The 230,686-nt window shown below is 46.5% G+C and carries 200 protein-coding genes and 4 pseudogenes (2 of these 204 only partly in view); 73 read left to right on the forward strand and 131 right to left on the reverse strand.

Annotated features, from left to right (window positions below):
* Positions 1 to 466 carry the final stretch of an aldo/keto reductase gene (locus E5354_RS01525; protein WP_135946173.1) on the forward strand. The gene continues 491 nt to the left of window position 1, outside the view, so 466 of the gene's 957 nt are visible here — the last part of the coding sequence; the start codon falls outside the window, past its left edge; its stop codon occupies positions 464 to 466.
* Positions 467 to 556: 90 nt separating this feature from the next.
* Here the strand turns inward: E5354_RS01525 and E5354_RS01530 are convergent, their stop codons facing one another.
* The 3 genes from E5354_RS01530 to prfA form a co-directional block, all read right to left on the reverse strand.
* Positions 557 to 1,816 carry a phosphoglycerate kinase gene (locus E5354_RS01530; protein ID WP_123396578.1) on the reverse strand — a complete coding sequence of 420 codons (1,260 nt, stop codon included), beginning with the start codon at positions 1,814 to 1,816 and terminating at the stop codon, positions 557 to 559.
* Positions 1,817 to 1,914: 98 nt separating this feature from the next.
* On the reverse strand, positions 1,915 to 2,745 hold the full coding sequence (gene pyrF, locus E5354_RS01535; RefSeq protein WP_123396579.1) for an orotidine-5'-phosphate decarboxylase: 831 nt from the start codon (positions 2,743 to 2,745) through the stop codon (positions 1,915 to 1,917).
* A gap of 20 nt (positions 2,746 to 2,765) precedes the next feature.
* Positions 2,766 to 3,875 (reverse strand): peptide chain release factor 1, encoded by a 1,110-nt coding sequence (prfA, locus tag E5354_RS01540; RefSeq protein ID WP_123396580.1) that lies wholly within the window; start codon positions 3,873 to 3,875, stop codon positions 2,766 to 2,768.
* 178 nt (positions 3,876 to 4,053) lie between these two features.
* Between prfA and E5354_RS01545 the strand changes: the two genes are divergently transcribed.
* From E5354_RS01545 to E5354_RS01565, 5 genes are all read left to right on the forward strand, one after another.
* The gene (locus E5354_RS01545; RefSeq protein WP_123396581.1) at positions 4,054 to 4,266 is read left to right on the forward strand and encodes a hypothetical protein; all 213 of its coding nucleotides are present in this window, start codon (positions 4,054 to 4,056) and stop codon (positions 4,264 to 4,266) included.
* A gap of 197 nt (positions 4,267 to 4,463) precedes the next feature.
* A complete protein-coding gene (locus E5354_RS01550; RefSeq protein ID WP_123396582.1) occupies positions 4,464 to 4,697 on the forward strand; it encodes a hypothetical protein in 234 nt (77 codons plus the stop codon).
* A complete protein-coding gene (locus E5354_RS01555; RefSeq protein WP_246863709.1) occupies positions 4,687 to 5,727 on the forward strand; it encodes an agmatine deiminase family protein in 1,041 nt (346 codons plus the stop codon). Before E5354_RS01550 ends, E5354_RS01555 begins: the two co-directional genes overlap by 11 nt.
* Entirely contained in the window at positions 5,724 to 6,611 is an 888-nt protein-coding gene (locus E5354_RS01560; RefSeq protein WP_135946174.1) for a carbon-nitrogen hydrolase, read from the forward strand. Before E5354_RS01555 ends, E5354_RS01560 begins: the two co-directional genes overlap by 4 nt.
* Positions 6,612 to 6,626: 15 nt before the next feature.
* Positions 6,627 to 7,187: a DUF4840 domain-containing protein gene (locus tag E5354_RS01565; protein WP_135946175.1), complete on the forward strand. Its 561-nt coding sequence runs from the start codon at positions 6,627 to 6,629 to the stop codon at positions 7,185 to 7,187.
* A 46-nt stretch (positions 7,188 to 7,233) separates the two neighbouring features.
* Here the strand turns inward: E5354_RS01565 and E5354_RS01570 are convergent, their stop codons facing one another.
* Together E5354_RS01570 and E5354_RS01575 are read right to left on the reverse strand one after the other, a co-directional pair.
* Positions 7,234 to 7,806: a flavin reductase family protein gene (locus E5354_RS01570; protein WP_135946176.1), complete on the reverse strand. Its 573-nt coding sequence runs from the start codon at positions 7,804 to 7,806 to the stop codon at positions 7,234 to 7,236.
* A gap of 72 nt (positions 7,807 to 7,878) precedes the next feature.
* On the reverse strand, positions 7,879 to 9,366 hold the full coding sequence (locus tag E5354_RS01575) for a potassium/proton antiporter (RefSeq protein WP_135946177.1): 1,488 nt from the start codon (positions 9,364 to 9,366) through the stop codon (positions 7,879 to 7,881).
* Positions 9,367 to 9,586: 220 nt separating this feature from the next.
* Here E5354_RS01575 and E5354_RS01580 point away from each other — a divergent pair, with 220 nt between their 5' ends.
* Entirely contained in the window at positions 9,587 to 10,030 is a 444-nt protein-coding gene (locus tag E5354_RS01580; protein ID WP_135946178.1) for a PH domain-containing protein, read from the forward strand.
* Between the two features lie 117 nt (positions 10,031 to 10,147).
* A complete protein-coding gene (locus E5354_RS01585; RefSeq protein WP_135946179.1) occupies positions 10,148 to 10,762 on the forward strand; it encodes a DKNYY domain-containing protein in 615 nt (204 codons plus the stop codon).
* 76 nt (positions 10,763 to 10,838) lie between these two features.
* Here E5354_RS01585 and kdsA read toward each other — a convergent pair whose 3' ends face one another.
* From kdsA to E5354_RS01620, 7 genes are read right to left on the reverse strand one after another with little or no spacing between them, the layout of a single operon-like run.
* Positions 10,839 to 11,648, reverse strand: a complete 810-nt coding sequence (kdsA, locus tag E5354_RS01590; protein WP_135946180.1) for a 3-deoxy-8-phosphooctulonate synthase — start codon at positions 11,646 to 11,648, stop codon at positions 10,839 to 10,841.
* Between the two features lie 16 nt (positions 11,649 to 11,664).
* A complete protein-coding gene (locus E5354_RS01595) occupies positions 11,665 to 12,378 on the reverse strand; it encodes a 16S rRNA (uracil(1498)-N(3))-methyltransferase (RefSeq protein ID WP_135946181.1) in 714 nt (237 codons plus the stop codon).
* 4 nt (positions 12,379 to 12,382) lie between these two features.
* Positions 12,383 to 13,711 carry an MFS transporter gene (locus E5354_RS01600; RefSeq protein ID WP_135946182.1) on the reverse strand — a complete coding sequence of 443 codons (1,329 nt, stop codon included), beginning with the start codon at positions 13,709 to 13,711 and terminating at the stop codon, positions 12,383 to 12,385.
* A gap of 39 nt (positions 13,712 to 13,750) precedes the next feature.
* Positions 13,751 to 14,365, reverse strand: a complete 615-nt coding sequence (locus E5354_RS01605; RefSeq protein WP_135946183.1) for a bifunctional nuclease family protein — start codon at positions 14,363 to 14,365, stop codon at positions 13,751 to 13,753.
* Between the two features lie 4 nt (positions 14,366 to 14,369).
* Entirely contained in the window at positions 14,370 to 15,449 is a 1,080-nt protein-coding gene (mnmA, locus tag E5354_RS01610; RefSeq protein WP_135946184.1) for a tRNA 2-thiouridine(34) synthase MnmA, read from the reverse strand.
* A gap of 33 nt (positions 15,450 to 15,482) precedes the next feature.
* Positions 15,483 to 15,992, reverse strand: coding sequence for a DoxX family protein (locus tag E5354_RS01615; protein ID WP_135946185.1), 510 nt, complete (start codon positions 15,990 to 15,992; stop codon positions 15,483 to 15,485).
* Positions 15,992 to 16,900 carry a DUF5106 domain-containing protein gene (locus E5354_RS01620; RefSeq protein WP_135946186.1) on the reverse strand — a complete coding sequence of 303 codons (909 nt, stop codon included), beginning with the start codon at positions 16,898 to 16,900 and terminating at the stop codon, positions 15,992 to 15,994. Before E5354_RS01620 ends, E5354_RS01615 begins: the two co-directional genes overlap by 1 nt.
* Before the next feature lie 175 nt (positions 16,901 to 17,075).
* On the opposite strand from E5354_RS01620, the gene clpB reads away from it, so the two are divergent.
* Both clpB and E5354_RS01630 read left to right on the forward strand, forming a co-directional pair.
* The gene (clpB, locus tag E5354_RS01625; RefSeq protein ID WP_135946187.1) at positions 17,076 to 19,664 is read left to right on the forward strand and encodes an ATP-dependent chaperone ClpB; all 2,589 of its coding nucleotides are present in this window, start codon (positions 17,076 to 17,078) and stop codon (positions 19,662 to 19,664) included.
* Positions 19,665 to 19,836: 172 nt separating this feature from the next.
* Complete coding sequence (locus E5354_RS01630) at positions 19,837 to 20,295, forward strand: hypothetical protein (protein WP_135946188.1); 459 nt, start codon at positions 19,837 to 19,839, stop codon at positions 20,293 to 20,295.
* Between the two features lie 71 nt (positions 20,296 to 20,366).
* Here the strand turns inward: E5354_RS01630 and E5354_RS01635 are convergent, their stop codons facing one another.
* Positions 20,367 to 20,960, reverse strand: a complete 594-nt coding sequence (locus tag E5354_RS01635; protein ID WP_135946189.1) for a LuxR C-terminal-related transcriptional regulator — start codon at positions 20,958 to 20,960, stop codon at positions 20,367 to 20,369.
* A complete protein-coding gene (locus E5354_RS01640) occupies positions 20,947 to 21,651 on the reverse strand; it encodes a hemerythrin domain-containing protein (RefSeq protein ID WP_123396600.1) in 705 nt (234 codons plus the stop codon). The genes E5354_RS01635 and E5354_RS01640 overlap by 14 nt, the downstream gene beginning before the upstream one ends.
* Before the next feature lie 120 nt (positions 21,652 to 21,771).
* Between E5354_RS01640 and E5354_RS01645 the strand changes: the two genes are divergently transcribed.
* The gene (locus tag E5354_RS01645; protein ID WP_135946190.1) at positions 21,772 to 23,196 is read left to right on the forward strand and encodes a phosphotransferase; all 1,425 of its coding nucleotides are present in this window, start codon (positions 21,772 to 21,774) and stop codon (positions 23,194 to 23,196) included.
* Positions 23,197 to 23,204: 8 nt separating this feature from the next.
* On the forward strand, positions 23,205 to 23,948 hold the full coding sequence (locus E5354_RS01650) for a nucleotidyltransferase family protein (protein ID WP_123396602.1): 744 nt from the start codon (positions 23,205 to 23,207) through the stop codon (positions 23,946 to 23,948).
* Here the strand turns inward: E5354_RS01650 and E5354_RS01655 are convergent.
* The 3 genes from E5354_RS01655 to htpG form a co-directional block, all read right to left on the reverse strand.
* Positions 23,932 to 25,437, reverse strand: a complete 1,506-nt coding sequence (locus tag E5354_RS01655) for a TlpA disulfide reductase family protein (RefSeq protein WP_168353792.1) — start codon at positions 25,435 to 25,437, stop codon at positions 23,932 to 23,934. The two genes, E5354_RS01650 and E5354_RS01655, sit on opposite strands and share 17 nt — an antisense overlap.
* Before the next feature lie 209 nt (positions 25,438 to 25,646).
* A complete protein-coding gene (locus tag E5354_RS01660) occupies positions 25,647 to 28,430 on the reverse strand; it encodes an alpha-amylase family glycosyl hydrolase (RefSeq protein WP_135946191.1) in 2,784 nt (927 codons plus the stop codon).
* Between the two features lie 150 nt (positions 28,431 to 28,580).
* Complete coding sequence (gene htpG / locus E5354_RS01665) at positions 28,581 to 30,629, reverse strand: molecular chaperone HtpG (RefSeq protein WP_135946192.1); 2,049 nt, start codon at positions 30,627 to 30,629, stop codon at positions 28,581 to 28,583.
* A 780-nt stretch (positions 30,630 to 31,409) separates the two neighbouring features.
* Between htpG and E5354_RS01670 the strand changes: the two genes are divergently transcribed.
* Together E5354_RS01670 and E5354_RS01675 are read left to right on the forward strand one after the other, a co-directional pair.
* Complete coding sequence (locus E5354_RS01670) at positions 31,410 to 32,915, forward strand: sensor histidine kinase (protein ID WP_123396606.1); 1,506 nt, start codon at positions 31,410 to 31,412, stop codon at positions 32,913 to 32,915.
* Complete coding sequence (locus tag E5354_RS01675; RefSeq protein WP_123396607.1) at positions 32,912 to 33,121, forward strand: hypothetical protein; 210 nt, start codon at positions 32,912 to 32,914, stop codon at positions 33,119 to 33,121. Before E5354_RS01670 ends, E5354_RS01675 begins: the two co-directional genes overlap by 4 nt.
* A 36-nt stretch (positions 33,122 to 33,157) precedes the next feature.
* On the opposite strand, the gene E5354_RS01680 is transcribed toward E5354_RS01675, so the two are convergent.
* Complete coding sequence (locus E5354_RS01680; protein ID WP_135946193.1) at positions 33,158 to 35,701, reverse strand: ATP-dependent Clp protease ATP-binding subunit; 2,544 nt, start codon at positions 35,699 to 35,701, stop codon at positions 33,158 to 33,160.
* Positions 35,702 to 35,940: 239 nt separating this feature from the next.
* Between E5354_RS01680 and gyrA the strand changes: the two genes are divergently transcribed.
* The 7 genes from gyrA (at position 35,941) to folE (ending at position 43,762) form a co-directional block, all read left to right on the forward strand.
* Positions 35,941 to 38,523 (forward strand): DNA gyrase subunit A, encoded by a 2,583-nt coding sequence (gene gyrA / locus E5354_RS01685; protein ID WP_135946194.1) that lies wholly within the window; start codon positions 35,941 to 35,943, stop codon positions 38,521 to 38,523.
* 41 nt (positions 38,524 to 38,564) lie between these two features.
* Positions 38,565 to 39,812: a tetratricopeptide repeat protein gene (locus E5354_RS01690; protein WP_123396610.1), complete on the forward strand. Its 1,248-nt coding sequence runs from the start codon at positions 38,565 to 38,567 to the stop codon at positions 39,810 to 39,812.
* Positions 39,813 to 39,943: 131 nt separating this feature from the next.
* A complete protein-coding gene (locus tag E5354_RS01695) occupies positions 39,944 to 40,483 on the forward strand; it encodes a DUF1599 domain-containing protein (protein WP_123396611.1) in 540 nt (179 codons plus the stop codon).
* A gap of 5 nt (positions 40,484 to 40,488) precedes the next feature.
* Positions 40,489 to 41,754, forward strand: a complete 1,266-nt coding sequence (locus E5354_RS01700; RefSeq protein ID WP_168353793.1) for a BT_3928 family protein — start codon at positions 40,489 to 40,491, stop codon at positions 41,752 to 41,754.
* A gap of 48 nt (positions 41,755 to 41,802) precedes the next feature.
* Complete coding sequence (gene tpiA, locus E5354_RS01705; RefSeq protein WP_123396613.1) at positions 41,803 to 42,558, forward strand: triose-phosphate isomerase; 756 nt, start codon at positions 41,803 to 41,805, stop codon at positions 42,556 to 42,558.
* 134 nt (positions 42,559 to 42,692) lie between these two features.
* A complete protein-coding gene (locus E5354_RS01710; protein ID WP_135946195.1) occupies positions 42,693 to 43,178 on the forward strand; it encodes an SPOR domain-containing protein in 486 nt (161 codons plus the stop codon).
* 2 nt (positions 43,179 to 43,180) lie between these two features.
* Entirely contained in the window at positions 43,181 to 43,762 is a 582-nt protein-coding gene (gene folE / locus E5354_RS01715; RefSeq protein ID WP_202877178.1) for a GTP cyclohydrolase I FolE, read from the forward strand.
* A gap of 1 nt (position 43,763) precedes the next feature.
* Here the strand turns inward: folE and purN are convergent, their stop codons facing one another.
* From purN to E5354_RS01785, 14 genes are all read right to left on the reverse strand, one after another.
* On the reverse strand, positions 43,764 to 44,354 hold the full coding sequence (gene purN / locus E5354_RS01720; RefSeq protein WP_135946197.1) for a phosphoribosylglycinamide formyltransferase: 591 nt from the start codon (positions 44,352 to 44,354) through the stop codon (positions 43,764 to 43,766).
* A 67-nt stretch (positions 44,355 to 44,421) separates the two neighbouring features.
* Positions 44,422 to 45,279: an enoyl-ACP reductase gene (locus tag E5354_RS01725; RefSeq protein WP_123396617.1), complete on the reverse strand. Its 858-nt coding sequence runs from the start codon at positions 45,277 to 45,279 to the stop codon at positions 44,422 to 44,424.
* A 93-nt stretch (positions 45,280 to 45,372) separates the two neighbouring features.
* Positions 45,373 to 46,035 carry a lipocalin-like domain-containing protein gene (locus tag E5354_RS01730; RefSeq protein WP_123396618.1) on the reverse strand — a complete coding sequence of 221 codons (663 nt, stop codon included), beginning with the start codon at positions 46,033 to 46,035 and terminating at the stop codon, positions 45,373 to 45,375.
* Positions 46,036 to 46,050: 15 nt separating this feature from the next.
* The gene (locus tag E5354_RS01735) at positions 46,051 to 46,716 is read right to left on the reverse strand and encodes a carbohydrate-binding family 9-like protein (RefSeq protein WP_123396619.1); all 666 of its coding nucleotides are present in this window, start codon (positions 46,714 to 46,716) and stop codon (positions 46,051 to 46,053) included.
* A complete protein-coding gene (locus tag E5354_RS01740) occupies positions 46,713 to 47,363 on the reverse strand; it encodes a LysE family translocator (protein ID WP_123396620.1) in 651 nt (216 codons plus the stop codon). Before E5354_RS01740 ends, E5354_RS01735 begins: the two co-directional genes overlap by 4 nt.
* A gap of 72 nt (positions 47,364 to 47,435) precedes the next feature.
* Positions 47,436 to 48,902 carry a rod shape-determining protein RodA gene (rodA, locus tag E5354_RS01745; protein ID WP_123396621.1) on the reverse strand — a complete coding sequence of 489 codons (1,467 nt, stop codon included), beginning with the start codon at positions 48,900 to 48,902 and terminating at the stop codon, positions 47,436 to 47,438.
* A complete protein-coding gene (locus E5354_RS01750; RefSeq protein WP_123396622.1) occupies positions 48,883 to 50,748 on the reverse strand; it encodes a penicillin-binding transpeptidase domain-containing protein in 1,866 nt (621 codons plus the stop codon). Before E5354_RS01750 ends, rodA begins: the two co-directional genes overlap by 20 nt.
* Positions 50,749 to 50,758: 10 nt before the next feature.
* Entirely contained in the window at positions 50,759 to 51,268 is a 510-nt protein-coding gene (locus E5354_RS01755) for a rod shape-determining protein MreD (RefSeq protein ID WP_123396623.1), read from the reverse strand.
* A 17-nt stretch (positions 51,269 to 51,285) separates the two neighbouring features.
* Positions 51,286 to 52,131, reverse strand: coding sequence for a rod shape-determining protein MreC (mreC, locus tag E5354_RS01760; RefSeq protein WP_123396624.1), 846 nt, complete (start codon positions 52,129 to 52,131; stop codon positions 51,286 to 51,288).
* A gap of 99 nt (positions 52,132 to 52,230) precedes the next feature.
* A complete protein-coding gene (locus E5354_RS01765; RefSeq protein ID WP_123396625.1) occupies positions 52,231 to 53,250 on the reverse strand; it encodes a rod shape-determining protein in 1,020 nt (339 codons plus the stop codon).
* Positions 53,251 to 53,300: 50 nt separating this feature from the next.
* A complete protein-coding gene (gene purH, locus E5354_RS01770) occupies positions 53,301 to 54,827 on the reverse strand; it encodes a bifunctional phosphoribosylaminoimidazolecarboxamide formyltransferase/IMP cyclohydrolase (RefSeq protein WP_135946198.1) in 1,527 nt (508 codons plus the stop codon).
* A gap of 158 nt (positions 54,828 to 54,985) precedes the next feature.
* Positions 54,986 to 56,488, reverse strand: coding sequence for a glutamine synthetase family protein (locus E5354_RS01775; RefSeq protein ID WP_123396627.1), 1,503 nt, complete (start codon positions 56,486 to 56,488; stop codon positions 54,986 to 54,988).
* Positions 56,489 to 56,596: 108 nt separating this feature from the next.
* Positions 56,597 to 58,156, reverse strand: coding sequence for an NAD(P)/FAD-dependent oxidoreductase (locus E5354_RS01780; RefSeq protein ID WP_135946199.1), 1,560 nt, complete (start codon positions 58,154 to 58,156; stop codon positions 56,597 to 56,599).
* A gap of 4 nt (positions 58,157 to 58,160) precedes the next feature.
* A complete protein-coding gene (locus E5354_RS01785; RefSeq protein ID WP_135946200.1) occupies positions 58,161 to 59,549 on the reverse strand; it encodes an MATE family efflux transporter in 1,389 nt (462 codons plus the stop codon).
* A 93-nt stretch (positions 59,550 to 59,642) separates the two neighbouring features.
* Between E5354_RS01785 and E5354_RS01790 the strand changes: the two genes are divergently transcribed.
* Entirely contained in the window at positions 59,643 to 60,281 is a 639-nt protein-coding gene (locus E5354_RS01790; RefSeq protein ID WP_135946201.1) for an HAD family hydrolase, read from the forward strand.
* 8 nt (positions 60,282 to 60,289) lie between these two features.
* On the opposite strand, the gene nadC is transcribed toward E5354_RS01790, so the two are convergent.
* Entirely contained in the window at positions 60,290 to 61,135 is an 846-nt protein-coding gene (gene nadC, locus E5354_RS01795) for a carboxylating nicotinate-nucleotide diphosphorylase (RefSeq protein WP_135946202.1), read from the reverse strand.
* Between the two features lie 186 nt (positions 61,136 to 61,321).
* Here nadC and rlmH point away from each other — a divergent pair, with 186 nt between their 5' ends.
* Positions 61,322 to 61,795, forward strand: a complete 474-nt coding sequence (rlmH, locus tag E5354_RS01800; RefSeq protein WP_135946203.1) for a 23S rRNA (pseudouridine(1915)-N(3))-methyltransferase RlmH — start codon at positions 61,322 to 61,324, stop codon at positions 61,793 to 61,795.
* Here the strand turns inward: rlmH and hemW are convergent.
* Genes hemW through tsaB form a run of 5 tightly spaced genes read right to left on the reverse strand, consistent with a single transcriptional unit; the run spans position 61,792 to position 68,720 of the window.
* Positions 61,792 to 62,901 carry a radical SAM family heme chaperone HemW gene (hemW, locus tag E5354_RS01805; RefSeq protein WP_168353794.1) on the reverse strand — a complete coding sequence of 370 codons (1,110 nt, stop codon included), beginning with the start codon at positions 62,899 to 62,901 and terminating at the stop codon, positions 61,792 to 61,794. The two genes, rlmH and hemW, sit on opposite strands and share 4 nt — an antisense overlap.
* A complete protein-coding gene (locus E5354_RS01810; RefSeq protein ID WP_135946205.1) occupies positions 62,901 to 65,885 on the reverse strand; it encodes a PD-(D/E)XK nuclease family protein in 2,985 nt (994 codons plus the stop codon). Before E5354_RS01810 ends, hemW begins: the two co-directional genes overlap by 1 nt.
* Before the next feature lie 14 nt (positions 65,886 to 65,899).
* On the reverse strand, positions 65,900 to 67,027 hold the full coding sequence (locus E5354_RS01815) for an ATP-binding protein (protein WP_135946206.1): 1,128 nt from the start codon (positions 67,025 to 67,027) through the stop codon (positions 65,900 to 65,902).
* Positions 67,028 to 67,052: 25 nt separating this feature from the next.
* Positions 67,053 to 68,009 carry a methylenetetrahydrofolate reductase [NAD(P)H] gene (gene metF, locus E5354_RS01820; protein ID WP_135946207.1) on the reverse strand — a complete coding sequence of 319 codons (957 nt, stop codon included), beginning with the start codon at positions 68,007 to 68,009 and terminating at the stop codon, positions 67,053 to 67,055.
* Positions 68,010 to 68,024: 15 nt separating this feature from the next.
* Entirely contained in the window at positions 68,025 to 68,720 is a 696-nt protein-coding gene (tsaB, locus tag E5354_RS01825; protein ID WP_123396637.1) for a tRNA (adenosine(37)-N6)-threonylcarbamoyltransferase complex dimerization subunit type 1 TsaB, read from the reverse strand.
* A gap of 88 nt (positions 68,721 to 68,808) precedes the next feature.
* On the opposite strand from tsaB, the gene E5354_RS01830 reads away from it, so the two are divergent.
* Genes E5354_RS01830 through E5354_RS01845 form a run of 4 tightly spaced genes read left to right on the forward strand, consistent with a single transcriptional unit; the run spans position 68,809 to position 71,369 of the window.
* Entirely contained in the window at positions 68,809 to 69,684 is an 876-nt protein-coding gene (locus E5354_RS01830) for a YicC/YloC family endoribonuclease (RefSeq protein ID WP_123396638.1), read from the forward strand.
* 11 nt (positions 69,685 to 69,695) lie between these two features.
* Positions 69,696 to 70,265, forward strand: a complete 570-nt coding sequence (gene gmk / locus E5354_RS01835; RefSeq protein WP_135946208.1) for a guanylate kinase — start codon at positions 69,696 to 69,698, stop codon at positions 70,263 to 70,265.
* Complete coding sequence (gene nadD / locus E5354_RS01840) at positions 70,262 to 70,867, forward strand: nicotinate (nicotinamide) nucleotide adenylyltransferase (RefSeq protein ID WP_123396640.1); 606 nt, start codon at positions 70,262 to 70,264, stop codon at positions 70,865 to 70,867. The genes gmk and nadD overlap by 4 nt, the downstream gene beginning before the upstream one ends.
* Positions 70,839 to 71,369 (forward strand): DUF5063 domain-containing protein, encoded by a 531-nt coding sequence (locus E5354_RS01845; RefSeq protein WP_123396641.1) that lies wholly within the window; start codon positions 70,839 to 70,841, stop codon positions 71,367 to 71,369. The genes nadD and E5354_RS01845 overlap by 29 nt, the downstream gene beginning before the upstream one ends.
* A gap of 35 nt (positions 71,370 to 71,404) precedes the next feature.
* Here E5354_RS01845 and E5354_RS01850 read toward each other — a convergent pair whose 3' ends face one another.
* The 13 genes and pseudogenes from E5354_RS01850 to E5354_RS01910 all read right to left on the reverse strand — a co-directional run bounded on the left by E5354_RS01850 (position 71,405) and on the right by E5354_RS01910 (position 82,341).
* Positions 71,405 to 71,779 carry a YccF domain-containing protein gene (locus E5354_RS01850; RefSeq protein WP_123396642.1) on the reverse strand — a complete coding sequence of 125 codons (375 nt, stop codon included), beginning with the start codon at positions 71,777 to 71,779 and terminating at the stop codon, positions 71,405 to 71,407.
* A gap of 459 nt (positions 71,780 to 72,238) precedes the next feature.
* Positions 72,239 to 73,300: a family 43 glycosylhydrolase gene (locus tag E5354_RS01855; RefSeq protein ID WP_246863710.1), complete on the reverse strand. Its 1,062-nt coding sequence runs from the start codon at positions 73,298 to 73,300 to the stop codon at positions 72,239 to 72,241.
* 119 nt (positions 73,301 to 73,419) lie between these two features.
* Positions 73,420 to 73,671 (reverse strand): hypothetical protein, encoded by a 252-nt coding sequence (locus tag E5354_RS01860; RefSeq protein WP_135946209.1) that lies wholly within the window; start codon positions 73,669 to 73,671, stop codon positions 73,420 to 73,422.
* A gap of 117 nt (positions 73,672 to 73,788) precedes the next feature.
* Positions 73,789 to 74,688: an SPFH domain-containing protein gene (locus E5354_RS01865; RefSeq protein WP_123396644.1), complete on the reverse strand. Its 900-nt coding sequence runs from the start codon at positions 74,686 to 74,688 to the stop codon at positions 73,789 to 73,791.
* Between the two features lie 154 nt (positions 74,689 to 74,842).
* On the reverse strand, positions 74,843 to 75,529 hold the full coding sequence (gene gpmA / locus E5354_RS01870) for a 2,3-diphosphoglycerate-dependent phosphoglycerate mutase (protein ID WP_123396645.1): 687 nt from the start codon (positions 75,527 to 75,529) through the stop codon (positions 74,843 to 74,845).
* A gap of 15 nt (positions 75,530 to 75,544) precedes the next feature.
* Positions 75,545 to 76,534 (reverse strand): urea transporter, encoded by a 990-nt coding sequence (locus E5354_RS01875; protein WP_135946210.1) that lies wholly within the window; start codon positions 76,532 to 76,534, stop codon positions 75,545 to 75,547.
* Positions 76,535 to 76,547: 13 nt separating this feature from the next.
* Positions 76,548 to 77,489 carry an urease accessory protein UreD gene (locus E5354_RS01880; protein WP_135946211.1) on the reverse strand — a complete coding sequence of 314 codons (942 nt, stop codon included), beginning with the start codon at positions 77,487 to 77,489 and terminating at the stop codon, positions 76,548 to 76,550.
* Between the two features lie 25 nt (positions 77,490 to 77,514).
* The gene (gene ureG, locus E5354_RS01885) at positions 77,515 to 78,138 is read right to left on the reverse strand and encodes an urease accessory protein UreG (protein ID WP_123396648.1); all 624 of its coding nucleotides are present in this window, start codon (positions 78,136 to 78,138) and stop codon (positions 77,515 to 77,517) included.
* Positions 78,139 to 78,204: 66 nt separating this feature from the next.
* Positions 78,205 to 78,873, reverse strand: a complete 669-nt coding sequence (locus tag E5354_RS01890) for an urease accessory protein UreF (RefSeq protein ID WP_246863711.1) — start codon at positions 78,871 to 78,873, stop codon at positions 78,205 to 78,207.
* 49 nt (positions 78,874 to 78,922) lie between these two features.
* Positions 78,923 to 79,576, reverse strand: a complete 654-nt coding sequence (ureE, locus tag E5354_RS01895; protein WP_135946213.1) for an urease accessory protein UreE — start codon at positions 79,574 to 79,576, stop codon at positions 78,923 to 78,925.
* 97 nt (positions 79,577 to 79,673) lie between these two features.
* Positions 79,674 to 81,392, reverse strand: a complete 1,719-nt coding sequence (locus E5354_RS01900) for an urease subunit alpha (RefSeq protein WP_135946214.1) — start codon at positions 81,390 to 81,392, stop codon at positions 79,674 to 79,676.
* 145 nt (positions 81,393 to 81,537) lie between these two features.
* A pseudogene (locus tag E5354_RS14395) lies at positions 81,538 to 81,876 on the reverse strand (urease subunit beta); the annotation flags it as partial.
* 162 nt (positions 81,877 to 82,038) lie between these two features.
* Positions 82,039 to 82,341, reverse strand: a complete 303-nt coding sequence (locus E5354_RS01910) for an urease subunit gamma (RefSeq protein WP_135946216.1) — start codon at positions 82,339 to 82,341, stop codon at positions 82,039 to 82,041.
* Positions 82,342 to 82,465: 124 nt separating this feature from the next.
* Here E5354_RS01910 and E5354_RS01915 point away from each other — a divergent pair, with 124 nt between their 5' ends.
* Entirely contained in the window at positions 82,466 to 83,386 is a 921-nt protein-coding gene (locus tag E5354_RS01915; protein WP_135946217.1) for a C40 family peptidase, read from the forward strand.
* A gap of 18 nt (positions 83,387 to 83,404) precedes the next feature.
* Here the strand turns inward: E5354_RS01915 and E5354_RS01920 are convergent, their stop codons facing one another.
* From E5354_RS01920 to purL, 7 genes are all read right to left on the reverse strand, one after another.
* Entirely contained in the window at positions 83,405 to 84,064 is a 660-nt protein-coding gene (locus tag E5354_RS01920; protein ID WP_135946218.1) for a C40 family peptidase, read from the reverse strand.
* A gap of 155 nt (positions 84,065 to 84,219) precedes the next feature.
* A complete protein-coding gene (locus tag E5354_RS01925) occupies positions 84,220 to 85,926 on the reverse strand; it encodes an acyl-CoA dehydrogenase family protein (RefSeq protein WP_135946219.1) in 1,707 nt (568 codons plus the stop codon).
* Between the two features lie 26 nt (positions 85,927 to 85,952).
* Entirely contained in the window at positions 85,953 to 86,633 is a 681-nt protein-coding gene (locus tag E5354_RS01930) for a DUF5041 domain-containing protein (RefSeq protein ID WP_135946220.1), read from the reverse strand.
* Between the two features lie 11 nt (positions 86,634 to 86,644).
* A complete protein-coding gene (locus E5354_RS01935; protein WP_135946221.1) occupies positions 86,645 to 87,673 on the reverse strand; it encodes an electron transfer flavoprotein subunit alpha/FixB family protein in 1,029 nt (342 codons plus the stop codon).
* Positions 87,674 to 87,697: 24 nt separating this feature from the next.
* Positions 87,698 to 88,570, reverse strand: a complete 873-nt coding sequence (locus E5354_RS01940) for an electron transfer flavoprotein subunit beta/FixA family protein (RefSeq protein WP_135946222.1) — start codon at positions 88,568 to 88,570, stop codon at positions 87,698 to 87,700.
* 86 nt (positions 88,571 to 88,656) lie between these two features.
* Positions 88,657 to 90,060, reverse strand: coding sequence for an amidophosphoribosyltransferase (locus E5354_RS01945; protein WP_135946223.1), 1,404 nt, complete (start codon positions 90,058 to 90,060; stop codon positions 88,657 to 88,659).
* 21 nt (positions 90,061 to 90,081) lie between these two features.
* Positions 90,082 to 93,801 (reverse strand): phosphoribosylformylglycinamidine synthase, encoded by a 3,720-nt coding sequence (gene purL, locus E5354_RS01950; protein ID WP_262712740.1) that lies wholly within the window; start codon positions 93,799 to 93,801, stop codon positions 90,082 to 90,084.
* A gap of 323 nt (positions 93,802 to 94,124) precedes the next feature.
* Between purL and E5354_RS01955 the strand changes: the two genes are divergently transcribed.
* From E5354_RS01955 to E5354_RS01980, 6 genes are all read left to right on the forward strand, one after another.
* Positions 94,125 to 95,486: a trigger factor gene (locus E5354_RS01955; RefSeq protein WP_123396662.1), complete on the forward strand. Its 1,362-nt coding sequence runs from the start codon at positions 94,125 to 94,127 to the stop codon at positions 95,484 to 95,486.
* A 154-nt stretch (positions 95,487 to 95,640) separates the two neighbouring features.
* On the forward strand, positions 95,641 to 96,330 hold the full coding sequence (gene clpP / locus E5354_RS01960) for an ATP-dependent Clp endopeptidase proteolytic subunit ClpP (RefSeq protein WP_123396663.1): 690 nt from the start codon (positions 95,641 to 95,643) through the stop codon (positions 96,328 to 96,330).
* 19 nt (positions 96,331 to 96,349) lie between these two features.
* Complete coding sequence (gene clpX, locus E5354_RS01965; protein WP_123396664.1) at positions 96,350 to 97,591, forward strand: ATP-dependent Clp protease ATP-binding subunit ClpX; 1,242 nt, start codon at positions 96,350 to 96,352, stop codon at positions 97,589 to 97,591.
* A 58-nt stretch (positions 97,592 to 97,649) separates the two neighbouring features.
* Entirely contained in the window at positions 97,650 to 99,830 is a 2,181-nt protein-coding gene (recQ, locus tag E5354_RS01970; RefSeq protein ID WP_135946225.1) for a DNA helicase RecQ, read from the forward strand.
* 149 nt (positions 99,831 to 99,979) lie between these two features.
* Positions 99,980 to 101,935 (forward strand): putative porin, encoded by a 1,956-nt coding sequence (locus E5354_RS01975; protein WP_135946226.1) that lies wholly within the window; start codon positions 99,980 to 99,982, stop codon positions 101,933 to 101,935.
* Positions 101,935 to 102,756, forward strand: coding sequence for a transporter substrate-binding domain-containing protein (locus tag E5354_RS01980; protein ID WP_135946227.1), 822 nt, complete (start codon positions 101,935 to 101,937; stop codon positions 102,754 to 102,756). Before E5354_RS01975 ends, E5354_RS01980 begins: the two co-directional genes overlap by 1 nt.
* A 113-nt stretch (positions 102,757 to 102,869) precedes the next feature.
* Here E5354_RS01980 and E5354_RS01985 read toward each other — a convergent pair whose 3' ends face one another.
* The 21 genes from E5354_RS01985 to E5354_RS02085 form a co-directional block, all read right to left on the reverse strand.
* The gene (locus tag E5354_RS01985) at positions 102,870 to 103,775 is read right to left on the reverse strand and encodes a dihydroorotate dehydrogenase (RefSeq protein ID WP_123396668.1); all 906 of its coding nucleotides are present in this window, start codon (positions 103,773 to 103,775) and stop codon (positions 102,870 to 102,872) included.
* Entirely contained in the window at positions 103,763 to 104,536 is a 774-nt protein-coding gene (locus E5354_RS01990; protein WP_123396669.1) for a dihydroorotate dehydrogenase electron transfer subunit, read from the reverse strand. Before E5354_RS01990 ends, E5354_RS01985 begins: the two co-directional genes overlap by 13 nt.
* A gap of 102 nt (positions 104,537 to 104,638) precedes the next feature.
* Positions 104,639 to 105,169, reverse strand: coding sequence for a helix-turn-helix domain-containing protein (locus E5354_RS01995; RefSeq protein ID WP_135946228.1), 531 nt, complete (start codon positions 105,167 to 105,169; stop codon positions 104,639 to 104,641).
* 816 nt (positions 105,170 to 105,985) lie between these two features.
* The gene (gene uvrA, locus E5354_RS02000; protein ID WP_135946229.1) at positions 105,986 to 108,811 is read right to left on the reverse strand and encodes an excinuclease ABC subunit UvrA; all 2,826 of its coding nucleotides are present in this window, start codon (positions 108,809 to 108,811) and stop codon (positions 105,986 to 105,988) included.
* Positions 108,812 to 108,855: 44 nt separating this feature from the next.
* Complete coding sequence (locus E5354_RS02005) at positions 108,856 to 109,806, reverse strand: lytic transglycosylase domain-containing protein (protein WP_168353795.1); 951 nt, start codon at positions 109,804 to 109,806, stop codon at positions 108,856 to 108,858.
* Positions 109,807 to 109,945: 139 nt separating this feature from the next.
* Positions 109,946 to 110,737: a potassium channel family protein gene (locus E5354_RS02010; protein WP_135946231.1), complete on the reverse strand. Its 792-nt coding sequence runs from the start codon at positions 110,735 to 110,737 to the stop codon at positions 109,946 to 109,948.
* 187 nt (positions 110,738 to 110,924) lie between these two features.
* Positions 110,925 to 111,518, reverse strand: coding sequence for a superoxide dismutase (locus E5354_RS02015; protein ID WP_135946232.1), 594 nt, complete (start codon positions 111,516 to 111,518; stop codon positions 110,925 to 110,927).
* Between the two features lie 92 nt (positions 111,519 to 111,610).
* A complete protein-coding gene (locus E5354_RS02020; RefSeq protein ID WP_123396675.1) occupies positions 111,611 to 112,798 on the reverse strand; it encodes a TolC family protein in 1,188 nt (395 codons plus the stop codon).
* Positions 112,799 to 112,872: 74 nt separating this feature from the next.
* Positions 112,873 to 115,959, reverse strand: coding sequence for an efflux RND transporter permease subunit (locus E5354_RS02025; protein WP_135946233.1), 3,087 nt, complete (start codon positions 115,957 to 115,959; stop codon positions 112,873 to 112,875).
* Between the two features lie 14 nt (positions 115,960 to 115,973).
* Positions 115,974 to 116,972, reverse strand: coding sequence for an efflux RND transporter periplasmic adaptor subunit (locus tag E5354_RS02030; protein ID WP_168353796.1), 999 nt, complete (start codon positions 116,970 to 116,972; stop codon positions 115,974 to 115,976).
* Between the two features lie 238 nt (positions 116,973 to 117,210).
* Entirely contained in the window at positions 117,211 to 117,633 is a 423-nt protein-coding gene (locus E5354_RS02035; protein ID WP_123396678.1) for a hypothetical protein, read from the reverse strand.
* A gap of 370 nt (positions 117,634 to 118,003) precedes the next feature.
* Positions 118,004 to 119,146 (reverse strand): diaminopimelate decarboxylase, encoded by a 1,143-nt coding sequence (gene lysA / locus E5354_RS02040; protein WP_135946235.1) that lies wholly within the window; start codon positions 119,144 to 119,146, stop codon positions 118,004 to 118,006.
* A gap of 26 nt (positions 119,147 to 119,172) precedes the next feature.
* Positions 119,173 to 120,495 (reverse strand): aspartate kinase, encoded by a 1,323-nt coding sequence (locus tag E5354_RS02045; protein ID WP_123396680.1) that lies wholly within the window; start codon positions 120,493 to 120,495, stop codon positions 119,173 to 119,175.
* A 71-nt stretch (positions 120,496 to 120,566) separates the two neighbouring features.
* On the reverse strand, positions 120,567 to 121,259 hold the full coding sequence (locus E5354_RS02050; RefSeq protein ID WP_135946236.1) for a cell division ATP-binding protein FtsE: 693 nt from the start codon (positions 121,257 to 121,259) through the stop codon (positions 120,567 to 120,569).
* 10 nt (positions 121,260 to 121,269) lie between these two features.
* The gene (gene hisIE, locus E5354_RS02055; protein ID WP_135946237.1) at positions 121,270 to 121,866 is read right to left on the reverse strand and encodes a bifunctional phosphoribosyl-AMP cyclohydrolase/phosphoribosyl-ATP diphosphatase HisIE; all 597 of its coding nucleotides are present in this window, start codon (positions 121,864 to 121,866) and stop codon (positions 121,270 to 121,272) included.
* A 2-nt stretch (positions 121,867 to 121,868) separates the two neighbouring features.
* Positions 121,869 to 122,624: an imidazole glycerol phosphate synthase subunit HisF gene (gene hisF, locus E5354_RS02060; protein WP_135946238.1), complete on the reverse strand. Its 756-nt coding sequence runs from the start codon at positions 122,622 to 122,624 to the stop codon at positions 121,869 to 121,871.
* Between the two features lie 7 nt (positions 122,625 to 122,631).
* On the reverse strand, positions 122,632 to 123,357 hold the full coding sequence (gene hisA / locus E5354_RS02065) for a 1-(5-phosphoribosyl)-5-[(5-phosphoribosylamino)methylideneamino]imidazole-4-carboxamide isomerase (RefSeq protein ID WP_123396684.1): 726 nt from the start codon (positions 123,355 to 123,357) through the stop codon (positions 122,632 to 122,634).
* On the reverse strand, positions 123,354 to 123,944 hold the full coding sequence (gene hisH / locus E5354_RS02070; protein ID WP_135946239.1) for an imidazole glycerol phosphate synthase subunit HisH: 591 nt from the start codon (positions 123,942 to 123,944) through the stop codon (positions 123,354 to 123,356). The genes hisA and hisH overlap by 4 nt, the downstream gene beginning before the upstream one ends.
* Before the next feature lie 12 nt (positions 123,945 to 123,956).
* The gene (gene purU, locus E5354_RS02075) at positions 123,957 to 124,826 is read right to left on the reverse strand and encodes a formyltetrahydrofolate deformylase (RefSeq protein WP_262712737.1); all 870 of its coding nucleotides are present in this window, start codon (positions 124,824 to 124,826) and stop codon (positions 123,957 to 123,959) included.
* A 110-nt stretch (positions 124,827 to 124,936) separates the two neighbouring features.
* Positions 124,937 to 126,367 (reverse strand): tetratricopeptide repeat protein, encoded by a 1,431-nt coding sequence (locus tag E5354_RS02080; protein ID WP_135946240.1) that lies wholly within the window; start codon positions 126,365 to 126,367, stop codon positions 124,937 to 124,939.
* A gap of 40 nt (positions 126,368 to 126,407) precedes the next feature.
* Positions 126,408 to 128,111, reverse strand: a complete 1,704-nt coding sequence (locus tag E5354_RS02085) for a glutamine--tRNA ligase/YqeY domain fusion protein (RefSeq protein ID WP_123396687.1) — start codon at positions 128,109 to 128,111, stop codon at positions 126,408 to 126,410.
* A gap of 184 nt (positions 128,112 to 128,295) precedes the next feature.
* Between E5354_RS02085 and E5354_RS02090 the strand changes: the two genes are divergently transcribed.
* Positions 128,296 to 130,104, forward strand: coding sequence for a TrkH family potassium uptake protein (locus tag E5354_RS02090; protein WP_168353797.1), 1,809 nt, complete (start codon positions 128,296 to 128,298; stop codon positions 130,102 to 130,104).
* Between the two features lie 8 nt (positions 130,105 to 130,112).
* Positions 130,113 to 130,802: a potassium channel family protein gene (locus E5354_RS02095; RefSeq protein ID WP_123396689.1), complete on the forward strand. Its 690-nt coding sequence runs from the start codon at positions 130,113 to 130,115 to the stop codon at positions 130,800 to 130,802.
* 15 nt (positions 130,803 to 130,817) lie between these two features.
* Here the strand turns inward: E5354_RS02095 and E5354_RS02100 are convergent, their stop codons facing one another.
* The 9 genes from E5354_RS02100 to dapF form a co-directional block, all read right to left on the reverse strand.
* A complete protein-coding gene (locus tag E5354_RS02100; RefSeq protein ID WP_135946242.1) occupies positions 130,818 to 131,111 on the reverse strand; it encodes a Dabb family protein in 294 nt (97 codons plus the stop codon).
* 18 nt (positions 131,112 to 131,129) lie between these two features.
* Complete coding sequence (locus tag E5354_RS02105) at positions 131,130 to 132,746, reverse strand: ABC-F family ATP-binding cassette domain-containing protein (RefSeq protein ID WP_135946243.1); 1,617 nt, start codon at positions 132,744 to 132,746, stop codon at positions 131,130 to 131,132.
* A gap of 140 nt (positions 132,747 to 132,886) precedes the next feature.
* On the reverse strand, positions 132,887 to 133,180 hold the full coding sequence (locus tag E5354_RS02110; protein ID WP_123396692.1) for a TM2 domain-containing protein: 294 nt from the start codon (positions 133,178 to 133,180) through the stop codon (positions 132,887 to 132,889).
* Between the two features lie 88 nt (positions 133,181 to 133,268).
* Entirely contained in the window at positions 133,269 to 135,158 is a 1,890-nt protein-coding gene (locus tag E5354_RS02115) for an amidophosphoribosyltransferase (protein ID WP_135946245.1), read from the reverse strand.
* Positions 135,159 to 135,224: 66 nt separating this feature from the next.
* Positions 135,225 to 136,649, reverse strand: coding sequence for a glutamate synthase subunit beta (locus E5354_RS02120; protein ID WP_123396694.1), 1,425 nt, complete (start codon positions 136,647 to 136,649; stop codon positions 135,225 to 135,227).
* A gap of 35 nt (positions 136,650 to 136,684) precedes the next feature.
* Entirely contained in the window at positions 136,685 to 141,193 is a 4,509-nt protein-coding gene (gene gltB / locus E5354_RS02125; protein WP_135946246.1) for a glutamate synthase large subunit, read from the reverse strand.
* A 105-nt stretch (positions 141,194 to 141,298) separates the two neighbouring features.
* A complete protein-coding gene (locus E5354_RS02130) occupies positions 141,299 to 143,488 on the reverse strand; it encodes a glutamine synthetase III (protein ID WP_123396696.1) in 2,190 nt (729 codons plus the stop codon).
* Between the two features lie 33 nt (positions 143,489 to 143,521).
* On the reverse strand, positions 143,522 to 144,757 hold the full coding sequence (locus E5354_RS02135; protein WP_135946247.1) for an LL-diaminopimelate aminotransferase: 1,236 nt from the start codon (positions 144,755 to 144,757) through the stop codon (positions 143,522 to 143,524).
* Between the two features lie 40 nt (positions 144,758 to 144,797).
* Positions 144,798 to 145,646: a diaminopimelate epimerase gene (dapF, locus tag E5354_RS02140; RefSeq protein ID WP_210433119.1), complete on the reverse strand. Its 849-nt coding sequence runs from the start codon at positions 145,644 to 145,646 to the stop codon at positions 144,798 to 144,800.
* A gap of 311 nt (positions 145,647 to 145,957) precedes the next feature.
* Between dapF and E5354_RS02145 the strand changes: the two genes are divergently transcribed.
* From E5354_RS02145 to E5354_RS02180, 8 genes are all read left to right on the forward strand, one after another.
* A complete protein-coding gene (locus E5354_RS02145) occupies positions 145,958 to 147,388 on the forward strand; it encodes an alpha-amylase family glycosyl hydrolase (protein ID WP_135946248.1) in 1,431 nt (476 codons plus the stop codon).
* 489 nt (positions 147,389 to 147,877) lie between these two features.
* Positions 147,878 to 150,073 carry a DNA primase gene (dnaG, locus tag E5354_RS02150; protein ID WP_135946249.1) on the forward strand — a complete coding sequence of 732 codons (2,196 nt, stop codon included), beginning with the start codon at positions 147,878 to 147,880 and terminating at the stop codon, positions 150,071 to 150,073.
* Between the two features lie 174 nt (positions 150,074 to 150,247).
* The gene (mutA, locus tag E5354_RS02155) at positions 150,248 to 152,095 is read left to right on the forward strand and encodes a methylmalonyl-CoA mutase small subunit (RefSeq protein WP_135946250.1); all 1,848 of its coding nucleotides are present in this window, start codon (positions 150,248 to 150,250) and stop codon (positions 152,093 to 152,095) included.
* 9 nt (positions 152,096 to 152,104) lie between these two features.
* Positions 152,105 to 154,240, forward strand: a complete 2,136-nt coding sequence (gene scpA / locus E5354_RS02160) for a methylmalonyl-CoA mutase (RefSeq protein ID WP_123396701.1) — start codon at positions 152,105 to 152,107, stop codon at positions 154,238 to 154,240.
* A 143-nt stretch (positions 154,241 to 154,383) separates the two neighbouring features.
* Positions 154,384 to 156,063, forward strand: a complete 1,680-nt coding sequence (locus tag E5354_RS02165; RefSeq protein WP_135946251.1) for a helix-turn-helix transcriptional regulator — start codon at positions 154,384 to 154,386, stop codon at positions 156,061 to 156,063.
* 156 nt (positions 156,064 to 156,219) lie between these two features.
* Positions 156,220 to 157,881, forward strand: coding sequence for an outer membrane beta-barrel protein (locus E5354_RS14400; RefSeq protein WP_135946252.1), 1,662 nt, complete (start codon positions 156,220 to 156,222; stop codon positions 157,879 to 157,881).
* Positions 157,874 to 158,275: an outer membrane beta-barrel protein gene (locus E5354_RS14405; RefSeq protein ID WP_135946253.1), complete on the forward strand. Its 402-nt coding sequence runs from the start codon at positions 157,874 to 157,876 to the stop codon at positions 158,273 to 158,275. Before E5354_RS14400 ends, E5354_RS14405 begins: the two co-directional genes overlap by 8 nt.
* A 14-nt stretch (positions 158,276 to 158,289) precedes the next feature.
* Positions 158,290 to 158,646, forward strand: coding sequence for a hypothetical protein (locus E5354_RS02180; protein ID WP_135946254.1), 357 nt, complete (start codon positions 158,290 to 158,292; stop codon positions 158,644 to 158,646).
* A gap of 74 nt (positions 158,647 to 158,720) precedes the next feature.
* Here E5354_RS02180 and E5354_RS02185 read toward each other — a convergent pair whose 3' ends face one another.
* From E5354_RS02185 to E5354_RS02215, 7 genes are all read right to left on the reverse strand, one after another.
* The gene (locus E5354_RS02185) at positions 158,721 to 159,035 is read right to left on the reverse strand and encodes a hypothetical protein (RefSeq protein WP_135946255.1); all 315 of its coding nucleotides are present in this window, start codon (positions 159,033 to 159,035) and stop codon (positions 158,721 to 158,723) included.
* A gap of 11 nt (positions 159,036 to 159,046) precedes the next feature.
* Positions 159,047 to 159,847: a DUF4296 domain-containing protein gene (locus E5354_RS02190; RefSeq protein ID WP_135946256.1), complete on the reverse strand. Its 801-nt coding sequence runs from the start codon at positions 159,845 to 159,847 to the stop codon at positions 159,047 to 159,049.
* A gap of 18 nt (positions 159,848 to 159,865) precedes the next feature.
* Positions 159,866 to 160,516, reverse strand: a complete 651-nt coding sequence (locus E5354_RS02195) for a lipoprotein signal peptidase (protein WP_135946257.1) — start codon at positions 160,514 to 160,516, stop codon at positions 159,866 to 159,868.
* Between the two features lie 32 nt (positions 160,517 to 160,548).
* Positions 160,549 to 160,932 (reverse strand): TraR/DksA family transcriptional regulator, encoded by a 384-nt coding sequence (locus tag E5354_RS02200; RefSeq protein ID WP_123396749.1) that lies wholly within the window; start codon positions 160,930 to 160,932, stop codon positions 160,549 to 160,551.
* 28 nt (positions 160,933 to 160,960) lie between these two features.
* Positions 160,961 to 164,518: an isoleucine--tRNA ligase gene (gene ileS, locus E5354_RS02205; protein WP_135946258.1), complete on the reverse strand. Its 3,558-nt coding sequence runs from the start codon at positions 164,516 to 164,518 to the stop codon at positions 160,961 to 160,963.
* Between the two features lie 171 nt (positions 164,519 to 164,689).
* On the reverse strand, positions 164,690 to 166,345 hold the full coding sequence (locus E5354_RS02210; protein ID WP_135946259.1) for an AMP-binding protein: 1,656 nt from the start codon (positions 166,343 to 166,345) through the stop codon (positions 164,690 to 164,692).
* Between the two features lie 94 nt (positions 166,346 to 166,439).
* A complete protein-coding gene (locus tag E5354_RS02215) occupies positions 166,440 to 167,180 on the reverse strand; it encodes a hypothetical protein (RefSeq protein ID WP_135946260.1) in 741 nt (246 codons plus the stop codon).
* 119 nt (positions 167,181 to 167,299) lie between these two features.
* Here E5354_RS02215 and E5354_RS02220 point away from each other — a divergent pair, with 119 nt between their 5' ends.
* Together E5354_RS02220 and E5354_RS02225 are read left to right on the forward strand one after the other, a co-directional pair.
* Entirely contained in the window at positions 167,300 to 167,752 is a 453-nt protein-coding gene (locus E5354_RS02220; protein WP_135946261.1) for a DUF6291 domain-containing protein, read from the forward strand.
* Positions 167,753 to 167,803: 51 nt separating this feature from the next.
* Entirely contained in the window at positions 167,804 to 168,295 is a 492-nt protein-coding gene (locus tag E5354_RS02225) for a nucleoside deaminase (protein ID WP_123396754.1), read from the forward strand.
* On the opposite strand, the gene E5354_RS02230 is transcribed toward E5354_RS02225, so the two are convergent.
* From E5354_RS02230 to ybaK, 3 genes are read right to left on the reverse strand one after another with little or no spacing between them, the layout of a single operon-like run.
* Complete coding sequence (locus tag E5354_RS02230) at positions 168,285 to 169,205, reverse strand: TIGR01212 family radical SAM protein (RefSeq protein WP_135946262.1); 921 nt, start codon at positions 169,203 to 169,205, stop codon at positions 168,285 to 168,287. The genes E5354_RS02225 and E5354_RS02230 overlap by 11 nt on opposite strands.
* 9 nt (positions 169,206 to 169,214) lie before the next feature.
* Positions 169,215 to 170,291: a chorismate synthase gene (aroC, locus tag E5354_RS02235; protein ID WP_210433120.1), complete on the reverse strand. Its 1,077-nt coding sequence runs from the start codon at positions 170,289 to 170,291 to the stop codon at positions 169,215 to 169,217.
* 2 nt (positions 170,292 to 170,293) lie between these two features.
* Complete coding sequence (gene ybaK / locus E5354_RS02240) at positions 170,294 to 170,785, reverse strand: Cys-tRNA(Pro) deacylase (RefSeq protein WP_123396757.1); 492 nt, start codon at positions 170,783 to 170,785, stop codon at positions 170,294 to 170,296.
* Between the two features lie 130 nt (positions 170,786 to 170,915).
* Between ybaK and ruvX the strand changes: the two genes are divergently transcribed.
* Genes ruvX through ettA form a run of 3 tightly spaced genes read left to right on the forward strand, consistent with a single transcriptional unit; the run spans position 170,916 to position 173,615 of the window.
* Positions 170,916 to 171,341: a Holliday junction resolvase RuvX gene (gene ruvX, locus E5354_RS02245; protein WP_123396758.1), complete on the forward strand. Its 426-nt coding sequence runs from the start codon at positions 170,916 to 170,918 to the stop codon at positions 171,339 to 171,341.
* On the forward strand, positions 171,341 to 171,901 hold the full coding sequence (gene def, locus E5354_RS02250; RefSeq protein WP_123396759.1) for a peptide deformylase: 561 nt from the start codon (positions 171,341 to 171,343) through the stop codon (positions 171,899 to 171,901). Before ruvX ends, def begins: the two co-directional genes overlap by 1 nt.
* A 28-nt stretch (positions 171,902 to 171,929) precedes the next feature.
* Positions 171,930 to 173,615 carry an energy-dependent translational throttle protein EttA gene (gene ettA, locus E5354_RS02255; protein ID WP_135946264.1) on the forward strand — a complete coding sequence of 562 codons (1,686 nt, stop codon included), beginning with the start codon at positions 171,930 to 171,932 and terminating at the stop codon, positions 173,613 to 173,615.
* A gap of 602 nt (positions 173,616 to 174,217) precedes the next feature.
* Here the strand turns inward: ettA and E5354_RS02260 are convergent.
* A complete protein-coding gene (locus E5354_RS02260; protein WP_168353798.1) occupies positions 174,218 to 175,675 on the reverse strand; it encodes a retropepsin-like aspartic protease in 1,458 nt (485 codons plus the stop codon).
* 172 nt (positions 175,676 to 175,847) lie between these two features.
* On the opposite strand from E5354_RS02260, the gene bla reads away from it, so the two are divergent.
* Both bla and E5354_RS02270 read left to right on the forward strand, forming a co-directional pair.
* Positions 175,848 to 177,350: a class A beta-lactamase gene (bla, locus tag E5354_RS14130; RefSeq protein ID WP_136419368.1), complete on the forward strand. Its 1,503-nt coding sequence runs from the start codon at positions 175,848 to 175,850 to the stop codon at positions 177,348 to 177,350.
* A gap of 5 nt (positions 177,351 to 177,355) precedes the next feature.
* Positions 177,356 to 178,201 (forward strand): AraC family transcriptional regulator, encoded by an 846-nt coding sequence (locus tag E5354_RS02270; RefSeq protein ID WP_135946316.1) that lies wholly within the window; start codon positions 177,356 to 177,358, stop codon positions 178,199 to 178,201.
* A gap of 295 nt (positions 178,202 to 178,496) precedes the next feature.
* On the opposite strand, the gene ppdK is transcribed toward E5354_RS02270, so the two are convergent.
* Complete coding sequence (ppdK, locus tag E5354_RS02275; protein WP_123396762.1) at positions 178,497 to 181,211, reverse strand: pyruvate, phosphate dikinase; 2,715 nt, start codon at positions 181,209 to 181,211, stop codon at positions 178,497 to 178,499.
* Between the two features lie 297 nt (positions 181,212 to 181,508).
* On the opposite strand from ppdK, the gene rlmD reads away from it, so the two are divergent.
* The 3 genes from rlmD to E5354_RS02290 are packed head-to-tail and all read left to right on the forward strand — an operon-like array spanning position 181,509 to position 183,861.
* Positions 181,509 to 182,921, forward strand: coding sequence for a 23S rRNA (uracil(1939)-C(5))-methyltransferase RlmD (rlmD, locus tag E5354_RS02280; RefSeq protein ID WP_123396763.1), 1,413 nt, complete (start codon positions 181,509 to 181,511; stop codon positions 182,919 to 182,921).
* Between the two features lie 14 nt (positions 182,922 to 182,935).
* Positions 182,936 to 183,289, forward strand: a complete 354-nt coding sequence (locus tag E5354_RS02285; RefSeq protein WP_123396764.1) for a 6-pyruvoyl trahydropterin synthase family protein — start codon at positions 182,936 to 182,938, stop codon at positions 183,287 to 183,289.
* The gene (locus E5354_RS02290) at positions 183,280 to 183,861 is read left to right on the forward strand and encodes a 7-carboxy-7-deazaguanine synthase QueE (protein WP_123396765.1); all 582 of its coding nucleotides are present in this window, start codon (positions 183,280 to 183,282) and stop codon (positions 183,859 to 183,861) included. Before E5354_RS02285 ends, E5354_RS02290 begins: the two co-directional genes overlap by 10 nt.
* Before the next feature lie 13 nt (positions 183,862 to 183,874).
* On the opposite strand, the gene E5354_RS02295 is transcribed toward E5354_RS02290, so the two are convergent.
* A complete protein-coding gene (locus E5354_RS02295; protein WP_123396766.1) occupies positions 183,875 to 184,330 on the reverse strand; it encodes a CYTH domain-containing protein in 456 nt (151 codons plus the stop codon).
* A 155-nt stretch (positions 184,331 to 184,485) separates the two neighbouring features.
* On the opposite strand from E5354_RS02295, the gene E5354_RS02300 reads away from it, so the two are divergent.
* A complete protein-coding gene (locus tag E5354_RS02300) occupies positions 184,486 to 187,011 on the forward strand; it encodes a DUF5686 and carboxypeptidase-like regulatory domain-containing protein (RefSeq protein WP_246863712.1) in 2,526 nt (841 codons plus the stop codon).
* A 74-nt stretch (positions 187,012 to 187,085) separates the two neighbouring features.
* Complete coding sequence (locus tag E5354_RS02305; RefSeq protein ID WP_123396767.1) at positions 187,086 to 187,586, forward strand: flavodoxin; 501 nt, start codon at positions 187,086 to 187,088, stop codon at positions 187,584 to 187,586.
* Positions 187,587 to 187,764: 178 nt separating this feature from the next.
* On the opposite strand, the gene E5354_RS02310 is transcribed toward E5354_RS02305, so the two are convergent.
* Both E5354_RS02310 and E5354_RS02315 read right to left on the reverse strand, forming a co-directional pair.
* Positions 187,765 to 188,316 carry a hypothetical protein gene (locus E5354_RS02310; RefSeq protein ID WP_123396768.1) on the reverse strand — a complete coding sequence of 184 codons (552 nt, stop codon included), beginning with the start codon at positions 188,314 to 188,316 and terminating at the stop codon, positions 187,765 to 187,767.
* A 186-nt stretch (positions 188,317 to 188,502) separates the two neighbouring features.
* Positions 188,503 to 188,877, reverse strand: coding sequence for a DUF4293 family protein (locus E5354_RS02315; RefSeq protein WP_123396769.1), 375 nt, complete (start codon positions 188,875 to 188,877; stop codon positions 188,503 to 188,505).
* Between the two features lie 353 nt (positions 188,878 to 189,230).
* On the opposite strand from E5354_RS02315, the gene gdhA reads away from it, so the two are divergent.
* Positions 189,231 to 190,568, forward strand: coding sequence for an NADP-specific glutamate dehydrogenase (gene gdhA / locus E5354_RS02320; RefSeq protein ID WP_135946266.1), 1,338 nt, complete (start codon positions 189,231 to 189,233; stop codon positions 190,566 to 190,568).
* An 83-nt stretch (positions 190,569 to 190,651) separates the two neighbouring features.
* Here gdhA and E5354_RS02325 read toward each other — a convergent pair whose 3' ends face one another.
* The 6 genes and pseudogenes from E5354_RS02325 to E5354_RS02350 all read right to left on the reverse strand — a co-directional run bounded on the left by E5354_RS02325 (position 190,652) and on the right by E5354_RS02350 (position 195,533).
* Positions 190,652 to 191,629, reverse strand: coding sequence for an SPFH domain-containing protein (locus E5354_RS02325; protein ID WP_123396771.1), 978 nt, complete (start codon positions 191,627 to 191,629; stop codon positions 190,652 to 190,654).
* Between the two features lie 34 nt (positions 191,630 to 191,663).
* Positions 191,664 to 192,110 carry an NfeD family protein gene (locus tag E5354_RS02330; protein ID WP_123396772.1) on the reverse strand — a complete coding sequence of 149 codons (447 nt, stop codon included), beginning with the start codon at positions 192,108 to 192,110 and terminating at the stop codon, positions 191,664 to 191,666.
* Positions 192,111 to 192,291: 181 nt separating this feature from the next.
* A pseudogene (locus E5354_RS02335) lies at positions 192,292 to 193,340 on the reverse strand (alpha/beta hydrolase).
* 55 nt (positions 193,341 to 193,395) lie between these two features.
* The gene (locus E5354_RS02340; RefSeq protein WP_123396774.1) at positions 193,396 to 193,935 is read right to left on the reverse strand and encodes a flavodoxin family protein; all 540 of its coding nucleotides are present in this window, start codon (positions 193,933 to 193,935) and stop codon (positions 193,396 to 193,398) included.
* Positions 193,936 to 193,982: 47 nt separating this feature from the next.
* Positions 193,983 to 195,152 carry an iron-containing alcohol dehydrogenase gene (locus tag E5354_RS02345; RefSeq protein ID WP_410504206.1) on the reverse strand — a complete coding sequence of 390 codons (1,170 nt, stop codon included), beginning with the start codon at positions 195,150 to 195,152 and terminating at the stop codon, positions 193,983 to 193,985.
* Positions 195,153 to 195,257: 105 nt separating this feature from the next.
* Positions 195,258 to 195,533: a hypothetical protein gene (locus E5354_RS02350; RefSeq protein WP_210433121.1), complete on the reverse strand. Its 276-nt coding sequence runs from the start codon at positions 195,531 to 195,533 to the stop codon at positions 195,258 to 195,260.
* A 281-nt stretch (positions 195,534 to 195,814) separates the two neighbouring features.
* On the opposite strand from E5354_RS02350, the gene E5354_RS14135 reads away from it, so the two are divergent.
* Entirely contained in the window at positions 195,815 to 195,967 is a 153-nt protein-coding gene (locus E5354_RS14135; protein ID WP_168353799.1) for a hypothetical protein, read from the forward strand.
* Positions 195,968 to 195,972: 5 nt separating this feature from the next.
* Entirely contained in the window at positions 195,973 to 196,125 is a 153-nt protein-coding gene (locus tag E5354_RS14140) for a hypothetical protein (protein WP_168353800.1), read from the forward strand.
* Positions 196,126 to 196,232: 107 nt separating this feature from the next.
* Here E5354_RS14140 and E5354_RS02355 read toward each other — a convergent pair whose 3' ends face one another.
* Complete coding sequence (locus E5354_RS02355) at positions 196,233 to 198,332, reverse strand: hypothetical protein (protein ID WP_135946268.1); 2,100 nt, start codon at positions 198,330 to 198,332, stop codon at positions 196,233 to 196,235.
* 130 nt (positions 198,333 to 198,462) lie between these two features.
* Between E5354_RS02355 and E5354_RS02360 the strand changes: the two genes are divergently transcribed.
* Both E5354_RS02360 and E5354_RS02365 read left to right on the forward strand, forming a co-directional pair.
* Positions 198,463 to 199,779 carry a sensor histidine kinase gene (locus tag E5354_RS02360; RefSeq protein WP_135946269.1) on the forward strand — a complete coding sequence of 439 codons (1,317 nt, stop codon included), beginning with the start codon at positions 198,463 to 198,465 and terminating at the stop codon, positions 199,777 to 199,779.
* Positions 199,766 to 200,482 carry a response regulator transcription factor gene (locus E5354_RS02365; protein WP_135946270.1) on the forward strand — a complete coding sequence of 239 codons (717 nt, stop codon included), beginning with the start codon at positions 199,766 to 199,768 and terminating at the stop codon, positions 200,480 to 200,482. Before E5354_RS02360 ends, E5354_RS02365 begins: the two co-directional genes overlap by 14 nt.
* 14 nt (positions 200,483 to 200,496) lie before the next feature.
* On the opposite strand, the gene E5354_RS02370 is transcribed toward E5354_RS02365, so the two are convergent.
* Together E5354_RS02370 and E5354_RS02375 are read right to left on the reverse strand one after the other, a co-directional pair.
* Positions 200,497 to 200,700: a hypothetical protein gene (locus tag E5354_RS02370; RefSeq protein WP_135946271.1), complete on the reverse strand. Its 204-nt coding sequence runs from the start codon at positions 200,698 to 200,700 to the stop codon at positions 200,497 to 200,499.
* Between the two features lie 241 nt (positions 200,701 to 200,941).
* Positions 200,942 to 201,139, reverse strand: coding sequence for a hypothetical protein (locus E5354_RS02375; RefSeq protein ID WP_135946272.1), 198 nt, complete (start codon positions 201,137 to 201,139; stop codon positions 200,942 to 200,944).
* Between E5354_RS02375 and E5354_RS02380 the strand changes: the two genes are divergently transcribed.
* The 3 genes from E5354_RS02380 to E5354_RS02390 all read left to right on the forward strand — a co-directional run bounded on the left by E5354_RS02380 (position 201,138) and on the right by E5354_RS02390 (position 204,269).
* Positions 201,138 to 201,593 (forward strand): hypothetical protein, encoded by a 456-nt coding sequence (locus tag E5354_RS02380; protein WP_135946273.1) that lies wholly within the window; start codon positions 201,138 to 201,140, stop codon positions 201,591 to 201,593. The two genes, E5354_RS02375 and E5354_RS02380, sit on opposite strands and share 2 nt — an antisense overlap.
* A 1,105-nt stretch (positions 201,594 to 202,698) precedes the next feature.
* The gene (locus E5354_RS14440; protein WP_168353801.1) at positions 202,699 to 203,019 is read left to right on the forward strand and encodes an ATP-binding cassette domain-containing protein; all 321 of its coding nucleotides are present in this window, start codon (positions 202,699 to 202,701) and stop codon (positions 203,017 to 203,019) included.
* Positions 203,016 to 204,269 carry an HlyD family efflux transporter periplasmic adaptor subunit gene (locus E5354_RS02390; RefSeq protein WP_135946274.1) on the forward strand — a complete coding sequence of 418 codons (1,254 nt, stop codon included), beginning with the start codon at positions 203,016 to 203,018 and terminating at the stop codon, positions 204,267 to 204,269. The genes E5354_RS14440 and E5354_RS02390 overlap by 4 nt, the downstream gene beginning before the upstream one ends.
* Here the strand turns inward: E5354_RS02390 and E5354_RS02395 are convergent.
* The 3 genes from E5354_RS02395 to E5354_RS02405 all read right to left on the reverse strand — a co-directional run bounded on the left by E5354_RS02395 (position 204,262) and on the right by E5354_RS02405 (position 206,889).
* Positions 204,262 to 204,984 (reverse strand): TolC family protein, encoded by a 723-nt coding sequence (locus E5354_RS02395; protein WP_136419366.1) that lies wholly within the window; start codon positions 204,982 to 204,984, stop codon positions 204,262 to 204,264. The two genes, E5354_RS02390 and E5354_RS02395, sit on opposite strands and share 8 nt — an antisense overlap.
* A 188-nt stretch (positions 204,985 to 205,172) precedes the next feature.
* Complete coding sequence (locus tag E5354_RS02400) at positions 205,173 to 205,760, reverse strand: hypothetical protein (protein WP_135946276.1); 588 nt, start codon at positions 205,758 to 205,760, stop codon at positions 205,173 to 205,175.
* Positions 205,761 to 206,187: 427 nt separating this feature from the next.
* Complete coding sequence (locus tag E5354_RS02405; RefSeq protein ID WP_135946277.1) at positions 206,188 to 206,889, reverse strand: hypothetical protein; 702 nt, start codon at positions 206,887 to 206,889, stop codon at positions 206,188 to 206,190.
* A gap of 81 nt (positions 206,890 to 206,970) precedes the next feature.
* On the opposite strand from E5354_RS02405, the gene E5354_RS02410 reads away from it, so the two are divergent.
* A complete protein-coding gene (locus tag E5354_RS02410; RefSeq protein ID WP_168353802.1) occupies positions 206,971 to 207,789 on the forward strand; it encodes a tyrosine-type recombinase/integrase in 819 nt (272 codons plus the stop codon).
* Between the two features lie 40 nt (positions 207,790 to 207,829).
* Here the strand turns inward: E5354_RS02410 and E5354_RS14145 are convergent, their stop codons facing one another.
* Positions 207,830 to 207,970: a hypothetical protein gene (locus tag E5354_RS14145; RefSeq protein ID WP_168353803.1), complete on the reverse strand. Its 141-nt coding sequence runs from the start codon at positions 207,968 to 207,970 to the stop codon at positions 207,830 to 207,832.
* Positions 207,971 to 208,094: 124 nt separating this feature from the next.
* Between E5354_RS14145 and E5354_RS02415 the strand changes: the two genes are divergently transcribed.
* The 7 genes and pseudogenes from E5354_RS02415 to E5354_RS02445 all read left to right on the forward strand — a co-directional run bounded on the left by E5354_RS02415 (position 208,095) and on the right by E5354_RS02445 (position 212,443).
* Positions 208,095 to 208,334: a helix-turn-helix domain-containing protein gene (locus E5354_RS02415; RefSeq protein ID WP_135946279.1), complete on the forward strand. Its 240-nt coding sequence runs from the start codon at positions 208,095 to 208,097 to the stop codon at positions 208,332 to 208,334.
* Between the two features lie 18 nt (positions 208,335 to 208,352).
* The gene (locus E5354_RS02420; RefSeq protein ID WP_135946280.1) at positions 208,353 to 208,820 is read left to right on the forward strand and encodes a hypothetical protein; all 468 of its coding nucleotides are present in this window, start codon (positions 208,353 to 208,355) and stop codon (positions 208,818 to 208,820) included.
* A gap of 134 nt (positions 208,821 to 208,954) precedes the next feature.
* Complete coding sequence (locus E5354_RS02425) at positions 208,955 to 209,392, forward strand: hypothetical protein (RefSeq protein WP_135946281.1); 438 nt, start codon at positions 208,955 to 208,957, stop codon at positions 209,390 to 209,392.
* A gap of 355 nt (positions 209,393 to 209,747) precedes the next feature.
* Positions 209,748 to 210,089 (forward strand): metalloproteinase, encoded by a 342-nt coding sequence (locus E5354_RS02430; protein ID WP_410504207.1) that lies wholly within the window; start codon positions 209,748 to 209,750, stop codon positions 210,087 to 210,089.
* Positions 210,086 to 211,294, forward strand: a pseudogene (locus tag E5354_RS02435) (relaxase). Before E5354_RS02430 ends, E5354_RS02435 begins: the two are co-directional and overlap by 4 nt.
* Positions 211,295 to 211,622: 328 nt before the next feature.
* Positions 211,623 to 211,904 (forward strand): annotated as a pseudogene (locus E5354_RS02440) (HU family DNA-binding protein); the annotation flags it as partial.
* On the forward strand, positions 211,904 to 212,443 hold the full coding sequence (locus E5354_RS02445) for an SGNH/GDSL hydrolase family protein (protein WP_135946284.1): 540 nt from the start codon (positions 211,904 to 211,906) through the stop codon (positions 212,441 to 212,443). The pseudogene E5354_RS02440 and the gene E5354_RS02445, both read left to right, overlap by 1 nt.
* Positions 212,444 to 212,728: 285 nt before the next feature.
* Here E5354_RS02445 and E5354_RS02450 read toward each other — a convergent pair whose 3' ends face one another.
* From E5354_RS02450 to E5354_RS14445, 15 genes are all read right to left on the reverse strand, one after another.
* Positions 212,729 to 214,030, reverse strand: coding sequence for a radical SAM/SPASM domain-containing protein (locus E5354_RS02450; RefSeq protein ID WP_135946285.1), 1,302 nt, complete (start codon positions 214,028 to 214,030; stop codon positions 212,729 to 212,731).
* A 216-nt stretch (positions 214,031 to 214,246) separates the two neighbouring features.
* Positions 214,247 to 217,792 (reverse strand): hypothetical protein, encoded by a 3,546-nt coding sequence (locus E5354_RS02455; RefSeq protein ID WP_135946286.1) that lies wholly within the window; start codon positions 217,790 to 217,792, stop codon positions 214,247 to 214,249.
* 21 nt (positions 217,793 to 217,813) lie between these two features.
* Entirely contained in the window at positions 217,814 to 218,023 is a 210-nt protein-coding gene (locus E5354_RS02460) for a hypothetical protein (RefSeq protein WP_135946287.1), read from the reverse strand.
* A 257-nt stretch (positions 218,024 to 218,280) separates the two neighbouring features.
* Complete coding sequence (locus tag E5354_RS02465; RefSeq protein WP_135946288.1) at positions 218,281 to 218,487, reverse strand: hypothetical protein; 207 nt, start codon at positions 218,485 to 218,487, stop codon at positions 218,281 to 218,283.
* Positions 218,488 to 218,567: 80 nt separating this feature from the next.
* Entirely contained in the window at positions 218,568 to 220,193 is a 1,626-nt protein-coding gene (locus tag E5354_RS02470) for a hypothetical protein (RefSeq protein WP_135946289.1), read from the reverse strand.
* Between the two features lie 310 nt (positions 220,194 to 220,503).
* Entirely contained in the window at positions 220,504 to 221,049 is a 546-nt protein-coding gene (locus E5354_RS02475; RefSeq protein WP_135946290.1) for a metallophosphoesterase, read from the reverse strand.
* A gap of 9 nt (positions 221,050 to 221,058) precedes the next feature.
* Positions 221,059 to 222,285 (reverse strand): RNA 2'-phosphotransferase, encoded by a 1,227-nt coding sequence (locus E5354_RS02480; protein WP_135946291.1) that lies wholly within the window; start codon positions 222,283 to 222,285, stop codon positions 221,059 to 221,061.
* A complete protein-coding gene (locus E5354_RS02485) occupies positions 222,272 to 223,039 on the reverse strand; it encodes a hypothetical protein (RefSeq protein WP_135946292.1) in 768 nt (255 codons plus the stop codon). Before E5354_RS02485 ends, E5354_RS02480 begins: the two co-directional genes overlap by 14 nt.
* A 17-nt stretch (positions 223,040 to 223,056) precedes the next feature.
* Positions 223,057 to 223,800, reverse strand: a complete 744-nt coding sequence (locus E5354_RS02490; protein ID WP_135946293.1) for a PP2C family protein-serine/threonine phosphatase — start codon at positions 223,798 to 223,800, stop codon at positions 223,057 to 223,059.
* The gene (locus E5354_RS02495; protein WP_135946294.1) at positions 223,797 to 224,888 is read right to left on the reverse strand and encodes a protein-export chaperone SecB; all 1,092 of its coding nucleotides are present in this window, start codon (positions 224,886 to 224,888) and stop codon (positions 223,797 to 223,799) included. The genes E5354_RS02490 and E5354_RS02495 overlap by 4 nt, the downstream gene beginning before the upstream one ends.
* Before the next feature lie 2 nt (positions 224,889 to 224,890).
* Entirely contained in the window at positions 224,891 to 226,249 is a 1,359-nt protein-coding gene (locus E5354_RS02500) for an AAA family ATPase (RefSeq protein ID WP_135946295.1), read from the reverse strand.
* Between the two features lie 100 nt (positions 226,250 to 226,349).
* On the reverse strand, positions 226,350 to 226,586 hold the full coding sequence (locus E5354_RS02505; RefSeq protein WP_135946296.1) for a hypothetical protein: 237 nt from the start codon (positions 226,584 to 226,586) through the stop codon (positions 226,350 to 226,352).
* Positions 226,587 to 226,926: 340 nt separating this feature from the next.
* A complete protein-coding gene (locus E5354_RS02510; protein ID WP_135946297.1) occupies positions 226,927 to 227,280 on the reverse strand; it encodes a hypothetical protein in 354 nt (117 codons plus the stop codon).
* Between the two features lie 150 nt (positions 227,281 to 227,430).
* The gene (locus E5354_RS02515; RefSeq protein WP_135946298.1) at positions 227,431 to 229,512 is read right to left on the reverse strand and encodes a hypothetical protein; all 2,082 of its coding nucleotides are present in this window, start codon (positions 229,510 to 229,512) and stop codon (positions 227,431 to 227,433) included.
* A gap of 518 nt (positions 229,513 to 230,030) precedes the next feature.
* Positions 230,031 to 230,276, reverse strand: coding sequence for a TraQ conjugal transfer family protein (locus E5354_RS14445; protein ID WP_135946299.1), 246 nt, complete (start codon positions 230,274 to 230,276; stop codon positions 230,031 to 230,033).
* Between the two features lie 287 nt (positions 230,277 to 230,563).
* Between E5354_RS14445 and E5354_RS14325 the strand changes: the two genes are divergently transcribed.
* Positions 230,564 to 230,686, forward strand: partial view of a hypothetical protein gene (locus E5354_RS14325; protein WP_246863714.1) — the 5' portion only. It continues 57 nt past the right edge of the window; 123 of the gene's 180 nt are visible here — the first part of the coding sequence; the start codon lies at positions 230,564 to 230,566; its stop codon lies off the right edge, out of view.

A 230,686-nucleotide genomic window follows, 5' to 3' on the forward strand; every position in this document is an offset into this window, starting at 1 on the left:
AGAGGCGTGTGAGATGATGCGACAGCAGAATGTGAGGTGCCTCATATATCAGGACCGTTATAGTATGTTGAGCCGAAAGCCCGAGGGCAGCCACTTTGCCATGTGTCGTGAGCAGGGTCTTGGATTCATCGCTTTTTCGCCGTTGGCACAGGGGTTGCTTACCAATCGCTATATCAACGGAATTCCCGACGGTTCAAGAGCCGCTCGTGACGGAGGGTTCCTGCATCGTGAGGACATAACGCCCGAATTGGTTGAAAAAATCAAGTTGCTTGACGCGATGGCGGCTCGCCGGCGACAGTCGTTGGCTCAAATGGCCATAGCATGGCTACTTGCCAAGCCGGGAATGACATCGGTTATTGTGGGTGCAAGCTCGGTGGGGCAGCTCGACAATAATATCGCCGCAGTTGACAACATTGAGTTTACTATTGAAGAGCTTGCCGAGATAGATGCCATACTGAATCAATAGCCGTCACAGAGCACATATATAAAGAATCAGCCATTTAGCGCAATGCTAAATGGCTGATTTTGTTTATTGTTTAAAAACAGGTATTGTCGATTACTTGCCCTGAACGGCAGCAACACCGGGGAGAATCTTACCTTCGATGGCCTCAAGAAGTGCGCCGCCACCGGTTGATACGTAAGAAACTTCATCGGCAAGACCGAACTTGTTTACACATGCAACCGAGTCACCGCCTCCAACGAGCGAGAATGCGCCATTCTTGGTAGCTTCTACGATAGCATCGGCGATTGCACGAGAACCACCTGTGAAGTTGTCGAATTCAAATACACCTGCAGGGCCGTTCCAAAGGATAGTCTTGGAAGGAACGATTGCAGCGGCAAAAAGCTTGCGGGTTTCGGGACCTGCATCAAGGCCTTCCCATCCGTCGGGGATGTTGTTGGCGGGGCAAACCATAGTCTTGGCATCGTTGCTGAATGAATCGGCAGCAATACAGTCGGTGCCGAGGATGAGGTTTACACCCTTCTCCTTAGCCTTCTTGATTATGTCAAGAGCAAGGTCGAGCTTGTCGTCCTCAACGATTGAGTTACCGATCTTGCCGCCCTGAGCTTTGGCAAATGTATATGTCATACCGCCGCAGAGGATGAGATTGTCAACCTTGTCCATGAGGTTTTCGATGATGCCGATTTTGGTTGAAACCTTAGAACCGCCCATGATTGCGGTGAAGGGACGCTTGATGTCGCTGAGTATGTTGTCAACAGCCTGAACTTCCTTCTCCATGAGGTAGCCGAGCATCTTGTCTTCAGCTCCGAAGTAGTCGGCGATAACGGCTGTTGAAGCGTGCTTGCGGTGAGCGGTACCGAATGCATCGTTAACATAAACATCGGCATAGCTTGCGAGCTGCTTTGCAAATTCTTTCTGTTTTTCCTTCATCTCTTTCTTAGCTGCGTCGTAAGCGGGATCGGCTTTGTCGATGCCTACGGGCTTGCCCTCTTCTTCGGGGTGGAAACGAAGGTTTTCAAGCAGAAGCACTTCGCCGGGCTTGAGGTTGGCTGCGGCTTCAGCTGCTTCGGGACCTACGCAGTCAGATACAAACTTTACATCATGGCCGAGAGCCTTAGCGACATCGTCCTTGATCTGGCTAAGTGAGAACTTAGGATTGACCTTGCCTTTGGGCTTGCCCATGTGTGACATGATGATGAGGCTGCCACCGTCGTTGAGGATTTTCTTGAGGGTGGGGAGGGCGCCACGGATACGGGTGTCATCGGTAATCTTACCGTTTTCATCCAGAGGCACATTGAAGTCAACACGGACAATGGCCTTCTTTCCGGCAAAGTTGTAGTTGTCTATTTTCTGCATTTTGGTTAATATTTAGTTGGTTAATCGAAATAGTCTGTAACAATGAAATATTTACGGCAAATATAGCGGAAATTCGCGAATTATGCTGCTAAATTTGCTTAAATGATGTGAGATGACTTCAATAATGCCGACATCTGGTCGCGAAGCTTTTCAGCCTCCTTGCCTGCAGCTTCGGCGAAGTCTTCACCCGACGATGCGTATATGATGCCTCGCGATGAATTGACGAGCAATCCGCAGTCGGGAATCATGCCGTAACGTGCCACTTCCTCAAGGCTGCCTCCCTGTGCGCCTACACCGGGAACAAGCAGGAAGCTTTGGGGTGCAACGTTGCGAATGTCCTTGAACATGCTGCCCTGTGTAGCACCTACCACATACATCATTTCATCGGGAGTGGCCCATTTCTGCGATGTGGTGATTACGTGCTCGAAGAGTCGCTTGCCGTTTTTGTCCTCGATCAACTGGAAGTCGTGAGATCCCTTGTTGGATGTGAGGGCCAGCAGAATCACCCATTTGCCCTCATATCCGAGAAACGGCGTTACGCTGTCCTCGCCCATGTAGGGAGCCACGGTTATGGCATCGACATCGAGATGCTCGAAGAAGCTGCGGGCATAGAGCATCGAGGTGTTGCCTATGTCGCCTCGCTTGGCATCGGCGATTATGAATTGGTCGGGATGATTCTCCTTCAGATATTTTACTGTGCGCTCAAGGGCAATCCATCCCTCCACACCGAGGCTTTCGTAGAATGCGAGATTGGGCTTGTAGGCTACGCAATAGGGCGCTGTGGCATCGATTATCGCTTTGTTGAAGGCAAATAACGGATTTTCCTCGCGCAGCAGATGCTGAGGTATCTTCTTTATGTCGGGATCAAGTCCCACGCATAGAAATGACTCTTTACGCTTTATGTTCTCAACTAATTCAGTTCTTTTCATCGGTCTATGTTGATTGAGGGTTATAATTCTGACTCTTTTAGCTTCTCGGCATTCTCGGCGATTATCAGGTGGTCGATGCAATCCTGTATGTCACCATCCATGAATGCCGCAAGATTGTAGATTGTGTAGTTGATGCGGTGATCGGTGATGCGTCCCTGCGGATAGTTGTAGGTGCGTATCTTGGCCGAACGGTCGCCGGTCGACACCATCGTCTTTCGTCGTGACGCTATGTCGTCGAGGTACTTTTGGTGCTCCTTGTCGTAGATGAATGTACGCAGTCGGCTTAGGGCGCGCTCTTTGTTCTTGGGCTGGTCGCGTGTTTCGGTACACTCGATCAGTATTTCCTCGGTTTCGCCTGTATTGGGGTTCTTCCACATGTAGCGAAGTCTTACACCCGATTCCACCTTGTTTACGTTCTGGCCTCCGGCACCTCCGCTTCGGAATGTGTCCCACTTTATTTCACCTTCGTTGATTTCTACATCAAATTCCTCGGCCTCGGGCAGCACGGCCACTGTGGCCGCCGATGTGTGCACACGGCCCTGGGTTTCGGTAGCCGGCACTCGTTGTACACGGTGTACGCCGCTTTCATACTTCAGGATACCGTACACGCCTTCGCCCGTTACCGAGAATACTATCTCCTTGAATCCTCCGGCTGTTCCTTCGTTGAAGCTTGTCACGGCTACATTCCAGCCCTTTGACTCACAATATTTGCTGTACATCTTGAACAGGTCGCCTGCGAATATTGCAGCCTCGTCGCCTCCTGTGCCTCCTCTTATTTCAACGATTGCATTCTTGCCGTCCTCGGGGTCGGCCGGGATGAGAAGCAACTTTATCTCCTCTTCAAGCTGCGGTATTCGTGCCGTGGCGTCATCAAGTTCCTCCTTGGCAAGCGAACGCATCTCTTCGTCACTCTCGGAGTCGAGAACTTCACGTGCTTCATTTATGTTGTCGAGCAGATTGCGGTAACAGCGGGTGGCATTGGTCAACTTTTCAAGCTCTTTATACTCCTTGGTCAGTCGTACATAGCGCTTCATGTCTGAAATAACTGCCGGGTCGGTTATCAATGTGCTCACTTCCTCAAAACGCGCTTCAATGCCGTCGAGGCGTGAGAGTAGGGAATTTTCTGACATAAGTGACTATTGTGTTGTAATTTTTCGCGAAGTTACAAATTTTTCGCCATATTTTTATGCATTGTGACGAGTAAAACACCAAAACCGATATTTTAATGTTTTTAACTTTTGTGTGCTCAGTTGTGGCACATGGCGCAGGCTATCTTTGCAACGTGTTCAACTAATAAATCTTATTGCTATGTTACAGCCGATAGTTATCACTCCTAAAGTGATAAGCACAATCCAGTCACTTCCGGAGGAAGAACGAGTTACGATAGCCGGTGCTATCGCGAAAGAGATGATTTTGGGTGACAGCGATGTTTCGCTATCCCCTGTACAGAGGATTATCTATGCTATGATACAGAGTTATATCCGACATGACTCTCACCGATTCAATAAGGAAAATCTTTAGGGCACTATGCGATAATACTATGAAAAACACACATTTTTCAAAATATTGATGTCAAAAAGTGTATCAAACCATTCTCAAAGGTTTAAATATGTGAAATTGTTTGGATGATTACTATTAGTGTTGTAAATTTGAAACAGTAATTTGCCTATCTGTTTTTAGTGAACGTATCATTTCTTCTTAGACTCAAATATTGAATTATGAGAGATATAACTGATGTCTTCCTTCATATACTCCATCAATACGGAAGTGTGGATATGGCCGAAGCGGAGTTCAAAAAAATGATAAACGAGGATTCGGAGCTGCGAACCGAGTACCGTGAATGGTGCGATGCTGTGGGAAGTAGTGAAAAGAACGGATTCCTTGATTTTTGTGAGGAGTACATGGATTCACAGGAGTCCATCTACGATACATTGAACGATTATGATGAGTGATCGTGCGACAAGACTTCCTGCCGAGTGGGAACCTCACGGAGCTGTGATGCTTTCGTGGCCCCACAAGGACACCGACTGGGCTCCGGTACTCGATGAAGCAATCGACTGTTTCGTCGAGATAGCCAAGGCAATTGCCCGGGAGGAAACGCTGATCGTTGTCGCTCCCGATGTCGAGGAGCCGCGACGAGTGCTTGACTGTGAGAAACTGCCTAATCGCATACTTTATCTTACGGTACCGACCAATGACACGTGGGCCCGTGATTTCGGCCCTATAACCGTAGAACGTGACGGTAATCCGGTGATATGCGATTTCAAGTTCAACGGGTGGGGACTTAAGTTTCCCGCCGACAAGGACAATCTAATAACCCGCGCCATGTGCAATACCGGTTTGCTGAGAGGTCGTTACAGCAACGAACTTTCGTTTGTGCTCGAAGGCGGCTCAATCGAGAGTGACGGGCAGGGGACTTTGATGACTACATCGCAATGCCTGCTTTCGCCCAATCGCAACGGAGCGATGTCGCGTGATGAAATCGAGGAGTACCTTAAGTCGCGATTCGGTCTTGACCGGGTGCTGTGGCTTGATTACGGCGCGCTTGAAGGCGATGACACCGACAGCCACATCGACACACTTGCCCGCTTGACACCAAATGACACCATCTTATATGTAGGCACTGACGATGTCACCGACAGCCACTATGATGAGCTGAACAAGATGAAGCTTCAGCTTCAGTCATTTGTGACCGCTTCGGGACAGCCTTACAACCTTATAGAACTGCCATTGCCCGATGCCGTGTATGACGAGGAGGGAAACAGATTGCCTGCTACCTATGCCAATTTCTTGATTATGAATCATTCGATATTGATGCCTGTCTACCGACAGCCGCAGAAGGACGAACTTGCAGCGCAGATAATCAAGATTGCATTCCCCGATCATCAGGTGGTGAAAATCGATTGCAGTGTATTGATAAAACAACACGGCTCGCTGCATTGTGTGACGATGCAGGTGCCTGAAACGATATTACCTATATGAGCAATATTCTGAAAGTAGGAATTATACAGCAAGCCAATACGGGCGACATTGACAACAATCGCAATCGACTTGCCGAGAAGATGAGGCGCCTTGCCGAAAACGGCGCCCGACTCATAGTGAATCAGGAGTTGCATGATTCGCTCTATTTTTGTCAGACTGAATCGACCGACTTGTGCGAGCTTGCCGTGGGATTCCCTTCAAAGACCACCGAATTCTACTCGGCACTTGCCCGTGAGCTTGGAGTCGTAATAGTTACTTCGTTGTTTGAACGCAGGGCTCCGGGACTGTATCACAATACGGCCGTAGTGTTTGAGGCTGACGGCTCGATTGCAGGAAAATACCGTAAGATGCACATTCCTGACGATCCTGCCTACTATGAGAAGTTCTACTTTACTCCCGGTGATCTCGGTTTTGAACCTATTGACACATCGGTAGGACGACTTGGCGTGCTTGTGTGCTGGGACCAGTGGTATCCCGAGGCTGCGCGTCTTATGGCATTGCGTGGAGCCGAGATGCTCATCTATCCCACCGCAATAGGATGGGAGAGCAGCGACGCCGACGATGAGAAATCGCGTCAGCGTGAAGCATGGATTACCGTGCAGCGCGGCCATGCAATAGCCAACGGACTTCCGCTTATAGCTGTAAATAGAGTGGGACATGAGGACGACCCGTCGAATGTCACGGGAGGAATTCAGTTTTGGGGCAGCTCTTTTGTTGCGGGACCGCAGGGTGAATTCCTGTTCAAGGCTCCTGACGATAAAGAGTGCGAGGCTGTGGTCGAAATCGACCTGTCCCGCTCGGAAAATGTGCGCCGTTGGTGGCCGTTCCTCCGTGACAGACGCATTGATGCTTACGGAGGCTTGACAAGCCGTTTCCTTGACTGATAAAATATTAACTGAATGAAAAGGTTGGTACTTCAATTTGCCGTAGTTGCAATTTGCATTCTTTTGGCGGGTTGCAATGACGATGATTCGCTATTCTCTACCGCTCAGATAAATCAAGCTCTTCTTGACATGAAGGGCACCTATCGAGGCGATGCGAGTGTATCATATTATCATGGCGATGACATTGCCGATATTCCGGAAGCGGTTGCCGTTTCTCGTGATTCATTGGAATTCGGAATGTCGTTGTTGCCCATTGCCGATATTATTGATGACGAGATTGTAAGCAAACGACTTCGTGATATAGGTGATATTTCGGTTAAGGCGGGATATGAATTCCTGCAAATGGACGATCAAATTATACACTTTGTACTGCATCCGGTCGATGTAGTGATTTTAGGAGGATATGGCTCACCGGGCACTGTGAAATTTGTGTTTTCACAGAATTTTGGTGGCGATGCCGATACATATTATCATAATATGGTGTTTAACATTTCCCCGACTGAACTTTGGGTGAATGGAAAGAAATGCGAGAGTTTCAAGCAACTTGTATACCACTTCGGCGGTGATGCTAAATGATATCACCGCTGAAGTGGCATTTTTTAATCTTTATGTGTAAGAGCGGTTATTTTTTCGGATAATCCTTACCGTCGTAGAAAGCTTTGCCTACTTTTTCGCCGATTATGCGATAAGAATTGGTTTCCGAATCAAAGGATATCGGCTGAAGTTTGTTGTAGTCCACGGCTCCCTTTTCGTCAACTATTGAGTCGTCGACTATTGTGTTTATAATTTCTCCCACTACACGGGTTTCTCCAAGTTCCTCGTTTATTGAAATCACCCGGCACTCCATTGTCAACGAATACTCCTCGATGATGGGTGCGTCGACATTTTCCGATTTGACAACGGTCACTCCTGCGTCGGCAACCTTGTCGGGATTCTTATTGCCTGAAACTATTCCGAAGTAATCTGACAGTTTCAGTGTGTCGACTGTGCCGAGGCTTACAGTGAATGCTCCACGACTGCGTATGTTGCGTGTTGTCTTATGGGTCGATGACAGATTGAGTGCTATATTGGTATATCCGCATTGTCCGCCCCATGCGGCATTCATGGCATCGGGTACTCCGTTTTCGTCATAGGTACACACGATAAGCACCGGCAGGGGTGCAATCACGGCTTTGTTGTTAATGCTTTTTTTCATGATTATGATGTGTTTGTGAGTTATGGTTTTCCTATATTAATCTGTTTTTGCGTGTTAATGTTCACTGAAATGTCACATCTTGTCCTCTTTTATTATAAGGAGTACATCATTGGGCTTAAGTTGCAATTGACCGTTAGGCACAATATAGCGGTCGTTGCGCTTAATCATCATGACAAGCGAGCCCGGTGCGAGGTTCATGTCACGCAGTGTGTTTCCGCCTGACAATCGCTCTTCGGTCAATGTAAGCGTTTCCAGCGAAGTGGGAAGCTCGTCGGCGAGTTCGACACCGAAATCGTTGTCCTCGACGCCTTCGTTGGTGGTAAGCTTCAGTTTACGGGCGCACGTAATCACCGATGTGCCTTGCAGGAGTAGCGACAGCAATGTCACGAAGAACACGATGTTGAATATCTGCGATGCTCCATCGATATTGGCGATTACGGGATAGGTGGCGAATATGATCGGAACGGCTCCGCGTAATCCCACCCACGATATGAAGCATTTTGCGTTAATCGATATTTTGCTGAGCGGCGAAAGACTAAGGAATACACTCAGTGGTCGTCCGATTATGATCATGAACATTCCTATAAGCAGTGACACCGGTGCCACTTCGAGCATTTCGTGGGGATTTACAAGCAATCCAAGCATCAGGAACACCACAATCTGAGCAAGCCAAGTCATGCCGTTCATGAATTTGCCTATGGCACGATGGTTGGGGATTGTGGCGTTACCCACAACTATTCCACAGATATATACGGCAAGGTATCCGTTGCCGGTGAGCGCGGTAGTAGCTGCAAAGGTGAAAAATACCGATGCGAGCAGCAATATGGAGGTCATGGAAGCGGCTTGATCGGCATCCTCCTTGATTGACGAGTCGTTGCCTATGCGGCGATAGGTTTTGATGAGCCATTTTGTGAATCGTCCCATCATCAGTCCCATTGCGCCACCAATGCCGAATTGCAGTGCAAGTTGCACTATAATCTGTGTAACCGAAAGATTTCCGCCAAGGGTTATCGTTTCAATCAATATTATTGTGAGCATGTAGGCCATCGGGTCATTGGAACCGCTTTCAAGCTCAAGCATGGGGCGCAGATTCTCTCTAAGATTGACCTTCTGACTGCCGAGAATGCCGAAAACTGAAGCAGAGTCGGTTGATGACATTGTGGCCGCAAGCAGCAGCGACGGCAGAAAAGCGAAGTGGATGTTGGTCCATGACATCCCTGACAGCCACCACACGAAAACACCGGTGAGCAAAGCCGTTAGCAGTACGCCGACAGTCGAGAGTATCAATCCCGGTACTATGACAGGGCGTATCGACGATAGTTTTGTATCCATTCCTCCCGAGAAAAGGATTATACACAAAGCGATCATGCCTATGAACTGTGCGGTGTGCATGTCGCTGAACTGTATGCCAAGTCCGTCGGTGCCGAATCCCATGCCTACAATCAGGAAGATTAACAGCAACGGCAGTCCTATGCGATAGCTTGATTTGCCGATAAGCACTCCGGCTACTAAAAGAGTCGAGCCGATAAGCAATATGTTTTCCGATGTTATGTAATTCATGCAATGATAACAATATTATTAAATCCAAAGTTACAATTAAAATTCAGAATTTGTGATAAATCGAAAGGCGGTTAATGCCGTGAATGGAATAAATTTATTGTTTTCTTAACATTTTGGACTGCATGAGGATCGGGTGGTGTGACATCAAATTATTTAGGCCGGATGTGGATGTTATTACGAAAATTTTTTATTTTTGCATCAAGTCAAAAGCGAATTAAATATGGAAAAATATAACGGCACAAGATACAATTCGTTGTGGGACAGCTCTACATGGTCGATAATATCCTTAGTAATGGTGTGTTGTGTAATACCTTGCTTTTCGGGCGACGGCATCTGGCCTATCATAATCTGCTTGTTTATGTTGGCGTTTATATTGGTTACTTTCATCGGAATATATTATCGAATCGACGGCGATAAACTTGTAGTGTACACATTCTTTATTCCTACCGCATATCCCATTGACAAGATAAAAGATATCAAGCCTACAAAGAGTGTGCTTTCCGCTCCGGCAACATCGCTCTCTCAACGATTGGCTATAACTTTCACCGACAGGAAGATTCTGAAAAGTTTTATGCCGCTTTTAATTTCGCCGGTGCGTCAGCAGGAGTTTATTATGCAACTTCTTTCCATCAATCCTGAAATAGCAGTTAAAAACGTTCGATAATCCGACTTTCCCGACAATTATTTAGCCTATATTGCCAAAAACAGGGACAATTATTTTGATTCGTTGAATTTACTTTTTTGAGTTAATTGTGTCATATAAGTATAAACCGTTACTTATATGAAGAAAATAGTATTCATTATCATTCTTGGACTGCTTTGGACTACGATTCCTGTAGAAGCGCAGCATCGTCGCGGACACCGTGATCGGTATGAATATGCTCAAGGACGGCCCCGATTGCAATATGTAATAGGACATAACGCGGTCTTATTTGACGGAAAGGTCATAAAGGGCGCTTCTCCGGCATATTTCAAAGTGTTGCGTGACGGTTATGCACGTGACGATTGGAAAGTCTATTACATGGGGAAGGCGATAAAGGGAGCCAACAGCAACTCTTTTAAAGTTTTGGACAACGGTTACGCTAAAGATTCCTGGGATGTATATTATCACGGGAGCAAAATAAAGGGAGCCAACTCCGGAAGCTTCAAAGTGCTTAACGGCCGTTATGCACGTGATGCTTGGGATGTATATTTCAAGGGAATGAAGATAAAGGGTGCATCGCCGGGAAGTTTCAAGGTGTTGCGTGACGGTTACGCATGTGACGCATGGAATGTATATTACAATGGCGATAAAATAAAGGGTGCGTCACCTGAGAGATTCCGAATTTTGCGTGACGGATACGCTGAGGACGGCAGAAACACTTATTATCTCGGTCGCAAAGTATCGCGTCGTTAATCCGTTAGTATTTATCATATATTAAATTAATAAGGCCATTTGTCATTTGACAGATGGCCTTATTATTTGTACGATATTAAAATTGGTTTATTGTCATCCTGATTGCTGTCAGATGCTCAAGCAGTGTGGCGAGTTGGTCGAGAGGCAGCATATTGGCTCCGTCGCTTTTGGCCTTTGACGGTTCTCGGTGGGTTTCGATGAAAAGTCCGTCGACACCTACAGCTATTCCCGCACGTGCCACTGTTTCTATGAGGTCGGGACGACCGCCCGTTACTCCTGCCGCCTGATTGGGCTGTTGCAGCGAGTGGGTTGCATCAAGAATCACGGGTACGCCGCTCTTCTGCATTGTGGGTATGCCTCGGTAGTCGACAATAAGGTCCTGATAGCCGAATGTGGTGCCGCGTTCGGTTATTGCAACCTGATTGTTGCCCGCATCGATTACCTTGCGCACTGCAAACTCCATTGCTTCGGGCGAAAGGAACTGACCTTTCTTTATGTTTACCATTTTGCCGGTCTTTGCCGCTGCTACAAGCAGTTCGGTCTGTCGGCACAGGAAAGCCGGAATCTGGAGTATGTCGACATATTCGGCAGCGATCGCCGCTTCTTCCGATGTGTGTATGTCGGTTACTACCGGGATATTAAATGTTTCACGCACTTTGCGCAATATTTTCAACGCTTTTTCATCGCCTATTCCGGTGAATGAGTCGATGCGTGAGCGATTGGCTTTGCGATATGATCCCTTGAATACGTAGGGTATGTTAAGACGGGCTGTGATATTGGCAATGTTTTCAGCTATGTCGAGAGCCATCTCCTCGCCTTCGATTACACAAGGGCCGGCAAGAAGAAAGAAATTGCCTGTCGATGATGACTTTAAATAATTAAGCATTTCGTGTTCAGGTGTTTTATTGAGTTAATTGACTTATTATGTGGAATGTGTCGCAGGCTACAAGGGCTGCGGTTTCGGTGCGCAGTCGATTGTCGCCGAGTGTTACCGGACAGTATCCGGCATCGATGGCCGCCTTTATCTCTTCGGGAGCGAAATCGCCCTCGGGGCCAATGAGTATGACCACGCTCTCGCTTTGGGGATTGTATTCCTTGGCAAGTGACAGGCGGGGTATTGTGGGATCGCAATAGGCTACAAAGCGTTGTGTCGCGTTCAGTTCTGAAATTACTTTGTCGATGGGAGTCATAGGCCATATTTCAGGCAAGGTGGCTTTCAACGACTGTTTCATTGCTGAAACGGCGATGCGTTCAAGTCGTTCGATTTTGATCTCCTTGCGTTCGGAATGACGACATTTGACGGGGATTATTCGGTTTACGCCTATTTCAGTGAGTTTTTCGACTACCCATTCCATGCGGTCGATGTTTTTAGTGGGGGCGATGGCTACTGTTATGTGACATCGCCACACCGGAAGCACCGGGAAGCGCTCGATAATCTCGACCGATGCGTGACGGGGCTTGTCGTCAAGAAGGCGGCAAGTGTAACGCATTCCCTTTCCGTCAATCACCTCAATAGTGTCGCCTATGCGTGTGCGCAACACTTTGATGCAGTGCTGTGCCTCGCTCTCGGGCAAGGTAAGGGTTTCGTTTATGTCGGGAGCATAGAATTGAATCATTGTATCACTCTCTTACGTGCTTGTATTTGAACAATATCTTGAAAAGAATAGCCACGACAAGCGAATAGCCTGCGAATATGAGCCAAGGCGTACTCCAGTCGCCGAGCATGTAGCTGTGTCCGTCGACTTCCTGCCATGAGCAGTAGCGGTTTACGATGCCGCCTGCTATCAATGTACCTATCGAGGCTCCCACGCCGTTGGTCATCAGCATGAACAGGCCCTGTGCCGAAGCCTTGATGTTGTCGTGCGTTTCCTGCTCGACGAAGAGCGCGCCTGACACATTGAAGAAGTCAAATGCCACACCGTAGACAATCATTGACAGGATGAACATCCACAATCCTGATCCGGGATTGCCTATGCCGAAGAAGCCGAATCGCAGGACCCAGGCAATCATGGCTATCAGCATGACATTCTTGATGCCGTAACGCTTCAGGAAGAATGGTATCATGAGTATGCACAACGCCTCGGAAATCTGCGATAGCGATGTTAGCAATGTCGCATTGTTGGCTCCGAAAGTGTTGGCATATTCGGCAATACCCTTGAAGCTTGTAATGAATGTCGTCGCAAATCCGTTGGTAATCTGAAGTGCTACACCAAGGAGCATGGAGAAGAAGAAGAAAACGAACATGCGCTGGTCCTTGAAAAGCTTGAAAGCGTCAAGACCAAGTATCGACATGATGCCCTTGTTCTTGTCATTCTTTCCACCCACAGGAACGTTGGGCAGGAAGAAGCTGTAGGCTGCAAGCAACAGTCCCGTGATTCCGCTCACGAGCAATTGCATATCGGTGTATTGAAATCGGAAATCGGCAAACGGATTCTCGTCGGAAATAGTGAATCCGAAATGTCCGTCGTGATAGTAGGCGCAATTTACAAACCACATCGCAACGATGAATCCCACTGTGCCGAGAACCCTTATGGGCGGGAAATCCTTAACCGTGTCACCGCCTTTGCTCTTGAGTATCGAAAACGACACACTGTTGGAAAGTGCGATGGTGGGCATATAGAACGCCACGCTCAATGTGTATAAGGTGAAGAAAGGTGTAAATTCAAGGGTGGGGTGGCTCTGACCGTAATTCCATGCGAGAATCATGAATACGGCGGCGAGAAAGTGGCATATACCGAGCAGCTTTTGTCCCGGAATCCAACGGTCGGCAATCACGCCAATGACAGCCGGCATGAATATCGACACGAATCCCACCACAGAATAGAACCATGCGATGTCGCTTCCAAGTCCTGCCGGTCCGAGGTATTGTCCGAGGCACACGAGATAGCTTCCCCATACTGCAAATTGCAGGAAGCTTAATATTGACAGCCTTATCTTAGTCGAGTTCATAATAGATGTTTTTATGGTTATGTGGTTTTATGATAGATATCAATCGTTGCCTCGCTTGCGTTTCAATATTTCGCTCACTTTTGCCGCCTCCTCGTAATTTTCCTCTCTTATAAGTCGGTCGAGGGTGCGTTCAAGCTCTTCTATTGAGTAGTTTTCGATTTTGGGCTCATCATTGGTCTGCGCTCCGCTATTCTGCCGTGCTTCGGCCGATGCTTCATCGTCGGTGATGTCATGCTCCTCCATAATGAATCCCGTTTCATCGATAATCTCACGTGTCGTGTATATGGGTGCTTTGGAACGCATCGCTATTCCGATTGCGTCGGATGTGCGTGAATCGAGTACTATCTGCCTTTCTCCGTCGGAGAATGTCAGCTCCGAAGAGAATATGCCGTCTTCAAATTTGTATATGAACACCTCCTTGAGCTTGACCCCGAATGCATGGGCGAAACTCACGAAAAGGTCGTGGGTCATGGGGCGTGGAGGTATGATGTTCTCCATTCTGATTGCAATGGATTGGGCTTCAGTCGCACCTATCACTACCGGTATTCGATACGGACCGTCGATTTGGGCGAGTATGAGCGCATAGGCTCCTGTCTGTATCTGACTGTAAGATATTCCCAGTACTTTCAGTTGTATGCGGTTGTCGTTGTCCATTATTTCACAATATTACGTTTTGTCCGGTTATTATTCCACTGCCGTAGCAGAGGTGGCCTTTTGCATCGTATATTACGGCAAACTGTCCCGGGGCTATTCCCTGAACACGGTTCTGCGATTCGATTACATATTCCCTGTCGTTCAACCGTGTCAATGTGCCGGGCTGGAACTCGGGAGCGTGACGGTTCTTGAACGTTATAGGTGTCTTGTTGCACTCTTCGCCCCAAGGATTACCTGAGATGAAGTGCATTTCGTCGAGATGCAAGGTGTTGCCATATTGCTTCTCGGTGTCGTAGCCGTTGCTTACATAGATTACATTGTCATGAACGTTCTTCTTGACAACATACCATGGGCCGCCGCTAAGTCCGAGTCCTTTGCGTTGGCCTATTGTGTGAAACCAGAATCCGTTGTGTTCGCCTATTTTTCGTCCGGTTTCAAGTTCGATGATTGCCCCCTTCTTTATTCCGAGGTGGCGTTTTATAAAATCGTTGTAGTTTATCTTGCCGAGGAAACATATTCCCTGGCTGTCCTTGCGGAATGCATTCGGCATTCGGGCGGCAATGGCTGTTTCCCTGACAGCTGCCTTGGGCATGTTGCCCAACGGGAACATCAGATGACACAGCTGCTCGTAGCTTATGCGGGCGAGGAAGTCGGTCTGGTCCTTTACGGGATCGACTGCCGTTGCAAGATAGGTGGTGTTGCCGATGATATCGGTCGATGCATAGTGTCCTGTGGCCGTCTTGTCGAATTCATGTCCCCAACGCTGTTCAAAATAGCCGAATTTTATCATCTTGTTACACATGATGTCGGGGTTGGGAGTCAATCCCTGTCGCACGGTGTTCAATGCGTATTCCATGACATTGTCCCAATATTCCTGATGCAGTGACACTACATCAAACGGGCATCCGTATTTGCGGGCGATCAGAGTACACATTTCAATGTCCTCTTCGGCCGAACAGTCACCTTCGTCGGTGTCAAGGCCGATGCGGATGTAAAAAAGATGCAGGTCATGACCCTCTTCTTTCAGCTTGTGTACGACTACCGCGCTGTCAACTCCTCCTGAGATTAAAACGGCTATGTTCATTAACAGTATTAAAAATGGTAATGGGGTTAATTGCTATACTTCGTCCAACTCTTCAGATTCGTCCTTGCCATGTTGTGAAATAAGGAAGATGGAAATGAAGTAGTCGAGCGATATCTTGCCGGGCCCGGCCAACAGGAGGAAGAGAAATATGCCTATGAACATTATTGGCAGGTAGCCCGGTTGTGTACTCGATATTGAATAGGTGAATACATCCGACAACAGGTCGTGAAGCAGGTAATATTCCGCGATTATCATTGATATGACAGGCGGTATCACCGCAAGACGGGTTAGGAAACCCACCATGATGAAGAGCGAACACACAAGCTCAATCGTTATCATGACGATGAGCGAGGTTTCGCTGCTCCAGCCCAGAACCGAGGGAAACGTATAGCGCAACGTTGAGAATGTCATGAGATGGCGTATGCCAAACTGCAAGAACATTATTCCTACAAACAGCCTCATAAACAGTCGGGCCAGATTGCTGTAGGTGTATCCTGTGCAACGTATGAACAGGCTTTCGATATGGTGGGTCAGTTTTCGCATTACTCTTTAGTTGTAGTGTTTTGTTGCAGGTTCAAGTTCTCACATATTCTCAACAATTGGTCTACCGACATATTGCGTAGAACAACCTTGTGTTCGTTGTCGAGTAGATATATGTTGGGCATATTGCGAAGGTCGATATATTTTGCCGCATCGGGAGCACTTCCCACTTCCCACTCATAGGGGTAGTCGGCAACCTCTTCCTTCCATTTGGGAGTGGCTTCGCCTACATTTATCACTACTATTTTCAGCTTTCCGCTCTTTACGAGATTGGTGACGGCGACATCGGTTTCAAGTCGCAACATGATTATGGAGCAGTCGGCGCAACTTTCATCGACAAATATCATAGCGATGAATTCACCGTTTTGGTTGTAAAGGTCGTGAGTGGCTCCGTGTCGGGTGGTATAGGACAGCTGATTTACATTTGCGCCTACCTGCGAAGAGTTGAGCATCTTCACTTTTTCCATATAAGGAGCCTTATCGGCATTGCTTATCTTTTTATTGGCAAGTACCGAACGTGCAAACATGATGAACACTTCGTCGCTCCAGAACGGGGCTTCGGGACCGAAGAGATTGCGGTCGGCCTGCTCGGCTATCTGAAGTATTGCCTTGGGGTTGTCTTTGAATCGGTTGAGCAGTGCGTTGGCCGATTTGCGGATGCTGTCGGTGTAGGCATAGGGTACAAATGAGATGTAGTCGCGGAACGCCCTGTTGAATTTTGCCGTGTCAGGCATCACCTTCTTGAAGTCGCAGTTGTCCCAAAACTTCATTATAACGTAACTTGTGCGGTCCTCGAGGGTTGACAATGTGTCAGGCGCCTGAGGATAGGCAAATGGCGTTTCAATCTGTTGTGCATTCATGGCAAGTGACATGGTCATTGCCGTGATTAACGAAAGTATGATTTTTTTCATTTTATGGCTGTTGGCATAATTTTTGATTAACAAAGATAATGAAAGCTCTCGTGAGTACAAAATTAAGAGTAGCTTAAAATTTTTTTGTGATGTTAAAATATATGGTTTTTAACCTAACTTTATGGTTGCATATATTGTTTATTTATTGGTATTAAAATATTAACACTAACATATTATGAATTTCAACAACTTTACTATTAAGTCGCAAGAAGCCATTCAGAAGGCTGTTGAGATAGCCAAAGGTTCAGGCAATCAGGCCATAGAACCGGTGCATTTGCTTAAAGGGCTTATGACTGAAGGCGATTCGTTGATGCAGTTCATCTTTCAGAAGGTAGGCGCCAACATGGGAGTTGTGATGTCGCAGGTCGACCGTGGCATCGCTTCCGAGCCGAAAGTTTCGGGCGGCGAGCCTTACCTCAGCCGTACATCCAACGATGTGCTGCAGAAAGCTCTTGACATTGCCAAGAAACAGGGCGACCAATACGTGACGCTTGAGGCGATATTGCTTGCAATATTCTCGATCAAGAGTCAGGCATCGCAGATTCTTAAGGATGCGGGCCTTACCGAGCATGAGCTTGCCGCCGCCATCGAGGAGTTGCGCAAGGGCAAGAAGGCTAACGATCAAAGCGCCGAGGACACTTATAACGCTCTCAGCAAATATGCCGTTAACCTTAATGAACGTGCTCGCTCGGGAAAGCTTGACCCGGTTATTGGCCGTGACGATGAAATACGCCGCGTGCTGCAGATTCTTAGCCGACGCACCAAGAACAACCCGATGCTTATCGGTGAACCCGGTACCGGTAAAACCGCTATTGCCGAAGGTCTTGCCCACCGTATAGTGCGTGGCGATGTCCCCGAGAATCTGAAAAACAAGCAGATTTTCTCGCTTGACATGGGTGCGCTTGTTGCAGGTGCCAAGTATAAGGGTGAGTTTGAGGAACGATTGAAGGCTATAGTCAATGAAGTGACTCAGAGCGATGGCGACATCATTCTGTTTATCGATGAGATTCACACATTGGTTGGTGCCGGAAAGGGTGAAGGCGCGATGGATGCCGCTAACATATTAAAACCTGCACTTGCACGTGGTGAATTGCGAAGCATCGGTGCCACTACGCTTGACGAGTATCAGAAATATTTTGAAAAGGACAAGGCTCTTGAACGCCGATTCCAAAAAGTAATGGTCAACGAGCCCGATGAGATGAGTGCTATATCGATTCTTCGTGGATTGAAGGAGCGTTATGAAAATCACCATCAGGTGCGCATCCGCGATGAGGCGATTATAGCCGCCGTTCAGCTTTCGGAGCGTTACATAACCGACCGTTTCCTCCCCGACAAGGCTATCGACCTTATCGACGAGGCTGCGTCGAAGTTGCGACTTGAACGCGACTCGGTGCCTCAGGCTCTTGACGAGATTACGCGTAAGATTGCCCAGCTTGAGATTGAGCGTGAGGCAATTAAGCGTGAAGGCGATAAAGTAAAGATAAAGGATATCGAGAAGGAGCTTGCCGACCTGCGTGATGTCGAGAAGGATTTCAAGGCTAAATGGCAGTCGCAGAAGGAGCTCATAAATCGCATCCAGCAGAATAAAATCGACATGGAGCAACTCAAGTTTGAGGCCGACAAGGCTGAACGTGAGGGCGATTATGCAAAGGTTGCCGAAATCCGTTACTCCAAGATTCAGGAGAAGGAGAAGGAAAACGAGCGCATTCAGCTTGAGTTGAATGAGATGTCGGGCGAAAAGTCGTTGATTAAGGAGGAGGTTGACTCCGACGATATTGCCGATGTCGTTTCGCGCTGGACCGGAATTCCTGTAAGCAAGATGGTGCAGAGTGAGAAGGAGAAATTGCTGCATCTTGAAGAGGAACTGCACAAGCGTGTCGTAGGACAGGAAGAGGCCATTGCCGCCATTGCCGATGCCGTGCGTCGCAGTCGTGCCGGACTTAACGACCCCCGTCGTCCTATCGGATCATTCATATTCCTTGGTACCACCGGTGTGGGAAAGACGGAGCTTGCAAAGGCACTTGCCGAATATCTGTTTGATGACGAGAACATGATGACCCGTATCGACATGAGTGAGTATCAGGAGAAGCACACTGTGTCGCGACTCGTTGGAGCGCCTCCGGGATACGTTGGATATGATGAAGGCGGACAACTCACTGAGGCAGTGCGTCGCAAACCATACTCAGTCGTGCTGTTTGACGAGATAGAGAAGGCTCATCCCGATGTGTTCAACATCCTGTTGCAGGTTCTTGACGACGGTCGATTGACCGATAACAAGGGTCGTCTTGTCAATTTCAAGAATACGATAATCATCATGACCTCCAATATGGGTTCGCAGGTTATTCGTGAGAACTTTGCCGATATCAACGATGACAACAGGCAGGAGGTTATTGAGAAGACCAAGGTTGAGGTTCTCGACATGCTTAAGCAGACAATTCGTCCTGAATTCCTTAACCGTATCGATGAGATAATCATGTTCACGCCTCTTAACGAGCGTGAGATTGAGGAGATTGTCGGTATTCAGGTGAGTGGCATCAGAAAGATGCTTGCCAAGAATGGCGTTCAGCTTGAAGTGACTCCCGAAGCATTGTCGTTCCTTGCCAAGGAGGGATATAATCCTGAATTCGGTGCCCGTCCTGTGAAGCGAGTGCTTCAGCGCATGGTGCTCAACCGTCTTTCAAAGGACATACTTGCTCAGAAGGTCGACCGCGAGCATCCTATAATTATCGATTACAAGGATGACGATCTCGTGTTCCGCAATTGATTAAAATAAATCAGTGATATGAAAATGCCGGCACGGTCTTGAAAAGATTGCGCCGGCATTTTATGTTTACAGGCTAATCTTTTAATGTTTTGAAATAAGGATTGATTGTTTAAACATAATTATATCTGGATTGTTCTAAGTATATGAAATTCACTATTTAATGCTAACTATTATGAAAAAATTGTTTTATTTGTTGTTCGCTTTGCCGTTGTTGCTGATATCTTGTGACGACGACAACAAGCTTCCCGACATTCAGATGAATGTGGAAATTTCAGGGGCAACCAAGTCTGACGGGGTTTTGTATATTGTGCAGGGAGAAACACTAACAATCGACAAGATCACTGTTTCGTCAACATCAGCCACTAAAGGCATAGCGCTTGGCGGAGCCACATACTACTGGGACTACTATCCTGTAGCCACTACTAACACCGTACCTTATACGATGTCTATCGAAACCGGTAATGCACCTGTCGGTAATCACCTTCTTCAGATTGAGTGCCCGGTATTTGCCGTTGACTACAGCGCAGCTGTAGCTGTATTGACTTATAAAGTTAAGATTGTTGAGTCGGCCGATGAGATTCCTTCGCCTGATGCACCTGCACCCGAAACTCCTGAGGTAAAGGCTCAGTAAAAGCTGATTGCTACTTAATTAGACTATAAAGACGCAAAGGGCCGGCATGTTTATTGTCGGCCCTCGGTGTGTTATATGGGCAGTTGCGACTTGATTTCGTCGAGTTTAACAAGTTTGCTTACTATTGCGTAAATTGTAAGGCCTGCCGGCGAGTGAATCTGTAGCTTTGACGCTATATTGCGGCGGTGGGTCATGACCGTGTTTACCGATACATTCATCTCGGTGGCAATCTCCTTGTTTGACAACCCTTTGACTATGCCAGTTACGACATCCTTTTCACGTTGGCTGAGAACCTTTTGTCCTTCATCGCTTTCTTCCTCAAGAAGTTGCGACAGTGTGGCCGTTATTGTGTCGATTGAGTCGTAAATCGATATGGTCTTGTCGTAGACTCGGACTGTGCCAACGGGCAGGGCGGTATTGTAGACGGCAATGATGAACATCCTCGATGGCGATGTCGATTTAAGCTCCTTGACTTTTTGTGCGTTTATTGTAAGTGGATCGACTATCAGGATCAAAGGCTTCAGTTTATTGAGCTGTTCATCTATCCTTTCCGGGTCGATCTCCTTTACGGTTACGTGTATGTTGCGCAGTTTGGCGAGAATCGCGGCAAGGCCGGTCGTGACGATGACCGATGATGATGCTATGGCTATGTCAACGTGCTTCATCGCGATTGTGCTGTTGTTGCAGTTCGATCATTGTTACCAATGGTATAAGTATATGATTCTCAATGTCCTTGTGGGTGTCCAAGTCCTCCTCGGCGTTGTATATGTCGACAAGCACGTCATACATTCGGTTGGGCATCGAGGTGGTATAGAAGCGGAGTATGATGTTTTTCAGTTCGCTTAGCTTTTCACCCACTTCATCATGGTGGCGTTGGAATGTGTGTATGCTGTAGTTTGATTTTTCCCCTGCCATTAGAGCCTTGATGTGGGGGAAAACCTTGGTTTCTTCATATTTGAAGTGCCTCTTCACCTCTTCGAGATAACTGTCAAAGAATGAAATTATGGCAGGGTTTATGTCATTATGACACTCGTCGAGAGCGTTGAGCAGGTTCTGCCTGATGTGCGGGAACTTGTAGCCGAGGAAATAGTTGTGACTGTTGTGCAGAAAGTCGACAATTGCAGCGGGCGACACCTTTTCAAGTCGCTCCGAGTCGATTTTGCCGGTCATTATGAAGTTGATTATGAATAGAAATACATCGGTGTCGATGTCGTTTTCACGGCACACTTCGTCAATGTACTTGCTTTGGAAACCGAGAGGAATTCCGAATCGGCTGAGGATGGGCAGAATGTTGTAATCTTCCTTGACAAGGTCTATAACACTGTCTTTTCCTGTAAATTGTCTTACGAGTTTCATAACGGCTCAAAGTTAGTAATAAATCATGACCGCAGCAAATTTTATTAAGAAAGATTCTAAATAACGGTGAATGTCGTAAAAATGAACTATCTTTGCTTTAGCAATTTATATTTAACAGTCATGGTCGAAGATAAGTTAAGTGAACTTTATTGCAATTATTCGGGGCATCGTCCCTACTCGGTAGTGCTGCTTCCCGGTGCCGGATCCAACAGGCGCTACTATCGTCTTGGCCCTGATCCGTCGCTTATAGGAGTGGCCGGAACTTCAAGAAATGAGAATGAGGCGTTCATATATCTGAGCAAACACTTTTCGGAAAAGGGATTGCCGGTGCCGCGTGTATATGCTCACAGCGACGACATGATGACCTACATTCAGGATGACCTGGGCTCATCCTCGTTGTTTGATGTCATTGCTCCGGGACGGTTAAACGGAGAGTGGAATGACGGGATTGTAGCGCTTCTTGAGAAAGCCGTAAGGGTTCTTCCCGATTTTCAGTGGAAGGGTGCCGAGGGACTCGATTTCAGCCGATGCTATCCAGTAGACTCAATGAACAAGCGGGCTGTAATGTGGGACTTGAATTATTTCAAGTACTATTTTCTAAAAACCTCGGGAGTAGAGTTTGACGAGGACAAGCTTGAGGACGATTTCGACCGATTGGCATCCTATATAGTTTCACTTGATACCGGCACGTTCATGTATCGTGACTTTCAGTCGCGCAACGTGATGACTCTTTACGGTCAACCATGGTTTATTGACTTTCAGGGAGGCCGACGGGGGCCGTATCATTACGACATAGTGTCGTTCCTTTGGCAGGCCAAGGCCAATTTCCCCGATTGGCTTCGCGAGCGACTGCTTGATGTCTACATTGAATCGGCGTCGCGTTACATCGCGATTGACAGGCGTCGTTTTGATGAAGAGTTGCGTTGCGTGAGGTTGCTGAGGATTCTTCAGGTGCTGGGCGCTTACGGATTCCGTGGGCGTATAGAGCGCAAGCCTCATTTCCTGCAGAGCATTCCCAAGGCTCTTGAAAACTTGCGTGAGCTGTTGACCGAGCCGCTTGATGAATATGCCTATCTCAACAGCGTGCTTAATAAGCTGGTAAAGGAAGAAGCGACAGATGAAGCTTACGACGGATTGACAGTGAAGGTGGCGAGCTTCGGATTTCGCAAGCATGGCATTCCTGAGGATAATTCGGGCAACGGAGGCGGATTTGTGTTTGATTGCCGCGCTATACACAACCCCGGCCGTTACGATGATTACAAGTTGTTGACAGGTCTTGACCGAGAGGTGATTGAGTTCCTTGAAAGGGATGATGACATGCACCGCTTCCTGGAGCATGCTTTTGCCCTTGTCGATGCATCGGTTGAGCGTTACATCAAGCGTGGCTTCCAACATCTGATGGTGAGTTTCGGATGCACCGGCGGCCAACATCGTTCGGTCTACAGTGCCGAGCGCATGGCCCGTCATCTTCATGAGAAGTACAATGTCAGGATTGTGGTCGACCATATAGAGCAGAATGTGCATAAAGTGATAAATCCGAAATAGATCAATCGATGAAAGCTATGATATTTGCGGCGGGGCTTGGAACACGCCTGCGTCCAATCACTGATAATAAGCCCAAAGCTCTTGTAGAGGTTGGGGGAGTGCCCATGTTGCGTCGTGTAATTGAGAACTTGAAGCGTTATGAAATTGATGAGATTGTAGTCAATGTGCATCATTTTCCCGACCGTATAAAAGAATATCTTTCAGTTAACGACAACTTTGGTGTCAAGTTGCACATAAGCGATGAAAGCGACAAGCTGTTGGATACGGGAGGCGGCATATTGAAAGCTCGTGAGTGGCTTGACGGCGATGAACCGTTTCTCGTACATAACGCCGACATATTGACCGATGTCGACCTGGGAGAGATGATTCAGCGTCATCGCGAATCGGATGCTGATGCAACGCTCCTTGTTGCACAACGCACGACATCAAGATATTTGTTGATGGACAACGTTATGAGGATGCATGGATGGGCCAATGTTAAAACCGGAGAGGTGAAGCCCGCCGAAGTAGATATGGCCGATTACAGGGCCTATGCATTCGGAGGGGTACACATTGTGTCGCCGTCGCTGTTTGACGACTTGGAGCGATACGGGCGCAAAGCCGATGTCTTTTCAATAATGCCTTTCTATATTGAGGCTTGTGGCGCAAAAAAAATAGCAGGCTATGAACCTGCTATTGATTATAATTGGTTTGATATAGGCAAGCCTGAAACTTTAAAGTCGGCTTGCGAGTGGGTCAAAGATTCTCTTTAAGATATTTAGCCACTTTATCGGGTGTGGGATTCACTGCAACAATTATGCCGTTGGCATCGATGAGATATGTGCCGCCGGCCGCATTGGAGATGCGGTACTTTGTCCATATCTGATTCTTGTCGTTGAGCTCGACGAGATTGATCCACGGGTAACCGTCCTTCGCGATAGCCTTTTCCATATCTTCGGTGTTATTCTCCTCGCGGGCTACTCCTACAACAGTGAAACCTTTGTCCTTATAAGCTTCATATAGTGGAATTATTTGCTTTGAGTTTACGCGACAAGGACCGCACCATGAAGCCCAAAGGTCAAGTAATGTGACTTTGCCTTTGGCAAGCGAGGAGAGTGTCATCTCTTTTCCGTTAAGGTCGGGAGCCGAGAAGTCGATGAAATGCGTTCCGGGGTTAATGCTTCCGGACGATGCGATTGTCGCCAGTTCCAATGAATAGGGATGTTCTGGTTCCCACCCGGCATAGCACTCATTGTAGGCCTCGACTATATCGTCAATTTTGTTTCCGCTGTATATCGCGAGGCTCTTCAATATGCTTAGTCCGGGAATCGACTTATGAGTTTTGGCATAGTCGATTTTCCATTTGCGAATATTGTCACTTATTGCAAGTTCTTGGTCATTGATTGCATTGCCTTCGGGGGTGTATTGTTTCTTGATGTTCTCCAATGAATCACGTTTATGATATAACGCATTACGCATCTCAGGCGTTGTGTCATCCCGCGACAGTTGATCCATAAGCTCCATGTATTCGTCGGTGAACAATTTATTCTCATTGAATAATGAATCCATCAGAGCGTTTGTAGAGTCAAAGGCATTGGCGAAAAGAGTGCGGCGCTTATTATTATAATCATTCAGGATTTCGTTCATTTCACCTCCCTTTATATCTATTTTAGGCTGGTCGCCATCATGGGTGACGATTATGTCGACATCGTTGTTTTCGGCAATGAAGTCAAGGTTGTAAAAAGCGGATTGACGATATTCATTACCATTGATAAGACTATATGTTTCAGGCCAATCGCAATACAAGTCATAGTGGAATTTACCGTTGTTGACGGGAATTACTACAAACATTGATATCGGCATTTCTCCTTCTTTTTTCAATATGAAGTTTGAGCAGTTGGCATCGTCGGTTGTGCCGGATATGTGGCAGTGTATTTTGCTCTTGATTGGATTTTGGCCCAATTGAATTCCCGATATTTTGAATCCGTTTTCACTGCCCTCGGCAAAATTTATGATTGAATCATTGGCTTCAAGAGGAGCAAATTTCAAGACCAATGGAACGGAACCGGATTCAGGCATATAACATTCTTCGCCGAGTGTATATCCATAGGACGCCAATACCGGATATTCCCGACCCGATTGTTGTCCGATTATTTTAGTGCCTTTATCAAGCGCCACCCAGTAATTGGGTCGACTATAGAAGCTTCCGTTTATTATAGTAGCCGTGTCGCTCAACAATATCGAATTTATATTGAATGACATTGTATTCTTTTCGGAATATCGCGGCTGATCAATCAATTTCGTTTCAGCATATGCATTTGCTGTTAATGATGTCAAGGCCAGTGAAATTAATAATGTTTTCATTTGTGATGATATTAATGATTGGGATTATATTATTGTAGACGCATACATCGGCATAAAGTTACAGGGATTTTTACATGCCGTGGATTTATTAACAACATTTAACCTCGTTATCTTACTACCACCTTATGGCTTGTGCCGTCGACAATTACAATGTATATTGTTGCCGGAAGCCCCGATGTGCCATGAATGCGTTGTCCCGATATGTTAAATATGTCAAGCTCCCGATAATCGCCTTCTATAATTATCTCTCCTATTCCGCCGTAGACATTGACTTGAGGCGTTACATCGTCGATTATCTCTTCAATGTCGGTCATGCCCGCTGTTCCGTATACGGCGTATGCTCCGGCGGGTAACGTGACACTTTTGCCCGACAGTGACGGTTCTACACCATAGCTTGCGCTGAGCAGATGATATTGAGCCGCATCCTTGGCAAAGGGAACATCGATGGCCTTGCTTCCTGTGATGTTGGGGTTCACTATGCAGTATAGTTCATCGGTGCCGTTGGATAGTTTTATGGTTCGTCCGTTGGCCCAATTGCTTTCGTCGCATGACATAACCGTGGTTACGCCTTCTTTAAACATCTGCGGGTTGCCGTTGCGTATTGCACACAGTTCGCTGTAGGATTGCTTCAGTCCGGCACGGTCGGGGTCGTTGAGATAGTTCCACACCACTTTCTTGGGTGATGTGTTATTAGAGCCGTCGCTGTTCTTGGTGGTTTCATCGGCTCCGAACTCCTGGAACTGCCATATCATGTGTGCTCCGGGCGACATCAGCATCATTGCAGCTACCGAGCCGAGTCGTCGCATTGTCATAGCGACATTGCCTTTTATACCGGTGTTGCCCCATTGTTCGCATTTGTAGGCCATGCGCTCTTCGTCATGGCTTTCGGAATAGGATACGGTTGAGCCCCAGATGCGGTTGTCGTCGAGCGGAGCGTAAAATCGGTTGAGATTGGAGCCGCTTTGCCATCCCATCGCAAATTGACATGAAGCATTGTTGATATTGGCCCAGTTGGTTTCATTGTCCTCAGCCATTTCATTCTCCTCCTTAGCTCCCGCGAGATCTTCGTTGATGAAGTAGGCGTCGGGCTTTACGGTGCGCATTGCGTCGTGCAGCTCCTTCATGCGTGCTACTCGGCTGGCGTTGTAGGCATTGGTCTTATCTTCGGTTACGCCCGACCATGTGTTGGTCGACTGGTCGTAGGTGGCGTTGTAGCTTTGGTTGGAACCAAGACCTTTCACGAGGTCAAATCGGAATCCGTCGGCATTATAGCTGGTGAGCCAGTAGATGAGAGCATCCTTGAATTGCTGCTGCACAAGCTGATTGTCCTGATTCCAGTCGTTGAGGACACTGTAGGAGTGGGGTGCGGTTCCGTTGTAGAACGGATTGCGGTCTATGTCATACATGCGGTACCAAGGGTGAAGTCCGTCACTTTGGTTGAACACGACATCGAGAATCACCGCCATGCCACGTTCATGTATGGCATCCACGAGTTTTCGATAGTCATCGGGTGTTCCGTAAGCTTTGTCGGGGGCGAAATAGAAATTAGGGTTATATCCCCAGGAGTTGTTGCCGTTGAACTCCATTACGGGCAGAAGTTCTATGGCATTCACTCCGAGTTCTTTAAGATAATCAAGTTTTTCCATGACTCCGGCTATCGTGCCGTTGCCGAGCGATTGACCTTCAGTGCCGTTGAAGTCACGTATAAGAAGCTCGTATATGACCAATGCGCTTTGGTCGACGCCTTTGAAATTCTTTATCTTCCACTCATAATCGTTTATCGACGAATTATAGACGGCAAGAGGCACATCGCTAACTTTGTCCGATGGATAGGGCGGTATGTCGGGAAATACGGTGGGGGAGATGTAGCGGTCGTTCCACGGGTCGAGGACAAGATTGGCATACGGGTCACCCACCTTGTATTGTCCGTCGACAAGGTAGTAGTAGGGATAATCGGTGTCGGCGGCAAGTCCGCTTATGGTAGCCCAGAAATAGCGATTGCCGTTATAGTCCTGATAGTGCATCGGTTGGGAAGTAGCTATGTCGTATTCGTTCCAAGAGCCGACGATCAGCACATTGGACTTGTCAGGCGCTGCAAGACAGAATGTCACGCTGCCGTCAGAGTTGGCTTTTGCACCCATTTGCGGTATACCGCCGGGATAATCGGTTTGAGTCGATTGACCGAGATAGGATATCGTAGAGGTCTGCGTTGCAGTCTTTGTCCCCGATGTCGCGCGGGCGATTACATTATATGTGCCCGGAGTGTTTATTGCAATCGTTTTGGTCAGTGTCGTAGCGTTCTTTGCCGACGCTACGGGCGAGGATGTCGTTGAATTTAAGTATATGTCGATGTCGGCCGATGATGTTGTCGTTGCCGTGAATGTGATGTCGCGAGCCTGTGTTATGTATTCACTTTCGGCCGATGATGTAAGTGTAAGCTCAAATTCATTGTCCTGAACCACATTTACGAATATGTCACCCCCGGCGGCAGTCTTTCCCTCTTTTGAGCCGTTGGCGTTACGGAACACAAAGGCGAGTTTTTCCACTTCAACGGCATTGGTTATCCCGTAATACTCGTTGATTCCGGGTATTGTCAGCTGCCATGTGTTGGCCGACACATAGGATAGCTTGTATTTGGCGCTATTGTCAAGCCATTGTGGAGCGTATTCCCATTTTGTAGAGCCTTTTCTTATAATTCCTGTGTGGGCATATACCGGAGTTGACGAAGTGAGCCCCATCAGGCCTTTGTTGCCTTGGTCGGCGTGAAATGTGATTACAATCGGATTGCTTGAACGTTGCACGATTGTCGGCGAAGTGGTTATGAGCTGAGCGTTTGCAGCATGGCAGGGCAATAATATTATTGCCAGAAGCAGATAGTAGAGATGTTTCATTCAAAAAATCGCTATAAAAGAAATAATTTACAAATTTGCACATATTTTTTGACTTCTCAAGGCTGTGTGATGTGTTATTGAACATATAAGGAATGAAAAAAGGAGGCTGCCATCGGCGCCTCCTTTATATTAATCAAGTTTGTGTTGTTGTTACAGAAGGTTTATCGAGCGCTTGATGAATTCGCTCAAGTCATGACCCTTCAGAAGTCCGTTGCCGAGCAGGGCAAGGTCGATAAGCTGCTTTACTACCGGTTGAGTTGCCGCATATTGGCCTATTATCTCGGTTTCTTCTTTGCGCAGTTTGTCGGCTTCGCCTTCAAGCTCCGAAACCTTCTTGTTGTCATCGTCGCTTAATTTGCCGTCCTTTGCCGCTTCACGTATTGTCGTGATTTCGGCATTGGTCTTATCGATTGACGAAGTTATCGGGCTTATCTTTTCGGCAATTGATTTATCGGCATCGTCACGAATCTGCTTGATGAGCTTATGCTCGGTGTTGACAATCAGGTTGTAGCTGTCGGGGAGTTCGCTGTAGAAGCTCATTCCGGGCTGCATTGCCGCCATGTCCTTCATGCGTCGCATATACTCGTTCTGAGTGATTACGAGCGGAGCGGCGTCGGCTGAAAGCGATTCAAATGAAACGAGGAATTCGGCCTTGTCGACAGCGGGAATCTGTGAACGGAATACATTTGTAAGGATGTTGCGTTGTGCAGCTGTCAAGTCGTCGGCTTTTTTATCTTCCTTGCGGATAAGATTGTCAACTACATCAGAGTCGACACGAACGAAGTGCGACTTCTCAAGCGTCTGCTCAAGCAATCCGATGAAGTGGCTGTCGAGCTGTCCGTCCATTAGCAATACATCGTAGCCCTTGTCGGTTGCTGCAGTGATGTAGTTGTACTGAGCGGTCTTGTCAGTGGCATAGAGATATATGATGTTGCCTTCCTTGTCGGTTTGGTTGGCCTCGATGAGGGTTTTGTATTCGTCAAGGGTGTAGTATTTGTCATTGGTGTCCTTGACGAGGACAAATTTCATAGCGGCATCGCGGAATTTTTCATCAGTCAGCATGCCGTATTCGATGAATACCTTTATGTCGTCCCACTTGCTTTCGTATTCTTCACGATTGTTCTTGAATATCTCCTCAAGGCGTTGAGCGACTTTCTTGGTGATGTAGGATGATATCTTCTTCACTGCGGTGTCGCTTTGCAAATAAGAACGCGATACGTTCAAAGGAATGTCGGGAGAGTCGATCACACCCTGCATCAGCATCATGAATTCAGGAACTACGCCTTCAACCGAGTCGGTCACAAACACCTGATTGCAATAGAGCTGGATGCGGTTGCGAGAGATGTCTATGTTGTTCTTGATTTTCGGGAAGTAGAGTATTCCTGTCAAAGTGAAGGGGTAGTCTACATTCAGGTGAATCCAGAACAGAGGATCATCCTGACCGGGATAGAGCTCGCGATAGAAGTTGCGGTAGTCGTCGTCGGTAAGGTCGGCCGGCTTTTTAGTCCATGCGGGTTCGGTGTTGTTTATTACTTTGTCGCGGTCGGTGTCGACATATTTTCCGTCCTTCCACTCCTGTTCTTTTCCTGAAATTACGGGCACGGGCAGGAATCGGCAGTACTTTTTCAACAGAGTGTCGATGCGTGATTGCTCAAGAAACTCCTTGTTTTCGTCGTCGATATAAAGCACGATGTCGGTACCGCGCTCCTTCTTCTCAATCGGCTCCATTGAGTATTCGGGAGAACCGTCGCATACCCAGTTTACGGCTTCGGCACCTTCTTTATAGGAGAGTGTGCGTATTTCAACCTTCTTGGCCACCATGAAAGCCGAATAGAATCCGAGTCCGAAGTGTCCGATTATATTTTCGGCCTTGTCCTTGTACTTGGCAAGGAACTCCTCGGCTCCCGAGAATGCTATCTGGTTTATATATTTTTCGATATCGTCGGCTGTCATGCCTATACCGTGGTCGCTTACGGTCAGTGTTCCGGCTTCCTTGTCGACAGTCACTTTTACATTCATATCGCCAAGCTCGCCTTTGAATTCACCGAATGACGACAGTGTTTTCAGCTTGTTGGTGGCATCGATGGCATTGCTCACGAGTTCGCGGAGGAATATCTCATGGTCGCTATAGAGAAACTTTTTGATTACGGGGAAAATATTTTCGGTAGTTACCCCGATTTTACCTTTTTGAGTACTCATATATAATTATGATTTAAAACAATTCTATTACAATAACACATTACAAATAAAATGCCACTTTTAAAATGTGACATTTTATCATATAAATTGTTAAGCGATGTGACATTTTTGCACTGCCACTATGACCGTTTGGTAATTTTTATGATGAAATAAAGTATTTAAGAGCCAGTTCGACAATAAATATTAACGGCAGGGCGGTCAATTGTTGAGTGATTTTCTTTAGCTCTTGAGGGAGCGATGGGGTTCCATCGTGACCGAAAGAGATGAAGAAAAACGCCAACGAGTGGCCGAGGCGAAGGTAACTTTCGCCCTATCAAATATCGGGGCAGCATCTTCCGCTGACATCCGGTGTAAACCAGATATGCAATAGCTGTGAATATCTTATAGATGTCTGTCCGTTCCTTTCCATGGAAGCCTGACAAAAACTTACGGATGCGCTTCCGCCGACAATGCTTAAACTTTATTTTCATGGAGCCAATGATTTATGTTGCTGAGATATAACACAAATCAAACCTTTTCCCTTTTGGTTGAACCGAAATTACCATCGCCTCGCATATTGCGGGCGATTTTTGGTCTGTTTGTCAGTCGTGTACATCCAGTACACTCCTTCCTCGCAGACCAAAAATCGCTCCGCACTATGCGACCCTGCCGTTAATGTTTATTGTCGAACCGGCTCTAATTTCATAACGGCGACTGTTAACGATGCATCGAGGCTATTGTAAATCGGTTTTTATGTTTATCTTTGTACGGAAAAATGTAAACAAAGCTCAAAAATATCTTATGAAAATTTATTCAGCCATAGTGCTTGCTGTCGGTATCGTGTTCGGGGGAGCTGTCAATGCCCAGACGAATGCGAATAAAATGATGATTGATGCGAATAAGAATCTTGACGCCAAGGAGTATGTCACGGCACGTTACAGATATGTCCAGGCCTGCAATGCCTACCTGACATCCAATAATATGCCCGGAGCTGTGAAGGCGGCAGTGAACGCCAGCGCGTTATATCACCGTGAGAATTATTACAAAGAGGCGTTTGAACTGCTCGGACGAGTTGAGATGTCGCTGAACAAGCTTGAACAGGACAATGGTCGGCCGATGCCTGCCGAACATTATGACTTGAACAAGGAGCGGTTTAAGATGTACATGAAGCTTAAAAATTCGGCTCGTGCGCGTGAACAGCTCGATAAGATGGAGGGCAACCTGAAGGGGCTTTCCAACGACTCTCTTATGACCGACCTCATGTCGGAGCAGGCCGGATACTATTATACATTCGGACAGAATGACCGTGGTGATGCCGCCATGAAGAAGCTGATAGCACGCTATCAGGGTCAGAAAGATTATGACAAGATTGCCGAGTGCTACCGAAATTTGATTGGCACGGCATTGAAGTCGGGCAACTCGCGTCTTGTGGCGCGAAGCTACGACAATTACATGCTGTGGACCGATTCGGTCAATAAGATCAAGTCAAATGAAGAACTTGCCGAATTGCAGGCAAAATATAACAGTGCACTTAAAGAGATAGATGAAAAGGAGAGTGCCATAACTTCGCGCAAGGCCGTTATCGTAACATTGTGCATAGCGCTCGCCATTCTTGCCGCAGCACTTGTTTTCGGTGCCATAATCCTGTTGCGTTACATTGCGCTTACCCGCAAACAGAAGAAAGCCATAATTGTGGCAAATGAACATAACGAGCTGAAGACCCGATTCATAAGCAATATATCGGCACAAATGGAGCCTACGCTCGACACCCTTGATCAGAAACAGCCCGGTGTCAAGGCCCTGCATGAATTTTCGGAACACATTCAGGAGTTGTCGTCGCTTGAATCATCACTTGGCGAGGCCTACGAATTGCAGGATGTCAATATATTAAATTTCTGTGAGGAGATAATGGATGGAATCCGTGACCGCATTAAGCCCGGTGTAACGCTTAGCGTCAATGCTCCTAAAATGAATATCAAGATCGCTCCGGAGCCGCTGACCCATGTGTTGAATCACCTGCTTAACAATGCCGCTCTTTACACTCCAGAGGGAGGCAAGATATCGCTTGAATTTAAAAAGCGCGGCGCTCACACCCATCAGTTCATCGTAACCGACAACGGTGCCGGAATCCCTGAAGAGATACGCCAGCAGATTTTCCGCCCGTTCAGCGAAGTGCGCAATCTCACCGAAGGCGATGGACTGGGTCTGCCCATCTGCTCGTTGATGGCAATAAAGATGAACGGCAAGTTGTCGCTTGACGATTCGTTTAACCATGGCGCAAGATTTGTGCTTGAACTCCACTCATGATGAAGGTCGGTGAAGCGGGACGATTCCTGCAGTGGAGTCTTGTAGTGCTGTTCGGCACACTGACTCTAATGACAATGGGGCTCACGGAGCTTGTCCCGCTCTCCGATTGGATGATAAGAGCCCTCGGCATAGTTGCATTGGTGGCATTGCCGGCAACAGCTTACGGATTTGTGAGGGTATATAAAGAAAAGCGCGATTCTCGATGACGGGAATCGCGCTTTTTTATGCAGGAGTGGAATGGATTATTCGTTTACCGAATCAGATGACGATGGCTCTTCGGTGCGAATTTCGGTTACAATCTTGTCATTGTCCTTGTCGTAAGTGACATAAATGAGATTGCCCGGATTGACCGATGCGTTGATTATCATCTCGGCAAGTTCGTCTTCAAGATATTTCTGGATGGCACGCTTCAGCGGGCGAGCTCCAAACTGGGTGTCGTAACCTTTTGATGCGATGAAGTTCTTGGCCTCCTCCGTAATCATCAATCGGTAGCCCAATGATTCGACACGCTTGTAGAATCCGGCGAGTTCGATGTCGATAATCTTAAATATCGCCTCCTTGTCGAGCGCGTCAAACATCACAATGTCGTCGACTCGGTTCAGGAATTCAGGTGAGAAGGCCTTGTTCAAGGCTTTCTGTATTATGCCGTGTGAAAACTCCTTGTCGACTTCGCGAGTGGTGAATCCTACACCCGAACCGAAATCCTTCAGCTGTCGGCTTCCTATGTTGGAGGTCATGATTATTATAGTGTTCTTGAAGTCGACACGACGGCCGAGGCTGTCGGTAAGACGACCTTCGTCAAGAACCTGCAACAAAAGGTTGAACACATCGGGATGCGCCTTCTCGATCTCATCCAGCAGGACGACAGAGTAGGGGTGAGTGCGTACTTTCTCGGTGAGCTGTCCGCCCTCCTCGTATCCAACGTATCCCGGAGGTGCTCCCACGAGTCGTGACACGGTGAATTTCTCCATGTATTCGCTCATGTCGACGCGAATCAGAGTGTCGGCTGAATCAAACAGATATTCGGCCAACTTCTTGGCAAGGTGGGTCTTTCCGACTCCGGTGGGGCCAAGGAACATGAACGTGCCTATGGGCTTGTTGGGATCCTTGAGGCCTACGCGGTTTCGTTGTATCGCTTTTACAATCTTGTCTATAGCGGCATCCTGACCGATGATTGCACCTTTCAGTTTCGGCCCCATTTCACGCAATCTTATGCCCTCGGCCTGGGCTATGCGCTGCACCGGGACACCTGTCATCATGGCCACAACTTCGGCCACTCGCTCCTCGTCGACAGTTTCGCGCTGAGAGTTCATCTGGGCTTCCCATTTGCGCTTGGCTTCATCAAGTTCAATTTTGAGGCGATGCTCCTTGTCGCGGAATGATGCTGCATTTTCGAAGTTCTGTGACTGGGCGGCCTTCAGCTTGTTGGCATTGGCTTCGGCAATTTGTTCCTCAAGACGCTCTATCTCTTTTGGAACGACTATGTTGGTGACATGTACGCGTGAACCTGCCTCGTCAAGGGCATCAATCGCCTTGTCGGGGAAGTTTCGGTCGCTCACATATCGGTCGGTCAATTTTACGCAAGCCTCTATTGCATCGGGTGTGTAATTGACATTGTGGTGCTCCTCGTATTTATCTTTTATGTTGTTGAGAATGATGAGTGTTTCCTCGGGTGAAGTGGGTTCAACCATCACCTTTTGGAAACGACGCTCAAGAGCACCGTCCTTTTCTATGTTTTTGCGATATTCGTCGATTGTCGTCGCGCCTATGCACTGTATTTCTCCTCGGGCGAGGGCGGGTTTCAGCAAATTGGCGGCATCCATCGAGCCCGATGCGTTTCCAGCACCTACTATAGTGTGCAGCTCGTCGATGAACAGGATTATGTCCTTATTCTTTGAAAGCTCGTTTAGTATCGCCTTTATGCGCTCCTCAAATTGTCCGCGATATTTCGTGCCGGCTACGATTGACGCCATGTCAAGTGATATCACACGCTTGTCAAAGAGGATGCGTGACACTTTACGTTGCACGATGCGCAGAGCAAGTCCTTCTACTATTGCCGATTTGCCTACACCGGGTTCGCCTATAAGCACAGGATTGTTCTTCTTGCGACGGCTTAGAATCTGGGCGAGGCGTTCAATTTCGACCTCTCGTCCTATAACAGGGTCAAGACGGCCTTCTTCGGCGGCGCGTGTCATGTCATTGCCAAATTTGTCGAGGACCGGTGTGTCATTCCCGCGTTTTGGCGCCGATGACGGGCGCTGCGGGGCCTCGGGACGGTCGCTGCTGAAGGGTTCTTCCTCGTCATCGTCGTCATCATCGGTGAACGATGCACCCATTTGAGGCGCATCGGCCACATTGGCGAGAAGACGGTAGAGAGCCTCATAGGTTACGCCCGCGTCACGGAACATACCCATGATTTCAAGATTCTGAACTTCGCTGTTGTGAAATATTGCGAGAAGCAAGTGTTCCGAATCGACTATGTTGCTTTTCAGCATTCGGGCTTCAAGTACGCTCAATTTGATTATGCGGTTGGCCAAGTCGCTGACTGTAAGCATCTCGGTGCTATCCGGTTGCTCATAGAGGCTGTTGTCGAGAGCATCGCGCAGCTGATACATCATGTCGGCGCTCAACAGCTTTTGGAGCGTCTGGAATGCGTGGCTTTCATTCTTGGACATGATTGCAAGCAAAAGATGCTCGGCCTTTATCATTGAACTGTTGTGTCGGGTTGCCTCAATGCGGCTTTGGTCAAGCACATACTTTAATTCATTAGAAAAATTAGTGTCCATGTAATAAATCAGTATATTTTCATTAAAGTTACTACAATAATTGTGCCAAAAACGACTACTTCAGGCAAATTATAGCACTTCAACATAATTTAAACAATCACTGAATTAAAATTACTCATTTTCTCGTAAAAAATATTTATCTTTGTATAAAATTTAACGTATATACCCTTATCGGATGTAAAGCGATTCTATTCGTTTTGTAGCTCGGGTATTATGCATATTACTAACAAGACTTTTATATGCTGGACGAAGACAGAATTCTGAAAATTGATATCGAAAGTGAAATGAAGTCGGCCTACATTGACTATTCAATGTCGGTGATTGTGTCACGTGCGCTGCCTGATGTCAGGGACGGCTTGAAGCCGGTACAGCGTCGTGTGCTATATGGAATGAACGAGATGGGTAACACATCGGATCATCCTCATAAGAAGTCGGCCAACTGTGTAGGTGAGGTTATGGGTAAATATCACCCTCACGGCGACTCATCTATATACGGTACGGTTGTGCGAATGGCTCAGGATTGGGCTATGCGTTATCGATTGGTCGATGGTCATGGAAACTTCGGTTCCATCGACGGTGACGGAGCGGCCGCAATGCGTTACACCGAGGTAAGACTCGAGCGCATAGGCGAAGAGATGTTGAGTGACATAAATTCGGAAACGGTCGATTTTCAGCCAAACTATGACAATTCACGACTTGAGCCTACAGTGCTTCCTACACGTATCCCCAACTTGCTCGTAAACGGAACATCGGGTATCGCCGTAGGTATGGCTACCAACATGCCGCCTCACAATCTTACCGAGTCATTGAATGCGGCAGTGGCGTTGATCGACGACCCCGAACTTTCAATTGAGGGGCTTATGCACTACATCAAGGCTCCCGATTTCCCCACCGGCGGTACGATATACGGATATAACGGTGTTAAGGAGGCTTTTGAAACAGGTCGTGGACGAATCGTGATTCGTGCAAAGGCTGAAATTGAGTCGGAGGCCAATCACGAGGACATTATCATAACCGAGCTTCCTTATAATGTAAACCGTGCCGAGCTTATCGAGTATATAGCCAATCTTGTAAATGAAAAGAAGATTGACGGCATTGCCGATATAAACGATGAGAGCGACTATAAGGGAATGCGCATCGTGATTCGCCTGAAGAGCGATGCCAACTCAAACGTTGTACTCAATAAGCTCTATAAGATGACGGCTTTGCAGTCATCGTTCAGCGTCAACAATGTGGCAATCGTTAACGGGCGTCCCAAGACATTGAATCTAAAGCAAATTCTTGAGGCGTTCATTGCCCATCGTCACGATGTGGTAATCCGTCGCACAAAATTTGAACTCAGAAAAGCCGAGGAGCGCGCTCATATATTAAAGGGCCTTATTATCGCATCGCAGAATATTGATGAGGTGATAAGCATAATCAAGGCTTCGGCCAATCAGGATGCGGCTCGACAGGCACTTGCCGAGCGATTTGATCTGTCGGAACCTCAGACTGCTGCAATCGTTGCCATGCGACTTGGCCAGTTGAGCGGACTGGAGCAGGACAAGCTTCACGCCGCTTACGAGGAGATTATAGCCCGTATCGCTGAATTGAACCTTATATTGAGCGACGACCACGTGTGCCGCGAACTTATAAAGAAAGAGCTTATAGAGATTCGTGACAAATATGGTGACAAGCGTCGTACCGATATCGATTACATGGCAGGTGACTTCAATGCCGAGGATTTCTATGCCGATGACGACATGATAATCACCATATCGCACATGGGTTACATAAAGCGAACCGCATTGAGTGAATTCCGCGCACAAAACCGCGGCGGTGTAGGTTCACGAGGCAGCGATACACGCGATGAGGATTTCATTGAACACATATATCCTGCTTCGATGCATAATTATCTGCTGTTCTTCACCCAGAAGGGACGCTGTTACTGGCTTAAGGTTTACGACCTGCCCGAAGGTGCGAAGAACGCCAAGGGCCGTGCCATACAGAATCTGCTCAACATCGAGCCTGATGATGCTGTGAATGCAGTAATCCGAATCAAGAAGCTCGACGACAAGGAATACGTGACATCGCACAATCTCGTGTTTGCAACAAAACGCGGCATAATAAAGAAGACAAGTCTTGAGGCTTATTCTCGTCCGCGTGCCAATGGAGTGAATGCAATCATAATACGTGAAGGCGACCAGCTGATAGGTGTAGAATTGACCAATGGAAATTCGGAGGTGCTTCTTGCCAACAGAAACGGCCGTGCTATCCGATTCCCTGAGAATAAGGTGCGTGAGATGGGCCGTATGTCGACTGGCGTAAGAGGAATGACCCTTGACGGTGATGAAGATGAGGTTGTAGGCATGATTTGTATGAACGCTGACACCACCAATAACGTTATGGTAATATCGGAAAAGGGATACGGCAAGCGTTCCCCTCTTGAAGACTATCGCGTTACCAACCGAGGTGGAAAGGGTGTAAAGACTATAAACGTTACCGAAAAGACCGGTAAGCTTGTAGCCATAGATGCAGTTAATGACGACAACGACCTTGTCATCATCAACAAATCGGGAATAACACTCCGCATCAAGGTTGCCGACATCAGGGTTCAAGGCCGTGCTACCCAAGGCGTAAGGCTCATAAATCTTGAGAAACGTAACGATGAGATTGCTTCAGTGTGCTGCGTTGACTCAGACCCTGAAGAGGAGATAAATGAAAACGTACTTGTCGATGAGTCGGAACAGACTCCGCTTCCTATTGACATCGAAGAAATAACTGAAATCGATGAATCGGTTGATGACGACGAGCTAACTGAAGAACTTCCTGATGAAGAATAATAAAAACGAATACTTTTTACTAACAAACCATTAATACAAGTATGAAAAAATTAAGTATCTTAGGTCTTTGCCTATTAGCCGTTGCTTCAGCATCGGCTCAGAAGAGCCTTGTAAAGGAGGTTGAAGGTAAGGCAAAAGGTTTCAATGCCGATTATGCCGCAGCTCGCGATCAGTTGAAGCCCGCTTTGACTAACCCTGAATCCAAGGATGAAGCTCAAACATGGTATGTAGCCGGTACAATTGAGTTTGGCGATTATGACGCTATGCTCGGAAAGAAAGCCGTAGGTCAGCAGGTTGATGAACCGAAGATGGGCCGTGCGCTTCTTGACGGTTACAAGTATTACATGACTGCATTCCCTCTCGACACTGTAGTTGAAAAGGATAAAAACGGTTCTCCGAAACTTAACAAGGACGGAAGTCCCAAGACCAAGACCAAATATTCCAAGGACATGGCCAAGAAGCTTGCCGCTCACTATAACGACTATGTAACAGGCGGACAGCTGCTTTGGGATGCCAAGGACTATGCAGGCGCTTATGATGCATGGAACATATACACAACAATGCCCGAAAATAAATCGCTCGGCGAAGAAGCTCCTAAGGCTCCTGCTGATTCGATAGTAGGTGAAATCCTCTATTTCCAGGGCCTTGCAGCATGGCAGGCTGAAAAGCTCCCCGTTGCTCTTGAATCGTTCAATGCCGCTCGCGCAAAGGGTTACAATACACCTTCCCTCTATGACTATGCAATCAGTGTGGCTGCTCAATCGCAGGACAATGATGCAGTAGTTGCTCTTGCACAGGCTGCCAATGACCTTTATGGTGAAACCGATTCAAAGTATCTGACAATCATCATCAACGACAAGATCAACAACGAGAAGTATGATGAGGCTCAGACTCTGTTGGAGAAGGCAATCGCCGTTTCTCCCCAGAATGCCGAACTTTACGACGTTATGGGTATTTTGTATCAGAGCAAGAAGAACTATGACAAGGCCCGCGAATATATCTCGAAGGCTGTTGAACTTGCTCCCGACAATGCAAAGGCACATCTCGACCTCGGACGAGTTATCTATGCTCAGGCTGTGACAATCGACGAGGAGAATCAGAACCTCGAGCAGGCCGAGTACAACAAGCTGAGAGCCGAAAAGATCGACCCAATGCTTAAGGAAGCCGCTCCCTATCTTGAAAAGGCTCTTAACGACGAGAACACTGAGAGCGAAGCTCGCCGTCTGCTTCGCAGCCTTTACTATAGCCTTGGTGATGAAACCAACCTCAAGCGTATCGAGGCTATGTAATAAGTGTGTCATTGACTGACATTATAATATCAGGGGAATCGCAATCGTGCGGTTCCCCTTTTTTATTTCGTGATGTTGCGAATAAATAGTAACTTTGTGCTTAAACAATATCATATTATAATTATAGAGAGATGGCTGACACTATTGCACAATTTGACAATGCTTTGGCTATGTGCCGCGATGTATTCGTCAAGAAACTCAAGGACTACGGTGCTTCATGGCGCATAATGCGACCGGAATCGGTGACCGATCAAATATTCATCAAGGCTACACGTATACGCTCGCTTGAAACCAAAAAGACTTCAAAGGTAGGCGAGGGCATTTTGCCTGAATTCATAGCTATCGTTAATTATGGAGCTATAGCTCTTATCCAGCTTGAACTCGGTTACTGTGATACCGACGACATGGATGTCGACAAGGCCTTAGCTCTATATGACCGTCACGTAGGACGCACGCGCGAACTGATGATTGCCAAGAATCATGACTATGACGAGGCTTGGCGAGGAATGAGAGTACACTCCTATACCGATATAATACTTCAGAAGCTTATGCGCACCAAGCAGATTGAGGATAATAACGGTGTCACCATCATGTCGGAGGGCGTCGATGCCAATTATCAGGATATGATGAACTATGCAGTGTTTGCAATAATCAAGCTTACTGAAGATTAATGGTTATGGACATCAGGACATTCTTTGAGCGGCACAGGACCGTCATTGTATGGATTTTTCGTCTGATTGTCGGTGGCACGTTTATCATTTCAGGACTTGCCAAGATGATAGATGTGTGGGGTTCCATCTACAAGATTGAGCAGTATCTTAATGTGTGGGGAGTGCCTCAACCGCGTTCGATTGTTTTCTTTGTGGCGTTGATGCTGTCGGGTGTCGAATTCATCCTCGGATGCATGCTTGCTACAGGAAGCTACAAACGAGTTTCCGTTTGGGCCATGACTGCACTTATGGCATTCATGTTGCCGTTGACGCTCTACATTGCTATCGATGACCCGGTGCCTGATTGCGGATGCTTCGGCGACTTCCTTGTAATATCCAACACGGCTACGTTCCTGAAAAACGTATTGCTCGTAGCCATGTTGGTCTATCTGCTGTTCAACAATAATAAGGTTAGCGGCCTCTTTTCCACCTATACGCAATGGCTTGAAGGATTCTTGTGTGTCATATATGTGGCTGTCATAGGATTCTTCGGTTACTCGGTTCAGCCCCTTGTCGATTTTCGACCTTATAAGGTGGGAACATCATTGGTGGTTGATGAAGAGAGCGACGACACCGGGCTTGATATTATTTTCGTATATGAGAAGGACGGAAATAGACAGTCATTTTCGGCTGACAATCTGCCCGACAGCACATGGACATTTGTCGACCGTGAAATCGGCTCGAGCAATCTTGTGCACGAGCATGGCGATGGCATAGCAATATATGACGGCGACGATGATGTGACAAGTGAGGTAATTCTTGATGACGGTGAACAGATATTGCTGCTGATACCCGAGATGCACAATATCGACATATCGTCGACCTATCTCATCAATGAAATCGAGCGTTACATCGTTTCTCGCGGAGGTGAGATGATAGGCGTACTTGGCACCAATGATGACGGCCTTGAGCAGTGGCGTGACCTGTCGATGGCCACTTATCCGCTATATACGGCCGATGACACATCAATAAAGGAATTGGCCCGCGGTAATGTCGCCATGGTATATCTTAAGGACGGTATAATCCAATGGAAGCGCACGCTTGTGTCGATTGACAGCGACCTGTTTGCAAGTCCCGACGACAAAACTCTCGACAACCTGCGCTATTCTGGAACAGGATACTTCTGGTTGTTTACGGTAATTTTCATCGGTCTTGAGTTGATTCTGTGGGGAATCGACCGCAGCGGTCATGCAGTTAAATTGCATTTTGCGCGACGAAATCGAAAAAAATGAGTAAATTTGCATAATCATATACCAAAATACTTCAAAATATAATATAAAATGAGAAAGAAAATCGTAGCCGGAAACTGGAAGATGAATACAAATCTCCAGGAAGGTGTGGCTCTTGCCAAGGAAATCAACGAAGCTCTCAAGGCTGCACAGCCCAAGTGTGATGTAATCATCGCTGTTCCTTTCACCCATCTTGCATCTATAAACGCAGTAATCGACCCCGCCAAGCTTGGCCTTGGTGCTGAAAACTGCGCAAATCATAAGTCAGGTGCCTACACAGGTGAGGTTTCAGCTCCCATGGTTGCTTCTACCGGAGCTACTTACGTTATTCTCGGTCACTCGGAGCGTCGTCAATATTACGGCGAAACTTCCGAAATCCTGAAGGAGAAAGTTGCTCTTGCTCTTGAGAACAATCTTACTCCTATCTTCTGCATCGGCGAAGTACTTGAGGAGCGCGAAAATGGAACTTACAACGAAGTTGTTAAGAAGCAGATCGAAGAGGCTCTCTTCAATCTTTCAGCTGAGGATTTCGGCAAGATCATCCTTGCTTACGAACCCGTTTGGGCAATCGGTACAGGCAAGACTGCAACCGACGACCAGGCCGAGGACATGCACGCATTCATCCGCGGCGTGATTGCCGACCGTTACGGAAAGGAAGTCGCTGAAAACACTTCAATCCTTTACGGTGGAAGCTGCAAGCCTTCAAATGCTCCCCAGCTTTTTGCAAAGCCCGATGTCGACGGTGGTCTTATAGGTGGCGCATCACTTGAATGCGGCTCATTCATGGGCATTGTAAATGCATTTTAATCGTTGACACGATAAACTTTATTAAGCCTCCTGTCGAGCACAGCTTTACAGGAGGCTTACTTTATTCCCGAAACAGTGCCGTAATCTCGCGAATTCTCCGTATATTTGCAACCGAATTATAATTGAGAAATAAAGTGAAGCTACGCACTTACATATCAATGATGATGCTTGGCGGAATCATTATGGCGGCAAACGCCGACAATGATACTCCGGTGAGTCAAGCGCCTATTGTCGGTCACATAATTTCCGACAGTACCGTAACTCTTACCATTCCTGATGCGCTTTTGTTGCGATTGCAACCCGTTGAGTCGCATGAAAGCGAAACCGTGCGTCCAGTTAACGGTAAAATGGGTGGTTATCGCATTCAGGTGTTTTCCGACAACAATGCACGTACGGCTAAGGGTGAGGCTCGTACTCGAGCCAGAAATGTGAGTGCCCGCTTTCCGCAGTATCCTACCTATGTTGTATACAATTCTCCGTTTTGGAGATTGAGAGTAGGAAATTTCCGTACACAGGAGGAGGCTAACGAAGCGGCTCAGGAATTGAAAGAAGCTTTCCCGAGTTATATGCGTGAAATCCGTGTGGTCCGTGACCGCATAGTTGTATCGTCGGGCGAATAAATATTGTTTCAATGGACAAGGAACAAGTCATCAGTGCTCTGGCTGAGCATTACAGGGCAATTATTGAGCTTATCGGAGAGAATCCTGACCGTGAAGGATTGGTGAAGACTCCCGTTCGTGCCGCCAAGGCTCTCTATTATGCCACTCAAGGTTATCGTGAAAGTGCCGATGAAGTGATGAGGTCGGCTATATTTGATTATTCAGGTTCACAGATTATAATCGTAAAGGATATTGAGTTCTATTCATTCTGTGAGCATCACATATTACCGTTTTTCGGAAAGGTGTCGATTGGTTATCTGCCAAACGGCAATATGATCGGTCTTTCAAAGTTGGCCCGTGTCGTCAACATATACGCACGCCGTCTGCAGGTGCAGGAACGATTCACCGCTGAAGTGTGCCGTGAGGTCTATGACACGCTTAGCGCACATGGTGTGATGGTTGTGTGCAATGCCGAGCATCTGTGCATGAAGATGCGCGGTGTGGAGAAGCAGGATTCATCTACAACAACGATGGAATATATGGGGCGTTTTGCCGAAGATGCCTCGTTGAGAGCCGAATTCCTGTCGTTGCTGAAATCAATGTAAGTTATTTAGAGCCGGTTACTACCGATTCGATTACTTGGGGAAAGTGAGTTTTCTCAAGTGAATGTATTTTGTCTTCTATCGATTCGGGAGTGTCGTCGGCTGTCAAGCTGACGGTGGCTTGGAATATTATTTCTCCCTTATCATACTCCTCGTTGACATAGTGTATCGTTATGCCGGTTTCCGGCTCTTGTGCAGCATACACCGATTCGTGAACGTGACGGCCATACATGCCCTTGCCGCCATATTTGGGCAGTAGCGAGGGATGCACGTTTATTATCCTGTCGGGGTAGGCTTGTATAAGGAAATCAGGAAGCATCATCATGAATCCGGCAAGGATTATGTGGCTTATACCATATTGGCGCAGTGTATTGAGCATTGTGTCGCGATCGTTTATTTCAGCTCTTGTCATCACGACCACGGGGATGTCGTGATTTTCTCCCCGCTGTATCACCTTTGCCTGTGGGCGGTTGCATACTATCAGGCTCACTTTGACAGGTGCGTGACCGTCACTGAAATGCCGTATTATATTTTCGGCATTTGAACCGTTGCCTGATGCAAATATGGCTATGTTGTATATGGTGGATTGCGTCATAGTGTAAAGGTAATAAAAAATCCCGACTAAGACAAGCCGGGATTTCAATGTTATAGTGTTGTGACGATTAACCGTATTGTATTGTTCCGTCGGGATTGCGATACAAGTCAAAGCTCTTCTCATACTGATCCATGGCACGAAGGCTCATACCCATGCTTGAGAATCCGCCGTCGTGATAGAGGTTCTGCATTGTTACCTTGCGGGTCAAGTCGCTGAACATGACAATGCAATAGTCGGCGCACTCATCGGCATTGGCATTGCCGAGCGGCGACATTCGGTTGGCGAAGTCCATCAGCGATTCCATACCCTTTACGCCGCTTCCGGCAGTGGTAACGGTAGGAGATTGAGATATGGTGTTGATGCGTACATGCTTCTCTCGGCCATATATATAACCGAAACTGCGGGCGATTGATTCGAGAAGTGCCTTTGCGTCGGCCATGTCGTTGTAGCCGAACATAGTGCGTTGTGCTGCGATATACGACAGTGCAAGTATGCTTCCGTAATCATTTATTGCATCGAGTTTCTTGGCGACCTGAATCATCTTGTGGAACGACACTGCCGAAATGTCGAGTGTCTTGTTCAACAAATCGTAATCAAGATCGTCATACAGGCGCTTTTTGCGCACATTAGGCGACATGCCTATTGAGTGAAGTACAAAGTCTATCTTGCCTCCGAGAATCTCCATAGATTTGGTAAATACCATTTCGAGATCTTCTACATTGGTGGCATCGGCAGGAATTACTTCTGCGTTCAGCTTTTCGCCAAGTTTGCTTACATCACCCATTCTTACGGCAACGGGAGTGTTTGACAGAGTAATGACAGCGCCTTCTTCAACAGCCTTCTCGGCGACTTTCCAGGCGATACTCATGTCGTTAAGCGCTCCGAATATAATACCGCGCTTACCTTTCAATAAGTTATAACTCATTAGAATCTATAAATTGTGATTTATGTCTGCAAAGTTAGCTATTTTTTCCGAAATATGTAGCCATTAATGACTCGTTACGTAATATTGTCGGTGTTATTGGGCCTTTTTGAGTTTGAATCCGGCTTGTAAGCCATCGTAACTTTGAAGCATTGAGTTGATGCTGCCGAGCGTTGAATTGCCTGATAGTGATGCAAGACGGTCGACTATTGTCATCAATTTTGAAATGTCGAATGTAAGTGTCAGTTGGTTGCCCGCAAGTGATACAGTGGTGTTCATACTGCCTATGTTTATCTTCCCCGCTGCCTTAAACTTAAATACGAGTATCCCTTTTTCGGTGCCTTGTGCTATTGAGCCTGACAGAGAGCCGCGCTTAAGCTTCATTGTGAATGTACTGTCGTTAGCCACTGTCAATACAAGATTCTCAAGTCCGGCACGTTGGTAGTAGGGCTTGATTTTGTTTTCTATAGTTGCAGATGCGGCGGCGCCTCCGGCTTTCTTTAAAAGATTCTCGCTTTTAAATGTTACGGCAGGAGCTGTATAATTCCATGTCCCTTCAAGGTCGGCCGGTGTGACATCCGATTTTCCGAGAACATTGCCGAGAATCGAACCAATAGCCGAGCCGGCTGAGCCTTTGTCGGTATTGGTAGTATCGTTTTTTGACGCAAGTCCTTTCAGCGCTTCCTTCAGGTCGAATGATTGAGCTGAAAGCGACATCGAACAGAGTATTAATGCAACAATAGTGTAAATAGTCTTCATTTTCGATTAAATAATTTATGATAGTATAATATTCCCAAACGATTTCGGCTGATGAAATGTTCTTTTTGTTTCATCAAGCGGCATCCAGCTAAGAAAATGAGGCTGTGAAGTGCCTGATGCGCATTTATAAAAATTGCCTTTTATGGATAGGGGACTGCCGTCGTATTTCAGTCCGAGCATATCAAGCGGAATGGCAATGAGTACATTCCATGTGAATAGTCCTTCCAGTTCGCGGAATGGGCGATTGCCGCATGATGCGTAACACTTGATGCGGTCTATTGTCGATTCATCGAGAAAAGAGCATGCGCCGTCACCTTCGCCTTTGCAAACCATGCCTGATATGGCTCCGATACAATTGATTTCAAATGCATAATATCGATTATTTTCACTATCGGGTTGCAGGTATGCGGCTACACATGAATCTTCATGGACCGGAGTGTTGGGACGGTCGTTTATGGCGCGCAGATAATTGCACCTTACAAAGAAGTCGATATATAGCATATCCTTGGAGTAGGCCATCGAGAATGTAGTCAATGGATGATAGGGAAATTCCTTGTAGTCGATATGGTCGATCGTGCGACGTACGCCGTTGTCTTCAAGAGCGTTTATTATTCCGTCGGTGCTCATTTCCCCCAAATTATCGATATGGGGCACGATTAGATTGTCGATATTGCTGTTCATTGTATAATGGTTATGTAGTCTTTTATGCCCATGATTAATCCGATTATTGCCATGATCAACAGAATACCTCCGATGATGCGGTTTATCAACCACAATGAACGCACATTGAAGTGAGAACGCACCTTGTTTACGAAAAATGTAATGGTGAACCACCACAACAAGGCTCCCGAGAATATGGCGATATATCCCGAGATGTAGTGATAGTACTTAAATTCGGGCAACAGGAAGTTGAAGCGGGCAAAAAGACCGATTATGAAAAATAGAATAAGCGGGTTGGAGAATGTGAGAAGGAATCCGGTTACAAAGTCCTTCCAGTAGGTATTGGCTTGTTCGCTTGGAGTTGAAAGCGAGCGAGCGGGATTCTTGCGGAACAGGTAGAATGCAAATGCTGCCAGCACCAACGAGCCGATTATCTGGAGTAACAGTTGATTAGTTTCAACGAAGTCGGTTATGAACGACAGGCACAATCCCGTGAGCAGGCAATATATCAAGTCGCTGAGTGCGGCTCCGACGCCTGTGAAGAATGCCGGCCATCGGCCCTTATTGAGCGTACGTTGTATGCACAGCATACCTATAGGCCCCATCGGTGCTGATATAAGTAACCCGATAGCCATTCCGCGAAGCACTATGTATAGGAATGATGCCATATCTCATTCTTTTATCATTCAAAGTTACACGAAATGAATGTAAAATGAAAGAGATTAGGGTAAAAATTCACATTAGTAGCTCATATACTCGCGGCGCGCAGCATCGATGCGCAGCATTATGAACAACAGGAACGTAAATCCCCACAATGAGGAGCCTCCATAGCTGAAAAAGGGCAGAGGAATGCCTATCACAGGGCATAGTCCGATAACCATACCCACATTTATGGCAAGGTGGAAGATGAAATATGATGCGACACAGTAGGCATATACACGCCCGAAGGTAGTCGGCTGTCGTTCAGCGATGGAAAGAACTCTCAATATTAGAATCAAGAACAGCAACAGTACGGCAGTAGTGCCTATGAAGCCCTCTTCCTCGCCGATGGTGCAGAATATGAAGTCGGTGTGCTGTTCAGGAACATATTTGAGCTTGGTCTGGGTTCCGTTAAGGAATCCCTTGCCGGCTATTCCGCCCGAACCTATGGCTATCTTGGACTGGTTGACATTGTATCCCGCACCTCTAAGGTCTTCTTCAATACCAAGCGACACCTTGATTCGCTGCTGCTGATGTGGCTTGAGGATGTCGTTGAACACCATGTTGACCGAAAACAGAAATCCCACTGCTACGATGGTGGCTCCAATAGTTACCAATATTTTTCGCGTGGGGAATTTTATCATGAGGATAAGACAATAGGCTATAGCTACGCCTATTGCCGAAAGGAAATACACCAATCCCAGTATTTCTACTTCGGCCAGTGACAAAATCCACGCGGCTATTCCTGTCACGAGAAACCATAACAACACATTTCGTGCTCCTATCATGTTTCGGCAGTAGACAGCTAGCATTCCGGTCATAATCATCTCAATCATGATGAACACCGCTACTTCGCCCGAAGGAATGCCGAGTATCATTGTTTCGGTATATTTGACCGAAACGACGAAGAATACAACGGCACATAACGCGGCGGCAAGTACAAGACCGCTCATCCCTTCACGATACAGGACGAAAAACAATGCGAGGTAGGCAAGGGCCGAACCGGTTTCCTTCTGTGCAAGTATCAAGACGATAGGAAGGAATATTATGATCAGTGCCTTGACATAGTTGCCCGCGCTGAAATTCAGATTGAAATTGTAGGATGAGAATAGTTTGGCGAGTGCAAGAGCGGTAGCGAATTTTGCAAACTCGGCCGGTTGAAGACTCATGGGGCCGAGTACCAGCCATGACCGGGAGCCCTTAATGTCGGGAGCTACGAATATCGTGACTATGAGCAGTAATATCATTAGCCCGTATATAGGGTAGGCGTAGGCTTCATATACACGGAAATCTATCAGCAGTATTACCAGTCCGGCAAAGAATGCAAGTCCGACCCATCTCAGCTGTTTGCCCGAAAATTCATCAAAAGAAAAAATGGAAGCGTTGTCGAAGTCGTAGCTTGCTGCATATATCGATACGACACCGCCCAATACAAGCAATGCATATATGACGACAGTTACCCAGTCGACATAACGTAGTATTGATGTATTAGTGCTTCTTGACTCCACTGCTTATTATTGTGTTAGATTGTAACATTCGTTCCTCAAGATACTTCCGTTCAGGCGATATCTCTCCGTTGAGGTACTTTTCCATCATCAGTGAACCGATGGGAACACCGTAGGTTGCTCCGAAGCCGGCATTTTCGACATAGACGCATATCGCGATTTTCGGGTCGTGATAGGGTGCGAAACCTATGAATGCGGAATGGTCCTTTCCATGTGGATTCTGGGCAGTACCTGTCTTTCCGCACACTTCTATTCCCGGAAGATTGGCAAGACGACATGTACCGCCTGTCACTGCCATGCGCATTCCTTCGGCCACATCCTCGAAGTGCTGACGGTCAATCGTCGGTATGCGCTTCTCCAGATATTGCGACGGCATTATAGTGTCCTGGATTGCCTTGACGACATGTGGCGTTATGAACCATCCTCGGTTGGCTATCGTGGCACACAGGTTGGCTATCTGAAGCGGAGTGGCAAGGATCTCGCCTTGGCCTATGGCTATTGATATGATTGTATTTGCGCTCCATCGCCCTTCTCCGTAAATCTTATTGTAGAATTGAGCGTTGGGGATGAAGCCTCGACTTTCACCGGGCAAGTCGACTCCGAGCTTGTATCCGTAACCGAGTGACACGAGATGCTTTTTCCACACCTCAAAAGCTTCAGCTACCGACCCGTATTTTGCGCGCTTGCCGTCAAGCATGCCTTTAAGTCCCCAACAGAAGAATGCGTTGCACGATGTCTGAAGCGCCGGTTTAAGTGCTATGGGGGAGTAGTGGCCGTGACATCCTACACGCAATCCTCCTGAAATGAATCCGTGATAGCAAGGGTAGGTGGTCGACAGCGTGATTATATCCTCTTGTCGCAATATAAGACCTTGCGACGGCTTGAATGTGGAGCCGGGCGGGTAGGCACCCATTAGAGCTCGGTCAAAGAGCGGCTTGTAGAAGTCGTCCTTCAGAATACCGTAATTTTTTCCGCGCTCTCGGCCTACAAGTATCTTGGGGTCGTAAGTGGGACTGCTCACCATGGCAAGTATCTCCCCTGTCGACGGCTCGATTGCAACTATGGCCCCGATTTTGTTGGCCATAAGTTCCTCGCCGTATTTCTGCAGTTTGATGTCGAGGCTCAATGTTAAGTCACGACCCGAAACCGGAGCTACATCATGTGCACCGTCCTCAAATTTTCCTTGAATGCGTCCGTAAGCGTCACGTATGAGTATTTCCACTCCTTTTGTACCGCGCAGATGCTCTTCGTAACTTTTTTCGACACCGAGGTCGCCGCAATAGTCGCCCGATGCGTAGTAGTTGTCACGTTCGATGTCACGTGCCGACACTTCACGGATATTACCCAGCACATTTGCAGCGGCCGAATACATATATTGTCGCAATATGCGCTGCTGGATGAAGAATCCGGGATAACGGTAGAGTTTCTCCTGCAGGCGTCCGTAATCCTGGGCCGATATGTGGGTGATGAAGCGTTGCGGGGTATATGCCGAGTAACCGGGGTTCAATCGGCGGTCTTTCATGTCAAGCAACCGTTTCATGAACTGCTCCTTCGTTATATTCAATGTGTTGCAAAAATCAACAGTGTCAAATTCCTGCACATTGCGTGGAATCATCATGACATCGTAGGCCGGCTGATTATACACAACCAACTCGCCGTTGCGATCACGAATCATGCCGCGTGACGGATAAAGGGTCTTGCGCATGAACGCATTGGAATCGGCAAACTCCTTATAGCGACTGTCCATCACCTGCAGACTGAAAAGCCTGATTATGAAAATGATTACAATCACTACTATGAATCCGCCTATTATATATTTGCGTTTCTCGAGGGTGTAGTCTTTTCTCATAGTTTATACACTAACGGCTTTGCGACATAATGCTGTCAAGTCCGAGCAAAAGCAAGAAAGATAAAAGTGTGCTGCACAGAATGCGAAGTGCAAGTTGCAGTACATTGAAGAATGAGAAGGCCTCGATAAGGAAAATGATCGTGCAGTAGAGCAACACGAGAGTAAACAGATACTTGACATAGACTTCCATGCCCAATGACTTGATTGACGGTTCGGGTATTGTCAATTCATCCTCACGCGGAAAGTATAGGTGGAGTATCGAACGGCGTGACATGGCGATCAGCGTGCATGCCAGTGCGTTCATCCCTTGGGTGTTGGCAAAGATGTCGACACTCAATCCGGCAATGAATGAGAGTGTAAGCACCCAGTTGGTCGACAATGTTATCGGGAGGCTTATTATAAAATATATGAATACAAAGGGCACAGCCACATTGAACAGGCAGATGTTGTTGAATACAATTGCCTGTGCCAAAACCAGAATGACGAACAGTAATGAAAATTGTACTATAGACTTTGTCATTGCCGATATTGTGGTTGTTAGTCGTTTTCCTCACCTGCGCTTATCGCATTGAGTTCATCTTTTATTTCATTGGTTATTACACGTACAGTGCTCAGTCGACTGAAGTCGGTGAACAGTTTTATACGCAACGCATAGAAGTTGTCGTCATGCTCTTTTTCGTGGCTTATGATGGTTCCCACCGGTATGTCGGGTGGAAACACTGCCGAATATCCGCTTGTGACAATAGTGTCGCCTTTGCGGAATGTTTCATGTCGAGGCATCTCTTCAAGCAATGCTTCATCGGGGCTTTTCCCGTCCCACACGAGCGAGCCGAAATATTCGCGTCCCTTTACCTTACATGACAATCGCATCTTCGGGTTCAGAAGTGAAATCACCCTTGCCGTGTGGTCGCCTACAATGTTGACCATGCCCACGACACCGTTCTGGTCGACTACTCCCATTTCGGGCCTTATAGAGTCGAGGGCCCCTTTTTCGATTGTGATGTAGTTGTGGGTGCGCGATATGCTGTTGCTGATTACATGGGCTATTATGAAGTCATAGGGCATCAATGCGCTGTCCAGCTCAATGTCGGACGCAGTAAGAGCTTCCTGGTACTTTTGTATCTGCTTGCGAAGGTCGATTACCTCCAGTTCAAGGCTCGCATTGCGATGTTGCAGATCCTCGTTTATATCGTGAAGATAGAAATAGGATGTGACATTGCTTGTGGCATTGTAGACCATTGAACTGACTTTGTTGGCCGATGTCAGATATATGTAGTGCTGATACGGGTTCTTCTGGAACAACAGTGTGCAACTGATGACCACATAGAACAGGAATACCAGCCATGAGCTATAGCGTAATATGAAATCAAGTAGATTGCGCATCGATACGTTTTACGCCCGCAAGGGATGTCGCCCGTAAGCGGCATCCCTCATAGGTCGTTATGATTTATTGATAGCGTTCTGTAATTGTAGGAGGCGTGACTATCGAATAAGAAACTTGAACTTGTTGATGTTCTTAAGTGCCACACCTGTACCGCGTGCAACAGCAAGAAGGGGATCCTCGGCTATGTGGAATGGAATACCGATCTTGTCAACAAGACGCTTGTCAAGACCGCGCAACAATGCACCGCCGCCGGCGAGCCATATTCCATTACGCACGATGTCGGCATACAGTTCGGGAGGTGTCTGCTCAAGTGCGCTAAGCACGGCTGCCTCAATCTTTGATATCGATTTCTCGATACAATGAGAGATTTCCTGATAGCTTACAGGAACTTCCATAGGCAGGGCCGTCATCTGGTTGGGGCCGTGTACGATGTAATCCTCAGGCGGATTTTCAAGTTCGGTCAGAGCCGAGCCTACATTCATCTTGATGAGTTCGGCTGTGCGTTCACCCACTCTTAGGTTATGGGCGCGACGCATGTGCTCCTGAATGTCGTCGGTGAGGTCGTCACCTGCAATCTGTATACTCTTGTTGCTCACGATGCCGCCGAGCGATATTACTGCGATTTCGGAGCTTCCGCCGCCTATGTCGACAATCATGTTGCCTTCGGGAGCCTGTACATCGAGGCCTATACCGAGGGCTGCCGCCATCGGCTCATATATCATGTACACATCACGTCCGTCGGCGTGCTCCGATGAGTCACGCACTGCACGAATCTCTACTTCGGTCGAGCCAGAAGGGATGCCGACTACCATGCGGAGCGACGGTGAAAACCAATTGCTCTTGGCGCTTACCTTCTTTACAAGACCGCGAATCATCAATTCAGCGGCGTTGAAGTCGGCGATTACGCCTTTGCGTAACGGACGCACGGTGCGTATGCCGTCGTGTTCTTTGCCTTGCATCTGCTGTGCCTCGTGTCCTACGGCAATCAGTTTGCCGGTCTTTGAGTCAAGGGCCACAATCGAAGGCTCGTCTATTACGATTTTATCATTGTGGATTATAATCGTATTGGCGGTACCAAGGTCGATGGCTATTTCTTTAGTGAAAGAGAAAAGTCCCATTTTAAGTTTTTATGATTTGCAATTAATGAGGAGAGGGGGGTGTACTTATGTTAATGCTTGAAGTGACGGATTCCGGTGATGACCATTGCCACGCCGTTATTGTCACAATATTCTATGGTTTCGTTGTCGCGAATTGAACCGCCGGGCTGGATTACTGCATTGATGCCGGCTTCATGCGCTATCTGGACGCAATCGGCAAATGGGAAGAATGCATCCGACGCCATCACGGCACCGTTGAGATCAAATCCGAATGACTGAGCCTTTGCGATAGCTTGTTTGAGCGCATCGACACGTGATGTCTGTCCCACACCGCTTGCATAGAGTTGACAACCCTTTGCAAGAACTATGGCATTGCTTTTGGAGTGTTTTACTATTTTGTTGGCAAACAGTAAATCGTTAACCTGTGCCGGGTCGACGGGAAGCTTTGTAACCTGCTTGAGGTCGTCCACGGTTTCTACACGCAGGTCACGTTCCTGGCCGAGTGCTCCGTTCAGGCATGAGCGGAACTGCATTGTCGATGTGTTGGGACAGTGCTGAACCAGAACTATGCGGTTTTTCTTTTGCTCCAATATGGCAAGAGCCTTGTCGTCGTAATTAGGAGCTATTATTACTTCAAAGAATATCTTGTTGATCTCTTCGGCTGCTGCTTCATCAACTGTTCCGTTGGTGATGAGTACGCCGCCGAATGCCGACACGGGGTCGCCGGCGAGAGCGTCACGCCAAGCTTCGGCTATGGTTGCGCGGGTTGCGATGCCACAGGCGTTGTTATGTTTCAATATGGCGAATGTGGGCTGTTCAAACTCGGCAATCAGGCTTACTGCCGCATCGATGTCGAGCAGATTGTTGTAGGAAATCTCTTTGCCGTGAAGCTGTGTGAACATCTTGTTGAAATCGCCGAAGAAGTAGCCGCGCTGATGGGGATTCTCGCCATAACGCATAGCCTTGGCTCCGTCGATTGCTACGCGAAGTGCCGATGGACCGTTTTCCTCGTCAAAGTAATTGAAGATGGAACTGTCGTAGCTTGAACTTACGGCAAAAGCCTCTTTTGCAAACCAACGGCGCTGGTCGATTGAAGATTGTGCGCCGTTCTCGCGAAGCAGGCTTGCAAGAGGTGCGTATTGTGCTTTCGATGCTACGATGATCACATCGCGGTAGTTCTTTGCGGCTGCGCGAATCAGCGATATGCCGCCTATGTCTATTTTCTCGATTATGTCCTCGTGCGATGCTCCTGAAGCAACTGTGTCGACAAACGGATAGAGGTCGACAATTACGAGGTCAATCGATGGGATTTCATATTGCTTTATCTGCTCGCGGTCGCTTTCATTCTCGCGACGGTTAAGAATGCCGCCGAATACTTTAGGGTGAAGTGTCTTTACTCGTCCTCCGAGTATCGAAGGGTAACCTGTAAGGTCCTCGACAGCCTGACAAGGGTAGCCAAGGCTTTCTATAAATGACTGAGTGCCACCTGTTGACAGGAATTGTACACCTTCTTTGTTGAGCAACGCAAGAATCTCGTCAAGGCCGTCCTTATGATAGACAGAAACGAGAGCAGTTTTAATCTTCTTTATGTCCGACATGCTGTAAAAATCTTTATTATGCGATTCAGACTGCAAAATTATTAAAAATCTGCTTAACTACCTATCTATTTGTTCAATATTATTTACAAAAATGCTTAATGCCGATTAATGCTGTGTTTATCTGAGCATAAGGACGGCCTTGCCATGATTCATTGCTGTTAACCGCAGTGGAAATAACGTGTTACGAGTTCCTGCATTATCTTGGGATTGTTGTTGGCGTGTTTCAGAAGTTCTATGTCGTTGTAATCGCGAAGCTTCTGTATTATGCCGTCAATCATGCGCGGACTGAATACATCATATTTTTGGTATATGTCACGTTGCTTTTGAAGCATATCGGCCGATTCTGCGCAGTTGGCCGGCAACTGGGCGAGTGATTTTAGCTTCTCCGAGTTCTGGCTGTCGTGGATGTTTACGTTTACGTAGGTCTTATCGGCGATTTCGAGAGCTTTTTCTATCTCGAATCCGTGACGGCATGCTACGGCAAGGCCTGCGAGAAGCTGGTATATGTCGGCCGATCCGTCGGGCGAGCGCATCTCCACAGTTTGTTTTTGTGTAGTGTCATAGTGGCTTGAATTGCCTTTATGATTGGCTATTGCGCACATATCGACCGATGTGTTCCATCCGAGAGGAACTCTCACAAGTACTGAGCGGTTGCGGTCGCCCCAACATATATTTGTGGGAGCTTCCTGATGTGGCACGAGGCGGAAATAGGAAGTGGGGTTGGTGTTGCCGAAAGCCGTTATCGACGGAGCAAGTGTCATCATGCCGGCTATGGCCTTGCGTGCTTCCTCTGAAAGCTTTCCGTCATTTAACATCACGTTTTTGCCGTCGCGCATTAGTCGCATGTGTACATGAAGTCCCGAGCCGGCTTTGCCTGTGGTTATCTTGGGTGAGAAAGTGATGTTGAAGCCGTTTTTGTAGCCGAGATTCCTGATGACCCACTTTGCCAATACGAGCTGGTCGGCTGCATCTTCGGCGGGAACAGGAAGAAATTCTATCTCATTCTGCTCGTAGATGGTGTTGTTGAGCGTGAAATTTCCTACTTCCGAGTGTCCATACTTTATCTGTCCTCCGGTCTGTGCTATGTATGACATGCACTTTGTGCGCAAGTCATTGAATTTGGCAAAGGGTGCCGATTCGTGATAGCCTTTTTGGTCGGTAGCGGGGTAGGCTCCGTCGCTTGGGGCGATGACATAGTATTCAAGTTCGCCCATGGCTTCAAATTCCATGCCCGTGACATCACGGAATGCCTTGCAAGCTTTGTGAAGGGTGTATTCGGGTGAGCTTTCAAGCGGCTTTCCGTCTTTGTCAAAATACGAACACAGCATCGTTACCGTAGGTATCTCGGCAAACGGATCGCGAAATGCGGTGCTGTATCTCGGCAATACGTAGAGGTCGCTGCTTCCCGCCTCGATGAAGGGGAACAGGCTTGAGCCGTCGACTCTTTCGCCACATGTCAGTATGGCGTCAAGATAGCTGAGGTTGTTGATTACGAAATTGAGCGTTTTCAGTCTTCCGTCGCCGGCAGGGTACATGAAGTTTACCATTTCGATTCCTTCGGTTTCGACATAATGGATTATGTCGGCTTTGGTAAACTCCTTGTTGCTTTTCTTTAGGGTCGCAACGAGATGGTTGCGGCTCATTATTATGCTTTTGTCCATGGGAAAATTAATAATAGATTAACAACCTAAAATTACTAATAATATTCCGGTTTCAAAAAGCATATAGTTAAAATTAACACTAAATATAGGTAATTGTCATCAATTGCATTATTGCAACGACTGATACACGGCATCGGCGCAACGCTCTCCGTCGATTGCAGCTGAAACTATTCCGCCTGCATAACCCGCGCCCTCACCGCAAGGGAACAGTCCGTTAAGGCGTATGTGTCGTAGATTTTCGGGATTTCGGCTTATCCTGACAGGCGATGATGTTCTTGTTTCACATCCTATGAGCACTGCATCATTGGTTAGGAAACCGTTAGCTTTGCGACCGAAATCAATGAATCCTTTTTGAAGCCGTGACGCAACGGGGTTGGGAAGCAGAAGGTCGATTCGAGCCGTATGTATCCCTGGAGCGTAGGATGTTGGAGGTAGGTCGCGTGATGGCTTTCCTTGAGTGAAATCTATCATGCGTTGTGCCGGAGCATTTTGTGTCTTCCCTGCATCTTCGAAAAATCGGGTTTCGATATCTTCCTGATATTTCATCATCTTCAGCGGATCGTCGGCTTTTCCGTTGTCGATGTCTTCAGGAAGAATCTCTACAACCATTCCTGAATTGGCCCATCGGGTGCCTCGTGATGAAGGCGACATGCCGTTCACGACCAATTGTCCTGGCGAACTTGCTGCCGGAATTATGAATCCGCCCGGACACATGCAGAATGAATATACTCCTCGATTGTCGACGCGTGTGAGCATCGAATATTCAGCAGCCGGGAGATACTTTCCTCGTCCGTGAGGATTGTGGTATTGTATGCTGTCGATCAATTGCTGCGGATGTTCAAGGCGCACGCCCACGGCTATGCCCTTGGCTTCCATGTCGACATTTCGTTCTTTTAGCATCATGTAGATGTCACGCGCCGAATGCCCGGTGGCCAGAATGACAGGCCCTGCATATTCAGTACCGTCGGTGGTGGTGACGCCTGTTACGGTATCGCCGTCGATATTTAGGTCGGTGACGCGTGTGTTGAAGTGTACTTCGCCGCCGTGTCGTATTATTGTCATGCGCATGGCTTTAATGACATCGGGAAGCTTGTCGGTGCCTATGTGGGGGTGTGCATCCACGAGTATGTCCTCCGATGCTCCGTGACTATGGAAAAGCGACAGTATCTTGTCGACCGATCCGCGTTTTTTGCTGCGGGTGTAGAGCTTTCCGTCGGAATAAGCTCCCGCTCCCCCCTCGCCGAAGCAGTAGTTGGAGTCGGGATTCACTATATTCTCACGTGCAATCTTTGCCATGTCCTTGCGCCGTTCATCGACATCCTTTCCACGTTCAAGCACAACCGGCTTTAGTCCGAGCTCGATAAGTCGTAGTGCGGCAAAAAGTCCGGCCGGACCGGCTCCTACCACAATCACCTGTTGTGCATCGTCAACATCACGATAAGTCGGCTTGATGCCTAATGATGTGTTTGACGGCATCTCGTCGATATAGATGCGCAGGGTTATGTTGACCATCACCTTGCGCTGTCGCGCATCGATCGACCGTTTTACTATTTTTGCTCCTTTTATGCGCTTGCGGTCGATGCGTGACTTAATGGCCGCTTGTGCTATCAGTGTATTCATGTCGGCCGCAATACGCGGTTCGACACGTAAGGCTATCTCCTCAATCATCTCTTTATACAGCCTGTTCTATTGGTTTTATATTCAAGAAACGCTTGTTCAGTATTCTGATTTCAATAATCAGCGTCACTATTGCGGTTACAAATGCCACCAGGTCGGAGCCGCACATACTTGCCCACACACCGTCAATGCCGTAATACTTTGGAAGTATTATAAGGAACGGTATGAGGAATAGCAATTGTCGGGTCAACGACAGGAATATCGACAGTTTCGGCTTTCCGATTGACTGGAAGAAGTTTTGTATCACAATCTGGCATCCTACCACAGGATAGAATATGAAGTATATCCTGAATCCGTTACGTGCCATGTCGATAAGAGTGCGGTCATTGGTGAAGAATGAACTGATCGTGTCGGGAAATGACTCGGTTACGGCAAATCCTACGACGGTTATTGCTATGCCTATCCATATTCCCATGTAAAGCGTGTTTTTAACACGGTTCCATTTGTTGGCTCCGAAATTGAATCCGAGTATAGGCTGCATACCTTGTGTGACACCAAACACGATCATGACGAAAAACATCGTGGTGCGGTTGATGATTCCGTAAGCACCTACAGCAAGATTGCCATCGGCTCCGGCATAGTCGAGTAATGATTTGTTGATGAATACTACGACTATACAGGCACACACATTCATCAGGAATGGCGACAATCCAATGGCGTAGATGCGTTGTATGATGGTAGGTGTGAACCATCGGTTGTTCATCTTGAAGTGGATGAAGCTGTTCTTTGACATGAAGTGAAACAGTACCCAGATGAATGCTGAAAACTGTCCGCATATAGTGGCAAGAGCAGCACCTGAAATGCCCCATTCAAGTTTGAAGATGAATATGGGTGCGAGTATGACATTTACAAGCACTGAAAGCAGAGCCGATATCATGGCTTTCTTTGGATAGCCGGTAGCTCGCATCAGGTTGTTCAAACCTATGAAAACATAAGAGATAGGTGTGCCATATAGGATTATTCTCATGAACTCCCTGGCATAAGGAATGGTTTCGGAAGTTGCTCCGAAAAAAATCAATATATCGTCAAGAAATATTAATGTAAGACCTCCGAATAATATTGAATGAATAAGACACAGCACCATTACATTATTGACAACATCGGTTGCACGTGATTCGTTCTTCTGACCGATGAATATCGAGCTTATTGTGGCGCCACCAACGGCAATCAACGTACAGAATGCAACAACAAGATTCATCAATGGAAATGTGATGGCAAGTCCGGCTATGGCCATTGGACCCACGCCTTGTCCTATGAATATACTGTCGACTATATTGTATAGCGATGTGGCCACACTTGCAATGATTGCGGGCACGGAGTATTGAACCAAAAGCTTGCTTATGGATTTTGTTCCTAATGTAAGTGGACTCTCTATTTTAGCCATATACTAATTTTGGTTTTTGCAAAATTAACAAACAAAAGTGCAATGGAGAGATGTTTTCATATTAAATTTGCATAAAATAATATTTAAGATATAATGAAGAGAAGAGGTGTTTTGTTTGACCTTGACGGCGTTTTGATTGACAGTGAACGCTTATATAGTGAATTTTACGACGGTATAGCTGAGTTATACGATACTGGCGAGGAGAATTTCTCCCTTGCCATAAAAGGTTCCACTATAGAGAAGATTCTTGCCAAATATTTCCCGTCACCTGAAGCGAGTGCCGATGTGCTTGAGCGTATAAACCGGTTTGAGGCCGAGATGCAATATCCTATATGTGAGGGAGTCATCGAGTTCATAACCGAACTCAAGAATCGCAACATCCCTATGGCCATCGTGACAAGCAGTAGCGAGAATAAGATGCAACGACTTTATGCACAGCATCCCGAACTCCCTGAATATTTTGATGCAATAGTTACCGGTTCCGATGTTACAAAGTCCAAGCCTGATCCTGAAAGTTACATCATAGGAGCTGAACGCATAGGTTGCAATCCTGAGGATTGTATTGTATTTGAGGACTCTATATCTGGTCTTGCTGCAGGTATGGCTTCCGGTGCCACTGTAATAGGTCTGGCCACTACGCTTCCTGCCGATAAGCTTCAAGGCAAAGCCCACGAATTGATTGATAGTTTCGCAGGCTTTACCGTTGATGCAATGCTTTCAATCGTAAAATAGACGATTTTTCAGCATGCCTTGAAACTCATGTCAAGGCCTTTGACTGAATGGGTGAGTGCGCCTACCGATATATAGTCGACGCCACATTCGGCATAGTCACGCAATGTGTCGTAGGTTATGCCGCCCGATGATTCGATTTCGGTGCGACCGTTAATCAGTTTCACAGCCTCGCGAGTACGTTCGGGAGTGAAATTGTCAAGCATTATGCGGTTGACACCGGCTTCAAGCGCTTGATTGATTTCGTCGGTGTTGCGCACTTCCAGTTCTATTTTCAGATCGCGTCCTGTTTCCTTAAGATATTTCTTTGCCGCATCTACGGCCTCTTTTATGCCTCCTGCAAAGTCGACATGGTTATCCTTTATAAGAATCATGTCAAATAATCCTATGCGGTGATTGCAGCCTCCGCCTATTTTTACGGCTTCTTTTTCCAGCATTCTCATGCCGGGTGTGGTTTTGCGGGTGTCAAGAACTTTGGTCTTAAGCCCTTTGAGCTTGTCCTGATAGCGTGCTGTGGTGGTTGCTATTCCACTCATTCGTTGCATTATGTTGAGCATGGTGCGCTCGGTCTGAAGCAGTGATCTTACCGATCCCTCAACCTCAAATGCTATGTCGCCCGGCTTTACTCGTGCTCCGTCCTCGATGAATACGGTCATCTTCAATGACGGATCGAATTTTTCAAATACTTTTCGTGCAATCTCAACTCCGGCAAGCACTCCCGGCTCTTTTATTATAAGGCGCTGTTTGCCCATCTCATCGGCGGGAATAGTGCTGAGGGTGGTGTGGTCGCCGTCGCCTACATCCTCGGCGAATGACAGTGTCAGCAAATCATCAATCAGTTCATCTCTCGTTTTCATATCTTATATAATTTGTAACAATGCAAAATTACAAAAAATTCCTAAATAAAGGAGCGATAAGCACAAACTCCGGCCACTCGATGTGATCAATGATTCCGCAAATGATTAAATTTTTTCATTCGCGACATTATGGGGTGAAATATTGCATGATTTTGTTGTAATTTTGCGATATAAACACTCCATGACATGAAAATAGAACTGATGGTTATAGGCAAGACTTCGGCGCGTTATTTGCAGGAAGGCATTGACAATTATGTCAAAAGGACCAATTATTATATGCCGTTTGACATTCGATATATTCCCGACATCAAGTCGACCAAGGCAATGACCGAGGAGAAGCAGAAGGAGAGGGAGGGCGAGCTTTTCCTTAATGCATTGACTCCCGGCGATGTGCTGGTGCTTTTGGATGAACGTGGAAAGGAGATGACTTCACGTGAATTTGCATCCTATATCGATCGCAAAAGTGTTACCGTGTCAAAGCGGCTTGTGTTTGTCGTAGGCGGGCCATACGGATTTTCTCCAGCCATGTATGAGAGGGCCGATGATAAGATTTCATTGTCCAAGATGACGTTTTCGCATGAGATGGTGCGCTTGTTTTTCGTCGAGCAGACCTATCGAGCCATGACGATATTGCGTGGCGAGCCCTATCATCATGATTAGACTATGAGGTCGCGGAATATTGAATCGGATATCAATATTGCCGTTTCCGACAGGCTTAGTGATTCATCGGTTTTTATGAGCCGGCCGCTGGCGATGTACCGCTTTGCCGATGACAGCAGGTTTTCTACGGTATCGGAGTTGAAGCGCAGTCGCATATCGTTGAGGTTGATTCCGTCGCGGGTGCGCAATGCCGTTATTATGTAGTCATTTAATATGTTTTCGGGCGACTCTTCTTCGACTTCATAATATGTGTTTGCGCTGTTGATGGACTTTATGTAATCTTTTATGCGGTTGCCGTTGGCGCGTCTTGTCTTTCCGTCAAAGCTGTGGGCCGATACTCCCAGCCCTATGTAGGGGGTCATATTCCAATAGTTGCTGTTGTGGTGTGCTCGATGTCCGGGCTGTGCAAAGTTGGAAATTTCATAGTGCTCATATCCGTTTTTACGGAGTGAGTCGGTTAACAGGGCATACATTGACTCGATTGTTTCATCGGAGGCTTCGTTAACCTTGCCGCTTATAAGCTGTGCGTAGAGGCGTGTGCCGGGTTCGTATGACAAATTGTAGGCCGATATGTGAGTCAGTCCGTAACCGATGAGCTTGTTGAGTGAATAGTTCCACGATTCAAGCGATTGTCCGGGAAGTCCGTATATCAGGTCGCCGCTTATTTCGGCTATACCTCCTGACTTCAGTGTCATCAGTGCCTCCTCAGCTCGGGCTGCAGAGTGTCGTCGGTTTATTGCTTTAAGCTCGCTGTCGACAAGCGATTGAATCCCTATGCTTACTCGATTTATGCCCATGCGGATTATTGCGTCGACCCATTCAGGAGTTACATCCTCGGGATTGGCTTCGATGGTGAACTCTTCCAATACCGGATGACCTAACGATTCGACAAGCCTTGACAATGTTGGCATGGGTAGTATTGAAGGTGTACCTCCGCCTATATACACAGTGCTCAACGGCTCGTTGACTTCATCCTTGCGCAATCGGTATTCGTCGATGAGGGCTGTGATATAATCCTCGGCAGTATCTACTTTGGGTGTCGAACAGAAGTCGCAATAACTGCACTTTGAGTGGCAGTAGGGGATGTGTATGTATAATCCGGCCATCAGTTTTCTACTGCTTGTCCGCATATAAGCTTGAACTTGCAATACTTGCAGGTGTCACTATGCGGATTGGGTGTGAATGGAACTTCGGGATTAAACAGGTCGCTCAGTTTCGCTGACAATCTCTTCTTGAATTCTTCGTTGTAAATCCGGTAGTCAGTCAACGGTTCTTTCGCTATTTTTACCGGTTGGATGCCGTTGATGCTGAATTGCCTGAAACAATATAGCATCGGCTGCAAAGGTCCGTGGTAATTGTTATCCATCGCATAAACATTGCTATATATGAATAGCTGTAACACGGCCTTCGCCCGTTTGTCGCTGCCCGTTTTTTCAAATAGATTCGTGAATTCTTTTACATCTGTGTTGTCGCTGCCGGTTTTGTAATCGACAATGCGCACTCGTTCTTCATTATTGTCTACGATTCGGTCGATTCGGTCGATAGTCGATGTTAGGTTTACAGTGATTTTGTCGTTGAGTTTATAGGTGCAACGATATTTCTTTTCTCCCTCAACGAAGTAGAATGGAGTCCACTGTTTTTCAAGTTCAAACAGTTTTTTCATGAAATGCACTATTGTGCGACCTATAACCAACGCTTGACCGAATAGAGGAGTGTCGTTGACATACTCTGAATCAGGATTCGGTGAATTGTTTGGAAGCTTGTTGTAAGATTCGTTTATTGAGCGCGTTATGAGCCTTTCAAGTTCAACTTTCTCGTTCATGAGCGAATCCAGCAGCTCGGAAGTGATTTTTATTTCCGGTTTGTCGCCCCGACAACGTTTATACGACAACTCGGCTACACGATGGACTATGGTTCCCAACGTGCTTTCATCCATATAGTCGACGACATCGTCATCAATATAGAGGTCACACACATATTGCAGATAGAATTGCAGGGGACAGTTTATGTAGCAGTTTATCGATGACGGTGACAGGTAACGCTTCTCGTCGCTTAACGCGAGGTATCGGTTGATGCGGCGCATTATGTCAGGTGACTTCTTTATTTCAAGCGGTTTGTTCCGGCCTGTGGCGGGTATGTCGAAAAATGCGTTGCGATGACGCACATTCCCGTCGGGATATAGATAAAGGAGCTGATACAGGTAGCGTGACATTTCGCTGCTGCGGGCTCCGGCTGTGCGTGCGTCATATAACAATGTTACATTTGAGGCCCTCGAAATCATGCGATAGAAATAGTAGGCGTATATGCACTCTTGAAATTCGATGGTAGCCATGCCGTAGCATCGCCTCAAAAGATCGGGAATGAATGACCGTGTATAATGCTTGCGCGGAAATATGCGCTCGTTCATCGACGGAATTATGATGTTGTCGAAGTCAAGTGCACGGGTTTCAAGCACACCCATGATCTGGAGTCCGTTCAACGGTTCTCCGATGAAGTTCACGCTTTCTCCCGAAACGGTTCTTTCAATGAGATGAAAGAATGTGTTCTCCTTCATCGTTATGTCGTATTTTGCGGCAACTCGTGCGAGTTGTTCCACCGATTGCCTGTAACGTGTCAGGAATCCGTGCTCAAGAGCATGTCGCTCCTTGTCATCGCTTGTAAGTTGGAGCGCGTCGTCGATGAATTGGATCAGGGTCAATGTGTAGTCAAACACTTTACCGGCCTCTTTCAGATCATCGACAGGATAAAATATTGTCGACAGTTCGGGAAAAAGCTCTCGCAGGTCCTTTGCCGATACGGTAAACAATCGATTTGTATTCAGATATTCTTTTATTGCTTCACATGTTTTACCGGCTATCGCTGTCAGGAGGGAGTGGGATATGACATCTTTTATATCCTCATGGAAAAAACACCATTCACCTCGTATTTTCTTGGCACGCAGGTGCATCGACACGATGTTGCGCAACAATGCCGCCATGGGTGTAAGTTTTAACGGATATCCCATGGTGATGTTGACCGAGGTGTATACCGGAGGCAGGGAGTGCAGCAGTTCTATAAAAAGCTCCTCCGAAGGCAACACAACGGCGGTGTCGATAGCGTTGGACGGATTTGACACAGTGCCGTCGACAGCCATCTTTTCAAGCATGCGCCCTATGAGTTTTACCTGTCCGACATTCGACGGGACTCCTATAATTTCTACTTTAGGCAGTGTAGTTACAGGTTCTTGGTTAAGGTCGTAGCGTGATGGAAACTTCTTGATGTATTTCTTTATGAAATGTACTGCTGAATTGTTTTCACGTATGAATTCCGGAAAGTTCATGTCCCAGTAGAAATCGGCGATTCCGAGATTGCGTAATCGCTCGAATATTTTCACTTCGGCAATCGACAACACATTGAATCCCACGATGACGACACGGGAGTAGGGGATGTCGTCGCGGGTAAGGCGCTTGAGATTGTCGGCGGCTTCACGATATTGCATCCCTGAATAGCAAAGTCTTCGCTTGGCAAGATTTGTCCGGAAGTTGTCGTAAAGGGGGGCCAGCACCTGCCACAGCTTCATGAAATCGTCACGATTCTTGTGAGGCTCTCCGTCATTTGTGACATGAGTCCAGAATCGCTCGCTTGATCCGAGGGGTAGGTTTTCACCCCAATATTCGTTTATTATCTGCTTTTGTTCATCGGTGAGATAGTCGGAGTTTATCTCTTTGAGATGCTTAACATTGGCAAACAGCTCGTGTGCGTCAACCATGTATTTGTCAACATCGTTGAAATCATTGATGAGCATGTCGCCCCAGAATACGAAACGGTCAAAATCCTCAATCTCATCGGTCAGCCGGTTGTACTCGTTGTAGAGCGTGAAAAGAAGGTCGTAACGTGACGCCTCTATCTTATCGGAAAATTCGGCGATAAAATCACTGATTGTCGTTACTTCAGGCTCAATCATCGGTTGCCCGGCAGGGGTGTGTTCGGCCAGGAATTTGCGAAAGAATGTGCCGCTGCGCTTATTGGGAAATATGAAGCAATAGTCGAGCATTGCGTCACTTTCGCGGGCGCAATACACTTGTGCTATTTTACTCAGGAACGATTGCATTTTTTTGTCGAGGCTCAACGTTTAAGCAGCAGAATCATCTTTATGGCAAGGTCAAACATCACAATTTTGCCGTTGCCGTTTCCTGCAATGTCCTTGGAGGCGTTGTCAAGTTCAGTCACAATGTCTATTACATTGCGCTCGTTGATGAACCGGGCGAAATTCTTGCTGAATGAGGCCTCTTCGCGATTCAGATAGTTGAGCTGCGGAACGTTGAGATTGTAAATGAAATTCTCGCGTATAAGCCGTTGGCAATAGTCCAAGAAACGCAACTCCTGTTCGCGACCGAGCGATGCTACATCGGTGGCCCATGCTTTAAGCTCCTTGACATGACGCTGATAGGATTGGCGCATGAGTTCCATGAACAGTTCAAGGAACCGATGGCTCTCCTTGCTTAGGCTTATGCTGTTGATTGCGGTTATCATGTTGCCCTCAGCATTGTGGGCGAGAGCCATTGCATCGGTTTCATCGATTGAGTAACGCGTTATGAGGCTGTCGGCTATCACATCGTCGGGCAGGCGCTTAAGTTCTATTCGCTGTGTGCGTGAATATATCGTGGGGAGTATCGCTTTGGCATTATTGCTGACCATGATGAAGAGAGTGTCGCCAAACGGCTCCTCGATTTGCTTCAACAGCTTGTTGGATGCATCGACATTGAGTCGTTCGGGCAACCACAGCAGCACTACCTTGTAGCGTGCCCTGTGAGCCGTGAAACTCAACTTGTGGACAAGTTGCTCACTTTCGCTTACGTAGATGGCTGGTTGTGCATTGGGCGAGTCGAGCGACACAAGCCATTGCTGAAAATCCATGTAGGGATTGTCACGCAGGAAGTCACGCCATTCGCTTATATAGTCATCCGAAATTACGGCTCCGCTGCTGTTTTTGCGTTTTACGACAGGAAATACGAAGTGAGTGTCGATGTGGTTGAATGATTGATGTTGCAGGCAAGCGGCACACTTTCCGCAACTGTCACCGTCGATGCGGTTTTCGCAATGTATGTATTGTGCGGCAGCACGTGCAAGCGCAAACTTACCGATTCCCGCAGGGCCTTCAAGGAGCAGTGCGTGAGGTATGCGATTGTTGTCAATCATGTCGCGAAGGCGTTGTTTTGCCGATTCGTGTGACGGTATGTCGCTGAATTTCATCGTCGGTGTGGTTAGGAGAGGTTGGTTAATATATGGAAGCTGCCACGCGTTCCACGCTTCGGGTCGAGTTGAGCGAGTAGAAATGGATGCTCGGAACACCGTGAGCCATCAAGTCGAGGCATTGGGCCTTGCACCATTCAACACCCACCTCCTTGGCATCGTTGTCGTCCTTGCATTTCATAAGTTCCGACACAAGCTGCATGGGCATGTCGACATGGAATATCTTGGGAAGAATGTTTAGCTGCCCTATTGTTGTGATGGGGCGCAGTCCCGGAATTATGGGCACGTTTATTCCGGCTTTGCGACAGCGGTCGACAAAGTCGTAATACTTTGAGTTATCGAAAAACATTTGCGTTACCACATATTCGGCTCCGTTGTCGATCTTCTGTTTCAGATAGGCTATATCCATGTCGAGATTGGGCGACTCGTCATGCTTTTCGGGATAGCCGGCCACGCCGTAACTGAATGTTTCGCCGGTTATGATGTCCATCTTGGTACCGTCGATGAAATAGCCACGGTTGAATTCATTTATCTGAAGCTGCAACTCCGATGCGTGGGAATATCCGTTTTCATTGGGAATGAAGCGGCTTTCATGCTTGGCCTTGTCGCCACGGAGAATCAATATATTGGTTATGCCGAGAAAATTAAGGTCGATCAGGGCATATTCGGTTTCGATTTTGGAAAATCCGCTGCATATAATGTGGGGTACGGCCGGTATGTTGTATTTCTGTTGTATAGCTGCGGCCACAGCCACAGTTCCTGGACGACTTCGCTCGCTGACTTTCTGATAGAGTCCGTCGGGCGTATTTTTATACACCATCTCGCTGCGGTGGGTGGTGATGTTTATAAACAGAGGGTTGAACTCCTTGAGAATGTCGATGTTACGAAACAGTTGTGCTATGCCTTTGCCTTTCAAAGGCGGAAGCACTTCAAAGGAGAATCCCGTCTTTCCATGTGACGCGATTAGTTCGGTAACTTTCATTGATGAATGATTTTATTACAAGCCTAATTTTGATTTTGGCACGGTCGCCTGAAATTCCTTCAGATATTCGGGGGTAGAATAGGCAAGATCGAGGAAGTCGCTGCGCATGAATGCCCTGTCGGCGAGTGCCATCATTGATGATGCGAGAGGCTTGACTCCCTTGACAAAAGAGGCATTGGGGTGGTTGATTACATCACGTGCTTTGTCGCTTCCGTTGCCGAAGAATACCACGGGACCGCGATTTAGATATTCAATGTAGCTGTCATTGTCGAGAATCAACGGACGGGGCGACATGAGTGCTTCAAGAGCGTAGTCGTAGACTGCGGTATAGACTTCCATTCGACGGGCATCGATCATGGGAGCAAACATAACGTTCTCGTCGTAAAATTCACGGAACATGACATCGGCAGTCAACAGCTGCAAAGTGCTTACACCGATAAGAGGCAAATCGAGCGCGTAGGCAAGACCTTTGGCTTCGGAAAGACCGATGCGCAAGCCCGTATAACTGCCCGGGCCGATGCTCACGGCTATTGCTTCGAGCTTTATGTCGTTGAACTTTGCCTGGTCGAGAGCGTCCTTTATAAAACCGCTCAGCATGGTGGCATGATTATGTCCCGACTCATCGTCACGCTGCATGACAACGAGTCCGTTGTAGGTGAGAGCAACCGAACACACATCGGTTGAAGTTTCAATATTTATTATGGCTGCCATTGTCTGAAAGAAAAATTTACTTACAAAGGTACGATTTATTCTGCTAATACGGGGATTATTTGTAAATTTGTGGAAAATATATTAGAGTATGTTATTATCGATGACAGGGTTTGGCAAATCGGTTGTCACAATCCCTAACAAGAAAATCACAGTTGAAATCAAGTCGTTAAACAGCAAGCAGCTGGATATATCAGCGCGAGTTCCGGCTATATTCCGTGAAAAGGAGCTGGAACTGCGCAATCTGATAGCCTCTGTTGTCGAGCGCGGAAAGGTTGATTTTCAGATATATTCGGAATCAATAGGTGCGGAAACCACCGTGTCCTTGAACATTCCTCTCATGGCTGCATACAAGGCTCAGGTGGAAGAGATGGCGCGTCAGCTCGGTATACCTTGGCCCGATGACTGGTATGGCGTGCTTTTGCGTTTCCCTGAAACGGTCAAGAGCGAGCTTCCTGCGGCTTTGACCGACGAGGAGTCGGAGGCGTTGTTCAACGCAACCCGTGAGGCCATCGACGGGCTTATGCAGTTCCGAGCCAAGGAGGGCAAGAAACTTGAAGAGTTCTTTACCAAGAAAATCAGCAACATACGTGAGCTGTTGTCATCGGTCGACCCCTATGAAAAAGAGCGTGTCGTGAAGATACGCGCACGCATTGAGGAGAATCTGGCAAAAATCGATTCCGTGACATTTGACAAGAACCGATTGGAGCAGGAGATGATTTTCTATATCGAGAAGCTTGACATCAACGAAGAGAAACAGCGTCTTGCCCAGCATCTTAATTACTTCATGGAAACGATGGAGCATGGCAACGGTCAAGGAAAGAAACTCGGATTCATCAGCCAGGAGATGGGACGAGAGATAAATACTCTCGGTTCAAAATCCAATCATGCCGAGCTTCAGAAGATCGTCGTGAAGATGAAGGACGAACTTGAACAGATAAAGGAACAGGTACTTAACGTGATGTAATCGATTACGACATGGACGGTAAGATCATAATCGTTTCAGCTCCTTCGGGGTGTGGCAAGTCGACAATCATAAACGCCCTGCTTGAGCGTGGCGACATCGACATGCAGTTCTCAATATCGGCGACGAGCCGACAGCCACGTGAAGGTGAGGTTCACGGCGTTAATTACTATTTCCTAACCGAAGAAGAATTCCGCAATCACATAGCCATGGGGCACTTCGTGGAGTGGGAAGAGGTATATGCCGGCCGATATTATGGAACATTGAAAAGCGAGATCGACCGGATCGTGGCCGGTGGACACAATGTAGTGCTTGACATAGATGTCAAGGGCGCGATGAACGTGAAGTCGATATACGGCGACCGTGCTTTGGCCTTGTTCATCATGCCTCCGTCGATTGAGGAGTTGCGTTGTCGTCTTGAATCACGTGCCACCGATGCTCCCGAAGTCATTGACGAGCGTGTCGCCAAGGCTGCCTATGAACTCTCGTTTGCTACGCGATACGATGCCAGGGTGGTCAACGATGAGCTGTCTAAGGCCGTCAATGAAACTCATGATGTAATAGCAGAATTCCTCGTAAAGTGACTCGTCGGGTTATAGGCATATTGGGAGGTTCGTTCAATCCTGTGCATAACGGGCACCTGATGCTTGCATCGTATATCGCTCAGTTCGGACCTGTCGACGAGGTGTGGTTGAATCTCTCGCCCCAGAATCCCTTTAAGGAACAATCGGAGTTGCTTGACGACCGTCATCGTCTGGCAATGCTCGACAAGGCTGTCAATGGCTCCGTTACGGTTAAGGTGTGTGATGTGGAGTTGTCATTGCCTCAGCCTTCTTACACGATAAACACCATGGAGAAACTCGAATCGATGTATCCCGATTACGATTTCCGTATAATAATAGGCAGCGACAACTGGCCGCGTTTCCCCGAATGGCGCGATAGCGAGGCCCTTATCGAGCGATACGGACTCATCGTATATCCGCGTCGCGATTATCCTTTACCCGACATTGTTCCCGACAACGTGACTGTTGTGGATGCTCCTATGGTGGATATTTCATCAACATTCATAAGAGAATGCATAGCCGAGGGGCGTGACATGAACTTTTTTATGCCCCCGCAGGTATATGAATATATAGAACGAAACAAACTCTACAAAAATGATGGAAAGCAGTACGGTATTGAATAATAATTCTCTTGCCTTCATAGGGCTGTGCAATGAATATTGCCAGACTCTTGAATCGGCCCGTGAAACGGAGTGTGACGATTTTATCGCCGCCATGTTGCGGTTGCTCCCCCGCATCTACATCACGGCAAGCGACCTAAAGATAGATGATTTGGGGCTGGAGGAACCTTATATCGACGGTCGACTTGATGAGGATTATTATGATTCAATAAGACGAAGCATCGAGAATCTTCTCGGACCCGATGACACCTATCTTGAAGTTTTTGAAGAGGATATGAAGTATTCCGACACGCCTATCGCGGCATCGGTTTCGGAAGGTCTTGCCGATATATTCCAAGTACTCTACAATTTCCTTGAGGCGATAAAGGATGTGCCCAATGAATTGATTGATCAGGCATTGATTGCCGTCAAGGATGACTTCCAGTCCTATTGGAGCCGAATACTGTGCAATGTGATGAGAGCGTTGAACCACATTCGCTACAACGCTCTCAACGAACGCGATTAAGAGCCGGTTCGACTATAAATGTTAACGGCAGGGCTCTAATAGTTGATTATTGTCTTTCCGAACGGAGTGAATGCAAGTCCTGCAAGCTTGAAATGCTGGATTCCAAACGGTATGCCTATTATCGTTATGCAAAACAGCAGGCCGAATCCGAGGTGAGTCAATGCAATAGGAATGCCTCCCACAAACCACCATATAACATTCATGAGAAGACTTATGCAGCCGTTGGAAGTAGGCGATGATTCGACTCTGGTTCCGAAAGGAGTAAGTGCCACAAGCGCAAGTTTAAGGGTTTGAAGTCCGAACGGGATGCCGATAATTGTCAGCATCATGGCTACGCTCGACACAATATATTCGATAGCAATCACAAAGCCTCCGAAAACAATCCAGATTATGTTAAGGAACAGATTCATTTTGATAATTTGAAGGTTAAAATTACAATAAGCTATTAAGCCAAAAACACAAATATAGCGAATAAAATTCATGTTGCAAGCGATATCGCGCAATAATTTGCATCACTGTTTTTATGACTTAAAAAGTTTGGAATATTCAACAATATCGCTTATCTTTGTGTTATAAGACAAAGGGCAAGAGAGTCCGAGATTGATTGAAATAAACTTATACCACATCAAAGTAGATTGGGAAACTCATCAATTACAAATGAAATACCGAGACAAGCTTAGCCGACTAATGGCGGGCCCCATCCGCTCCAAGGAGCGGAGGCTAATAACCCAGGCGGATTACAAAGGTTGACGAGCACTCAAATCCTGTCATTCGGAGTTTCATCGCATCCTTTGATGTGGCTTTTATAAAAGTAAGCCGTTCGGGAATATCCCGAGCGGCTTATTTTTATCGGTTATGGCTGTGTCTGATTACTTTGTCACAATCCAGCCTTCCTTGTCAAATGCAAGAGGACGGATGAAGAGTTTTGCTCTTCCGTTCTGATCTTTCTCATAGGCATGGGAGATGAAGTAGGGCTGACCGTCAAATTCATAGGCTGCACAGTGTCCTACTCCGAAGTATGTGTCATCAGGGCCATAAAGATAGGTGCCGCCTCCGAGTTCCATGCGTTTGCCCTCCTTGTCGATATAGGGGCCTTCGATGTTCTTGGAGCGTCCGTAGACGGTCTTGTAGGTCGAATTCTGGCCTCGGCAGCAATAGTCGAAGCTTACAAAGAGGTAGCAATAGTCGCCGTGCTTGAATATGAACGGAGCTTCAATGGCGTTTTCGCCGGCCTCGATCACGTTATTTCCCTCAGTGGTGAAATTTTCGGGATTGTTCATCTCCTCGACAGTGACGGCACGATTGAGTCGTCGTGCTATTGTTACAGGCTTGTTTACCGGAGTGGTAAAGTCGTCTTTTGAAAGCTTTACAAGCTGTATGCCGTCCCAGAATGAGCCGAATGTGAGATAAGGAGTGCCGTTGTCGTCAACTATAAGGTTGGGGTCGATAGCGTTCCAATTATCCAATTTGCGATGTGACGCTATGACCATTCCCTTGTCAACCCACTTGAAGTCGGGCGAAGATGGGTCAAGAGTCTTGTTGACCGCATGTCCGATTGCGCTGCCGTTCTTGCCGAATGTCGAGCAAGAGTAGTAGAGATGCCACTCATTGTTGTGACGGCTTATGTCGGGAGCCCATGTGTGACCATGATAGCCCTTTACAGTGTCGACTGCCCATGCAGGAGCTTCCTTAAACACCGACGGTTCTATTTTCCATTCCTTCATGTCAGCACTCGACATTACTCCGACACCCATTCCGGTTGCGAAGATATAATAACGGCCGTCCTCACCCTTGGCCATTACGGGGTCGTGCACATCGGGATGCGTTGCATCAAATTGTGGACGGCGTGGGGCATTGTCATCAGCTATTGCTTTGTTTTGTGACATGAGAGCACAAGCAATCAGTGCATAATAGATTAATGATTTATTCATGAGTAATTACCGGTATTTGGTTGTGTATTTGGTATTATGCAAATTTAAGAATAAAGGATGAATTGAGCAATAATTGTGCCGAAACAAATAATCCCGGAATTATCCGGGATTATTGTCTTTTACTGTTCAGGGAGTATCTTTACATTTCCTCCTGCATTTATTCGGTAACGTGCCGAAGTGCCTGTCGTGAGGTTTATAACCTTGAATACGTAGTCTTCGATATTCATTTCACTACGCACGCCGTCAAATGCGTTACGTATGGCTTCATCGACTGTGTGATAACCTGAACCTTGATAGGCATCAACCATGCCATTGTCGTCATAGAGCTCTATGCGAATGTCATCTATGGGCCTGATTCTGTTTTCCGTCATATATGTCATGCAGAGTTTATCGACCTGCTCCGGTCGTATTGTCAAGTTTATGACATAACAACGTTCCTGAATGCAAAAAGGTTAAGAGCCGGCTCTTAAGTTTTGTGTTGCAGTTTTTCAGTTGGCCGAGGTGTTCACAACGGGCTGTGCTGCATCGTCGGCACACAGAACGACAAGCAGATTACCGATCATGGCTGCTTTGCGATCATTGTCAAGCTTGACAACCTCTTCCTTCTCAAGACGGTCAAGAGCGAGTTTAACCATAGTGACGGCACCTTCAACAATCTTTTCGCGTGCGGTAATGATTGCCGAAGCCTGCTGGCGTCGAAGCATCACCGCTGCAATTTCGGGTGCGTAGGCAAGATAGTTGATGCGGGCCTCCACAACCTCCATGCCGGCCATGGCAAGGCGCTCATTCAGCTTGTGTTCGAGTTGCTCGTTTATCTCTTCGCCTCCTGAACGGAGTGTCAACAGATGCTCGTTGTCGTTCTCGTCATCATAGGCATATTTTCCGGCTACCTCTCGAAGGGCGGCATCGCTCTGTATTGACACGAATGTCTGGAATGCAAGGTTGTGCATGTTGTTGCCTCTTGATTGTGAATCGAGGTCAAACACTGCCTTATAGGTGTCCTTTATGCGCCACACGAGCACAAGTCCTATCAGAATGGGATTGCCCACTTTGTCATTGACTTTGATAGGCTCTACATCAAGGTTGCGGATGCGCAACGATATCTTGCGCTTGGTCATAAAAGGATTTATCCAATGATAGCCTGTGCGGCGGAATGTTCCCGAGTAGTTGCCGAAGAATATCAGCACGAATGATTCGTTAGGCTCCAGCATTACGTATCCGCATGTCATGATAATCCATAATATACCGAGCACGACCGCTGTTATCACGGCTATTGTCGAGGCTTCGATAATGAGCCATACGATGCCGGCCATTATCAATAGCTGGATGAAAAGCATCAGGAATCCGTTGACAACCGGTCCGCGATATTCAAATTCTTTGTTTGCCATAATTAGAATGTATTAATGATAATTAGGATGTATTAATGATTGTGTAGATTGCAAATATACAATATATTCAAAACAAAATCAAATAAAAAGCACGGTATCGTGAATGATACCGTGCAACTGATTTATATTAATGGAAGCCTTGTGGTGTAAAATTCTAAATGTAGTACTCCTTCAAGACGCTGAACCGGTCGTCGAGCTCGAATATCCACGGGGCACCGGTAGGAATCTCTACTTTCATTATCTCATCAGGCGTCAGGTGCAGCAACATCATTGCAAGTGCCCGCAAACTGTTGCCGTGAGCCGCCACGAGTACGGTGTTGTAAAGATGGAGTTTCGGAGTTATTCGCTCCTCCCAGCATGGATTTACACGTTCGATGGTGTCCTTTAGCGATTCGGTTAGAGGAAGCTCTTCGTAGGCCAGAGTGGAATAACGCTCTTCATTACCGGGATACCTCGGGTCGTCGAGCGTCAGGGGCGGGGGAGGGGTGGCATAGCTCCTGCGCCAGATGTGTACCTGTTCTTCGCCATACTCTTTAGCCGTTTCAGCCTTGTTGAGTCCCTGGAGAGCGCCGTAATGGCGCTCGTTGAGATGCCAGTCCTTGATTACGGGAACCCATGCAAGGTCGAGTTCATCGGCGGCAATCTGCAAGGTGTGGATTGCGCGTTTCAGGTAGGAAGTGAAGAAGAATTGCGGCATTATTCCGGCTTCGCGGAGTTTCTTGCCTGCGTTACGTGCCTCTTCGCGTCCTTTGTCGGTGAGTTCGACATCGGTCCACCCTGTGAATCTGTTCTCCAGATTCCACTGGCTTTGTCCGTGTCTTAGCAGTACGATGCGTTTCATGTCAGGAGCGGTTTATCAGTGAGAACTCTTCTGGCGTGACATGCGCAGCTTGTACATAGGCAGCATGAATATCCATGTGGCGACACAGAATGGAGCTGTCAGTGTGGCAAGTCCCACGGGAGCGAAGAATGCATCCATACCCACCTGTACGAATACGGTGAACACCACGCCGGCGAGAGAGTAGAAGAACGACTTAACATTGGGCTTGTAGAATGTGCATCCGAGTGCGATACCGGTAAGTACGGGCGAGAAGCCGTAAAGACCGTTGATTACACCTGCGTGCTCGGCATTGAATACTATTGCGACAAAGAGTGCCACAGCCGATGACAATGCTGCCCAGAATGCTGCCCAACGGCTGCACAGAGCCAATGCCACGAGGAAGAATATTCCGGTAACCCATGAGTTTACAAGGAATACCTGGGAGATTCCCTTAAGCCAATAGATTACAAGGTCGGCAAATGTATAGGTGAGGTCGGGCGATGTAACGTTGGTGGGAAATTCAGCCACGGCTTCGCCCACGGGAGGCAATTGGCCCATGAGTCGTCCCGACAGCAGGATGAACCATGACACGACGATAAACGGGAACGTGTAGGATGTGGTGTTGAAAGGCGCAAATACATTGTTGAAGCCGCGACGGGCTACAACGGTCATTGCCGAACCGAAAATCAAAGCCATCCATGCCCACACGGTGTTGCCGAGGAATGTAAATACCGCACATCCCACCAGGATGCCGTTGAATCCCCAGAGTCCCTGGTCGCCGTCGCTCTTGGATTCAAAGATGTAGCCCATAGCAGTCGACACCACGAGTCCCACGAGGGCACCCCATGCCACAAGGGGCATGTGTTCACCGTCGGGGCCGTAACATCCCCAGAATATACCCGCCATTATTAACAGTCCTGTCCAGGCGCTACCTTGAAACATCACCTGACCGGCACCTTTAAGTGTGCCTGAAATGTAGGTCATCAGCGTACGCTGCTTGTTTCCCGAAGTTGATTCGTTATTCATAACTATGATTTATTTATCGCCAAGGGAAATCGGGTAGCAAAGGCTTGCCTTTTACGACTTGACGAACTGTTGAACAAAAATTCCTTATTTTGTCTTTGACAGGCCCGGTTTCAAATCCGAGGACCTTGTACAACAGTCCCGCTTCATTTGGTAATCGGGTCAAACCCACCGCCACTTTTCCGTCATCGAGAAATCCGACTTCGGTCTTGTCGTATATCTCTTGAGCCTTTTCTGGCGGTGTCAGTACTATTACATTGGCAAACATGTCATATCGTCCCATTATGCCGAGGTTGCGCAGGTCGTACTCCTTAGGGTCAATTATGAATTTCTCACGAAACAGACGAGTGCCGTCGGGACGCATGGCGTTGCAGGTTACCGACAAGATGTCGTACTTGAACACTTCGTTATCGCGATGTTTGCGTCCACAAGTGAAAATTTCGCTATAGAACATCGTGGCTGAAGGATGGCACACAATGTCGGTATAGGTGATGTAGCGTGCGTTGCTGCATGGGATTGTATGCTCGGGAATGAATTCGAGATAACTGTCTTCCTCTAATGTTATTTTTTGGTAGAGTGCCGAGAAATTATCCTTCATTTCAGCAATTTTGGTCGCTGCTCCTGTTGTGACATGGCCAAAAGAGCCCCGGCGCATCTCGATATCCTGTTCGTAGCGGTCGCCGTCGACATTGGGGCCGCCCGATGATATTATATACACGACCGGCATTTCGGGCATGCCTTCATCGCAATATAGCTCCTGCTGTACGATAAGCGGAGCTATGCGCTCATGGTCGCGTAATATGCTTTTACCCCAAGCGTCGAGCTCGAATCCAAGACGCAGATAACCCACCTTGCCCGGAGCGCCGATAAACATAGCTCGGGTAGGGTTGTTGTAGGGTTGCATCTCTCGCATTGATTCAAGACGCTTTATCTCGGGTGCATTTGCTACATCTTTCATAATTAAGGACGATTTTTAAATTATATCAGGCTTTGTCGTGGTCAAAAAGGGCCATGGCCTTGATGAGCGAAACGAGTTCATCGATGCCTTCGCCTGTCATGCAGTTTGTAAATACGAAAGGCTTGCCTGGACGCATCAGCTTTGAATCATGATCCATTACTTCAAGTGACGCGTGAACGTAGGGTGCCAGGTCGGTCTTGTTTATTACGAGAATGTCGCTTTGTGAGATGCCTGGGCCGTCCTTGCGCGGAATCTTGTCGCCTGCCGCTACATCGATTACATAGATGAAGAAGTCAACCAATGCCGGCGAGAAAGTAAGGGTGAGATTGTCGCCTCCCGATTCGATAAGAACTATATCGGTGTCGGGGAACTTTGCCTCCATCTCCTCAACGGCTGCTATGTTCATCGAGGGATCCTCGCGAACGGCGGTGTGGGGGCATGCTCCGGTTTCTACTCCTATGATGCGATCCTCAAGCAGGACGCCTTTGAGCATTCGACGCACGTGCTTGGCATCCTCAGTGGTTACTATGTCGTTAGTGATAATCAACACCTTGAATCCATCATTGAGGAGATGTGGTGTTATTGCTTCTATAAGTGCGGTTTTACCTGAGCCTACAGGCCCTCCGATACCGATTCGACAAGTACTCATGTAATAAATAGTTTTTGATTTAGTTAATAAGTATGATTATGTAATTATAATGTCGCGTTACATTGTTTAGTTCATGAACATGCGCATGTTGCCTTTCTCATGAAGTGACGCCATGATGTCCATGCCGGGAACGAATGCCCTCATGTCCTCGAAGTCGAGATTGCGCACAACTTCGTAGTCATGTGCAATTTGTGGAGCCATGTTGTAGGCTATCTTTTGTGTGTCGTAGTGTGACACTCTTACGCAACGTAACGAAGCACCGAGAATCATGTTTATGACACCGAATTGCTGCGAGGTGAACATATCCTCCTCCGATATTCCGGCGCAGTGCATGGCGATGGCCTGTGCCACGGGGTAGGTACCGGCCGTGCGTTCATTACGGATATCATCGAGGAAACGCTGCATCGTAGGACAATCCATGATTTGTACAGCGAGTTCTGCAAGTTTTTTGCCCATTCGCAATACCATTTGCCTGGCTTCATCATTCATTTTGCAGAGTATCACCTCCTTGTCGGCAAGCAACAGTCGGTCGTAATCGTCGTTGCTTATGGCACGATAGGCCTGTATTGCCGCGATTCCGTCACTGTAGGCCGATTGGAGCGATGCTGCATGGGCATACTGACTCAGCGTGTCGGCATCATGTACTATCTTCTCGTAAGAGGCTGTTTCAAGCCCGTTGGAGAATGAAAAGTTGCCTACCGGAAATTGCGAGTCGCTCATTTCGAGCAGTCGCATACAAGATATAATTGATGAAGCGCTCATGGTTAAACAAATTGAGTATTGATTAATGGTCGTGATGGTGTTCGTCGTCATGCACATGTGGATGCACATGTGCAGTCCCGTCGGGATGAGTGTGTACATGGGCGTGCATTCCGGGATCACCGTGAACATGAGCGTGACTTTCCTGAGCGGTGCCGCCGAATAGATTGCGTATCTCATGAGGGGCAAGATAGGGAATCACCTCTTTTCCGGCCTGGAACTCGTAGGTCACCTCGGGAATTGCGTGGGTGTCCATGACGCTCTTCATCACTTTCTTGTCGACAGTTAGCGGGATGTAGACTTTGGTGCCCTTTATCACGGCGGGCCAGTGCTGGTTGCCTATGGCGTGACCGAGCTCGATGCAGGTCTGTATTATTTTAAGTTTATCCTCTTTTTCAATTGCCGCAAGGTCGATGACAAACACGGGACTCAATTCGATGCGTGCCACGATTGCCGAGTTGGTGTCGGGGTCATATTCAAGGACATCGCCTTCAATGAGCTGTGTGTTGCGCTTCAACGCCACTGCACATTGTGTGCCTTTGTCGCCTGTAACTATGAATCGGCTTTTCTGGGCTGTCCATTGATCGAGGTCGAGGTATTCGACCGATGCTTTTTCAATCTTTTCGGCAAGATTCTTGTCACCGTGGATGTTGCCTATTACTTCGCTGAATATCTTCATGTCGGGTATAAATAGTTGAGTTATGCGTTGATTAAATCATCACTGCACGCTCAGTGGGGGCGTGCAGTGACTTTTATGAGAAAACAATGTGTTATCTTTAGCTGAACCAATACAATTGAGAGAGTGCAAGCGACGGTGCCGGCGGCACGTAGGCAAGTTCTCCGTCAACATATACATAGAATGTTTCAGGATTAATCTCAATGCGAGGCATGGCGGTGTTACGAATCATGTCGTACTTGGATATCTGGCGTGTTCCATGAACAGGATAGCATATACGTTCAAGACCAAGCTTCTCAGGTACACCTGCATCAATTGAGGCACGTGACATAAGGTTTACGCAAGTAGTCTTCAGTGCCTTGCCGAATGCACCGTACATAGGACGCATGTAAACCGGCTGCGGTGTCGGGAGCGAAGCATTGGGGTCGCCCATCTGTGCCCAGTTGATAAGACCGCCCTTGATGACAAGTTTCGGTTTTGTTCCGAAGAATGCCGGTTCCCAAAGCACGAGGTCGGCCATCTTGCCCTTTGCGATGCTTCCGAGCAGGTCGGAGCAACCGTAGGTGATTGCGGGATTGATGGTGATCTTGGCAAGGTAACGCAGTACACGGAAGTTATCGTTCTCGTCGCTGTCCTCACGAAGCTTTCCGCGGACATCCTTCATGTATGAAGCCATCTGGAAAGTACGCATAAACGATTCTCCTACACGGCCCATTGCCTGAGAGTCGGATGATACCATAGACAATACTCCAAGGTCGTGGAGAATGTTCTCGGCCGACTGGGTTTCGGGTCTTACACGGCTTTCGGCAAATGCCACATCGCTCGGGATATTGGGGTTAAGGTTGTGACATACCATGATCATGTCAAACAACTCGGCCTTTGAGTTGATACCGAAAGGAAGAGTGGGGTTGGTCGATGACGGAAGCACGTTGGCCATCGAAGCCACCTTCAAAAGGTCGGGAGCGTGACCGCCACCGGCACCTTCGGTGTGGTAGGTGTGGATTGTACGGCCGTCCATAGCTGCGATAGAATCCTCTACATAACCCGATTCGTTAAGGGTATCGGTGTGGATTGCTACCTGAACATCAAGTCGGTCGGCTGAATCAAGACATGCACGTATTGCGGCAGGTGTCGAACCCCAGTCCTCGTGGATTTTGTATCCGCAACTTCCTGCATAAATCTGTTCGTCCAAAGTTTCCTTAACCGAGCTGTTGCCCTTGGCAAGACATCCGTAGTTGATAGGAATACCTTCAAATGACTCAAGCATCTTGTACATGTTCCATACACCTGAGGTTATGGTTGTACCGTTGGTACCATCGGTCGGGCCGATACCACCGCCGATAAGTGTAGTGATACCGTTGGACAGACAGTTATAAGCCTGCTGAGGTGAAATGTGGTGTACGTGACCGTCGATACCTGCAGCGGTAAGAATCAGATGCTCGCCTGAGATAGCGTCGGTCGACGGACCTGTAACGAGGTCGGGCGATACACCTTCCATAGTGTCGGGATTACCGGCCTTTCCTATGCCTGCAATCTTGCCGTCCTTAATACCTACATCGGCTTTTACTACACCGAGGATAGGGTCAAGTATCGTAACGTTGGTGATTACCAGGTCAAGGGAGCCTCCCTTAACCGAATAGCGGTTAGCCAAGCCCATGCCGTCGCGCAATGTCTTGCCGCCTCCGTATACGACCTCATCGCCGTATACACGCAAATCCTTTTCAATCTGTACATAGAGGTGAGTGTTGCCGAGTCGGATTTTATCACCTACGGTAGGACCGAAAAGATTGTTATATTCTTGTCGAGAAATAGTTGCCATAGTTTTTAGTCAATTACAGTGATTACTTTTGATATTCCGCATCGGCTTCATCTTCGCTTACGCTCTTGAATCCATATTCATTCATTTTGCGGATGGCATGAATCTTATTGGGATAGAATGTAGGAGTATCCTGACCTCCGGTGTAACCGTTGGCAAGATCGTTGAAGCCCCATACTTTGCGCTTTCCACTGTAGCTTACAAGCTCTACTTCCTTTTCATCACCGGGTTCAAAACGGATTGCGGTAGTAGCCGGAATGTTCAAGTGACATCCATAGGCTTTGGGGCGGTCAAATTCAAGATAACGGTTCACTTCAAAGAAATGGAAGTGCGAGCCAACCTGAACGGGTCGGTCACCGGTGTTGTGTACTGTTACTTTTACAGTGTAGCGGTCGGTGTTATACTCTATAGGGTCCGATGCTAAATCGACTCCACCTACGGGTACATACTGAGAGGGAGTGAATCCGGGTACTTTCTTTTCGTAGATTGGCGGTACACCGTTATAGATAGTAGTCGGAGTGTCACTTGCTTTGGGTGGATTATCCTTGCTGTAACCTTCGGCATTCAACGGAGGATTACCGGGTATTTGCCCGGCAACGTTAGCCTGATTGTTGTTTGTAGCCATGATTTTTGTGTTTTAAAGGGTTAATTACTTGATTGGGTGGTGAATACTAACAAGGCGAGAGCCATCGGTAAACACAGCCTCAACCTGAAGCAAGGAAATCATGTCGGCTACGCCGGGCATGACATCGTCTTTAGTGAGAACATTGGAGGCTTCCACCATCACTTCCTCAACCGTCTTACCGGCACGGGCTTCTTCAAGCGCAGCCGATGTGATGTATGCAACTGCTTCGGGATAATTCAGCTTAAGACCTTTGTTTTTACGGCGCTCAGCAATAATTCCGAGATTGAGCAACATCAATTTGTCAATTTCTTTAGGTGTTAGATGCATAATAGTAGCAAATTAAATATTCATAATAATATAACACGACAAATTAGAAAAAGATTGATTATGGATAAACTTTTTTTATAGAATGAAATAATTGGGTTATCTTTGTCATAAAAGATACTTGACAATGAATTATATAGTAAATATTGTATTGATTTTGTGCGTTACATTGGCTTCTTTCTCGACATCGGCTCAGAATTGGGCGTTACCTCATATCTCGGTAGCAAATGTGCGCACCAATCCTTCTCACAGTTCGGAACTGTCGACACAGGTGCTTATGGGTACGCCGTTGCGTGTGCATGACAGGATATCCGATGGCTGGTACTTCGTGGAAATGCCTGACGGATATTGGGGATATGTGATAGACAATTCGCTGACGGTGACCGATGACGAATACATGAAAAAGTGGCGCGACGCTCCGAGGGTAATAGTGGTAAGCGATCGTGAGGTCAAGGCCTACTCGGGCGAGAAAGACAACGTGACGGTAAGTGACCTGGTGCAAGGCGACATTATGGAAGGAAGCATCAAAAACGGAAAGCGGCGTACCGAAGTGACGCTTCCCGACGGGCGTACAGCATGGGTCGACACAAAGGATGTGATGTCGCTTGACAAGTGGAGCCGGCAGAATCCCGATGCATCGCTTGTGGTGTCTACGGCTGCAGCAGTGATGGGAACACCATATCTATGGGGCGGATTGTCGTCAAAGGGAATGGACTGTTCGGGCTTGACTAAGATGTGTTACTATCGCAACGGCTTGATATTGATGCGTGACGCATCGCAACAGGCTTTGACCGGCACCGAGGTTAATGAAAATGACTTAAAGAAGGGCGATTTGCTGTTTTTCGGAAATATGGTCACTCGGCGGGTTAACCATGTGGGTATTTATATAGGTGACGGTATATTCATAGAATCGGCCGGACGCGTGAGATTGAACCGTCTGGATGCGGTGGATAATTTCTTTTTTGCACGCCGAATTTTGGGCGGCGGCGAGTCGAAAGGCATAACCAAGGTGATTAATCATCCTTGGTACTTCAATCAGGAGAATTAGACCCCGTTTCCCAATATTTTAATCGAGGAAAGAGCTGTAGATTGAATCAATTTTAGCTTCAATAACCTCATCAAGGTCAAATTGCATCGGCTCATTCTCAAATTTGGGAGTTGAGGGCTTCTCCGGCTTAACTTTTTTGGCGGGCTTTGAGGATGTTTTGCGTTGTACGTGACCCGATGAATGGTAGGTTGATGTGTAGTATTTCTCTTCAAGTCGGCTTACGATTACGCCGCGGCTTGCTGATGAATGTATAATCTGTCCGTTTCCAACATACAGACCGACATGTGACACACGTGTTTTGTCGCGTCCCGTGCAAAAGAATACGAGGTCGCCGGCATTGAGCTTGCTCTTGTGTATCGACTTGCAGAATTGTTGCTGTTCACGTGACGAGCGGGGAAGCGCTATGCCAAGCGCTTTCATGTAAACCTGCATGGTGAGCCCCGAACAATCGGTGCCGTTATAGTCCTTGCCGCCGTATTTGTAACGCGTCCCGAGCCATGTCAACGCTTCGTCGACAAGAAGCTTCTCGTCGCCGTATAACTCGGGAATTTCAATGCGGGTGTCGGCAGGTCGATTCTTGTCATAGGACGATGTCGAACCCGTCACCGATTTTGATGATTTACATCCGGTGGCAAGCAACACTGTGACTATAGCGAATATATATAATGACCTGCGCATTGTCGTTTTGGAAAATTAAGTTGACTACAACAAAATTAAATATAAAATTCATTTATTACACCATAATTCATATTTTTTAGCTTATGTAAAATGACAGTAAAAGAGGCATCGTTGTCACATGACAGCGATGCCTCGGTATTAACAATGAAAAAATTTTATGCTTTCTTGTAAACGTTTACTTCCGAAGGAGTAAAGTTGTTGATGAATTCGGCGTGCTTTGCAACCTCAGCCTTGGCTATGTTATTGTAAACACGGGCCGAAGCGTCAAACTCTTCGTTGCGGCTTGCATCGAGGATGAGCAGATAGCTCATGATGATGTTGCCTGCCATCTCGACAAGGCGACGGGCCATGAAGTCAAGATATTCCGAATCCTTTGCCGATGTAACTTTCTCAACTGCGGCGGCATATATGTCGGTAAGCTTAACAAGCTCGTCCTTCAACGGCAGATAAGCTTCGGCAATGTTCTCGCTCTCATAAGCGCGTATCTGGTTCAGATAGGTGCCTGTGGTCACGTGGCGTATGGCTGCCACAACCTGGAGCTGTGTAGTACCTTCGTAGATTGAGGTTATGCGTGCGTCACGATAGATGCGCTCGCAAGCGTAGTCCTTCATGAAGCCTGAACCGCCGTGTACCTGTACTGAATCGTAAGCGTTCTGGTTGCAGTATTCGCTGCCCATGCCCTTGGCCATGGGAGTGAAGGCATCGGCAAGACGTGAATACTTCTTCATCTCGGCGCGTTCGTCGGGAGTCAGTGAGCGTTCACGTGCTATGTCCTCGTAGGTCTTGTACATGTCGACAAAACGAGTGGTTTCATAGAGCAGCGAGCGTGATGCATCGAGCTTGGCCTTCATTACTGAAAGCATCTCGTAAACAGCAGGGAACTCGATAATTGCCTTTCCAAACTGACGGCGGTCACGCGCATAGTCGAGAGCTTCACGGTAAGCAGCTTCCGATACACCTACCGACTGAGCTGCGATTCCGAGGCGGGCGCCGTTCATGAGGGCCATCACATACTTGATAAGACCGAGCTTACGTGAACCGCAAAGTTCAGCCTTTGCATTCTTGAAAACGAGCTCGCATGTGGGTGAACCCTTGATACCCATTTTATTTTCGATGCGGCGAACTGTTACGCCTCCGTCATTCTTGTCGTAAATGAACATCGACAATCCGCGACCGTCCTTTGTGCCTTCCTCGCTACGGGCAAGTACAAGAGCTATGTCGCCGTCGCCGTTGGTGATGAATCGCTTCACGCCGTTAAGACGCCAGCAACCGTTCTCTTCATCGGGAGTAGCCTTAAGCATAACGGCCTGAAGGTCGCTACCTGCATCGGGCTCGGTAAGGTCCATCGCCATGGTTTCGCCTGCGCATACTCGGGGAAGATAACGCTTACGCTGGTCCTCATCGGCAAATTCATAAATTGTTTCGGCACAGTCCTGCAGACCCCAGATGTTGACAAATCCGGCGTCGGCGCGGCTCACCATGTCGGCTGCCATGATGTAAGGTACAAGCGAGAAGTTAAGACCGTTGTAGCGGCGGGGCAGTGAGATGCCCATAAGACCTGCCTTTACAAGAGCGTCGAGATTCTTCTGAGTACCTTCGGCATATACAACTCGACCATTTACTACGTGAGGGCCTTCGTGGTCTACGCTTTCAGCGTTGGGTGCTACGATGTCACCGCTTATTTCACCGGCGATTTCAAGGACCTTTTCGTAGGAGTCCATGGCATCGTCATAGTTGAAAGGAGCGTAGTCGTACTTCTCGGCGTCGGTATAGTTACGCTCTTTCAATTCGATAATCTTACGCATCAAAGGATGAGTCAGATGATGCTTAAGACTGGGATTGTCGTTATAAAAATTAGCCATTACTATTGGTTGTTTATTATTTCATGTTATTTAGGCGTCACTACAATGCCGATTACATAGTAGTGCGGTGAATTATCGACTATTTCGCTTGACAATGAACTTATCTCATTTTCTCCGCAGCATCGGAATATCTTGAAATCACCATCCCACCAAAATGAACCAACCCACACGAGTGGAGTGAAATCATTGATACGGATAGAATCCACTTTGAATGGGCGCGCATCATATTCAATCATAATGTCATCGCCCGTTTCGGGATTGTGTACCTTGCGCATTTTAAGGGATAGAGGCATGGTACCAATCTCGGGAATATCCATTAATACGGTTTTGGTGGAATCAGTGACTGAACGCAATCCGATGTTGACTTTTCGACCTAAAGTGTATATACCTTTTTCAGGGACAGCCATCTCTTCGGCCGGAATTGTGGTATCTTTAAATTCGCTTGCCATAGTTCGATTATCTAGAGCATAGGGCATCATGTTGGTCTTGAAATCGGTTTTTCCTGCCTCATATTCGCGAATTTGCAATTGAATGTAATAAGAACTGTCGGCAAGATCGGAAATATCGAAGCTTTCCAAATGGAAACCGGCATTCTCCAGCAGAGGGATGTAATCCTCAAATGAAGTCGTTTTCAAGCGCAATTCACGACCTCCGACAATGGAGGACATGACGCACAGGCAAGCAAATATTGTGATAAGTCGATTCATTGGGTCAAATATTATTTTGAGTTCTTCTTGTAATATTTGATGAGTTTGGGAACTATATCTTCAACATTGCCGGTTATAACGTAGTCGGCGATGGTGTTGATTGGTGCGTTGGGGTCGTTGTTTATCGAGATGATGATAGAGCTTTCCTGCATACCTGCAATGTGCTGAATCTGTCCTGAAATACCGCAGGCTATGTAAAGCTTGGGACGAACGGTAACGCCGGTCTGACCAATCTGACGGTCATGCTCGGCAAATCCGGCATCAACAGCTGCACGTGACGCTCCGACTTCACCGCCGAGAGTGTTGGCCAATTCAAACAGAAGGTCAAATCCCTCCTTGCTTCCCATTCCGTAACCTCCGGCAACAATGATGGGTGAGTTCTTGATGTTGATTTTCGACTTCTCGATGTGACGGTCGATGATTTCAACAACAAAGTCTTCGGGGCTTACATACTTGGATGCGTCAAGATTTATGGCCTCGCCTTTGTAAGCGGGATCCTTGATCTCTTTCTTCATCACGCCTTCGCGCACGGTTGCCATCTGAGGACGGCAGTCGGGATTCACGATGGTTGCAACGATGTTACCGCCGAATGCCGGACGAATCTGGTAGAGAAGGTCGGTGTACTCCTTGCCAGTCTTGGGATCCTTGTGGTCGCCGATTTCAAGAGCTGTACAGTCGGCGGTAAGGCCGCTGTGGAGGCATGAAGATACGCGGGGACCGAGGTCACGGCCTATGCAGGTTGCACCCATAAGGCATATCTGCGGCTTGATTTCCTTGAACAGGTTGATCAGCACGCTTGCATGAGGATTGGAAGTATAGGGATAGAGGCGTGCATCCTCAACCTTATATACAGTGTCGACTCCATAGGGATAGAGCGTTTCTTCGATTTTATCCAACTTGTCGCCAATTACGAGGGCTTCCAACTTGACACCGAGCTTATCGGCAAGTACGCGGCCCTTGGTGAGAAGCTCAAGGCTCACATCGGCCACTTTGCCGTCTTCGTATTCGCAATATACGATTAAGTTATTATTGTCTGTCATGATTGTGTTGATTCTTTAAGTAGATTAGCCTATAGTGTGATTAGCGATAAGTTCCTTTACGAGTTCTTCGATCTGGGCATCGTCATTGTCGAGTGTGCGGCTTTCCTTGGCAGTGAATACTACATTTTCGATAGTCTTTACCTTTGTAGGCGATCCTGCAAGACCTATCTGCTGCGGGTCGGCGTCAACGTAAGCGGCGCTCCACTCCTGAAGGTTTAGATAGGGACGGGCGTCAACTATAGCCTTCATGTCGTCGGAAAGCTTTTCCTTTTCGCTGGGAGAAACGGCATATTTGTATTTCTGAACTCGGCGGGCGTTGCGGGGACGACAATCGGCTGCCGAACCGTTGACTGTAACAACACAGGGCAGGGGAGCCTTGACGGTTTCAACGCCTGATTCAAGACGACGCTTTACAACTACATGACCATCCTTAAGCTCAAGGATTTCCTCGGCATAAGTAACCTGGGGCAAACCGAGTTTCTCGGCTATCTGAGGACCAACCTGTGCGGTGTCACCGTCGATAGCCTGACGGCCTCCGAGGATTATGTCATAATTGCCGAATTTCTTGACAGCCTGAGCGAGAGAATATGAGGTGGCAAGAGTGTCGGCACCGCCAAGGGCACGGTCGGTAAGAACGATACCGGTATCGGCACCGCGGTAAATAGCTTCACGAATGATTTCAGAGGCACGTGGCAGCCCCATTGTAAGCAATGTAATAGTGGACCCCGGATTAGCGTCCTTGAGGCGAAGTGCCTGTTCAAGGGCGTTCAAGTCCTCGGGATTAAAGATGGCAGGGAGAGCCGCACGGTTTATGGTGCCATCTTCCTTCATCGCATCTTTGCCAACATTACGGGTGTCGGGCACCTGCTTTGCGAGCACAATGATGTTTAGACTCATGATTAAAAGATATTAGACAGTTAATATATTATACTTTATATTGATTGCAAAGATAGTGTTTTTTAAGGTCTTAACCAAAAAACGTATTAATCAAAACTGCTTCCGTCGAAACAGTGGGTGCATACGCAGCATTTGGGCAGGCCTATCGACTTCACTATGGTTTCGATGGAGTTGAACTTCAGCGATGTCAATCCAAGTTCCTCGCGAATGCTTTCAACCATCGCCTTGTATTTGGGCGAATCGGTTGTGGCATACTCCTGAAGATCTTTGTCGTGACGACCCTCAAGGCGCTGTATCACGCGTCGGGTGATTAGCTCCATGTCGCTTTTGGATGCCGTAAAGTTAAGAAACTTGCACGGATAGATGAGCGGCGGGCAGCTGATGCGGATGTGAACCTCTTTGGCTCCACAGTCAAACAGGTCCTTCACGTTGTCGCGCAACTGAGTTCCGCGCACTATCGAGTCGTCGCAGAATATGACCTTCTTGTCCTTGAGCAGAGTCTTGTTGGGAATCAGCTTCATCTTGGCCACAAGCTCACGGCGTTCCTGGGTGCTGGGGGTAAAGCTTCGGGGCCATGTAGGGGTATATTTCACGATACCGCGCTGGTAGGGGACTCCTTTGCCCTGGGAGTAGCCCAAAGCCATTCCTATTCCCGAATCGGGCACCGCGCTGACGAAATCGACCTCGGTGTCATCGTTGCGACCCATTTCAAGTCCTGATTCGTAACGCATGAGGTCGACATTCTTGCCTTCATACTCGCATACCGGGTAACCGTAATAGGTCCACAGAAATGCGCATATCTGCATGGTCTTCTCAGCCTCCTTAAGCTTTGTAATGCCATCGGCCTTTACCTCCACAATTTCGGCTGGGCCGAGATTGTAGCACACATCGTAGCCGAGATTGGGGAATGCGCACGTTTCACTTGTAATGGCATGTGCGCCATCCTTCTGTCCCACGATTACGGGTGTGCGTCCGTATTTGTCACGCGCCGCTATGATGCTGTCCTCGGTGAGCAACAGCATTGAACATGAGCCTTTGACACGGGCATATACGTTCTTGATACCTGTGACATAGTCGGTTCCCTCGCTGATTAGCGCGGCTATCATCTCAGTGGGATTGATGATGTCGTAACTGTGTTCACAGAAGTGGTGTCCCTTGGCAAGCAACTCCTTCTCAAGTTCGTTGATGTTGTTGATGCGGCCTACGGTGACGATTGCAAACTTGCCGAGGTGGCAGTTTACAATTATGGGTTGTGCATCGGTGTCACTTATGACACCGATGCCTACATTTCCCCTGAAATCCTTCAGATCGCCTTCAAACTTGGATCTGAAATAGGAATTTTCAATATTGTGGATGGATCGCGTGAACACGCCGCCGTAGCAGGTGGCTATTCCGGCACGTTTGGTGCCCATGTGGGAGTTGTAGTCAACTCCGTAGAACAGCTCGTTTATGCATTCGTCGTGTTTTGCGACTCCGAAAAATCCTCCCATATTATTACGAGATTGATTGTTTTACTTCACTCTTTTTTCAATCCACTTGCGAGCATTGACAAATGCGTCAATCCATGGCGTAACTTCGTCGTTGCGGTGGCTGTCAGGATAGAATCCGCACTGCCAAGGGAATATGGCGCGTTCGAGATGGGGCATCATTGCGAGGTGACGACCGTCGGCCGATGCGATACCTGCTACCGCTCCACGCGAGCCGTTGGGATTGCCGGGATAAGCCGAGTAGTTGTACTTGGCTACAATGTTGTATTTGTCAAGCGATTCGGGCAAGTTGAAGCGTCCTTCGCCGTGAGCAACCCATATACCGAGCTTTGAGCCTGAGAGCGAGCCAAACATCACGGAGTTGTTCTGCGGTATTGTTACGCCGAGGAACTGTGACTCAAACTTATGTGAGATGTTATGCTCCATGACAGTTTTGCGCGAATGCTCGGGATTGATGAGGTTGAGCTCAATCATCAGCTGACATCCGTTGCAGATACCGAGGCTGAGAGTGTCGTCGCGCTTGTAGAAGTTGTCAAGTGCTGCTTTTGCCTTTTCATTCCAGAGGAATCCTCCAGCCCATCCCTTGGCTGAGCCGAGTACATCGGAGTTGGAGAATCCGCCGCAGAATACGATCATGTTGACATCCTCAAGTGTTTCACGACCCGACATGAGATCGGTCATGTGGACATCTTTTACATCAAATCCGGCAAGGTAGAGTGAATAGGCCATTTCACGGTCGCCGTTCACACCCTTTTCACGGATGATTGCTGCGCGTATGCCCGACTTGTTGTTACGACGCAAGGAGAGTCCGCGTGACTGCAGCGAGCCGTTGTAATCCTTGGGAAGACGGTAGCGTATGGGTTGTTTCTTGTAATTTTCAAATCGCATTGCGGCGCACTTCTCACCGCTCTGTACGGCGTCCATCAGGTAGGATGAACGGAACCACACATCACGCAGATAGTCGATGAAGAGCATCTGCTCGTTTCCGTCGTGATTTATGACGAGGGTGCGTTCGCTCTGAGGCTGACCTATGGCGCAGAAGCGAGCTCCGGCTTTTTCAAGTATCGATTCAACCTTGGCGGTCTTTGCATCGGCAACTTGTATTACAAGCGCGGGGTTCTCGGCAAACAGAATCTTGACGAGATCGGTTTCGCCCATCGAGGCGAAGCCTTCGGTCGACATGGCTATACCTCCGTCGACATTGGCAAATGTCATTTCAAGAAGGGTAGTGACAAGACCTCCGGCCGAGATGTCGTGAGCTGCCATGATGGCTTTGTCGTTGACAAGGCTTTGCACGGCGTTGAATGTCTTCACAAACTGTGCTGCGTCGGTAACTGTGGGCGCGTCGCTTCCAAGTCGGTTCAATGACTGGGCGAGTGCCGAACCGCCGAGCTTCAGCGAGTCGCTTGAGAAGTCTATATAATATAATGTGGACTTTTTATTGCGAAGCACGGGTGAAACGGTCTTTTTGACATCGCTGACCTCGCCGGCGGCCGAGATGATTACGGTGCCGGGAGCAAATACTTTGTCGTCGCCGTATTTTTGGGTCATTGAAAGGCTGTCCTTTCCTGTGGGAATGTTTACTCCCAGTGCGCAAGCGAAATCGCTGCAGGCTTCCACTGCACGGTAAAGGGCTGCATCCTCTCCGGGGTTCTTGCACGGCCACATCCAGTTGGCGCTTAACGACAGGCTCTTTATGCCTTCGCTCAACGGAGCCATGACGATGTTGGTCAGTGCTTCGGCAACTGCAACTACCGAACCCTTGGCGGCATCTACCAATGCCACCTGAGGAGCGTGACCTATAGAGGTGGCGATACCGGCCTTGCCTTGATAGTCGAGTGAAACGACGCCGCAGTCGCTCAACGGAAGCTGAATCTCGCCCTGACACTGCTGGCGGGCGATTTTGCCGGTAACCGAACGGTCGACCTTGTTGGTCAACCAGTCCTTGCAGGCTACGCCTTCAAGGCTCAGCACATCGCGTAGATAATCCTCGATGTGGGCTGCATCGTATTCAACATCCTTATAAGTGGTGGTAACGGTTGAGTCCTTCATTACGGTCTTGGGCGAATTGCCGAACATGTCGGCCATTGCCAGGTCGATGGGTTTCACGCCGTCCTTCTGCTCAAACACGAAGCGGTCGTCGCCGGTAGTTTCTCCTACTACATAGAAGGGGGCGCGTTCGCGGTCGGCTATTCGTTTAACGTATTTGATGTCGTCCTGCTTGAGAACCATACCCATGCGTTCCTGACTCTCGTTGCCCACGATTTCCTTGGCCGAAAGAGTCTTGTCGCCAATAGGCAGTGCGCTGATGTCAATCTTGCCGCCGGTAGCTTCAACGAGCTCCGACAAGGCGTTGAGATGACCGCCTGCGCCATGGTCGTGAATCGATATTATGGGGTTGTCGTCGCTTTCGGCAAGTGCGCGGATTACATTGCTGACGCGTTTCTGCATTTCGGGGTTGGCGCGCTGAACGGCATTAAGCTCGATTGAGTTGTCATACTGTCCGGTTTCAACCGACGATACGGCACCGCCGCCCATTCCGATGCGATAGTTGTCGCCGCCCATCACTACAACCTTCTCGTTGGCAACGGGCTCGCCCTTGATTGCATCCTTCTTTGCTGCGAATCCGACACCACCGGCAAGCATTATCACTTTGTCATAGGCATATTTCTTGCCGTTCTCCTCATGCTCGAATGTAAGCAGTGAGCCGCAGATAAGAGGCTGTCCGAACTTGTTTCCGAAGTCCGAAGCTCCGTTTGATGCCTTTATAAGGATGTCGCACGGGGTCTGATAGAGCCATGCGCGGGGATCCATCATCATTTCCCAGCGGTGCTCGGGTGACATGCGGGGATAGGATGTCATGTAAACGGCGGTACCGGCGATGGGAAGGCTTGCCTTACCACCGCCGAGGCGGTCGCGTATCTCACCGCCGGTACCAGTAGCGGCACCGTTGAAGGGCTCGACTGTCGTGGGGAAGTTGTGGGTTTCGGCTTTAAGCGAGATGACTGTGTCGAGAGGCTTTACCTCGAAGAAATCGGGGCGATCGGGATTTACAGGATAAAATTGGTCAACCTTAGGGCCGTCGACAAATGCCACATTATCTTTGTAGGCTGAAACGAGCTTGTTAGGGTTGACCTGCGATGTTTTCTTGATGAGCTTGAATAGTGACAGCGGTTTCTCCTCACCGTCGATTATGAACGTGCCGTTGAATATCTTGTGGCGGCAATGTTCGGAGTTCACCTGTGAGAAACCGAACACTTCGCTGTCGGTAAGGGGGCGTCCGAGCTTTTTGCTCAAGTCGCGAAGATACTGCTCTTCGTCCTTGCTCAATGCGAGGCCTTCGGCTTTATTGTACTCCGAGATGTCGTCTATGTAGACGATGGGGGCCGGAGTTTTTGCAACTGTGAATATCTTGCTGTTCAGTCCGTCGTAGACACGCTGCAGCATTTTGTCAAATCGGGGCTTCTCCTCGGTCGTGCGGTCAAACTCCTCGATTCGGGTTATGCCTTCAATGCCCATGTTCTGGGTAATCTCTACTGCATTTGTACTCCAGGGTGTGATCATTTCACGACGCGGTCCAATGAATCGACCTTTGAGTGATGTACTTGTGAGGGGGGTGGCACCACCGAAAAGCCATGATAGCTTATCGCTTTCATTTTCGTTGAAGCGATGATCGGTTTCAACTGCGATGAAATGATTGGCGCCTTTTTTAAAGAAAACAACCATACTCTTTACCTTACTTATTATTGATTGGTTTATGGGTGCAAATTTAGTAAAAATTTAGATATTACTTCGGCTGTCCATCCTTATTTTTGTTAATAAATCATTATAATGCAGCCGGTGTGTGACTGCTTGCCGGTATAAAGATTAATTTGGCATAAAATTTGCTATAATTGCATGTCGTATCGGTAAAAAAGTTGACTTGAAATTGTTTAATACAATATTAAAAGTTAATTTTGTGGCTGAATTTTAGGCCCCGACTTCACGTATTTTAGCTTAACAAACTGTGCGTGACGGTGTTAACTCCGATTTTGAACTATAAAGAAATTAAATATTAATACAGTCTTATGAACGTATCGATTGAGAAGACCGGCAATGTGAGCGCAATACTCACCGTGTCGATTGAGGAGAATGACTACAAGGAAAAGGTGACCAAGGAACTTAAGGAGATTGGCAAGAAGCACAATATCCCCGGATTCCGTCAGGGTCATGTGCCTTTCGGCGAACTTAACCGCCGTTTTGGAAAGCAGGTTACAAGCGATGTTATCAACAATGAAGTCTACAATGCAGTTGTAGGTTATATCCGCGACAACAAGCTTGCCGTGCTTGGCGAACCGCTTCCCGTGGATGTAGTAGAGCTCGACCTTAAGAACAAGAAGGACTTCACGTTCCAATATGAACTCGCCCTCGTTCCTGAACTCAACATTGAGGCAGGTAAGGACACTACTGTTCCTTATTACACCATCGAAGTTACCGATGAGATGATCAATGAGCAGGACAAGAATTTCCGTGAGCGTTTCGGCGCACAGGTGCCCGGCGAGGAAGTTGAGCCCAACGCACTTGTAAAGGGCTCGATCATGGAGCTTAACGAGGACGGCACTGTAAAGACCGAAGAGGATGCCATCCAGATGCTTAACGGCATCGTAGCTCCTATGTATTTCAAGGATAAGGAGCAGGCCGACAAGTTCATCGGAAAGAAGGTTAACGACAAGGTTGTGTTCAACCCCTGGAAGACTTGCGAAGGCAATGCCGCCGAGCTTTCATCAATGCTCGGAGTTGACAAGGATAAGGCCGCTGACATAAAGGGTGACTTTGAGATGTCAATTTCTGAAATCATAGTCGTTCGTCCCGCCGAACTCAATCAGGAACTCTTTGACAACGTGCTTGGAAAGGACAAGGCAAAGAATGAAGAGGAGTATCGCAACGGTGTCAAGGAGATGATTGCCCGCGAACTCGCACGTAACAGCGAAATGCTTTTCCGCGTTGATGTCGAGAAGGCCATGATGGCAAAGTACGGCGACATGGAACTTCCCGCCGAGGTGCTTAAGAAGTGGCTCGTGCGTCGCAACGAGGGCGTGACCGCCGAGAACGTTGACGCTGAATATGTTAAGATGGAGCCGTCGCTGAAGTGGCAGCTCGTTAAGGAGCGTCTTGCTGACATCTGCCAGGTTAAGATTGAAGAGCAGGATCTCATAAATCACGCCAAGATGATTGCCCGCGCACAATTTGCTCAGTACGGCATGACAAACATGGATGATGACACTTTGACCGATTATGCCCGTCGCATTCTCGCCGACAAGAATTACCGTCCGCGCATCGTTGAAGAAGTTGGCGATGTAAAGTTGTTTGACGCTCTTAAGGATAAGATTACAGTCGACAATAAGACAGTTTCTCTCGACGAGTTCAAGGAAATTGCTACCAAAGAATAATTCGACAGCTTATTCCTGAATGATAACGGGGCGGTGCGACAGCATCGTCCCGATTTTTTTGACAAAAAAAGAAAAACATCACAGATATTTTTTTGCAGTAATCTGATATTTATTTTGTATCTTTGAATAGTAAACTAAAATGTAACGTACTTATATGAACAACGACTTTAGAAATTACGCCGTAAAGCATTTGGGCATGAACGGACTTGCTCTCGACCAATATGTCGCAGCCACAAATGCTTCCAACATCACTTCAAGCTACATTTCACCTACCATCATAGAGGAACGCCAGCTCAATGTGGCACAAATGGATGTCTTCTCACGACTGATGATGGATAGAATCATATTCCTTGGCACCGATGTCAATGACTATACCGCCAATGTCATACAGGCTCAGCTCCTGTACCTCGACTCGGCAGATCCCGGTAAGGATGTGTCGATATACATTAATTCACCCGGTGGTTCGGTGTATGCCGGTCTTGGCATATATGACACCATGCAATACATCTCAAGCGATGTGGCCACTATCTGTACGGGCATTGCCGCCTCGATGGCCGCCGTGCTGCTTGTGGCAGGTACTGCAGGAAAACGATTTGCGCTTCGCCATTCAAGAGTCATGATTCATCAGCCCATGGGTGGTGCTCAGGGCCAGGCATCCGATATCGAGATTACTGCCCGTGAGATTCAAAAATTGAAGAAGGAATTATATACCATAATTTCCGAGCACTCAGGTGTGCCGTTTGAAAAAGTCGAGAAGGATTCCGACCGCGATTATTGGATGACGGCTGAGGAAGCTAAAGATTACGGCATGATTGACAAGGTTCTTGTCAAGGCTAAACATTAACTCTACGGCTCTGTGATATATGGCAAAAAGCACTGACACAGCTAAATGCTCGTTCTGTGGTCGTCCGGCCAACATGACTGAGGCTCTGGTGCCTTCGGTCGACAAGGCCAACACCTATATATGCGCAGAATGTGTATCGGCTATAAGCGGAATGCTCGATGAGTATCACCGTGAGAACAAAGCGGCCTCCAAGGAAGCCACTTCGATGACTGATATACCCAAGCCAAAGGAAATATACGAATTTCTGAATCAATACGTAATAGGCCAGGACGATGCCAAGAAGTATCTTTCGGTGGCCGTCTACAATCACTACAAGCGTCTTTCGCAAAAGCAGGATGACGATGTAGACATTGAGAAGAGCAACATAATCCTTGTTGGGCCTACAGGCACCGGCAAGACATTGCTTGCAAAGACAATCGCCAAGTTGCTAAATGTGCCGTTTACCATAGTCGATGCTACGGTGCTGACACAGGCCGGTTACGTGGGCGAGGATATTGAGAGCCTTCTCACTCGATTGCTGCAAGTCGCTGACTACGATGTGGCTAAGGCTGAAAAGGGTATAGTGTTCATCGATGAGATCGACAAGATAGCCCGTAAGGGCGACAATCCGTCGATTACACGTGATGTGAGCGGCGAGGGTGTGCAGCAGGGCTTGCTTAAGCTACTCGAGGGCTCAATCGTGAATGTACCGCCTCAAGGAGGCCGCAAGCATCCCGAGCAGCGCATGATTCCCGTAAACACCAAGGACATCCTGTTCATTTGCGGAGGTGCATTTGATGGAATCGAACAGAAGATCGCTCACAGGCTCAACACCCATGTGGTAGGATACTCGACCGATCCGGCCCGTCAGCGCATTCAGCGCGATAACTATCTGAAATTTGTAGCGCCACAGGACTTGAAGTCGTTTGGCCTTATACCGGAGATAATAGGGCGATTGCCCATTCTCACCAACCTCGAACCGCTTAACCGCGACGCTTTGCGACGAGTGCTCACCGAGCCTAAGAATGCCATTGTGCGTCAATATGTAAAGTTGTTTGAGATGGACGGCGTGAAGTTGTCGTTCAGTGACGACGCACTCGACCTCATTGTGGACAAAGCCATTGAATATAAGCTTGGAGCTCGTGGATTGCGCTCGATTGTCGAGTCGATCATGATAGACTCCATGTTTGATATTCCAACGGAAAAGCCCGAAACTTTCGAGGTGACGCGTGAATACGCGCTCGAAAAACTTAAGAAAGCCAATTTTGAAATAAATCAATAAAACCGGAAGCTGAAAAGACAAGATAAAGATTGACAGAAACCATCAAAATCTTACAACCATGGCAAAGAATATAGTTCTTACAGAAGAGCTTAAGAAGCACTTCGGATTTGACACCTTCAAAGGTAATCAAGAGGCAATCATTTCCAGCCTCCTTGCGGGAAATGACACCTTTGTCTTGATGCCTACGGGCGGTGGCAAGTCATTATGCTATCAATTGCCATCGTTATTGATGGAGGGTACGGCCATTGTCATTTCGCCGCTCATAGCCTTGATGAAAAATCAAGTCGATGCCATGCGCAATTTCAGTGAGGATGACAATGTGGCCCATTTCCTGAACTCCTCTCTCAATAAAACTGCAATCGATCAAGTCAAGAGCGATATAATAGCAGGGAAGACCAAGCTGCTATATGTGGCACCTGAATCGCTCACCAAAGAAGAAAATATTGAATTCCTTAAAACAGTTCCCATCTCGTTTTATGCCGTTGACGAGGCGCACTGTATTTCGGAGTGGGGTCATGACTTCCGTCCCGAATACAGGCGCATACGCCCGATTATAAACGAGATAAGTCGTCGTCCTGTAATAGCTCTTACTGCGACGGCCACTCCGAAGGTTCAGCATGACATACAGAAGAATCTCGGTATGCAGGATGCCGCCGTGTTCAAGTCGTCGTTCAATCGCACCAACCTGTACTACGAGGTGCGCCCCAAGACGGCCAATGTCGACCGCGACATAATCAAGTTCATCAAGGCCAATCCCGGCAAGAGCGGAATAATCTACTGCCTGAGCCGAAAGAAGGTCGAGGAACTCGCCGAGATTCTGAAGGTAAACAACATCAAGGCTCTTCCTTATCATGCCGGTATGGATGGAGCCACCAGGTCGGCCAATCAGGATGCGTTCCTTCTCGAGGAAGTGGATGTAATCGTTGCCACCATCGCGTTTGGCATGGGTATTGACAAGCCCGATGTGCGATTTGTAATCCACTACGATATCCCCAAGTCGCTCGAAGGTTACTATCAGGAAACCGGTAGGGCCGGAAGAGATGGCGGAGAGGGGCAGTGCATAGCATTCTACATCAACAAGGATCTCTTGAAGATGGAGAAGTTCATGCAGGGAAAGCCTTTGGCTGAACAGGAGATAGGAAAGCAATTGCTTATTGAAACCGCCTCTTATGCCGAATCGTCGATATGTCGTCGAAAATCGTTGTTGCATTATTTCGGAGAAGAGTACAATGAGGACAACTGCGGGAACTGTGATAATTGTTTAAATCCCAAAAAACAAGTGGAAGCTAAAGATGAATTGTGTGCCGTGATTGAAACTGTCGCCGCACTTAAAGAGAAATTCAAGTCCGACCAAGTAATCGACGTTATGCTGGGAAACAATACGGCTACCGTCAAGTCTTACAATCAAGATGACCTGGAAGTATTCGGTTGTCTGCAGGGTAGTGACGCTCGCACTGTTAATACAGTGATACGACAAGCCATAATAGCCGGATACCTTGACCGTGACATCGAGAATTTCGGACTATTGAAAATCACCGCTAAAGGTAAAGCGTATTATAAGAAACCTACTTCGTTCAAGATTGTAGAGGACAATGAATTCAACGAAGAGGAGGAAGAGATGGTTGTGAAGAGCGGAGCCGCTTGTGCGGTCGATCCGGAGTTGTATAACATACTCAAGGATTTGAGAAAAAAGCTGGCCAAGCGACTCGAACTGCCTCCCTACGTGATATTCCAGGATCCGTCGCTGGAAGCCATGGCCACCACCTATCCTATAAGCATCGAAGAGCTGCAGAACATTCCGGGTGTGGGTGCCGGTAAGGCAAAGCGATATGGCGAAGAGTTCATAAAGGTCATAAAGACCCACGTGGAGGAGAATGAAATCGAGCGTCCCGAAGATTTGAGGGTGCGCAGCGTCGCCAACAAGAGCAAGCTTAAAATATCGATAATCCAGGGTATCGACCGTAAGATAGCACTTGATTCGTTGGCCGAGAGCAAGGGCCTTGAATTTGGCGAACTTCTCGACGAGATAGAGGCTATAGTCTACTCGGGAACGAAGATAAGCATCGACTATTTCCTTAACGAGATTATGGACGAAGACCGTCAGCTCGACATATTCGAGTACTTCAAGGAGAGCGAAAGCGACGCTTTGGAGGATGCCATAAACGAACTCGGCTCCGAATATACGGAAGAAGAGATAAGGCTTATGCGAATAAAGTTCCTCTCGGAATTGGGCAATTAATCGCGGCCGAATAAAGCATTGAAGGGCTGTCCTCATTGTGTAGGACGGCCCTTTATTGTAACAATTGCCTGCAAAGGAGCATGTCGCGGGTGAATTTTTTGGCTCATAGTGCCGATTATTAGCATGTTTTGGTGTAACTTTGCGTTACAATGAAGAAAACTATCTTTATAACAGGCCTTGTCGTTGCCGCTATTGCGGTAATGCAGGCAAAGGATCCGGTAATAGCACCGTCCTATGCATGGAAAATGCTTCCCCCGTTGGGATTGAGGGAGCCGTCAACCGTCGACACCACACTCTATAACTACGCGCAGGAGTCGGTGCCGTCGGCTGTGTCGTCGGCTTATGCCACTACCGGCAATCTTGGCGCGGCGGGACAGAACATGATATTCTTTGACCGAGAGCCAATGGGCGAATTCTTCTTCAAGGATGCGCTTTATGCTTGGCTGCCTTCGCTGTCGACCCACAAGTTCTACAATACCCGAATACCTATGACTCTGCTCTCATACAATACGGGCGGAGGCAAGGAGAATGTTCAGGATCGGTTGAAAACGACATTTTCAGGCAACGTGAACAAGAAGGCCCAGATAGGCGCAATGATAGACTACATATACTCGAAGGGTAGTTATGACTATCAGGCCACCAAGGATCTTATCTGGGGATTGTCGGGCTCATACATGGGCGATCGATATGAGATGCAAGCGTTCCTTAACCACTGGAATATGCTTGGTCAGGAGAACGGAGGAATAACCGACGACCTCTATATAACCGACCCGGCACAGCTTCAGGCCGGCCAGAATAAGATTGAGCCTAAGGCTATCCCTACCAATCTTACAGGTGCGTTCAATCGTGTAGTAGGCGCACAGTTCTATGTCAATAATGCCTATAAGGTGGGATTCTGGAAGGAAGAGGAAATCGACGACTCCACTACGGTTGAAACGTTTGTACCCGTGTCGAGCTTTATATGGACGCTCGACTACAAATCGGGCCGTCATACATTCAAAAACAAAGTGGCTTCGGAACGTGACTATTGGGAAAACACTTATCTCAATCTTGACGGAACCGATGACCACACTAAATATTGGTCATTGACCAATACACTTGGTGTGTCGTTGCTTGAGGAGTTCAATAAGTTTGCTAAATTTGGAGCGGCAGCATTTGTAACTCATGAAATACGCAGCTATACTCAGACGACCGATACAATCGACCGATTGCCTTCGCTGCCTGAGGGATTGTCGCCTTACCCCGTAAATAAGGTGCCTGAGAGCGCTAAGCAGAATCTGCTGTGGGTAGGGGGCCAATTGACCAAACAGCATGGCTCGTTGTTGACCTATGAGGCTACGGCTCGTTTCGGCCTTATCGGCGATGTGGTAGGCGATCTCGACATCGACGGCAGTGTGTCGACACGATTCAAATTGCTCGGCGATTCAGTGACGATAACCGGATACGGGCGATTCAGGAATGAAGCGGCGCCATATCTGATGAACCATTACGTGTCAAATCACTTCATCTGGGATAACGATTTCGGTAAAACGCGCAGCTTCAGGGTGGGCGGTCGCCTGTCGATTCCGCACACCGGCACTTTCCTGACGGCTGGTGTTGAAAATATTCAGAATTACATCTACTTCAATAAAAACTGCATGCCTGTGCAGCATGGCGGAAGTGTTCAGATATTCAGTGCCACGCTTAATCAGGATCTTTCATTCGGACCCTTTAACTGGAACAACAAGGTGACTTATCAGACATCGTCGGAGCAGGGCATAATTCCGCTACCCAAGCTGGCGATCTACTCCAATATGTTCCTTTCATTTAAAGTGGCTCGCGTGCTTGATGTGCAGCTCGGTGTCGACTGCGACTATTACACCAAGTACAAGGCTCCCGGTTATCAGCCTGCGACTATGACATTCTATAATCAGGATGAAATCGATTGCGGAGGATATCCGTTTATGAATGCCTATGTCAACATGAAGTTGAGCAAGACACGGTTTTATGTTATGTTCAGCCATTTCAACCAGGGTATGACGAGCAACAACTATTTCTCGATGCCTCACTATCCTCTTAATCCCCGCAAATTCCAGATAGGACTTTCAATAGACTTTGCAAACTGATGGAACCGATTAAACCTGCATCACGCGGACATGTGGTGTTATACCTGATTCTGCTTATCGTGATAGTCGGATTGTTTTATTCGCTTCGCAAATGCAATCGCAGCTATATTTCCGATGAGCTTCGTCCGTCGGGAGGTGACACTCTCGATGTCGCTATTGAGTATTCGCCGATTTCGTTCTATACAATAGATGATACACTTGGCGGATTCAATTACGATCTTATGCGCATGATAGCGGAGCATCACGGTCTTAAGCTGAAGTTTCATCCGGTGGTCACACTTTCCAAGGCTCTGCAATATATAGAAAATGACACCTACGACATATTGGCCGCTGACATCCCTCTCACCGCTGAATTCAAGGAGCGTTACGCTTTCCTTGAACCCGTTTTGCTCGACAAGCAGGTGCTGTTGCAGCTGCGCGACTCATCGGGTAACGCAAGGGTCAAAAATCAGCTTGATTTGGCGGGCGACACGGTGTGGATTGTCGACGGTTCGTCGATAGAGAGTCGCATAATCAATCTGGGGCATGAGATAGGCGACACAATATATGTGGAGCATGAGAAGCTTTACGGTCCCGAGCAGTTATTCCTGATGACGGCTCTTGGCGAAATAAAGCAGGCCGTGATAAATGAGCGTGTGGCTGAAGCCATGGCAAAGGACTATCCCGATGTTGACATATCGACCGACATCTCATTCACCCAATTTCAATCGTGGATAGTGAGCAATAAGCGTCCCGAGATGCGTGACAGCATCGATAAATGGATAAAGGAGATAAAGCTCACTCCCGAATACAAAGAACTCGAAAAACGATATTTGAAATAGTATTTGTCATGTAAGAGCCTTTAATATTTATTGTCGAACCGGCTCTAATATACGCGGGGCGAAGGATTCATTTAGAACACTTAGCCCCGCGTTATTTTATAAGGACAGTAGGTTTATATCATTCCCACTATGTCGTTAATGTCATCTACTCCGTGTCGCTCACAGTAGTCGTTCATGTAGTCGATTATCTTAATCGTCACTGCGGGGTCGATGAAGTTGGCCGTACCTACCTCTATGGCTCGAGCACCTGCAAGCATGAACTCTATCGCGTCGCGACCGTTCATGATGCCTCCAAGGCCCACTACGGGAATTTTGACCGCATGGGCTACTTGCCATACCATACGCACGGCTACGGGGCGTACAGCGGCTCCTGATAGGCCTCCGGTGATGGTTGACAGGTGCGGACGCTGTCGCTCGACATCAATCGACATTCCGAGCAGAGTGTTGATGAGCGATACCGAGTCGGCGCCTTCCGCTTCAACGGCTTTTGCAATGTCGGCGATGGATGTCACGTTGGGCGACAATTTTACTATTACGTTCTTTGGATAGGCGCGTCTTACGGCACGCGTCACCTCGGCGGCTCCCGAGCAGCTGGTGCCGAATGCCATGCCGCCTTGCTTTACATTGGGGCATGATATGTTTACCTCGATGGCGTTGATGGCATCGAGCGGAGCGAGCTTTTCGCAAACGGCTACATAGTCGTCAACGGTGGCTCCGGAAACATTCACGATTACTTCGGAGCCGGCATCCTTTATGCGCGGATAGATATGCTCGATCATGTAATCGACGCCTTTGTTTTGCAGTCCTACCGCATTCAACATTCCCGAGGGGGTTTCAACCATGCGGGGATAGGGATTGCCTTCACGATGATTGAGTGTCGTGCCCTTTATTATGAAGCCTCCAAGTCGGCTTAAATCGATAAAATCGGCAAACTCCTCGCCATAGCCGAATGTTCCCGATGCGGTAAGCACGGGATTTTTCAGCTTGAGTGCTCCTATGTTTACATTCAATCTTGCCATGTCAGACTATTTATATTAAATATGGGACCTTCAGTACATACACATACATTGCCTTTCACTGTGTTCTCGACACAGCACAGGCACGCGCCGAGGCCGCAGGCCATCATGTTTTCCAATGACACCTCACATTCGGCATTTATTGACCGTGCAACTTTTGCAACAGCTTTCATCATCGGAGCCGGACCGCAGCAATATATCATATCCCAATGTTGCGACAGGACGCTGTTGGTGGTGACGAGTCCTTTCTCGCCAAGAGTGCCGTCCTCGGTTGAGATGTTCACTTTTCCGATTGCCTTGAACTCCTCCAGTTCAAGTATGTCGCCGGCCGAACGGGCTCCAAGCAGGAACTCAGGCATGGTTCCATGTTCCTTAAGCCATTTTCCCCAATAGAGCATCGGGGCTACGCCTACGCCTCCACCGGTCAGCAGCACCTTCTTGCCGGGAGCGGGTACGGTGAATGAGTTGCCCAACGGCAATACCAAATTTACAATGTCACCGCTCTCTTTTTCTATAAGAGCAGCTGTGCCGTCGCCGGCTTTGCGAATAAGCAGCCACAGATGGTTCTGCTCGTAATCCACATAATTTATGGAGATGGGGCGTCGCAAATAGGTGGTCTTTGAATTGTCGACAGCCACCTGTACGAATTGTCCCGGCAACATGTCGGGTAGTGTCCCCTGACAAGGACGTAGGATGAGTAGTGAATACAGGTCGTGTAGACGACGATTTTCAACTACCGTAAAATCAAGAATGAATTTCTTCATGTTGTTGTGAAAATGATTTTTGATTATTCGCAAAAATAAGAAAAAAACAGCATACCTTAAAGGCTGCTGTTTGAAAAAGTAGGCTTATGATGATTTATTGCGTCATGATTTAGGCACGAACCATTCAAAACTGTTGTCGTTATAAAACACCATGATGTTGACAATCTTCTTGGTGTTGTCAAAATTCAACGACATTGATGCCTGCGGTGCGGGCTGTACGGTGTCGGCAATGTTGTTTTCCTTGCGAATGGGGCGTTTTATGCTGTTTGCCGATTCCTCAATTTTTTCCGGCATTTGAGGCACTTCACTTTGCATAAAGTCGGAATCCAACGCAAATTCCTCATTATCATTTGATTCAGCGGATTGTGATGCTGAAAACAGGTCGTTTTCATGCTCTGAGATTTCGTTATTTGCATCAGGCACCATGCTCCCTTCGCCAAACATCAACCACAGGACGGATAACGACGGGTAGGCGTCATGAATTTTGCCGATGACTTCATCGCTGACTTTTTTATTGCGCCCATTCAGCAGTTGCGACAGGGATGGACGCGGGATTCCGCATGTATCGGCAAATTGAGAACTGGGAATTCCCAAATAATCCATGAAAATTTTGATGCGTGAAGCTATATCCATTGATGTTTAATTTTGTAATTAGGATGTGCAAATGTAATTAATTAAATTGTAAATTCCAAATTCAATAATGAAAATTGTTGCAATGCATTTGCAAATTGAATTTTGAATACAAAGAGAAGCAGGGTGGGGAAGACGAGAATTTGTTTATGCTTTAACTTTAATATTTATGCGTAGTATATATGGTTATCAATCGATTAGACTATATTATTGATGTTAAAAGTTAAAGTGATTTGCGTCCGTCGCGAGATAGCTAAAGTAACGCTCAACATATTTTTAATAACGTGTATGGTAATTGGTTAATTAGATTAAATATTTAGGAGTGTTAAGTGGTAAAATTGGCTTTTGTTAATAGATTTGAGGTGACAATTTTAAGAATTGAAAACGTTTAGCGACGTAAATTGTCTGTATTCAAATGCAACTTGGATTTATTTGTAAATCGAATCATTATTTGCATTTATGGATTTGCAAACTGAATTTCGCTATTTAAAATTTGCAAACACATAGACATGTGTTCCATTTGTAAATTTGTCGTTGATCAAACCTCTGTTTATATTCTAACACTATGGTTGATTGAATTGCTTATCGATTTAGTAGTTATTAACCCGATAAGTGCCTATAAATAGGATATTTAAAGTTTATTCACCATTGCTCTTAATATTTAAATATATTATGCAAATTATTTTATATGTTTTGCAACATAAATTCTTTGCGATATTTTGGATTTTATGGTAGTTGGTGTGTAATATGGCAATCTGCTATAAACAAAAAGTCGCTGCCGTTAATTTAAACGACAGCGACTCAATATGTTGAGCGCAATTATTGCTGTTTCAATTCGCTTGCTATATAGATTGCGGTAGGAGAATCGCCCCGGGCGATTTCCTCGGGAGTGCCTTCGGCTATTATGCAGCCTCCGTTTTTGCCTCCTTCGGGTCCCATGTCTATAATATGGTCGGCGCATTTCAGTACATCGAGGTTGTGTTCGATGACGAGCACTGTGTTTCCGCGCTCGACAAGCTTGTTGATGACGCCGAGAAGCACGTTTATGTCCTCAAAGTGCAATCCGGTCGTAGGTTCGTCAAGGATGAACAGCGTGTTTCCTGTGTCCCTTTTCGATAGTTCGGTGGCAAGCTTCACACGCTGGTTCTCACCTCCCGACAGTGTGCTTGAAGGTTGTCCGAGCTTGATGTAGCCCAATCCTATCTCCTGAAGAACTTTTATCTTTTTCAGGATGTTTGGCACGCTCTCGAAGAACTCTACGGCCTGGTTTATCGTCATGTCGAGCACATCGGCAATCGATTTGCCCTTGAATCTCACCTCAAGAGTTTCCCTGTTGTAACGCTTTCCTCCGCACACTTCACACGGCACAAGCACATCGGGCAGGAAGTTCATTTCAATCGTCTTGTATCCGTTGCCGTTGCATGCCTCACAGCGTCCTCCTGCGACATTAAACGAGAAGCGTCCGGGCTTGTATCCGCGTATTTTGGCTTCAGGCAGGTTTACGAAAAGATTGCGTATGTCGGCAAACACTCCGGTATATGTGGCCGGATTGGAGCGTGGCGAGCGGCCGAGAGGCGACTGGTCGACTGTCACGATCTTGTCGATATTGTCTATCCCTTCGATTTTCTCGTAGGGCAACGGCTCTTGTTGCGAGCGATAGAAATGATGGCTTAAGATTGGCTGTAACGTGCCGTTTACGAGGCTTGATTTTCCGCTTCCCGACACACCCGCGATGCACACAAACTTGCCAAGCGGCAGCTTCAATGTCACATCCTTTAGATTGTGTCCCGTGCACCCCGACAACGTTATGAACTTGCCGTTGCCCTCGCGTCGCTTTTCGGGAATTGCTATGCATTTGGCGCCGTTAAGGTATTGGGCGGTCAATGTATCGGTTTTAAGCATCTCTGACGGCGTTCCGGCAAATACCACATTACCGCCCTTGCGACCTGCTTTGGGGCCGATATCGACCACGTAATCGGCCTCCAGCATTATCTCCTTGTCATGCTCTACGACTATTATTGAATTATAGGCGTCACGCAGCCTTTTCAGGGAGTTTATAAGTCTTTTGTTGTCGCGTTGGTGGAGGCCTATGCTCGGTTCGTCGAGAATGTACATGACATTTACCAACTCTGATCCAAGTTGTGTGGCAAGCCTTATACGTTGGCTTTCGCCTCCTGACAGGGTCGATGAGTTGCGGTTGAGCGACAGATATTCCAAGCCCACATCAACCAGGAATTTCAGTCGCGTCCTTATCTCCTTGAGTATTTCACGCGCTATCATTGCCTGCTGTGACGACATTCCCTCTTCGGCGGTGAGCATCCATTGATATAGTGCCGATATGTCCATCGCGGCAAGCTCCGCGATGTTTTTGCCGTTGATGAAGAAATGAAGAGCTTCCTTGTTCAACCGCTGACCGTTGCATTCGGGACAAACGCAGCGCGAATAGAATTGTCCGCTCCATTTTTGTGCCTTGGCTGAAGCTTCGTCCGATTGCTGAAGTTCGATATACTTCACCAGTCCCTCATAGGTCTGGAAATAGTTGAATGTGCTTTGGCTGTCGGTCTTTAGCTGCAGGCGTTCATTGGTGCCGTTCAGGATGTCATTCAGCGCCTCTTCGCTCAAGTCCTTTATCGGAGTCTTTATCGTGTAGCCATACTTCTCGCAGATGGCTGAAATCTGCCAGAATATCATCGAATTCTTGTAGGAGCCCAATGCCACTATGCCTCCATCGTGTATCGACAGCTTGTCGTTAGGTATGAGCTTCGAGCGGTCGACGATATTGACATATCCGAGGCCTTTGCATGTAGGACATGCTCCGAGCGGTGAATTGAACGAAAAATTGTGAGGAGCCGGTTCTCGGTAGGATATTCCGCTGACGGGATCCATCAGCAACTGGCTGTAGTAGCCTATTGAATCACCCTCCACATCATAGATCATCAGCTGCTTCCCGCCTTGTTGAAGCGCTTTGTTCACCGAGTCACGCAGTCGCGTCACATCCTTGTGGTTGACCTTCAGCTTGTCGATTACAAGCTCGATGGAGTGATTCTTATAGCGGTCGAGCTTCATGCCGAATGTGATTTCGCGCATTTCGCCGTCGACTCTCACCGTGAGGTAGCCTTTTTTGCGCTGTTGTTCAAACAGCTCCTTGTAGTGGCCCTTTCGATTCTTGACCAGTGGAGCGAGAATGTATATCTTCTTGTCGATATACTTCTCAAGAATCATCGACACGATTTTCTCGTCGGTGTATTTTAGCATCGGTTCTCCCGTTATGTAGCTTCGGGCTTCTCCGGCGCGAGCATACAGAAGACGCAGATAATCGTATATTTCGGTCGTGGTGCCTATTGTGCTTCGCGGATTCCGGTTGATGGTCTTTTGCTCGATTGCGATTACGGGGCTTAGTCCCGATATGTTGTCGACATCGGGTCGCTCAAGCGTTCCGAGCATATTGCGTGCATAGGCTGAGAATGTTTCGATATAGCGACGCTGGCCTTCGGCGAATATAGTGTCAAAAGCCAGCGATGACTTTCCGCTGCCGCTCAATCCAGTAATTACCGTGAGCTTGTTGTGCGGAATGTCTACATCAATGTTTTTCAGATTATGTACTCTTGCACCGAGTACCGAAAGCACTTCTTGATTCTCTTCCATATATTGTTTCGGGTTTTAATAAGTCCGGATTGTAGATTATCACATCAATCTATAACCCAGTTCTTATTGTAGACGCTCTTTTGCTGGGTCGAGCGGTTCAGGTCCTCCTTCAGCGGTATCTTTACCTCATAGGTCTTGCCCGTCTTGTTGGGAAGCGATTTCGCTCTGATCCAGGGATTGTATTCGCGCAGTATCATGTAGTTTATGTCGTGGTCCAGCGCCCACGTCTGCCAGTCTTCCACAGGGACGTTCACGGTTACGGTCTTTGTGCGTATAGGCTGGTAAAGCTGGTCGGATGAAAGCCTGAATCCGTATTTTGCCGGATTCTCCATGATCAGCTTCATCGACAGCAGGCGATAGATGTAACGCGCCGTTTCGTCGACAAGATAGAGGTCGTAGGCGCTTGATACACCTTGTGCCGACAGCTCCTTGGTTATTCGGCCCATGCCGCCGTTGTAGGAGGCTGCTACCGATTCCCAGTTGCCGTATTTGGAATATGCCGACTTCAGGTAACGACATGCCGCTGCTGTGGCTTTTTCGGGATGATAACGCTCGTCGACATACTCGTTGACTTCAAGGCCATATTGCTTGGCTGTGGAGGGAATGAATTGCCACAATCCGGCTGCCTTTGCGCTTGAGTAGGCTCGCGGATTTAGCGTGCTTTCAATGCAGGCCAGATATATCATGTCCTCCGGAACTCCGTTCTTTTTCAGTATGGGCACAAGTTCGGGGAAGTATCTGTTGGCACGCTTCAGCACAAGCAGCGTATTGCCATGGGTGTATATCATTGATGTGAGTTCTCGGTCAAGTCGCTCGTACATGTCGGTTCGGTCAAGGTCGATTGTCTTGTCGGCAAACTTTATCGACGAAGGTATGTCGGGACTCTCTACGCGTGAAAACACCGTTGATGACGACGGTGTGTTATCGGCTCCGTTTATTGCCGTTGTTGAAAGTATTATCAGCGATAACGCCAATATGATCGATTGTAGATTCATAATTTTGTTGTGTTGTTTTCTTCTGATTAAGTTTCTTACTACACTATGCATCATCGAGCCGATGAATCAGTTTCGGGGCTCGATGATGCACAATTTATATGATGAAGTCAAAGATACGAAAAAAATTCGATATCATAAACTAATTTGATGCTGTGGAGGCGACGGCAGGAGCGACTGTAGCTGCTGTAGCGTTGGCGGGCTTTGATGATGTCGTGTTGTCGCCCTGCTGTGTGTTGTCCGAGCTTTTGCGTGTCATGGCGTTGGTTATGTAGACTGTGAATACGGGGAAGAGGATAAGACCTTCGGCCGCCAGTATTACAGCGAGAACCTTGCCGGTGGGCGTTATGGCGTTGATGTTGCATCCTACTGTGGTTACATCCATAAATGCCCACCAAAGCGATGACCAGAATGTAGACACTCCGGGATTAACGTAATGCTCCTCGATGAAAAACATCAGGCTTGCAAAGTAGACCGTAGTGATGAGCAGACCGACATAAGCGGCAAACATACTCGAAATCTTGTCGGTCGACAGCACTCCGAGCACTATTGCAAGTACGTAGGCGGCTCTAATCATGGTTATGAACCTCACAAGATAGAGCATTTCGGGCGACAGCTGTATGTTGTAGTAGGCTATTATATTAAGATAGGGAATGCTGACAATGAAAAACAGTAAATGCTGGCAAATATAGGTCCATTTCTTGGGATATAGAAAGAACTCCACTATGATGTCAAAGATGAAGAACAGGCATATCCAGAATTGCAATTTCAGATACATTTCATTGGCAATGAACGATATGTTGCGGAATGCGTCGTAGGATATCAGCACTATCAAGGCTATTGACATCAACAACACAAGAATGTGAAGAATAAGCAATATTCTCCGCTTAGCACCTCTTTTATGATCCGGTATGGGTTTAGTTACATTATCCATAAAAGTTGAAATTATATCTAATAAAACATAGCATTTAACATTATTGTTTAGCGTCGATGCCCTACAAACCCACATAAAAAAAGTAAGGGGCTCTCACGAGTCCCTTGCTCTTCATTCATCACATTATGCTTAAAAGTGCTATAGTCGGTTTTGCGCTCTCGCGCGTATATGAGAAAAGTACGATTCTTTATTTCTTGGTGTATCGACTGCCGACTACATCCCAGTCGACGATGTCCCAAAGCTTATGCAACGCTTCGGCTCGGCGATTCTGGTAGTCGAGGTAGTAGGCGTGTTCCCATACATCGAATGTAAGAATAGGCGTCAATCCCTGGGTAAGGGGATTAGCCGCATTCGGTCCCTGGGTTATAAAGAGTCGTCCGTCACCATCCTGTGAAAGCCATACCCAACCTGAACCGAACAGGTTTACACCTGCCTCTTCAAACAGTTTCTTGAATTCCTCAAATGACCCGAATTCGCGTACTATTGCTTCTGCGAGGTCACCTTCAGGTTCTCCTCCGCCATCGGGCGAGAATGAGAAGAAGTAGAATATGTGGTTCCAAGCCTGCGATGCATTGTTGAACAGCGGACCCGATGCCTTCTTTATTATGTCCTCAAGCGGCATGTCCTCCCATTCGGTATCGCGGATAAGCTTGTTAAGATTATCAATATATGTTTTCTCGTGTTTACCCCAATGATAGCTTATGGTCTCGCTGCTTATAATGGGAGCGAGTGCATCGGGAGCATAAGGTAGTTTTGGCTGAGAATAAATGTTAGTTTCCATATTTCAATAAGTTTTTATGTATAATAGAAACGCTCCAAACCATAAAAGGTTCAGAGCGTTCCCTGTGAATGAGTTAATGTAATATAATTGTATTATTCGGTCACGAGCGTGTACTTGTTCAGTTCGGCCAACGCTTGATTGTAACGGTATTGCAGATCGAGATAATCCTGACGGGCTTCGAGAAAATAGGCCATCTCTCCGAGATAGTCAAGTATCGAAATCTGCCCTCCGTCAAGGGCCATTTTCAACAGTCGGGCATTGTCGTCGTTACCGAGTGCCTTGCCGTAGGAGTCGAGCTGACGGTGGAGGCTGAGCGCTTTATTGCGATTGCCCATCATCGTGGCGTGCAGCTGTGATGCAACCGACTCCTCCTGATAGGCAAGTGATTGCTGCATAGCCTTTGCCGCTTTCACCTTGTGGCGTGTTGAGAAGAAGGGAAGAGTCATGCCCACTACAAGACCGTTGAACACATCTCCGTCCTCCCAACTGTGGTGATAACCGAGTGTGAATCCGGGTAGCCGGCTCAGCTTTTCGGCCTGTACCATCTGGGCCTGTGACTGTGACATCAGCGAAGAGTAGTTGTTCATCGGGTTGTTTTCGGTGAGCATCATCTCGTAATTGTCGACAGGCAGTATCATGTCATCGGGATATTCATTGAGCTGTTCGATCAATGAGTTGCACTCCTTGCCGCCGTTTTCGCCGACTAATGTCGAGCACAGCATTTCATAATCCGATTCAATCGATGATAAAGAGTTGTTAAGTTTTGCCCTTTCGATTTTAATCTTATTTATATCGAGTATTGTCAACTCTCCACGTTCCTGACCATGGGTGTATTTGTCGATAAGCTCATCCATTATGCCTATGCGGCTTTTGAGCAGAGAGATGTTTTTACGTGCGTTTATGATGTCGATGAAGAGCAATTTAATCTCAAGCTTTTTATCGATATAGTTGCTGCGGTCGAGAAACTCCATGGCTCGCGATGCCGTGGCAATGGCCTTCCCTCGTGCTCTATACACTCCGGGCCAGTCAAATCCTTGGGAAACGTTTATGTCAAATTTGTCACCAACCTCATGCCGTCCCCACTGGTATTCGACCTCCACTTCCGGGTCGGGAAGATTGTTTTCACTTTTCAGGTTCAACAATTCACTTTCGTTGGCATAACGTGACGATGCCACCGCTTGATTATTGGAGAGTACTGAATTCAGCAATTGGTCGAAATTTTGGGCCTGAGCGCTCAATGAGATTGTCAGAATGGTGGTGATTCCGATTAAAGACTTCATTTGGTTATATCGTTATTTTATCATTTAGGATGCAAAGTTAATAATTATTACAACTTTTAAATTTGCGAAGTTGTTCATTTTTTGATTCTGTTATGATAGGTCAGATAGAACACTATCGGAACAATGAATATGTTCAACACGGTTGAAGTCAACAATCCGCCGAGAATCACAATGGCCATAGGCGATTGAATTTCATTGCCGGGTTCTCCGCCACGCAATGCAAGGGGAATTAACGCCAGGGCCGATGTCAGGGCTGTCATTACAATGGGGAGTAGTCGGTCGGTTGAGCCACGGCGTATGCACTCCATGAATCCTTGACCTTCGGCAAGCAAATGATTGTAACGCGATATAAGCAGCATGCCGTTACGTGTGGTGATTCCGAGCAGTGATATGAATCCTATTATCGCAGGAATGTTAAGCTCTCCTGAGGTGCAACACAGGATTATGATGCCGCCAATCATTGCCAGGGGCATATTGATTAATATTATGAGCGACTCTTTCATGTCACGGAATTCCGAGTACAGCAACATGAGAATGATAATCAATGCACCTATTGAGGTGAGGGCAAGAGTGCGTGATGCTTCGGCCTCGCTCTCAAATTGTCCGCCGTAATTGATGTAGTAGTTCTCGGGGAGATTTACCTCCTTGTCGACTGTCTTTATGATGTCGTTTACGGCACCTCGCAGGTCGCGGCCGTCGACATTGGCGGCAATGACAATGCGTCGGCTTACATTCTCGCGATTGATGGTATTGGGACCAGTGGTGGATACGATGTCGGCTACGTAGCTCAACGGTATCTTGCCTTTATTGCTGTCAATCATGAGGTTGGATATGTTTTCCATCGAATTGCGCAAATTGTCGTCGACAATTACCGTCAAGTCGTAGGGAAGGCCGTTTTCATAAACCTGGCTGACAACCTGTCCGGCCAATGCCACATCGATAAATTCCACAAATTTGCTGACAGGAATGCCGTAACGCGCAAGCATTTCACGGCGGGGACGCAAATCGAGCTGTGGGCGACCTATCTGCTGCTCTATGTTTATGTCTACGATGCCGGGAATCTTCGATATACTTTTCTTGATGTCGGTACCGAGTGAATAGAGCTTCTCAAGGTCATCGCCGAAAACTTTTATGGCAATCTGCGCCTCGGTGCCTGAAAGCATTGCATCGATGCGGTGGGATATGGGCTGGCCTATCTCTATGTTTACTCCGGGAATTTCGCTGAGTTTTGCTCTAAGTTCCCTGACGACCTCTTCGCGGCTTCGCTTGTCGAGCTTGTAGGGAGCCTCGATTTCCGATACGTTGACACCGAGCGAGTGTTCGTCAAGTTCGGCTCGGCCGGTTTTGCGTGCAACGGTTTTTACTTCGGGCACTGACAGTATCATCTCTTCGGCCATTCGTCCTATCTTGTCGCTCTCGTCAAGCGATATTCCGGGAAGTGAGCTTACATTTATGGTAAACGAACCTTCATTGAACGAGGGGAGAAAGCTTCGTCCCAAGGTGAAGAATAGTCCTATCGAGAGGGCGAATAGAGTGCCGGTAACGATTAGAACACCTTTCTTATGGGCAAATGAGAATCCAAGAGCTTTGCTATAGGCGGCTTTTAATTTGCGCGTTGCCCAGGGCTCATTGCTCAATTTTTCCTGTCCCGGATTGTTGAGCAGGTAGCTGCACAATACCGGTGTCAAAGTGAGCGCAACAATTGTAGATGCAATCAGGGCTACGATAAACGAAATGCCGAGAGGAATGAGCATTCGTCCCTCGATGCCTTGAAGGAAGAACAAGGGAAGGAAGCTCGCAATAATTATAAGCGAAGAGTTGAAGATTGGCATGCGCACTTCCTTAGATGCCTCAAATACGACATCAATGGTCTTGCGGCGTTTGTCTTCGGGTAATTTGCGGTTTTCCCTCAGTCGCTTGTACACGTTCTCCACATCCACAATGGCGTCATCAACGAGCGAACCTATTGCAATAGCTATACCTCCAAGGCTCATGGTGTTGATGCTGAAGCCGAGGAAGTGCAGAACCAGCACCGTCACGATAATCGACAGAGGCAATGCAATGAGCGATATAAGCGTGGTGCGCACGTTCATCAGGAAGAAGAACAGAATTACGATGACGAATATTGAGCCTTCAAAAAGTGACTGTTGCAGGTTGCTTATCGAATTGTCGATGAAGTCGCTCTGCTTGAAAATGTCGGTCGATACGTTGACATCGGAGGGCAGGGTGTGACGCATGACGGCGAGCTCGTCCTCAATGCGTTCGGTAAGGGCGATGGTGCCTGTTCCCGGTTGTTTCGTAACGGTAATGAGCACTGCGGGCTTGGTGCGTTCCGACGCCACACCGATACGCGGCAATTTGTTGCCGGTGGCTACTGTGGCTACATCCTCAAGCAGCACGGTGCCTCGTTCATCACTTCGCACTACCGACTTGCCGATAGCGTTGACCGATGAAGTGTTGACATCGCCCTTGATGATGTACTCGTTGCCGTATTCATAGAGAACGCCGCCTCCGGCATTGGCATTTACCTGTGATGCAGCATCAAGTATCTCGGTAAGCGACACGTTGTAGTGACGCATCCGTTCAGGCTCTATCTTAATTTGATACTCCTTTATGTCACCGCCTATGACCGATACTTGCGACACTCCGCCCATGGCGAGCAGTCGTGGACGAATTACGCGGTCGGCAAGGGTGCGCAGGTCACCCATCGATGTAGAGTCGGAGGTAAGGCCGATGATAATTATTTCGCCGAGAATCGACGATTGAGGGCCAAGAACAGGAGTGCTTACTCCCGGAGGAAGTGTTTCGGCCACTGCGGCAAGTTTTTCCGACACAATCTGTCGGGCACGATATATGTCGGTTCCCCAATCAAATTCGACCCAAACTACCGAAAAGCCGGTAGCCGACGAAGAGCGCACACGCCTTACATCGGTGGCTCCGTTTACTGCCGTTTCAACGGGAAATGTCACAAGCTTTTCAACTTCTTCGGGTGCAAATCCCGGCGCCTCCGTCATCACGACAACCGTAGGGGCATTAAGGTCAGGGAATATGTCGACCTCCATGCGCAGAAGCACTGTCGTTCCCGCAAGAAGTAACAATCCGGCCAATATTATCACTATGACGCGATTGCGCAATGACAATTGTATAATCTTGTTCAGCATGACAACAAAGGCGATTAATGGTTATGGGAATGTCCTTCAGGAACTACATTGCTTGTTTCGGCAAGCTTTACAGCTATCGCTCCGGCCACTACAACATCGTCGCCAGGATGCAGTCCGCTGAGAATCTCCACCATCTGACCGTCATTGGCCCCGATGGTGACAAGATGCTTTTGGTAGCCCTCTTCGTCGAGCTTGGTGTAGACGAAATATTTGCCTTGATGTTCGGTAAGTGCGTCGAGGGGAATTGTCAGGACATTGTCGCGTGACTGTCCGAGCAGATAAACCTCGGCGTAAGCACCGGGAATGACACTGCCGTCATTGTCGAAAGAGAAGTAGACGGGCACATATCCGGGTAGTGACACTGAATTTGCCGAACTGCTTGAAATCAGTTTGCCATTTAGTTTTGCAAGCGATACGATGGAGTCATTATAGGTGGTGCGGAAGTTTGCGTCATTGATTTGTGGTATAAGTGAATAGTATTTTTCGGGCAAATCGGCTCGCAAAGTCAGTCGTGAATTGCGTGATATGACGGCTATAGGCTGGCCTGCAGTGACATATTCGCCTTGCTGGACGAGCAATTGGGTTATCGATCCGCTTACAGGTGCTGTTGCCACGCTTCCCGATTTACTGCCCGAATGAGAGGCTCGGGCCTGCTCGTAGGCTTGTTCGGCGGCGTTATAGTCCTTCTGTGATACGATACCTTCCTTATATAACGGGGTTATTCGGTCAAGCTCTTTCTTGGCTGCATTAAGTGCGATGGCGGTAGCTTCATTGGTGTCCCCACCTGAGAATCCTTTAGATGACAATGTAGCTATTGTAGCTCCGGAATTTACGTGGCACCCGGGGGTTATGCCGTGAGCGAGGGTAACAATGCCTGATGACCGGGCCGATATTACGACTTGATCGTCGGGGGCGGGGACAATCTGGCCCGATACCTTGATTACTTCATTGAACATGCCCGATGTCAATTTGGCGGTTTTGACCCCGAAGCGTTCGGCCGTTGAATGTGACAATATTATTTCGTCAGAGTGATTATGATCGTCTTCTACGACTTCCTTAGCCGCGTTTTCATGCTGAGCGGCATGGTCATCGTGTTTACATGATGATAAAAGGGAAAATAACACCACAATTGATATGGTGCAGATATAATTTAGGCTATGCATTTTGTCGATTCTTAATTATATAATATAAAACATTGCAAATTAACGGATTGTAGGCTCGAGTCTACAACCATGCGGCTTTGTCATTATATTATATAATCGGAGGGGCGCGAAGAGGCGTTCCTAATCGGTCGATAGGTTTGTAGGCGAATGCATTGTATGGGGTGTCGATGACGCAAGAAACAAGCGTTACGGCATTCACCGAATCAATTATGTCGCACAACAGTGCACTAAGTGTACATGAGATGCAATCACACACTCCTGTGATGTGCTGTCGCAATGCGTCAGTCGCGCCGAGGTGCATTGCACAGTTTTGTTCACCGTTGCATTTGTGAGGCTTTCGGTGGTCGTGGTTGCACTTAGAGATTAACGACTGGTGGCCTCCAAGCGTAATGTCGGTCGAAGTGGTGAGATTGATGTAGACGCGTCCGTCACAATCGTGGTGATGGAATTGAAGCACGGTCGTCATCGTGACAACCGTTACTACAAGATATGTGATAATGGCGCGTAACATCAAGTATAATTTTGGATTGCGTAAAGTTAATGAATTGTCGCATAATATACAAGAGATTGGCGGGCGTTTTCCATACGGTGTGCGCAATACGTACTGCACATAATCCATATTATGTTAAATAAGAGATATCGAGAAATAGGGATATAGCTAATTGCACTCTTTTTTTAATATGATGTCCCTTTAAAATATTATGCTATGACAATTCTATTCACGTATTAAGATTTGCAGGCGTTACGGCCTCAATGTGATATTACATTACTCAGATAGTTTCACTAATCATGTTTTGCAGCTGCCGCTTCATAAGATACAAAAAAATAGGAGCACCAATCGGATGCTCCTATCAGAATCTATTGAGTCTTTAATTTAAGCGTTATTTTGCGAATGAGCCAGGTAGATTGCGACAATTGTACTGTGACGCCATTATCTCTCCGTATGCTCCTGCCGAACGTAATGCAAGCAAATCGTCACGCTTGGTCAAAGGCAATGTTTCATCCTGTCCGAAACAGTCGGATGACTCACATATCGGGCCTACTACATCATATATATCGGTAACATCAGATTTTGATGTTATATTCTCAATCTTGTGATGCGCTTGATACAGAGCCGGTCGTATGAGGTCGGTCATTCCTGCGTCGACAATTACGAACTTTTTCTTAAGCCCCTCCTTGACATACAGTACACGGGTTATCAATGAGCCGCATTGAGCCACAATTGAGCGTCCGAGTTCAAAATGCAGATGCTGTTCGGGTGATAGCTTAAGATATTTGTTGAATGTGTCGAAATAGTCTTTGAAATCAGGAATGGGATTGCGGTCAGGATCGTCATAATCGATTCCGAGGCCACCGCCTACGTTTATCGATGTGAACACTACCCCTTTCTCGGCAAATTGCTTTACGAGATCGTTTATGCGCTCACACAATATGCGGAAAGGCTCATTGGTCGTTATCTGACTTCCTATGTGGAAATGCAGTCCTGTGAGTTTAACATTGGGCTGTGCATAGCAATACGATATTGCTTTTTCAAGCATCTGCATCGATATGCCGAACTTGTTTTCTTCCAGACCCGTGGTTATGTAGTGATGAGTGTGAGCATCGATGTCGGGATTTACTCGCAGCGCCACGTTGGCATTACATCCCAATCGCGATGCAATCATCTGAATCACTTCAAGCTCAGGAATAGATTCAACATTGAAGCATCCGATGCCCGATTTAAGCGCATACTCGATTTCACGGTCACTCTTCCCTACTCCGGCAAATACGATGTCGGAGGGGTCGAATCCCATGTCCAGAGCAGCTTTAATCTCACCGCCGCTTACGCAGTCAACACCAAGACCTGCCTGCTGGATTACACGCAGTATTTCGGGGTTGGCATTGGCCTTTACCGCATAGTGTACGTGATAATTGGCGTAATGCGCAGCCTCCTTGATTGCCTTGAGTGTTGATTCAAGCAACTTTAGGTCGTAGTAATAGAATGGAGTTTCGATATTCTCAAACTCTTGTATTGGAAAAATCATAGGTGAGTCAATTACAATGAATTCTATTACTTTTTGTTCTTGAATAGGCGGTCGCTCAGCATGTTAAGCGCTTTGACCTTGTCTTCACGACGCACGAGGAACGATATGTTGTAGTTACTTCCTCCGTATGAAATCATACGAACCGGAATGTCCTTCAATGCATCAAGTGCTTCGGCCTCAAATCCGCGGTTCTGCCATTCAAGATCGCCGACAACGCAGATGATCACCATATCCTTGTCGACTGTGACGGTTCCAAACTTCTTGAGGTCGTCGAGTATATTGGTCAGATTGCGTTCGCTGTCGATTGTAACCGAAACACCGACCTCCGAAGTCGCAATCATGTCGATCGGAGTCTGATAAGTTTCAAATATTTCGAATACCTTACGGAGGAAACCGTAAGCGAGAAGCATTCGGCCCGACTTGATTTTGATTGCGGTGATGTTGTCCTTTGCGGCAACCGCCTTTATGATGTGAGCCGACTGTTGATTGTGAATCAGCGTGCCGGGAGCATCAGGCTGCATTGTATTGAGCAGTCTTACCGGTATATTGTTCAGCTTTGCGGGAAGAATGCAAGTGGGATGAAGAATCTTGGCTCCGAAATAGGCAAGCTCGGCAGCTTCCTCAAAGTGCAGCTGGTGAACAGGTTGAGTGCCTTCCACAAAACGAGGATCGTTGTTGTGCATACCGTCGATATCGGTCCATATCTCGATTTCATCGGCATTTATGGCTGCTCCTATCAGCGATGCGGTGTAGTCGCTGCCTCCGCGCTGAAGGTTGTCGATTTCACCGTAAGCATTTCGGCATATATAACCCTGAGTTATATACAGGTCGGCACCCTGATGCTTGTCAAGCTGAGCGGTGAGCTTCTGACGGATGTACTGTGAATCGGGTTCGGCATTCTTGTCGGTGCGCATATATTCAAGGGCGGGAAGAAGAACCGAGTTAACCCCCTGCTCTTTCAAGTATATGTTCATCAACGCAGTAGACATGAGTTCGCCTTGAGCAAGAATCTCCTTTTCTTCAAACAGGGTGAAGATATCCTTGGTGAAGGAGCGAATGTAATTGAAGCAGGCCTTAATCTCGCGAGTGGCCTCCTCCTTGGCTTCGGGAGTTGAATACAGCTCATCGATGGTGCGCATGTATTTAGCTTCCAATGCATTGACAGTTTCTTTGGCTCCGTCGATATTCTTTTTATACAGATAATCGGAAATTTCAACAAGTGTATTGGTAGTGCCCGACATAGCCGAAAGCACTATTATGTTACAGCCACGAGCTGTTACAAGCTTAGCTACTTCCTTGATTCTTTGTGCAGAACCCACGGAGGTTCCACCAAATTTTAATACTTTCATCCTGTTATCAGTTAAATTCAAATAGATTATAATCGTTGCAAAATTACAAAATAATGTGCATATACGCTACATTATTCGCATTCAAGTTTCTCTTCATTACTTGATTCCTCCACGATGTGCTTGTCGGAGCAGCGTAACAAGCGACCCGGGAACTGCTCAAGCCATGCAAAATTGTGGGTCGCCATGATGACGGCGGTACCCTCTTTTGCGATATCATGTAGGTAACGCACTATCTGCTCTCCCGTAGCGGGGTCGAGATTTCCGGTAGGCTCGTCGGCAAGAATCAGTTTGGGCTTGTTGAGCAGGGCACGTGCAATTACGATGCGCTGCTGTTCGCCTCCCGAAAGTTCATGCGGCATCTTGTAGGACTTTGTGAGCATACCCACCTCTTTAAGAACCTCCTCTATGCGGTCGTCCATCTCGGTCTTGTCCTTCCAGCCCGTAGCCTGCAACACAAACATCAGATTGTCGTATACCGTGCGGTCGGTAAGAAGCTGAAAATCCTGAAACACGATGCCTATTTCACGCCTTAGCATCGGTATCTGCTTGCGCTTAAGTGTGGTGAGATCGTATTCAAGCACCTTTGCCTCACCGCTCTCGATGGGAATTTCGGCATACATGGACTTAAGCAGACTGCTCTTTCCGCTTCCCACCTTACCTATTATATAGGTGAACTGTCCGGGCTCTATAGTCAGGTTTACGCTTTTGAGAACTACATGCTCCTTGCGGAGTATCTCAACGTTTTCGTATTTTACAATGCTCATCGTTGTTGTCCTATTTATGGCGTTTGATAAGTTCATCGGCAAGCTCCTCTATGCGGTGGCCTTTGGATGTCAGCAATACAATCAGGTGATATATAAGATCGGAAGCCTCATATATAAGACGGTCATCGGTGCCGTTGGTCGCCTCAATCACCGTTTCCACAGCCTCCTCACCTACTTTCTGCGCCATTCTGTTTACTCCGGACTTGAACAGTGAGGTCGTATATGAGCCTTCGGGCATTTCCTCGTGACGGCGTGATATAAAGTCTTGCAGATAGCGGAAGAATTCAACTCCGAAATCATTGGATGTGCCGAAACAGGTGTCGGTGCCTTTATGACATGTAGGACCTACCGGATGTACCTTTATAAGCAATGTGTCGTGATCGCAATCCTCCTCGATTGATACTACGTTAAGGAAGTGTCCGCTCTCTTCGCCTTTGGTCCACAGGCGACCTTTTGTGCGGCTGAAGAATGTGACCTTGCCGCTCTCCACCGTTTTCAGATAGGCTTCCCCGTTCATGAATCCGAGCATCAACACATTCTTTGTGTTGGCATCCTGTATGATTGCGGGAATCAGTCCCTGCAATTTGCTGTAATCCAATTGTGCCATATTTATTGTCTGATAATTATATTATTCTCTTTCAAATAGGTTTTCAACTGCGCTATGGGCACTTCGTTGAAGTGAAAAATGCTTGCTGCCAATGCGGCATCGGCTTTGCCGATTGTGAATACATCGCGGAAATGCTCGCAATTTCCTGCGCCGCCCGATGCAATTATGGGAATTTCAAGATTGTCGGCAAGTTCGGCAAGGGCCTCGCATGCAAATCCGGTCTTTACACCGTCGTGGTTCATGCTTGTGAAGAGTATCTCTCCTGCTCCACGTTCCTGAGCCTCATGCGCCCATTCAAGCAATCGGCGTGACGTGGGCACTCGACCTCCGTTGAGAAAGCATATCCACTCTCCGTTGTCAAAGCGTGCGTCAATTGCGGTGACACACACCTGCCGGCCAAATCGCGATGCGATGTCGTCGATCAGGTCGGGATTGCGCAATGCGGCCGAGTTTATCGATATTTTGTCGGCTCCCGCGTCAAGCAGGGTTTCCACATCGGCTACGTGGTTGATGCCTCCGCCCACGGTGAACGGTATGCTTACATTCTCGGCGACACGACGCACGAGATCGACAAATGTTTTGCGACCCTCATGCGAGGCCGTTATGTCGAGATAGACCAGTTCGTCGGCTCCGTCTTCGCTATATTTGCGTCCGAGAGCAACCGGGTCGCCGGCATCGCGGAAATTCACGAAATTAACCCCCTTCACGGTTTTACCGTCTTTTACATCGAGGCAAGGTATTATACGTTTTGCAAGCATGTAGGGTTTAATTTAAGTTCATCTTTTCAATTTCCTTCAATGTGATGCGTCCTTCATATATGGCCTTGCCCACAATTACGGCAGGAACCGATATGGTGTCAAGACGCTCGATGTCGGTGATGCCGCTCACCCCACCGCTTGCAATAAGATATATATCGGGAAATGCGGTGAGAATGTTTTTGTACAGCTCGATTGACGGGCCGTTTAACGTTCCGTCGACATTGATGTCGGTCGAGATCACGTAACGTATGCCCTTTTCCACATAGGAACCGATGAACGGCACTATGTCATGTTCCGACTCATCGAGCCAGCCCACTGTAGCTATTTTGCCGTTACGTGCGTCGGCCCCGAGTATTATGTGCTCGTTGCCGTAACGGTTGAGCCAACCGGTGAATATTGCAGGATCCTTTACCGCTATGCTTCCTCCGGTAATCATCGATGCTCCGCTTTCAAACGCTATTTTGGCATCTTCGTCGCTCTTTATTCCACCGCCGAAATCGATAATCATGTCGGTTGACGATGCTATTCGCTCGAGTGTGCGATAATTCACTATGTGCTGTGACCTTGCTCCGTCAAGATCGACGACATGCAGCCGGGTGCATCCGCAGTCGCGGAATCTCAAAGCCATGTCGACAGGATCGTCGGCATACACGCGTGAGCTTTCGTAGTCGCCTTTGGTGAGCCTTACGCATTTGCCATCTATTATGTCTATAGCCGGAATTATCGTCGTCATAGTTCGAGGAAGTTTTTTAGGATGCGTTCACCTATTCCACCGCTCTTTTCGGGATGGAACTGGGTCGAATAGAAATTGTCCTTATGCATGGACGCACTGAACTGATCAATGTATTCGGTCGTGGCTATTGTCGCGTTGTTGACCGGTACGTAGTAACTGTGGACATAATACACATATTCATTCTCCATGTCGGAGGTTATGATTCCGGGATGCGTGACATGAAGTGTGTTCCACCCCATGTGCGGCACCTTCAGTCGCGACATTTCGGGGGCGAACCGCAGCACATCGGCATCGAATATTCCGAGGCAATCGACATCGCCCTCCATGGAGTGACGGCACATCAGCTGCTGACCGATGCAAATTCCGAGCACCGGCTGATGTAGCGACTTTATTAACCGATCAAGATTGTGTTGACGCAGATAGGCCATTGCCGAAGCCGCCTCCCCCACTCCGGGAAAAATCACCTTGTCGGCTTCGGATATCTTTAACGGATCGTCGGTGACAATCGCTTCTACGCCTATACGCTTCAGTGCGCATATCACCGAGAAATTGTTGCCGGCGTTATATTTTATTATAGCGACACCCATACTCAATTGCAATCAGCTGAACACCACTGTCTTATTGTTGTAAGCAAGCACTTTGCGCTGTATGTGCTTCTCGACGGCGCGTGACAATACAATCTTCTCAAGGTCGCGGCCTTTCTTGATAAGGTCGTCGATTGTGTCCTTGTGGGTTATGCGCACAATGTCCTGCTCTATTATGGGGCCTGCATCAAGATCGGCGGTTACATAGTGGCTTGTAGCTCCGATGAGCTTCACGCCTCTCTCGTAGGCCGCATGATAAGGCTTTGCTCCTACGAAAGCAGGGAGGAAAGAGTGATGTATATTGATTATGTGATGGGGATAGCGCTTTATCATCTCGTCCGATAGAATCTGCATATATCGTGCCAGCACTATGAAGTCGATTTCGTAACGTTCAAGCAGTTCAAGCTCGCGGGCCTCCATTTCGGCTTTGTTGTCACGGTTGATCGGGAACACCTCAAAGGGGATGTTGAACTGCTCGGCGACAATCTGCAGATCGGGGTGATTGCTTACAATCACGGGTATGTCGACATCCCACTCTCCGGCGATGTATCGAGCGAGTATGTCATAGAGGCAGTGCGACATCTTGCTTACGAAGATGGCCATGCGCTGACGCTTGTTGGAGAAACTCAGCTTATAAGTCAGCTGGTAACGTTGACCGTAAAGAATCTGGAAATACTCGCTTAGCTTTTCACGCGGAATAATGAAGTTCTCTAAATCCCACTCCACCCTCATGTAGAAGATGCCGTTAAATTTGTCGACATACTGATCGAGGTAAACGATGTTACCTCCGTTAGCATTGATAAACTCGGTTATAACGGCGATAATGCCCGGTTGGTCGGGGCAGTGCATGAGAAGTATCGCGGTATCTTTTTTCTTGCTTTCCACTTTGACAATTTATAAATGATATTAGCTGCAAAGATACACAAAAAGTGGCTATAAGGAAATAAAATGTCGCTGAAATGCCGTTATGCACTGACAAATTACAATAAAACGCACTATGCAAACGGATCGATGGAGCTTAACGGTACATCTTGGCTGCTGTCGATGGCATCAAGTATATTGCGCAACACTGACTGCACGCCTATGGCCACAAGCCGTTTTTCATAAGGATTGATGTCCGATATATTGTAGTTAACGATAAAATCGGCGAGCTCTTTTGCCGCAGTTTGATAACCTTCGCGCAGGAGGCTCAGTACCATGATGAGTGCATCGGGAAGCGATAGGCTCAATCCGCTTATATCACGCACTCTCAACACATATTTTCGATATAACTCCACCACTTCGGCATATCGGCCGCAACGATACAGACTTTCAAGAAGCTGCGTCCAGTCAAACAATGAATCGGTGTTATATAGTCGACACAGCAGAATGTCGGCGCAAGCTTGGTATTGTTCGCGCTGATAGAAAGTGTCGGCCCAAGCCACCCATTCCTGTTCGGTGGACAATGCACCGCTCTTGAAATATCGGTTAATCTCCTCATTGTCGACCTCCCTGTTGCCTATGGTCAGCAGATGGTCGATGGCCTCCTTGTCGCCGGGATGCTCTTTAAGGTAATTGCGTATTATCGCCAAAGCACCCTTGGTGTCGCCGTCAAGGGCGAGCATGGCCGCCAGGGTGTGGTTGGCGAGTGCATTGTCGGGATCTTCCAGGAGGACTTCGCGCATCATTGAGCGTGCCTTTTCGCGGTCCTGATTCATGTCATAGAGAATCTGAGCCTTCGTGACAAGCATATTTGTCGACTTAGGGTCGATGGCAAGCGCATAGTCGATGGCCTGGAGTGCATTGTTGTAGTCGTCATTGTTGACATATTGCTGTGAAAGCATGTGCCAATATACCGAATTGAACGGCTCAAGCATTGTCAGCTCCTCAAGTACTGAAATGCCGAACTCATAGTCGCGCTTTCCATCGGCGACCTGCGAGAGTTCATAAAGGAATGTGTCGGGATACAGGCAACGATTCTTTATCAGCTCTCGGTTCTCCTTCAGCCAATCATAGAGTTCAAGTTCCACGCATGCGTCAACCAACTGTATGATGGTTTCATCGTCAAAGTCGGCAAAAGTGTCTACGATGGAGTTCATCTCCTTTATCGACTCCTCCATGGGAGGATGCTTGACGAGCAACAGCAATATCGCCCAAAGCGCCGTTTCCCCCTTATGGTTAAGAGCAATGTTTACAGCCCCTTCGGTCATCGACAATGTCGTGTACAGGAAGAAGGCCCTGCGCTGAGCCAACTCTTCGCTTTCGGGATATATGCGCGCACCGCTTAGGATGACCTCCATCTGGACATATTCATCGTAGATGTCATTGGCATAATCGTATATTTCGATTAAGTCGTTTTCATCGTAACCCGATGCTATATGGCCCGACACGAGGTCAGCCCTGAATTTCATGTATAATTTCTCGCGGCGGCGTTGCTCTTGATCCATCAAATGTAGATGCGGAGAGAGGTTATTGGAAGTTTTTCAATTACTTCTTCTGAAGCTTTTCCCAAGTGTCCTTGAGCTGCATTGTGCGGTTGAACACAAGCTTTTCGGGAGTTGAGTCCTTATCGGGAGTGAAGTAGCCTATGCGCTGGAACTGGTAGTGATCACCCACCTTTGCATTCTCGGCGATAAACGGCTCAATCTTTACTCCTTCCACTACCCTTAACGAATCGGGATTAAGCATCTCACGGAAATCCTTGTCCTTCTCTTCGGCGGGATTTTCTACCGAGAAGAGTCGGTCATACATCCTGACTGTAGCGTCCTTGGCGTGTGCGGCCGACACCCAATGAAGTGTTCCCTTAACCTTGCGCATGCTGCCGGGCAGGCCGCTGCGGGTATCGGGATCGTAGGTGCAGTATATCTCTTCGATGTTGCCTTCGTCATCTTTCTTGACTCCGGTGCACTTGATGATGTATCCTCCCTTAAGTCTTACTTCACCGTCGGGGGCGAGGCGGAAGAATTTCTTAGGCGGATTTTCCATGAAGTCGTCACGCTCGATGTATATTTCGCGACTGAAGGGCATCTGGTGTGTGCCTGCTTCGGGATCCTCGGGATTGTTTTCCATCTCAAGGATTTCGGTCTGGCCTTCGGGATAGTTGGTTATTACCAGCTTTACGGGATTTATTACCGCCATGACACGTGTAGCCACCTTATTGAGGTCCTCGCGCACGGCATGCTCCAGAAGCGAGATGCTGTTCAAGGCCTCAAATTTGGTGTAACCTATCATGTTGATGAAGTTCTTGATCGACTGAGGAGTGAAGCCGCGACGGCGCATACCCGATATTGTCGGCATTCGGGGATCGTCCCATCCTGCCACAAGGCCCTCCTGTACGAGTTGCAGGAGCTTGCGCTTGCTCATTACCGTATAGGTGAGATTGAGTCGGTTGAACTCTATCTGTCGGGGACAATAGCTCTCGTCGGCCAACTCCTTGACGAAGTATTCATACAACGGACGGTGAGGCACAAACTCAAGGGTGCATATCGAGTGAGTAACCCCCTCAAAGTAGTCGCTCTGACCGTGTGCGAAGTCATACATAGGGTATACCTTCCATTTTGTACCTGTGCGGTGATGGGGATACTTTATTATACGATACATTATAGGGTCACGGAAGTGCATATTGGGCGATGCCATGTCGATTTTGGCACGAAGCACATAGGTGCCTTCCTCAAACTCGCCAGCATTCATGCGCTGGAAAAGGTCGAGATTCTCCTCTATCGGACGATCACGATAAGGACTGTTTACACCGGGTTGTGTCGGCGTACCCTTCTGACGGGCGATTTCCTCCGATGTCTGGTGGTCGACATAGGCCTTGCCCTCTTTTATCATGCGTATGGCCAAATCATACAGCTGGGGGAAATAGTCGCTCGCGTAATACTCGCGGTCGCCCCAGTCAAATCCAAGCCAATGAATGTCCTCTCTTATGGAGTCGACATACTCGACATCCTCCTTTGTTGGGTTGGTATCATCGAAACGCAGATTGCAGGTTCCTCCAAATTTCTCGGCTACACCAAAGTCCATGCATATAGCCTTGGCGTGTCCAATGTGAAGATAGCCGTTGGGTTCCGGTGGAAAACGCGTATTGAGGCGTCCGCCATTCTTACCGGCTGCGAGGTCATCGCTTACTATTTGCTCTACAAAGTTAAGCCCTCCTTTTTCTTCAGTGATTTCTTCAGTGATTTCCGACATAGTTTTTGTGTACTATTGGTTTATTTTAGATACAAAATTAGTGATTATCTTTAAGATTGTATAAATTTTTGAGGCTAAAAAAGCAAAGTTTCCGTAACTTTACCGACAGTAATGTCGTTTTATTGCTATGAGCGAGATAAAACATATTATTCGCAGGATGCAAAGCCGTCTACATAGAGCAAATTTGACATGGAACCGTGCGTTGCGTCACTCCAGGACTGTGATTACAGCAATCTCGGGACTGCTTGAAGTGCTCTCGGTAGTTGCCGCAATCGGATGCCTGCTATGTGCGACATTATATATAGGATTTGAACGCGAGGCTAATGAATTGCGCACGTTACTCGTGTATTTCCGCACATTTCAGTGCATATTTCTCGCCAAAGTGCTTTTCAATCTTATTTTCAATCTAAAAAATACGATTGAAAACACCCGCGTAATCAAGTGGATAGTCGACATTGCACTGCTGTCGACGCTTCTTCCCGCACTATATCCCCGGCCCGCCCATCTTTGGATTCCATGGCTCGAGGATGTCCTTTACAGCAACAAATTCCTGCTTGGCATCCTGGTGGCTTTTGCCATAGTAGAGATAAGCTATTTTGTTATCAGGATAATGGGAAAGCGCACCAACCCGTCGCTGATACTTTCATGCAGCTTCCTGTTTTTCATCTTTTTAGGGTCATTCCTGCTCATGATGCCACGATGCACCTATCACGGCATAGGTTACATCGACTCGCTGTTTGTGTCGACAAGCGCCGTTTGTATCACCGGACTGACTACCATCGATGTAGCATCGACATTTACCCCGTTAGGACTGTTGATTCTCGGACTCCTGATTCAGATAGGCGGATTGGGTGTGATGACTTTCACAAGCTTTTTCGCCCTGTTTTTCAGCGGTAACACATCGGTCTACAGCCAGTTGATGGTTAAGGACATGATCTACAGCAAAACCATCAACGCATTGCTGCCTACGCTGCTGTATATCCTCGGTTTTACCGTGATTGTTGAATTGATAGGAGCATTCTTTATATGGCTCTCAATTCACGATGTGCTTATCATGTCGACCGAAGATCAGATAATATTCTCGATATTTCATGCCGTTTCGGCTTTCTGTAACGCAGGATTCTCCAATCTTCACGGCGGTATGGCAAATCCGGCATTGATGAATTCCAATCAGATGATATACATTGTCATAGGAATAATCGTTATGGCCGGAGGTATAGGCTTCCCGATACTTGTAAATTTCAAGGAGGCGTTTATTGAGTATTTTCGTCGATTGTGGTGCCGCATAAACCATCGAACTAAGATAGGACGCTCGGTCCACATCTGGAATGTAAACACCAAGATTGCGCTCTACACAACATTGATTATATTTGCCGTCAGCACGGTTGTGTTTTTCATTCTCGAACGTAACAACACATTGGTCGGCATGAGTCTTTATGACAGCATAGTCCAGTCGTTTTTCAACTCCACCACTCCGCGAAGTTCGGGTTTTGTGTCGGTAAATCCGGCCAATTTCCTTAATGTAACGCTTGTCATAGTGCTTTTTCTGATGTGGATTGGAGGAGCTTCGCAGTCAACCGCCGGAGGTGTCAAAGTCAATACGTTTGCATTGATACTGTTGAATCTTAAATCGATAATACTCGGCAAGGATCATGTCACGGTATATGACCGCACGATTGCCGTAGGTTCTATAAGAAGAGCCAATGCGGTTGTTGCAATTTCGATAGTGTCCTACACCATCTACAGCGTTATATTGTTGCTGCTTGAGCCACAACTTCCTGCCAAGAGTGTTCTCTTTGAAACTTCTTCGGCGCTGTTCACCGTAGGCTCGTCGCTCGGTATTACATCGGAGCTTGGCATGAGCTCTAAAATAGTGTTGTGCACCGCGATGTTTCTCGGACGCGTGGGTATAATATCGCTTCTGATAGGTGTGACGGGCAATCGTCACGACTACCCGGTGAAATATCCAACTGAAAATATAATAATAAACTGATAAATAATATGCGTTATCTGATAATAGGACTCGGAATATATGGCTCCAATCTTGCCACTGACCTTACCGACATGGGACACGAGGTGATAGGGGCCGACCACAATCCCACTCTTGTCGAACAGGTGAAGGACAAGATTTCAACGGCCTATATAATCGACTCGACCGATGAAGCGGCACTTTCGGTATTACCGTTGAAGACCGTCGACCTCGTGATTGTGGCCATCGGCGAGAACTTTGGCGCAAGTGTAAAGACAGTGGCGCTGTTGCGAAAACTTGGAGTGAAACGCATATATGCACGTGCTGTCGATGACATTCACGAAACTATATTGCAAGGATTTAAAGTTGACCGCATTCTAACTCCGGAACAACGTGCGGCTCGAGAACTCACGCGTGAATTGGAATTAGGTTGCACTGTTGACTCTCTGCGAATCGATGTCGACCATTACGTTATAAAATTCGATGCCCCCGACTTCTTCTATGGAATGAAGTACGAGGACCTGAACTTTGAGGAAGATTATGGTATAAAACTAATATCGGTTTCGCGACCGGCTCCGCGACGCAATATTATCGGTGTGACCAATGAAGTCCCGATGATTGTAGCAAATCTCGATGCCGATTTTCGCATAGAAAAAGGCGATGTGTTCACCATTATGGGCACACAACGCCAATTCCGAGATTTGTTCAATCACATAAAATAATCCTGAGAGCCGGCTCTAAAACTCATAGTCAACGCATGCACGCGACTCCTTGTGTCCGGCAAGGAGTGATGCTGCGGCAACATGGGCGGGATGCTTGGCATACACGGCAACATCGTCCATCGTATCCACTATTGCAGTCAGGACTACATCCCAGTCCTCGGTCGGATTTTCATTTATGCCGACCTCAATTGAGTGAAGCACTTCGATTTTATCGGGCAGAGCCATCAATGCTGCCTTGAAGCTTTCAGCCACTTGGCGACGCTCCTCTTGAGTGCCGTTGAGCTTGAATGTTACTATATGTTTTACCATGTCACTGACAATTTATGTTTATGCGTTATAAAGTCGTTCACGTGCGGCGGCTACTCGCTCGTCGGTGATGTAGTCGTCATAGTCCATTATCTTGTCGATGATGCCGTTAGGCGTAAGCTCGATTATGCGGTTGGCCACGGTCTGGATGAACTCATGGTCATGTGATGCAAAGAGGATGTTGCCTTTGAATGTCTGAAGCGTGTTGTTGAATGCCTGGATTGACTCAAGGTCAAGATGGTTGGTGGGCGAGTCGAGCACGAGAGTGTTGGCGTCACGCATCATCATTCGGGCTATCATGCAGCGCATCTTCTCACCTCCCGAAAGCACCGAAGCTTTCTTAAGCACCTCTTCGCCCGAGAAGAGCATCTTGCCGAGGAATCCCTTAAGATATATCTCGCTTGAATCCTCGCTCCACTGACACAGCCAGTCGACAAGGTTCAGGTCGGTGTTGAAGAACGAAGAGTTGTCGAGAGGCAGATATGCGGTTGTTATCGTCTGACCCCAGTCGTAGCTTCCTTCATCGGGCTTGCGATTGCCGGTTATTATCTCAAACAATGCGGTCATGGCTCGCGGGTCACGGCTCAGGAATGCAACCTTGTCCCACTTCTCGATGGCAAAGTTCACATCCTTAAACAACACCTCTCCGTCGACCGAAGCTGTCAGTCCGTGTACTTCAAGAATTTTGTTGCCCGGCTCGCGCGAAGGCGTGAATATGATGCCCGGATATCGGCGTGACGAAGGCTGAATCTCCTCTACGTTCAGCTTTTCAAGCATCTTCTTACGTGATGTGGTCTGCTTTGATTTGGCTACATTGGCCGAGAATCGCTGTATGAATTCAAGAAGTTCCTTGCGCTTCTCCTCGGCTTTCTTGTTTTGCTGTTGCTGCTGTTTCAATGCAAGCTGCGATGACTCGTACCAGAAACTGTAGTTACCGGCAAATAATGTAACCTTGTTATAGTCGATGTCAAGAGTGTGAGTACATACCGAATCCAGAAAGTGGCGGTCGTGCGACACGACAAGCACCGTATTCTCAAACTTTGACAGATAGTCCTCAAGCCATGCTACCGTTTCAAGGTCAAGGTCGTTGGTGGGCTCGTCGAGAAGCAGGTTGTCGGGATTGCCGAAAAGGGCCTTGGCCAGCAACACACGCACCTTTTCGTTACCGCTCATGTCCTTCATGAGGGTGTAGTGCTTGTCCTCCTTGATTCCGAGTCCGCTGAGCAGTGCGGCGGCATCGCTCTCGGCATTCCAGCCTTCAAGTTCGGCAAACTTCTCCTCAAGCTCGGCGGCGCGAACACCGTCTTCATCCGAGAAATCGGCCTTGGCGTATATGGCGTCTTTCTCTTTGATGATGTCCCACAACACTGTGTGACCTTGAAGCACCGTGTCCATCACAGTGCAGTCGTCAAACTTGAAGTGATCCTGTTCAAGAACCGACATACGCTCTCCCGGACCCTGGGTCACAGTGCCGTGGGTAGGCGACAATTGATCGCTGAGTATGCGCATAAGGGTTGATTTACCGGCTCCGTTGGCTCCGATGATGCCGTAACAGTTGCCCGGTGTGAACTTCAAGTTTACATCCTGGAATAGGACTCTTTTACCGAATTGAATGCCTAAATTATTGACCGCTATCATATATGGATTCTAATATATTTCAAAAATGCGACTGCAAAGTTACTAAAAAATCCCGTAACTCCCATCGGGCAAACACAAAAAGACCGCGAGCGACACCTTTAACGGCATCGCTCGCGTTATGAATCGATTTTCCCTGAGGATTAGAACAAGGGGAATGTGGATGTGCTGTAGACAAACTTGCGCTCAAAGTCGGCCTGCGACATTGTAAACATCATGATTCCCTGAATGAGCCAGAGGATTCCGGGTATACCGCAAGTGATGATGCTGAGCACCAATGCTATTACGCCTGCTGTATTTTTACCGAGATAGAAATATTGGATTCCGAGTGATCCCAGGAATATAGCCAAAAGAGCTGCTACTCCGCGGCTTTTGCCTGAGGGACCGGGAGAGAATACGTCATTGCTCTGAGGAGGACATTGTTGGTTTTGTTCCATAGCTGTTAAATTTATTAAAGTTAAATGATAATGATTACACAAACTTACAAATAATTTTTCATTTAATACAACTATTGATATGTAAAAATCATCGTTTGTCCACATTACCCTCATAATAATTGATGTAGGCACGGTTGACAAGTCTTATGCCGCCGGGAGTGGGATAATCGCCCGAAAAGTACCAATCGCCGGGACATTCGGGCACTGCTTCATGAAGCCCTTCAAGCGATTGATACACTATCGACACCTCAGCCGAAGTGTCGTCGGGAGTAAGCATACTCGCTATCTTAGCCGATATTTCATCGTCGGTGAACGGTGCGTAGATTGCCTTTACGCAATTCTCAAGATGCGCATCATCGACATTCTCCTGTTCAAGACATCGATTGTAAACCTCTTCAAGCCGATTCTCCATGCCGTTTTCCTTAAGTAGCTCCACTACCGCACGAAATGCACAGAATTCACCCATGCGTGACATGTCGATGCCGTAATAGTCGGGATAACGCACCTGGGGAGAGGAGCTCACAATAACTATTTTGCGCGGATGCAGCCTGTCGAGCATCTTGATTATCGATTGCTTAAGAGTGGTGCCCCTCACTATTGAATCGTCAATCACGACAAGTGTGTCTACATTATTCTTTACTATGCCGTAGGTCACATCATATACATGGGCGGCGAGGTCGTTGCGTGACTCTCCCTCGGCGATGAACGTGCGCAGCTTTATATCCTTTATGGCAACTTTTTCGATGCGCAGTTTCTGTGACATTATCTTCTCTATCATGTCACGCGACAACGTGCCTTCGGCGTTACATGCCATAATCCTGTCGGCCTTGTAGCGGTCGAGATGTTTTTCAAGACCTTCGACCATGCCAATAAAGGCAACTTCGGCCGTATTGGGGATGAACGAGAACACGGCGTGGGCGAGATCGTAGTCAAGCTCATGCAATATCTTGCCGACAAGATTGCGGCCCAAAGCCTTGCGTTCCTTGTATATGTCGGCGTCACTTCCTCTTGAGAAATAGATTCGCTCAAATGAACACCGCTCGTTTCGTCCTTCTCCGAGAATGTCGTCAACCCTTACCTTGCCGGCTTTGTTTACTATTATCGCACTTCCCGGAGTGAGCTCGTTTACGGCACGACGCGGGACATTGAACACGGTCTGTATTACCGGACGCTCCGATGCCACTACCACTACCTCGTCGTCATAATAGTAGAAGGCCGGGCGTATGCCGTGAGGATCGCGCAAGGCCCACATGTCACCCGACCCGAGTGTGCCGCATATCACATATCCCCCATCCCATCCCGGAGCGGTGGAAGCAAGTACCGGACGCAGGTCGATGTTATCCTCGATTGCCATGGCACGAGGTATGCCGTCAAGTCCTTTTTCGGTGAATTCATGATAGAGGCGGTTGTTTTCCTTATCGAGGGCATATCCAAGCTGCTCAAGTATTATTACGGTGTCGGAGTATATGCGGGGATGCTGTCCTTTTTCGACCACTGAATTGAATATTTCGTCAACGTTGGTCATGTTGAAGTTGCCGCAAAGCATCAGTGAACGCGAGCACCAGTTGTTGCGACGCAAAAACGGGTGTACATAATTCAATCCGCTTCTTCCTGTGGTTGAATATCGCAGGTGCCCCATGTAGACTTCGCCAATGAACGGAGCGTAGGATTCGACCCATTCATTGGACTGCTCATTGATGTGGACATTGGCCAGCTGACTGTTTATCGACGAGAATATCTCCTGTATCGCTCCCGAACCCAATGCACGTTCACGGAACACATATTCGCTGCCTGCCGGAGAGTACATCTTTATACATCCCACGCCGGCACCCTCCTGTCCGCGGTTATGTTGCTTTTCCATCAGCAGATACAACTTGTTGAGTCCGTAAAGATAGGTGCCGTACTTTTGCTTATAATATTCAAGCGGCTTGAGCAGGCGTATCATTGCCACTCCGCATTCGTGTTTCAAAGGTTCCATTGTGATGTGGTATTTTATTAATTGTAACGGGCCGACTGACAAGCCGACCCGTTGAATTATCCGATTCTATTTTTCAGTGAGATAATTGTGTATTCCTTCAGCAGCTTTTCTGCCTGAAGCGATACATCTTACTACAAGTGATGCGCCGGTAGAGGCGTCGCCGGCGGCGAATACCTTGTCGATGCTGCTTTGCTGCTTGTCATCGACCTTCACATTGCCGCGTGCATCCTTCTCGACCTCCAGCTGTTTCAGTATGCCGTCCTGTACGGGATTGGTGAATCCCATCGCGAGCAATACGAGTTCAGCCTTTATGCGCTCTACGTTTCTGGTGTGAATCAAATTCATGCGTCCGGTGGCTTCATCCTTTTCCCAACGCACCTCTTCGACCTCGACTTCGGTTACCTTGCCGTTCTCTCCTATTATTCGGCGAGTGTCGAGCAACCAACGGCGATTACAGCCCTCGTCGTGCGAACTTGATGTCTTCAACACCACGGGCCAATAGGGCCACGGAGTTGCCGGATTCTCTCCTTCCGGCGGTTTGGGCATTATCTCAATCTGTGTAACCGAAAGAGCACCCTGGCGGTTGGCTGTTCCTACACAGTCGCTGCCGGTGTCGCCACCTCCGATTACGAGCACGTTCTTCCCTTTGGCCGATATGCGGTCGTCACGCGAAATCTCGCGTCCGGCGTTTACTCTGTTCTGCTGTTGCAGAAGCTCGAGTGCGAAGTGTACGCCTTTAAGATCGCGGCCTTCTACCTTCAGGTCACGCGGCACTTCAGCGCCGATTGCTATGCACACGGCATCATAGTCGCTCACGATATCCTCGACTGCTATATCCTTGCCCACTTCTACGCCGGGCTTGAACTCAACGCCCTCTTCGGTCATCAACGCTACGCGACGGTCGATGATGCTCTTGTTGAGCTTGAAATCGGGGATGCCGAATCGCAGCAGTCCGCCTATTGCTTCATTCTTCTCAAACACCGTAACCGAATGTCCTCGGCGATTCAGCTGATTGGCGCATGCAAGTCCTGCAGGCCCCGAACCTATCACGGCAACTCGCTTACCTGTGCGGTGCTTGGGAACGTAGGGCTTTACGTAGCCTTCAAGGAATGCACGCTCTACAATGGCGGCTTCGTTTTCGCGTATGGTGACGGGTTCATGTATCTTGTTAAGCACACAACCCTTCTCGCATAATGCAGGACAAACTCGTCCTGTAAATTCAGGAAAGTCGTCGGTAGCGGTGAGCAATGTATATGCTCCTTTTATATCATTCTTAAACAGTCGGTCCTGCCACTCGGGCTGCTTATTGCCGAGCGGACAGCTCCAGTGACAGAACGGAACGCCGCACTCCATGCAACGTGACGCCTGTAAACGACGGTCCTCGGGGTTCAATGTTTGCTCCACTTCACCGTAATCCCTTATACGGTCGGAAACAGGACGATAGCCGGCTTCCTTGCGGTGGATGGTCAAAAACGCTTTTGGGTTTCCCATATCATATATAGTTTTAAGCGATTTTCATTAATTTATCAGTCACGTTCCACACTTGCAATTTTCTGTTGCAGCTTGGCAAGCTTTTCATCATGAAGCACTTTCTTGTATTCAAAGGGTATTACCTTTATGAACTGCCCCACATATTCGTGCCAGTTGTCGAGCATGCGTCCGGCAAGCTGACTGTGAGTGTGCTTGTAATGATTGCCTATAAGGCGATAGAGCTCGCGATTGTCGGCCATGTCTTCGATCAATGACAACTCAACCATCTCCATGTTGCAGAAATAGTCGAAATCGCCATTGGGATTCCACACGTAGGCAACACCGCCGCTCATACCGGCGGCAAAATTGCGTCCGGTCGAACCGAGCACCACGGTGCGGCCTCCGGTCATGTATTCGCAGCAGTGGTCGCCCACTCCCTCGACTACGGCAATCGCGCCTGAATTACGCACGCAGAATCGCTCGCCTACGCGTCCATTGATGTAAACTTCGCCTGAAGTCGCTCCATACAACAGTGTATTTCCGGCGATTATATTGTCCTGCGGAACAAACGGACTTCCTTTAGGCGGGACGATGACAATCTTGCCTCCCGACAGTCCTTTGCCTACATAGTCGTTAGCGTCACCTTCGAGTCGGAACGATATGCCGTGAGCCAGGAATGCACCGAAACTTTGGCCGGCCGAACCACGGAATGTACACAAGATGGTATTGTCGGGCAATCCATCATTACCATATTTCTTTGCCACTACGCCCGACAGCATTGCGCCTACCGAACGGTCGGTGTTGGCAATCGGGAAATCAAGCTCCACAGGCATTCCCGAATCTATCGCGGGAAATGAGCGGCTTATAAGCTGACGGTCGAGCACATGCGCTATGTCATGCTGCTGCTCCGTGACATTTATTATGGCGTTGGTACGACACTCTGCCGGCATATATAATATGCGTGAGAAGTCGAGATGTGTTGTCTTGTGGGTGGCGTGTTGGGGCTTTACCTCAAGCATATCGGCACGACCTATCACATCATCAAGTTTACGCACGCCTATTTCAGCGAGGGTCTCACGTATTTCCTGAGCAAGGAACTTGAAGAAGTTGATCAGATACTCTGAACGGCCCACAAATCGTTTGCGCAGCTCTTCATTCTGTGTCGCTACTCCCACAGGACAGGTGTTAAGGTGACATTTACGCATCATGACGCATCCGAGCACAATTAGCGCACTTGTCGCAAATCCGTACTCTTCGGCGCCTAACATGGCCATTATCACCACATCACGCGCTGTCTTTAGTTGTCCGTCGGCCTGCAGCTTCACTTGTCCGCGCAGATTGTTGAGCACAAGCGTCTGCTGTGTTTCGGCAAGACCTATCTCAACGGGAAGACCGGCGTAACGTATCGAACTTGCCGGAGAAGCCCCCGTTCCGCCGTCGCTACCGCTTATTGTGATAAGGTCGCTCTTGGCTTTTGCCACACCGGCTGCAATTGTTCCTACACCGCTTTCCGACACGAGCTTCACGCTCACGCGAGCATCGGGATTTACATTCTTCAGGTCGAATATCAGCTGGGCCAGGTCCTCAATTGAATATATATCGTGGTGAGGAGGCGGAGATATAAGCGAGATTCCGGGGATTGAGTGACGCGTCTTGGCTATTATCTTGTCGACCTTGAATCCGGGCAGCTGTCCGCCTTCACCTGGCTTGGCTCCCTGTGCAATCTTAATCTGTATTTCATCGGCATTTACAAGATACTCGGCGGTAACTCCGAAGCGTCCCGAAGCGACCTGCTTTATAGCCGAGCGTGCCGATGTGCCGTCTTCGCGTGTCTTGAAGCGTTCGGCATCCTCGCCTCCCTCACCGGTGTTGCTTCGTGCGCCGATAGCGTTCATTGCTATACCAAGTGCTTCATGGGCCTCACGGCTTATAGAGCCGAACGACATTGCACCTGTCACGAAACGACGCATTATATTCTCTATAGGTTCAACTTCGTCAACCGGTATAGGCTCGCCTTTCTTGAAGTCAAGAAAATCGCGAATGAATATCGGTTCGGGCTTGTTGTCAACCAATGAAGTGAACTCCTTGAACTTCTTGTAACTTCCAAGTCGTGTGGCAAGTTGAAGCGTTGCTATCGATTCGGGATTCCATGCATGGGTCTCTCCATCCTTGCGGAATGAATATTGTCCGAGGTGACGCAAAGGCAGTTCTTCGTCAAAATAAGGGCTGAACGATTCGGCATGTGATTTCAATATGTCACGACTGAGATCGTCCATGTCGATTCCTCCGATTTTGCTCACGGTGTTGCCGAAATATTTGCGTGACATCTCTTCCGACACTCCTACAGCTTCAAATAGTTGTGCGCCCTTATAGCTGGTAAGTGTGGATATGCCCATCTTTGACATGACCTTGAGCAATCCCTTGTCGATTGCCTTGATGTAGTTCTTTACGGCTGTATTGTAGTCAAGCTGTATCTCCTGTCGCTCCACAAGGTCGTTGATTACGGCAAAAGCGAGATAGGGATTTATTGCGCTTGCTCCGTAACCCGACAGCAATGCGAAGTGCATGACCTCTCGTGCATCGGCGGTTTCCACTACAAGAGCTGTCTGCAGACGCTTCTTGCAGTCGATGAGATGATGATGAACGGCCGAGGTGGCGAGCAATGAAGGTATGGGCGCATTGTCGGCGTTTACTCCGCGGTCCGACAGCACAATGTAGTTGCAGCCTTCATCAACGGCGGCTTCAGCCTCCTTACACAGGCGCTCCAATGCCTTCGTTATGCCCTCGGCCCCCTCTTTTACGGGGAATGTCATCGAAAGTTTGCGTGTGTTGAATCCCTTGTATCGGAGATTGCACAATATATCAAGCTCTTGATTTGTTATGATGGGTCGCTTCAGCAGAACCATCTTGCATATTTCGGGATTGGGCTCGAGAAGGTTCATGTCGATTGCTCCGATGTAGCTGTCGAGGCTCATCACGAGCTCCTCACGCAGAGGGTCGATGGGCGGGTTGGTCACTTGAGCGAAATGCTGACGGAAATAGTTGAACAGCAATTGAGGCTCGTTGGACATAACTGCGAGCGGAGTGTCGTTGCCCATTGAATTGACAGGCTCCTTGGCATCAACGACCATTGGCGTGATAATCTTCTCTACTTCCTCGCGATGATAGAAGAATGTGTGCAGAAGTCTTGCAAAATCATTTACTTTGTTTTCAACTTTGCGTCCGCTGCTTATCTTGTCGAGGATGATTCGATTGCGTGACAACCAGTCGCGGTAAGGAAATTCCGATGCAAGTTTCTCCTTGAGTTCGGCATCGTGATATATCTCGCCCTTTTCCATGTCGACCATCAACATTTTTCCCGGACGAAGACGACCCTTCTCCTTAACTTCCGAAGGGTCGAATGCCAACACTCCCATCTCGGAAGCAATTACCATCGTGTCGTTGTTGGTAATCAGATATCGTGCGGGGCGCAGTCCGTTTCGGTCAAGCATTCCGCCGGCGTAGCGTCCGTCGCTGAACAGCAATGTCGCAGGGCCGTCCCACGCTTCCATCATGATTGAATGGTACTCATAGAATGCCTTCAATTCCGACGAAATCGGGTTCTTGTCATTGAACGATTCCGGCACGAGCATGGCAAGAGCATGAGGCAGGCTCATACCCGACATTACGAAAAATTCCAATACGTTGTCGAGTGATGCCGAGTCACTCATGTCGGGCTGGATGACAGGTGTGACATCGGCGCCTCCGAGTGTCTGCGGATGTAGTACACATTCACGTGCCTTCATCCACATTCGGTTGCCCTGTATGGTGTTTATCTCGCCGTTATGTCCGAGCATTCTGAAAGGCTGTGCCAGCGACCATGTAGGGAATGTATTGGTACTGAAACGAGAATGTACCAACGCCATGCCCGTTGTGAAGTGGGGATTCATCAAGTCGGGGAAGTAGTAGCGTAATTGCAAACTTGACAACATTCCCTTGTAGACAATGACACGCGACGACAATGACACGATATAAAATGCATCCTTATCGGGAAGTGTCAACTCCGACACTTTCTTCTCGATGCGTTTACGCAGCACATAAAGTCGAGGCTCTATACTGTCGTTGCTTTTCTCATCGGCAATGAATATCTGCTTTATTGCAGGCTCGGCTTTGCGTGCAACAGGGCCAAGCTGCTCATTATTTGTGGGTACATCACGCACCGCAATAAGAGTGAGTCCAAGTTCAATGGCTTCTCGTTCAATGATGTCGAATATTATCTGTTGTGTGTCATCATCGTGGGGCAGGAATACTAATCCGCATCCATAACGGCCTTTCTCGGGAACGGCAATTCCTTGAAGCAAAATGAACTCATGGGGTATCTGCACCATTATTCCGGCACCGTCACCTGTTTTGGGATCGGCACCTTCGGCACCGCGATGAACCATGTGCTCAAGCACTTGTAACCCTTTTTCTACAAGTTGATGCGATTTTACACCTCTAATATTTACCAACAGCCCCACTCCGCATGCATCGCTTTCATGTCGCGGATCGTAAAGGCCTTGGGCGTATGGCATATCTTTTATCATAACTTTCTAATAAAAACATTGAAAATGCCATGGAGTGCCATGCTACTACTTGATGCCACTTATCAGACATCAATGGCACTCCCGGCTTATTATCCAATAATTGTGTTAACGAATGAAGAGCAATTCACGATATTTGGGCAACGGCCACATCTCGTCATCCACCATAAGCTCAAGCTTATCGATATGGTAGCGTATGACATCCATGCACGGTACAACCGTGTCGTGATATGCTATTGCCTTTTCGCGCTCATTGTCGATGCGGTTGGCAGCCTTGCGGGCGTTGACCATCTTCTTGGTTTCCTCCATGATTGTTGCCATGTGGGCCGACATGCGCTCGATAGTGTCGAGGTCGAGCTGTGCGAGTTTGTCACCCTTTTCATTGGGGAACAGAGTCTTTAGCTTGAATACATTGTCGGTGAGTACCGATTGATAGCGTATCGCAACGGGAATCACATGATTCACGGCAAGATCACCGAGCACACGGGCCTCAATCTGAATCTTCTTGGTGTACATTTCCCATTTCACCTCATTACGAGCCTCAAGCTCTACTTCGGTAAACACGCCGGTGCTCTTAAACATGTCGATTGATGACTTGCTCAGATATGCGTCAAAGATTTTGGGAACGCTTGTTTCACAGTCAAGACCACGGCGGGCAGCCTCTTCCTTCCATTCATCGCTATAACCGTTTCCGTCGAAATGTATGGGCTTGGAGTATTTTATAATCTCCTTTATCTCCGACAGAATCGCATGATTTTTGTCCTGACCGTTGGCAATGCGGGCATCTACATTGGCCTTGAATTCCATGAGCTGCTCGGCTACAGCTGCATTAAGTGCTATCATGGCCGATGCACAGTTGGCTGAAGAGCCTACGGCACGGAACTCGAAGCGATTACCGGTGAAAGCAAACGGCGATGTGCGGTTACGGTCGGTGTTGTCGATTATAATTTCAGGAATCTGGTCGACATTGAGCTTAAGGCCTTTCTTGGCCGAGAGGTTGATGATTTCATCTACATCATCCTTTTCAAGCTTGTCGAGGATTTCGGAGAGCTGTGTACCCATGAATATCGAAATGATGGCAGGAGGTGCCTCGTTGGCTCCAAGACGGTGTCCGTTGGTGGCTGAAGCGATTGATGCCTTCAATACTCCATTATGACGGTACACGGCTGCCATTACATTGGCAATGAAGGTGATGAACTGAAGGTTGGCTTCGGGTGTCTTGCCGGGCGCAAACAATAGTACTCCGGTGTCGGTGCCAAGGCTCCAGTTGTTGTGCTTTCCCGAACCGTTGATGCCTGAGAAGGGCTTTTCGTGAAGCAGGACGCGGAAATTATGACGGCGTGCAACCTCTGCGATAAGCGACATGAGCAACAGATTGTGGTCGTTGGCAAGGTTGGTTTCCTCAAAGATAGGAGCAAGCTCAAACTGGTTGGGCGCTACTTCATTGTGACGGGTCTTTGCCGGAATTCCAAGCTTGTGACACTCGATTTCGAGGTCAAGCATGAAGGCTTCGACGCGCGACGGAATTGCTCCGAAATAGTGATCCTCAAGCTGCTGATTCTTAGCACTCTCATGTCCCATCAATGTGCGGCCTGTCATAACAAGGTCGGGGCGGGCCGAATAGAGAGCCTCGTCAACAAGGAAGTATTCCTGTTCCCATCCGAGATAGGAGTTGACATGCTTAACGTTGGGGTCGAAATACTGTGCGACACCTGTAGCTGCCTTGTCGACTGAATTCAGGGCACGAAGCAACGGAGTCTTGTAGTCGAGCGATTCTCCTGTATACGAAATGAATATTGTAGGAATACACAGAGTCTTGTCAAGAATGAATGCCGGGGATGAGATGTCCCATGCCGAATATCCGCGGGCCTCGAATGTGTTGCGGATACCTCCGTTGGGGAAGCTCGATGCATCGGGTTCCTGCTGAACGAGCAGCTTGCCTGTAAATTGCTCAACTACACCGCCTTTGCCGTCGTGCTCGATGAAAGCGTCATGCTTCTCGGCTGTACCGTCGGTCAACGGATGAAACCAGTGGGTGTAATGACGCGCACCGTTGTCGATAGCCCACTGCTTCATGCCTGCGGCTACACTGTCGGCAACTTCGCGTGATAGCGGCTTCTTGTTGTCGATTGCATCAACAAGTGCGTCATAAGTGCTTTTGGGCAGGTATTCAAACATCTTCTGACGATTGAACACGTACTTCCCATAATACTGTTCCGGGCGTTCTGCCGGAATTTCAACCGGAATAGCTTTACGATCAAAAGCTTCTTCCACTACTTTAAATCTCAACTTTGACATAATATATATAATTTTATATATTGAAATATCATTTTATTTGTTCAGCTTCAATGAACTAAGCCGTTCAACTGCGGCAACAGTGTCCTCGTATCGTCCAAAGGCCGTCAATCGGAAGTAACCCTCGCCCGACGGGCCGAAACCTAAGCCCGGAGTGCCGGCGATACCGCACTTTTCAAGCAGCAAATCGAAAAACTCCCATGACGAAAGGCCGCCGGGAGTCTTCACCCAGATGTAGGGAGCGTTTACCCCGCCCCACACTTCAAGTTCGGCAGCCGACAGGCCGTTTCTCAACAATGAAGCGTTACGCATGTAGTAGGCTATGGTTTCTTTAACCTGATGACGCCCCTTTGTCGAATACAATGCTTCGGCAGCACGCTGCACTATGTAGCTTGCACCGTTGAACTTGGTGCACTGGCGGCGATTCCACAATGCATTCAGCGATACTTCATCGCCGTTTTTCGACAATCCCTTAAGCGCCTTGGGAACTACCGTGTAGCCGCATCGCAATCCTGTGAATCCGGCAGTCTTGGAGAAGCTGCGGAACTCTATAGCCACATCTTTGGCTCCGGGGATTTCATATATGCTGTGAGGAATGTCGGGTTCTGTAATATACGCCTCATAGGCCGAGTCAAATAATATGAGTGCATTGTTGTCCTTTGCATATTCGACCCATTTTTCAAACTGTGAGCGATTAAGAGTTGTGCCGGTGGGATTATTGGGATAGCACAGATATATGGCATCGGGGTTGTCCTTGGGCAATGATGGAATAAATCCGTTCTCGGCCGTACATGGCAGATACTCTATCCTGCTCCAGCGTCCATCAACGAGATGCCCTGCCCTTCCGGCCATGACATTTGTGTCGACATATACGGGATATACGGGATCGGTCACGGCAACTTTGCAGTCGGTGGACAGAATGTCGCCTATGTTGCCCGTGTCGCTTTTCGCACCGTCGCTTATGAATATCTCATCGATGTCTATATCGATGTTTCGTGAGCGATAATCAACATCTACGATTCTCCTGCGCAGGAAGTCATATCCCTGCTCCGGGCCGTAACCGTGAAATGTCACGCGATCAGCCTGGTCGGCAACAGCGTTTTCCATTGCCTGGATGGCTGCCGGACATATAGGCTGCGTTACATCGCCAATGCCCATCTTTATGATTTCGACATCGGGATGCTCGGCCTTGAAGGCATTGATCCGCTTTGCTACATCGGAGAAAAGGTAGCTTGCAGGAAGCTCGCAAAAATTGTCGTTAATTTTAATCATAGGTAAGTGAATCCGTTTTTTCTATTGTTTTTATTTGTCATCAACTTTGTCTTTCGTAGACTCCTTCAAACACCGTGGTTGCGCTTCCTGTCATGTAGATGTGTGAGTCATCGGGATTCCGATATATCTCAAGGTCGCCGCCAAGCAGATGCACCGTCACCCGATCGCCTGTACGGCCTGTAATCGCGGCGGCAACTGCGGTGGCACAGGCACCGGTTCCACAGGCCATTGTTTCGCCACTACCTCTCTCCCACACTCGCATAGTTATTTCGGAGGGTGAATTTATCTGCGCAAATTCGATGTTTGCCCGGTCGGGCCACATTGAGTGAATCTCAAGTTCACGCCCCAATCCGTGTACATCCACATTATCGAGCGAGTCGACAAACACGACTCCGTGGGGATTGCCCATCGAAACGGCTGTCATCTCAATCACTCCGCACGATGTATCGACCGGAGCGTTGACCATCATCTCATTATTATATATAACCGGAATTTCCCTGACAGATGTGACCGGCTCACCCATGTCGACGGTGACCGAGTCTACTTTGCCTTTATTTACGTGCAGGTGCAATGTTTTGATGCCTGCCAATGTTTCAAGAGTTACGACATTCTTGTCGGTCAGTCCGTAATCATATACATATTTACCGACACAGCGACTTCCGTTGCCACACATTTTTGCTTCGGAACCGTCGGCATTGAATATGCGCATTTTAAAATCTGCGACATCCGACGGACAAATAAGGATGATGCCGTCACCGCCAACTCCGGTGTGGCGGTCGCTCATCTCTATCGATAATTCACTTAGACGCTCCGGCGTGACTTCCATACAGTTTATATATATGTAGTCATTGCTGATGCCATGCATCTTTGTGAACTTTATTTGCTTCATCGCTAATAAGAATGATTTTAATTCTTTAATCTTCTTTCACGTTGCAAAGTTAATCAATTTGCAATATAATCCAACTATTTTGTGTGATTTTTCTTTATAAAAGTGTTTTTATTTGGCATATTTCAATGATTTTGCGACTTAAAGTGGCGATTTAACACATCCGGGCCGTATATTGACTACTAAATGCCAACAATAACCTCATTTTGCTTCCATATTTTCACCGGTTAATCTACTTTATTATATGAAAAATAATTATTAACTTTGACGAAGCGTAAAATAATTAATCCAACTCTATTTATTTACAACACGAAATGAAACAATCAATTCAGTCATTGTTGGCAGTGTCAACCCTGTCGACATTACTTGCATCCTGTGGAGGTGATAAGAAAGCTCCCGAAGCTGTAACCAACGACGATGTCATACTCCATGCCTGGTCATGGTCGTTTGACACGATTGCAGCCAATATGAAAAATATTGCCGATGCGGGGTTTGATTATGTGCAGACATCACCTGCCAACACTTGCTATGTGGGCGAAGGCGGCGGTATGGCCCTATACAGCCAGCCCGGCGATTCGGTTACCGGAAAATGGTACTACTACTATCAGCCTATCGACTGGAAGATTGGTAACTATCTTCTCGGCGACCGCGACCAGTTCAAGGCCATGTGCGACAGCGCCGCAAAATATGGCGTAAAGGTGATTGTCGATGTGCTCCCCAACCACACTGCGGTAGACCACACGGCAGTAACCGCCGACCTTGACAGTGCAGTAGGCGGTCATGACAAGCTGTTCCACGCCAACGGACTCAACGATATTATCGATTATAACGACCGTTATCAGTGTACGACAGGAAAGATGGGTGGTCTTCCCGATGTAAACACCGAGAATCCCGACTTCCAGTACTACTACATGAAATATGTCAACGACCTGATCGCTTGCGGCGCACGCGGATTCCGCTATGACACTGCAAAACACATCGGATTGCCGTCGGACCCCCTCGACTCACTTGCCGAGTGTAACAACTTCTGGGACATAGCCACCGGTCGCGAACCCATACGTGACATAACCCTGTCGATGCCCGACAGCCTGTTCATATATGGCGAAGTGCTTCAGGACAAGAACGTAAAGGAGGATGAATATGCCGAATATATGAGCCTTACTGCAAGCGCCTACGGACATGCTCTGCGTAACGCTCTTGTAAATCACAACTATTATGCCGACAGCCTCGCATCGTGGCATCACAAAGCCGACCCCACAAAGCTTGTCACTTGGGTTGAATCGCACGACACCTATGCCAATCAGCATGAATCGGCCGGCATCAGCGATGAGTTGATTCGTGAAGGTTACGTATTTCTCACTGCACGTCAGAACGGCGTTCCCTTGTTCTTCAGCCGCCCGGCCGGAAGCACCCGCGACAACTATTGGGGCAACAATCGTGTAGGAGCTCGCGGAAACGATGAGTTCATGAATCCCGAGGTGGTTGCCGTAAACAAGTTCCGTCACGCAATGCACGGACAGCCCGAATCGATATTCGTGTCAGACAACGGTGCCGTCATCGAAGTGGCTCGTGGCAACAAGGGTGTTGCTCTTATTAATATAGGAGAAGAACAGGCATCGATCGACCTGCCCACCACATTGAAGGACGGTGAATATGTCGACAAGGTGCATGACACTACTTTCAAAGTGAAAGACGGTAAGATTTCAGGTGTTTTAACACCTCTCACATCCTATATAATATATTAAGTTGACAAAATGACATCTCGGAGGGCCGTGAATATGACATTTCACGGCCCTCCGCTTGCATCTGTAAAGCAGAAATTTAATTTTAACTTATTTTAATTAAGTTTCAATTCGCAACATTTTGTCGCGCAAATATAAATGATTACGATTTTTAATTTTGGGGCTATTATTTTTTATAATTATACATGCCATTAAAGTTGCGGAGTGTAATTTTATGTTGTAAAACATATAGCCTTATATGCATTAAGTTTAAAAACAATTTATTACCTTTGCAATGTGATTGAACGAATGATTCAATCACCAATGCGAATCTTCTTAGCTAACTAAGAAATCCGTATCATGAGTAACACGAAATACTTAAAAGGTAATAACAGAATACTTTTTCATACGTAACTTTCCAATAAAGACAGAATAGATATTCAACAAGCAACAAGCGAAAAATAAGGGAGCCGGGAGGCTGTCTTATTTTTTTTTGCTAATTTTGTCATCGTCATGAAGAAAATCGATCGGGAAACAGTACAGCGCATTCTTGACGCCGCCGACATTGTGGAGGTGGTCAGTGACTTCGTGCATCTGAAACGCCGAGGCAGCAGCTATCTCGGGCTTTGTCCGTTCCACAATGAGCGCACTCCGTCGTTCTCGGTGTCCAAATCGAAGAATATATGCAAGTGTTTCAGCTGCGGCAAAGGCGGCAGTCCCGTGAATTTCATCATGGAGCACGAGCAGATGAGCTATTACGAGGCCCTTCGCTATCTTGCACGTAAATACAACATCGAAATCAAGGAGCATGAAATGTCGGATAAAGAGCGCGAAGAGGAATCGGAGCGCGAAAGCATGCTTGCCGTGAATGATTTCGCTTTGAAACATTTTGAGAAAAATCTGCAAGAAACCGACGATGGCCGTGACATAGGATTGTCATATTTCCTTGACCGAGGCATAAACGAAGCATCGATAAAGAAATTCCGACTCGGATATTCGCTTGAGAAGAGCAACGATTTGCTGAATGCGGCAAAATCACGTGGCTATAACGAAAAGTATCTTATTGAAACCGGATTGTGCATAAAGACTGACCAGGGGCGCGTTTACGACCGCTTCAAAGGGCGCGTTATGTTTCCGGTATTCTCCATTTCAGGCAAAGTGATAGCATTCGGCGGCCGAACTTTGAAAAAGGATGTCGCCAAATATGTCAACTCGCCCGAGTCGCTAATCTACAAGAAAAGCTATCAGCTCTACGGACTTTACCAGGCCAAGCAGGCCATTGTAAAGCACGACAAGTGCATTCTTGTCGAAGGATATATGGATGTCATTTCTATGCATCAGTCGGGCATCGAGAATGTCGTCGCATCATCGGGAACATCGTTGACCGACGGTCAGATAAGACTCATCCACCGGTTCACCGACAATGTAACCGTGATATACGACGGTGACGCTGCCGGAATAAAGGCATCGCTGCGCGGTATCGACATGCTTCTTGCCGAAGGGCTCGACATAAAGGTGCTGTTGCTCCCCGATGGCGACGACCCGGACTCATTTGCACAGAAGCACACTTCATCGGAGCTGGAGGAGTATATTGCCGCCAACGAAACTGATTTCCTTCAGTTCAAGACTTCAATATTGCTGAACGGAGTCAAGAACGATCCCATAGCCAAGTCGAGAGTCATCAACGACATCGTGCGCTCAATTGCAGTCATACCCAATCCCATCACCCGCAATGTCTACATAACCGAGTGCAGCCGAATGCTTGAAATCGACGACCGCATTGTGGCGCTGCAGGTCAACAAGCTGTTTATGGAGCGTGTGGGCAAGGATAATCTCAAAAAGCAACAGGAAGCGGCAGCGGAAACCATCAGCGACATCGTGAATGTTGAAGAGCCGGTAAAACCGGTCGAGGCAGCTGCCGAAGTGAAGCGACAGCCATCGCCGGTCGATTCCAATTCACGCTTTCTGCGGGCCTACGAGCAAGGCATACTGCGTTATGTGCTGCGCTACGGAATGTTGGAGCTGTGTGAGGATTACGACGACATAGGCAATCCCATATCGGTAAAAGTCATCGACTACATCAATGAGGAGCTTAAAAATGATGATCTTAAATTCTCAAACCCCGACATCGAGAAAACCTTTGAAGAGGCCATCAAGTGCTCATCGCTGACATGGGAGGAGGACAACCGCAAAAACAATGAAACGCTGCTTAAGGAGCGTGAGAGTTACATTGCGGCCGGCGAGGAGGAGATACGCACAACCGTTACCGACCTGAACAGCATAGCGGTAAGGGAAAAAGAACTTGTGGAGCGCGCCGATCAGCTCTATTTCAAGGGACAGCGTGAGTACGGGATGATGTATATAGAGAAAATCCTCTGTTCGCACCCCGATGACAGCATACGTAATCTGACGCTTGAACTCGTAAGCGACAAGCACACTCTGAGCAAGGTTCACACGAAATATGCAAAGATCGAAACCGACGAAGACCGCCTGCCTGAACTTGTGCCACGGTCCATATACGAATTCAAGGATGCAATACTTGAATGCCGCATCCGCAAACTTCATGACGATATAAAGGCCGCCTACTCCACCCCGTCGCCCGACAAGGAGGTGATACGCGAGCTCATGGAGCGTCACGTGCAGCTTCAACGCCTTCGTGGAGAGTTTGCAAAATTCCTCGGCGAGCGAATAATCAACCCCCGTAAATAGACAAAGCGGCCGAATATGGAAATTTTTCCATATTTACATTAGAAAATGCAATAAATTTTTGCTTAAATTTCAAGCGATTTTGTACCTTTGTCATGTATTACAGCACTATTGCATATAATAGTGATTTATACCTGAAAGCATTTTTCTATAAAACTATAAATTAATACCAAAATCATGGCAGAAAAAAAAGAAAAATTGTTCGACATGTTTCCTGAGTGCTCCTACGACGAGTGGAGAGCCAAGGTCGAAGCTGACTTGAAAGGCGCCGACTTTAACAAGAAATTGGTTTGGAGAACAAATGAAGGCTTTAACGTTCAGCCCGTATACCGTGCCGAGAACATAGCCGACTTTAAGACTACCGATTCCCTTCCGGGTGAATATCCTTACGTTCGCGGAACCCGTACCGACAACGACTGGCTTATCCGTCAGGAGGTTCTTGCCGAAACTCCCAAAGAAGCCAATGAAGTTGCCCGCGACATCATCACTAAGGGTGTTACTTCGCTCGGCTTTAATGTTACACTCGATAATGTAGCTGCTGTTCGTGAGCTTCTCGACGGCATTGATGTGGCAAAATATGAACTTAACTTCAAGTGCTGCCCCCGTCACGCTGTTGAAACCGCAAAGGTAATCGTTGAGTATCTGCGCGAAACAAATAACCTCACCAACTTCCGCGGTTCAATCGACTTCAATCCCATGCGTCGCGCCCTCAAGCACGGCACTGAATTCCCCGGCGACATCAAGGCTATAGCTCTTGAACTTCTCGAGGTGGTAAAGTCAGTTCCCGAAATGCGAGTTCTCGCTGTGGATTCATTCATGTTCTGCAACGCAGGAGCCTACATATACCAGGAACTCGGTTATGCTATGGCTTGGGGTGCCGAGTGGATGACAATGCTCACCGATGCAGGCGTAAAGGCCGACGAAGTCGCTCACCGCATCAAGTTCAACATGGGCATTTCATCAAACTACTTCATGGAGCTCGCAAAATTCCGCGCCGCTCGCATGGTGTGGGCACAGATTGTTGAGCAATATAAGCCCGAATCAAAGCTTTCATGCAAGATGATGGCTCATGCAATAACTTCGCGTTTCAACCAGACTATATATGACGCTCATGTGAACCTTCTCCGTTCACAGACCGAAACCATGTCGGCTGCTCTTGCCGGAGTTGACTCGATCACCACTACTCCGTTTGATGTTCCCTTCAAGACTCCCGATGCATTCTCGGAGCGCATTGCACGCAATCAGCAGTTCCTGCTTAAGGAAGAGTGCCACCTTGACAAGGTAGTTGACCCTGCCGGAGGTTCCTATTATGTTGAAACCCTCACCGTTTCACTTGCTCAGGAAGCCTGGAAACTCTTCATCGACATCGAAGACAAGGGCGGATTCCTCGCTTGCATCAACGACGGCTCAATTCAGAAGACAGTCAACGAAACTTCGGCAAAGCGTCACACCGATGTAGCCCGCCGCAAGGAGATTCTGCTTGGAACCAACCAGTATCCCAATGTAAATGAAACAGCTGCCGGAAAGATTGAGAACACCGGATGCAACTGCGGATGCCACCATGGTGACGCCAACGAGGGCGAAGGCCTCTCGATGAAGCGTGCCGCAAGCGACTTCGAGGCTCTGCGTCTTGCAACCGAGGCTGCCTCAAATCGTCCGAAGGTCTTCATGCTCACTATCGGAAATCTTGCAATGCGTCTTGCACGTGCACAGTTCTCAACCAACTTCTTCGGATGCGCCGGATACGAGATTATCGACAACCTCGGATTCGACACCGTTCAGCAGGGTGTTGACGCTGCTCTTGAAAAGGGTGCCGATGTAATCGTGCTCTGCTCAAGCGATGACGAGTATGCAACACTCGCTCCTGAGGCCTACAAGTACCTCGACGGTCGCGCAATGTTTGTTGTGGCAGGTGCTCCCGCTTGCATGGAAGAGCTTCAGGCACTCGGCATCAACGACTTCATCCACGTTCGCTGCAACGTTCTCGAAACACTTCAATCATTCAACGCCAAACTTCTTAAATAACCTATCGCAATGAGACCCGATTTTAAAACAATAGATATTACAAAGGATGCTTTCGGCGCTCAGCATGGTGCCGTAGCTCACGGTGAAGATTGGCTCACTCCCGAGTTGATTCCCGTAAAACCCATATATACCAAGGATGACCTTCAAGGAATGGAACACCTCAATTTCATGTCAGGTATTCCCCCGTTCCTTCGTGGCCCGTACAGCGCCATGTATCCTCTTCGTCCTTGGACAATCCGTCAGTATGCAGGTTTCTCGACTGCTGCCGAGTCCAACGCTTTCTACCGCCGCAACCTCGCATCGGGACAGAAAGGATTGTCGGTCGCATTTGACCTTGCTACTCACCGCGGTTACGATGCCGACCACGAACGTGTTGTCGGTGATGTCGGCAAAGCAGGTGTTTCAATCTGCTCTCTTGAGGACATGAAGGTGCTCTTCGACGGTATACCCTTGAACAAGATGTCAGTGTCAATGACCATGAACGGTGCAGTGCTTCCCGTGCTTGCATTCTACATCAATGCAGGTCTTGAGCAGGGTGCCAAGCTTGAAGAGATGGCCGGTACTATTCAGAACGACATTCTCAAGGAGTTCATGGTGCGTAACACCTACATCTATCCGCCGGAATTCTCGATGCGAATAATCGCCGACATCTTTGAATACACTTCAAAGAACATGCCCAAGTTCAATTCGATTTCAATCTCCGGTTACCACATGCAGGAAGCAGGTGCAACCTGCGACATCGAGCTCGCCTATACTCTTGCCGACGGTCTTGAGTATCTGCGTGCAGGTGTGAATGCAGGCATGGACATCGACTCATTTGCTCCGCGCTTGTCGTTCTTCTGGGCAATCGGTATGAACTTCTTCATGGAAATCGCCAAAATGCGTGCCGCACGTATGCTTTGGGCCAAGATTGTAAGCCAGTTCAATCCCAAGAATCCCAAGTCACTCGCACTGCGTACTCACTCTCAGACTTCAGGATGGTCGCTCACCGAGCAGGATCCTTTCAACAACGTGGGTCGTACATGTATCGAAGCCATGGGCGCCGCTCTCGGTCACACTCAGTCGCTTCACACCAACGCTCTTGACGAGGCTATCGCACTTCCCACTGACTTCTCGGCACGTATCGCACGTAACACCCAGATTTATATCCAGGAGGAAACCTACGTTACAAAGCAGGTTGACCCGTGGGGCGGTTCCTACTATGTTGAAGCTCTTACCAACGAAATCGCACATCGCGCATGGGAGCATATCCAGGAAATCGAAAAGCTCGGCGGTATGGCCAAGGCTATCGAAACCGGACTTCCCAAGCTCCGCATTGAGGAGGCTTCAGCACGCACTCAGGCCCGCATCGACTCAGGTCGTCAGACTATCGTAGGTATCAACAAGTATCGTCTTGACCACGAGGATCCCATCGATATTCTCGAAATCGACAACACCGAGGTGCGCAAGGAGCAGATCGAGCGTCTTAACGATGTAAAGGCTCACCGTGACGAAGAGGCTGTCAAGAAGGCTCTTGCCGACATTACCGAATGTGTTCGCACCAAGAAGGGCAACCTCCTTGACCTTGCAGTGAAAGCTGCCGGACTCCGTGCTACACTTGGTGAGATTTCAGATGCCTGCGAAGAAGTTGTAGGCCGTTATAAAGCAGTAATCAGAACTATTTCAGGCGTGTACAGCAACGAAACAAAACAAGATCCCGACTTCATCCGCGCACAGCGCATGTGTGAAGAGTTTGCTAAGAAAGAAGGTCGTCAACCTCGTATCATGATTGCCAAGATGGGACAGGACGGACACGACCGCGGTGCAAAGGTTGTAGCTACAGGTTACGCCGACTGCGGATTTGATGTCGACATGGGGCCCTTGTTCCAGACTCCGGCCGAAGCAGCCCGTCAGGCGGTGGAGAACGATGTCCACATTCTCGGTGTATCATCACTTGCAGCAGGTCACAAGACTTTGATTCCTCAGGTTATCGAAGAGCTCAAGAAGCTTGGTCGCGAGGATATCATCGTAACCGCCGGTGGTGTAATCCCCGCTCAGGACTACGACTTCCTTTACAAGGCAGGTGTTGCAGCAATCTTCGGCCCCGGTACACGTATTCCCGTATCGGCCATAAAGATGCTTGAAATCCTCAATGGTGAAGAATAATCGTAAGATATTATAACAATCTTGATTGTGGCGCAACATTTTAACGATGGTGCGCCACTTTTTTATATTTGCTTCCTCCTGTTCCCATTGCATTTGTGCAATTTACTGCAAATACGTAAATTTGCGCATTAATACACGGGAATATGATAGTAAACTCAATCATCCGATATGCGTTGATACTGTTTTGCTTACTGCCTCTTTGGTCATGCGGCGGTAAGGAAAGCCGACTTTTGGAAACTTCAGCACGAATTGTCGATGAAAGGCCCGACAGTGCATATATGCTTCTTAAAAATTTGGATTTCAATAATCTGAAAGATAAGAAACTAAAAGCCGACTATGCACTTACCCGAGCCAAAGCCAATATGTATATGGGAAGGTCACTCGTAACCGACACGCTATTATCGCAGGCGGTCGATTTTTATAAGGCTGTCGGCGATACTGCATCACATATTGAATCAGTTATAGCTCAGGCCAATCATCTTCGTTCGTTGGAGCGTAAAGATGAAGCTTGGGCCTTAATAGATTCGCTCGTGAACGACATGCCTTGCGATATTCAAAGGCAATTGAATCAAGTGCTTCTCGGCTTCTCGTTCTCTGACAAAGATAATGCAAAGGCATTAATGATAATCGACCGTCAGATAAAATTGGCCCACGATGGTAGCGAGCGCCTTAATTTTGAGATAAAGAAAATAACCCCGCTTGTCACGTTGAATAGGAGCAAGGATGCAGTGGCGTTATGTGATTCTCTTTTTGCCCTACCCGACGCACCCGAAGAGGGCTCGAACGACTGGCTGTATATGCGCATAAATTATGCCGCAGCCCTTGGCGAGCATCGTGAAACTTCGCCTCAGGCGGTGGCAATTCTCAAGGATGTACTTGGACGAATGAAGAATGTGCCCTCCGATAAGCTTGTAGAGTTCTATATCCCTATGGTTAATCTTCAGTTGAACTCCGGAAATATTAATGAAGCCACAAAATATACCAATCTTGTCGACAGCCTGGACAGTGATATATTTGACCGTGACCCGGTGGCGGCTTCCTATCTTGAGTTTTTGAAGATTGTGTTGGACTACGAGCATAACGGGGCTCTCTCGCTTAGCCGGCTATCAAATACCGCCCACTCGCTGAGAAAAGTGAGCAACGACCTTGAAGTAAAGCGACAGGAACGTGACGATGCCCTTGAGAATGCTTACGATTTAAGTCGCAGCAACTATGAGCTTACCATCAGGCATCAACATCTATGGTTGTTTATAATCTTAATAATGCTTGTGGGAGTAATCATTGTAACGATAATCTTTTTTGTAGCCCATCGCCGCCGGCAGAAGCTTATAGAGGCCGAGGAACGAATCGAGGCATTGGAACAGCTTGCAATGGCTGCGACAAAACCTTCGCCCGATGATAAGCAGGCACTCCTTAAGAAAACACTGTTGTTGCAGATCGACATAATAAGGGCTTTTGCCGAAGCTCCTACAGCCCATAACCAAGAAGCGCTTAAAAAAATAAGCAACGCCGGCAATTCGGATTCGGAAACCGATGCCTTGGTAAACTGGTCGGAACTCTATCCCGTAATCGACGAGCTTTACGATAAATTCCACGCTAACCTGTTGAACGATTATCCCGGAGTACTATCCGAAAGGGAGATACAGATTCTTTGCCTCCTTCGTGCCGGTTTCTCGACAAAGGAGATCGGTGTATTGATTCAGCAGACCTCAAACTCGGTTTATGTTAGCAAAACATCCATCAGAAAGAAGCTCGGATTACTCCCCAAAGAAGATTTCATAGCGTTTCTGACTACCCGTAAACCCTCTTCAGGGAAGGCTTAAGGCCGCTAAAGGGCGATTTAAGATTTCAAGGATATATAGCCGCTGAATATCAACTGATTACATATCGGATTTAAGAAAATTTTGTCACTGTTTAAGTAGGCATGAAAGCCATGTCTACACTAATTTTGCAGTGTAAAAATTCAAAAACCAAACGATATGAAAAAATCAGTTTTAATTCTAATCGCAATCATCACATGGCTTTCGGCAGCCGCACAAACCGAACGCCGACTTAATGAGGTGACGGTCGTTGCCTCTCGCACGACAACCGATGCCGAAGGCTACACCACCAATCTTCGTGGTTCTGATATAACAAAAGGCAAGCCTGCAGTCGATGTCCTCGGCTTTCTCCCAAACATATCACACAAAAACGGCACATTTAAAATCAACGGACTTGCCGCAAGTGAGATATACGTTGACGGCGTGAAACTCTCCGACCTGTCGGAACTTGACAACATTCCCGGCGAAATGATCGACAAGGTACAGGTAAAATACCTTGCCGGAGCCGACCATAATGCATCGCTCAGCGGAGGAAGCATAATGATTACACTCCGTCGTCCTCCTGAGGGAGGCTATTACGGCAGTATCTCGGCAAATGCCGACTGGTACAGAAGTTGCGACTTCGGTAATGCGGGAATAAGCGGTATGATAAACTATCGATATAAGGGATTAAGCGTATATGATAACCTATATGCCGGGAACACAAAATTTGAGGAGAATTCCGCACAGACATTAAGCGGCCCCGACCTTCACACATTCCTGACCGAAACTTCAAAATCTCACGGATTCAATTTCAGAAACCGTCTTAGCCTCACACAGCAGCTTCAATCAGGCGCGCAATTGGGAGGATGTTATCTTATATCCATGTCATCGCCTCGCCCGTCATCCGTGTCTTATGACGGCAACACAATTTCATCGATCAGCAGCCGTGAAAACACATCGTTACAGGAAGGCACACTAATGTTCATGCAACCGCTTGGCTCACGCGGCACTCAATTGCAGCTTACCGCCGACTATCTTAACCGTCACAGCAATGACAACAGTTGCTATTTTCTCGATTCGGAAAAGGCGGCTGCAATAAAGGAAACCACCAATCTGAATCTGTGGAAGTTCAAAGCCGATATCATATATCCGCACAGTCGCTCTCTTATATGGAAGTACGGTGCATCCGCACAGTTTATATCCTCACATTATACTCCTGCCGACATCCTTAAAAACGACAGATTTGAAACGAGCGACATCCCAACCAAAACCTCCGGCTTTACTCCTATTGTATATGCTTCGGCTCAAGGCCGGATTTGGAAGCTTAAATATAGTGCCGGAATGAACTGGCAACTAAACCGCATAGCTTACGAAGACCGTTCAGCCAACCGCAAAAGCACAAACACTCAATGGTCAATGAATCCCACAGTTCAGGTTATGATGCCGTTTGGCCCGGGAATGAACCATGCCTTAATGATGAGCTATAAACGAACATTGAGCGATATCCCCTACACCGCCATATCCTCTGTTATAAACTGGAGTGACGCATATAACTACACCGTAGGGAATCCCGATCTCAAAGCTCAGTCGGCCGACATTGTCATGGCCGGACTGTCGCTACTGCGAAACAAAATCAACATCACCGCTCTTTATGCCGTGTCGCATGACCGTATCTACTGGCAGACATTGCAAAGCGGAGAGAATCCCGATGTATTTTATACGATGCCATTAAACATCAAGAGTCAGGGTGTATGGGGCTTTGGTGCTGAATGGATTGAATCTCCGTCACGGGTGTGGCGTTTCAAACTATCAGGACGCGTAGAGATTAACGATGCTTGACGGAATACATTACAACAAGACTCGCTTAAAGGAATATTTCTACTTCAACAACAACTTCCGATTCGGTCATGGCTGGGGCGGAATGCTTAACGCCAACTTTGAGCCCACGTTCCGCACTCTCGACCACACATATCATGCCGTTTACAACGTAAGCGGACAGATTTACCGAACATTCCTAAATGACAACCTTCAGATTGCATTGGAATTCACTCCGATAGGAAACCGTCGAAAGCTCGACCGATATGCCGTCACAAACAAAGTTTCCTATAAATATACTACTCCGGTACAGTATGTGGGATTCTCGCTTACATGGAATTTCTCAGGAGGCAAAAGCGTAAATGTAGATGTTGTTGACGGCATCCAGGACTACTACGAAACCAAGGACAATAAATGATAATTAATATAATTATGAAGAAAACAGTAATGATTGCATTGGCGATGTCAGCTCTAATTTTTGCGGCATGTCGTCACACCACTGACTCCGATTATGGAGCCGAACAAATGGAATTTGCCAAAGAGCAGGAAGAGTTGGAAGCAGAGCATGAAGAGCTTCGCCGCGAGTATGAAAAGATGAAAGATGAATATCTTCGCGAAAAGGCTGAGTTTCAAAAGGAACGGCAAGCACTTAAGAAAGGCGTGAGAAAAGAAGAACGTAAGGCCAAGACAATAAAGCGTGACTCAACCAAATGTCAATTAAACGAAAATGAAGTTTCGGAATTGACCGATAAAATTAAATCAGCAGGACTGTGGCCAACTGATAAATAGAGTGATGCTCGGTATAGCAAGCGACCTTGACAATTGTCGGGGTTGCTTGTGTTATTAAAAAGATGAATGCTCTTTCACTTTAGGAATATGATTTCGGGGGATTCGGTATCTGACTTGCGGTATAGATTGTGTCTTGTCATGTAGTCGTTCAACAATGCGCTACGTTGTCTTAACGTAGCCGGAGTAGATGCAACGGCGGCAAGTTCATCCTTATCGGGCGATGTGACGGCTTCCGATGATGCTATAATGATTATTCCGGGGAAGAATTCGGTTGATGAAGTTTCGCGCTCAAATGGCTCTATCGACATCTCATTGCCGTCAACCGACAATAGCGCCGTGTAATGTATAACTCCTCGGTCAAGCACCGCATGAGCGAGATAACGCTTCATAATCCCCCCTATTATTTCTTTCCGTTACGGTACTCCTTTACATTACCTCGGAAATAGGTGCTTGGGGAGAATCGCGAACGCACAAGCGATATACTGTCGAGATACACGCTTTCGCCGGGGATGGGGTTCATGGAGATGTTGCCATAGATGTATTTTGCCGTCTTAGCCGAATCGGTGACAAGCTTCAATTCATTCCATCCGTCCTGGTTGACCGATGATACCATGTAATCGCTCGTACCGTCGGTATAGTCGACAGCCATCGTCCAATTGATTGTCGACAAGCGGTTGTTGGCGTAGAAACGCCAGGTATATACATCGCCTTTCTCCCAGTTCTCATCACGCGAAAATGAGAACTTAACGTTGTCAACCGGCTCTCCGTTGAAGAAATGACGATAAGGCACGTCGCTCCATGCATCAACCGAGTCGCCCACGACTGCAAGATGCAAACGCTCGCCGCCCGACGACACATCGGCATTCTTGATGTCCTTTTCAAGCTGTTCGATCACGCCGTCGTAGATCTCTATGTACTTCTCGACATTGTGGCCGTACCACACGAGCGAAGTGTCGACCTGCTCGGCCGTTACGCCGTGTTTGGCATATATTGACTGCTTGACAACCTTGCGCATTGAGTCACTGCTGTAGGCCGATCGGTTAAGGTCGATTACGCTCTCACCCTTGTGTATGTCGACAAGCAGTGATGTCATCTCCTTTGGCCCGATTACATAGTCGGGTGTGCGGTCGCAAGCCTGAAACATGGAGCCTGCTATCGCAGCGATGAACAATGTCTTGAATATTGTGACAAATCGGCGCATGGGCAAGTGACTCAGCGGTTATTTGTTATTACTATCATTCGATTCGGCAATCTCTTCCGACTTGTGAGGCGAAGAGAGATACTTGGAATAGAATATTATCAACACGAGGATACCAACTGTGATGGCGGCATCGGCGATGTTGAATATCGGTTGGAAAAAGAGGAAATGGTCGCCTCCTACAAAAGGCATCCATTCAGGCCAATAGAAGCTGAACAACGGGAAGTAAAGCATATCGACCACCTTGCCGTGGAACAAGGCCGCATATCCGCCTTCGGGAGGAAACATCGTAGCCACCTCGGGGGGATAAGGATTGTTGAATATCAATCCGTAAAACACGGAATCTATAATATTGCCGGCTGCTCCTGCCGTAATCAGCGCGAAACACACTATATAGCCGCTCTTGATGTAGGATTTACCCTTTATGCGGCATATATAGATGATCAGCGCCGCTACAGCGACAATGCGGAACAGGGTGAGAAACAGTTTGCTTCCCACCTCCATTCCGAATGCCATACCGTTGTTTTCTATGAAATATAGATAGAACCAATCGGCTATTTTGTACTCTTCACCAAGATAGAAATGAGTTTTAATCCAAATCTTGAAAATCTGGTCGATTAAAAGTACGCCGATTATAATGATCGTTGCGAGCCAGCCTTTGGACAGCTTCATCAAATTTATTGCTTTTGTGTTGTTTTGTTGTTCTACTTTTTGCTGTTTTGCTGCTTTACATCGATGCTCAATGTTGCATGGGGAACAGCACGAAGCCTCTCCTTGGGAATCAGCTTGCCGGTTGCACGGCATATCCCGTAGGTTTTGTTCTCGATGCGCACGAGTGCAGCCTGAAGATGTTGAATGAACTTCATCTGACGCTGTGCCAATTGTCCGGCCTCCTCTTTTCCCAATGTACTTGCGCCCTCTTCAAGCACCTTGAATGTGGGCGATGTGTCGGCGGTGTCATTGCCGTCATTGTTCATCACGTTTGCTTTCAACAGGTCGTAGTCGCGCTGTGCCTTTTCAAGCTTGGCGAGAATCAACTCCTTGAATTCCTGGAGTTCTTCATCGGTATACCTTGTCTTTTCGCTCATGGTTGTAGTGCTTTTAATTATTTTAGGTTTAGTTGTTCAGTTCTATGAGTACCTTGACTTCGGTTCCGTCAATGTCGAGAACCTCGGCCGCAGCATCATCGGCAAGTTGTGCCACTTCCAGTGAGGTGGCAAGTACTTGCTTGGCTATATAGTCGCCATAGGCCTTGATTGCCTCCTCTGTAGCCGGATCGGGAGCAAACGTGAGCTTGATTTTGTCGACAATGTCATAGTTGCGTCCCTTACGTATGTTCTGGATGCGGTTCACTATGTCACGTGCTATACCCTCGTTGCGCAGTTCGTCGGTGATTGTCACATCGAGAGCGACGGTTATATTGCCGTCGTTGGCTACCTGCCATCCGGGAATGTCTTCCGATATTATTTCAACATCGGCAAGCTCAACCGAAGCCTTGACACCGTCGATGTCAAACTCCATCGAGCCGTTACGTTCCAATGCGGCGATATCGGCCTGTGACATGGAGCTTATGGAGGCGGCAACGCTCTTCATTGCCTTTCCGAATTTCGGGCCGAGCTTCTTGAAGTCGGGTTTAACGCGTTTTACGAGCACACCTTCATCGTTGCCTACATACTTTATGGTCTTTACGTTTACCTCATTGAGTATCAAGTCGGCCATCGACTCTATCATCTCCTTCTGTGCTTCATCGAGCACGGGAATCATCAATGTCGACAGCGGCTGACGCACCTTTATATTGACCTTGCGGCGCAATGAAAGCACCATCGATGTTATCTCCTGGGCCAACTTCATGCGTGCTTCAAGATTCTCGTCGCTTTCTCCTGCCTCGGGGAAGAGTGCCAGATGCACCGATTCGGTCGAGCCTTTGGTGACCGAAGTCAAGTCGGTATAAAGACGGTCGGCAAAGAACGGCGATATGGGAGCCATCAACAAGGCCACGGTTTCAAGACAGGTGTACAGAGTCTGGTAAGCCGACAACTTGTCGACATCCATCTCGCCTCCCCAGAAACGCTTGCGGTTAAGACGCACATACCAGTTGCTGAGATTGTCATTGACAAAGTCGTTTATGGCACGGGCTGCCTTGGTGGGCTCATAGTCGTCGAGAGCTTCGTCAACCTCACGAATGAGCGTGTTGAGCAATGAGAGAATCCAGCGGTCTATCTCGGGACGCTCGGTCAGCGGAACCTGCGGTGCGCTGTTGTCAAATCCGTCGACATTGGCATAGAGTGCAAAGAACGAATAGGTGTTGTAAAGTGTCGCAAAGAGCTTGCGGGCGGTTTCCTTGACACCTTCCGAGTCATATTTCAGGTTATCCCATGGCGATGAGTTTGCTATCATGTACCATCGCAACGGGTCGGATCCGAATTGCTCTATCGCCTCAAACGGATTCACGGCATTGCCGAGTCGCTTTGACATCTTGTTGCCGAAACGGTCGAGTACAAGACCATTGGATATAACAGCCTTATAGGCAACCGAGTCAAACACCATTCCTGCTATTGCATGGAGTGTAAAGAACCATCCGCGTGTCTGGTCAACACCTTCGGCTATGAAATCGGCCGGATAGAGTTCACCCGAATCAAGTCCCTTCTTGTTCTCAAAGGGATAGTGAATCTGGGCATAGGGCATCGCACCCGAATCAAACCACACATCGATCAGGTCAAGTTCGCGGTGCATCGGTTTGCCTGAAGGCGACACAAGCACTATGTCGTCGACATAGGGACGGTGAAGGTCGATTTTCTCGTAATTGGCCTTGGTGTATTCGCCGGGCACAAATCCTTTTTCCTTATAGGGATTGGCCGACATAACGCCAGCGGCTACAGCCTTCTCTATTTCATTGTAAAGTGTTTCAACGCTGTCGATGCATATCTCCTCGGTGCCGTCCTCGCTGCGCCATATGGGCAGAGGTGTGCCCCAATAGCGGCTGCGTGACAGGTTCCAGTCCTGAAGATTTTCAAGCCACTTGCCAAATCGGCCGGTGCCTGTCGACTGCGGTTTCCACTTTATTGTTTCGTTGTTGGCCATCAATGCTTCACGAGCCGATGTTGTGCGTATAAACCAGCTGTCGAGCGGGTAATAGAGCACAGGCTTGTCGGTTCGCCAGCAATGAGGATAGTTGTGTACATGCTTCTCAATCTTGAATGCGGTTCCGGCCTGCTTCATCTCCATACACAGGATTATGTTCAGGTCTTCGCTCTTTGATGCGGTAGCTTCGTCATACTTACCGTCGACATTGAATTTCGGGTCGTAGGCATTCTTCACATAGTCACCTGCATGTTTCTCGTAGGCGGCTACATTGACGCATTTATCCACAAATTCAGGAGCGCACTCATCGATTGTGTAATATTTACCGGTAAGGTCGACCATGGGGCGTGTTTCGCCTCTGCGGTTTATCATAAACAGCGAGGGGATGCCGGCAAGCTTGGCAACCTTGGCGTCATCGGCACCGAAAGTGGGCGCGATGTGTACGATACCCGTACCGTCTTCAGTAGTAACGTAATCGCCGGGGATTACACGGAACGCTTCAGCTTCGAGTTCAACAAACTTGTCCTTGCCCACTGAAAACACCTTTTCGGGATTGGCTGCAGCGTAATCCTGTACAAATCCGGGTGCATTGGCGTCGATGCGCTCAACGGGCTTAACCCAGGGCATAAGCTGCTGATAGTGCATTCCGAGAAGATCGTTGCCTATATATGAACCCACTACACGGTAAGGCACAATCTTGTCGCCGGGCTTGTACTCGTCAAGCGGCATTTCGGCTCCTTCAGCCTTAAAGTAGGCCGAAAGACGCTCCTTGGCAAGAACGGCGCTTATCTTCTCTCCGGTGTAGGGATTGTAGGTCTGTACGCACACATATTCAATCTTCGGGCCAACGCACAGTGCAGTGTTTGACGGAAGTGTCCACGGTGTTGTGGTCCATGCGAGGAAGCAGGGAGTACCCCATTCTGTCATTTCGGGACGCGGATCCTCGATTTTGAAAGCGGCGGTCACCGTAGTGTCCTTTACATCGCGGTAACATCCCGGCTGGTTGAGCTCATGGGTGCTGAGGCCGGTTCCTGCAGCCGGCGAATAGGGCTGTATCGTATAGCCCTTATAGAGGTAACCCTTCTTGTGAAGCTGACTGAGCAACCACCACACCGATTCGATATAACGGTTGTCGTAGGTGATATAGGGGTCATTCATATCGACCCAGTAACCCATGGAGTTGGTAAGATTTTCCCACTCCTTGGTGTACTTCATCACTTCGCGACGACAAGCGGCATTATAGTCATCTACCGAAATCTTCTTTCCGATATCTTCCTTGGTTATTCCGAGTGCTTTCTCCACGCCGAGCTCTACGGGTAGTCCGTGAGTGTCCCATCCGGCCTTTCTCTTAACGTGGAAACCCTTCATCGTCTTATAACGGCAGAAGATGTCCTTTATGGTTCGTGCCATGACATGGTGGATGCCGGGCATACCGTTGGCCGAAGGAGGGCCTTCATAAAAGACAAAAGAGGGACAACCCTCGCGCACCTTCATACTCTGCTCAAACAGATGTTCCTTATTCCATCGGTCGAGCACTTGACGATTGATATCTGAAAGATTGAAACTGTCGTATTCGTTAAATTTCTTTTTCATGTAGTGGACTATTAGTGCTACTTAAAAAATTTTTGCAAAGTTACAATAAATAGCTGCAATGTGAAAGTCATTGACTGTTTTTTTATTATATAAGGTGTTATTTTGGAATTTACAATAAAAAAGGCGCGACATCCTGTTGAATGTCACGCCCCGTAATCATTTATCTTAGCATCACTTGGCATGCTGGTAAAGATAACGCTTTATCGACCGCTTGGGCGTCTTTTCAAACTCTTCGTTATAGAGTTTCACCTTGCGGATCTGTGAATAGGCCGGCAAATCCTTATTGAGAGCCGCTATGTTGTCGTCCATTATCTTGCTGAGCGCATCGGTGTGGATGCCCTGCTTGGTTGCAAGCTCGAGATCGGGATATATCAATGCTGCCAATTGTCCGTCGCTGTCTACTACAAGCGATTCGGCCACATATGGCATATTGTTCAGTTTCTGCTCAATCTCCTCGGGATATATGTTCTGTCCCGACGGGCCGAGAATCATGTTCTTGTTACGACCCCTTATGTATATGAATCCGTCGGAATCCATAGTGCATAGGTCGCCCGTATTCATCCAACCGTCCTTCATCACGGCATCGGTAGCATCTTTGTTCTTGTAATATCCCTTCATTACATTGTCGCCGCGCACCCACAATTCGCCCGGTATATGCGCAGGATCGGGTGAATCGATGCGGCCTTCCATTCGGTCGACAATCTGTCCGCACGAGCCGGGTCGCTGCTTGTCCCATTGAGCATAAGCGACAAGAGGAGCACACTCGGTCATGCCATATCCCACAGTGTAGGGGAAATTGATGCGACGGAGGAATGTTTCCACATCCTTGTTAAGCGCGGCACCGCCAATGATTATCTCCTGTACATTTCCGCCAAATGCGCTCATGAGCTGAGTCTTTATCTTTTCAAGCAGTCGGTCGTCTATTACGGGAATGTGCATCAACAGTTTCATCAACGGCTTGTCGAGCAGCGGGAACACCTTGGTCTTCACTATCTTCTCGATAATCAGCGGAACCGTCACGATCAATTTGGGACGCACCGTGGCAAACGCCTCAAGGATAACCCTCGGCGAGGGCATTCGGGTAAGGAAGTAAACGTGACAACCCTTTACCAGCGGATGCAGCAGCTCCACTATGAGTCCGTACATGTGAGCAAGCGGAAGCATGCACACTATCCCATCGCCGGGATTAAGGAAGGTAAGACCGTCGATTGTAAACTGGATGTTGCTCCACAGGTTGTTGTAGGTCAACATGACGCCCTTTGAGAATCCCATCGAGCCCGAGGTGTAGTTTATCAACGCCAATTCATCCTTCTTCTCCTTGTAGTAGACGACATCATCGGGAGTGAATCGCTCGGGATACCTCTTGCCGAATATCTCGTTGAGATGCTCTCGGGCATTGGTAAGACGCTTGTTTCGCGACATTATAATCGAATAATCGTGAAGTCTTATTACGCCCTCAAGACCGTTCATCGAATCGGGGTCGAGATTCTCCCATATTGCATCATCGGTATAGAAGAGTTTTGCCTCGCTGTGGGTTACAAGGTGATGTATGTTGTCGGCCTTGAATTCATGCAGAATAGGCACGGCCACAGCTCCGTAGGTTATTGCCGAAATGAATGCGACAGCCCACTGTGAAGAGTTCTTGCCACACAAGGCAATCTTGTCGCCTCGTTTCACCCCGGCCTGTTCATACAGGAGATGAAGCTTGGCGACTTTACGCGCTATGTCGCGATATTGAAATGACACTCCGTTGAAATCGGTGAGAGCAAGCTCTTCCCAATTCTTTCGCACGGAGCTTTGCAGATATCCGTTTAATGTTGTTTCCATACAATATATAATTGAATGTAATCATAAATGGTTTTACAAAAATAGCTAAAATTAGCAATCAAAGGAAATAAATCATTAATACCGGAGCAACTAATCAATGTGATTTGCCATATTTTTTCATCAATCGCTCGACAATAATTTCATCCTTTACCTCATAACAATTGCTGCATATAGGCCAACATTGATGCGGCAATTCAGGATGTAGCTCACGAATTGACATATACCTCACCGGAATCTCGACACCTGAGTTTTTATCCGGGAATATTTTACTGTAATCATAGCCGCATATAGCACAAGATGAACCGTATAATTTTCGGATAATATCAGCTCCACTCTCCATTATAAGGTCATTATAGTCGTCAAACGCACACACGCCGGGACGCAATATATCATTACAACCGTCAAGATACTCGGCCCATAATGATTCAAGCACATCGCTATCCTTTTCATCAAGGTATCGTCCCGAATGTCCTCCGGTCCAGTCAAAAGTTGGAATTTTTTCACTTAATTTGTCGGCAGTCAACAATGCGCCACAATCAGGGTCTATAATCATTTCAATTTCGGCATCGGCATAATATGTTCTGCGATTCTTGCCGCTCCAGTCTTTACCCTTATATGCCTCACCATAGAAGTATCCCGACAACACGATACCGTTTTCTTTGGGATTATCACTACCGCAACGCATTAGAAATACACGTTGACCGGACTCCAATTTCTTATACTCCCATACATTCCAGGATATAGTATTGTCGAGGTCCAGATTACTGATGCACTCCTTGAACTCATCTTTGGTGAAGGCTGATATTGCAGGATTCCAAAACAGTATACATGTCATAATGGCTAAAATTTTTTGATTTATGCGAATTTAATAAATATTTTGAATTCATTCGCGACATTATGGGGTGAAATCGGGTTATACGATGCATTATCTTTGTCGAAAAATAGAATTGAGATATGGAAACATCACACAACAAGCGAGGCACCAAGTTTAAATTTGACAAGGAATGGACCGACGCCATTATACGATTACCAAAGCACTATCAGGATGAGTTGTACAATGCAATCGAGGCTTATCAGCGCGATTTGACCGTAATTGATGTAAGCGAAGGTGTGCCCAGAGCCATCTTCATGTTGATAATGCCTACAATACGCCGCCGATATATAGCACGACAAAACGGCCGCATGGCACGCGAACGAAAAAGAGCGGTTAGAAGCTCTGTCATGAAAGAAAAATCGTCAAAAATTCATAATTCTACCTATATTTGCAGTCCCGAGCCGGAAACTGAACCGATTGCGGCAACCCCGCCGCAGATAGCCAAAGACACCAACAAAAAGCGACATCGAAACGCACTGAAAAGGATCAAGCGTCACGCATCACGACGCGACAAATATTTGCCTTCGATTTAACAAATCCATGAACAGGAGTGTTATAGCTATATCAACTCAACATTTTTATTTATGGATAAATTCAATGCCTTGACAACTGTCGATGAAATGTTCATGGACATGGCGGCCGAATTGGCCGAAGTCAATGTCAGCGAAGGAGGAGGGCCTTTCGGTGCAGTGATAGTGCTTGACGGCACTGTCATTGCGACCGGAGTGAATTCCGTGACACGCGACAACGACCCTACAGCCCATGCCGAAGTGAACGCCATACGCAATGCTTGTGCAGCCTTAGGGACATTCAAGCTCGACCAATGCGTTGTGTATAGTTCCTGCGAGCCGTGTCCCATGTGCCTTAGCGCACTCTATTGGGCAGGCGTGAAACGCATATACTACGGAAACACCAAGGAGGATGCCGACCGAATCAACTTTAGTGACAAGTTCATTTACCAGCAGCTCGACAAGCCGCCGGTAGAACGCGCCATACCCTGCATCCATGTCAATAGCAAGCGCGCTATAAAAGCATTTGAGATGTGGGCCGACAAGAATGACAAAATCACCTATTGAACAGGTCGCCCTGCCTGATGCCTTTGGCTTTGAGATAGGAGTTGAGCTTGTGGGAGAACTCGTAGTTTTTCAATCCCCATTGCGGAGAGATCAACAGGGATGCAGGCGACTGACTCGTAAACCGCTCTATTGCTATGGCGGGATTCATCCGTGCAACAATTCGCGAACATAGATCAATATATTCATCGACCGTGTAACCGGGCACAGTGTACAGCCGAGCCTCGAGGTCGCGTGCAAGTTTCGTGCCCTTTATTATCTGAAGCTGATGTAGCTTAACGGTATCGACGGGCAATTGCGACACTGCGTCGATTGTCGACATGATGGTGTCATCGTTCTCCCCGGGAAGTCCTAAGATGAGATGCAGCCCTACCGGTATTCCGGCATCGGCAGTGCGGTTGACGGCATCAACGGTGTCGTTCCATGAGTGGCATCGGTTAATCAGCTTCAATGTTGAATCGCACGACGATTCAGCGCCATACTCCACCATCACAAAGTGACTCTCATTAAGTCGCGACAGGTAGTCAAGCAGTTCATCGGGCATGCAGTCGGGCCGAGTTCCTATTATCAATCCGTCGACATCGGGCTGTGCCAGTGCCTCCTCATAGAGAGCCGAAAGTCGGCTTATTTCAGCAAATGTGTTGGTATAAGCCTGAAAGTAGGCCAGATAGCGCATCGACGGATATTTGCGGTTGAAAAATCGCTTCCCTTTCTCAATCTGTTCAGCTACCGACAGCTGCGGCTTGCAATAGTCGGGATTGAACGTTTGGTTATTGCAGTAGGTACACCCACCCCTGCCCACTGTGCCGTCACGGTTAGGGCATGAGAATCCGGCGTTTATGGAAATTTTCTGCACCTTCCCGTCGAAGTGTTCGGCGAGAAAGTCGGCATAGTCACGATAAGCTTCAGCCATGGGGAGCAATCACAGGCGAGTAGCCTTATTCAGTAGATAGGCGTCGAGCAAAGTCATAGCCGCCATTGCATCGACCACGGGCACGGCGCGTGGCAATACACATGGATCATGGCGACCACGTGCTTTCAGCGTCACGGGATTTCCCGAATCGTCAATCGTCGGCACCTCTTGCAGCAATGTGGCCACAGGCTTGAACGCAACTCTGAAATATATGTCTTCACCATTGGATATTCCGCCTTGTATTCCGCCGGAATTGTTGGTTGTAGTCGACACTTTTCCGTTGGCATCGGAGACAAAACGGTCGATCATATCGCTGCCTCGGTGGCTTACACCGTCAAATCCCATTCCATATTCAAATCCTTTCACGGCATTTATGCCGAGCATGGCTGCTCCAAGCATTGCATGCAGCTTGCCGAACACCGGTTCACCGAGTCCTGCCGGCACACCTTTTATGACGCAGGTGATAATGCCGCCTATGGTGTCGCCTTCGCCCTTTATTTTGCGTATCAGCTCCCGCATACGTGCCGCCATTTCAGCATCGGGACACCTCACGTCGTTGCTGTCGATTGTCGAGAGATCATATTTTGTATAACCGGCGGAGAGCGACAAGTCGCCCACAGTCGATGTATAGGAGTGTATGCTTATGCCGAGTCGCTCAAGAGCCTGCATGGCAAATGCGCCTCCCACCACGCGAGCGATTGTTTCTCTTGCCGACGATCGGCCGCCTCCCCGATGGTCGCGCAACCCGTACTTTGTGGTATAGGTATAGTCGGCGTGCGACGGACGGAATGTGTGGCGCATATTCTCATAATCGCTTGAATGTTGATCGCCGTTCTCGACAATGAATCCGATAGGGGTTCCGGTTGTTTTCCCATCAAACATTCCGCTCAGAATCTTTACACGGTCCTTTTCATCGCGAGCCGTAACGATTGTTGATTGTCCCGGACGGCGGCGGTCGAGCTGATGCTGCACGGCATCAAGGTCGATGTCTATGCCTGCCGGCATTCCGTCGATTATACCGCCCACAGCGGGGCCGTGGGATTCGCCGAACGTAGTCAGGCGATATATGTTGCCAAATGTATTCATAATTATTCAGTCATTGGTGTGGCTATGTCGGCCACCGTTGCCTTAACGTAGCCTATCAGGTCGCCGGGTGATACCTTGAATTGCAGGCCTCTCACCCCTGCGCTTACATAGATGAAGTCGTAATCAAGTGCCGTGGAGTGGAAATATGTAGGAAATGCCTTCTTCATCCCTATGGGCGAGCATCCACCCCTGATGTAACCGGTGAGCGGGAGCAGCTCTTTCATCGGAATCATCTCGGCCTTCTTTGCACCGGCCGTTTTGGCGGCGGCCTTAAGGTCGACCTCCATGTTACCCGGAATCACACACACGAAGTATCCGCACTTGTCGCCGTGAAGCACAAGGGTCTTGAACACCCGGTTTATGTCCTCGCCCAACTCTTCGGCCACATGGTCGGCGGCAAGATTGTTCTCATCGACCCGATAGGGAATCAACTCATAGGCAATCCGGGCCTTGTCAAGCAGCCTTGCTGCATTGGTTTTAGCTATTCCTGACATGATTACTATTTTTTGCAAAAATAATCATTCCGCATCACTTATCCAAAAGCAAGTATGCGACACGCCGTGAAGCTGTCGATTTTATATATGCTTTTTTGCGTGAGTGACGGATTATGAGTAACTTTGTATCGTGGGACGATTAATGGCAATAGATTACGGACGAAAACGTTGCGGCATAGCCGTGACCGATACGTTGCGCATTGTCGCCACGGGACTTACAACGGTGTCGACCCATGAACTCATCGATTGGGTGAAGCGGTATATCGCCTCGGAGCAGGTCGATGAAATAGTTGTGGGAAAACCCACTACCCTGCGAGGTGAGCCATCGGAGTCAATGCGCTACATCACGCCCGGCATAAGCAAGCTGCGCTCGGCGATACCCGAAGAGATTCCAATCGTGTTCTGGGACGAACGATTCACCTCGACAATGGCTCATAGAGCCATGATCGACTCAGGTATGCGCAAAAGCCGTCGACGCGACAAGGCGATTGTCGACGAGATGGCAGCCACGATAATATTGAACGACTACATTCAAAGCAAAACATATAACCAATAATGAAATTACCGATATATCTTTACGGGCACCCGGTGCTTCGCCGTGAATCGGCTGAGATAACGCCCGAATATCCCGAGCTCAAAAAGCTCGTCGCCGACATGTGGGAAACGATGTACGGTTCCGACGGTGTAGGACTTGCCGCCCCCCAGATAGGCCGCAACGACCGCATCGTGGTAATCGATAGCAATGCCGTAGCCGAACACTTCCCCGAATGTGCCGACCGCAAGTTCACATTGATAAATCCTGAGGTGGAGGTGCTCGACGGCGAAACCATAACGCGCGACGAAGGCTGCCTCAGCCTGCCCGACCTGAGTGAGGCCGTGCCTCGCATCGAACACATACGCCTTAAGTGGGTCGATGAAAACTTCGAGCCCCACGAAGAGGAGATAACCGGATTCCTGGCACGTATAGTGCAGCATGAATGTGACCACCTCGAAGGCAAGATGTACATAGACCATATTTCGCCCATACGCAAGCAATTGATCAAGGGTAAACTCAACCGCATAGTGACCGGCAAGACACGCTGCGACTATCCGGTGCGTTACGCCCCCAAGAAATAATTAATCATAACAATCAACCTGTAACGACATGGCTGACGATAAGAAAATTATCTTCTCGATGGTGGGAGTGAGCAAAATCTATCCCCCTCAAAAACAAGTTTTAAAGAACATATATCTGTCATTTTTCTATGGCGCAAAGATAGGAATCATAGGTCTTAACGGTTCCGGTAAGTCATCGCTGCTCAAGATAATCGCCGGCCTCGACAAGAGCTATCAGGGCGAAGTTGTGTTCTCGCCGGGATATTCGGTGGGATACCTTGAACAGGATCCGCAGCTCGACCCCGACAAGACGGTTATCGAGGTTGTTCGCGAAGGCGTTCAGCCCATAATGGACCTGCTTGCCGAATTTGACAAGGTGAATGAGGCATTTGGCGATCCCGATGTGCTCGACGACCCCGACAAGATGGACGCACTCATTGCCCGTCAGTCGGAATTGCAGGACAAGCTTGACGCCGCCGATGCATGGAATATCGACTCGAAGCTTGAGCGCGCAATGGATGCGCTTCAGTGTCCGCCCGACGATCAGGTTATCAAGACCCTTTCGGGAGGTGAGCGTCGTCGTGTGGCTTTGTGTCGCCTATTGTTGCAGCAGCCTGATGTGCTGTTGCTCGACGAGCCTACCAACCACCTCGATGCCGAGTCGATCGACTGGCTCGAGCAGCATCTGCAGCAATATCCCGGTACGGTAATCGCCATCACCCACGACCGTTACTTCCTCGACCATGTTGCAGGATGGATTCTTGAACTTGACCGTGGCGAAGGAATACCCTGGAAGGGCAACTACTCTTCATGGCTCGATCAGAAGACAAAGCGCATGGCCCAGGAGGAGAAGCAGGCCAGCAAGCGTCGCAAGACACTTGAACGCGAACTTGAATGGGTGCGCATGGCTCCCAAGGCACGACAGGCTAAAGGAAAGGCCCGACTAAACTCCTACGACCGATTGCTTAACGAAGACCAGAAGGCACGCGAGGAGCGTCTTGAGATATTTATCCCCAACGGTCCGCGTCTTGGCCAGAAGGTGATCGAGGCCACATCGCTTGCCAAGGCATTCGGAAAGAAGCGCCTGTTCAACGATCTGAGCTTCTCGCTTCCGCCCAACGGCATAGTCGGTGTAATCGGCCCTAACGGCGCCGGCAAGACTACCCTATTCCGCCTTATCATGGGTCAGGAAACACCCGATAACGGAACATTTGATGTGGGCGAAACAGTCAAAATAGCCTATGTCGACCAGACTCACCATGACCTGCTGCCTGAAAAGACGGTCTATGAAGTGATTTCGCAAGGCACCGAAACATTCCGTATGGGAGGCCGCGATGTCAATGCACGAGCCTATCTGTCGAAGTTTAACTTCACGGGAGCCGATCAAGAGAAGAAGATCGGTGTGCTGTCGGGCGGCGAACGCAACCGATTGCATCTTGCCATGGCGTTGAAGGAGGAAGGCAATGTGCTGTTGCTCGACGAGCCTACCAACGACATCGATGTCAACACGCTTCGTGCCCTTGAGGAAGGTCTTGACGACTTTGCCGGATGTGCGGTGGTTGTAAGCCACGACCGCTGGTTCCTCGATAGAATATGCACCCACATTCTGTCGTTTGAAGGCGACGGCAATGTAGTGTTCTACGAAGGCTCCTACTCCGACTATGAAGAGTACAAGAAAGCCCGCAACGGAGGCAAAGAACTGCCCCGCCGCCGCTATCGCAAGCTGATGGAGTAATATCCGCATCAACCAACATAAAAATACGACCGTCGACTTCCCGTCATCGGTCGTATTTTATATCGTTTCATGAGGTTTTTCCAGTGTAGATGTCAATAGTACAATCTACCATCCGCAATCTGAGAACTTTGCGAGTATAAGTAAATGATTTATAGCCGCATTAGTAAATCATTTATTATATTGTACAGCAAAAAAACTTTCTATACTTTTGTGTCAAATTTTAAATTATGGAAAGATTAATCCTTTATGTTAATAGCATTTTTCCATGTGGTATGCCATATTTATCAATAAATGGTTATTCATTTGAATGGATTAGTACACATTGGAATTTGGTGGGAGTATCCGAACCAACAAGTTTGGATATTAGTGAATTTGACCTCTAAAACGAGGTTTAATAAACGAAATAAGGAAATAGCTGGCAAGGTTATTCCCTTTACGGTTTAATCAGTTATTATAAATCAGACAAACTCATTTAAGGTAATGTCGTAATAAGTGAAAATGCTCCAATCAATGCATGAAACTACAGAGATTGGAGCATACTACAATAAATCATATCTTAAAGTACCGGGATTGGGGCATTTGACTATTTAAGTAGCTTACGGTTATAGATCGGGGTTATCCACTGAATAGGGGTAGATGAGTTGCTTTGCCACGCCAAAGAGGAGCATGCCTACCGCTTGCCAGTCAGTATATTCCGGTTTATGATTATATTTTATTTTCAATGCATTAAGTTTAAGCTCATTCGATTCTTTGACGGGCATTGCAGTCAATGTCATGTCGACCATATTGAACCGTATGCGGCCGAAAAGGATTATAGATTGCAAACCGAGATTACAGTCAACATCATCGGCAAACATTGGTATTGAACTATTGTCGCCGCACACAAAAATAGATTGACCGCGTACTTGGCTATTCCCGAGCTTGATAAGCGGATTCTCAAGGTTGAAACCCTCTATCTTAATCCATCCGCCAAGCCCCGCCTGCCGTATAGTATCGGGAACAGAATGTGACAATACATAATCCCTATTACGCTTATAGAACGAAGGCATCAATATGCCGGTGGATGCATCGCCGGTATCAAGATTGAAAAGCAACGGGCGCCCGTCGACACCACCTTTGACCAACAGATTCATCTGGGAAGAAAAACACATATTTGACTGTTCGTCACTACGCACCGCAGCCTCTCGTGGTATTGATATGGAGCGCTTTATAAAATCCACAGTCAAATCCTTAATCGCCAGCATCAGTTCGCTTCCAACTATTAATTCAAGATGTGATACATAATTGTTAGCCTCCCGGTTTCCGGTTGACATGTCGACAACATAAAATGGCACATCGGTCAGCGTGACATTTCCAAGAACGAGCTCCTTTGCAATTGCAAGACGAGCCGACTTTCGCCCTACGCCCATTACGTTTACATCGGATTCCTGATAGGTGAATCCGCACAATCGGGCAATAGAATCATTGACTATGTTTACTCCCGCGCCTGTGTCAAAAGTTGGCTTGACATCATGTCCGTTGACTTGGCATCGCTCAAGTTCGATGGCCAATCCCGGCTTCTCAGTGCGACCTACTTGTATAAGCTTGAACGGGATAACACCTTCGTCGCCATCTATCGACATTGCATAGGGCTGATAAGCCGACAATTCCTTATATTTTGATTCATAGCTATGCATGGTCATGACCGCCGCAGAATCAAGATATTGTAACGCCTGTTCGATAACTTGCGACATCAGCGATGCGGCCTCCTTATTCTTTCCCACCCGGCTTAAATCCATAGCCCACATAACTGAAGAACTGAGATAGTTATTAAGGTCCAGCGACTCATTATAATTATTGAACAGCTCCTCAAACGCCGGGATTGAAACATCGGGGCGGTTAAGACGGTTGCCTATGAGGCAACGTGAAAACACCTCCAAAAACGGATTTATCGAATCCTTAGGTGTGGACCCATATATCGAATCAAGGCCAAACCAATCGGATGCGTTCATGGCATTGGCAATGCGTTCATCCACCGATTGTGAGCTTGCCGATATTGAAGCCGCAAACCCTATTGTCAAGATGATAAGCCATTTATGAAACATCATGCAAGGAGATCGCATTAGAGCGAATACACAAATCTAACATTTTTCATATTCACGACCTAATTTGTTGTTACAAAAACACCTTTCAGTTGATTTATTGCGAGGAAAAGATTAATTTTGAACTCCAATCAAGCTATCACATTATCACATGAATAATAAGAGGAACATAATATTTCGCAGAATAGGATTATCATTGGCTGCACTTGCTGTAGTCGTCACCATATTCACCGTTATTGCCAATGTTGTGGTTGAACGCAGCACACGCGACCGAATATATGACAACATTGATGCCCTGCCCCACAATCGCGTGGCCCTACTGCTCGGAACTTCGCCGCTTAACCGTTACGGCACACCTAACTCCTACTTCACCAATCGCATCAATACCGCAGTAAAGCTGTTCCGTCAAGGGAAGATTGATTACATAATCGTGAGCGGCGACAACCACACACGACAATATGACGAAACAACGGCCATGAAGGACTCACTCATGGCTCACGGCATTCCCGAGGATGCAATAGTGCCTGACTATGCCGGATTCCGCACTCTCGACTCAGTGGTGAGAGCAAAGGAGGTCTTCGGCTGCGATTCATTGACAATAATATCACAGGCCGACCATAATGCGCGTGCCCTATATCTCGCCGAGAAAAGCGGCATCGAGGCAGTGGCAATAGCTGCCCCCCTGCGTGCCGGACGACTGGTGAGAGTGCGACTTGCATTGCGTGAATGGCTCGCCCGTGACAAGATGATGCTTGATCTGCTTGTAGGGAAACGACCGCATTTTCTCGGCGAAAAAATCGAAATTCCACAATCGCCATCAAATCCTTACGCCCCGCTGAAGGAGAAGCTTACCCAATACATAGCCGATAAAAATGCCCGAATCGGAATCGCTGTACTTGTCAATGGCCGATACTCGGTATCGATAAATGGCGATTACGCATTTCCAATGTTGAGCGTTTACAAATTTCCAATCGCCATGGCCGTGGCCGAATATTGCCGAATGCGTGACATCGACTTCTCGGATTCATGCCTCGTTACAGCCGGCGATTTACATCGCGATACTTACAGCCCCATGCTGAAGAAATACGCCGATGTCGACACCGCGTCAATCACATTTGATGAATTGCTGGCCTATGCCCTTCAGCAAAGCGACAACAATGCATCGGACATTTTGCTGAATTGCATAGGCGGAGCCGCTTCGGCCAATGAATACGTATCGGCGACCGGAATAGAAGGCGTTACAATCAAATGGAGCGAGGACGACATGCACATCGATGTGTCGCGATGCTATGAAAATTCAGCCACCCCTGTAGCCATGGCTAAACTGATGTGGACATTTGACTCCCAATATAACGACACACTGTCGAAACGCATAAAGCAACTGATGGAGTCATGCGAAACAGGTCAGGCACGACTGGCCAAGCCTTTGATTGAATCCAATGCGGTAATAGGCCATAAAACGGGAACCGGTTTCATAAATCCCGATGGCAGCCTCATGGCTGTAAACGATGCCGGATACGTGCATCTTCCCGACGGAACACACTACAGCATAGCAGTGTTCATAGCCGACTCATACTACGACATGGAGCATACCGAGGATATAATTGCCGATATTTCGGAAATGACAGCAGAGTTCATAACCAACGCAAATTGATGACTATGACAAATATTCAGGACAATAAACAAGATCCGTTGAAGCTGATATTCAACTATAATAATGTGTTTTACAGCTTTTTCTATGATGACACAAGCAGTTGCATACATCGTTCCCGTGAGTTTGCCATAAATTATGTGCACTCCGGAGAGATGATGTTGGACAATGGTAAAGAAAAGAGACATGTACACAAAGGTGAATGTGTATTCATTCCACGTGACTACAAAATCACCATGTACAAAAAGTCGCATAACGGTGAACGTTATTGCGGGATATTTTTGATGTTTACGCGCAACTTCCTGCGTGACATGTATAATAAATTGGGATATAATACTGCTCCGGCCCAGATCAAGAAAATGGACAATGCTGTCATGATTCTGCCTGAAACTGTGGAACTTGAGTCGCTGTTTGCCTCGATGTCACCCTATCTCAATCCCGACGTCAAGCCAAAGGATGAATTCATGAGCCTAAAATTGCAGGAAGGTCTTATGGCTCTTCTTGCTATCGATGAAGGTTTTGCGCCTTTGATGTTTGACTTCAGCAAACCATGGAAAATGGATATACTCGACTTCATGGAAGAGAACTATACGAGCGACCTAAGCATAGAAGAGATTGCCCATTACACCGGACGAAGCCTTGCAACATTTAAGCGTGATTTTAAGAAAATAAGCGATCTTACTCCCGAAAAATGGCTTATAGCCCGCCGACTTGAAAAAGCATACGAACTCATTAAAGGCGGCCGTAAAAAGGTGGTAGATGTATACGCCGAGGTTGGATTTCGTAATCCGTCACACTTCTCCACTGCATTTAAAAAGCGTTTCGGAATCGCCCCCGCGGCAATTATGCCATAATTGTGACACCATCAGAAATATTATAAAATTCTTAGAATTGCTTGTTTATTCGATGACAAATTGCCATACATTTATTGCGAATCGCTAAATATAAAAGCAAGTGTAGCCATAATTACATATCGTTTTTTGCTCTAAACATCGCTCTAAACACGGGTCGAAAAAACTCTAAACTATTTCTAAACATTTCCGTTCATACTGCACATGGGATGTGTCGTTATGTACGTAAAAAATAGGCGATAACCCCTTTTTCATCAAGGGCTTATCGCCTATCTATCTGATTGTCAGAATATTCCGATTATCCCTCAATTGCAGCCTGCGCCGCAGCTACACGAGCGATAGGAACGCGGTAGGGTGAGCAGCTCACGTAGTTCATGCCAAGCTTAGCACAGAACTTAACTGATGAGGGTTCACCTCCGTGCTCGCCGCAGATACCCACTTTGAGTTCGGGCTTGGTGGCGCGACCCTTCTCAACGCCCATGCGTACGAGCTGGCCAACACCTTCCTGGTCGAGTACTTCAAAGGGATCGGTTTTGATAATGCCGTGCTCCTTGTAGAACTTGAGGAACTTGGGAGCGTCGTCACGAGAGTAACCGAAGGTCATCTGAGTCAAGTCGTTGGTTCCGAATGAGAAGAAGTCAGCAACAGTTGCAATCTGGTCGGCGGTCAAGGCAGCGCGGGGCACCTCAATCATTGTACCTACCTTGTAGGGAACTGATTCGCCTCTTTCCTCAAATACCTTTGCAGCAGTGATGTTGATTACATCGGCCTGGTTCTGGATTTCCTTCAATGTACCAACAAGAGGAATCATGATTTCAGGATGTACATCGATACCGCGAGCCTTCATGTTGAGAGCAGCCTCGATGATGGCGCGGGTCTGCATTTCAGTGATTTCGGGATAGGTGATACCAAGACGGCAACCACGGTGACCGAGCATCGGGTTGAATTCCTCAAGGCTGTCAACCTTAGCCTTAACTTCCTCAAGAGTCAAGCCCATTTCCTGAGCGAGCTCTTTCTGAGTGGCAGTCTGGTGAGGTACAAACTCGTGCAACGGGGGATCGAGAAGACGGATGGTAACTCCGTAGCCGTCCATAGCCTCGAAGATGCCTTCAAAGTCACCGCGCTGCATGGGAAGAAGCTTCTTAAGAGCGTTGCGACGGCCGTCGACATCATTTGAAAGAATCATCTCGCGAACAGCCTTGATGCGGTCGCCTTCAAAGAACATGTGCTCGGTGCGGCAGAGGCCGATACCCTGAGCGCCGAAGTTGCGAGCCTGCTTTGCATCGCGGGGAGTGTCGGCGTTGGTGCGTACGAGTGTCTTGGTATATTTTGCAGCGAGGTTCATGATTGCGCCAAAGTCGCCTCCAAGTTCGGGCTCGGTAGTGGGAACCTGACCGTCATAAACTTCACCTGTAGAACCGTTCAACGAAATCCAGTCGCCTTCCTTGTAAACCTTACCGCCCATCTCAACAGTCTTGGCCTTGTAGTCAACCTTAATTTCACCGGCTCCTGATACACAGCACTTACCCATACCACGGGCAACCACAGCAGCGTGAGAGGTCATACCGCCACGCATTGTGAGGATACCTTGTGCTACAGCCATACCGCGAAGGTCCTCGGGAGAGGTTTCGATACGTACAAGAACGACTTTCTTCTTCTTTTCAGCCCAAGCTTCAGCATCCTCAGCCGAGAATACAACCTGACCAGCAGCAGCACCGGGTGATGCGGGAAGACCCTTGGCAACAACCTTGGCACGCTTGAGGGCAGCCTTGTCGAATACCGGGTGAAGAAGTTCGTCAAGCTTCTGGGGCTCCATGCGCATGAGAGTGGTCTTTTCGTCGATCTGACCGGCACGAAGGAGGTCCATAGCTATCTTAACCATAGCGGCACCTGTGCGCTTACCGTTACGAGTCTGAAGCATCCAGAGTTTACCATCCTGAATGGTGAACTCCATGTCCTGCATATCCTTGTAGTAGTCCTCAAGACGGTTTGCGATAGCGATAAGCTCGGCGGCGCAGTCAGGCATTGACTCTTCAAGTGAAGGATACTTGTTCTTGCGGTCGTCTTCCGAGATACCCTGAAGAGCGGCCCAGCGGCGTGAACCCTCTACAGTAATTTGCTGCGGTGTGCGGATACCGGCAACGACATCCTCGCCCTGAGCATTGATAAGGTATTCACCGTTGAACATATTTTCACCGGTAGCGGCATCGCGGCTGAAAGCAACACCGGTAGCCGAATTGTTACCCATGTTACCGTAAACCATGGCCTGTACATTTACTGCAGTACCCCACTCTTCGGGAATCTGGTTCATGCGGCGATAAAGGATGGCGCGCTCGTTCATCCAGCTGTCGAATACGGCGCAGATACCACCCCAAAGCTGTTCCCATGCGCTGTCGGGGAAGTCCTTTCCGGTGAAGTCCTTAACAGCAACCTTAAACAGCTTTACAAGGTTCTTGAGGTCGTCAACATCAAGCTCGGTGTCAAGCTTAACGCCCTTCTGCTCCTTAACCTTTTCCATGATTTCCTCAAAAGGATCGATGTCGGCCTTGCTCTTGGGCTTCATACCAAGAACAACATCACCATACATCTGGACAAAGCGACGATAGCTGTCCCAAGCAAAACGGGGATTACCGCTCTTTTCAGCAAGTGAAGCTACAGTAGCGTCGTTCATACCAAGATTGAGGACGGTGTCCATCATACCGGGCATTGATGCACGAGCACCCGAGCGAACTGATACGAGCAGGGGATTGGCGGGATCATCGAATTTCTTTCCTGTAAGTGATTCAACGTGGGCAATTGCTGCTTCCACATCCTTTTGAATCAAACGAACGACTGCGTCACGGCCATCCTGAGTGTATTGGTTACATACTTCTGTCGTGATGGTGAATCCCGGAGGAACCGGCATTCCCAAGAGGTTCATTTCAGCGAGGTTAGCGCCTTTACCACCCAGAAGATTTCTCATCTCGGCATTACCTTCGGCTTTACCGTCACCGAATGTGTAAACTCTTTTCATTGGATTTAATTGATGTTAAAATTAAACTTATTTTATTTTTTGGTTATAGTCTAATCGGCATTAGTTATGTTGCAAATTTAGGATAATATAATGAGAAAACGAAACACTTTCGACGAAAAAATACGACAATAGGGCTATTTTTAACGGCAATTTGCTTGTTGTGCATTGTTAAAATAGTATTTAACATACAAAATCGGTCGATACGGTCGGCAATATTCAGTTTGTGCAATCAATGATTTCTCATTCTAACTTATTATTAGTAATTTTGTCGCCAATAATCACTAAAACCGACTGAAATTGTCACGGAAACGCAAAGAGCTCCCGGTATTGGAGCAGATAACCATAGAAGATGTTGCAGCTGAAGGCAACTCGATAGCTCGTGTCGACCAAATGGTGGTATTCATTCCCTACGGTGCCCCCGGCGACATAGTTGATGTCAAGATAGACAAAAAGAAGAAAAGCTACGCCGAAGGTCACATTACAAAGATGCACACCCCCGGCGAGGTGAGAATAGAGCCTCGATGCGAGCATTTCACGCTGTGCGGAGGTTGCCGCTGGCAGCACCTTCCCTACTCTTTTCAACTGAAGTGCAAGCAGAAGCAGGTCAAGGATGCCATCGAAAGAATCGCCAAGGTGGAAGCCCCCGAGATAACTCCGATAATAGGCTCGGACAACATCTGGGAATACCGCAACAAGATGGAGTACACATTTTCCAATAAGAAGTGGCTTACATTTGAGCAGCTTGCTTCGGGCGAAGAATTTCCCGACCGCGATGCCGCCGGATTCCACATCCCCGGAGCCTTTGACAAGGTGCTCGACATCAACACGTGCCACCTTCAGGACGATCTCGGAAATCGGCTGCGCCTTTTCGTGAAGAATTTCGGCAAGGAACACGGTTACACATTCTATGATCTCAGAGCGCAGTGCGGATTGTTGCGCACGCTCATGATAAGAATAGCATCAACCGGTCAGGTGATGGCGGTGATGGTATTCGGTGAAAACGACGCCGAGCGCATCAATATGCTCATGTCGGCTATCAAGGAAGCATTCCCCGAAGTCACCTCGCTGATGTATGTAGTCAACACCAAGGTCAACGACACCATAGGCGACCAGGATGTAATACTCTACAGCGGAATGCCATATATAGAGGAAGAGATGGAAGGCCTGAAATTCAGAGTGGGTCCAAAATCATTCTATCAAACCAATTCACTTCAAGCCTACAAGCTTTACAAGGTTGCGCGTGACTTCGCACAATTGACGGGAAAGGAACTGGTCTACGACCTATACACCGGTACAGGAACCATTGCCAATTTCGTGTCACGTAACGCGGCAAAAGTCATAGGCATCGAGTATGTGCCCGAAGCCATCGAAGATGCGAAAATAAATTCGGAGGTAAACGGAATCGACAACACCCTCTTCTTTGCCGGCGACATGAAGGATGTTCTCACCGACTCATTCATCGAGCAGCACGGACATCCCGATGTCATGATAGTCGATCCCCCACGAGCAGGCATGCACGAGGATGTGGTGAAAGTGATTCTGAATGCCCGTCCACATCGCATCGTCTACGTAAGCTGTAACCCGGCCACTCAGGCACGCGACCTTGCACTGCTCGACTCGGAATATCAAATCGAAGCCATACAGCCGGTAGATATGTTCCCCCACACGGCCCATGTCGAGAATGTAGTTAAACTTACATTGCGAAATTAACACCGTCACGCGCTATGTACTATGTAACCAAACGAATCGAAATATCGGCTTCGCATAGACTGGAATTAAGTTATCCGAGCAAATGCAGCCGGCTTCACGGCCACAATTGGATCATAACGGTTTATTGCCGTGCCGGGGAATTGAACGCCGACGGAATGGTGTGTGACTTTTCGCATATAAAGGAGCTTATTCACGGCTATCTCGACCACGGCAACCTGAATGAGCTGCTTCCGTTCAATCCCACGGCCGAGAACATAGCGCGGTGGATCGTGGACCGCATACCCGAATGTTACAAAGCTCGAGTCCAGGAGTCGGAGGGTAATGAAGCGATATACATTGACGACAACGCCGCCGACGCATGTATCTGATTAACGAGATATTTTACAGCATCCAGGGCGAAGGCGTCAATGCCGGGGTTCCGGCCATATTCCTGCGATTCAGCGGTTGCAATCTGAAGTGCCCATTCTGCGACACATCACATCAAGCGGGAAGCCCGATGTCGCTCGACGACATAATGCACGAAGTGTCGCGCTACGATGCTTCGCTCGTCGTATTGACAGGCGGAGAGCCTTCGCTGTTCATCGACGACGCTATCGTGGAGGCGCTCCATAACGCAGGCAAGACTATCGCAATTGAAACCAACGGCACTCACCCGCTGCCCGCCGGCATCGACCACGTGACATTGTCGCCCAAAGATGATTTCTGTGGCAATGCACAAACGGTAATTGAACATTGCGACGAGCTGAAAATCGTGTATTGCGGCGACAACGATCCGTCGCGTTACAATCACATAGAAGCGTCACATCGTGTACTGCAACCGTGTGACACCGGCGATGACGAACAAAACCGCCGCATAACATCGGAGGCATTGGACTATTGCCTGTCACATCCGCAATGGCGGCTGTCGCTGCAACTACACAAAATACTTAACGTGCGCTGACAGCACTTGCTTCCTATTTCTTGATTCCGAGCATTGAGTTATAGTAACGAGGATCACCCGTCACCTCCTCGCCGATAAAAGGAGGTATATCAAACTCTTCATCAACACTCGTCAATTCAACTTCAGCCACAACCAGCCCGGCATCGGGCGACGAAAATTCATCGACTTCCCACACTTTACCGCTATATGGCACGATGTAACGCTGCTTGTCGATGACCGGCCCGTCGACAAGCCGTTGCAGCATACAACGTGCATCGTCCAACGGAATAGCATACTCCCACTCATCCCTTTCTATGCCGTGATTGCGGCCCTTGACCGTCAAAAACGACTTATCATTGCGTAGGCGCACCCTTACAGTGGCATCGACATTGCGCGACAAATAGCCCTGGACTATGTGGTCGCAGGATGTCGCCATCGATTTATAACTTTGGTTTACAACGAGGAACTTTCGCTCTATTTCTTTGGACATTTCTATATGACGGAAAAAATTTGTAACTTTGCAACCCTTTCAGTGGCATCGGAATGTAGTATGACGAAACCACACGAGGAATACATTACAAAGTTATGCATTTGTTTTGAATAGACATTGATTTGAAAACGGGTTTTAGGTACATTATAACACACTTGATATTATTTACGGCATTTGCCTGCGGAGTGTCGATCAACGCACAAACGACACAGTTGCGCGGTGTCGTAAGGGATTCCGTTACTCACGAGCCGATTCCTTATGTAGCACTGTTCCTTGAAGGCACCGACAACGGAGTGCTTTCGGAGGAAAACGGTACATTCAAGCTGTCGTCACCTCAAAAAGCGACCGAGTTACGAGTATCCGTCATGGGTTATGCCACCAAAACCGTAGAGTTGAAATCATCACAGATACGCAATCTCATAATCGATCTGTCGCCCGACGGAGTTCAGCTTAACGAAATAATAGTCAAGCCCACAAAGGAGAAGTACAGCAAGAAGAACAATCCCGCAGTTGAGTTTCTTGAACGCATACGCGCCACGCGTGACATAAACGATCCCTACCGCAACGACTACTTCAATTACGACAAGTATGAACGCATGACAATAGCGCTCAACGACTTCAATCCATCGGATGATTCATGGATAGGACGCAAATTTGACTTTCTGAAGGATCACATAGACATATCGGAAGTGTCGGGCAAGCCGATACTCAATGTCGCAGTACAGGAAAAGTCGTCATCGGTTCACTATCGTAAGTCGCCTGAAAGCGAACGTGAGTATGTGAAAGGCATAAAGCGCGAGGGAGTCGACCAGATGGCTGATCAGGAGAGTATGCGCCGATTCATGGAGGATGTGTTCAGTGAGATTGACATTTATGACGGAAACGATGTGACATTGTTGCAAAACAGGTTTGTGAGTCCGCTGTCACGGATAGCAACCGACTTTTACAAGTACTATCTTTCCGACACCATAGTGGTTGAAGGCGACTCTTGCATAGTGTTGAGTTTCGTGCCTCACACTCCACAAACATTCGGGTTTCTCGGGAAGCTCTATGTTCCCAAAAACGACTCGACAATGTTCATTAAGAAAATTGACCTGTATCTGCCCCACTCCATAAATGTAAACTTCGTGGATGCAATGTCGGTGTCACAAACCTACGAAAAGGCTCCCGACGGCTCCCGCCTTAAGACAAAGGACGACATGATTGTCGAATTTCGCGTCATGCCGGGTACTCCGAGCTTCTATACGCGCCGTAACACGGTTTACAATAATTTCAGCTTCGACAGGCCGCCGGTAGGTGTCGATGATGTGTTCAGTCACGCCGAGCACGAGGTTGTCGATGCCTCCGCATTTAAGCGCGACGACGATTTCTGGGAAAAGAACCGACTTGTACCGCTCGAAGTGGGTGAAGGAAGCGTGAAATCGCTTGTCGAAAGGCTGCGTAGTGTACCATTGTATTACTGGACCGAGAAGACATTGAAACTGCTCGTTTCAGGGTATGCACCTACGGGCAAGAACAGCAAGTTTGACTACGGTCCTGTAAACACGAGCATCTCCTACAACACTGCCGAGGGAGTGCGTCTGCGAACCGGAGGAATGACAACGGCCAATCTGTCGAAGCGTTGGTTTGGCCGCGGATATGTAGCCTACGGCCTTCGCGACCATAAGTGGAAATACAAAGCCGAACTTGAATACTCGTTCATCGACAAAGAGTATCATTCACGCGAATTTCCCGTAAAGTCATTGCGATTCACCCAGTCCTACGAGCTCGACCAACTGGGACAAAAATATCTGTTTACCAATCAGGACAACCTGTTTCTATCATTCAAGCGCATGGAGGATACGCGCGTAACCTACAGGCGGCTAACCGCGCTGGACTATACGCTTGAATTACGTAACGGATTCTCCCTCGTGGCAGGATTTGCCTACGAGCGCCAAGAGGCCACCAAGTGGATTCCCTTTATCGATGGCGCAGGCAAACACTACGGTCACTACAATGAAGCGGCGTTCAATATAAAGCTGCGATATGCACCCGGCGAGAAGTTCTACCAGGGAAGAACCAACCGCTATCCCATCAACCTTGATGCGCCGGTAATAGAGCTTACCCACACCTATGCGCCGCGCGGGTTCATGGGAAGCATGTTCCCCATCAACCGCACCGAGCTGCGACTGCAAAAACGCATCTGGCTATCGGCATTCGGCTACATCGACGCCGTGGCAAAGGGCGGTCACGTGTGGGAGGCGGCTCCCTATCTGAACCTGTTGCTGCCCAATGCCAATCTCTCCTACACGATTCAGCCCGAAAGCTTCGCATTGATGAATCCATTGGAATTCATCAACGACACCTACGGATTGATCGACATTACCTACTGGGCCAACGGCGCTCTCTTTACTCGCCTGCCGTTATTGAAAAAATCGAAACTAAGGGAGGTGGTGTCGTTTAAAAGCCTTTGGGGGCATCTCAGCAAAAAGAACGATCCTACCTACAACCCTGAACTGTTTCGCTTCCCTGAGGACATAACGGTGACCCGGATGTCGGGACGCCCCTACATGGAAATAAGCGCGGGACTCGACAATATCTTCAGTGTCCTGCGAGTCGACTATGTGTGGCGTCTATCCTATCGCAACACTCCCGGAGCTCCCAACTCAGGCTTGAGAATAGCGATGCATTTTACTTTCTGACAGTATAAGACACACATTGAACATTATCATCTCATATAATGTTATAGTGTTGATAATTTTAATATTAGATAACTATGAAAAAAATTGGGATATTTTACGGTTCTTCAACCGGAGTTACTGCCGATGTAGCACAACGCATAGCAAAAGATCTCGGCGTTGCCGATGCTGATATACATGATGTAGCAAAGTCATCACCCTCGGATGTAGCACAATATGATGTACTCGTTCTCGGTTCCTCGACATGGGGTGCCGGTGACCTTCAGGATGACTGGTATGACTTCATCGACGGCCTTGAAGCTCTAGACCTTAAGGGCAAAGACATTGCAATATTCGGTTGCGGTGATGAATCGATGAGCGACACATTCTGCGGTGCTGTTGGCGAAATCTACAAGCGCCTCCAAGGTACCGGTGCCAAATTCATCGCTCCATTTGATGCAAGCGTCTACACATTTGACGAGTCACCTGCATTTATCGACGGAGTTTACGTGGGATTGCTTCTTGACGAAGTAAATCATCCCGAGCTCAGCGATGAACGCATAAAAGAGTGGACCGACAAGATAAAATCAGAGATTTAGCAAATCAAGGAGGTCATCCTTTGGGATGGATGCGGATGTCCTCATTAAATCACTGAATAACGCGGATGAAACAGGCTATAAAATCGCCGTTTCATCCGCTTAGGTTTTATAATGAAACAGTACGCCCGAAAAGCTTCCCAGCTCTTCGGGCGTACCCCTAATTTAAAATATTGTGTAATTATTTGTTTGTCGGAGCTTGCTGTGGGCGCTGTCCGTCACCACGATGCTGATGGCGTCCATCCTTCTTCATTCGGTCACCTTGACGCATTACCTTGTCACCATGTCGTCCCATCTTACCGGGCATAACCGAGTGACCTTTGCCTTGAGGATTGTTCAATACTATGTTCTCAAGGAATATCACATACTGGTCGGGGCCTACGATAGCCTTCACTTCCTCAAGATAGTTCTTGCGGTCGGCCATTCTCAATGAGTCGTTCTGCCTGCGGTCGCTCTTTTTCTGAGCCTTCGCGTTTTCAGCACGCTGACGCATCTTGGTTGCTCGCTTCTCCTGCAAAGCCTTCAATTGGGCCTGCTGCTCGGCGGTAAGATTCATGCCTGAAAAAAGTGCAGGACACTGTTTGTCACACTTTTTGTCGTTGCACTGAGATGCTTTGCACTCTTTTTTACACTCTTTGGCGGGAGCATTATTTGTTGTCGGATTTTGAGCCACTGCGTTAATCGAGAACATTGACATTGCTATGACAGCAAGACTTAAAATTTTCTTTTTCATAATTTGTTATTGTTTTTAATTCAGATATTTTATAGACAATATCAGCAATGAAAAGTTTATCCGCAATTTTGCTGATTAACAACAATTTAACATATTCTCAATATGTAATTACAAAAATTAACCCCGACTCCTATTTAATAAATAGGGAATCGGGGATTGTCGTGATGGCTTACAAATTCAGTGTTGTCAGCGTATGCGATCGTAGCTTCTAAGGAGCTTTTCGTCAGCCTTCATTCGGGCATAAGCTAAATATGTGAATATTATTGCGACAACCGGACACACAAGCTGCACTTCCCAATTGGTAGCAATGTCAAGAACCGAACTGAGATAAGCCGTGATAGCAGCTGAAAGGAAACAAAAGCAGATGCATATCAATGCTACACATTTCTGCAATTTCAAGTTCCTGTACATAAAAATGTCAACCAACAGCAGCACTGTCACAAGCGCATTAAGGATTGATGTGATATAACCCATCATGCAGCTCACGGGAAGGAAGAAAAATATTCCCATTGCCACTGCCGCAATGAAAAGAAACACCGTTTGCCAACGTTGTATTACCATAATTATAATTGTATTTAATGTTAAAAGATAAACAAATGTACTATACTTTTTGCAAATGACAAAACAGTTGCCATCATTTAATGACAAATATAATTCATGTTGACAATATCATGGCGCATGAATCAGCACATTGCCAGCAAATACAGGTGCATACATAAGCCATCATGGCACTGCGCTGTCAAATTGCAATCAAACGACATCAATACATTAATATTTCAATGAAATGAGGCACGTTTACTTCACATAAGAAATTTAATTGAAAGACACCAAATTTTTCATCAAAAAATAGTGTTTTATTCAAAATTTATTGCTTACATTTGCGATACACAATTACTATTTAATACTTTTAAAGTATGGATATTAACAATATCATGAATGCCCTTGAGGCAAAACACCCCGGAGAGAAGGAATATCTTCAGGCAGTTAAAGAAGTGTTATTATCGGTAGCTGATGTCTACAATCAGCATCCCGAGTTTGAGAAGGCTCGCATAATCGAGCGTATGGTTGAACCCGACAAAATCGTGACTTTCCGTGTAACATGGATTGACGACAAGGGCGAAGTTCAAACCAACATCGGTTATCGCGTACAGTTCAACAACGCCATAGGCCCGTACAAGGGAGGTATACGTTTCCATGCATCAGTCAACCTTTCAATCCTTAAGTTCCTCGGATTTGAGCAAACATTCAAGAATGCACTCACCACTCTTCCGATGGGTGGCGGCAAAGGCGGTTCCGATTTCTCGCCCCGCGGCAAGAGCGATCGCGAAATCATGCGTTTCTGTCAGGCATTCATGCTCGGATTGTGGAAGAATCTCGGTCCCGACCGTGATGTTCCCGCCGGCGACATAGGCGTAGGCGGCCGTGAAGTAGGCTATATGTACGGTATGTACAAGAAGCTCATCAATGAATGTACAGGAACTTTCACCGGAAAGGGTCTTGATTTCGGAGGCTCACGCATTCGTCCCGAAGCTACCGGTTTTGGCGCTATATATTTCGTAAACGACATGCTTGCCCGCAAAGGCGAAACCATCAAGGACAAGAAAGTCGCTATCTCAGGATTCGGAAACGTTGCATGGGGCGCAGCTCTCAAAGCTACCGAACTCGGCGCAAAGGTTGTGACAATATCGGGTCCCGACGGTTACGTATATGATCCCGACGGAATCTCAGGCGATAAAATCGAATATATGCTTGAGTTGCGTGCATCGGGCAACGATGTAGTAGAACCCTACGTTGAAAGATATCCCAATGCAACATTCTTCCCCGGCCGCAAGCCTTGGGAACAGAAGGTTGACATCGCTCTTCCCTGCGCTACACAGAACGAGCTTAACGGCGACGACGCAAAACAGCTTGTCGACAATAACGTAGAACTCGTTGCCGAGGTTTCAAACATGGGTTGTACGCCTGAAGCCATCGACCACTTTATCGAAACCCGCACAATTTATGCTCCCGGCAAGGCTGTAAATGCCGGCGGAGTTGCAACTTCAGGTCTTGAAATGAGCCAGAATGCAATGCACCTCACTTGGAGCGCCGAAGAGGTTGACCAGAAACTCCACGGAATCATGGACGACATTCACGAGCAGTGTGTGAAGTACGGTACACAACCCGACGGTTACATCAACTACATGAAGGGTGCCAACATCGCCGGATTCATGAAGGTTGCCAATGCAATGATGGGTCAAGGCATAATCTGATAATCAATAACCTTTATAACGAAAATACCTCCGCCGATGATTCGACGGAGGTATTCTTTATTTGTTCAATTTGGAAATATCAGCTACTTGTTGAATATATCCTTTATCGCTCCTATTGAGCTCAGCACGCTCGATGCCTCGTAGGGGATGTAGACAGTCTTGTTGTCCTTTCCTGTGGTCATTTCACGCAATGTATCGATATACTTCATTGCAAGCATATAGGTTGCCGGATCGGTGTTGGACGACTTTATCGCCTCGGCAACACGCATGATGGCTTCGGCTTCGGCCTGGGCGGTCAACACCTTTGCACGGGCTTCACCTTCGGCACGAAGGATCTCGGCCTCCTTAACGGCTGTAGCCTGATTGATCTGCGACTGCTTGTCACCTTCCGAAAGGAGGATAACCGAGGTCTTCTGTCCTTCGGCGTTCAGGATTTCGGCACGACGATTTCGCTCAGCCTGCATCTGCTTTTCCATAGCCTCACGCACACTGCGGGGAGGCGTTATGTCCTGCAGCTCTACGCGGTTGACCTTGACACCCCACTTGTTGGTGACATCATCGAGTATCACCTGAAGGCGCGAATTTATGGTGTCGCGCGATGTAAGCGTCTGGTCGAGTTCAAGCTCGCCGATTACGTTACGCAGCGATGTCTGCGTCAACTTTTCAAGTGCGTTGGGCAGATTGTCGATTTCATACACGGCCTTCTTGGCATCTACAATCTGGAAGTAGAGCAACGCATTGATTTCGGTAGTCACATTATCCTTGGTGATTACCTGCTGTGAAGGAAAATCATATACCTGCTCACGAAGGTCGATGGCGGTTGATGAAGTTATGCGCACGATGTTCTGACCGTTGACAGTCGACTCCACCCGGCGTGTGTACACTACCTTCGGCTTGTCGATAAAAGGCCAAATGATATTGAGTCCCGGACTAAGTACGCTGTGGAAACGACCAAGACGCTCCACTACGCGAGTTTCGGATTGTGGGACAATTTTCACGCCGGCCGATACGACAATTATCACTATCAGCACAACAAGTCCCAGAAAAATATAAGTTCCCATTGCTTAGAGTATTAATTGGTTAATTATTTTCGATTTAAATGACAGGCTTAACGGTAAGTATTATACTGTCGTAGCCGGTGACACGCACGCGCGCGCCCAATTCAATGGCATCGCCCGAATTGCTTACAGCCTGCCAGCTGTCACCGTCGACGGTGACGCGCCCTACTCCGCCACCGTCGGGAATCGATTGCGTCACAAACACTTCCCTGCCAATGAGTGCATTCATGTTGCTATTATACTCCTCACGGTGAACGTTATGTTTTTTCCTAAGGTGATTGATCAACGGCGCAAAAAGGATGAATGCCACTATTACACCTGCTGCCAGACCTATAAGTTGCGCTTCAATGCCCAATCCCATAAAATCCAATACCGCAGCAATCACACATCCTACAGCTACACAGAATGTTGCAACAAAGCCGGTTAACAGCTCTATAATCATAAGCACAGCCGCTGCGATAAGGTAAACAATCCACAATGACATAATCTAAAAAATATTTAGAGGTTTATTACTTTTCCAAAAATACAAAATTATGGTTAATAAAACAAATAACATTACCTATCAGGGCTTAAAAGCGGTAAAGAAAAACGGCAGATCGATATAATTAAGAGCCGATTCGACACTAAATACCGATTTGCCGTTATGTCTTGTCTATGACCTTGGATTATTTCATATTTTCGCTGAAGAATTTATCTATCAACGCAAACGGGATGATTTCCTTTTGGTCATAGAGGTCGGTGTGACTTGCTCCGGGGATGACCATAAAGAGCTTATTGTTTTCCTTGCCGGGAGTTACGGTCAGTTTCTTGTAGGCATCACTGCCGAAATATAAAGAGTGAGCTTTCTCGCCATGCAGTATCATCACTGCATTCTCGATCTCTCCGGCACGGCTCATCAGCGGAAAGTTAATCCAAGGTATCGGGGAAGTGGCATTTCGTCCTCCGTTGGAATTGAGCGAACGGGGATGATAGCCTCGTTTGGTCTTGTAGTAGTCATAGTAGTCGCGCAGGAACTTTGGCGCGTCGTCGGGCAATATGTCAGGGACACCGCCACCGAGTTTGGGAGTGCCGTTGAGGTAGTCCCAAACTCGGTGCGCTGTGTGGCCAATTTCTCACGGAGGGCGTTGCGGGCTTCGGCACTGTCTTCGGCGTCAAAATAGCCGTTGGCGTTTACGCGGCTCATATCATACATGGTCGAGGCAAGAGTCGCCTTGATGCGGGGATCGGAAGCGGCAGCGTTGATTGCAATTCCACCCCAGCCGCATATCCCGATGATTCCCACTTTCTCACGATCCACTTCAGGATTCGTCACGAGATAGTCCACTGCCGCACTGAAATCCTCGGTGTTGATGTCAGGCGAGGTCATATAACGGGGTGTGCCGCCGCTTTCGCCTGTAAACGATGGGTCGAAGGCGATGGTAAGGAATCCACGCTCCGCCATTTCCTGCGCGTAGAGTCCGGCAGCCTGTTCCTTTACAGCGCCGAAAGGTCCGCATACGGCTATTGCCGGGAGTTTTCCCGTGGCACCCTTGGGTTTGTACATATCTGCGGCAAGTGTTATACCGTAGCGGTTGACGAATGTCACCTTGCTGTGGTCAATCTTGTCGCTCTTCGGGAATGTCTTATCCCATTCTTTTGTCAGAGTCAAATTTTCCATATTGTTTCGGTTTTCTTTTTGATTGGAGGCGTTCAGACCTGCAATTCCTGTTGTCATGACCAGCAGACCGGCAACCAGCAGATGTTTGAGATTCATATTGTCGAGTTGCTTGTTATTTGATTTTGTTACCAACGGCGTATGCCTCGGCAAGAGCGGGGTGGCCGTTGATTTCTTCGGGAGCATTGACACCTCCGGCGAACACTGTACCGGCAAGATGCGATTTCTCGAAACAGTCAATCCATCCGGTCAGCCCCGTCACGGCACGTTCAGGAGTGGACTGTTCATCTTCGGCGGCACTGGTCAGCATATATATGTCGCGGAATCTGTAGTCCGAAGGATACAGAGGATTGGCCCGGTCAAGAAGTGTCTTCAGCTGTCCGCTCATCTCGTAATAGTAAATCGGGGTTGCGAACGCTATCACATCGGCATCGCGCATTTTGGCTACAATGGTTTGTGAGTCATCTGCTATCACACACTTTTGAGTTTTCTGACAGGCGAGGCATCCGCGACAAAAGCGTATGTCCTTCTCCCGCAGAGAAATCAATTCAACGTTGTTGCCGGCATCAGCGGCTCCGCGAGCAAACTCCTCGGCAAGAGCCTCGGAATTGCTGCCTCGGCGAAGACTTGATGATATTATAAGTACATTCTTCATATATGTGTCTAATAAATAATTTGAGTGCTATTGTTATATCCGGATGCTCATCTGAATGATTTGCGATAGATCTCTGCAGCATCCTCATCAGTGAGTTCGCAGGGATTTGCGGCATAAAGTCCCGGGTTGGTTTCGCGGGCATTGACAGCAAGCTGCATGAACTCGCCCTGTGTGAATCCGTAATCGCTCATCCTAAGATTATCCACACCACAGGCTTTTTGAAGTTCGTAAAGGGCAGTGAGAAAATCCTCCGGCTTGTCGGCATCCTTGATTCCCATTGCTTTAGCCATCTTGATGAAGCGTTCATCGCAGGCGTGCTTCTCGATGAAGAAGCGGTAGAACTCATTAGATATCATGATAAGTCCGGCACCGTGAGGCAATGTAGGATGAAACGCGCTCATTGCATGTTCCATAGAGTGCTCGGCAGTCGTGCTTGTGAGTTGCATGGTGAGTCCGGCAATGGTGCTACCATAGGCAACGCCTGTACGCGCCTCGATGTCGTTGCCATCCTTAACAGCACGGGGTAGATATTTGGCAATGTTCTCTATGGCTGAGAGAGCGATAGGCTCGCTGAGTACATTCAAAAATCGGCTTATCATCACTTCCGTATTGTGGAAGAGAGCATCGAATCCCTGATAAGCCGTATATTTGGCGGGAACAGTCTTCATCAGTTCCGGATCTACTATGGCGAGGACCGGATTGAGCGACGGGCGACCAAACCCGATTTTTTCGTTTGTCTGGAGATTTGATATCACTCCCCAACAATTGATTTCAGAACCGGTGCCGGAAGTAGTTGCAATAGTGACGATTGGCAATCCGGGATTGACCAACGGCAGCCCCTTGCCTGTGCCGCCGTTGACATAATCCCAAAGTTCACCGGGATTCGTTGCCATTGCCGACACTGCTATGGCAGCATCAAGGACTGCACCGCCGCCCAGTGTCACGATGAAATCACAGTTATTTTTACGTGCCACACCTGCCGCTTCCATAACAACCTCCTTGGTGGGATTTTCATGTATGTTTGCGCATACCGCATGCTCTACACCGGCTTTATCAAGTTGAGCGACAGTACGGTCAAACGCCCCGTTTGTATATACTGACTTGCCGTTGGAAATAAGCAAGAGCGCTTTCTTTCCGGGAAGTTTCTGTTTTGACAGTTCGTCAAGTTTTCCACATCCGAACAGAAGTTTTGTCGGAGTGAAAAGGTCAAAATTCATGTTGTCCATATTGTTTATCATATATGTTATTCTTAATACCAGTCATGTTTCTCGCGACGTTCAAGAGCATCGATGCGGCTCATTTCCTCCGGGGTAAGTTCAAAATCAAAGACCGAGATGTTCTCTTCCTGATGGTCTGATGGCCGAGAGTATTGAGTTCACACATTTGTCGCCGTGCAGACTATATGTGCCAAGACCGACAATTGGCATATCATATCCGCTACTCAACGTTATTACCGGAATTTTCACATTTGTCCCTGCTGAAAGATCAAAACTTCCATTTACAAATATTTTTGGTTTTGAAGGTTGTTGCATATCCTGATTACATGCACTTGCAGTCATTGTCATAATTACCGCTATTATAAGATTTAATATTTTCATATAATTATTATTACAATGCAAAATTATAAAAAGAGCCTCTAAACAAAATTGCTGTGAGGCTCAATAATGATTTCTGAAAAGTTCAATTATACGTTTATGCAACATTACTACATTTTGGCATTAAAAGTCCTTCCCGGAAATTCCCGAAAGGAGCAATTGTTTGTATAGCTTGGCTCGCAATAACTTTTTGTCGCTAATCAATGATTGCGTTATAATATGACAAATTTTGTCGGAATAAAAAAGTTTCGTACTTTCGTTGCCTGTATCAAAAATCATACGACATGAAAGGGAAAGCATTATTTATACTGCTCGCCGCTGCAATTGCAGCATCTTGTTCCAACAAAAAAGAATCACAGAATAATGACCCGGTTGATGATGTTAAAGCGCAAACCAATACAGTAGATTTGCGCGGTCAGTGGTATTTGGAAAAATGACCGAAATGGCCTGTGAAAACATGACGACGGAGGACGCTCTTCGCAGGATATTGCCCGATATTGTAGCGGTGGATGTGCAGAATGATTCTGTGACCAGGCTTTGTGGCCGTACACCGGCAGAGTGCATAATGCTTGTCAAGGCTAAGGAGAAGAAATAATATCACGGCAGCATTTTAGACAACAAAAGGCTTTCGATAATTCCGAGAGCCTTTTGTCGTATTGTTTTTCAACAGCGGTGTATTCTTGGTCGCAAAAATCGGTCACCTCATTTCAAGATGGCGGAAGATGCCGATGACTCATGTTTCAGCTCATTGTCACGCTCCACCCTTTTTCCATAGCCGAAAGTATATGTGGCGGTCAAAGCGAATCCCATGTGTTGCGAAGGCGAGTACACCCTTCGTGACATGTCGTAATATTCCGAACGGAGTATTTTTCGATTGGCGCGCCAATCCGACCGCAGAAAGTTTGAAGCAGACACTCTTAAATTCCATGCCCCACTTCCCCACCCGAGTTGCAGCTGATATTGCGATGATGTTTTGCTCTCTATGCCGCTATTCTCGTCGGGATAGTGACTTGGGGTCATGTACCAACCTGTGGTATAGAAATTACCGAAAAAGTAAGAGAGTTGAGCCGTACATGTCAGCTCGTTACGTGTCATCGCAAAAACTCCGGTTGTTCTTCGCATCCATAATCGGGGATTTATTCTTGCCGTCAGTCTGCCGCCAAGTAGCTTTGCTGTGGCATTAATACCCATCATTGTACTCACATAATTGCCATTGTTGGTGTAAAAACGGAGCATTTTCCCATCGGGACCTTCGGGTAGATAATCGGAAACACGCCTATCGGTAATGTAGTAATGGAATCCGCTGAACGCCAGCTGCCATTTATTGGACGGAAGCCAAACCGCCTGCAGCCCCACCTCATGTGAAGGCGAATTTTTCAGTTTAGGATTACCCGAATAGTACATCAACTCATCCTGTTGAAGGACAACCGGGCCGGTCGATGACGCAGTGGGCATTGTTTCGTAGTATTCATAGGATGCAAGTAGTTGGGAATTTTGTGTCGGGGAATAAGTAACCTCGGCATTTATTCTCGGATAGGATGTGTTGAACTTATAATTGCTTATGGAATTTTTCTGCCATGTCCAACCAAGATTAAGGTGAGTGCTCCAGCAGTCTGTGGCAAAATCATAAGAGGCCCCCGCTTGATACCCGTCAATCTTATAGGACTGGCGTGACGACGAATTGCCTTGATAATCTATTTTGCTGTCACGCCATGCTCCCACCGCATAGGCTCGGAGAGTGTGACAATCGTCAATCGACCAATATAGATTGGGATTTACTGTTCCTGAATATGATTTTTCATAAGCGTTATTTGTTATCGATGTTCCCTCGGAACCACAATACAATGAGTTTACCTTATTATTGCCGTATTCAAAGCTCATCCCGATATTAAGCGTTAGGTTTTCCGGAAGCATAAACAGATGCTGACCTCTATACCGGGCACTCATGTTGCGTCGTGAAGATATCGAACGTGTCGTTTCACTTCCCGACCAATCATTGCCATATAAGAGATTGTTGGTTGTTTCAGTTTCAGGCGACGATGCATAGCTGAAACCTATGCGATTGTTAAGTTGAATTTTATCGCTATCATATATGGCTCGGAATGAAATATCATTGGTATTGGTATGACTGTTTTCGGATTTACTGAAATTGTACCTGCTCACATTGGCCGGCCCATCGCCAAGGAGATGGGTAAACCGCATATCCTCAATGCTCTCATCGCCGGCGTTTCTGATTGCATTGTATTGTTCACCGACATAAATGTCATAACTCATGCTCTTATACTTCATCTTGGAGTAGACGGAAGCATCGGTCTTTGTCGCCCCAAAGCTCTGCGTGGCATCCATTTTAGTATAACCGCCCCATTCATATTTCTGCATGATGAAATTTATGACATATCTTTTACCCGAAAACCTTGGATCGGAGGTATTGTCGTAGTATTCAACCCTTTTCACATCATGCGGGTTCAGGCCCGAAATGTCCTCCGACGAAGCTTCTACGTAGTCAATAAAAATTGATACCGGTTGTCCCGAGAGTGTCTTAACGGCATCGGTGACAGGATCGACCGACAATTGCGGGATAGCCATTAAATTAAGCAACGACACTGCATCCTTTGCAGCATTTTTCTCCCTTGCACCGGGAATGTAGGCCGACATCCTGGCTGTCGTATTCTGCATCTGCGCCTCAACAACAACTTCGTTTAGCACTCCTGCATCCAATGAATCGGGCATCTCAGTCGGTTGCTGCGCATAGCCTCCATGCCATACCGACAAAAGTGTTGAAATGATTATTATTCTCTTCATATAACAGTGACTTTTATTTGATGACAAAATTACATACGATGCTGTCTGTCAAGTCTTAGTTGAGCCTCCTTTAGTCTTAGTTAGTCTTAGACCCCATTCCCATTTCAAGAAATTATTTGTAATTTTGTTTATGAAAAAATTCAAGACCATAACAATTGTATGTCTTAGCGCCATTGCCATTATGATAGCGGCAAACGCTTGGTTCATGCACCGACTATATGACACATATAAGCAGCAGTACATAGATAAGGTGGAAAGCTGCGTGCGTCAGGCCGATATAATATCCTGGATCAGCATTGCGCAGTCAACCTATAATGTCGATGACTCAAAGTTGAATCTTATATTGACTTTAACAGGCGATACAACCGAAACCGAATGGTACGATTACCCTGATGTCGATAGAAAAATGGTTGAAGAGCTGATCTCGGCCTTTGCCGCTCAAGGTGAGTATGACCAGCAGATGAAGGGCAAGAACTTCACGATTATAGACAATGTGTTTCGCCGACAACTTGACTATGCCGGTCTTCATCCCGACTATGCGGTTGTTCTGCCTCCCGATTCCACCCTATCTGATGATTCAGGACTTTGGCATATAAAATTCACAATCGACCAAGGCAATACACATCTATATAATGTGTACATATCATCCCTTGGTACAGAGGTTTTGAAACAGATGTCAGGTATTATCGCGACATCAGCTATGATACTAATCCTGATGGGATTCCTGATATGGTATCTGCTTCATTGGGTCGGCAGGTTACGCACTATCGAGCAGATGAAAGACGATTTCACGCATAACATGACGCATGAGTTGAAGACACCTGTAGCCGTGGCATATTCAGCCGCCGATTCCATGCTGCGTTACTACGACCAAAGCGACGAGGCGAGAAACAAGCAGTTCCTTAAGATTATAATGCAGCGGTTGAGTTTCCTGTCGGGAATGATCGAGAACATCCTGTCAATGAGCATGGAACGGTTCAAGACAATGAAGCTCAACATTGAACCGGTTTCAATAAAACCTGTTGTAGAGGATGTTTCGGGCATGATGGGACTGAAAGCCGACAAGCCCGTCGACATAAACATCGATGTTCCCGACAACCTTTCGGTACGGGCTGATTCACTGCATCTTGGCAACATATTGTCAAATCTCATCGACAATGCAATCAAATATTCGGGTGATTCAGTGAACATCAACATAAAAGCCGATGACCGCTCAATAACAATAGCCGACAACGGCATAGGAATTGAGAAGGGAAATTTACCATACATATTCGATAAATTCTATCGCGTGACCTCAGGCGACCGCTATGAGGCGGGAGGTTACGGACTCGGACTTTTTTATGTGAAACAGATTGTCGAATTGCTTGGCTGGAGCATTGATGTGACAAGTAAGCCGGGACAAGGCACAAGATTTACAATAAAATTCAAAAGCGATGAAAAGAGATAAGATTTTGCTTGTTGAGGATGACTCGACACTATCATTCATCATTCAGGATGCGCTGACACGTGAGGGATTTGATGTAGAGTGTGCGCCCAACGGCGAGGCGGGGCTTAAGATGTTTGGCAAATCATCGCCCGATGTTATTGTCGCTGATGTTATGATGCCCAAAATGGACGGTTTTGAGATGGTGCGCCTTATAAGGCTGACTTCACCCGCCGTACCGGTGCTTTTCCTCACCGCCCGCACAGCTCTCGATGATGTTGTAAAAGGCTTTGAACTGGGAGCCAATGACTATATACGCAAACCGTTTCAGATACTTGAACTTGTTGTGCGCATAAAGGCTTTGCTTAAACGCAACCGCCAAGGCGTGGCCGAAGATTCCAATCTTACTCTCTGCGACTGTTCGCTTGACTTTGCATCCCAGCATCTTGCAGTAGGAAATGACACATTTGAGCTATCGCACACCGAGGCCGTGATTATTGATGAGCTGTTTCGTCATCCCAACGAGGTGGTCGAGGCCCGAACGCTGATGTATCGCATTTGGCAGAACGACGATTACAACAATCTCAATCGCCTACACGGCTTTATCTACAAACTCCGCAAATATCTGTCGAAGTCAACCGGGCTTGAACTCCTGAATGTGCGTGGAATCGGCTACAAATTGGCCGTAAATCCGGCATCACTCAACAACGCACCGCCCGCTGATTAAACTTTACAGTTTTTTCAAAGTATGCTGTTTATGGGCACTCTTTCATCGGATTCCGACCGACATATTATGGCTGTATTGTCGCTGTCCCATTCGTGGGGCATTATGCGATATAAGGTATTTATTTGTCGTGCGACACGGTTATGTATCACTTGATAGTAAAGCGAGCCTTCCTTGTTGGCAACGCACGATGACCGGTATTTCAATTTGACTGTTGCCATAGGTTTTGTTTTTAATATTGTATACATATAATATACCTATTATACCGCTACACTATGGCACGTTGTGCCGGGAAGAGATGCACTATATTAACAAGCACTACGTTTGAAATATTTTTTAACATATATGTGCTGCAATATCGCATACCATATCGCTAATTTTGCCGGTGAAAGTCATATCGGCTTTCCGCGTAATCCATAAATACACTCCGTTATGTTTTTCCTCGTTGTTATTATTTGCGTTTTAGGTTGGCTCGGGCCGGCTCTCAAAAATGGTGCTGACATAAATTTGGGCGATATTGATAATCTTCATTGTCATTTGCGCATGCCCCGGCTTCATAACCGCGTTGATCGTCAACTCGGCGATTGTGTTGGGCGTCTTCGGACTTATCTGTGGATAGCCCCCAAAATCAAAAAACGTTTTTAAACAATAATCAGCCATGTCATTCTGGAATTTTCTCGGCGATTTCGCGATATTCAATATGATCTGCAACCTGTTTTCGCGCAAATCGAAATCAAGTACAATCGGCACATATCAACCTCATTATATTATCAATTCGCAATATGAGGCACGTATTCAAGAGCTGGAGGACGAAATCAAGGAGTCGGAAAAACGAATTGCCGAATGTCAAAAAATAATAGATAATAGCCAACCGGCTGATTTAAAAGATTACGACATTTATGAACTGCAAGACTGCATCGATGAGCTTGAAGACCAGCTCGATAACTGTGATGTGGGGTCGAATCGCTACGACCGCATTCAAGACGGAATGGACAGGCTCCAGGACCGGCTTGATGACATGGAGGAGCTTGATGATATAATGGACGACTTTGACGATCTTGACAGTTTCAGAGATGATATATATGACGCGGACTCTTATCGCGATGACTGGTAACCGCCCGATTAACATCCCTCACACCCGCAAGCACACATGCCCGACCGAAACATTTCGCCGATGCACCACACTTCGAGCAAATGAAAACTATTCACCCCCCCCCAAAAAAAAACACTGACTTCCCAACATTTATTGACACACAGAAGGGTCATCTTTCGATGGCCCTTCCGTAATCCGTGAAGCCGTTATGCCCCGACGATGTATGGAAAATAACAGCGAGCAATAAATGCAATAGTTACTCGACTCGCTTATCTATCACGCTTATGCCTCAAACCAAGTCTATTGCCAAATTTAAGTTGAGTGAGGATACACGAGTCCCATATTTGGTACAAAAAATTGCGACTATAATCCTCTATGAGTACAAATTTTTGCGGTTATAACCACCGATTTTACAAAAACTAAGCTTAGAACGGTTCTGCATTCGGAATTGCTCGTATTTTGTTCGATAAAAACGCTGTATTGAATATAATAGTGGATAATTTATTCAGTGCATGTATTGCGAACCATATATTCGGCCAGAACCAAATATAACCGCATTGCCGGAGTTCTATAAAATCCGGTCAACTGTGAATCCGCCAGGCTTTCCGTTTGAATCAGGCAGCTATTTGTCGAGTCGTTCTTTAAGACAGTTAGTATTCAGGCGTAATTGCTTGACGAATGCCTCATTGTTTTGGTACACTCGTACGGATGCTTTGCTGCTGGTTATCCCGAACGTGTTTTCGAGGCGCAGCGTAATATTGTACATGGCATTATTAATTGTCTTGGCTGTCGGGCAACATTCCATATTGGGCAATTTGTATGTGTCAATGAAGCCGCGGTTGAGATTACGCTTAAGTACTTTGACATTTTCATCCCAATAACCTTTTTCCGTCAGGTTGGTGGGACTGATTGTTTCCTCAACGGTGTACTTTCTTTTCCAATTGTCATAATCGGCTTTAAGCGATTGGAATAGGGTTTCGTTTATAATCGTAAAATCGACTGTGAACGGACAGCCAGAATAGATGGCAGCATACTAGAGAATGTTGTAGTTAACTGCAACAACTATGATGAGAGCAGGCTTATAAAGTGCGTAGAAATAGCGTCTATCAGAAGAGAAATTGAAAGTTTGCCAAAATCATACGACACAATATTGAGTCATAGCAATATGTGCCTTAGCAAAGGTCAGATACAACGTATCTTGATTGCAAGAGCCATTTACAAAGATGCGGATATTTATTTATTTGATGAAATCATAAATTGTTTAGGTGAACAAATGGGAAATGACATAATTGAAAAAATAGATTTGTTTTTGAAAGAAAAAACACGAATTTACACCACACACAGGCACCAGATACTTAAGAATTCTGATTATATATACTATTTACAAGATGGTTATGTGTCTGATTTAGGGACATACGAGGAATTGCATAAAAGATCACGCTTATGAATGAACAGATGTTTTACTACAAGGACACATTACTGTCAAGGATGGCCGTTAGGCTATCTTTTATAATGATTGTAATTATATGTGTAATTATCATTTGGGTAGGAATCACATGTGAATGGCCTAGTCCTGTTGAAGGTAGATTCTCTTTGACAAAGGGATGTAGGCCATATAGTATTACTGCTCAGTGTCGGGGTGAAATTTCATATTTAGCTAATGTGAATGATACTGTAAGGGTTGATGAACCTATAGCGTATATGTTAGGCCACGGAGATTATACAACAATTGTAAGATTGAAACACCAACTTGAGGTCTCAGATTCTAATTATATTGTAGAAATCCAGACAAACAAGTTTTATGGTGATTTATCTGTACACATTAAGAATTACATCACGGCAATTAATGAGTATAAAATAGTATCAGAAAGTAAAATAAGCGACTTAAATGTAAGGTCAAATACAGAACAAATTAAGAGCTTGAGAGAAAAACGTTCTAATATTATGGAGTCAATTTATAGGACTGAAGAAGAGTCAGAAATATTGACGAATCAGTCAAAACAAGATTCCTCCTTACTATCACATGGGGCTATCACCAAGTTTGAGGCAGAGAAAAGTAAACTGTTAAGCATTCAAAAACAGACTGAATTATTACAACTAAAGTCAGAACTTACTATTATTGATAAATACATTTCTGAACTCATGAATGATAGTAAAATCATAAAAACGCTTAAATTAGAAGAAATCGCCAAACTCGAAAATACAATAAAGACAACATACTCTGAATTGAAAGAAGCCGTGGCAGAATGGTTTAATCGATATGAATTAAGGACTCCTATATGTGGAATATTAGAAAATCCCTTAAGAATAAATAATCGACAGACTGTAGATGTCGGTACCGAAATCTTCAGAGTATTGCCTATTGGCGATTTAGTTGAAGGAGAAATTTATTTTGATGCTTTAAAATCTTATGGCATAAAAGAAGGAATGAGTGTCAAATTAATATTAGACGATTATGACGAAAATGATTATGGTTTTTTAGTTGGTCAAATAGAGGATATATCATCATCCATTTTTAAGACAAATGAATTATCAGGATACACATGTATCGTTATGGTAGACCTATCAAAACAAAGCACTTTTCACGCACCTCTGGATTTTAAACATGGCATGAATGGAATTGTTAAGTTTAACATTCATCAGAAATCACTTTGGGATAAATTTAGGATATGGTTATTGAGAAAATCTCCTACATAAAAGCATCATATCGGTTTACATAATCACAGTTATAGTAAATATTTTTCTCAACAATCAAGGGAGCTTCCAACTGAATTAGGCATTCTAGTTGAGCAATATTTATATAATATTCCCTTATATTATTTATAATTTCAGTGTTAATTTCGGTTAAATTTTTTATTTGCTCATTGAATTCAGTCAAAGTTATTCTTTGTGCTTCCAATAGTTTTTCTTTCACATCTAAAGAGTGGAGATTAATGGATAAAGATTGACTAAGAAAGCGTGATTGATCATAACAAACATTAATGTTACCAAGCAGTTCGTCCAAGTATATTCGTTCTTTTTTATTCTTCATTTCAAGTTCTTCAATGAAAATATTTTTATTTATCAGCGCCATCCTCATTTTTCGTTTATTTTCCTTCAAATCAGTTAAATTTATTGAATACGAGATAGAAATATTATATGAGGGATTAAGGTTTGCTCTAAATTGGGAAAAATTTTCAAAACTTGTATTAGTACCTATGCCGAAAGTTATTGTTGGTAAATCTATTAGATTAACCTTTGCCTCAGCTAATTGCTGTTCTGTAGCACTCTCAATCAAAGACATATAGCTTGCTTGTATACTATCTAAACGGTGGTGTAAATATTGGTCATTAAACTGATATTCTATAATAGTAGGTTTGTAGAAATTTAGTAGTTCTCCAGGAATATCTTGACAAATAACATTTTTCAACATTCGAATTTTATTGTCGTAATTATTTTGGATTTTTTTCTTAGAAATCCCTATTTCATTAATTCCCAATATCAACGACTCCAAATCCACTAATAAGCATTTGCCAGATTTGTAAAGATTTTCATATTGAACTTTAATAATTTCGTATTTATCTAGTATAGAATCTAATAATTGAATATTCTCTTGATAAATTAGAAGATCGAAATAGCAATCAATAACCTCCTTTTTAATATTTCTGGAAATTTTTTGACCGTTTTGAGTTTATAATTTGAGATTGCTGTTTGCTTTATAAATTTATTGCGTCTAAAGAACGACAGTGGTTGTGAATACGACACTTGGTACAAATTCACTCCAAAGTTTTCATAACTTGAATTCCGATTAATATATCTATAGTAGTTGACAGATTGACTAATAGAAATGTTGCCACCTGTTAATGATAGAGGGATTGAAGTGTTAAACGAAAGTAGCCCCGAGGCATGTTGTACACCTATATTTCTTATAGAGCCATCCGGTTGAGTGACACTATTTATACTTTGATTATATAATGGGGAGAAAGAAATTGAAAAAGATGGTTTTATACTATGCAGAGATGATGCAAGATTAAGTTCATTTATTTGTTGAGTGGAATTTTGAATTTTAATGGCATTTGAATTTAGCAATGCAAGTTGAATGCACTCCTCTATGGAAATAGCATTCTGCGAATGGGGTATATCACCACCGTAGCTTTCTTTAAATATTAGAACTGTAATGGCAATGATAATCCAATTAAATAACTTCATTGTAAGATGAAATATAGTACAATAGGTACAATTGGAATAACAGTATACACAAATAGCAGAAATAAACAGTACAAGAAACTATTGTATTTTAAATTATTTGATAAATCAAATTTTGTTATAATAAGATTGACATACTCCCTTTTTTTTAGTCGCCTTATGATTATTCTAGATACTACATAGTTAAGACCAAGAAGGAGTCCAATCAAAAAGAGCCGTTCATTATAGGAAATAGTTATAATGTTTGAAAGCAATAGCACAATGGTGACTTCGCTCCACAGTGGTGTTGAAATATTAAAAAAAGACAACATTCCGTATTCTTCATCAATAGGAAATATACCCTCTCCATTTTTATTGCTTTTTAAAAAAAGAGAGTATCGAGCGAAAATAAATGGCTTGTATATTTTGTCAATTAAATTCATTTCTACTATTAATAAGTTGAATTACTACTATTTCCATTCATGCATGTACCGACGACCGTAAGGACAATAGATAGTCCTGATAATGTTAGACCAACAGCAGGACAGACCGAAGTATACGCGCCTAGAATACCAGCTGCTGCACCAGCTACAAGAACCCAATCTCCAGGCGTAGCATCTCCATCCGCTATTCCAATTACTGCTGTTGCGCCTCCAACTAAAGCATTTCCTTTAACAAATGCCTTCCCCCATGTATTCAATATACTTTGGTTATTTGCCAGTACCCTAATGAGATCATCTTGCAATCCAGGGGCATTAGCGACTAAAGATGAAACTGAAACGGCTTTATATATGTTGGTTTCCTGAGCTTTTTGTAACCATACGGCCGTATTATTCCTTATAGAATCTTCAACCAAACCAACAGCCTGAAGGCCATTTGCTGTTATTTCAGATTGTGACATGTTTCCATGATCACTTGAAGGACCTCCATGTCCGAAGTCATCTCTATCGTCATATGGATAATCATCATCGTAAGGGTAGTTATCATTCCCAAATAAATCATCCCATTCATCACGAGTATAAATTCCATCGGGGGTGACAATGATTTCAGGAAGCATAATCGAATCTTGCTCCCAATCGCCATAGTCATAAGAGCCCCCCGTTTCATTATTTAATTGAAGTATATTATCATTTACTAAATCTATATCTTTCATCTTACTGATATGTATTAAGTATAATTTATGCAAATTTAGTAAAAAAAATGAAATAGTATTTGACTGAATATGAACAGACTTATGACACCAAGACTGGAGGAAGCCTTCAAGGACTTCCTCCTTTACTTCCAGGACGGCAAGGGCACAAGGATGAAAGATGTAAACAAGGAGTTTCTTCTCGGCTTCATAGACTTCCTTCGCAACGATTATCGCACGCCGCAAGGAAAACCGATTGCCTCATATACCCAGCGTAGCTATTTCGGCATCTTCAACTCCGCACTCAACGCCGCTGTGCAGGCCGATGTCATACCAGACAATCCTGTCAACCGGCTGACACCGCAGGAACGCATCAAGGCACCGGAAAGCAAGAGGGAATACCTGTCAATCGACGAAATCAGGACGCTTATAGCCACGGAGTGTTCACATGAAATTGTCAAGCGCGCCTTCATGTTCTCATGCTACTGCGGTCTGCGCTTGAGCGATGTGTATGCACTCAAATGGAAAGACCTTGTGCGTGACGGTGACATCTGGCGAGTAGGAATCGTCATGAAGAAGACCGCGACACCGAACTATCTACCACTTTCAAAGCAGGCGACGGCATGGATGCCGGAGCGAGGCGAGGCCGCCGACAGCGACAATGTTTTTGCACGGCTGCCTAAAGGACAGTATCTGAACGACCTGATAAAAGCGTGGGCGAAGGAAGCAGGACTGTCTAAACATGTCACGTTCCATACATCGAGGCATACCTTCGCAACCATGCTGCTGACACTCGGCGCAGACCTTTATACAGTATCGAAGCTGCTTGGTCACGCCAATGTGAAAACTACTCAGATTTACGGAAAAATTGTTGACCAGAAGAAAGATGATGCCGTGAGCCGGATTGACAAGGCTTTTGAATAATACAGCAAATCACCTTTTATAGCCATCTGTTCCCGGTTTGTTAGAGAGATAAGATAGCTTGATTTTTCTTCCCTGTGCCTTGTCCGGCATGGGGATTTTTCTTGCCCGGCCATTTCATCTGTAAATCACTGTTACCGTGTGAACGAGTGCCGGAAAAAGGTGCCGATTTTGTGATTTTCATAGATAAGCTTAAAAGACAGTAGCTTATACAGCCATCTTCGGTTGATTTCCATTCCTGTATTATAGCTTTGCAGCCCCAACAAGAAAACAAATAGAAAATAATTTTATAACCAACAGGAATTTTAATGACAAAACCAAGTATGTTGACGCCGACCGAGGCGGCCGAATACCTCGGAATCAAACTCAGCTATCTCTACAAGCTGATGATGCGCCGTGTCATCCCTTACTACAAGCCGGGAGGCAAGCTCTGTTACTTCGACCCCGAAGACCTCGACAAGTGGCAGCGCAGTGTCCGTGTCGCAACGGACGAGGAAATCGAAAGTCAGGCACAGGCCTACATTCTCAAAAACAGTATCAGACCATAACCAAAATTCTTATAAATCATGACAGAAACAACCATTCAGACTGCGGAGCCGGGCATCGAAACGATGTCAGCCCCGAATCGCTCCCGTAAGGAGAAGAAGAACAGAATCATTGACGAGTCAAAGACGATTGAGATAGAGCGCAAACTGTTATCCTCGCTCGGCATACATGAGGCGGACGCACTTGCGGCGTGTATCGCAATCGGTGCGAGCAATCAGGAAGCGGCGGCTGTGAAAGGTTCCGACCGGCACCGTCTCAATCTTTATCTCAACGCCGGAACGAACAGGAAGGAGATGTCCGTGCAGGAACTTTCGGAACACCGTCAGGCGCGGGCCCGTCAGCTTGTCAAATCTGCTATCCGCTATCTCGACAAAGAGGAGATGACGGCAGCGATGTTCACTGTCAGTGAAATCGCACGATGCAGGACTGACATTGACGAGGGCGTGAGGATGATACAGTTCTACAACTCATCAACTTCAGGGAAGTAACAGTTTTAACCTTGAACCGGAGTGTTGCGCGGATGGCGAGAACATACAAGGAATAATTTCAGATTAATTTCATCTGGTATATTATCTTCTATCCGCCAACATTCTGGTCGCACTTACGATGCAAACAAGGACACATGAATAAACTATCCAAGGATACATACAAATTTCAAATACCGTCGCGCTTTGAAATCATTACTTTCAGAATGACAGTCGAGGTGATGAATCTACTTAGCGGCACCACCGAGAACAAACGCGGTGACAAGATTTCCAATATTACGCTCTTTTACGACCTGCTGTCAAGAATGGCTGTAAATGCGAAAGTGTCAGACGACTTCCGCCGCCCTCTGGCATTGCAACCGGGACAGGCGCAGTATTCGGAGCTTCGCCTCGCGGAGCAATGGCAGATGAACCGAACCCGATTGCGCAATCTCCTTGACAGGATGGAACAGGCCGGACTTATCTACACTGACCGTTCACTTGTAGGGTCGGTGATGACATTCCCCTCCGTACTGGGCTGGAGCCGCCCTGACAAGCCTTATATCCGCAACCCCGCCTTTTTCAATGCGGATTGAGCTTCCGGCACCCGATACGGTGAATCTTCCGGGTTGCGGGTTGCCCCATAGTCAGCCCCACGGTTAGCCGTATGTCTTAAGCTGCAGGAAAGCAGGAAACGTGGATTTCGTTGCAAGATATGCCGCTGTATTACATTCCCTGTCGGTTACTGCATACACGGCTCTCTTGCGTTGCCGCACAGGGCAACGGGACGCCGCTCGCAGGCTCGCACCGATGACTTTTACAATAATCAGTTACTTTTATAAGATTCTCATAACCAATTTATAACCTTCAGTGAACAAACCTAATGAAAACGGTGGCGGACGCCGCCGTTCCACCATGTCTTTCCGCGTCAGCAAGTCGTAGAGGGAAAAGATAGAGAAACTTGCCGGGCAGTGCGGTATGAACCGCAGCGAGTACCTGCTTTCACGGGCGTGTGGGTATGAGCTGAAAGCACGCCTGACACCGGCACAGACGGCAGTCCGCGACGAGCTTATTATAGCCCGCAGCGACTATGCCAAATATACCTCGATGCTGAACGCCATGCCGCAGCACGAACGCATGGCGATGTTCCGCAACCAGCCGTGGATGATCGAGGCTTTAGGACGCCTCCGCAGGACTGCGGACCTCATCACCGAAATAATCAACAGATATTTTTCCCCGAACCGCATACCGGGAACATCATCTGAAACGGACAAGGAACAGGAAGCGACATGATAGCATCCATAAGTCACGGAATAAATGACATCAGGTATATTACCGGCGAGTCGAGGCACAAGGAACACCCTGAGCTTATATATCATGTCAAAGATAATCTTCTCCCTTGTGAACTTGACGCGCAAGGCATCTGGGATCTGATGAAAGCCAATGCGTCAATGAAAAAGAATGTCATCCGTATGGAAATCAGTCCGGCGATGGAACATACCAAAAACTTCACCATGCAGGACTGGAAGAAGCTGTGGGACGATTCTGTCAGGGAGTTCGACAGGATAGAATTGACGGATGAAAACGGCAAGGTTTATTCGCATAAAACCAACATTGCGAACAGCATCTACACCGTCTGGCTTCATTATGAATCCGACAGCGGCATACCGCATCTTCACGCCGCAGTGTGCCGGAAAGACCGCTTCGGCAAGACCAACAACGACCACAACATACACATCCGTGCCCAGGATGCGGCTCAGAACGTGGCTCTTCAGCGAGGTTGGATAACGGCGGCAGAAATCCACAGGATGAACGCCGATAAGGTTGCCGATGACCTTACGTAAATTCTGCGTGCCATGCCGTCATGGTCGTGGAATGATTACGCAGCACGGATCCGGACAATAGGTTACACGATTATGATACGTCCCGGCAAGAAAGGCGTTTACGGTTATTCTATCGGAAAAGGTAAAGCCCGATTCAAGGCATCCGAGCTTGGCACAGACCGCAACCTGACGGCTTCGAGGATTGAAAAGACATGGAATAAACTTCACAGTCAGTCCGCAGTTAAGTCGGCTCAGCCTGTTAAGAAATCCGGCACAAAGCCGGTTGCGCCTGTTGTATCAAAGCCTGTTGTATCTCCTGACAAACAAGTTCTGGATTATACCTCTTGGCAAGAAGGAACATCGAGATACGAGCTTACACATGGAGGCATAACTTCGCAGTTCTACATTCCCAATGATGTCATGCAGGTATTCGACGACGAGTTTGACTACCGCGAGATTGTAAATTGGCAGGAGCTTACCGATATGGCGGTTGCATTGTTCGTTGGTCTCACTGCGCTCGACACCGTTTCAACCGGAAGCGGCGGAGGCGGTTCGTCCAACGATGACAACTGGCGAGACCGCAAGGACGAGGAAGAAATTGAACGTGCCCGCAGATGCGCCCGTGCAGCCGCAGCCTGCCTCGGCAAGACCCCGAAATCAGGACGCAGAAGGTAAAAGACACATCAATGACAAATCATATAGCAATTGCACAATACACACATACGCATAACCTAATCAACGCTAGTGTTAGCGGTAAATACCACCAATAATGCCAGCTCGGGATAAGTGATCGCGTTAATAAAAGAAAAGATAGATAATCGCATAACATAAATTTTGTAGTTAGAGTGGAGCGACCTCGCGATGAAGTCATCCCTCACATTTTGCCAGAAATTTCGGCTACCAAAAGGCGGCGATGGTATGCGATGGTGTGCAGTATTCGTTCCGAAATTCAGGTATTTTTAATAATTTTGCAATCTAAAACTTATCAAATTTAAAGAACTACAAGAAAATGACTAAGGCAGAAATAGCAAGTGAAATCGCAAAGGCAACCGGCATCGACAAAGCTGCCGTTGTTACCGTGATTGAACAGTTTATGACTGTAGTGAAAGACAGCCTCGCGCACGGCGAGAACGTATATCTTCGTGGCTTCGGCTCATTCATCGTAAAGACCCGTGCCGAGAAGACAGCCCGCAACATCAGCAAGAACACAACGCTCATCATCCCGGCTCACAATATCCCGGCATTCAAACCTTCCAACACTTTCAAGGAGGAAGTTACTAAATAATGAGAAACATTAACTGCAACGACAACGGGACAGTGCTGAGACTGGATTTTATAGGCGATTCTATCATTGCCCGCTGGGATATCGATGAATATTTTCCAACGTGGCAGGTGAACAACTATGGTGTTTCAGGAGCTGGTATCGACTATATAGAGGGCAATGCCGGTCGTTTCGTCGGCAAGCAGGTGGTGGTGGTAATAGGTACCAATGATATAAACCATATGACCCCGGACCGTATTGAAAAGTATGCTGAACGGTATATGTCGGCTATTGAGGGACTTGGAGCGTCAAAAGTGTATCTGTATTCGTTGCATCCGCGCAATTTCAGCAGCGACCGCAGCGATGTGAATACAGATGTAGCAGACTTCAACGAACGTATCCGAGCCAAAGTATCAGAAGTTACTTCTATAGTTTACCTTGACGTGTACAATGATTTTTTCTACGGAGGCGAGCCCAATCCACGTCTGTATTACGATAGGCTTCATTTGAACCCTTACGGATATGAGATCCTTGTTTCGGCACTGAAAAAACTTTGTGTGTAGATGACTTTTGTTAATGCTTACGGTTGATAATAAATAGGACGACTTCCTTAAAGGAAACCGCCCTATTTATGCAAGAATTTCGGCAGCCACAGGCCGCGAAATGAATTAGGTTCTTTCGTATACCAGGATTTCTGCAAAGAAATCCTTTTAGTCAAAGGTTCATCGATTTAGATGTTTTCATTTTTCATACTTTATCGGGGATCGCCTTCACAGTATTCGCAATTTCCACCATCGGTACAAAGAATGGTGCTTGCTCTGACTGCTAGTAATTCGCCAACTAGGATGTCATTTGTCTCCATACGAATTAGTTTTAATGGTTAAACGTTCATATAATATTGCCTGAATAAGCGATTTGATATAATAGCATTTAGCTCGAAGTTGAGATAGTGTAAGATTATTTTGATCGTATACACAACCTCCAGCGCAATGCCACATGGCAAAACAATTTTTGCATTCTGGTAACTTTTTGTTAAACATAGCAAAAATTTCATTTTTACGGTTGTCGTCTATATTTAACGATTTCCTATCATTAGCAACCTTTCCGTAATACATCTTCTCAAATAATGGATCTTCTTTACTTGACACACGATGACATGCAACTATTTCACCAGTCGGTGTAGTGCAGAATTCGCCTCTACAAAATCGGCTGTTCAACTTGTCTATTGAATTTGTAACAGAATTATATACGTCAACGCCATACTGTAAACCTAATCTTCTAGCTGAAATAAAATTAGACACAAATTCAGTATAAAAATCCGTAGTATTATCTTGTGAATCTGAAACAGGCTCAAAATGTAAATATTTTATTCCGGAGTAGTTATCTACAACAAATTGAACCATTTCTGCCATTTTAGCTACATTGTGAGATGTTATGGTAGAACGAATTCTTATTTTTATATTGTTTTTAATCAACTGGCGGATGTAATTATCTACTACAGTAAAAGTTCCTTTCTGATTAGCAAAACACCTCTGGCTGTTTTGGATTTCAGGTAAAATATCAAACGAAATTCCTAGTTCAACACCGTATTTATTTAGAAATAAAATTTTCTTGTCATCCAGAAGGGTGGCATTTGTTGTTATAACAATTAATACTTTATGATTAATATTTTTTTTAAGATGTATATATTGAATTGCACGTTTTAAGTCTTCCCAAGCTAAAAATGGCTCTCCACCACCTATAAATATAAACTTTTTATTAATGCTTTCAGAGTTTATAGTATAATCTATTACTGCTTCTACGGATTCAACATCCAATAGTCCTACACTTCTAGACTGTTGAGAAAAACAATAACTACACGACAGATTACATTGTTGAGATAATATAATTACTGCACTACTTACATCGCCTATATCACACGTTATAGGGAGTTGAGTTGGAAGTTCATTTATTTGTTTAACATATTTATAAACAACTGAATCGATATCTCGTTGAGTTAGTTTTTCTCCATTAATTATATTTTTAGCAATAGTCACTGCATTCTCATTGCATATAAATGCAATATTCTTAAGAGGAGCATACACAATATGTTCTCTGATATCATTTGACGGAGGAATAATGAAGATAGTGTCTGCTGAACTATTTGTCATATATTATGGTCTATTTTTATTGGCTTTGTGGCACCTCCAATTGATTCGAGCCACTTCACTCAATGTCGCAAATTTATAAATAATATTCGGTCTTGCCAAATTTAAATCTAAATCATTGAGCTAAACCACATAAAATTATTGAATCGTGACGCATTTGTTACATTTATCGTTAGCAAATGATGCGATAGTGACAACCAGGAAGAGTATAAGTCGATTTTATAGTAGCGATAGGAATTCCTTATATAATTCTAGATAGTGTCTACTATCGTCAGTCTGGGGATTGACGGATTGTAGTATTTCGATAGACTCGGTGAATAAACCTTTTGCTTCTGAAAACAAATTTGTATTACCTTGACTTTGTGCCTCATACATTAGATGTTCAGCATACTCGCCTATAAACCATGCAGAGTCTTCGGTACGAATATTGTATTGTCGGACGATATCCAACGCATATTTTATATAATCGGAAGAAGCAGCACCATCGCGTAACAGGTATTCATAAACATCGCAAAGTCGATGAGCTATTCGAATATAAATCTCCTTTGCCTTGTCGCTTAAGAATGTGCCATTTTTGTCCATAATATATGATTCTGACAGATTGAGAAGTCTTTCTTTTTCATCCCAATCTTCAAAGTCTATGAGAGTTGACTTTTCGCTTAGTATCTCAGCTGCCATTTCTCGGATAAATATTGATTTTCTTGATTGATCTATTTTATCAAAAAAGAGTTGACAAGCTTTTAACCTGTCCTCATTAGACGCCCATTCGCTCATCACCACATAATGATACTTTTCGAGCTCTTCAATAGGAAGATTACAATTCGAATTGCTGATGTTTGTGAGATTCATTTGATTCACAAATGCCTTCGTATTATTTTGGGGGTCTAGAAGATCAAATAGCATGTCAAACTCTGGCATCTGTATCTGACGATTCGAAATAAGTTTATCTGTGTTTTCCATGTCAATGTTTAAGAATGTCCTTTGTTTGTCTATATACAATTGTTGTAACTCCTTATTAAGCATTTTGATTTCATCTACTGCTATAGGAGATGTATCAATATCGCATGACTTGAACACCACATTCTGTGATATAGCTTGCATCGTTAAAGGAAACATATCAGATTTGAATTCATCGGCAAGTTCCTTGGGATTAGACTCGTCTTCATCTAAGTCCAATCCGTTAAAACCATACCACTTATTAAAAAATGCTTCAACCTCCGGAATGACATTATCCATTTCTATAATTGCCATGAGAATATTAAGCAATCGGATCCAGCGATACCCGTATGGTAGCGTTTCAAGTGATGATCGTATTCCTCTTAGACGGTGGGCTGCTGAATGAAGTATTTTAGATCTTATTTCTTTTGGGTATAATTCTTCCAACTCTTTTAATTTCGCTTCGCATTGGGAACATAGCGAGTTCGCCTCTGCTTCCTTCCCAAGTCTAAACAATATTTCGGCTTTTGTCAAGTGAAGTTCCAAATTAAAAGTCTGACCTTGAATATCTCCCAAATCACAGCTGTTGTAAGATTCTTCTGCCTTACAGGCATATGTCAGTGCCCTATTATAATCGCCTAACTCAAGTAAAGTCTCTGCGATACTCTGGTTGTGTGACCAATTTGCATAACCAGTGGATTCATTAGTTATAGCAATGCGAACAGCCAGTTCTGGTTTAATCTTTATAATCAAATTAGGCAGATGACTGAGTAAGCCGTGATTAGTAAGTCTATCATTGATCTTAAGTTCGACAAGTTGAAGGTAAGCTTTAGACAGTAGAATGGCTAAAGAATATCCAAAATCGAAGTAACTCTTAAGAATTCCGGTTGCGAGTGATAGCGTATCATATTTATAGATATATGGTCGGGGGTCATTTTTGTCTGAAATAACAAAAAGCTCACCAATATTTTTCCATAAATCCGACAATAATCGAGCAGTCTTCTGATATGAGATTGAATCCTTACTCCACTTTAAATATTCGAATTGCAACAATATTACTTCATCTTTTTGATCGTAATTTTGTGGCTTTAGTTCCCCTAACAAAGAAAAACAGGCTTTTTGATACTTTTCAATGCTGTTGTCATCACTAGACAAACCAATCAAAAGGTTATAAATAGAGACTAGAGTAGTCTGAACGATAAAACTATCAGACCCTTTATGAATGTTTTTGAGAGCATATATCCAAGACTTTGTTTTCGATGCATATTCAAATGTATTATTCACAGCTAATAAGCTTAATTGACGAATAATGATACACAAATCGATATTATTTTTACTCTCGTCTGACGCAATAATTTTGAATAATTGTTCTAAATGTGATGAAAGCTCATTGCTGGATAATGGCTCAATATATGATCGAACAAAGAATAAAGACAAAAGTTGTTCATTACGAACCCTTATTTGTTCTATGGATTTTTCGTCGGTATAATTCTTTGAAGGAACTTTTTCAATAGTATCATTCCCAATGAGGTCATTGATAACATTTAGTATATTATTTACGGCTTTTTGATATTCAGAATCAGATATCGAAATTTGCCAGCTCCTTATGTGCATTTTTGCCTCTTCTTGTAAAAATATACTTAATGCACTCCAAGTAGAATATGCTCTATCCCATTTATATAGTGAATCCTTAACAACAGGTGTAACCGCAGCCTTAATGTTATGATAACGTATGTACGAAAGAACATCGTCCGCAAAAGTTTTAAATTTGCGGAATTCAATAGAATTGCGGCACTGAAGGATAACATTATACCAATGATATGTTATTCGATCATTTTTAGACGCTTGGTCTAATTTGGATAATTTTTCAGATATTTCAGATTGTGCACTTCTTAATTTAGCTTTCTCCTTTTCTTTTGATGTTGAGCTTGTTTGATGAAAACGAGCGTGTATTAGATGGAGCTTATCAAAAGCTGCCGTTCTACACCTTTCATTAAGTTCTCTACTTGCATCTTTCGGTGACTTATTATCTGAAAGATGATAGTCTATTTCATAAGTAAACTCATAATGCCCTATTACTCCTTTCTTCTTTTTTACTATCCCATTGTTTTTAAGAATCTGGAGACCGTCCTTAAATCGCTCCAAATACACTGTTTCAAGAGCCTCATTCTCATCATCCTTTTGTTCAACGATAGCGAAAAGAGGATCTTGTATTAAGCTATGCATAGCTTTAAGCAGCTCGACTCTTGATGCAGAATTATGTTCTAAATCACGAGTTATACACTCCAAAAGGATTTGTGCCGTAATAAAAGGCACCTTATAGTTAGTAATGTGATTACTATAATGTTCGAAGTAGTACTCGACATTTTCAGTCTCTCTTAGAATGCCTAAATTTTTAAAATACTTAATGAAACGATCAACTATTACTTTTGTAATTGACTTATCCCCCATAATTTCCGCATATCTGAAGAATTTGATGAAGGTATAATCTTCTTTTCCATTTGCATTCTTTGGGTTTGCCAAGCGCCTATCAGCTAAATCGCTGTAGTGAATACACCTATCGTAACGAAGGGGCTCAACGATTTCAACAATTCTTTCACGTGAAAAATGTTCTCTCCGTGCATTAAGTTTTTTAAAACGCTCCTTCAGTGGTTCTCTTTTATAAGTAGGAGTATCATTTATTTTACTTTCAAGTTCTGAAATTTGTCTGCGAATGTCAATCTGTTTATTGAATTCTTTTTCGAGTTCAAGAAAGATTGGACAATATTCCTCAGGAATAAACCACCAGGCTTCTTCTCGTGATAAAAGGTTATTATCGTTGGAGTTCATGATTCGATAGAATAATAGGTTTTAGGAAACTTCTGATAAATCCACGACTTCGCGGTAGTCCCGGTCGTAGATGATTTGACTGTGGAGGTTGCGGAAGCTGTCTTGAAAGCCTTCGTTCTGATTGTACTCGTGATAGAGGGAGCCGCCGCTCCGACGTATACGGCAGAACTCCAGAATATCGTCGGCAAAGTTCCATATCTGGCTGACCTTTTGTGCGTAAGAGCTAACCATTGCAGTTATAGTATTTCTTGGTTTGTCATAAGATTCAAAAAAGCGAAAAACCCAACATAGCATCTGAAGCCGACCAAAGCCTATAACGACTAAGCTGGAGTTTTCAAAGGTGCTTCGGCTCTCGCCGTATGTCTTGTTATTTAGATGGTCATATTTTCAGATTTCATTCGTCTTGTATATGCAAAGCTACGAAAAATATCTGGGATATTTACCATCGCTACCGGCATTTACTGATTATTCAAATTGGAATAACGTTTTCAATTTATATGATAGTTGCAGTTCCCTTCGCTATCCTTATAACGGCATTCGAACTTGTAGCTGCAACCGCTCGGAGGGAACCAGCCCCAGCCTCCGGAGTGGTTACGACTCTGCGGGCATGTGTAAGAGCCTTTCTTGCGGCAGTAGTCGCAATTCATGTGGTTGTAGCAGTGAGCAGGACGGCATTTTTTCTTCGCGTATTCCATATTGGTTTGTCTGTTAAAATTTTGCCTACTCTTTAACGGATTTTCGGCAACTCCTATTTATGTTGTTTATTATTCTTGATTTACAGGCCCTCAACCGGGATATACTTTAAAGCAATAGCAGTTAGATTTACCATTGAAACTTCTGCAATTTTATGACGAGCATATCTCTTGACAAATCTGCTTAAAGGATAAATATCCTCGTTCTTGCTTCTGCACATAGTAATGGCATTGTCTTTGATGCGGACTGTCATTGATAAATCTGTCTTATCTATGGCTAAAAGAATGTCAGTTAATTTATTAGACTGATTCAGGCGATACGGATCAGTAACCATCAATATTCGTTCTATGAAGTCACTTACACGTTTATCGGGAATTCTTTGAAGAGTGAAGAATTTGATAACATCTTCGTTTGGCACGATGTCTCCATCTCTATTCATTCTTTCAAGAAGAGCCGCACGATATCCTGACTCAACAATTATATCATGAGTGTATGGCGAAACGTGTATGTAAGCACATTCATTATATGCACAAGGTCGCGGATAAGCAATATGGTCATTGACCACAGTGCGCAGACATTCTGCGAACTCCGCTCTGGTAATGTTTGATGAAAATGGCTGACAATTTGATTTATAATAAAGCCGTTCGATTGTTGGAATAAGCTCGAATCTGGTGAATCCATCGTCCTCAAGCCAGTTCTCTGACAACGTATTTATTGGACCATAGACTGAATTGAAAATCTCACCGTTCTTACTTGAACACTTATCCAAATCAAAATAGCCAACGGTATTGTCGATATTATCAGAGGATATGTTCATAAATTGCCGGTCCTCCATTTGCTGACACGTCTCAATTGTAAAATGACGATATGTGTCAATGTCGTACGGCAAATCAGATGAGTCGGCATTTATCACTGCCTCGTGCATCTGAAGTTCTTCAGATATATAAAACTTTGGATTAAGCAATATCTTATGGACATGCACTCCGTTTAACTGATGCGCGAAGAAACACCCTGAGCCATACGCAATGACTACATCTATATTATGCTTTCGTATCTCGTATTCGAGAGAATTCAGCATCGCATAGGGGTTGAGTTCTTTTTTAGCCTCATAAATCTTACATTTGGACAGCCGCGTCATTAGTTGTAATTTGACCGAGGTGAGTTTTTTAGAAAACAGGTCGTCTACAATCAGTATATTTAAAGGCGGAAGAGTTTGTACAATTGAGTCGAATGTCGTTTTATTGATCTCTGTGGTTATGAGTTCATAGAAATCAGGTATGTACTTATCATCAAAGAATGAGTAGGCCACCGAGAGAGTCGCTTCAACAATTCTCTTGAGTAATGTAAGACCTTGAATCAGGAAGCGGATTGCTTCATCACGAGTTGCGTAATTAAAGGATTTCTTCAAACATAGACAAGGTGAATTATCTTCCGAAAGTGCGCTGAAAGAAACGGTATCAACATTAGTATTCAGTTCATTAGTCAGATATATCAACCCTTCATTTGTGACATTTATAAATCTGTCTTTGAAAGTATCCTCATCTATACACAAGGATAATCTCATTTCGGAACATACGACATCTAATACTACGTCCCCAAGAAATTCCGACATTTTGAACGTAATGGTTCCATCGTACCAAGCCTTAACACTTGATATGTTATATGGAAGACTTGAAATAAGTAGCTCTATGTTATCGAATAGATTCATCGGTAATAATTGTTACTGGTAAATCGCAAAATTACGACATCATTCTTTAATTTAACACTTCGTTAAGTTTATATATTAACGAAGTATTAGTTATGCCCGAACCGCGTTATTAGATTCCGGGACTCCGGTTGTCGAGCAACTGACAATCGAAACTACCAATATTGATAGTATCAACATGAATTGTAACTGTTTCATCGTATTATCGTTTTATTTGATTGATGCCACAAAGATATTTTATTGAGATGATTTAGAATTGGTGAAAATATTTTAGCCCAAATTTTTATCCTCACTCAGATTCTACATGTGCTTCCTAAGTAAGATTAAAATACGTCGAGACCTCCTCCAACGATATAAATATGGATTTTGTAGAATCTATGCCAACATCAATGCGTCTTGGATCTTGTGTCTCGCATTGGCCATGACAATGACCATGAAGATGAAATACTCCGTGATGCATTCCAGCCCATTCGGCTAATGGGTAATGGCATAATACAAATTCCATATCCGATTGAAGAAATGGATATATCTCTTTTTTGAAATTAACGACCATGATTAGTTCTACCTTCTCAAAGTAATTGGATAGACCTTTAAGTGATGAGTCGTGATTACCGGGACATAAATATTTATGTCCGTTAAGGTGTTCTAAAATTTTTCTATTTTCACTGGCTGATCTGAGCGAAAAATCACCAAGTATATACACCTTGTCATGCTTTGAAACTGTAGAGTTCCAAAGTTCAATAAGTTTGTTATCATGAGCTTCAATATTTCCCATCTGGGCAAATGGGCGCCATTGATATAATTCCAATATTCTGCGGTGCCCAAGATGTAAATCAGAAGTAACATATACGTTCGACATATATATGATTTAATGGTAATAGATTGATATTCGATAATTATTTTTGAGCTGTGGGTTATTGACATACCCCCATAATACCTCGCAATCATGACAAATACCGGATACTCCTTCAGATATCAAATTTAATATCTCAGATAATTTGTAATCTGGATTTATACATGGAGACTTTTGAATCTGAATGACGAATGTTGTTATTCCAGCGGAGATAAAATCCATCTGGTTGAATAACTCCTTTACGACACGAATGTCAGCATCAGCATAAAACTCTACATATTTGAAAGAGATCACATTATTGTACTGCAATAACATAGTCTCTATGTCCCTAAAATCAAACGGTAGCCGACCATGACCAGATACCATTGATATTACAGAATCTATAATCACAGTTAATTCCGCGACATTATTCCAGATAATATATGGAAGTCCTTCAATCGGTTTCTGACTCAGAATCAGAATCCCATGAACGTGCTCACGAAAAGTCCTAAGATATTCATAAGTGTTATGGATGATACTGCCATCATCAATTATAATATAAAATCCGCTATTCATCCAATCGCCTAAATCAAATGACATGATGCCGTTACTGAATTTCGCCAGCTTGAAATCTAATTGAATATCCGGTAAATTTTCAGATAACTCTTCAGGGCATACAACTTGAATAAATTCGTTCTTATATTCGTCAAAATTTTCTTCATCAAATGTGACTGAAGAATGGCTTTCAATACAGAAGTATTGGCTTGGGACTTTAGATACAAGCCAAGTATGACCGATTGGATTATAGAAATGATACCCGTCATGTATCATTTCAACCGTATTTATACATACTACCAATGGATCCCCATGACGTTGTCCAACTTCAATGGCTCTTTGCTTATCATCGGAGAGGTGAACAAAGTTGCGCGACCTAGGAAGAAGTCCTGAATCTAATATGTCTACTGAGGCATTAGTATATGTTCCATGATATAATTGCACAGGAGGAATTTTACACATCAACCCTAAATCTACAGGGACAGAGTGCCCATAAAGTGCGCGAATGAGCGTTTGATCATCATTAAACTCGAATCTCATCTTCTCATCGTTTAATACAATATTCACTAATTCCTTATAAGAAAACTCTTTCTCAGAGATTAAATAGTCAACAGAAATCCATCCCCCATGCTTAATAGGAGCTTTTTTATCATGACGCAGGATATATGCCAAGATCCTACTACGGCGGTTATCATTACTTGTTTTCATCGTCTATCTCACTTTTTATAGAAGTATCTAAATCTGACTTATTGGCATCATCATTATTGTCATCATCCTCAATCTTGTTTATAAGATTAGAGACGCGAATTTTGCACAGCCCCATTATGAAAGGAAGGCATAACAAAACAGCAGGGACCAATGATGCAGCTGTGCTGTGGTATGGAGTGTATATACCAAATGCTTTAATTATCTCTTGACGTCCAATCAGGGTATTAAACCACCATAGTCCGCCAAAAAGGAAAATACACAACACAAAATAAAGTGTCAAATAATCGTCAGCATCCTTGAAATCTTTGTCTGAAATAACACGAGACACTGCAGAAATAAATATGCCACACGGAATAATAAGACTACAGATAATCGGTGTGCTGTACTCCCAGAGCAGCAAATACAAATAAACAATGATGTATATACCTATCCATGAAAGAACTATTTCTCCGATATTTAATGCCATCACTTTAATATTGAGCTCTCCATTTACCATATTCACAAGCAATTCTGAAATAACCTGTGTGCCCATTATTATTGACATTACTATGAGTAAATATAGCGCATCATACAAAAGGGCATCTTCAGGTAAAAAGAAAATATGGTTATAGATGTTACCGAAAGTACCAGTCGCATAAAATACAATTACAGTAGACATCGAAACGAAATCCTGCACTAAACTCTTCCTAAAGAAGAGTATCATCGCAAAAAGAAGCGAATTAATTGTTACCCAGAAAAATAGTTCAGTGCCCATGTTGTATAGTATAATTATTATAGATTTATTACAATAGCCGAGATGTTGTCATGACTGCCAAATTCAAGAGCCCTCTTCACCAATTCTTCTGCCGCTCTCTTTGCATCGGGGGTATGGACAAGAATTGAATGAATCTCGGAAGAAGACACGACATCGTATACACCATCCGAACACATAAGAATTCGTTTGTATTTTGTTAATTCAAATGAGTCTGCAAACAAATAATCACTGAAATAATTCAGCGGTTGAGAACCAATGCATTTATCAATGCGATTACGTTTGGGATGGTGCATAGCCTCGTTTTCCGAGATAAGTCCTTCATCGAAAAGCCTGCCTACAAACGAGTGGTCTTTAGTTAGTTTGGACAATTCGGCACCATCATTACACAGTGCATATATTCTTGTGTCTCCTACATGGCAGATATGTATAACATTATCTTTTGGTGATATTACACATGCTGATACTACAGTTGCCATGTTTTCATATCGAGGATTCTTCTGTAATTCAATAACATCATTATTCGCAGTGGTCACGGCCATGCGAAGATCTTCAAGACCGATGTTTTTCATGTGGGCAAGATACTCAGCGATGCCCTTACATGTTACCATCGAAGCGACTTCTCCAGCGTTTTCACCACCTACACCATCGGCTATAATAGCGAGGACATCTGATCCATTTGAAATCGACTCTACGCGACAATAATCCTCATTATTGTCGCGCAATCCTTGTTCAGAAATGGGAAAGTATTCTATATTTTTCATAATTCCAATGTGAATGCTTCTAATTTAGTTTTTGAAATTGCATCGTAAAGCGAATCAACAAATTCTTGTTGTTCATCGCTTAAGACATCGTAATGGAAAGCATTACGATACTCCTCTCTCGACGGATTAGGATTACTTAAATCGCCAAACATTCCGTATTCCTGTTCGATAAGAAAAATGTTTACATGGGACTCTGTCAAAACATTTACAATCAAATCTCCTGCTAAGGACACGAATTCTTCTAGCGATAAATCAGAAATTTTTTTGTCAACGTCTGTTCCTTTATATCGATAAGAAAGTTCCGGTTTATCTTCATTATCATTGGACAACCACCATTCACAATCATTAGAAGACACAATCAAAAAGAACATTAAATGCTTTGCATACAGGTCTTGCTCTATTTCATGTGTAGTATTGTAATCTATAAAAGATAGGTACTTGAACAATGTTCTTGTTAATGTGAAATTTGTGAACCCGGAAATTTCGCCGCCACTCCTTTTAAGTGTTTCAATGAACTCTTTGCCGGCTTCTTCGGATTCTACATCAGCGAGAAGTCTTTTTAATGTAAGTATGGAGTCCGGCTCATTCTCGAAACAGGAATTACTTGATTCCTCATATTGATCTTGATTGTTATCGTATAGTTCATTTACGGTAATAGCACTTCCTTCTATCATCTTCCTTTCCAAAAAAGAATAGTTAGGAAGCATCACAGGATTAAAACCGCTAAATGAAGTTGTACTATGCACTAACACTGCGACATGAGGATATATTATCTGAGGGATCTCAATAGTTAACAAACTCTTTAATTCAGAATCTTCCATAAGTTCGCGTGTCTCAACTATTGCACCATAAACTACAGAAATTACAAAAAGAGGGTTCCCGTCTTCAAGTACAACCGAGCATTGTAACTTTAAATTTACACAAAAAATACCCATGTTTACTTCTGTCTTTGATTCTACGTCTATCTGAGTAGACAGTGTTGATTTCCCTTCATAATTCATAAAGAATGACTCCGGAGCAGCCGGACTATTAAAATCCAGATGCTTAACATACTCTTGTAGAATAGTATATTTGGGCTTAGAATCCATTTTTAGAGCGTTTTTAAATGTTGTTCAACGTATACTTCATCGACATCGATAGTTCGACAAAACTTACTCATCACCGGCAGTTTAAAGTACAAGTCGTTCAGACATGACGATAAAACTTTATGCACTCCGCGGAAGCCTTCTCCGTTCCCGGCAGCTTTTCTGCATATAAGTCGCAAAGCCGCTTCTGTAAACCGAAGTTTGGCATTATACAGATTGCTGGTATATGATATCAGTCGCGCCAATATCGAGTTTTTTGACTCGGTAAGAATCCTGTACATATCCTCCTCGTCGAGAGAATTAATTGTAATAATATGTCCGATGCGGCCGGTTAAATCCTTCAGAAAACCCCATTGTTGCAGATCTTCGGAATTTATCTGCGAATAAATATTTTGATGCATTTCAGGACTTAGAGAAGTGTTAAAAGAAAAACCAACTTTGGAATTTATATTCAGTCGTTGCTTAATCATCTCTTCTATCCCCGAAAATGCTCCTGATAGTACAATGAGCATATTCGTAACAGGAAGTTCTATAAATGTTTGCTCGCCATTTTTCCCCAATCCGTTATTCAGCCGAATATTATTTCCCGGATCGGTGAGATTCATAAGGAAACGCATGACGTCATACCCCATATCGTCAGTTTCTTTGCCACAACCTGTATGGGTTATTTTGTCTATTTCGTCTATGAAAATGATTGCATTCTCAACTTCAGTCCGGCCATATTTGCGAACCTTTTCAGCAAGGACATCTTCAAATGATGCACCCTTCCATCCGGTAGGCGTACATTCAGATGTGTTCATCGTGATAAATAGATCGTCACAAATTTCGGAAAACGAATTTAGTGTTTCGGTCTTTCCGCAACCTGTCGGTCCACACAGAAGAACAGTTTTGGCTGTGGGACAACCGAATCCATATTTCTTCATCGCATAATGCTGAAAGAAGGGGACCGAAAGTCTTTCTATGGCAGAGTCATGTCCTTTAATAATCGTTTTTACGTGTGAAGCCATTTCTTCAGGAGAAGTAAACTGAGGAGCTCCAAAAATATCAAGATAGGTTACCTGATAATGTTCGGTTATATAATCGAAATCATCTTCCTTAATCTTTCCAAAGGTTTTAGCCCATTCTTCGCCTCTGTTTTTCATCCGTTTTTGCCAATTTTTGTCAGGAGACTTAGTTTTTAGCGATTGCAGATGAGGGGCTGTAAAATCCTTTATTTTGGCATACGTGGTATTGCCTGTTGCAAGGGCATTGACAATACGTTGAACATGAGATATAGGTATATCTGCTAGAAATAATCTGGACAATGCATCAATTACCTCATTCTGGGGTATTGATAATTTCGTGTTTATGCCAAGAAATTTCATTTTAAAGAAACGGATAAATTATGAAAAACAGTTCAGGTTTTAAATCTTAGGAGGTAGCTGAATTGCCCCTCCTAAGATAAAAAGATTACGAGCAATCGCCTTACTGGTAAAGTTTATCAGTGTGACCTCCAAAGAGTTCGCCATCTTCGTGAATTTGCTGGAAAGACTTCACATCACCGCGGTCATAGCAGGCGGTATAAGTGTCATCCGATTCTTTCACGATTTCGACGCTACCGCTGTAAGCAGGATTGTCGTAAGTCTCGTGGCTCTCTTTTAGAGCCTGGGCATTTTCTTCTGTCATACCCTTGATCTCGAATTTGTCGTCGTAGTAACCCATAGTTGTACGTTTTATTTGTTCTGCCATCTATTATAGGCTTCAGGCATGGCCTTGTTTATAGAAGAGAGGAGAATGATGCAACTTAGCGGGTGTGCTGATCACAGCAGGATGAGACGTATTCGCGCTCATGCTGATAATCATCCCATGCGCCGGATGCTGAAGATGAAGAACTGCTCGATGAGGTGTCATCGGAGGAGCCGTAGGTGATTTCGGGATCATCGTAGAAGTCACGGCTAGTGTCTTCAATTGAGTAATCTTCTGTACGTGAGAACCAAGACATAGTGTTGATTTTTAAGAGTGAATATTATGTTTGTTGTTTCTGATGCAAAGATATAGATGATTATTGATCCAAAAGTGGAGAATTTTTTTTCTCCGTTTTTTCACCATAGGGAGATACACAATCCAGTTTGTAAGTTTCGATTTCTCTCCTTATGGTAGCTACACGATGTTGATCATATAATGTTGCTACGGTCATTAACGACTGATTGTATCCGCTTTTAATAATTCCAACCAGCCAACGTTTGTCGGTGAGTGAATTCGATCTAATGAACGCTTCCAAAATGGCAAGTTGATCTTGCCACTCTGAATATCTGAATCGTTTCCTTAGTTGATTTCGATACTTTTTGCGGTAACCGCTATTCGGAGCTTCGAAGCCCGCGATTAAAGTTGATATTGATAAATTGATATTAAGCATGATTATTAAATTTTCATGCTGCAAAATTAGCGCATAAAACACTATATGTCAACTTGTTAATGTCGCAATAAAAAAGTACGACACTAAAAAAGGTTGACTCTGTCGAGCCAACCTCAATAATGAGCATTTAACAATACGTTGATAACTTAGTTATTTCATTATGGATAAATCATTTGAGATTTTCACTTTCCATTCTGAGAATAATTCGTCTCCGATTGCGTCATGAATCTCATCTAAATATATTAGAGCTTCTTGTATTTTTGCGTGTGATAAGGACACATTACCATTATAATAGTAAGCAATAGCCAGATTATCTAATTCTTTTAGCATCTCAAATGTGAACTGAACGTAATCAATAGCCGTAAAGAACTCCTTGTATTCTCTGATTATCTCTTCGCAACAGCATATCGCCTCTTTATATTGTTGTGCGCTTACAAATAATCCAGCAAGATTATTAAGTATCTCTATACGGCGCTTTCTAGCCTCGAAATTGATACCTAAATCAAATTTTTCGCATATCTTCTGAGCATCCCTTAGAATACTTATGGCTTTAGTAATATCTCCACGGCATTCATAAACGTCTGCTAAACGTTGCAAACCATAGGTTTTTGCTAAAGCATATCGTTTATACGATCTATTACATAACTCATCATAGATTTCTATGGCATCATATGTGAATGACATAGCATCCTCCGTCGATTCGATTTTCAGCAACCCATTCGCGTAGGATATATTAAGTATTGCCTGTAGCAGTAGATTCTCGTTCGTGGGGTATTTCTTTGAGAGCAACATCCCCTTCCATATAGGAAGCTCAAGAGACAACAAAGCAAGATCGTCACCTTTTTCATAATTAAAAAAAGCGATGTTGTGCTGTAATGCCAAGCTATGATATTCAATCTTAGCATCATATGTGTATGATTCTTTATTCAATTCAGTTTCTATATAATATCTGGCTTTTTCTAAAGCCAAATCTGCCTTATCGTACTCATATGATTTCATGCAAATTGATGCCAGAGTGTTATAAGACATCGATAGGATATAGTTTGGCTCCTCCGGCAAGAATTTTGCGCACCGCTCTATTAATTCAATGGATTGCTTTATATGAGCATAAGCATCCGAAAGATGATACCACTCACCATATAAATTACCGAGATTATTATGGAGTATCAGTCGGTCAGCCGCAGTCGTCAAATCATTCTCATCATAAAACGTAAAGCACTCCTTAAATGATTTTTCGGCGTTTCCGTAATTTGAAATTGCTACACAATATCTCCCATAGGAAAACAATGCATCAGGCAAATCCAGACTATTCATGCTCCGCAAGTAATATATAACCGATTCGAAGATCTCCTCATTCTCGCCGAATAACTCATCACTTGACAGTCCGTTACTGATCTTATCTAAATCTTTTGCGGCATTACCCAATTGTTTCTCAATAACATTGATGCAATCATAGACTAACTTATCCGAGTAAGATTTTGATTCAAGGTCTACAATGGATTCTCTTGCTTCAAAAAATTCGACATACCTTCTCATTAGGCAAGCTATCTTTATCGGCTCATTAAGCAATAAAGCATATTCAAGAGTCTTAATGAATTTACCTTCTTCAAGAGCTTGAATAGGATCTTTATTAATATCAATCTCTTTGATTGCACTAATAATGCGATTTTTTAAGCTTTGCGAATATCGTTCCTGAAAACTGAACGCATTTCTAATATTCTCAATGTTAGGCTCGTTTGGGAGATTATATCTTCTGTCAATATGTTCCATTAACGTAGTGTCGGCATCTTCGTTAATTGCAGGTACATATAACTTCATTAAGTCAAAGTTGGGATCAACATATTGATAATACGTTATTCGCTCACTTGGCTTATGCTTTTTATCAGTCTTTATAAGAATTACATCTTCAAACTTTATGCCGGACTTCTCAAGTTGTTTTTTTATATATTTTCTGGTATTCTCAAGTCGGTTATTTAATTCATCAAATTTATATTTCTTTCCCCTAATAACATCGTTTTTCAATTCGTTAATGAGTTCTTCTCTAGTATATGTTCCCTTTTTATATCGAGGGTCATTTATGATATATACTCCTTCAGAATCATTAAACTCACTTTTACTAGTTATCATAAGAAGACCAATTAGTAAGTCGAATTTATCCACAGGATTACCACCCTTTAGTTTTGACGCTAAAAAGGCCACATCTTCAAACGTTCTCTTGTGCTCTAACTTCATCTTTGTGAATAATATTATGTAATATCAAAAACAGATATTTCAAAGTGCAAATTTACTAAATGTATTTCTATTAGATTCATTTCAGGATGATAAATAGCATTTAAAAGCGTGAAACACAATGGAAACACAATGGTGCGGAGGTCTTTGCAGAGCACGGTGTCTGCCTAATTGGACGCCTCGGCAGTATGAGCCTCCCGCTTGAATTTGAAGACGGTAGCCTAAATACGGCCAATGCTTCGGCTTATGGAGCGTTTCAAATATTTTGATTATCAGGGCTGCCCGTTCAAAGAGCGACAAATCCATGAGGCTCCGGTTCTTTCTCTGCCACGCTCCAAAAGCGATGCGCGATGATGCGACGAAAACCAGCGAAGTGACCGTGCCGGGAACTATCGCTATTAGGAATATCAGGATTCTTATCATCGGATAATCGGGGTTACATGGTTTGCAATCATTCCGATGATTCCGTGAGTCTATCCGCCGTCATCGCCGCTTTTGCCATTAAACTCGAAGGTATGCTCCTACCGTGTCGAGCCAAAGTTGTTCTCGATCACGACCAAGAATTTGTGGTCTTCGGAGAAACGAGCGGTGTAGTTGAGGCGGAAGGTCTTGCTTTCGAGCAAAACGCGGTCGTTGTTGACGGTAATATCATCTATATTTTGTAAAGTTAGCATTAAACCCGGACACTCACTCACACTCACGAGCTTTAATTGTGCCAATAAGAAAGATTCTTTATTGGTTAAAGAGTGAATTTCCCCAAAATTCATTAAGCATACAAATAAAATTCTTATCTGTTTTCTATTTGTTTCTTATAATTCCATATTCTAAATATATAAATCTGTATATTAGATGGTTATTCAGCATTACTTGGGTAATAGCCTAATATACCTTCATGCGAAGGTGGGCGGCTTTCTGTGCGGAAAGAGGATCCGGCGCAAGCGCAACTATGAACCGATTTTAATCAACCTAACCAATTCCACCAAACTGTTTACATTCTCTACCTGGTGTAATCCATAAAAATTGATTGGAGTATAATGCCGAGAACAAGGCTGTCATGCGAGAAGCGGAAGAAATCAGGCGCAGACTGATTGAGGAACTGACAGCCGGAGAGAGTGGCATCGAGATTGATGCGGCAATGCAGGACATTCCTCTTGCAAAGGTAATCAAGGATTATCAT

Source organism: Muribaculum sp. NM65_B17 (assembly GCF_004793735.1).
In the GTDB taxonomy this organism is placed as follows: Bacteria; Bacteroidota; Bacteroidia; order Bacteroidales; family Muribaculaceae; genus Muribaculum; species Muribaculum gordoncarteri.

Coding starts and splice junctions, on each gene's coding strand:
- E5354_RS01530 (WP_123396578.1), bottom strand. CDS start 1,816: ATGCAGAAAATAGACAACTACAACTTTGCCGGAAAGAAGGCCATTGTC.
- pyrF (WP_123396579.1), bottom strand. CDS start 2,745: ATGAAAAGAACTGAATTAGTTGAGAACATAAAGCGTAAAGAGTCATTT.
- prfA (WP_123396580.1), bottom strand. CDS start 3,875: ATGTCAGAAAATTCCCTACTCTCACGCCTCGACGGCATTGAAGCGCGT.
- E5354_RS01545 (WP_123396581.1), top strand. CDS start 4,054: ATGTTACAGCCGATAGTTATCACTCCTAAAGTGATAAGCACAATCCAG.
- E5354_RS01550 (WP_123396582.1), top strand. CDS start 4,464: ATGAGAGATATAACTGATGTCTTCCTTCATATACTCCATCAATACGGA.
- E5354_RS01555 (WP_246863709.1), top strand. CDS start 4,687: ATGATGAGTGATCGTGCGACAAGACTTCCTGCCGAGTGGGAACCTCAC.
- E5354_RS01560 (WP_135946174.1), top strand. CDS start 5,724: ATGAGCAATATTCTGAAAGTAGGAATTATACAGCAAGCCAATACGGGC.
- E5354_RS01565 (WP_135946175.1), top strand. CDS start 6,627: ATGAAAAGGTTGGTACTTCAATTTGCCGTAGTTGCAATTTGCATTCTT.
- E5354_RS01570 (WP_135946176.1), bottom strand. CDS start 7,806: ATGAAAAAAAGCATTAACAACAAAGCCGTGATTGCACCCCTGCCGGTG.
- E5354_RS01575 (WP_135946177.1), bottom strand. CDS start 9,366: ATGAATTACATAACATCGGAAAACATATTGCTTATCGGCTCGACTCTT.
- E5354_RS01580 (WP_135946178.1), top strand. CDS start 9,587: ATGGAAAAATATAACGGCACAAGATACAATTCGTTGTGGGACAGCTCT.
- E5354_RS01585 (WP_135946179.1), top strand. CDS start 10,148: ATGAAGAAAATAGTATTCATTATCATTCTTGGACTGCTTTGGACTACG.
- kdsA (WP_135946180.1), bottom strand. CDS start 11,648: ATGCTTAATTATTTAAAGTCATCATCGACAGGCAATTTCTTTCTTCTT.
- E5354_RS01595 (WP_135946181.1), bottom strand. CDS start 12,378: ATGATTCAATTCTATGCTCCCGACATAAACGAAACCCTTACCTTGCCC.
- E5354_RS01600 (WP_135946182.1), bottom strand. CDS start 13,711: ATGAACTCGACTAAGATAAGGCTGTCAATATTAAGCTTCCTGCAATTT.
- E5354_RS01605 (WP_135946183.1), bottom strand. CDS start 14,365: ATGGACAACGACAACCGCATACAACTGAAAGTACTGGGAATATCTTAC.
- mnmA (WP_135946184.1), bottom strand. CDS start 15,449: ATGAACATAGCCGTTTTAATCTCAGGAGGAGTTGACAGCGCGGTAGTC.
- E5354_RS01615 (WP_135946185.1), bottom strand. CDS start 15,992: ATGCGAAAACTGACCCACCATATCGAAAGCCTGTTCATACGTTGCACA.
- E5354_RS01620 (WP_135946186.1), bottom strand. CDS start 16,900: ATGAAAAAAATCATACTTTCGTTAATCACGGCAATGACCATGTCACTT.
- clpB (WP_135946187.1), top strand. CDS start 17,076: ATGAATTTCAACAACTTTACTATTAAGTCGCAAGAAGCCATTCAGAAG.
- E5354_RS01630 (WP_135946188.1), top strand. CDS start 19,837: ATGAAAAAATTGTTTTATTTGTTGTTCGCTTTGCCGTTGTTGCTGATA.
- E5354_RS01635 (WP_135946189.1), bottom strand. CDS start 20,960: ATGAAGCACGTTGACATAGCCATAGCATCATCATCGGTCATCGTCACG.
- E5354_RS01640 (WP_123396600.1), bottom strand. CDS start 21,651: ATGAAACTCGTAAGACAATTTACAGGAAAAGACAGTGTTATAGACCTT.
- E5354_RS01645 (WP_135946190.1), top strand. CDS start 21,772: ATGGTCGAAGATAAGTTAAGTGAACTTTATTGCAATTATTCGGGGCAT.
- E5354_RS01650 (WP_123396602.1), top strand. CDS start 23,205: ATGAAAGCTATGATATTTGCGGCGGGGCTTGGAACACGCCTGCGTCCA.
- E5354_RS01655 (WP_168353792.1), bottom strand. CDS start 25,437: ATGTCATTCAATATAAATTCGATATTGTTGAGCGACACGGCTACTATA.
- E5354_RS01660 (WP_135946191.1), bottom strand. CDS start 28,430: ATGAAACATCTCTACTATCTGCTTCTGGCAATAATATTATTGCCCTGC.
- htpG (WP_135946192.1), bottom strand. CDS start 30,629: ATGAGTACTCAAAAAGGTAAAATCGGGGTAACTACCGAAAATATTTTC.
- E5354_RS01670 (WP_123396606.1), top strand. CDS start 31,410: ATGAAAATTTATTCAGCCATAGTGCTTGCTGTCGGTATCGTGTTCGGG.
- E5354_RS01675 (WP_123396607.1), top strand. CDS start 32,912: ATGATGAAGGTCGGTGAAGCGGGACGATTCCTGCAGTGGAGTCTTGTA.
- E5354_RS01680 (WP_135946193.1), bottom strand. CDS start 35,701: ATGGACACTAATTTTTCTAATGAATTAAAGTATGTGCTTGACCAAAGC.
- gyrA (WP_135946194.1), top strand. CDS start 35,941: ATGCTGGACGAAGACAGAATTCTGAAAATTGATATCGAAAGTGAAATG.
- E5354_RS01690 (WP_123396610.1), top strand. CDS start 38,565: ATGAAAAAATTAAGTATCTTAGGTCTTTGCCTATTAGCCGTTGCTTCA.
- E5354_RS01695 (WP_123396611.1), top strand. CDS start 39,944: ATGGCTGACACTATTGCACAATTTGACAATGCTTTGGCTATGTGCCGC.
- E5354_RS01700 (WP_168353793.1), top strand. CDS start 40,489: ATGGACATCAGGACATTCTTTGAGCGGCACAGGACCGTCATTGTATGG.
- tpiA (WP_123396613.1), top strand. CDS start 41,803: ATGAGAAAGAAAATCGTAGCCGGAAACTGGAAGATGAATACAAATCTC.
- purN (WP_135946197.1), bottom strand. CDS start 44,354: ATGACGCAATCCACCATATACAACATAGCCATATTTGCATCAGGCAAC.
- E5354_RS01725 (WP_123396617.1), bottom strand. CDS start 45,279: ATGAGTTATAACTTATTGAAAGGTAAGCGCGGTATTATATTCGGAGCG.
- E5354_RS01730 (WP_123396618.1), bottom strand. CDS start 46,035: ATGAAGACTATTTACACTATTGTTGCATTAATACTCTGTTCGATGTCG.
- E5354_RS01735 (WP_123396619.1), bottom strand. CDS start 46,716: ATGAACAGCAATATCGACAATCTAATCGTGCCCCATATCGATAATTTG.
- E5354_RS01740 (WP_123396620.1), bottom strand. CDS start 47,363: ATGGCATCATTCCTATACATAGTGCTTCGCGGAATGGCTATCGGGTTA.
- E5354_RS01750 (WP_123396622.1), bottom strand. CDS start 50,748: ATGAGAAAAGACTACACCCTCGAGAAACGCAAATATATAATAGGCGGA.
- E5354_RS01755 (WP_123396623.1), bottom strand. CDS start 51,268: ATGACAAAGTCTATAGTACAATTTTCATTACTGTTCGTCATTCTGGTT.
- mreC (WP_123396624.1), bottom strand. CDS start 52,131: ATGCGCAATCTACTTGATTTCATATTACGCTATAGCTCATGGCTGGTA.
- E5354_RS01765 (WP_123396625.1), bottom strand. CDS start 53,250: ATGGGACTTTTCTCTTTCACTAAAGAAATAGCCATCGACCTTGGTACC.
- purH (WP_135946198.1), bottom strand. CDS start 54,827: ATGTCGGACATAAAGAAGATTAAAACTGCTCTCGTTTCTGTCTATCAT.
- E5354_RS01775 (WP_123396627.1), bottom strand. CDS start 56,488: ATGGACAAAAGCATAATAATGAGCCGCAACCATCTCGTTGCGACCCTA.
- E5354_RS01780 (WP_135946199.1), bottom strand. CDS start 58,156: ATGATTGAGGAGATAGCCTTACGTGTCGAACCGCGTATTGCGGCCGAC.
- E5354_RS01785 (WP_135946200.1), bottom strand. CDS start 59,549: ATGGCTAAAATAGAGAGTCCACTTACATTAGGAACAAAATCCATAAGC.
- E5354_RS01790 (WP_135946201.1), top strand. CDS start 59,643: ATGAAGAGAAGAGGTGTTTTGTTTGACCTTGACGGCGTTTTGATTGAC.
- nadC (WP_135946202.1), bottom strand. CDS start 61,135: ATGAAAACGAGAGATGAACTGATTGATGATTTGCTGACACTGTCATTC.
- rlmH (WP_135946203.1), top strand. CDS start 61,322: ATGAAAATAGAACTGATGGTTATAGGCAAGACTTCGGCGCGTTATTTG.
- hemW (WP_168353794.1), bottom strand. CDS start 62,901: ATGGCCGGATTATACATACACATCCCCTACTGCCACTCAAAGTGCAGT.
- E5354_RS01810 (WP_135946205.1), bottom strand. CDS start 65,885: ATGCAATCGTTCCTGAGTAAAATAGCACAAGTGTATTGCGCCCGCGAA.
- E5354_RS01815 (WP_135946206.1), bottom strand. CDS start 67,027: ATGAAATTCAGCGACATACCGTCACACGAATCGGCAAAACAACGCCTT.
- metF (WP_135946207.1), bottom strand. CDS start 68,009: ATGAAAGTTACCGAACTAATCGCGTCACATGGAAAGACGGGATTCTCC.
- tsaB (WP_123396637.1), bottom strand. CDS start 68,720: ATGGCAGCCATAATAAATATTGAAACTTCAACCGATGTGTGTTCGGTT.
- E5354_RS01830 (WP_123396638.1), top strand. CDS start 68,809: ATGTTATTATCGATGACAGGGTTTGGCAAATCGGTTGTCACAATCCCT.
- gmk (WP_135946208.1), top strand. CDS start 69,696: ATGGACGGTAAGATCATAATCGTTTCAGCTCCTTCGGGGTGTGGCAAG.
- E5354_RS01845 (WP_123396641.1), top strand. CDS start 70,839: ATGATGGAAAGCAGTACGGTATTGAATAATAATTCTCTTGCCTTCATA.
- E5354_RS01850 (WP_123396642.1), bottom strand. CDS start 71,779: ATGAATCTGTTCCTTAACATAATCTGGATTGTTTTCGGAGGCTTTGTG.
- E5354_RS01855 (WP_246863710.1), bottom strand. CDS start 73,300: ATGAATAAATCATTAATCTATTATGCACTGATTGCTTGTGCTCTCATG.
- E5354_RS01860 (WP_135946209.1), bottom strand. CDS start 73,671: ATGACGGAAAACAGAATCAGGCCCATAGATGACATTCGCATAGAGCTC.
- E5354_RS01865 (WP_123396644.1), bottom strand. CDS start 74,688: ATGGCAAACAAAGAATTTGAATATCGCGGACCGGTTGTCAACGGATTC.
- gpmA (WP_123396645.1), bottom strand. CDS start 75,529: ATGAAACGCATCGTACTGCTAAGACACGGACAAAGCCAGTGGAATCTG.
- E5354_RS01875 (WP_135946210.1), bottom strand. CDS start 76,534: ATGAATAACGAATCAACTTCGGGAAACAAGCAGCGTACGCTGATGACC.
- E5354_RS01880 (WP_135946211.1), bottom strand. CDS start 77,489: ATGAAAGATGTAGCAAATGCACCCGAGATAAAGCGTCTTGAATCAATG.
- ureG (WP_123396648.1), bottom strand. CDS start 78,138: ATGAGTACTTGTCGAATCGGTATCGGAGGGCCTGTAGGCTCAGGTAAA.
- E5354_RS01890 (WP_246863711.1), bottom strand. CDS start 78,873: ATGCGACTGCTCGAAATGAGCGACTCGCAATTTCCGGTAGGCAACTTT.
- ureE (WP_135946213.1), bottom strand. CDS start 79,576: ATGAAGATATTCAGCGAAGTAATAGGCAACATCCACGGTGACAAGAAT.
- E5354_RS01900 (WP_135946214.1), bottom strand. CDS start 81,392: ATGGCAACTATTTCTCGACAAGAATATAACAATCTTTTCGGTCCTACC.
- E5354_RS01910 (WP_135946216.1), bottom strand. CDS start 82,341: ATGCATCTAACACCTAAAGAAATTGACAAATTGATGTTGCTCAATCTC.
- E5354_RS01915 (WP_135946217.1), top strand. CDS start 82,466: ATGAATTATATAGTAAATATTGTATTGATTTTGTGCGTTACATTGGCT.
- E5354_RS01920 (WP_135946218.1), bottom strand. CDS start 84,064: ATGCGCAGGTCATTATATATATTCGCTATAGTCACAGTGTTGCTTGCC.
- E5354_RS01925 (WP_135946219.1), bottom strand. CDS start 85,926: ATGGCTAATTTTTATAACGACAATCCCAGTCTTAAGCATCATCTGACT.
- E5354_RS01930 (WP_135946220.1), bottom strand. CDS start 86,633: ATGAATCGACTTATCACAATATTTGCTTGCCTGTGCGTCATGTCCTCC.
- E5354_RS01935 (WP_135946221.1), bottom strand. CDS start 87,673: ATGACAGACAATAATAACTTAATCGTATATTGCGAATACGAAGACGGC.
- E5354_RS01940 (WP_135946222.1), bottom strand. CDS start 88,570: ATGAGTCTAAACATCATTGTGCTCGCAAAGCAGGTGCCCGACACCCGT.
- E5354_RS01945 (WP_135946223.1), bottom strand. CDS start 90,060: ATGGGAGGATTTTTCGGAGTCGCAAAACACGACGAATGCATAAACGAG.
- E5354_RS01955 (WP_123396662.1), top strand. CDS start 94,125: ATGAACGTATCGATTGAGAAGACCGGCAATGTGAGCGCAATACTCACC.
- clpP (WP_123396663.1), top strand. CDS start 95,641: ATGAACAACGACTTTAGAAATTACGCCGTAAAGCATTTGGGCATGAAC.
- clpX (WP_123396664.1), top strand. CDS start 96,350: ATGGCAAAAAGCACTGACACAGCTAAATGCTCGTTCTGTGGTCGTCCG.
- recQ (WP_135946225.1), top strand. CDS start 97,650: ATGGCAAAGAATATAGTTCTTACAGAAGAGCTTAAGAAGCACTTCGGA.
- E5354_RS01975 (WP_135946226.1), top strand. CDS start 99,980: ATGAAGAAAACTATCTTTATAACAGGCCTTGTCGTTGCCGCTATTGCG.
- E5354_RS01980 (WP_135946227.1), top strand. CDS start 101,935: ATGGAACCGATTAAACCTGCATCACGCGGACATGTGGTGTTATACCTG.
- E5354_RS01985 (WP_123396668.1), bottom strand. CDS start 103,775: ATGGCAAGATTGAATGTAAACATAGGAGCACTCAAGCTGAAAAATCCC.
- E5354_RS01990 (WP_123396669.1), bottom strand. CDS start 104,536: ATGAAGAAATTCATTCTTGATTTTACGGTAGTTGAAAATCGTCGTCTA.
- E5354_RS01995 (WP_135946228.1), bottom strand. CDS start 105,169: ATGGATATAGCTTCACGCATCAAAATTTTCATGGATTATTTGGGAATT.
- uvrA (WP_135946229.1), bottom strand. CDS start 108,811: ATGGAAGAGAATCAAGAAGTGCTTTCGGTACTCGGTGCAAGAGTACAT.
- E5354_RS02005 (WP_168353795.1), bottom strand. CDS start 109,806: ATGAATCTACAATCGATCATATTGGCGTTATCGCTGATAATACTTTCA.
- E5354_RS02010 (WP_135946231.1), bottom strand. CDS start 110,737: ATGGATAATGTAACTAAACCCATACCGGATCATAAAAGAGGTGCTAAG.
- E5354_RS02015 (WP_135946232.1), bottom strand. CDS start 111,518: ATGGAAACTAACATTTATTCTCAGCCAAAACTACCTTATGCTCCCGAT.
- E5354_RS02020 (WP_123396675.1), bottom strand. CDS start 112,798: ATGAAGTCTTTAATCGGAATCACCACCATTCTGACAATCTCATTGAGC.
- E5354_RS02025 (WP_135946233.1), bottom strand. CDS start 115,959: ATGCTGAACAAGATTATACAATTGTCATTGCGCAATCGCGTCATAGTG.
- E5354_RS02035 (WP_123396678.1), bottom strand. CDS start 117,633: ATGTTACGCGCCATTATCACATATCTTGTAGTAACGGTTGTCACGATG.
- lysA (WP_135946235.1), bottom strand. CDS start 119,146: ATGATTTTTCCAATACAAGAGTTTGAGAATATCGAAACTCCATTCTAT.
- E5354_RS02045 (WP_123396680.1), bottom strand. CDS start 120,495: ATGAAAGTATTAAAATTTGGTGGAACCTCCGTGGGTTCTGCACAAAGA.
- E5354_RS02050 (WP_135946236.1), bottom strand. CDS start 121,259: ATGAGCATTGTAAAATACGAAAACGTTGAGATACTCCGCAAGGAGCAT.
- hisIE (WP_135946237.1), bottom strand. CDS start 121,866: ATGGCACAATTGGATTACAGCAAATTGCAGGGACTGATTCCCGCAATC.
- hisF (WP_135946238.1), bottom strand. CDS start 122,624: ATGCTTGCAAAACGTATAATACCTTGCCTCGATGTAAAAGACGGTAAA.
- hisA (WP_123396684.1), bottom strand. CDS start 123,357: ATGACGACGATAATTCCGGCTATAGACATAATAGATGGCAAATGCGTA.
- hisH (WP_135946239.1), bottom strand. CDS start 123,944: ATGGGTGTCGCTATAATAAAATATAACGCCGGCAACAATTTCTCGGTG.
- E5354_RS02080 (WP_135946240.1), bottom strand. CDS start 126,367: ATGGATCAAGAGCAACGCCGCCGCGAGAAATTATACATGAAATTCAGG.
- E5354_RS02085 (WP_123396687.1), bottom strand. CDS start 128,111: ATGTCGGAAATCACTGAAGAAATCACTGAAGAAAAAGGAGGGCTTAAC.
- E5354_RS02095 (WP_123396689.1), top strand. CDS start 130,113: ATGCGTTATCTGATAATAGGACTCGGAATATATGGCTCCAATCTTGCC.
- E5354_RS02100 (WP_135946242.1), bottom strand. CDS start 131,111: ATGGTAAAACATATAGTAACATTCAAGCTCAACGGCACTCAAGAGGAG.
- E5354_RS02105 (WP_135946243.1), bottom strand. CDS start 132,746: ATGATAGCGGTCAATAATTTAGGCATTCAATTCGGTAAAAGAGTCCTA.
- E5354_RS02110 (WP_123396692.1), bottom strand. CDS start 133,180: ATGGAACAAAACCAACAATGTCCTCCTCAGAGCAATGACGTATTCTCT.
- E5354_RS02115 (WP_135946245.1), bottom strand. CDS start 135,158: ATGGAACCTTTGAAACACGAATGCGGAGTGGCAATGATACGCCTGCTC.
- E5354_RS02120 (WP_123396694.1), bottom strand. CDS start 136,649: ATGGGAAACCCAAAAGCGTTTTTGACCATCCACCGCAAGGAAGCCGGC.
- gltB (WP_135946246.1), bottom strand. CDS start 141,193: ATGATAAAAGATATGCCATACGCCCAAGGCCTTTACGATCCGCGACAT.
- E5354_RS02130 (WP_123396696.1), bottom strand. CDS start 143,488: ATGTCAAAGTTGAGATTTAAAGTAGTGGAAGAAGCTTTTGATCGTAAA.
- E5354_RS02135 (WP_135946247.1), bottom strand. CDS start 144,757: ATGATTAAAATTAACGACAATTTTTGCGAGCTTCCTGCAAGCTACCTT.
- dapF (WP_210433119.1), bottom strand. CDS start 145,646: ATGAAGCAAATAAAGTTCACAAAGATGCATGGCATCAGCAATGACTAC.
- E5354_RS02145 (WP_135946248.1), top strand. CDS start 145,958: ATGAAACAATCAATTCAGTCATTGTTGGCAGTGTCAACCCTGTCGACA.
- dnaG (WP_135946249.1), top strand. CDS start 147,878: ATGAAGAAAATCGATCGGGAAACAGTACAGCGCATTCTTGACGCCGCC.
- mutA (WP_135946250.1), top strand. CDS start 150,248: ATGGCAGAAAAAAAAGAAAAATTGTTCGACATGTTTCCTGAGTGCTCC.
- scpA (WP_123396701.1), top strand. CDS start 152,105: ATGAGACCCGATTTTAAAACAATAGATATTACAAAGGATGCTTTCGGC.
- E5354_RS02165 (WP_135946251.1), top strand. CDS start 154,384: ATGATAGTAAACTCAATCATCCGATATGCGTTGATACTGTTTTGCTTA.
- E5354_RS14400 (WP_135946252.1), top strand. CDS start 156,220: ATGAAAAAATCAGTTTTAATTCTAATCGCAATCATCACATGGCTTTCG.
- E5354_RS14405 (WP_135946253.1), top strand. CDS start 157,874: ATGCTTGACGGAATACATTACAACAAGACTCGCTTAAAGGAATATTTC.
- E5354_RS02180 (WP_135946254.1), top strand. CDS start 158,290: ATGAAGAAAACAGTAATGATTGCATTGGCGATGTCAGCTCTAATTTTT.
- E5354_RS02185 (WP_135946255.1), bottom strand. CDS start 159,035: ATGAAGCGTTATCTCGCTCATGCGGTGCTTGACCGAGGAGTTATACAT.
- E5354_RS02190 (WP_135946256.1), bottom strand. CDS start 159,847: ATGCGCCGATTTGTCACAATATTCAAGACATTGTTCATCGCTGCGATA.
- E5354_RS02195 (WP_135946257.1), bottom strand. CDS start 160,516: ATGAAGCTGTCCAAAGGCTGGCTCGCAACGATCATTATAATCGGCGTA.
- E5354_RS02200 (WP_123396749.1), bottom strand. CDS start 160,932: ATGAGCGAAAAGACAAGGTATACCGATGAAGAACTCCAGGAATTCAAG.
- ileS (WP_135946258.1), bottom strand. CDS start 164,518: ATGAAAAAGAAATTTAACGAATACGACAGTTTCAATCTTTCAGATATC.
- E5354_RS02210 (WP_135946259.1), bottom strand. CDS start 166,345: ATGGAAACAACATTAAACGGATATCTGCAAAGCTCCGTGCGAAAGAAT.
- E5354_RS02215 (WP_135946260.1), bottom strand. CDS start 167,180: ATGACATGTATACTGTTTTGGAATCCTGCAATATCAGCCTTCACCAAA.
- E5354_RS02220 (WP_135946261.1), top strand. CDS start 167,300: ATGGAAACATCACACAACAAGCGAGGCACCAAGTTTAAATTTGACAAG.
- E5354_RS02225 (WP_123396754.1), top strand. CDS start 167,804: ATGGATAAATTCAATGCCTTGACAACTGTCGATGAAATGTTCATGGAC.
- E5354_RS02230 (WP_135946262.1), bottom strand. CDS start 169,205: ATGGCTGAAGCTTATCGTGACTATGCCGACTTTCTCGCCGAACACTTC.
- aroC (WP_210433120.1), bottom strand. CDS start 170,291: ATGAATACATTTGGCAACATATATCGCCTGACTACGTTCGGCGAATCC.
- ybaK (WP_123396757.1), bottom strand. CDS start 170,785: ATGTCAGGAATAGCTAAAACCAATGCAGCAAGGCTGCTTGACAAGGCC.
- def (WP_123396759.1), top strand. CDS start 171,341: ATGAAATTACCGATATATCTTTACGGGCACCCGGTGCTTCGCCGTGAA.
- ettA (WP_135946264.1), top strand. CDS start 171,930: ATGGCTGACGATAAGAAAATTATCTTCTCGATGGTGGGAGTGAGCAAA.
- bla (WP_136419368.1), top strand. CDS start 175,848: ATGAATAATAAGAGGAACATAATATTTCGCAGAATAGGATTATCATTG.
- E5354_RS02270 (WP_135946316.1), top strand. CDS start 177,356: ATGACAAATATTCAGGACAATAAACAAGATCCGTTGAAGCTGATATTC.
- ppdK (WP_123396762.1), bottom strand. CDS start 181,211: ATGAAAAGAGTTTACACATTCGGTGACGGTAAAGCCGAAGGTAATGCC.
- E5354_RS02285 (WP_123396764.1), top strand. CDS start 182,936: ATGTACTATGTAACCAAACGAATCGAAATATCGGCTTCGCATAGACTG.
- E5354_RS02290 (WP_123396765.1), top strand. CDS start 183,280: ATGTATCTGATTAACGAGATATTTTACAGCATCCAGGGCGAAGGCGTC.
- E5354_RS02295 (WP_123396766.1), bottom strand. CDS start 184,330: ATGTCCAAAGAAATAGAGCGAAAGTTCCTCGTTGTAAACCAAAGTTAT.
- E5354_RS02305 (WP_123396767.1), top strand. CDS start 187,086: ATGAAAAAAATTGGGATATTTTACGGTTCTTCAACCGGAGTTACTGCC.
- E5354_RS02310 (WP_123396768.1), bottom strand. CDS start 188,316: ATGAAAAAGAAAATTTTAAGTCTTGCTGTCATAGCAATGTCAATGTTC.
- E5354_RS02315 (WP_123396769.1), bottom strand. CDS start 188,877: ATGGTAATACAACGTTGGCAAACGGTGTTTCTTTTCATTGCGGCAGTG.
- gdhA (WP_135946266.1), top strand. CDS start 189,231: ATGGATATTAACAATATCATGAATGCCCTTGAGGCAAAACACCCCGGA.
- E5354_RS02325 (WP_123396771.1), bottom strand. CDS start 191,629: ATGGGAACTTATATTTTTCTGGGACTTGTTGTGCTGATAGTGATAATT.
- E5354_RS02330 (WP_123396772.1), bottom strand. CDS start 192,110: ATGTCATTGTGGATTGTTTACCTTATCGCAGCGGCTGTGCTTATGATT.
- E5354_RS02340 (WP_123396774.1), bottom strand. CDS start 193,935: ATGAAGAATGTACTTATAATATCATCAAGTCTTCGCCGAGGCAGCAAT.
- E5354_RS02345 (WP_410504206.1), bottom strand. CDS start 195,152: ATGAATTTTGACCTTTTCACTCCGACAAAACTTCTGTTCGGATGTGGA.
- E5354_RS02350 (WP_210433121.1), bottom strand. CDS start 195,533: ATGAAAATATTAAATCTTATAATAGCGGTAATTATGACAATGACTGCA.
- E5354_RS14135 (WP_168353799.1), top strand. CDS start 195,815: ATGAAAGGGAAAGCATTATTTATACTGCTCGCCGCTGCAATTGCAGCA.
- E5354_RS14140 (WP_168353800.1), top strand. CDS start 195,973: ATGGCCTGTGAAAACATGACGACGGAGGACGCTCTTCGCAGGATATTG.
- E5354_RS02355 (WP_135946268.1), bottom strand. CDS start 198,332: ATGAAGAGAATAATAATCATTTCAACACTTTTGTCGGTATGGCATGGA.
- E5354_RS02360 (WP_135946269.1), top strand. CDS start 198,463: ATGAAAAAATTCAAGACCATAACAATTGTATGTCTTAGCGCCATTGCC.
- E5354_RS02365 (WP_135946270.1), top strand. CDS start 199,766: ATGAAAAGAGATAAGATTTTGCTTGTTGAGGATGACTCGACACTATCA.
- E5354_RS02370 (WP_135946271.1), bottom strand. CDS start 200,700: ATGGCAACAGTCAAATTGAAATACCGGTCATCGTGCGTTGCCAACAAG.
- E5354_RS02380 (WP_135946273.1), top strand. CDS start 201,138: ATGTCATTCTGGAATTTTCTCGGCGATTTCGCGATATTCAATATGATC.
- E5354_RS02375 (WP_135946272.1), bottom strand. CDS start 201,139: ATGGCTGATTATTGTTTAAAAACGTTTTTTGATTTTGGGGGCTATCCA.
- E5354_RS02390 (WP_135946274.1), top strand. CDS start 203,016: ATGAATGAACAGATGTTTTACTACAAGGACACATTACTGTCAAGGATG.
- E5354_RS02395 (WP_136419366.1), bottom strand. CDS start 204,984: ATGTTGAAAAATGTTATTTGTCAAGATATTCCTGGAGAACTACTAAAT.
- E5354_RS02400 (WP_135946276.1), bottom strand. CDS start 205,760: ATGAAGTTATTTAATTGGATTATCATTGCCATTACAGTTCTAATATTT.
- E5354_RS02405 (WP_135946277.1), bottom strand. CDS start 206,889: ATGAAAGATATAGATTTAGTAAATGATAATATACTTCAATTAAATAAT.
- E5354_RS02410 (WP_168353802.1), top strand. CDS start 206,971: ATGACACCAAGACTGGAGGAAGCCTTCAAGGACTTCCTCCTTTACTTC.
- E5354_RS14145 (WP_168353803.1), bottom strand. CDS start 207,970: ATGAAAATCACAAAATCGGCACCTTTTTCCGGCACTCGTTCACACGGT.
- E5354_RS02415 (WP_135946279.1), top strand. CDS start 208,095: ATGACAAAACCAAGTATGTTGACGCCGACCGAGGCGGCCGAATACCTC.
- E5354_RS02420 (WP_135946280.1), top strand. CDS start 208,353: ATGACAGAAACAACCATTCAGACTGCGGAGCCGGGCATCGAAACGATG.
- E5354_RS02425 (WP_135946281.1), top strand. CDS start 208,955: ATGAATAAACTATCCAAGGATACATACAAATTTCAAATACCGTCGCGC.
- E5354_RS02445 (WP_135946284.1), top strand. CDS start 211,904: ATGAGAAACATTAACTGCAACGACAACGGGACAGTGCTGAGACTGGAT.
- E5354_RS02450 (WP_135946285.1), bottom strand. CDS start 214,030: ATGACAAATAGTTCAGCAGACACTATCTTCATTATTCCTCCGTCAAAT.
- E5354_RS02455 (WP_135946286.1), bottom strand. CDS start 217,792: ATGAACTCCAACGATAATAACCTTTTATCACGAGAAGAAGCCTGGTGG.
- E5354_RS02460 (WP_135946287.1), bottom strand. CDS start 218,023: ATGGTTAGCTCTTACGCACAAAAGGTCAGCCAGATATGGAACTTTGCC.
- E5354_RS02465 (WP_135946288.1), bottom strand. CDS start 218,487: ATGGAATACGCGAAGAAAAAATGCCGTCCTGCTCACTGCTACAACCAC.
- E5354_RS02470 (WP_135946289.1), bottom strand. CDS start 220,193: ATGAATCTATTCGATAACATAGAGCTACTTATTTCAAGTCTTCCATAT.
- E5354_RS02475 (WP_135946290.1), bottom strand. CDS start 221,049: ATGTCGAACGTATATGTTACTTCTGATTTACATCTTGGGCACCGCAGA.
- E5354_RS02480 (WP_135946291.1), bottom strand. CDS start 222,285: ATGAAAACAAGTAATGATAACCGCCGTAGTAGGATCTTGGCATATATC.
- E5354_RS02485 (WP_135946292.1), bottom strand. CDS start 223,039: ATGGGCACTGAACTATTTTTCTGGGTAACAATTAATTCGCTTCTTTTT.
- E5354_RS02490 (WP_135946293.1), bottom strand. CDS start 223,800: ATGAAAAATATAGAATACTTTCCCATTTCTGAACAAGGATTGCGCGAC.
- E5354_RS02495 (WP_135946294.1), bottom strand. CDS start 224,888: ATGGATTCTAAGCCCAAATATACTATTCTACAAGAGTATGTTAAGCAT.
- E5354_RS02500 (WP_135946295.1), bottom strand. CDS start 226,249: ATGAAATTTCTTGGCATAAACACGAAATTATCAATACCCCAGAATGAG.
- E5354_RS02505 (WP_135946296.1), bottom strand. CDS start 226,586: ATGGGTTACTACGACGACAAATTCGAGATCAAGGGTATGACAGAAGAA.
- E5354_RS02510 (WP_135946297.1), bottom strand. CDS start 227,280: ATGCTTAATATCAATTTATCAATATCAACTTTAATCGCGGGCTTCGAA.
- E5354_RS02515 (WP_135946298.1), bottom strand. CDS start 229,512: ATGAAGTTAGAGCACAAGAGAACGTTTGAAGATGTGGCCTTTTTAGCG.
- E5354_RS14445 (WP_135946299.1), bottom strand. CDS start 230,276: ATGAATTTTGGGGAAATTCACTCTTTAACCAATAAAGAATCTTTCTTA.